This is a genomic window from Phyllobacterium phragmitis (genome assembly GCF_002980495.1).
Lineage (GTDB): Bacteria > Pseudomonadota > Alphaproteobacteria > Rhizobiales > Rhizobiaceae > Paramesorhizobium > Paramesorhizobium phragmitis.
Genome location: NZ_PVBR01000001.1, coordinates 230,054 through 456,156 on the forward strand (window position 1 = coordinate 230,054; position 226,103 = coordinate 456,156).

213 protein-coding genes, 3 tRNA genes and 2 pseudogenes (1 of these 218 cut by a window edge) are annotated in these 226,103 nt (G+C 60.0%); 120 read left to right on the forward strand and 98 right to left on the reverse strand.

Features of this window, described 5'->3' with window-relative positions:
• On the forward strand, positions 1-677 hold the final stretch of the coding sequence (locus C5748_RS01070) for a helicase HerA-like C-terminal domain-containing protein (protein WP_105740075.1). 838 nt of this gene lie to the left of the window's left edge; only the last 677 of its 1,515 coding nucleotides appear in the window; its start codon lies beyond the left edge, outside the window; the stop codon is at positions 675-677.
• Between the two features lie 169 nt (positions 678-846).
• Here C5748_RS01070 and C5748_RS01075 read toward each other — a convergent pair whose 3' ends face one another.
• Complete coding sequence (locus C5748_RS01075) at positions 847-1,557, reverse strand: L,D-transpeptidase (RefSeq protein ID WP_105740076.1); 711 nt, start codon at positions 1,555-1,557, stop codon at positions 847-849.
• 224 nt (positions 1,558-1,781) lie between these two features.
• Positions 1,782-2,435: a haloacid dehalogenase type II gene (locus C5748_RS01080; protein WP_105740287.1), complete on the reverse strand. Its 654-nt coding sequence runs from the start codon at positions 2,433-2,435 to the stop codon at positions 1,782-1,784.
• A 229-nt stretch (positions 2,436-2,664) separates the two neighbouring features.
• On the opposite strand from C5748_RS01080, the gene C5748_RS01085 reads away from it, so the two are divergent.
• On the forward strand, positions 2,665-3,261 hold the full coding sequence (locus C5748_RS01085) for a superoxide dismutase (protein ID WP_105740077.1): 597 nt from the start codon (positions 2,665-2,667) through the stop codon (positions 3,259-3,261).
• Positions 3,262-3,486: 225 nt separating this feature from the next.
• Here C5748_RS01085 and C5748_RS01090 read toward each other — a convergent pair whose 3' ends face one another.
• The 3 genes from C5748_RS01090 to msrB all read right to left on the reverse strand — a co-directional run bounded on the left by C5748_RS01090 (position 3,487) and on the right by msrB (position 6,737).
• On the reverse strand, positions 3,487-3,813 hold the full coding sequence (locus C5748_RS01090) for a metallophosphoesterase (protein ID WP_105740078.1): 327 nt from the start codon (positions 3,811-3,813) through the stop codon (positions 3,487-3,489).
• Between the two features lie 305 nt (positions 3,814-4,118).
• Entirely contained in the window at positions 4,119-6,236 is a 2,118-nt protein-coding gene (locus C5748_RS01095; RefSeq protein ID WP_105740079.1) for a S9 family peptidase, read from the reverse strand.
• A 75-nt stretch (positions 6,237-6,311) separates the two neighbouring features.
• Positions 6,312-6,737 (reverse strand): peptide-methionine (R)-S-oxide reductase MsrB, encoded by a 426-nt coding sequence (gene msrB / locus C5748_RS01100; RefSeq protein WP_105740080.1) that lies wholly within the window; start codon positions 6,735-6,737, stop codon positions 6,312-6,314.
• 541 nt (positions 6,738-7,278) lie between these two features.
• Between msrB and C5748_RS01105 the strand changes: the two genes are divergently transcribed.
• A complete protein-coding gene (locus tag C5748_RS01105; protein ID WP_105740081.1) occupies positions 7,279-7,707 on the forward strand; it encodes a Ros/MucR family transcriptional regulator in 429 nt (142 codons plus the stop codon).
• A 151-nt stretch (positions 7,708-7,858) separates the two neighbouring features.
• Here the strand turns inward: C5748_RS01105 and C5748_RS01110 are convergent, their stop codons facing one another.
• Positions 7,859-8,161 carry a cytoplasmic protein gene (locus tag C5748_RS01110; RefSeq protein WP_199194670.1) on the reverse strand — a complete coding sequence of 101 codons (303 nt, stop codon included), beginning with the start codon at positions 8,159-8,161 and terminating at the stop codon, positions 7,859-7,861.
• A 216-nt stretch (positions 8,162-8,377) separates the two neighbouring features.
• Between C5748_RS01110 and C5748_RS01115 the strand changes: the two genes are divergently transcribed.
• On the forward strand, positions 8,378-8,842 hold the full coding sequence (locus C5748_RS01115; RefSeq protein ID WP_105740082.1) for a helix-turn-helix domain-containing protein: 465 nt from the start codon (positions 8,378-8,380) through the stop codon (positions 8,840-8,842).
• Positions 8,839-9,657 (forward strand): DUF6456 domain-containing protein, encoded by an 819-nt coding sequence (locus C5748_RS01120; RefSeq protein ID WP_245428712.1) that lies wholly within the window; start codon positions 8,839-8,841, stop codon positions 9,655-9,657. Before C5748_RS01115 ends, C5748_RS01120 begins: the two co-directional genes overlap by 4 nt.
• Before the next feature lie 207 nt (positions 9,658-9,864).
• On the opposite strand, the gene C5748_RS01125 is transcribed toward C5748_RS01120, so the two are convergent.
• Together C5748_RS01125 and C5748_RS01130 are read right to left on the reverse strand one after the other, a co-directional pair.
• Entirely contained in the window at positions 9,865-10,308 is a 444-nt protein-coding gene (locus tag C5748_RS01125; RefSeq protein WP_105740083.1) for a SufE family protein, read from the reverse strand.
• Between the two features lie 185 nt (positions 10,309-10,493).
• Complete coding sequence (locus C5748_RS01130) at positions 10,494-11,018, reverse strand: DUF5330 domain-containing protein (protein WP_105740084.1); 525 nt, start codon at positions 11,016-11,018, stop codon at positions 10,494-10,496.
• 420 nt (positions 11,019-11,438) lie between these two features.
• On the opposite strand from C5748_RS01130, the gene C5748_RS01135 reads away from it, so the two are divergent.
• From C5748_RS01135 to C5748_RS01145, 3 genes are read left to right on the forward strand one after another with little or no spacing between them, the layout of a single operon-like run.
• The gene (locus C5748_RS01135; protein ID WP_105740085.1) at positions 11,439-13,346 is read left to right on the forward strand and encodes an ATP-binding protein; all 1,908 of its coding nucleotides are present in this window, start codon (positions 11,439-11,441) and stop codon (positions 13,344-13,346) included.
• The gene (locus C5748_RS01140) at positions 13,321-14,256 is read left to right on the forward strand and encodes a peptidoglycan-binding domain-containing protein (protein WP_105740086.1); all 936 of its coding nucleotides are present in this window, start codon (positions 13,321-13,323) and stop codon (positions 14,254-14,256) included. The genes C5748_RS01135 and C5748_RS01140 overlap by 26 nt, the downstream gene beginning before the upstream one ends.
• A 13-nt stretch (positions 14,257-14,269) precedes the next feature.
• Positions 14,270-14,614, forward strand: coding sequence for a DUF1491 family protein (locus C5748_RS01145; protein WP_105740087.1), 345 nt, complete (start codon positions 14,270-14,272; stop codon positions 14,612-14,614).
• Between the two features lie 83 nt (positions 14,615-14,697).
• On the opposite strand, the gene C5748_RS01150 is transcribed toward C5748_RS01145, so the two are convergent.
• From C5748_RS01150 to C5748_RS01165, 4 genes are all read right to left on the reverse strand, one after another.
• Positions 14,698-15,753 (reverse strand): DUF2336 domain-containing protein, encoded by a 1,056-nt coding sequence (locus C5748_RS01150; RefSeq protein ID WP_105740088.1) that lies wholly within the window; start codon positions 15,751-15,753, stop codon positions 14,698-14,700.
• Positions 15,754-15,876: 123 nt separating this feature from the next.
• Complete coding sequence (locus C5748_RS01155) at positions 15,877-16,419, reverse strand: DUF1254 domain-containing protein (RefSeq protein WP_105740089.1); 543 nt, start codon at positions 16,417-16,419, stop codon at positions 15,877-15,879.
• 7 nt (positions 16,420-16,426) lie between these two features.
• Positions 16,427-17,023: a DUF1214 domain-containing protein gene (locus tag C5748_RS01160; RefSeq protein ID WP_105740090.1), complete on the reverse strand. Its 597-nt coding sequence runs from the start codon at positions 17,021-17,023 to the stop codon at positions 16,427-16,429.
• 134 nt (positions 17,024-17,157) lie between these two features.
• Positions 17,158-19,332, reverse strand: a complete 2,175-nt coding sequence (locus C5748_RS01165; protein ID WP_425350181.1) for a transglycosylase domain-containing protein — start codon at positions 19,330-19,332, stop codon at positions 17,158-17,160.
• Positions 19,333-19,685: 353 nt separating this feature from the next.
• Between C5748_RS01165 and C5748_RS01170 the strand changes: the two genes are divergently transcribed.
• The 32 genes and pseudogenes from C5748_RS01170 (at position 19,686) to C5748_RS28485 (ending at position 49,860) form a co-directional block, all read left to right on the forward strand.
• The gene (locus C5748_RS01170) at positions 19,686-20,225 is read left to right on the forward strand and encodes a hypothetical protein (protein ID WP_105740091.1); all 540 of its coding nucleotides are present in this window, start codon (positions 19,686-19,688) and stop codon (positions 20,223-20,225) included.
• A complete protein-coding gene (locus tag C5748_RS01175; protein WP_483428560.1) occupies positions 20,158-21,426 on the forward strand; it encodes a DNA-packaging protein in 1,269 nt (422 codons plus the stop codon). The genes C5748_RS01170 and C5748_RS01175 overlap by 68 nt, the downstream gene beginning before the upstream one ends.
• Positions 21,427-21,677: 251 nt before the next feature.
• Positions 21,678-22,835, forward strand: a complete 1,158-nt coding sequence (locus tag C5748_RS01185; protein WP_105740093.1) for a phage portal protein — start codon at positions 21,678-21,680, stop codon at positions 22,833-22,835.
• Between the two features lie 243 nt (positions 22,836-23,078).
• The gene (locus C5748_RS01190) at positions 23,079-23,459 is read left to right on the forward strand and encodes a DUF6107 family protein (RefSeq protein WP_105740094.1); all 381 of its coding nucleotides are present in this window, start codon (positions 23,079-23,081) and stop codon (positions 23,457-23,459) included.
• Positions 23,449-24,141, forward strand: coding sequence for an HK97 family phage prohead protease (locus tag C5748_RS01195; RefSeq protein ID WP_105740095.1), 693 nt, complete (start codon positions 23,449-23,451; stop codon positions 24,139-24,141). Before C5748_RS01190 ends, C5748_RS01195 begins: the two co-directional genes overlap by 11 nt.
• Before the next feature lie 12 nt (positions 24,142-24,153).
• A complete protein-coding gene (locus C5748_RS01200) occupies positions 24,154-25,428 on the forward strand; it encodes a phage major capsid protein (RefSeq protein WP_105740096.1) in 1,275 nt (424 codons plus the stop codon).
• A gap of 199 nt (positions 25,429-25,627) precedes the next feature.
• The gene (locus C5748_RS01205) at positions 25,628-26,194 is read left to right on the forward strand and encodes a head-tail connector protein (protein WP_105740097.1); all 567 of its coding nucleotides are present in this window, start codon (positions 25,628-25,630) and stop codon (positions 26,192-26,194) included.
• Positions 26,191-26,526 carry a phage head closure protein gene (locus C5748_RS01210; RefSeq protein WP_105740098.1) on the forward strand — a complete coding sequence of 112 codons (336 nt, stop codon included), beginning with the start codon at positions 26,191-26,193 and terminating at the stop codon, positions 26,524-26,526. The genes C5748_RS01205 and C5748_RS01210 overlap by 4 nt, the downstream gene beginning before the upstream one ends.
• Positions 26,523-26,699 carry a hypothetical protein gene (locus tag C5748_RS28115; RefSeq protein ID WP_158259794.1) on the forward strand — a complete coding sequence of 59 codons (177 nt, stop codon included), beginning with the start codon at positions 26,523-26,525 and terminating at the stop codon, positions 26,697-26,699. Before C5748_RS01210 ends, C5748_RS28115 begins: the two co-directional genes overlap by 4 nt.
• Positions 26,644-27,051, forward strand: coding sequence for a DUF3168 domain-containing protein (locus C5748_RS01215; RefSeq protein WP_105740099.1), 408 nt, complete (start codon positions 26,644-26,646; stop codon positions 27,049-27,051). The genes C5748_RS28115 and C5748_RS01215 overlap by 56 nt, the downstream gene beginning before the upstream one ends.
• A 225-nt stretch (positions 27,052-27,276) precedes the next feature.
• Positions 27,277-27,690 carry a phage major tail protein, TP901-1 family gene (locus C5748_RS01220; protein ID WP_105740100.1) on the forward strand — a complete coding sequence of 138 codons (414 nt, stop codon included), beginning with the start codon at positions 27,277-27,279 and terminating at the stop codon, positions 27,688-27,690.
• On the forward strand, positions 27,687-28,046 hold the full coding sequence (locus C5748_RS01225; protein ID WP_245428714.1) for a gene transfer agent family protein: 360 nt from the start codon (positions 27,687-27,689) through the stop codon (positions 28,044-28,046). The genes C5748_RS01220 and C5748_RS01225 overlap by 4 nt, the downstream gene beginning before the upstream one ends.
• Entirely contained in the window at positions 28,043-28,246 is a 204-nt protein-coding gene (locus C5748_RS01230; protein ID WP_105740101.1) for a rcc01693 family protein, read from the forward strand. The genes C5748_RS01225 and C5748_RS01230 overlap by 4 nt, the downstream gene beginning before the upstream one ends.
• 3 nt (positions 28,247-28,249) lie before the next feature.
• The gene (locus C5748_RS01235; RefSeq protein WP_105740102.1) at positions 28,250-28,798 is read left to right on the forward strand and encodes a phage tail tape measure protein; all 549 of its coding nucleotides are present in this window, start codon (positions 28,250-28,252) and stop codon (positions 28,796-28,798) included.
• A 5-nt stretch (positions 28,799-28,803) separates the two neighbouring features.
• Complete coding sequence (locus C5748_RS01240) at positions 28,804-29,448, forward strand: DUF2460 domain-containing protein (RefSeq protein ID WP_105740292.1); 645 nt, start codon at positions 28,804-28,806, stop codon at positions 29,446-29,448.
• A 166-nt stretch (positions 29,449-29,614) separates the two neighbouring features.
• Positions 29,615-30,493, forward strand: a complete 879-nt coding sequence (locus tag C5748_RS01245) for a DUF2163 domain-containing protein (protein ID WP_105740103.1) — start codon at positions 29,615-29,617, stop codon at positions 30,491-30,493.
• 5 nt (positions 30,494-30,498) lie between these two features.
• A pseudogene (locus C5748_RS01250) lies at positions 30,499-30,924 on the forward strand (NlpC/P60 family protein); the annotation flags it as partial.
• A 235-nt stretch (positions 30,925-31,159) separates the two neighbouring features.
• Positions 31,160-34,987 carry a baseplate multidomain protein megatron gene (locus C5748_RS01255; RefSeq protein WP_105740104.1) on the forward strand — a complete coding sequence of 1,276 codons (3,828 nt, stop codon included), beginning with the start codon at positions 31,160-31,162 and terminating at the stop codon, positions 34,985-34,987.
• A gap of 22 nt (positions 34,988-35,009) precedes the next feature.
• Positions 35,010-35,216 carry a hypothetical protein gene (locus C5748_RS01260; RefSeq protein ID WP_105740105.1) on the forward strand — a complete coding sequence of 69 codons (207 nt, stop codon included), beginning with the start codon at positions 35,010-35,012 and terminating at the stop codon, positions 35,214-35,216.
• 102 nt (positions 35,217-35,318) lie between these two features.
• A complete protein-coding gene (locus C5748_RS01265; RefSeq protein WP_105740294.1) occupies positions 35,319-35,615 on the forward strand; it encodes a hypothetical protein in 297 nt (98 codons plus the stop codon).
• A 44-nt stretch (positions 35,616-35,659) separates the two neighbouring features.
• Complete coding sequence (locus C5748_RS01270; protein WP_105740106.1) at positions 35,660-36,340, forward strand: response regulator transcription factor; 681 nt, start codon at positions 35,660-35,662, stop codon at positions 36,338-36,340.
• Positions 36,341-36,414: 74 nt separating this feature from the next.
• Positions 36,415-37,746: an ATP-binding protein gene (locus C5748_RS01275; RefSeq protein ID WP_105740295.1), complete on the forward strand. Its 1,332-nt coding sequence runs from the start codon at positions 36,415-36,417 to the stop codon at positions 37,744-37,746.
• Between the two features lie 127 nt (positions 37,747-37,873).
• Entirely contained in the window at positions 37,874-38,323 is a 450-nt protein-coding gene (locus tag C5748_RS01280; protein WP_105740296.1) for a hypothetical protein, read from the forward strand.
• 123 nt (positions 38,324-38,446) lie between these two features.
• Positions 38,447-39,589: a c-type cytochrome biogenesis protein CcmI gene (gene ccmI, locus C5748_RS01285; protein ID WP_105740297.1), complete on the forward strand. Its 1,143-nt coding sequence runs from the start codon at positions 38,447-38,449 to the stop codon at positions 39,587-39,589.
• A complete protein-coding gene (ccmE, locus tag C5748_RS01290) occupies positions 39,579-40,013 on the forward strand; it encodes a cytochrome c maturation protein CcmE (RefSeq protein ID WP_105740107.1) in 435 nt (144 codons plus the stop codon). Before ccmI ends, ccmE begins: the two co-directional genes overlap by 11 nt.
• Before the next feature lie 31 nt (positions 40,014-40,044).
• A complete protein-coding gene (locus tag C5748_RS01295) occupies positions 40,045-42,036 on the forward strand; it encodes a heme lyase CcmF/NrfE family subunit (protein ID WP_105740108.1) in 1,992 nt (663 codons plus the stop codon).
• Positions 42,036-42,515, forward strand: coding sequence for a cytochrome c-type biogenesis protein (locus C5748_RS01300; RefSeq protein WP_105740109.1), 480 nt, complete (start codon positions 42,036-42,038; stop codon positions 42,513-42,515). Before C5748_RS01295 ends, C5748_RS01300 begins: the two co-directional genes overlap by 1 nt.
• Positions 42,516-42,622: 107 nt before the next feature.
• Positions 42,623-44,167: a Do family serine endopeptidase gene (locus C5748_RS01305; RefSeq protein ID WP_105740110.1), complete on the forward strand. Its 1,545-nt coding sequence runs from the start codon at positions 42,623-42,625 to the stop codon at positions 44,165-44,167.
• Positions 44,168-44,357: 190 nt separating this feature from the next.
• Positions 44,358-45,071 carry a response regulator transcription factor gene (locus tag C5748_RS01310; protein WP_105740111.1) on the forward strand — a complete coding sequence of 238 codons (714 nt, stop codon included), beginning with the start codon at positions 44,358-44,360 and terminating at the stop codon, positions 45,069-45,071.
• Complete coding sequence (locus C5748_RS01315) at positions 45,068-46,474, forward strand: sensor histidine kinase (RefSeq protein WP_199194682.1); 1,407 nt, start codon at positions 45,068-45,070, stop codon at positions 46,472-46,474. Before C5748_RS01310 ends, C5748_RS01315 begins: the two co-directional genes overlap by 4 nt.
• 196 nt (positions 46,475-46,670) lie before the next feature.
• Complete coding sequence (locus C5748_RS01320; RefSeq protein WP_105740298.1) at positions 46,671-49,610, forward strand: bifunctional [glutamine synthetase] adenylyltransferase/[glutamine synthetase]-adenylyl-L-tyrosine phosphorylase; 2,940 nt, start codon at positions 46,671-46,673, stop codon at positions 49,608-49,610.
• Positions 49,611-49,698: 88 nt separating this feature from the next.
• Complete coding sequence (locus C5748_RS28485) at positions 49,699-49,860, forward strand: hypothetical protein (protein WP_199194672.1); 162 nt, start codon at positions 49,699-49,701, stop codon at positions 49,858-49,860.
• 237 nt (positions 49,861-50,097) lie between these two features.
• Here C5748_RS28485 and C5748_RS01330 read toward each other — a convergent pair whose 3' ends face one another.
• Complete coding sequence (locus tag C5748_RS01330; RefSeq protein WP_105740113.1) at positions 50,098-52,440, reverse strand: PAS domain-containing sensor histidine kinase; 2,343 nt, start codon at positions 52,438-52,440, stop codon at positions 50,098-50,100.
• A 436-nt stretch (positions 52,441-52,876) separates the two neighbouring features.
• Entirely contained in the window at positions 52,877-55,522 is a 2,646-nt protein-coding gene (gene pepN / locus C5748_RS01340) for an aminopeptidase N (RefSeq protein WP_105740114.1), read from the reverse strand.
• 265 nt (positions 55,523-55,787) lie between these two features.
• Here pepN and C5748_RS01345 point away from each other — a divergent pair, with 265 nt between their 5' ends.
• Positions 55,788-56,750 (forward strand): DMT family transporter, encoded by a 963-nt coding sequence (locus C5748_RS01345; RefSeq protein ID WP_425350185.1) that lies wholly within the window; start codon positions 55,788-55,790, stop codon positions 56,748-56,750.
• A gap of 117 nt (positions 56,751-56,867) precedes the next feature.
• Here C5748_RS01345 and C5748_RS01350 read toward each other — a convergent pair whose 3' ends face one another.
• Positions 56,868-58,121 (reverse strand): MFS transporter, encoded by a 1,254-nt coding sequence (locus tag C5748_RS01350; protein ID WP_105740115.1) that lies wholly within the window; start codon positions 58,119-58,121, stop codon positions 56,868-56,870.
• Between the two features lie 134 nt (positions 58,122-58,255).
• Positions 58,256-59,146: a uracil-DNA glycosylase gene (locus tag C5748_RS01355; protein ID WP_105740300.1), complete on the reverse strand. Its 891-nt coding sequence runs from the start codon at positions 59,144-59,146 to the stop codon at positions 58,256-58,258.
• Positions 59,147-59,454: 308 nt separating this feature from the next.
• On the opposite strand from C5748_RS01355, the gene C5748_RS01360 reads away from it, so the two are divergent.
• Positions 59,455-61,152, forward strand: coding sequence for an electron transfer flavoprotein-ubiquinone oxidoreductase (locus C5748_RS01360; protein WP_105740116.1), 1,698 nt, complete (start codon positions 59,455-59,457; stop codon positions 61,150-61,152).
• A 271-nt stretch (positions 61,153-61,423) separates the two neighbouring features.
• Here the strand turns inward: C5748_RS01360 and C5748_RS01365 are convergent, their stop codons facing one another.
• From C5748_RS01365 to C5748_RS01375, 4 genes are read right to left on the reverse strand one after another with little or no spacing between them, the layout of a single operon-like run.
• Positions 61,424-62,431, reverse strand: a complete 1,008-nt coding sequence (locus C5748_RS01365; RefSeq protein WP_105740117.1) for an endonuclease/exonuclease/phosphatase family protein — start codon at positions 62,429-62,431, stop codon at positions 61,424-61,426.
• A gap of 42 nt (positions 62,432-62,473) precedes the next feature.
• Entirely contained in the window at positions 62,474-63,976 is a 1,503-nt protein-coding gene (locus C5748_RS01370; protein WP_105740118.1) for an AMP nucleosidase, read from the reverse strand.
• Between the two features lie 34 nt (positions 63,977-64,010).
• The gene (locus tag C5748_RS28120) at positions 64,011-64,178 is read right to left on the reverse strand and encodes a hypothetical protein (protein WP_158259795.1); all 168 of its coding nucleotides are present in this window, start codon (positions 64,176-64,178) and stop codon (positions 64,011-64,013) included.
• Positions 64,175-64,354 carry a hypothetical protein gene (locus tag C5748_RS01375; protein WP_146119457.1) on the reverse strand — a complete coding sequence of 60 codons (180 nt, stop codon included), beginning with the start codon at positions 64,352-64,354 and terminating at the stop codon, positions 64,175-64,177. The genes C5748_RS28120 and C5748_RS01375 overlap by 4 nt, the downstream gene beginning before the upstream one ends.
• 189 nt (positions 64,355-64,543) lie before the next feature.
• On the opposite strand from C5748_RS01375, the gene C5748_RS01380 reads away from it, so the two are divergent.
• Positions 64,544-65,251, forward strand: a complete 708-nt coding sequence (locus tag C5748_RS01380; protein WP_105740120.1) for a glutathione S-transferase family protein — start codon at positions 64,544-64,546, stop codon at positions 65,249-65,251.
• 105 nt (positions 65,252-65,356) lie between these two features.
• Here the strand turns inward: C5748_RS01380 and C5748_RS01385 are convergent, their stop codons facing one another.
• A complete protein-coding gene (locus C5748_RS01385) occupies positions 65,357-65,704 on the reverse strand; it encodes a DUF2147 domain-containing protein (RefSeq protein ID WP_105740301.1) in 348 nt (115 codons plus the stop codon).
• 431 nt (positions 65,705-66,135) lie between these two features.
• On the opposite strand from C5748_RS01385, the gene C5748_RS01390 reads away from it, so the two are divergent.
• The gene (locus tag C5748_RS01390) at positions 66,136-66,402 is read left to right on the forward strand and encodes a sel1 repeat family protein (protein WP_105740121.1); all 267 of its coding nucleotides are present in this window, start codon (positions 66,136-66,138) and stop codon (positions 66,400-66,402) included.
• Positions 66,403-66,542: 140 nt separating this feature from the next.
• On the opposite strand, the gene C5748_RS01395 is transcribed toward C5748_RS01390, so the two are convergent.
• From C5748_RS01395 to C5748_RS01405, 3 genes are all read right to left on the reverse strand, one after another.
• The gene (locus tag C5748_RS01395; RefSeq protein ID WP_105740122.1) at positions 66,543-68,540 is read right to left on the reverse strand and encodes an acetyl-CoA carboxylase biotin carboxylase subunit; all 1,998 of its coding nucleotides are present in this window, start codon (positions 68,538-68,540) and stop codon (positions 66,543-66,545) included.
• Positions 68,541-68,552: 12 nt separating this feature from the next.
• Complete coding sequence (locus C5748_RS01400) at positions 68,553-69,092, reverse strand: P-loop NTPase family protein (RefSeq protein ID WP_105740123.1); 540 nt, start codon at positions 69,090-69,092, stop codon at positions 68,553-68,555.
• A 98-nt stretch (positions 69,093-69,190) separates the two neighbouring features.
• Positions 69,191-69,955 carry a VOC family protein gene (locus C5748_RS01405; protein ID WP_105740124.1) on the reverse strand — a complete coding sequence of 255 codons (765 nt, stop codon included), beginning with the start codon at positions 69,953-69,955 and terminating at the stop codon, positions 69,191-69,193.
• A 140-nt stretch (positions 69,956-70,095) separates the two neighbouring features.
• Between C5748_RS01405 and C5748_RS01410 the strand changes: the two genes are divergently transcribed.
• The 3 genes from C5748_RS01410 to C5748_RS01420 all read left to right on the forward strand — a co-directional run bounded on the left by C5748_RS01410 (position 70,096) and on the right by C5748_RS01420 (position 73,438).
• Positions 70,096-71,106, forward strand: a complete 1,011-nt coding sequence (locus C5748_RS01410; RefSeq protein ID WP_105740125.1) for a CPBP family intramembrane glutamic endopeptidase — start codon at positions 70,096-70,098, stop codon at positions 71,104-71,106.
• 20 nt (positions 71,107-71,126) lie between these two features.
• Positions 71,127-71,717, forward strand: coding sequence for a DUF922 domain-containing Zn-dependent protease (locus C5748_RS01415; protein ID WP_105740302.1), 591 nt, complete (start codon positions 71,127-71,129; stop codon positions 71,715-71,717).
• Between the two features lie 83 nt (positions 71,718-71,800).
• Entirely contained in the window at positions 71,801-73,438 is a 1,638-nt protein-coding gene (locus C5748_RS01420; RefSeq protein ID WP_245428718.1) for an ORC-CDC6 family AAA ATPase, read from the forward strand.
• A gap of 388 nt (positions 73,439-73,826) precedes the next feature.
• On the opposite strand, the gene C5748_RS01430 is transcribed toward C5748_RS01420, so the two are convergent.
• Together C5748_RS01430 and C5748_RS01435 are read right to left on the reverse strand one after the other, a co-directional pair.
• Positions 73,827-75,434 carry a carboxyl transferase domain-containing protein gene (locus C5748_RS01430; protein ID WP_105740128.1) on the reverse strand — a complete coding sequence of 536 codons (1,608 nt, stop codon included), beginning with the start codon at positions 75,432-75,434 and terminating at the stop codon, positions 73,827-73,829.
• Positions 75,435-75,437: 3 nt separating this feature from the next.
• Positions 75,438-76,601, reverse strand: a complete 1,164-nt coding sequence (locus C5748_RS01435) for an isovaleryl-CoA dehydrogenase (protein ID WP_105740129.1) — start codon at positions 76,599-76,601, stop codon at positions 75,438-75,440.
• Positions 76,602-76,971: 370 nt separating this feature from the next.
• Between C5748_RS01435 and C5748_RS01440 the strand changes: the two genes are divergently transcribed.
• Entirely contained in the window at positions 76,972-77,604 is a 633-nt protein-coding gene (locus C5748_RS01440; RefSeq protein ID WP_105740130.1) for an antifreeze protein, read from the forward strand.
• Positions 77,605-77,770: 166 nt separating this feature from the next.
• On the opposite strand, the gene C5748_RS01445 is transcribed toward C5748_RS01440, so the two are convergent.
• The 4 genes from C5748_RS01445 to C5748_RS01460 all read right to left on the reverse strand — a co-directional run bounded on the left by C5748_RS01445 (position 77,771) and on the right by C5748_RS01460 (position 81,973).
• Complete coding sequence (locus tag C5748_RS01445; RefSeq protein WP_105740131.1) at positions 77,771-78,136, reverse strand: DUF423 domain-containing protein; 366 nt, start codon at positions 78,134-78,136, stop codon at positions 77,771-77,773.
• A gap of 16 nt (positions 78,137-78,152) precedes the next feature.
• A complete protein-coding gene (locus tag C5748_RS01450) occupies positions 78,153-79,265 on the reverse strand; it encodes a pyridoxal phosphate-dependent aminotransferase (protein WP_105740303.1) in 1,113 nt (370 codons plus the stop codon).
• 362 nt (positions 79,266-79,627) lie between these two features.
• The gene (locus tag C5748_RS01455) at positions 79,628-80,554 is read right to left on the reverse strand and encodes a tyrosine-type recombinase/integrase (protein WP_105740132.1); all 927 of its coding nucleotides are present in this window, start codon (positions 80,552-80,554) and stop codon (positions 79,628-79,630) included.
• Positions 80,555-80,839: 285 nt separating this feature from the next.
• The gene (locus C5748_RS01460; RefSeq protein ID WP_105740133.1) at positions 80,840-81,973 is read right to left on the reverse strand and encodes a porin; all 1,134 of its coding nucleotides are present in this window, start codon (positions 81,971-81,973) and stop codon (positions 80,840-80,842) included.
• 588 nt (positions 81,974-82,561) lie between these two features.
• Between C5748_RS01460 and C5748_RS01470 the strand changes: the two genes are divergently transcribed.
• From C5748_RS01470 to C5748_RS01480, 3 genes are all read left to right on the forward strand, one after another.
• Positions 82,562-82,652 (forward strand) — tRNA-Ser (locus tag C5748_RS01470).
• 258 nt (positions 82,653-82,910) lie between these two features.
• On the forward strand, positions 82,911-84,020 hold the full coding sequence (locus C5748_RS01475) for a porin (protein WP_105740135.1): 1,110 nt from the start codon (positions 82,911-82,913) through the stop codon (positions 84,018-84,020).
• Between the two features lie 279 nt (positions 84,021-84,299).
• Positions 84,300-85,028 (forward strand): BON domain-containing protein, encoded by a 729-nt coding sequence (locus C5748_RS01480; protein WP_105740136.1) that lies wholly within the window; start codon positions 84,300-84,302, stop codon positions 85,026-85,028.
• A gap of 300 nt (positions 85,029-85,328) precedes the next feature.
• On the opposite strand, the gene C5748_RS28125 is transcribed toward C5748_RS01480, so the two are convergent.
• Complete coding sequence (locus tag C5748_RS28125) at positions 85,329-85,778, reverse strand: hypothetical protein (protein ID WP_158259796.1); 450 nt, start codon at positions 85,776-85,778, stop codon at positions 85,329-85,331.
• A gap of 46 nt (positions 85,779-85,824) precedes the next feature.
• Between C5748_RS28125 and C5748_RS28130 the strand changes: the two genes are divergently transcribed.
• On the forward strand, positions 85,825-86,430 hold the full coding sequence (locus C5748_RS28130) for a hypothetical protein (RefSeq protein ID WP_158259797.1): 606 nt from the start codon (positions 85,825-85,827) through the stop codon (positions 86,428-86,430).
• A gap of 389 nt (positions 86,431-86,819) precedes the next feature.
• Here C5748_RS28130 and C5748_RS01490 read toward each other — a convergent pair whose 3' ends face one another.
• Positions 86,820-88,880, reverse strand: a complete 2,061-nt coding sequence (locus C5748_RS01490; RefSeq protein WP_245428730.1) for a lytic transglycosylase domain-containing protein — start codon at positions 88,878-88,880, stop codon at positions 86,820-86,822.
• 346 nt (positions 88,881-89,226) lie between these two features.
• On the opposite strand from C5748_RS01490, the gene dapA reads away from it, so the two are divergent.
• Both dapA and smpB read left to right on the forward strand, forming a co-directional pair.
• Entirely contained in the window at positions 89,227-90,108 is an 882-nt protein-coding gene (dapA, locus tag C5748_RS01495) for a 4-hydroxy-tetrahydrodipicolinate synthase (protein ID WP_105740137.1), read from the forward strand.
• Positions 90,109-90,241: 133 nt separating this feature from the next.
• Positions 90,242-90,718, forward strand: coding sequence for an SsrA-binding protein SmpB (gene smpB / locus C5748_RS01500; protein WP_105740138.1), 477 nt, complete (start codon positions 90,242-90,244; stop codon positions 90,716-90,718).
• An 83-nt stretch (positions 90,719-90,801) separates the two neighbouring features.
• Here smpB and C5748_RS01505 read toward each other — a convergent pair whose 3' ends face one another.
• Both C5748_RS01505 and C5748_RS01510 read right to left on the reverse strand, forming a co-directional pair.
• Positions 90,802-91,458 carry a uracil-DNA glycosylase gene (locus C5748_RS01505; protein ID WP_105740139.1) on the reverse strand — a complete coding sequence of 219 codons (657 nt, stop codon included), beginning with the start codon at positions 91,456-91,458 and terminating at the stop codon, positions 90,802-90,804.
• 46 nt (positions 91,459-91,504) lie between these two features.
• Positions 91,505-92,083, reverse strand: coding sequence for a LabA-like NYN domain-containing protein (locus C5748_RS01510; protein ID WP_105740140.1), 579 nt, complete (start codon positions 92,081-92,083; stop codon positions 91,505-91,507).
• 387 nt (positions 92,084-92,470) lie between these two features.
• Between C5748_RS01510 and rpoZ the strand changes: the two genes are divergently transcribed.
• The 3 genes from rpoZ to pyrE all read left to right on the forward strand — a co-directional run bounded on the left by rpoZ (position 92,471) and on the right by pyrE (position 96,139).
• On the forward strand, positions 92,471-92,875 hold the full coding sequence (gene rpoZ / locus C5748_RS01515) for a DNA-directed RNA polymerase subunit omega (RefSeq protein ID WP_105740141.1): 405 nt from the start codon (positions 92,471-92,473) through the stop codon (positions 92,873-92,875).
• Between the two features lie 232 nt (positions 92,876-93,107).
• The gene (locus C5748_RS01520) at positions 93,108-95,369 is read left to right on the forward strand and encodes a RelA/SpoT family protein (protein WP_105740142.1); all 2,262 of its coding nucleotides are present in this window, start codon (positions 93,108-93,110) and stop codon (positions 95,367-95,369) included.
• A 191-nt stretch (positions 95,370-95,560) separates the two neighbouring features.
• Positions 95,561-96,139 carry an orotate phosphoribosyltransferase gene (gene pyrE / locus C5748_RS01525; RefSeq protein ID WP_105740143.1) on the forward strand — a complete coding sequence of 193 codons (579 nt, stop codon included), beginning with the start codon at positions 95,561-95,563 and terminating at the stop codon, positions 96,137-96,139.
• A gap of 111 nt (positions 96,140-96,250) precedes the next feature.
• On the opposite strand, the gene C5748_RS01530 is transcribed toward pyrE, so the two are convergent.
• A complete protein-coding gene (locus C5748_RS01530; RefSeq protein WP_245428720.1) occupies positions 96,251-97,459 on the reverse strand; it encodes an MFS transporter in 1,209 nt (402 codons plus the stop codon).
• A 133-nt stretch (positions 97,460-97,592) separates the two neighbouring features.
• Here C5748_RS01530 and C5748_RS01535 point away from each other — a divergent pair, with 133 nt between their 5' ends.
• The 7 genes from C5748_RS01535 (at position 97,593) to recO (ending at position 103,067) form a co-directional block, all read left to right on the forward strand.
• Positions 97,593-98,450 carry an AraC family transcriptional regulator gene (locus C5748_RS01535; RefSeq protein WP_425350186.1) on the forward strand — a complete coding sequence of 286 codons (858 nt, stop codon included), beginning with the start codon at positions 97,593-97,595 and terminating at the stop codon, positions 98,448-98,450.
• A gap of 63 nt (positions 98,451-98,513) precedes the next feature.
• Positions 98,514-99,107 carry a type IV secretion system effector BspA gene (bspA, locus tag C5748_RS01540; RefSeq protein ID WP_105740146.1) on the forward strand — a complete coding sequence of 198 codons (594 nt, stop codon included), beginning with the start codon at positions 98,514-98,516 and terminating at the stop codon, positions 99,105-99,107.
• Positions 99,104-99,502 carry a holo-ACP synthase gene (gene acpS / locus C5748_RS01545; protein ID WP_105740147.1) on the forward strand — a complete coding sequence of 133 codons (399 nt, stop codon included), beginning with the start codon at positions 99,104-99,106 and terminating at the stop codon, positions 99,500-99,502. The genes bspA and acpS overlap by 4 nt, the downstream gene beginning before the upstream one ends.
• Before the next feature lie 127 nt (positions 99,503-99,629).
• On the forward strand, positions 99,630-100,409 hold the full coding sequence (lepB, locus tag C5748_RS01550; protein ID WP_105740148.1) for a signal peptidase I: 780 nt from the start codon (positions 99,630-99,632) through the stop codon (positions 100,407-100,409).
• Between the two features lie 46 nt (positions 100,410-100,455).
• Positions 100,456-101,169, forward strand: coding sequence for a ribonuclease III (gene rnc / locus C5748_RS01555; RefSeq protein ID WP_105740305.1), 714 nt, complete (start codon positions 100,456-100,458; stop codon positions 101,167-101,169).
• Positions 101,166-102,104 carry a GTPase Era gene (era, locus tag C5748_RS01560; RefSeq protein ID WP_105740149.1) on the forward strand — a complete coding sequence of 313 codons (939 nt, stop codon included), beginning with the start codon at positions 101,166-101,168 and terminating at the stop codon, positions 102,102-102,104. The genes rnc and era overlap by 4 nt, the downstream gene beginning before the upstream one ends.
• A 225-nt stretch (positions 102,105-102,329) precedes the next feature.
• Positions 102,330-103,067, forward strand: a complete 738-nt coding sequence (recO, locus tag C5748_RS01570) for a DNA repair protein RecO (protein ID WP_105740151.1) — start codon at positions 102,330-102,332, stop codon at positions 103,065-103,067.
• Between the two features lie 7 nt (positions 103,068-103,074).
• Here recO and C5748_RS01575 read toward each other — a convergent pair whose 3' ends face one another.
• Positions 103,075-104,307, reverse strand: coding sequence for an MFS transporter (locus tag C5748_RS01575; RefSeq protein WP_105740152.1), 1,233 nt, complete (start codon positions 104,305-104,307; stop codon positions 103,075-103,077).
• A 394-nt stretch (positions 104,308-104,701) separates the two neighbouring features.
• Between C5748_RS01575 and nadA the strand changes: the two genes are divergently transcribed.
• From nadA to panB, 5 genes are all read left to right on the forward strand, one after another.
• The gene (nadA, locus tag C5748_RS01580; RefSeq protein ID WP_105740153.1) at positions 104,702-105,778 is read left to right on the forward strand and encodes a quinolinate synthase NadA; all 1,077 of its coding nucleotides are present in this window, start codon (positions 104,702-104,704) and stop codon (positions 105,776-105,778) included.
• A 211-nt stretch (positions 105,779-105,989) separates the two neighbouring features.
• A complete protein-coding gene (locus C5748_RS01590) occupies positions 105,990-107,549 on the forward strand; it encodes an L-aspartate oxidase (RefSeq protein ID WP_105740154.1) in 1,560 nt (519 codons plus the stop codon).
• On the forward strand, positions 107,549-108,418 hold the full coding sequence (nadC, locus tag C5748_RS01595; RefSeq protein ID WP_105740155.1) for a carboxylating nicotinate-nucleotide diphosphorylase: 870 nt from the start codon (positions 107,549-107,551) through the stop codon (positions 108,416-108,418). Before C5748_RS01590 ends, nadC begins: the two co-directional genes overlap by 1 nt.
• Entirely contained in the window at positions 108,418-109,266 is an 849-nt protein-coding gene (panC, locus tag C5748_RS01600) for a pantoate--beta-alanine ligase (RefSeq protein WP_105740156.1), read from the forward strand. The genes nadC and panC overlap by 1 nt, the downstream gene beginning before the upstream one ends.
• Before the next feature lie 169 nt (positions 109,267-109,435).
• On the forward strand, positions 109,436-110,254 hold the full coding sequence (gene panB / locus C5748_RS01605; protein WP_105740157.1) for a 3-methyl-2-oxobutanoate hydroxymethyltransferase: 819 nt from the start codon (positions 109,436-109,438) through the stop codon (positions 110,252-110,254).
• An 8-nt stretch (positions 110,255-110,262) separates the two neighbouring features.
• Here panB and C5748_RS01610 read toward each other — a convergent pair whose 3' ends face one another.
• From C5748_RS01610 to C5748_RS01625, 4 genes are all read right to left on the reverse strand, one after another.
• The gene (locus tag C5748_RS01610) at positions 110,263-110,721 is read right to left on the reverse strand and encodes a GNAT family N-acetyltransferase (protein ID WP_105740158.1); all 459 of its coding nucleotides are present in this window, start codon (positions 110,719-110,721) and stop codon (positions 110,263-110,265) included.
• A 122-nt stretch (positions 110,722-110,843) separates the two neighbouring features.
• Positions 110,844-114,053, reverse strand: coding sequence for an efflux RND transporter permease subunit (locus C5748_RS01615; RefSeq protein ID WP_105740159.1), 3,210 nt, complete (start codon positions 114,051-114,053; stop codon positions 110,844-110,846).
• A 138-nt stretch (positions 114,054-114,191) separates the two neighbouring features.
• Complete coding sequence (locus C5748_RS01620; RefSeq protein WP_105740160.1) at positions 114,192-115,403, reverse strand: efflux RND transporter periplasmic adaptor subunit; 1,212 nt, start codon at positions 115,401-115,403, stop codon at positions 114,192-114,194.
• Between the two features lie 35 nt (positions 115,404-115,438).
• Positions 115,439-116,263: an alpha/beta hydrolase fold domain-containing protein gene (locus tag C5748_RS01625; RefSeq protein WP_105740161.1), complete on the reverse strand. Its 825-nt coding sequence runs from the start codon at positions 116,261-116,263 to the stop codon at positions 115,439-115,441.
• Positions 116,264-116,512: 249 nt separating this feature from the next.
• Between C5748_RS01625 and C5748_RS01630 the strand changes: the two genes are divergently transcribed.
• The 4 genes and pseudogenes from C5748_RS01630 to C5748_RS01640 all read left to right on the forward strand — a co-directional run bounded on the left by C5748_RS01630 (position 116,513) and on the right by C5748_RS01640 (position 119,785).
• Positions 116,513-117,424 (forward strand): LysR family transcriptional regulator, encoded by a 912-nt coding sequence (locus tag C5748_RS01630; protein ID WP_105740162.1) that lies wholly within the window; start codon positions 116,513-116,515, stop codon positions 117,422-117,424.
• Between the two features lie 83 nt (positions 117,425-117,507).
• Positions 117,508-118,155: a LysE family translocator gene (locus C5748_RS01635; RefSeq protein ID WP_105740163.1), complete on the forward strand. Its 648-nt coding sequence runs from the start codon at positions 117,508-117,510 to the stop codon at positions 118,153-118,155.
• Between the two features lie 83 nt (positions 118,156-118,238).
• Positions 118,239-118,325: pseudogene (locus tag C5748_RS29280) on the forward strand (DUF4126 domain-containing protein); the annotation flags it as partial.
• Positions 118,326-118,399: 74 nt separating this feature from the next.
• The gene (locus C5748_RS01640; RefSeq protein ID WP_425350190.1) at positions 118,400-119,785 is read left to right on the forward strand and encodes an FAD-containing oxidoreductase; all 1,386 of its coding nucleotides are present in this window, start codon (positions 118,400-118,402) and stop codon (positions 119,783-119,785) included.
• Positions 119,786-119,895: 110 nt separating this feature from the next.
• Here C5748_RS01640 and C5748_RS01645 read toward each other — a convergent pair whose 3' ends face one another.
• The 4 genes from C5748_RS01645 to ygfZ form a co-directional block, all read right to left on the reverse strand.
• Complete coding sequence (locus tag C5748_RS01645) at positions 119,896-120,888, reverse strand: NUDIX hydrolase (protein WP_105740165.1); 993 nt, start codon at positions 120,886-120,888, stop codon at positions 119,896-119,898.
• 230 nt (positions 120,889-121,118) lie between these two features.
• Complete coding sequence (locus C5748_RS01655; RefSeq protein ID WP_105740306.1) at positions 121,119-121,634, reverse strand: tyrosine phosphatase family protein; 516 nt, start codon at positions 121,632-121,634, stop codon at positions 121,119-121,121.
• Positions 121,634-122,266: a hydrolase gene (locus tag C5748_RS01660; RefSeq protein ID WP_425350187.1), complete on the reverse strand. Its 633-nt coding sequence runs from the start codon at positions 122,264-122,266 to the stop codon at positions 121,634-121,636. Before C5748_RS01660 ends, C5748_RS01655 begins: the two co-directional genes overlap by 1 nt.
• A complete protein-coding gene (gene ygfZ, locus C5748_RS01665) occupies positions 122,266-123,141 on the reverse strand; it encodes a CAF17-like 4Fe-4S cluster assembly/insertion protein YgfZ (protein WP_105740167.1) in 876 nt (291 codons plus the stop codon). The genes C5748_RS01660 and ygfZ overlap by 1 nt, the downstream gene beginning before the upstream one ends.
• Positions 123,142-123,214: 73 nt before the next feature.
• On the opposite strand from ygfZ, the gene C5748_RS01670 reads away from it, so the two are divergent.
• The 3 genes from C5748_RS01670 to C5748_RS01680 all read left to right on the forward strand — a co-directional run bounded on the left by C5748_RS01670 (position 123,215) and on the right by C5748_RS01680 (position 125,767).
• Positions 123,215-124,549 (forward strand): dihydroorotase, encoded by a 1,335-nt coding sequence (locus C5748_RS01670; RefSeq protein WP_105740168.1) that lies wholly within the window; start codon positions 123,215-123,217, stop codon positions 124,547-124,549.
• 20 nt (positions 124,550-124,569) lie between these two features.
• On the forward strand, positions 124,570-124,857 hold the full coding sequence (locus C5748_RS01675; protein ID WP_105740169.1) for a YciI family protein: 288 nt from the start codon (positions 124,570-124,572) through the stop codon (positions 124,855-124,857).
• Positions 124,858-125,059: 202 nt separating this feature from the next.
• Positions 125,060-125,767: an HAD family hydrolase gene (locus tag C5748_RS01680; RefSeq protein WP_105740170.1), complete on the forward strand. Its 708-nt coding sequence runs from the start codon at positions 125,060-125,062 to the stop codon at positions 125,765-125,767.
• 87 nt (positions 125,768-125,854) lie between these two features.
• Here C5748_RS01680 and C5748_RS01685 read toward each other — a convergent pair whose 3' ends face one another.
• The 5 genes from C5748_RS01685 to C5748_RS01705 all read right to left on the reverse strand — a co-directional run bounded on the left by C5748_RS01685 (position 125,855) and on the right by C5748_RS01705 (position 129,205).
• Positions 125,855-126,628, reverse strand: coding sequence for a hypothetical protein (locus C5748_RS01685; protein ID WP_105740307.1), 774 nt, complete (start codon positions 126,626-126,628; stop codon positions 125,855-125,857).
• A gap of 320 nt (positions 126,629-126,948) precedes the next feature.
• Positions 126,949-127,206 (reverse strand): hypothetical protein, encoded by a 258-nt coding sequence (locus tag C5748_RS01690; protein WP_105740171.1) that lies wholly within the window; start codon positions 127,204-127,206, stop codon positions 126,949-126,951.
• Between the two features lie 183 nt (positions 127,207-127,389).
• Positions 127,390-127,746: a TIGR02301 family protein gene (locus C5748_RS01695; RefSeq protein WP_280953467.1), complete on the reverse strand. Its 357-nt coding sequence runs from the start codon at positions 127,744-127,746 to the stop codon at positions 127,390-127,392.
• A 137-nt stretch (positions 127,747-127,883) separates the two neighbouring features.
• The gene (locus C5748_RS01700) at positions 127,884-128,705 is read right to left on the reverse strand and encodes a class I SAM-dependent methyltransferase (protein WP_158259798.1); all 822 of its coding nucleotides are present in this window, start codon (positions 128,703-128,705) and stop codon (positions 127,884-127,886) included.
• 68 nt (positions 128,706-128,773) lie between these two features.
• Entirely contained in the window at positions 128,774-129,205 is a 432-nt protein-coding gene (locus C5748_RS01705) for an NUDIX hydrolase (RefSeq protein ID WP_105740173.1), read from the reverse strand.
• A 117-nt stretch (positions 129,206-129,322) separates the two neighbouring features.
• Between C5748_RS01705 and C5748_RS01710 the strand changes: the two genes are divergently transcribed.
• Complete coding sequence (locus C5748_RS01710; protein WP_105740174.1) at positions 129,323-130,102, forward strand: SOS response-associated peptidase; 780 nt, start codon at positions 129,323-129,325, stop codon at positions 130,100-130,102.
• Between the two features lie 34 nt (positions 130,103-130,136).
• Positions 130,137-130,751 carry a LysE/ArgO family amino acid transporter gene (locus C5748_RS01715; protein WP_105740175.1) on the forward strand — a complete coding sequence of 205 codons (615 nt, stop codon included), beginning with the start codon at positions 130,137-130,139 and terminating at the stop codon, positions 130,749-130,751.
• Here the strand turns inward: C5748_RS01715 and C5748_RS01720 are convergent.
• The gene (locus C5748_RS01720; protein ID WP_105740176.1) at positions 130,728-130,895 is read right to left on the reverse strand and encodes a hydrolase; all 168 of its coding nucleotides are present in this window, start codon (positions 130,893-130,895) and stop codon (positions 130,728-130,730) included. The genes C5748_RS01715 and C5748_RS01720 overlap by 24 nt on opposite strands.
• Positions 130,896-131,387: 492 nt before the next feature.
• On the opposite strand from C5748_RS01720, the gene cysS reads away from it, so the two are divergent.
• The 5 genes from cysS to rarD all read left to right on the forward strand — a co-directional run bounded on the left by cysS (position 131,388) and on the right by rarD (position 136,956).
• On the forward strand, positions 131,388-132,905 hold the full coding sequence (gene cysS / locus C5748_RS01725) for a cysteine--tRNA ligase (RefSeq protein WP_105740177.1): 1,518 nt from the start codon (positions 131,388-131,390) through the stop codon (positions 132,903-132,905).
• A 230-nt stretch (positions 132,906-133,135) separates the two neighbouring features.
• A complete protein-coding gene (locus C5748_RS01730; RefSeq protein ID WP_105740309.1) occupies positions 133,136-133,519 on the forward strand; it encodes an endonuclease domain-containing protein in 384 nt (127 codons plus the stop codon).
• Positions 133,516-133,998 (forward strand): GFA family protein, encoded by a 483-nt coding sequence (locus C5748_RS01735; protein ID WP_105740178.1) that lies wholly within the window; start codon positions 133,516-133,518, stop codon positions 133,996-133,998. Before C5748_RS01730 ends, C5748_RS01735 begins: the two co-directional genes overlap by 4 nt.
• A 58-nt stretch (positions 133,999-134,056) precedes the next feature.
• Positions 134,057-135,670, forward strand: a complete 1,614-nt coding sequence (gene cimA, locus C5748_RS01740; RefSeq protein ID WP_105740179.1) for a citramalate synthase — start codon at positions 134,057-134,059, stop codon at positions 135,668-135,670.
• Between the two features lie 368 nt (positions 135,671-136,038).
• Positions 136,039-136,956 (forward strand): EamA family transporter RarD, encoded by a 918-nt coding sequence (rarD, locus tag C5748_RS01745; RefSeq protein ID WP_105740180.1) that lies wholly within the window; start codon positions 136,039-136,041, stop codon positions 136,954-136,956.
• 11 nt (positions 136,957-136,967) lie between these two features.
• Here rarD and C5748_RS01750 read toward each other — a convergent pair whose 3' ends face one another.
• Positions 136,968-137,960: a CorA family divalent cation transporter gene (locus tag C5748_RS01750; RefSeq protein ID WP_158259799.1), complete on the reverse strand. Its 993-nt coding sequence runs from the start codon at positions 137,958-137,960 to the stop codon at positions 136,968-136,970.
• Positions 137,961-138,003: 43 nt separating this feature from the next.
• Positions 138,004-138,609 (reverse strand): LOG family protein, encoded by a 606-nt coding sequence (locus C5748_RS01755; protein ID WP_105740182.1) that lies wholly within the window; start codon positions 138,607-138,609, stop codon positions 138,004-138,006.
• A 227-nt stretch (positions 138,610-138,836) separates the two neighbouring features.
• On the opposite strand from C5748_RS01755, the gene C5748_RS01760 reads away from it, so the two are divergent.
• From C5748_RS01760 to pssA, 5 genes are all read left to right on the forward strand, one after another.
• On the forward strand, positions 138,837-140,156 hold the full coding sequence (locus C5748_RS01760; RefSeq protein ID WP_105740183.1) for an Ig-like domain-containing protein: 1,320 nt from the start codon (positions 138,837-138,839) through the stop codon (positions 140,154-140,156).
• Between the two features lie 68 nt (positions 140,157-140,224).
• Positions 140,225-140,575, forward strand: coding sequence for an ArsR/SmtB family transcription factor (locus C5748_RS01765; protein WP_105740184.1), 351 nt, complete (start codon positions 140,225-140,227; stop codon positions 140,573-140,575).
• A 12-nt stretch (positions 140,576-140,587) separates the two neighbouring features.
• A complete protein-coding gene (locus tag C5748_RS01770; protein WP_105740185.1) occupies positions 140,588-142,483 on the forward strand; it encodes an ABCB family ABC transporter ATP-binding protein/permease in 1,896 nt (631 codons plus the stop codon).
• Between the two features lie 302 nt (positions 142,484-142,785).
• On the forward strand, positions 142,786-143,484 hold the full coding sequence (locus tag C5748_RS01775; protein WP_105740186.1) for a phosphatidylserine decarboxylase: 699 nt from the start codon (positions 142,786-142,788) through the stop codon (positions 143,482-143,484).
• A 4-nt stretch (positions 143,485-143,488) separates the two neighbouring features.
• Positions 143,489-144,340, forward strand: a complete 852-nt coding sequence (pssA, locus tag C5748_RS01780) for a CDP-diacylglycerol--serine O-phosphatidyltransferase (RefSeq protein ID WP_105740187.1) — start codon at positions 143,489-143,491, stop codon at positions 144,338-144,340.
• 240 nt (positions 144,341-144,580) lie between these two features.
• On the opposite strand, the gene C5748_RS01785 is transcribed toward pssA, so the two are convergent.
• From C5748_RS01785 to rpsF, 11 genes are all read right to left on the reverse strand, one after another.
• Complete coding sequence (locus C5748_RS01785; protein ID WP_105740188.1) at positions 144,581-145,321, reverse strand: SDR family NAD(P)-dependent oxidoreductase; 741 nt, start codon at positions 145,319-145,321, stop codon at positions 144,581-144,583.
• A 46-nt stretch (positions 145,322-145,367) separates the two neighbouring features.
• A complete protein-coding gene (gene purF, locus C5748_RS01790) occupies positions 145,368-146,858 on the reverse strand; it encodes an amidophosphoribosyltransferase (protein ID WP_105740189.1) in 1,491 nt (496 codons plus the stop codon).
• A 211-nt stretch (positions 146,859-147,069) separates the two neighbouring features.
• Positions 147,070-147,663, reverse strand: coding sequence for a CvpA family protein (locus C5748_RS01795; protein WP_105740310.1), 594 nt, complete (start codon positions 147,661-147,663; stop codon positions 147,070-147,072).
• A 229-nt stretch (positions 147,664-147,892) separates the two neighbouring features.
• Positions 147,893-149,287 (reverse strand): DNA repair protein RadA, encoded by a 1,395-nt coding sequence (gene radA, locus C5748_RS01800; protein WP_105740190.1) that lies wholly within the window; start codon positions 149,285-149,287, stop codon positions 147,893-147,895.
• Positions 149,287-150,468, reverse strand: coding sequence for an alanine racemase (gene alr, locus C5748_RS01805; RefSeq protein ID WP_105740191.1), 1,182 nt, complete (start codon positions 150,466-150,468; stop codon positions 149,287-149,289). The genes radA and alr overlap by 1 nt, the downstream gene beginning before the upstream one ends.
• On the reverse strand, positions 150,465-151,991 hold the full coding sequence (locus tag C5748_RS01810) for a replicative DNA helicase (protein WP_105740192.1): 1,527 nt from the start codon (positions 151,989-151,991) through the stop codon (positions 150,465-150,467). The genes alr and C5748_RS01810 overlap by 4 nt, the downstream gene beginning before the upstream one ends.
• Positions 151,992-152,380: 389 nt before the next feature.
• Positions 152,381-153,664 (reverse strand): cyclopropane fatty acid synthase, encoded by a 1,284-nt coding sequence (locus tag C5748_RS01815; protein ID WP_105740193.1) that lies wholly within the window; start codon positions 153,662-153,664, stop codon positions 152,381-152,383.
• Positions 153,665-153,910: 246 nt separating this feature from the next.
• Positions 153,911-154,483, reverse strand: a complete 573-nt coding sequence (gene rplI / locus C5748_RS01820) for a 50S ribosomal protein L9 (protein WP_105740194.1) — start codon at positions 154,481-154,483, stop codon at positions 153,911-153,913.
• A 25-nt stretch (positions 154,484-154,508) separates the two neighbouring features.
• Positions 154,509-155,471, reverse strand: coding sequence for a DUF2232 domain-containing protein (locus tag C5748_RS01825; protein ID WP_105740195.1), 963 nt, complete (start codon positions 155,469-155,471; stop codon positions 154,509-154,511).
• Positions 155,472-155,706: 235 nt separating this feature from the next.
• Positions 155,707-155,955, reverse strand: coding sequence for a 30S ribosomal protein S18 (gene rpsR / locus C5748_RS01830; protein WP_105740196.1), 249 nt, complete (start codon positions 155,953-155,955; stop codon positions 155,707-155,709).
• The gene (rpsF, locus tag C5748_RS01835) at positions 155,955-156,401 is read right to left on the reverse strand and encodes a 30S ribosomal protein S6 (protein WP_105740197.1); all 447 of its coding nucleotides are present in this window, start codon (positions 156,399-156,401) and stop codon (positions 155,955-155,957) included. Before rpsF ends, rpsR begins: the two co-directional genes overlap by 1 nt.
• Positions 156,402-156,851: 450 nt before the next feature.
• Between rpsF and fabD the strand changes: the two genes are divergently transcribed.
• The 7 genes from fabD to gmk all read left to right on the forward strand — a co-directional run bounded on the left by fabD (position 156,852) and on the right by gmk (position 163,614).
• Complete coding sequence (fabD, locus tag C5748_RS01840; protein WP_105740198.1) at positions 156,852-157,790, forward strand: ACP S-malonyltransferase; 939 nt, start codon at positions 156,852-156,854, stop codon at positions 157,788-157,790.
• Positions 157,791-157,891: 101 nt separating this feature from the next.
• A complete protein-coding gene (gene fabG, locus C5748_RS01845) occupies positions 157,892-158,629 on the forward strand; it encodes a 3-oxoacyl-[acyl-carrier-protein] reductase (RefSeq protein ID WP_105740199.1) in 738 nt (245 codons plus the stop codon).
• A 270-nt stretch (positions 158,630-158,899) separates the two neighbouring features.
• Positions 158,900-159,136, forward strand: a complete 237-nt coding sequence (locus tag C5748_RS01850; RefSeq protein ID WP_068881166.1) for an acyl carrier protein — start codon at positions 158,900-158,902, stop codon at positions 159,134-159,136.
• 160 nt (positions 159,137-159,296) lie between these two features.
• A complete protein-coding gene (gene fabF, locus C5748_RS01855) occupies positions 159,297-160,559 on the forward strand; it encodes a beta-ketoacyl-ACP synthase II (RefSeq protein WP_105740200.1) in 1,263 nt (420 codons plus the stop codon).
• Positions 160,560-160,653: 94 nt separating this feature from the next.
• Positions 160,654-161,901: an endolytic transglycosylase MltG gene (mltG, locus tag C5748_RS01860; protein WP_199194674.1), complete on the forward strand. Its 1,248-nt coding sequence runs from the start codon at positions 160,654-160,656 to the stop codon at positions 161,899-161,901.
• Between the two features lie 133 nt (positions 161,902-162,034).
• A complete protein-coding gene (locus C5748_RS01865; RefSeq protein ID WP_105740201.1) occupies positions 162,035-162,946 on the forward strand; it encodes a YicC/YloC family endoribonuclease in 912 nt (303 codons plus the stop codon).
• Between the two features lie 5 nt (positions 162,947-162,951).
• Positions 162,952-163,614 carry a guanylate kinase gene (gene gmk, locus C5748_RS01870; protein ID WP_105740202.1) on the forward strand — a complete coding sequence of 221 codons (663 nt, stop codon included), beginning with the start codon at positions 162,952-162,954 and terminating at the stop codon, positions 163,612-163,614.
• Positions 163,615-163,620: 6 nt separating this feature from the next.
• On the opposite strand, the gene rsmA is transcribed toward gmk, so the two are convergent.
• The 6 genes from rsmA to lptF all read right to left on the reverse strand — a co-directional run bounded on the left by rsmA (position 163,621) and on the right by lptF (position 171,197).
• Entirely contained in the window at positions 163,621-164,445 is an 825-nt protein-coding gene (gene rsmA, locus C5748_RS01875; RefSeq protein ID WP_105740203.1) for a 16S rRNA (adenine(1518)-N(6)/adenine(1519)-N(6))-dimethyltransferase RsmA, read from the reverse strand.
• Entirely contained in the window at positions 164,435-165,457 is a 1,023-nt protein-coding gene (pdxA, locus tag C5748_RS01880) for a 4-hydroxythreonine-4-phosphate dehydrogenase PdxA (protein ID WP_105740204.1), read from the reverse strand. The genes rsmA and pdxA overlap by 11 nt, the downstream gene beginning before the upstream one ends.
• A complete protein-coding gene (locus C5748_RS01885) occupies positions 165,458-166,408 on the reverse strand; it encodes a peptidylprolyl isomerase family protein (protein ID WP_105740205.1) in 951 nt (316 codons plus the stop codon). It lies immediately after the preceding gene.
• 150 nt (positions 166,409-166,558) lie between these two features.
• Positions 166,559-168,904, reverse strand: coding sequence for an LPS-assembly protein LptD (locus C5748_RS01890; RefSeq protein WP_199194675.1), 2,346 nt, complete (start codon positions 168,902-168,904; stop codon positions 166,559-166,561).
• Positions 168,904-169,992: an LPS export ABC transporter permease LptG gene (gene lptG, locus C5748_RS01895; protein WP_105740207.1), complete on the reverse strand. Its 1,089-nt coding sequence runs from the start codon at positions 169,990-169,992 to the stop codon at positions 168,904-168,906. The genes C5748_RS01890 and lptG overlap by 1 nt, the downstream gene beginning before the upstream one ends.
• Positions 169,989-171,197, reverse strand: coding sequence for an LPS export ABC transporter permease LptF (lptF, locus tag C5748_RS01900; RefSeq protein ID WP_105740208.1), 1,209 nt, complete (start codon positions 171,195-171,197; stop codon positions 169,989-169,991). Before lptF ends, lptG begins: the two co-directional genes overlap by 4 nt.
• A 255-nt stretch (positions 171,198-171,452) precedes the next feature.
• Here lptF and C5748_RS01905 point away from each other — a divergent pair, with 255 nt between their 5' ends.
• Together C5748_RS01905 and C5748_RS01910 are read left to right on the forward strand one after the other, a co-directional pair.
• Positions 171,453-172,946: a leucyl aminopeptidase gene (locus C5748_RS01905; RefSeq protein ID WP_105740209.1), complete on the forward strand. Its 1,494-nt coding sequence runs from the start codon at positions 171,453-171,455 to the stop codon at positions 172,944-172,946.
• Between the two features lie 10 nt (positions 172,947-172,956).
• Positions 172,957-173,406: a DNA polymerase III subunit chi gene (locus C5748_RS01910; RefSeq protein ID WP_105740210.1), complete on the forward strand. Its 450-nt coding sequence runs from the start codon at positions 172,957-172,959 to the stop codon at positions 173,404-173,406.
• A gap of 190 nt (positions 173,407-173,596) precedes the next feature.
• On the opposite strand, the gene C5748_RS01915 is transcribed toward C5748_RS01910, so the two are convergent.
• Together C5748_RS01915 and C5748_RS01920 are read right to left on the reverse strand one after the other, a co-directional pair.
• Entirely contained in the window at positions 173,597-175,486 is a 1,890-nt protein-coding gene (locus tag C5748_RS01915; RefSeq protein WP_105740211.1) for an ABC-F family ATP-binding cassette domain-containing protein, read from the reverse strand.
• Positions 175,487-175,599: 113 nt separating this feature from the next.
• Complete coding sequence (locus tag C5748_RS01920; protein ID WP_105740212.1) at positions 175,600-176,112, reverse strand: DinB family protein; 513 nt, start codon at positions 176,110-176,112, stop codon at positions 175,600-175,602.
• 197 nt (positions 176,113-176,309) lie between these two features.
• On the opposite strand from C5748_RS01920, the gene ndk reads away from it, so the two are divergent.
• On the forward strand, positions 176,310-176,732 hold the full coding sequence (gene ndk, locus C5748_RS01925; RefSeq protein WP_105740213.1) for a nucleoside-diphosphate kinase: 423 nt from the start codon (positions 176,310-176,312) through the stop codon (positions 176,730-176,732).
• Positions 176,733-177,030: 298 nt separating this feature from the next.
• Positions 177,031-177,297 (forward strand): hypothetical protein, encoded by a 267-nt coding sequence (locus tag C5748_RS27730; protein ID WP_146119458.1) that lies wholly within the window; start codon positions 177,031-177,033, stop codon positions 177,295-177,297.
• 111 nt (positions 177,298-177,408) lie between these two features.
• On the opposite strand, the gene C5748_RS01930 is transcribed toward C5748_RS27730, so the two are convergent.
• The 6 genes from C5748_RS01930 to C5748_RS01955 all read right to left on the reverse strand — a co-directional run bounded on the left by C5748_RS01930 (position 177,409) and on the right by C5748_RS01955 (position 182,966).
• Positions 177,409-178,212 carry an META domain-containing protein gene (locus C5748_RS01930; protein ID WP_105740214.1) on the reverse strand — a complete coding sequence of 268 codons (804 nt, stop codon included), beginning with the start codon at positions 178,210-178,212 and terminating at the stop codon, positions 177,409-177,411.
• 154 nt (positions 178,213-178,366) lie between these two features.
• Positions 178,367-178,837 (reverse strand): molybdenum cofactor biosynthesis protein MoaE, encoded by a 471-nt coding sequence (locus C5748_RS01935; protein WP_105740215.1) that lies wholly within the window; start codon positions 178,835-178,837, stop codon positions 178,367-178,369.
• Between the two features lies 1 nt (position 178,838).
• Positions 178,839-179,096 carry a molybdopterin converting factor subunit 1 gene (moaD, locus tag C5748_RS01940; RefSeq protein WP_105740216.1) on the reverse strand — a complete coding sequence of 86 codons (258 nt, stop codon included), beginning with the start codon at positions 179,094-179,096 and terminating at the stop codon, positions 178,839-178,841.
• A gap of 4 nt (positions 179,097-179,100) precedes the next feature.
• Positions 179,101-179,682, reverse strand: a complete 582-nt coding sequence (gene pgsA / locus C5748_RS01945; protein WP_105740217.1) for a CDP-diacylglycerol--glycerol-3-phosphate 3-phosphatidyltransferase — start codon at positions 179,680-179,682, stop codon at positions 179,101-179,103.
• A 303-nt stretch (positions 179,683-179,985) separates the two neighbouring features.
• Positions 179,986-181,836, reverse strand: a complete 1,851-nt coding sequence (uvrC, locus tag C5748_RS01950) for an excinuclease ABC subunit UvrC (RefSeq protein ID WP_425350191.1) — start codon at positions 181,834-181,836, stop codon at positions 179,986-179,988.
• 299 nt (positions 181,837-182,135) lie between these two features.
• Positions 182,136-182,966 carry an SDR family oxidoreductase gene (locus C5748_RS01955; protein WP_105740219.1) on the reverse strand — a complete coding sequence of 277 codons (831 nt, stop codon included), beginning with the start codon at positions 182,964-182,966 and terminating at the stop codon, positions 182,136-182,138.
• 338 nt (positions 182,967-183,304) lie between these two features.
• Here C5748_RS01955 and C5748_RS01965 point away from each other — a divergent pair, with 338 nt between their 5' ends.
• Positions 183,305-183,949, forward strand: a complete 645-nt coding sequence (locus tag C5748_RS01965; protein ID WP_105740221.1) for an outer membrane protein — start codon at positions 183,305-183,307, stop codon at positions 183,947-183,949.
• Positions 183,950-184,031: 82 nt separating this feature from the next.
• On the opposite strand, the gene C5748_RS01970 is transcribed toward C5748_RS01965, so the two are convergent.
• The 4 genes from C5748_RS01970 to C5748_RS01985 form a co-directional block, all read right to left on the reverse strand.
• Positions 184,032-184,628 carry a glutathione S-transferase family protein gene (locus C5748_RS01970; RefSeq protein WP_105740222.1) on the reverse strand — a complete coding sequence of 199 codons (597 nt, stop codon included), beginning with the start codon at positions 184,626-184,628 and terminating at the stop codon, positions 184,032-184,034.
• An 81-nt stretch (positions 184,629-184,709) separates the two neighbouring features.
• A complete protein-coding gene (locus C5748_RS01975) occupies positions 184,710-185,456 on the reverse strand; it encodes a ribonuclease T2 family protein (protein ID WP_105740223.1) in 747 nt (248 codons plus the stop codon).
• A 155-nt stretch (positions 185,457-185,611) separates the two neighbouring features.
• On the reverse strand, positions 185,612-186,085 hold the full coding sequence (locus C5748_RS01980; RefSeq protein WP_105740224.1) for a hypothetical protein: 474 nt from the start codon (positions 186,083-186,085) through the stop codon (positions 185,612-185,614).
• Positions 186,086-186,159: 74 nt separating this feature from the next.
• Positions 186,160-187,026, reverse strand: coding sequence for a 23S rRNA (adenine(2030)-N(6))-methyltransferase RlmJ (locus tag C5748_RS01985; RefSeq protein WP_105740225.1), 867 nt, complete (start codon positions 187,024-187,026; stop codon positions 186,160-186,162).
• Between the two features lie 117 nt (positions 187,027-187,143).
• On the opposite strand from C5748_RS01985, the gene C5748_RS01990 reads away from it, so the two are divergent.
• From C5748_RS01990 to C5748_RS02005, 4 genes are all read left to right on the forward strand, one after another.
• Positions 187,144-187,989, forward strand: a complete 846-nt coding sequence (locus C5748_RS01990) for an EamA family transporter (RefSeq protein WP_105740226.1) — start codon at positions 187,144-187,146, stop codon at positions 187,987-187,989.
• 105 nt (positions 187,990-188,094) lie between these two features.
• On the forward strand, positions 188,095-190,200 hold the full coding sequence (locus tag C5748_RS01995; RefSeq protein ID WP_105740227.1) for a molybdopterin oxidoreductase family protein: 2,106 nt from the start codon (positions 188,095-188,097) through the stop codon (positions 190,198-190,200).
• Positions 190,201-190,269: 69 nt separating this feature from the next.
• Positions 190,270-190,464, forward strand: coding sequence for a hypothetical protein (locus C5748_RS02000; protein ID WP_105740228.1), 195 nt, complete (start codon positions 190,270-190,272; stop codon positions 190,462-190,464).
• A 40-nt stretch (positions 190,465-190,504) separates the two neighbouring features.
• Positions 190,505-190,930: a type II toxin-antitoxin system HicB family antitoxin gene (locus C5748_RS02005; protein ID WP_105740229.1), complete on the forward strand. Its 426-nt coding sequence runs from the start codon at positions 190,505-190,507 to the stop codon at positions 190,928-190,930.
• Between the two features lie 56 nt (positions 190,931-190,986).
• Here the strand turns inward: C5748_RS02005 and C5748_RS27735 are convergent, their stop codons facing one another.
• Genes C5748_RS27735 through purM form a run of 3 tightly spaced genes read right to left on the reverse strand, consistent with a single transcriptional unit; the run spans position 190,987 to position 192,884 of the window.
• Positions 190,987-191,100 carry a helix-turn-helix domain-containing protein gene (locus tag C5748_RS27735; protein ID WP_245428722.1) on the reverse strand — a complete coding sequence of 38 codons (114 nt, stop codon included), beginning with the start codon at positions 191,098-191,100 and terminating at the stop codon, positions 190,987-190,989.
• Between the two features lie 59 nt (positions 191,101-191,159).
• Positions 191,160-191,807 carry a phosphoribosylglycinamide formyltransferase gene (gene purN, locus C5748_RS02010; RefSeq protein WP_105740230.1) on the reverse strand — a complete coding sequence of 216 codons (648 nt, stop codon included), beginning with the start codon at positions 191,805-191,807 and terminating at the stop codon, positions 191,160-191,162.
• Positions 191,808-192,884 carry a phosphoribosylformylglycinamidine cyclo-ligase gene (gene purM, locus C5748_RS02015; protein ID WP_105740231.1) on the reverse strand — a complete coding sequence of 359 codons (1,077 nt, stop codon included), beginning with the start codon at positions 192,882-192,884 and terminating at the stop codon, positions 191,808-191,810.
• A gap of 302 nt (positions 192,885-193,186) precedes the next feature.
• Between purM and C5748_RS02020 the strand changes: the two genes are divergently transcribed.
• Both C5748_RS02020 and hdaA read left to right on the forward strand, forming a co-directional pair.
• A complete protein-coding gene (locus C5748_RS02020) occupies positions 193,187-194,383 on the forward strand; it encodes an AI-2E family transporter (protein WP_105740232.1) in 1,197 nt (398 codons plus the stop codon).
• Between the two features lie 43 nt (positions 194,384-194,426).
• Positions 194,427-195,125, forward strand: a complete 699-nt coding sequence (gene hdaA / locus C5748_RS02025; RefSeq protein ID WP_105740233.1) for a DnaA regulatory inactivator HdaA — start codon at positions 194,427-194,429, stop codon at positions 195,123-195,125.
• Positions 195,126-195,152: 27 nt separating this feature from the next.
• Here the strand turns inward: hdaA and C5748_RS02030 are convergent, their stop codons facing one another.
• The 6 genes from C5748_RS02030 to C5748_RS02055 form a co-directional block, all read right to left on the reverse strand.
• Positions 195,153-195,836: a hypothetical protein gene (locus C5748_RS02030; protein WP_105740234.1), complete on the reverse strand. Its 684-nt coding sequence runs from the start codon at positions 195,834-195,836 to the stop codon at positions 195,153-195,155.
• Between the two features lie 237 nt (positions 195,837-196,073).
• Complete coding sequence (locus tag C5748_RS02035) at positions 196,074-196,793, reverse strand: hypothetical protein (RefSeq protein WP_105740235.1); 720 nt, start codon at positions 196,791-196,793, stop codon at positions 196,074-196,076.
• 135 nt (positions 196,794-196,928) lie between these two features.
• Positions 196,929-197,005: transfer RNA gene (locus C5748_RS02040), tRNA-Arg, on the reverse strand.
• Positions 197,006-197,051: 46 nt separating this feature from the next.
• Positions 197,052-197,357: an ETC complex I subunit gene (locus tag C5748_RS02045; RefSeq protein WP_105740236.1), complete on the reverse strand. Its 306-nt coding sequence runs from the start codon at positions 197,355-197,357 to the stop codon at positions 197,052-197,054.
• A gap of 31 nt (positions 197,358-197,388) precedes the next feature.
• A tRNA-Pro gene (locus C5748_RS02050) sits at positions 197,389-197,465 on the reverse strand.
• Between the two features lie 204 nt (positions 197,466-197,669).
• Positions 197,670-198,851 (reverse strand): cystathionine beta-lyase, encoded by a 1,182-nt coding sequence (locus C5748_RS02055; protein ID WP_105740237.1) that lies wholly within the window; start codon positions 198,849-198,851, stop codon positions 197,670-197,672.
• A gap of 251 nt (positions 198,852-199,102) precedes the next feature.
• Here C5748_RS02055 and C5748_RS02060 point away from each other — a divergent pair, with 251 nt between their 5' ends.
• The 5 genes from C5748_RS02060 (at position 199,103) to C5748_RS02080 (ending at position 204,438) form a co-directional block, all read left to right on the forward strand.
• Positions 199,103-199,759, forward strand: coding sequence for a phosphatase PAP2 family protein (locus tag C5748_RS02060; protein ID WP_158259800.1), 657 nt, complete (start codon positions 199,103-199,105; stop codon positions 199,757-199,759).
• A gap of 269 nt (positions 199,760-200,028) precedes the next feature.
• Positions 200,029-201,060 carry an amino acid ABC transporter substrate-binding protein gene (locus tag C5748_RS02065; protein ID WP_105740239.1) on the forward strand — a complete coding sequence of 344 codons (1,032 nt, stop codon included), beginning with the start codon at positions 200,029-200,031 and terminating at the stop codon, positions 201,058-201,060.
• Between the two features lie 194 nt (positions 201,061-201,254).
• Positions 201,255-202,448, forward strand: coding sequence for an amino acid ABC transporter permease (locus tag C5748_RS02070; protein WP_105740240.1), 1,194 nt, complete (start codon positions 201,255-201,257; stop codon positions 202,446-202,448).
• A 1-nt stretch (position 202,449) separates the two neighbouring features.
• Positions 202,450-203,619 (forward strand): amino acid ABC transporter permease, encoded by a 1,170-nt coding sequence (locus tag C5748_RS02075; protein ID WP_105740241.1) that lies wholly within the window; start codon positions 202,450-202,452, stop codon positions 203,617-203,619.
• A 69-nt stretch (positions 203,620-203,688) separates the two neighbouring features.
• Positions 203,689-204,438, forward strand: a complete 750-nt coding sequence (locus C5748_RS02080) for an amino acid ABC transporter ATP-binding protein (protein ID WP_210204469.1) — start codon at positions 203,689-203,691, stop codon at positions 204,436-204,438.
• Between the two features lie 78 nt (positions 204,439-204,516).
• Here C5748_RS02080 and C5748_RS02085 read toward each other — a convergent pair whose 3' ends face one another.
• Together C5748_RS02085 and C5748_RS02090 are read right to left on the reverse strand one after the other, a co-directional pair.
• On the reverse strand, positions 204,517-205,746 hold the full coding sequence (locus C5748_RS02085) for an FAD-dependent monooxygenase (protein ID WP_199194676.1): 1,230 nt from the start codon (positions 205,744-205,746) through the stop codon (positions 204,517-204,519).
• Positions 205,747-205,827: 81 nt separating this feature from the next.
• Positions 205,828-206,082, reverse strand: a complete 255-nt coding sequence (locus C5748_RS02090) for a zinc-finger domain-containing protein (RefSeq protein ID WP_105740243.1) — start codon at positions 206,080-206,082, stop codon at positions 205,828-205,830.
• A 329-nt stretch (positions 206,083-206,411) separates the two neighbouring features.
• On the opposite strand from C5748_RS02090, the gene C5748_RS02095 reads away from it, so the two are divergent.
• From C5748_RS02095 to C5748_RS02105, 3 genes are all read left to right on the forward strand, one after another.
• Positions 206,412-208,595 (forward strand): RNA degradosome polyphosphate kinase, encoded by a 2,184-nt coding sequence (locus C5748_RS02095; RefSeq protein ID WP_425350193.1) that lies wholly within the window; start codon positions 206,412-206,414, stop codon positions 208,593-208,595.
• A complete protein-coding gene (gene ppx, locus C5748_RS02100) occupies positions 208,592-210,109 on the forward strand; it encodes an exopolyphosphatase (RefSeq protein WP_105740245.1) in 1,518 nt (505 codons plus the stop codon). The genes C5748_RS02095 and ppx overlap by 4 nt, the downstream gene beginning before the upstream one ends.
• 253 nt (positions 210,110-210,362) lie before the next feature.
• Positions 210,363-211,064, forward strand: a complete 702-nt coding sequence (locus C5748_RS02105) for a CPBP family intramembrane glutamic endopeptidase (RefSeq protein WP_158259801.1) — start codon at positions 210,363-210,365, stop codon at positions 211,062-211,064.
• An 18-nt stretch (positions 211,065-211,082) separates the two neighbouring features.
• Here the strand turns inward: C5748_RS02105 and rnd are convergent, their stop codons facing one another.
• Positions 211,083-212,237: a ribonuclease D gene (rnd, locus tag C5748_RS02110; RefSeq protein WP_105740247.1), complete on the reverse strand. Its 1,155-nt coding sequence runs from the start codon at positions 212,235-212,237 to the stop codon at positions 211,083-211,085.
• Positions 212,238-212,411: 174 nt separating this feature from the next.
• Between rnd and aspS the strand changes: the two genes are divergently transcribed.
• Positions 212,412-214,367: an aspartate--tRNA ligase gene (aspS, locus tag C5748_RS02115; RefSeq protein ID WP_146119459.1), complete on the forward strand. Its 1,956-nt coding sequence runs from the start codon at positions 212,412-212,414 to the stop codon at positions 214,365-214,367.
• Positions 214,368-214,629: 262 nt separating this feature from the next.
• Here aspS and C5748_RS02125 read toward each other — a convergent pair whose 3' ends face one another.
• Positions 214,630-215,832, reverse strand: coding sequence for a hypothetical protein (locus C5748_RS02125; RefSeq protein ID WP_105740249.1), 1,203 nt, complete (start codon positions 215,830-215,832; stop codon positions 214,630-214,632).
• Between the two features lie 288 nt (positions 215,833-216,120).
• On the opposite strand from C5748_RS02125, the gene parC reads away from it, so the two are divergent.
• The gene (gene parC, locus C5748_RS02130) at positions 216,121-218,373 is read left to right on the forward strand and encodes a DNA topoisomerase IV subunit A (protein WP_105740250.1); all 2,253 of its coding nucleotides are present in this window, start codon (positions 216,121-216,123) and stop codon (positions 218,371-218,373) included.
• Between the two features lie 65 nt (positions 218,374-218,438).
• On the opposite strand, the gene C5748_RS02135 is transcribed toward parC, so the two are convergent.
• The 4 genes from C5748_RS02135 to hemB form a co-directional block, all read right to left on the reverse strand.
• Positions 218,439-219,338, reverse strand: coding sequence for a DMT family transporter (locus C5748_RS02135; protein WP_105740251.1), 900 nt, complete (start codon positions 219,336-219,338; stop codon positions 218,439-218,441).
• Between the two features lie 110 nt (positions 219,339-219,448).
• Complete coding sequence (locus tag C5748_RS02140; RefSeq protein ID WP_105740252.1) at positions 219,449-220,195, reverse strand: arginyltransferase; 747 nt, start codon at positions 220,193-220,195, stop codon at positions 219,449-219,451.
• A 126-nt stretch (positions 220,196-220,321) separates the two neighbouring features.
• Complete coding sequence (locus tag C5748_RS02145) at positions 220,322-220,792, reverse strand: RDD family protein (protein ID WP_105740253.1); 471 nt, start codon at positions 220,790-220,792, stop codon at positions 220,322-220,324.
• Positions 220,793-220,909: 117 nt separating this feature from the next.
• Positions 220,910-221,953, reverse strand: a complete 1,044-nt coding sequence (gene hemB / locus C5748_RS02150; protein WP_105740254.1) for a porphobilinogen synthase — start codon at positions 221,951-221,953, stop codon at positions 220,910-220,912.
• 144 nt (positions 221,954-222,097) lie between these two features.
• Here hemB and C5748_RS02155 point away from each other — a divergent pair, with 144 nt between their 5' ends.
• From C5748_RS02155 to C5748_RS02170, 4 genes are all read left to right on the forward strand, one after another.
• Positions 222,098-223,174: an enoyl-CoA hydratase/isomerase family protein gene (locus C5748_RS02155; protein ID WP_105740255.1), complete on the forward strand. Its 1,077-nt coding sequence runs from the start codon at positions 222,098-222,100 to the stop codon at positions 223,172-223,174.
• Positions 223,171-223,593 (forward strand): DUF6163 family protein, encoded by a 423-nt coding sequence (locus C5748_RS02160; RefSeq protein ID WP_425350188.1) that lies wholly within the window; start codon positions 223,171-223,173, stop codon positions 223,591-223,593. Before C5748_RS02155 ends, C5748_RS02160 begins: the two co-directional genes overlap by 4 nt.
• A 199-nt stretch (positions 223,594-223,792) precedes the next feature.
• Positions 223,793-224,308, forward strand: coding sequence for a transcriptional regulator LdtR (ldtR, locus tag C5748_RS02165; RefSeq protein ID WP_105740257.1), 516 nt, complete (start codon positions 223,793-223,795; stop codon positions 224,306-224,308).
• Between the two features lie 388 nt (positions 224,309-224,696).
• Positions 224,697-225,980, forward strand: a complete 1,284-nt coding sequence (locus C5748_RS02170; protein ID WP_105740258.1) for a L,D-transpeptidase family protein — start codon at positions 224,697-224,699, stop codon at positions 225,978-225,980.
• The last annotated feature ends 123 nt before the right edge of the window (positions 225,981-226,103 follow it).

Consider the following 226,103-nt stretch of genomic DNA (forward strand, 5'->3'; position numbering starts at 1 on the left):
TCAACGAAGCGCCGAAAGCGCTGCTCGATCGCGTCGAGCAGGTGGTGCGCCTGATCCGCTCAAAAGGCGTCGGCGTCTATTTCGTCACGCAGAACCCGCTTGACGTGCCGGAGACAGTTCTGGCCCAGCTCGGCAACCGCGTGCAGCACGCTCTGCGCGCCTACACCCCGCGCGAGACCAATGCGGTTAAGACGGCGGCCGATACATTCCGTCCCAATCCCGATTTCAACACCTTCAAGGCGATCACCAATCTCGGCACCGGCGAGGCGCTGGTCTCGACCTTGCAGGACAAGGGAGTGCCCTCCATCGTCCAGCGCACCCTCATGCGGCCGCCGGCCTCGCGCATCGGCCCGCTGACGCCGGACGAGCGGGCGAAGATCATCGCCGCGAGCCCGGTTGCCGGATTATACGACCAGATGGTCGATCCGGAGTCTGCGTATGAGATACTTCAGCGCAAGACGCAGGAGATTGCCGCCGCACAGGACAAGATCAAGGCCGATAGCCAGAGTGGCGGCGGTGGCGGCTGGGGTGGCGTTCTGGAAAGCGCTCTCGGCGGAGGCTCCAGGTCCGGGCGTCAGACGGTGGCGGAAGCCGCGATGAAGTCCGTCGTGCGATCCGTCGCCTCTTCGCTCGGCAGAGCCCTGGTGCGCGGCGTTCTGGGCAGCCTGAAGCGTTAGCGTTTCACCCCCTCTGCCCTGCCGGGCAGAGGCAGGGCAATTGCATATGGCGGATTTGCTCTCCTCTTCCTTCTCCCACAAGGGGAGAAGGAAGAGATGCGTCGTCGCATCAACTCCGTATGCAATAGACCTGCGGGCAGAGGGGGTGTTACAGCGCTGATGCCCTTAACTACATCACCAGAATCGGCGTCTTGTTCGGCACCCTGTCATAGAGATCGATGACGTCCTGGTTGATCAGGCGCACGCAGCCCGAAGAAACCGCCTTGCCGATGGACCACCATTCCGGCGAGCCGTGCAGGCGGTAGAGCGTATCCTTGCCGTCCTTGAAGATGTAGAGCGCGCGCGCGCCGAGCGGGTTCTGCAGGCCGGGCTGCATGCCGCCATTGGCGGCGCTGTACTGCGCCAGTTCCGGCTGCCGCGCGATCATATCGGACGGCGGCGTCCAAGTTGGCCATTTGCGCTTCCACTGGATGATGGCGCGGCCGGACCAGGAAAAGCCCTCACGTCCGATGCCGACGCCGTAACGGATCGCTTCGCCGCCCTCGCGGACCAGATAGAGAAAGCGGTTACCCGTATCGACAACCACCGTGCCCGGCCGTTCTCCCGTCGGGTCACGGACAATCTGGCGCAGATATTGTTTCTGCATCTTTGCGATGGGGATTGCCGGCAGCTGATAGCCTCCATCCTCCATCGGGCCGTACATAGCCACATAGGGACCAAAGGCCGAATCGACGCTTGCCCGCGGGGAGGTCGGCATGCCCGCCGCATTGACATCGATGACCGGAATGTCGCGGCGCAGTTGCGTGCAGCCGGAAAGGCCGGCTGCTGCGGTGGCGGTCAATGCCGTCAGGAACGAGCGGCGAGAAAGTGCATTTTCCATTGTAGAACCAGACTTGTGGAGGGAGGGCTTTATAAGCTTCTTTTGGTTAACGAATAGCAATCAGATCGTGAAAGTGTCGTTATCGCACGAGGAATATGGCCGCGAGCCGGTCGGAATCGGGCGCAAAGATGGCCCCGGCGATGCTGTTGCCTTCATGCAACAGATATGTCCGGAATGGCTATCTCATTGCTTCGGACTCATGTTCACATCTCGGTGATCGCGCGTTATGCCAGTTGCTTCAGATCCGGCAGTATCAGCGATGGTGCATAATCGAAATATTCGTCCGGCTGGTTGTTGCGGTTTATCCAGACGGTGCGGAAGCCGAATTTGGTCGCCCCCGCGACATCCCAGCGATTGGAGGACTGGAAGGAAATCGCGTCGGGATAAAGCCGCCATTCGGTCGTCACGAGATCATAGACCTCAGGAGCGGTCTTGAAGCGCCTGACGGCTTCGACCGAGAAGACGTCATCGAGGACGATATCGAGCGCGGCAGATTTCACCGCCGCATCCAGCATGGCTTGCGAGCCGTTGGAGAGGATGGCGAGCCGCGCGCCTCGTGCCTTCAGCGCCTTGAGAACGGCCGGCACTTCCGGATAGCAGTCGAGATGCCAATAGGATTCGAGCAGGGCGTCGCGCAGCTTGCGCTCGGCGCTAGGCACCTTGCTCAACGCGAAATCGAGGGCATGTTCCGTCAGCGTCCAGAAATCCACATAATCGCCCATCAGCGTTCGGACCCACGAATATTCCAGCTGTTTGGCGCGCCACAGTTCCGAAAGCAATTGCCCGTCCGGCCCGATCTTGTCGGCATGACGCCGCACTGCCGCATGCACGTCGAAAAGCGTGCCATAGGCATCGAATACATAATTGGAATAGTTCATGGCCGTCATTCCTCTCATCGTCGATTCGATCGGGACAACTGAAGGTAGCAGCTTGCGTCCCGTTGCCGCCAGAAGCCGAAATTATCGTCCGGTGGTTTCGATAATATTAGTTTCTCATTCCGGTCTTAAGCATTGCCCGGTGGAATGAGCCGGCCTATGTAGCTCTTGCACGATATTTCAGGCAGGTCATCGCCATGCCTGTTTGCAGTCAGATAAGAGGAGAGTTCCCATGGCTTTTGAATTGCCCGCACTGCCGTATGACTATGATGCGCTTGATCCGTTCATGTCGCGCGAGACGCTGGAATATCACCATGACAAGCACCATCAGGCCTATGTGACCAATCTCAACAAGCTCCTGGAAGGCTCGGATCTCCAAGGCAAGAGCCTCGAAGAGATCGTCAAGGAGAGCTACGGCAAGAACCAGGGCGTCTTCAACAATGCCGGCCAGCATTACAACCATATCCATTTCTGGAAGTGGATGAAGAAGGATGGCGGCGGCAAGAAGCTGCCGGGCAAGCTGCAATCGGCCATTGATTCCGATCTCGGCGGTTACGACAAGTTCCGCGAAGACTTCATCGCCGCCGGCACGACGCAGTTCGGCTCCGGCTGGGCATGGCTGTCGGTCAAGAACGGCAAGCTGGAGATTTCCAAGACGCCGAACGGCGAAAACCCGCTCGTCCACGGTGCGACGCCGCTTCTCGGTGTCGATGTGTGGGAACATTCCTACTATATCGATTACCGCAATGCCCGCCCGAAATATCTCGAAGCCTTCGTCGATAGCCTCGTCAACTGGGACTACGTTCTCGAGCTCTACGAAAAGGCGTAATCGGTTTCTCCGGTTTTATGTGAAGCTTTCCGAAAAGCCCCGGCTCTTGAACTGACCCCGTAAAGTTGGACAGTTTAAGCGCTGGCGGAATTTAAGGGCTGGGTCCTGTATTGCACAGGGCTCAGCCCTTTTAGTTATCCTGATGCGGTTCCTGTTTTGATGGAATCGCGAAGCGCCCCCGCTGTCCCGCCAGCGTTTCCACTTCAATGTGAAATGCTCTAAAGGTCAGTGCCTTCTGCAGGAGGTGGTCGGTATCCCGGCGTCATATTTGCTCTGCATCGTATAGAGCCAGCCCCGGCATTCCTCCATCGAGGTAAAGCAGCGGAAGCGGTCGACGGGCATGCGGGCATCATTGTCGCTGATGAAGGGCGATTCCTTCACGCCGTGGAATATGCCGACGAACACGCCACTGCCACGCGGCGGCGTATTGCAGCGTTGGCCGGCATATTCGCTTACATTCTTGAGGACCGCCGCTTCGGCGGTCGCGATGGGGGTGAACGATTGCAGGATCGCGGCAAAACCTATGAGAAAAGCAAAGCCTGTATATTTCATGGCTTTAAAACCTTCAAATGGACGAGGTCGCACATGATAACCGCAATTGTGTCGAAATGTTCCTGCGCCTTCGGACATAACGGAATATGGCTAATACTGCCCTACAGTTTGTCAGAAACTAGCTTGAAACAGCTTCCCCTCTAGTCGTCATTCTCGGGCTTGTCCCGAGAATCTACGACGGCATGATCTGTCAGAACGGTAATTGCTTTTCTTTTTCATGTAGCAGATTCTCGGGACAAGCCCGAGAATGACGACAGGACAAGGGGCATTGTCCAACCAGTGTTTCAATTAAACCATGACAACATTTAAGTGGCTGTTTTCTCTGTGACTTTCCCCGTGACCTTCAAAGCGAAGGCATAATTGTAGGCGACTTCCTCGAGCCTTGAGAAGCGCCCCGAGGCGCCGGCATGACCGGCATCCATGTTGATGCGGAAGATAACCGGGTTCTTGTCGGTTTTCAGTTCCCTGAGCTTAGCAACCCACTTCGCCGGCTCCCAATAGGTGACGCGCGGATCGGACAATCCGGTTTCGGCCAGGATCGGTGGATAGGCCTGCGCGCTGACATTGGAGTAGGGGCAGTAGGAGGCGATGGTGCGATAATCGGCTTCCGAAGTGACCGGATTTCCCCACTCCGGCCATTCGACCGGCGTCAACGGCAGGCTTTCGTCGAGTATCGTATTCAGCACGTCGACGAATGGTACCTCGGCAATGATCCCGCCGAAAGCCTTCGGCGCCAGATTGGCTATGGCGCCCATCAGCATGCCGCCGGCCGAGCCGCCATGTGCGATGATCCGGTCATGGCTGGTGAATTTCTCCGCGACCAGATGCTCCGCCGCCGCAATGAAATCGGTGAACGTGTTGATCTTCTTGTCGCGCTTGCCGTTCTCGTACCAGGCAAAACCCTTGTCCTTGCCGCCGCGGATATGTGCGATGGCATAGATGAAGCCGCGATCGACGAGCGACAGGCAGCTGATGTTGAAACTGGCCGGAATGGTCATGCCGTAGGAGCCATAGCCATAAAGCAGGCATGGGGCCGAACCGTCGAGCGGCGTATCGCGGGCGTAGAGAATCGAGACGGGAACGAGTTCGCCATCTCCCGCCGTCGCCAGCAGCCGTCTCGTCACGTAATCCTCGGGATTGTGCCCGGAGGGAACGTCCTGCGTCTTGAGCAGCGTACGCTCGCGCGTGCGCATATTATAGTCGAATTCCTGGGTCGGCGTCGTCATCGAGGAATAGGAGAACCGGATGATTTCGGTATCATATTCCGCGCTTCCCTGAAGTCCCAGCGAATAGGCCTCCTCGTCGAAGGCGATGGCATGTTCCTCACCGGTTTTGCGATTGCGGACGATGATGCGGGGCAAACCCTGGCTACGCTCGATCCAAACGAGGAAATCGCGGTAGGCGGTGTGGCCGAGGATAATGGTTCCGGGCTTTTCCGGTACCACTTCCGTCCAGTTTTCCCGTTCTGGAGCATTAACGGGCGCGCTCATGATCTTGAAATCCTTCGCGCCGTCTATGTTGGTCAGGATGAAAAAGACGTCGCCGCCCTCACTAAGATTGTATTCCACACCGGTCTCGCGCTTGCGCACAAGCCTTGGTTCGGCCGTGGGATCATTCGCCGGAATGATCCACTCCTCCGACGTCTCGTGATCGCCGATGGCGATAAAGACGAAATCATCGAGGCTGCTGCCGCTCACATTCATGAAGAAGCCGGGATCCTCTTCCTCATGGATCAGCCGGTCGTCCTTCTGCGTCGTACCTATTCTGTGATAATAGAGTTTCGACGGGCGGTGATTTTCGTCGAGGCGGGTATAGAAGAAACCCTCGCTCGCCGCATCCCAGACACCGCCGCCATTGGTATCGACGATGGAATCGTCAAGATCGGCCAGGGTGTCCAGATCGCGAACCCCGAGAGAATAAAATTCCGAGCCCTTGTCGTCAAAGCCCCAGACGAGACGCTTGTGGTCGGGCGAATGATCGGTGGAGGACAGGCGGAAATAAGCCTTGCCCTGGGCTTCCAGATCGCCATCGAGCAGCATGGTCTCCGTGCCGCCGTCGCGCGGCGTGCGGAAGAAACGCGGCTGCTCGCCGCCGGTCTTGAAGGACGTGCCATAGGCATATGGCCCATCCTTATATGGAACCGATGACTCGTCTTCTTTTATCCGCCCCTTCATCTCCGCAAAAAGCGTCTCCTGCAGGGCCTTGGTATCCTCCATCAAGGCGGCCTGATAGGCGTTCTCGGCCTCCAGATGCTTGCGGATATCAGGATCGAGAACGGAAGGATCCTTGAAGACCTCCTGCCAGTTCGGCGCGCGCAGCCACGCGTAATTATCGGTCCGGGTGATGCCGTGACGGGTATCGGTATCAGGCTTTTTAGCCGCAACCGGATAGGGCAGATCGGGAAAAACGGAAGATTTTGTCATCATAATTCCATGAAAATGAAACAGATCAACGCCTCGCTCGGATCATTCTCCAGGCGAGGCCAAATGGCTTGGATATCAATCCTCGTCGAATACCAACGCATGCCCGTTCATGCAATAGCGCAGGCCCGTGGGCGGCGGTCCATCGGGGAAGAGGTGCCCCAGATGCGCGTCGCAGTCGGCGCAACGGATTTCCGTGCGAACCATGCCATGGGAAACATCCTCGAATGCGTTGACGGCCTCGGGCTCGATCGGCTCGAAGAAACTCGGCCATCCCGTGCCCGAATCATATTTGGCTTCGGAGCGGTAAAGCGGCCGACCGCAGCAGACGCATTTATATGTGCCTTTCAGCTTGCTGTCGAAATTCGGGCTGGAGAACGCGCGTTCGGTGCCGTGTTGACGCGTGATCTGATATTGAATCGGCGTCAGCTGCTCGCGCCATTCCGCGTCGGTTTTGACCACCTTTAACGGCTTTGCCCGTGTCTGGGCCTTGGTCGTGCTCATGGTGATTCCTTTCGTGAAGCAGGTGCCGTCAGTATCTAGGTCCGACGGGCCGTTTCGACAACTGCTGCTTCGTCCACTGCGCCGCTGAATTATCTCGGAATAATTATTATGACGAAAAATGGGTTGGATTATTTCTGGCTGCCAGAAATTTGACGTAATGCTCCGCTTTTTGGTGAAAGCTACATCGAATGTTCGGGGGCTGTGTTCCACCAATGGCGTCGATTGACTTGAGATTATCTAAAATAGAGGCTGGCTCAAATATTGGGACAACTTATAGGGTGTATTTTACTGCTATCGCGCGCATGTAGAATTTGTTGTACAATCCAGAGTGTGTATTTTACTTTATTAAATATTGGAAAGAAACACCAAATTAGAGTACAAAGTAATTGACAGATCAGTTTTCCTTGGCGATATGGTCGCCTGCGCGGGATGGGCTAGGCACAGCCGAGTTGAACGATCTGTTGCCTTGCATAGGAAGAGTGGATGCGCCCGCGGAAATATCTCCGATATTTGCCGCGGGTGTATTAGAGGAAAAAAATTGATGGAACATCTTGAAATTAGCGATACTGGCGAGGACGTGCTTCTCGGTCTGACCGCAGAAGTTGTCGCCGCTTATGTGAGCAATAATCCCATTCGCGCAGGAGAACTTCCTGCGTTGATCTCTGAAGTCCATGCCGCTTTCGGGCGCGTCGGGGTTCGGGAAGAAGCGGTAGCGGTCGTTGAAAAGCCGAAACCTGCCGTTAATCCGAAGAAATCTGTTTCGGATGATTATATTATCTGCCTCGAAGACGGTAAGAAGTTCAAATCGCTCAAGCGCCATCTGATGACGCATTACAGCATGACGCCTGAACAGTACCGTGAGAAGTGGGATCTGGATCCGAGTTATCCCATGGTGGCGCCGAATTACGCGGCGGCTCGCTCGCAGCTGGCCAAGAAGATGGGCCTTGGCCGCAAGCGCAAGCGCACCTGAAGTTGGTTTGGCCGCGGCTGGACCGGTTGTCCCGGTCCTTCCGCGCGCATATAGAATTGCACAAAAGCGGCGCCCTAAGCGCCGTTTTTTCTTTTCCATGGAGCGCTCTCATCCGAGTGAAGACAGAGAGATTTCCGGCGCCGGTGCGACGCTAAGCTATCGCGCGTGCAGGCGTGATCGTGCGCTTTAATTTATCAAGTGCCTGTTTGAGAGCGATGTGACGATTGAGGTCATAGCTCCAGTGGCCGCATATCCCCTTTAACCGTTCGCGTTCGATCAGGCGTGTCAGGCGACAGCTCGCGGCGGCTTTCTCCTGCTGCGAAGCGGCAAACAACGCGTCGAAGTCGATGCCGCATAAGATCTGCAGCGCGGCGCGCTGCATGGCTTCTCCGCGCCGCTCTTCCTTCGATGCCAGAAAAGCCCGGCTTTCCATTGCGATATGATCACTGGTCATGATTTCTGTCCGTTGTTGATGGACGACCAGTCTCATTCCGTTGCGGAAGGTGTGGATAAAATTCCTACATTTTCTTCATCTTGGCCCCGGAGCCTGAAAAACCCCCTATGAAACACTGCATTAGGTGCAGATAGCGGAGGCAATCAAAAAACTTATCCTCGCAATTGCCAAGCCGGATATAAGAAGATATTCCTAATTTCAGCGAGAGGAAGAAGAATGTCTTCGGTGTTATCAGGTGTGATCCACACGCAATCCGAGGCTGTCGACGCCCTGATCGCAATGGCCGTGAAACATGGACGCTGCGTGGCGATCGACAAGCTTTCCTCGATCGAAGAGGGGCGCCGCGGCAGGTTGCCTCGCAGCCAGACGATCGAAATCTGCGATGCCTTCATCGATATTCTGGCTGCTTATTTCGGGGTTCCCGGCCATGAGTTGCGCTCCGGCGGCCGTTGCCGGCGCGAGGTGGCCAGGGTCCGGCAGATCGGCATGTATGTCGCGCATACGCTGTTCGGCCTGACGATGGCGGACGTGGCGCAAGGCTTCGCCCGCGATCGCTCCACGGTCATGCACGCCTGCCATCTGATCGAGGATATGCGTGAAGACAAGGAGTTCGATGCAATCCTTGCCGCCTTCGAACGTCTGTCCGCCGCCGCCTTTCTAGGCAAAGGGAGGAACAAATGACGAAGGATAAAGCGTCGCGCCGCATTCTCCGTTTCCTCGCCAAGACGAAGGCACGGTTGAGAATGGCGGCATTGCCGGATCATATATTGTTGGAAAGCGCCGAATGCGGCAGCATTTCGGCTCGCCATTCGCTTTTGCGAACGATGCAGCAAGCCGGTTTGATTGCCTTGCAGGGCGACATCGTGGCGTTGACGCCTCTTGGCCGAGAACGCATGCGCGCGACAGCGCGGCAACGTGCAACGGCTCCGTCATCCGGCGGGACCTTGGCCGGCCGGGACCTGGAAAACGTTGTGGTCGAGACCGATGGTGAAACGAGGCTCGTCGCTTTCAATCATGCCGAATCACCGCTCGGTCAGCTTTATCGGCGCAAGGGCACGGACGGAAAGCCATTCCTGTCGGTGGAGGAATTTGCGGCGGGCGAACGCCTCAGGTCCGATTTCACCCGCGGAAATCTGATGCCGAGGCTCGGCGCCAATTGGGAAACAAGCGCCGCAGGGCGCAATCGTACCTCCGGAAATGGCACGGTCGAACTGACCGATGCCGCGATGGCTGCGCGTTTGCGTGTCGAAAAGGCACTTAATGCCGTCGGGCCTGAGCTTTCCGGCGTGCTGATCGATATATGCTGTTTCCTCAAGGGCCTTGAAACGGTCGAGCGCGAACGCCGCTGGCCGGCGCGTTCGGCAAAATTGCTGCTGAAAGCGGCACTTGGCGCGCTCGACCGGCATTATCGCCCGCAAGGCAGCCAGTCGAAACCGGGGCGTGGAGGAATCGTCCAATGGGGAGCGGCTGATTACCGGCCTTCGGTAAGAGTCTGACGATCTGGGTAGCCGGTACTCAGATTATGCAGCACTCAAAGGTTAGAGCGTCCTTTGCGCGCCCAATTGGATGCGCAGCACTCTACGGTCTGTCATGGTTTAATTGAACCGCTGACAAGACAGAGGACCCTTTCCTATCGTCATTCTCGGGACAAGCCCGAGAATGACGGCCCGGCGAAAGCTGTTTGAAGCTAGCTCTGACAAACTCTAATGCCTTGCAGCGCTCGCCTCCGCGACGAGTGCGGCCTGCGCCTCGGCGCGGATGCGGCGGATCATGGCGCGCAGGCCGTTCGACCGCTGCGGTGTCAGATGCTCGTCCAGCCCGAGTGTTTTCAGAACGCTGTCGGGATCGATGGCGAGGATTTCCGATGCCTTCCGGCCTGAATAAAGCGCCAGCACGATAGCGACGAGGCCGCGCACGATATGCGCGTCGGAATCACCCAGGAAGGTGATTTCCGGGTCTTCGCCTTCGCCGATCTCGGTCTTGAGCCACACCTGGCTGACGCAGCCCTGCACCTTGTGCGCCGCATCGCGGGCATCATCCGGGTAGGGCTTGAGATCACGGCCGAGATCGATCACGTAGCGATAGCGGTCTTCCCACTCGTCGAGAACGTCAAAATCGGTAACGATATCGTCAATGGTCTGGGTCATGCGCTCACATATAGCGATTGGCGGCGGCAACGTCACGGGTAGAGGGATAATTTCCCCCGGGCAAGCCTCGGAAACAAGCCTTGGAAAAATGGCCGGCTCCAAAAAAAGAAAAGCCGCACGCGAGCAAGAATGCGTGTGGCTTTACCGGAAGTCCGGCAGTCTGGAGGCTAAAGTAATATCGGAAATCAGTTCTGGTGCTTCACGGTCCCGGTGTGCACCGCGTCCGTTTTATCAGCGGACTGGCGCGGCGCGGGAATTGGAATGGAGATGCCGTCAGCACTTTTCGGCATTGCGGGCATTTTCGCCTGTAAATCCTCGATCGTGGAGGAAACCGCTGCGGCAGTCGGCTCCTTGCCGAACCTGGCGCCCAGATATTCATAGGCGATGCGCGCGCCATCCTCCGCCTGTACGCCTAAGCTGGAGAATACAGCCTTCCCGGTCTCGCAGACGCTGGCATTGCGGGTGCAGAAAGAACTGAAGTCCGCCAGTGTTTTTTGCGCGGCGAAGAAGGTTTCGAGCGGTCCGGCTTTCTCCGGATCTTCGCTTTGCGCGCTATCGTGGGCCATGGCCGGATTGCTGGCGAGCGGGCTGCCGGCCTCCTGGTCATTCTTGCCGCCGTTCAGGTCACCGCTCAGATTTCCCAAAGGGGTGTGCGGGAGAACCAGAAAAGCCAATGTCAGCCAAAAGGCGGTCTTTATAAGAAAGCGCATATGCCTCCCCAATCTTCTATCTGCTTCGGCCGCATCCGATGTGCAGCCCTTATGGAGCAACCATGACAGACAGACAAAAAAATCCGATTGAAGGCACGAAGCAAATTTGATTCGAATTTGAACGATTTTCTCAAGGTTCCGTCAACTTATGCGTTTGCCATGAGGCGAACCGGTCCCGCTGCCGTCATGCTGCCGCATTTGGCAGACGATCGACAACCCTCTGTTTACCATACGCGGAAAAGCAGATGCCGGGCCCTCCGAATATGTGTTGTGCATGAGATCGAGAGAGAGCCTTTATCCATTCCTTAAAGCCTCGGCGGCAATCTGGCGGCTATATAAAGCCAAGGCCTTCCCCGGGGGCGTCTCAAGGTGTCACGGTGGGAGCCGGAAGCACGAAACGCATGTAGTGAGTACGGCATAGTGCACGCCATTCTTCTGAAAACGTTTGAATCCGCAGGTGTCCGTGTGCGTGGCTGCGCCTCGATGTTCGATGGCTATTGCCGCCGCTTGGTTCCTGCCGGACAGGCTGCCGACAAGGCGCAGGACAGGGCTGCGGACAAGCGGATGATCGCCGCTTTCTGCGCCATGCCGGTCGCGCTCGTTGCGGCTTTTGCGGCGAGCGGCACGATTTCCAGGGGCCTTGAAGCTGGCCTGGCGACAGCGATCTTCGTGGGCGTTGCGATGATCCTGTGCGCGCTATCCTCGCTCAGCATACGTCCCAGGCTTGTCGGTATCGCAGGTATCGCTGCTTATGGAGCCGGGATCAGCCTTGCCGGTTTCGGTGCGGCTCCCGCCAATCCCGCCTTGTGGGCGATGGCGGCCGCCATTCCCTTCGAAGCCTGGCTCGTCGGCCGCACCGGCCGTAGCGCGGCAATCGGCATGGGCGTGGGCATACTGGTTTTCGCCGCGTTGATCATGGAGGCTTCGCCCTTTGCGCCACAGGCTTCCCTGGCAGTGACGACGCTGGTGACGATATGCTATGTCGGGTCGCTGCTGGCGCGGGCTATGGGTGTCGTTCGCTTGAACGAGAACGATGTGCACCCGGCGAATGCCGATGATATCGAGAATGCCATCGACGGGGTGGTGATCCGCTTGTCGCCGGATGGCGTCATAAATTCGCTTTCGGTAAGGGCGCCCGAACATTTCGGTGTTTCCAGGCAGGTGCTGACGGGGACCCAGTTCATCGACCGCGTGCATGTTTCGGACCGGGTCCATTATCTCGGTCTCCTGGCGGACCTTCGAGCGCCTGAAAACGGCCAAAAGCACACCGCGAGCATCGAACTGCGCCTGCGCCGCGTCGGCCGCGATCTTGGCATTCATTCCGTCGTTTTCCGGCCTTTCCGGTTGGAAGCGGTCGCGATCAGGGAAAATGGCGTGCTGCGGGGCTTCACCATGCTCGCGCGTGACATCTCGGGCGAGCAGGCCTCGCGTGAGGCATTGCAGCGTGCAGAAGAGGCGGCGGAAAGCCTCCAGATATCGAAGAGCCGCTTCCTTGCCTCCGTCAGCCATGAACTGCGCACGCCGCTCAACTCGATCATCGGCTTCTCCGACGTGCTGCTGCATGAATTGATGTGCCGTTTCGAAAACGAGAAACAGCGCGAATATGTCGATCTCATCCATCAGTCCGGGACGCATCTTCTCCAGGTGGTCAACGGGATCCTGGAAGTCTCGAAGATCGAGTCCGGCACCTATCAGATTTCCCCCGAAGCATTCGCTTTCAGCGAGGCTGTCGGCATGTGCAACGGCGTGATGAGCCATCAGGCGGCAAAAAAGGGCGTGGTCCTGTGCGACCGCCTTAATGCCAGCGTCGGCGAGGTGATCGCCGACCGGCGCGCGGTTCGGCAGATCCTGATCAATCTGGTTTCCAACGCGGTGAAATTCACCGAAAAAGGCGGCTGTGTTACCATCGATGCCGGTGTGGAGAAGGTGAAGGATGCCCGCATGCTGGTCTTTTCGGTGGCGGATACCGGCATAGGCATGGCGGCGGGCGATCTGACCCGCCTGTGCCAGCCTTTCACGCAGCTCGACAACGCCTATACCCGTGCCCATGAGGGAACCGGTCTCGGTCTTTCCCTGGTCAAGGGGCTCGTGGAACTGCACGAAGGAACGATGGAAATCACCAGCCGGCCGGGCGAGGGGACCATCGTCACCGTCTGCTTGCCCGTCGACGGGCCGCGGACCGCTTCGAAATTGGCAAGCACTCAGGAACAGAAGGAAAAACCAGGAACGGTGGTCGATATCCATCGCATTCAGGCAGAAAGGCGTCATGAAAAGCACAAAGACGAGCAGGAAGGGGACGACTATGCGCAGAACCGTAAAACGGCGTAGCGTTGGCCGCCGCATCGCCGACGCGCTGTTGGCTACCGTATCCAGCGTGGCACTCGCCGCAGGCGATGCCATTGCGCGCAATCCGGTGGCGACCGGCGGCGCGACCGCCTTCCTCGTCACCCTCGGTTTCGTTTCCGCCAATGCGCTGTGGTATCAGCCTCAGGCGCATGGGGGCGTGTTTTTCAAGACGAGACCCGATCTCGTATTCAAGGCGGCGCCACGCACTGAAGACGTCCTCAACCAGGCACTGACACCGGCAACGCCCGCTCCAGCTACGCCACCCCTGCCGGAAAAGCGGGTAGACGTCAAACCGGCATACCAGGATCTGGCATCGCAGTCCGAACCCCCCGCTATCGCACCCGATGAAATACCGGTGCCCGCGCCGCAGCTTGCTCAGGATGGCGATCCGGAAATCGCCCAGCTGCAGCACAAGCTTGCCGCGCTCGGCTTTTATGAAGGGCCGATCGATGGTCTGCCAGGCCCGCAGACGCGCAAGGCGCTGGATAGCTGGCGCGCGGTTCAGGCAAAGGCCGGCATCCAAACGGCGTCCTTATCGAATAGCGCCTCGGATGATGAGGGTGAAATTGCCGAAGTGAGCGCTGTCGCCGTCCCGGTAACCCGGCCCAAGCGGCCGGACAACGGGATCGACCGGACGATGACCACAGCGGTCGTCGCACCACGCCCTACAGCCGCGGTAAAGTCTCAGATTTCGGTTTCGTCTCAGGAAATCGTGCGCGTGCAGGCGGGGCTCAAAGCCTTCGGCAATGATCTGATCACCGTCGATGGCGTGCCGGGCAAGACCACGCAGGATGCCATCCGCGAGTTCCAGAAGCTTTTCCGTCTGAAGGTGACGGGGCAGGTCGATGCGGAACTGCTCGCCAAGATGCGCGAAATCGGCCTGATAAGCTGATGAGTTCCCACTCTTGCGCCTGACATCGGATTTCTGGGTTTCGGCCCTTATGCGCCGGGTGAGCGGTGATGGCGGCTTCGCCACTCTCGCACGGCGCGGTTCCTCCGATGCGGGAGCGATCTTCATCAAGATGCGACAAGCCGACGGCAGGTACGATCTCTACGGTCCGGCACCGCAAACGGCTTATGATTCCGGCAAGCCGGACGAGCGTGTCTTTACCCGTGTCGGGCAGGATTTGGCCGAATGGGACGCCGATGAAAAACTGCGCAAGGAAGCGCGCTTCGATCCGGATCTCTGGCTGGTCGAAATCGAGGGATATGCCGGCGACGAGCCGCTATTTCCGATCTCGGAAGTTTAATGCCGGCACGGATGATACCCCCTCTGGCCTGCCGGCCAGAGGGGGTACTCCAGCATAGCGTTTCCACTGGAACGTAAAACGACCTAACGCACAACCTTCCGCAACACCATACCGTCGCTGTTTGCGGCATCGGGTATCGGCTCTTCATCCGCCGCGGAGGCCATCTCACGCAATTTCTGCCGCAGTATGGCGGTCATGTCCCCGGCTTTCCAGCGCTGGACGATGGCGAACGCCGTTTCCCGTTTGATGGAGCGGTAGATATGCACGAAATCGCGTAGCGCATTCTTGTCGCCCCGAATGGTGCCGAGCACGGCGGTCAGGATGAGGTAGCTGTCCTGCGCCGAAAGCCCCAGCGCCCTCAGCGCGATGGGCAGTTGCGAATCCGGCCATTCGCCGATGATCGACTGCGCATGCTCGAAGGAGACGCCGAGCATGTCGGCGAGCATGTTGCGGAAGAATACCGGATCGATGAGAAGCGCGGTGTCGATCATGTGATCGTCCGACGGCTTCCGTGTACCCTCGGTCAACTGGAGCTCCGAGACGAGATGCGTGGATGTCGCCTCACGCATGATCGAGCGCAGCGAATCATGCACATCACGCATCGCGTCGGAAACGGGCTTAAGGCGCGGAGACGGCTCCCGCATGGTTGTTTCCGCTTGCGCATCGGCGCGCGCCAGATGCCGCCTGACTGCCATCGACCGGTCGATCGCCGGATCGGCCAGGCTTTCCAGGAGGCTCTGGAGGATCGGATCGACCTGCTGGCGCCGGGCGATGGCGCGGGCATGCCCCAGTCCTCGCCTGCCGATGATGTCGACCAGATCGGCTGTTGTCAGGATGGGCGAGCGCAAAAGCAGCGGCGCCGCAATTTCGACAGCCTCGTCGCAGAGCGCCAGAACGAGGTTGCGTGGCGCATATTCCAGTTGCGACAACACCGCGGTCGCATGGCGTTTGCCGCGCGCCGTCGCATTTTCGAGAAGCGGCAGTGCCAGATCTTCGAGCTGCTGAATGTCGTTTCTGGCCGGGCGCGTCATCGCGGTAAATGCGGTGACGGCCGCCGAAAGCAGATCGTCGGCCTTGCCGCCGCTTGCCTTTCCGCTGCCGGACAGGACTTCCAGGGCGCGGAACTGTTCGTTTGTCACGCGAGGGTACTCCGGATAAATCGCAAGCAACACAACAATGGAAAGAGCAGGATTTACCGGCTCTGTTGCCCAATCTAGCGGAGAAGCCTTAGCAAGCTATTAACCATCGACGAGCCCCATCGCTTACATCGGCAGTGAAAGGCAGTCCGCGTCGCTCAGAAAATTGCGCACCGACGATTGCCAGCTTTGATCCGGTGTAAAACCGCGTATCACCACGAAACCCTCGCCGATATCTTCCTCGACCAGGATCGATTGCGCGGCGGCTTCCGGAAGGTCCTTCTTCAGATCGATCATCTGTATCGGATTGGCGATAACCAGGTCGAGCTTGCCGTCGGTGGAGGTGCGGTCGTTGAAGCTGTAGAGATTCTCTCCGCTGCGATTGTAGATCGAGACCGACCAGAAGGGCACGTTGCCCGCTGCGGTGACGCGCACCGGGCCGTCGAGGAGATCGAAACGGCATGCTGCTTCCTGGAAGAGCGGATCGTGAAGGCCGCCGCGCCCGTCCGTCTCCGTTTCGAGCACGTGGAAGCGGTAGGAGCCGCCATAAGCCGAAATCCGCGACCATGCATTGCGGTCCGAATAGACGGGAACGAGCAATAGCACTGCGATATGAACGATTCCCGCGCCGATCAGGCCGAGCAACAGGGCTTGGATCAGCCTGCCCATTCCCCGCTTACCCATGGCAGCCGGCCTCTTCCGCCACGAGACTTGCCCTAGGCATGACCAGATCGGAAAGTCCGGAGGAACTGGCGACGGGCGTGTCGTAAAAGGTCATGATGAGAACGAACGGACCGGAGCCCGGCACCGGCAGCCAATTGCCGGGCTGCGCCTTTGGCGAAACGGTAATGGTGAAGCTCCCATCTTCATCGCGCAGAATCTGGCGCGAATGGAGCGCGGGCAGCATGCCGGGTTCCGGGGGCAGGGGATGCAGGGACCGATCGGCGGCATAAAGCGTCCAGAAACGGGCAGGCGGCGTCGCTCCGCTGATGTGGTAGGTGCAGCGGCGGTCGAGCGCCCGGCCTTGGCGGTCGCGGTTGGCCTGGAAGATCAGACCTTCGGCTGCTCCCAGCGCCAGCGCTCCGTTTCTGGCGCCGTGCGCCTTGGCGTAGGGATCGGAATCCGGCGTGCCCGCAGCCGGATAGGCGTTCCACTGCCCGACTTCTAGAGCGCCGAAGCCACCGAAACGGTCGAGCGCATATTGCACGCTGGCCGCACCGCCGCCAATGGCGATGGCAAGGATCAGGCCTGTGAGAAGAATGGTTCGAAGCATCGGGCTAGAGCATTTCAATTTTAACTGGAAACGCCGGCGAGACAGCGGGGGGCGCCTAGCGATTCCATCAAAATAGGAAACGCTCTAATTTCAGATGCTACAGAAAAATATTTGCGCTGTGAAAGCATCATGACTCAAAGAGCCGAGAGCCTGGTGCGGCCGGTGGGCGCGGTCAGGGGAGGTGCACTCTTGAACAATTGGTTCAGTTCCCACAGCGCCTTCGTCGTCCCGCTGGAGAGAATGCGCGGCCGCTCGATGGGGCTTTCGTCTTCCGCCTGCGTTTTGCCCTTTGCGCCCTTGCCGGAGGCGATCTTCGCCGGATCGGGGAAGGACGTATCGATGCCGGGTATCGGTTTGAGATCGATATTCTGGTGGGCGTAGTTCATCATCCTCTGCCAGGTCATCGCAGGCAATACGCCGCCGGTCAGGTTTTTCATTGGTGCGTAACTGTCATTGCCGTACCAGACGGCAGCGGTGTAATTGCCGGTGAAGCCGACGAACCATGCATCGCGATAGCTCTGCGTCGTGCCTGTCTTGCCGGCCACGCGCGTCATCGGCAGCGCGGCGCGCCGTCCGGTGCCCCATTCGGGGACCTGCACCAGCATGGAGTTCATTTCGCTGACCGCCTTTTCCGACAATGCGCGATGCGGCTCGTCCCTGTCCTGTGACCAATCCCAAAGTACGTCGCCGCGCTGGTTCATGATCTGCGTGAAGGCGTGGCGCGTTCCGGCAAAGCCGCCATTGGCAAAAACGTTGAAGCCGGTTGCCTGATCCATCACCGTCATGCCGGAGGTGCCGAGCACCATGGTCTTGTGCGAGGAGATCGGGGATTCGATGCCCATGGCCTTGGTCAGCGCGACGATGGGCGCGGTCGTCAGATAATCCTTGGCAAGCCGCACTGGAACCGTATTGAGCGATTTGACCAGCGCCGTCGTCAGATCGACCCTGCCGGCATAGCTGCGCCCGTAATTGCGTGGCGACCAGTTGCCCCAGCTGATCGGCCTGTCAGAGACGACGCTTTTGGGCGTGAGGCCTTTTTCCATGGCCGCTGCATAGACATAGGGCTTGAACGACGAACCTGCCTGGCGTTGCGCCCTGGTGGCGCGGTTGAACTGGCTTTCGCCATAATCGCGTCCGCCGACGAGGGCGCGAACCGCCCCATCATTCTCCAGAACGACCGCCGCTGCCTGGCCGACCTGATATTCCTTGCCGTACTGGCGCAGATGGAATTCGATCGCCTCCTCGGCGGCTTTCTGGAGATTGCGGTCGAGCGTGGTCCGCACGATCAGCGAGTGCTGCGGCAGTTTGGCCGCCGTCTTCTTCACCTCTTCGAACGCCCAGTCGAGGAAATAATCCGGGCTTTCGGCCTTGCCGCGATCGACGACATTGGCCGGATTGCGCCTTGCTGCGACGACCTGTCCCTCGGTCATCAATCCACCCTGGACCATATTGGAGAGAACGACATTGGCGCGTGCACGCGCGGCGGGCAGGTTGATATGCGGCGCATATTTGGCCGGCGCCTTGAACAATCCGGCCAGCATTGCGGCTTCGGCGAGAGAGACGTCCTCGATGCTCTTGCCGAAATAGAATTCCGACGCCGCCGCGATGCCGAAAGTGCCGCCGCCCATATAGGCGCGGTCGAGATAGAGCTGGAGGATTTCCTTCTTGCTCATATTGACTTCCAGCCACAGCGCCAGGAAGGCCTCCTTGACCTTGCGCTCGATGGTGCGCTCGTTGGACAGGAACAGGTTCTTGGCCAATTGCTGCGTGATCGTCGAGCCACCCTGGACAACGTTGTTGGCGCGCACATTCTCCGTCATGGCGCGGGTGAGGCCGAGAAAGTCGATGCCGATATGATCGAAGAAGCGGCGGTCTTCCGTTCCAAGCACTGCCTTGATGACATGGTCGGGCAGTTCATCGATGGGCACCGCGTCGCGATGGAGGATACCGCGCTGACCGATCTCGTTGCCGTAGCGATCGAGGAAGGTGACGGCGAAATCATCCTGGGCGCGCCAGTCCTTGCGCGTTTCCTGGAAGGCGGGCAGCGCCAGCGCCAGGAGCAGCACCGACCCGCCGACACCGAGGGTAAGACCTTCATCGAGCAGTTCCACAACGAACCGGCGGAAACCTCTGACGCGGAACCGGCGGAAGAAAATCGTCGTGTTCTCCCAGAATTCGGCAAGCGCGAAACGCAGATTATAGAGCGCGCTGTCGACCCAGGCGTCGATGCCGATCAGCCGCGGGCTGCGGAACGGCTTGCGCGATCCGGGCGATTTTTGCAGCTTTTTTCTTGAATTACGCATGAACATCGGCTTCAGCGAGTATCGATCGCTTGGATCGTCTCATGCCCCTCTTCGCTCCATCCCATGTGGGGCGACATCGCGTTAAACGCGCCGATGAGCCACACCGCTACATTGAATTGTGTAGCATTTACACCAAAACGGCAAGCGCGGAGAGGGAATATGGTAACCATTCACATGAATGTTCCTTATCACCGCGTTCATGCAAGAAAATTTCCGATATAGGAAAATAATCCTTGACGCCGTGACGATGCTTTGGTAGGTTTCAGTTATCGTCACAAAATTGTATCCGGCGCCGGTAGCGAGGCGCGAACAGCCGCGCAGTCTTTACTGTTGCTGCCCGGCACTTTCACGGGATCATCATGACAACCAGGTCCGATACTGCGGGAAGCGCTTCCGAGCGCGCCTGTGCTGGCTATCGCCTGCACGGCAAATACGGCGTGCCTCATGCCGAGATCGCTTTTGTTCTGGGGGTGGAGGAACGCATTTACCTGAACCGGTTGCGCCGCGGGGGGATTGATCCCGATATGACCAAGCGCGCCGATGACCTGCCGCTCGATGTGGAGGAGATACTGGCGAATATCCGCAACGAGCTCGTGCGCCTGACGGAAGGCGGCAAGGTGCCTGACAAGGCGGCGGTCGATGCGCTCGGGTCTCTGGCACGGGCACTGAAGGCATTCATCGAACTGGCGCGCGAGAACACGGTGCAACCCGCGCCGGCCGCCGATCCGGTGGCAGTCAAGCCGGAAGAACTGCGCGACGCGCTGGCGCGCATCGACAGGAGGATCAACGAACTTGCAGATGTCCGGGCAGCCGAAATTATTCAACGTCGGCATGAAGGACAATTTGAAGGGCAATCTGGCGATGGCGGTGGACAGGGAGTGGTTCTGCCAGGGGCGTGATGCCCAGCAGCCGCCGATGGCGCCCTGGCGCACCTGGCTCATCATGGGCGGGCGCGGTTCGGGCAAGACCCGCGCAGGCGCCGAATGGACCGCCGGAATAGCGATGGGGCTTCCGACCATTGCCTCGGCGAAATCCGGCCATATCGCCCTGGTCGGCGAGACGCTTGCCGATGTGCGCGAAGTCATGGTGGAGGGGCCGTCGGGCATCCTGTCCGTCTCGCGCTGTGAGCGCCCCCGGCTCGAAGCGACGCGGCGGCGGCTGGTCTGGGAGAGTACGGGCGCGGTGGCGTCGTTCTTTTCCTCCGAGGACCCGGACAGTCTGCGCGGACCGCAATTCGATGCGGCGTGGTGCGACGAGCTGGCCAAGTGGAAACATCCGCAGGAGACATGGGACATGCTGCAGTTCGGCCTCAGGATCGGACGGTTTCCGCGTCAGATCGTGACGACGACACCACGCCCGGTCGGCCTGCTGCGTACGCTGCTTGCCGACAAATCCATACCTCTGACGCGGATGAGGACGGCTGAGAATGCCGGCCATCTCGCATCGGGCTTTTTGGAGGCGGTCGAGAGCCGCTATGCCGGTTCGCGGCTCGGGCGGCAGGAACTGGACGGCGAGCTGATCGAGGACCGCGCCGATGCGCTCTGGTCGCGTTCGTCGATCGAAGGGCTCGTCCGCAAGGTGGTTCCACCGCTCAGGCGCGTTGTCGTCGCTATCGATCCGCCTGCGACCGCGGGACGGAATTCCGATGCCTGCGGCATCGTTGCGGCGGGCATCGATCATGACGGTTTCGGCTGGGTTCTGGCCGATGAAAGCCTTGTCCACGCCAAGCCTTATCAATGGGCGCGCCAGGCCGTTGCGCTTTATCACCGCCTCGAGGCGGATATCGTCATCGCCGAAGTCAATCAGGGCGGCGACATGGTGGCGGCGGTGATTGCCGCCGAAGACCATAGCGTTCCCGTCCGCTCGGTTCGGGCGATGCGCGGCAAATGGCTTCGCGCCGAACCGGTCGCAGCGCTTTATGAGCAGGGCCGCATCCGTCACACCAGGCGTTTTCCGGGGCTCGAGGACGAGATGTGCGATTTCGCACCGGGCGGCCTTTCCTCCGGCCGCTCGCCCGATCGTCTCGATGCGCTCGTCTGGGCCCTCAACGAATTGATGCTGGGCAAGGACAAGATGCCGAGGATCCGAAGGATGGAGTAGTTTAGAGCCGTTCCTGTTTTGACGGAATCATTTGTGTTCTCACCCCCCTCTGCCCTGCCGGGCATCTCCCCCTCAAAGGGGGGAGATCAGGCCTTCATAAACGTGTGGCACCAATCGCAGACGTTTCAGAATGAAAGCGGAAAGCATTGTCAGCCAATCTCCCCCCTTGAGGGGGAGATGCCCGGCAGGGCAGAGGGGGGTATTTTGACCACAAAACCTCGAAATTTCCCTTTAAAAACAAGGAAAACCCCATGCCATTATCATGGCCGTGGCGCAGGCGTGCCGCGATTGCTCCCGCACGCACCGAAGCAAAGTCCGCCACGGGTTTCGTGGCGCTGCATGTGGAACAGAGCGCATCCTGGATCGCGCGCGATTATCCGACGCTGGCGCGCGAAGGCTTCATGCGCAACCCGGTCGTCCATCGCGCCGTGCGTATGATCGCCGAGGCGGCGAGCGCCGTGCCCTGGCTGCTTTATGAAGGCTCGACCGAACATGAGGCGCATCCGCTGCTCGATCTCCTGGCCAGGCCGCGCCGGGGATCGAACGGCGCCGCATTTTTCGAGATGCTCTACGGCCACCTGCTTCTCTCGGGTAACGCCTATGTCGAGCGTATCGAAACGGCTGGCGGCGCGCGCGAACTGCATCTTCTGCGCCCGGAGCGCATCACCGTCGAGACGGATGGTGAGGGGTGGCCGCAAGCGCTGGCCTATCGTTGCGGCGCGGCCAAGCGCATCGTGCCTCTCGATGGCCCGGCGGGCGGGCAGGCGCTGCATCTAAGCCTCTTCCACCCGCTTGACGATCACTATGGCTTTGCCCCGCTCGAAGCAGCCTTGATGGCCCTCGATATCCACAATGCGGCGGGCGCCTGGAACAAGGCGTTGCTCGACAATTCCGCACGCCCCTCCGGCGCACTGGTCTACGCGCCGAAGGATGGCGGCAATCTGACGGAGGAACAGTTCGCAAGGCTCAAAACCGAGCTGGAGGATGGCTATACCGGCGCGGCGGGGGCGGGTCGTCCGCTGCTCCTCGAAGGCGGCCTCGACTGGAAAGCGATGGGGCTTTCGCCGCGCGACATGGATTTCATTGAGGCGAAGAACGCCGCAAGCCGTGATATCGCTCTCGCCTTCGGCGTGCCGCCGATGCTGCTCGGCATTCCCGGCGACAATACCTACGCCAACTATGCCGAGGCCAACCGTGCCTTCTATCGCCTGACGGTATTGCCGCTGATCGCGCGCACCGCCAAGGCGTTCGGCAATTGGCTGGCGCCGCTCTATGGCGACGATCTGCGTCTGGAGCACGATTATGACCGCATCGAAGGACTTTCTGCCGAGCGCGATGCGCTCTGGCAGCGCATTTCCAACGCGTCCTTCCTGACCGACGAGGAGAAGCGGCAGGCGGTAGGGTATTGAACAGCGCTTGTCGCTAGGACACGATTTGTCCTTCACCTCACCCCTCATCCGACCGCTTCGCGGCCACCTTCTCCCACAAGGGGAGAAGGAAAGGCTCGCACGAACGCTTCTGCTAATCGCCAACGTTTGGTTTGGCCGGAGTCCAATGCAGTGCTCCTCCCTTCTCCCCTTGTGGGAGAAGGTGGCCGCGAAGCGGTCGGATGAGGGGTGTCTGGCACGGTAATCCCAAAATGGAGAACCCCCATGAGCGCGCTCAATGAACCGGGCTTGGTGGGCGATATGGCATGGATATGGCTGGCGAAGGCCGCAGGCGCTGTTGCCGGTTCCGCCGTGTCGCTCGCCTATATGCTGCCCAAGGGAAAGCAGGAGGCGGCGATCCGTTTCGCCGTCGGCATCATCTGCGGTCTGGTTTTCGGCGGAGCGGCGGGCGTCAAGATCGCCGAACAGCTCGCCATCGACGGGGATCTCGGCAAGGCGGAGCTCATGCTGATGGGATCGGCTGCCGCAAGCCTTGCGGCATGGTCGGCGCTCGGCATCTTCAACCGTTTTACCGAACGCATGAAGACCACAGCGCTTCCCGATTTCATTTCAGAAAAACAGAAGGAAATCCGCGATGAAGGCTGAGCAGGCGAAGCTGCGGCCAAAGCTGCAACTTGAGACGAAACTGGCCGGATTGGCGCTTGAGCAGGTGGATATCGACGGCAGCTTTTCCGGTTATGCCAGCCTCTTCGGCGAAGTGGATCTCGGTCAGGACATCATCGAGCCGGGAGCGTTCGCCAGATCGCTGAAGACCCGCGGCACGTCAGGCATCCGCATGCTGTGGCAGCATGATGCCAATGAGCCCATCGGCGTCTGGACCGTGATCAGGGAAGATGCACGCGGCCTCTATGTGGAAGGGCGCCTGGCCAAGGGCGTTCCGCGGGCCCGGGACGCGCTCGAACTGATGCGCAGCGGCGCGCTCGACGGGCTTTCCGTCGGCTTTCGCACGGCACGCGCCCGCAAGGAGGCAAGGACCGGGATCCGCCGTATCATCGAGGCCGATCTCTGGGAGATTTCCGTGGTCACGTTCCCGATGCTGCCTTCCGCGCGCATCAGCAGCGTCAAGGCCACGATGCTGCCGACAACAAGGGAATTCGAACGCTGGCTCACGCGGGACGCGGGGTTCAGCCGTAGCGAAGCGCGCATCGTGATCGCCAAGGGTTACGCGGCGGTCGCGGGCACGAATGCAGACGGGCGGGATGCCGTTTCTGCCTCACCCGAAACGCTGGCCGGGCGCATCCGCGCCGCCGCCAGACAAATTTCATGAGAAGGAACAACGATGCAGGAAGAAACAATTACGGCATCCGAGAAGAAGAGCGTCGAGATCAAGGCGATCGGCAGCGGACAGGACGTCGCCGAAGCGTTCGACGAGTTCATGTCGGCCTTCGATGCCTTCAAGCAGGCCAATGACGAACGGCTTGATAAGATCGAAAAGCGGGTCGGTCCCGATGTGCTGACGGTGGAGAAGGTCGATCGCATCAACCGCAGCCTCGAAGAGCAGAAGCAGGTGCTCGACCAGATGCAGCTGAAACAGGCCCGCCCGTCGCTTGGAAGCTCGCTTGGACGCGGCAACCCGGTCGCCTCGCTCGAACACAAAAATGCCTTCGAAACCTATGTCCGCCGGGGCGACGAACAGGCCCTGCGCGGCATCGAGCAGAAGGCGCATTCCTACGGTTCCGGTCCCGATGGCGGCTATCTGGTGCCGGCGGAAATCGAGACCGAAATCGGCAAACGGCTTGCCCGGCTTTCGCCGATCCGCTCTGTCGCTAGCGTACGGCAGGTCTCCGGCGCCGTGCTGAAGAAGCCGTTCTCCGTGAGTGGCCCGGCGGTCGGCTGGGTGGGCGAGACGGATGCGCGTCCGGAAACGGCGTCGGGCGTGCTCGCCGAACTGCAGTTTCCGACGATGGAGCTCTACGCCATGCCGGCCGCGACCGCTTCGCTTCTCGACGATGCGGCGATCGATGTCGAGCAGTGGATTTCGGCGGAAGTGGAGGCGGCCTTCGCCGAGCAGGAAAGCGCCGCTTTCATCAGTGGCGACGGCGTCAACAAGCCGCGTGGCTTTCTCGATTATGAAAGCGTTGCGGAAGCCGATTGGGAGTGGGGCAAGCTCGGTCATCTCGCAACCGGCGTTGCCGGTGGATTGCCGGCTGAAGATGCTTCCGATGTGCTGATCGAGCTCGTTTACTCGCTGAAGGCCGGCTACCGCCAGAACGCGAACTGGGTGATGAACCGCAAGAGCCAGGCAGCGCTTCGCAAGCTCAAGGACAATGACGGCAATTATCTCTGGCAGCCGCCTGCCGTCGTGGGAGAGAAGGCATCGCTGATGGGCTTCGGGCTGGTCGAAGCCGAGGACATGCCGGATATCGCGGCCGATACGAGCGCCATCGCGTTTGGCGATTTCAGCCGCGGCTATCTGGTCGTCGACCGCACCGGCGTCCGTATCCTGCGCGATCCTTATTCCGCCAAGCCCTATGTGCTGTTCTATACGACCAAGCGTGTAGGCGGCGGCATCCAGGATTTCGACGCGATCAAGATATTGAAGTTCTCCGCGTGAGTTAGGTGTTGCTACACCCCCCTCTGCCCTGCCGGGCATCTCCCCCTCAAGGGGGGCGATTGGCTGATACGGCTCCCTGCGTTCGTTCTACAACATCCGCGATTGATTGATGCCGAACGTTCATGACGGCGTAATCTCCCCCTTGGGGGGGAGATGGCCGGCAGGCCAGAGGGGGGTGATCCTCCAACAAGGATTCCCCATGACCATGCATTTAGTCACGCCGCCGGCGGTCGAGCCGGTGACGCTCGCGCAAACGCGCGCTTTTCTCAAAATCTCTACCGAAAGCGAAGACACACTCCTGGAACAGCTTCTGCGCACGGCGCGCGAGGTGGTGGAAAGCCAGACCGGGCTGGCGCTGATCAGCCAGACCTGGCGGCTCCATCTCGACCGCTGGCCGCGCTCTGGCCGCATCGCGCTTTTTCGCTATCCCGTGCAGGAGATCGTGGAGGCGAGGGCCTATGCTCCGGACGGAGCGCCGGTGGTGATCGGCCTGGGCGAGCGGCATCTCCACGAGGGATCGCGCCCGCAACGGCTTTATCTTAACCGGCGCTTAGGCTCGGCCGCGCTTGGCGGGCTGGAAATCGATTTCGTGGCGGGTTTTGGCGAAACCGGCGCGGACGTGCCGGACGCACTGAAACACGCCATCTTGACGCTTGTCGCGCATTTCTACGAATTCCGTGGTGCCTTCGATGGCGAGGCGCAGCCGGTCTCCTTCCCGCCGGCCTTCGACCGTCTGGTGGAAATCTGGCGCAGGGTATCGCTATGAACACCGTCTTTATCGATGCCGGACGGCTTTCGAGCGAACTGGCGCTCGAACGGATCCGTCCCGCCCCCGACGGTATCGGCGGCTACACGGAAAAAAGGGAAGAGGTTGCGACCCTATGGGGCCGTGTCGAGCCCGTCTCCGACACGGCGCGATATTTCGGGGCACAGCCGCTCGAAGAGATCACCCATCGCATTATCCTGCGTTTCCGCAACGACGTCGAGAGCGGCATGCGCCTGCGCAAGGGAGAGCGGCATTTCACGATCATTACCGTTCATGATCCTGATGAAAGCCGCCGCTATTGTCTGTGTCGCGTCAGGGAGGAGGGGCGATGAAATTGTCGATGGCCCTGACCATGGACGGTCTGATCCGCAGCTTGCGCTGGCATGGTGTCGAATTGCGGGAAAACGTGCCGGAACCGATGACGGATCGACGGAAGGAAGACGAACACGATGACGAGCGCCAATATGGAATTGCACAAGGCGATCTATCTCGCCCTTTCCGGTGATGCCGCACTGATAGCGAAATTGGGCGGCCCGAATGTCTACGATCACGTCCCCGCTGCCGCTGCCTTCCCTTACGTCACTTTCGGTCAGACGGCTGTCTACGATTGGAGCACCGACAGCGAAATCGGCGACGAGCATCTCTTCACCATCCATGTATGGTCGCGTGCGGGCGGCAAGAAACAGGTCCTGGAAATCATGGATTTGATTGCCACCCGGATGTCTGCCACCGCTCTGACGCTCGACCGGCACCGGCTCGTCAATCTAGCGCTACAATATTCGCAGGCGCGCAATGACGACGAACGCGACGGCTACCATGGCCTGCTGCGTTATCGGGCGGTGACCGAGGGGGTTTAGCGCTGGATACCCCTCATCCGACCGCTTTGCGGCCACCTTCTCCCACAAGGGGAGAAGGGAAGAAAGCTGCATGAGGCTAATCCCAATCGCAGACGCTGGTATTTTGCAGCATGGCCTATGCAATGCACCTCCCTTCTCCCCTTGTGGGAGAAGGTGGCCTCGCGAAGCGAGGTCGGATGAGGGGTATCTCTCTCCCTTAAGTCATTCCCACAACAGGAGAATTCCATGGCCGCCCAGAGAGGCAAGGACATATTGCTGAAGATCGCCCGCCCGGATGGCGAGTATGAGACCTGTGCCGGGCTGCGCGCCAAGCGCATCGCCTTCAATGCCGAGACGGTCGACGTGACCGATGCCGATGCCGCCGGCAGGTGGCGGCAGCTTCTCGGCGGCAGCGGCGTGCAGCGGGCCTCCATCACCGGTTCCGGCATTTTCAAGGACGCCGCATCCGACGCCCTTGTCCGCACCGCCTTCTTCAACGGCGATATCCTCGCCTGGCAGATCATCCTTCCCGATTTCGGCGCGTTGAACGGTTCCTTCCAGATCACCGCGCTCGAATATGGCGGCAATCATGATGCGGAGGTCACCTTCGAAATCGCGCTGGAATCGGCCGGATTAGTCACCTTCGGAGAGCTGGCATGATGGTGAACCGGCACCGTGGTGAAGTGGGTGCGGTTCTCGATGGCCGCGAATGGGCGCTCTGCCTGACGCTCGGGGCGCTTGCCGAACTGGAGGCAGCCTTCGAAGCCGAAGATTTGACCGCGCTCATTGCCCGGTTCTCCTCCGCCCGCCTTTCGGCACGGGATATGGTGCGCATCATCACAGCCGGTTTGCGCGGTGGCGGACACAGCGTCACCGAAGACGATGTGGCGCAGATGCAGGCCGATGGCGGCGCGGCGGGTTTCGCCCGCATCGTCAGCGAATTGCTGACGGTCGCATTCGGCGCTGCGCAGGCGGCTACGGCGAAGCCGGAAAGCGATTCCCTTTCAAACCCTTGAGTGCCGCAGTTGAACCAGAGCCTTTCCCATGGGCGACCATGATGCAGGCGGGGCTGGGGCATCTGCGGCTTTCTCCCGAAGCCTTCTGGTCCATGACGCCGCGCGAACTGGCGGCGGCCATGGGTCTTTCCGCGCGCGCCGCGAACGCGCCGTCGCGCCAGACATTCGACGCCCTCATGCGGGCATTTCCCGACAGGTGAAATATGGCTGAAAACGAGAATGTAACCGTCGCGATCGAGGCGGATACCAGCGCCTTCGACAAGGCGCTCGACGATTTGCAGAAGAAATCCGGCCAGTTCGGCACCAGCTTGACGGCGGCGTTGAAGGGAGCCGCGATCAGCGGGCGCGGCCTCGATGATGTGCTGCGCGGGCTCGCCACCAATCTCGCCGGCCTCGCGCTCGAAACCGGTTTGAAGCCGCTGCAGGGGCTGATGTCGTCGCTGTTCTCCGGCCTCCTTGGCGGCGTCGGCGGTGTTACACCTTTCGCCAAGGGCGGTGTGGTGTCGAGCCCGACCTATTTCGGCATGGCTGGCGGTTCGCTGGGTTTAAGCGGCGAGGCGGGCGCCGAGGCCATCCTGCCGCTCGCCCGCGGTGCGGACGGCCGCCTCGGCGTGGCAACCGGCACTTCGGGAAAATCCATGCAGGTCGTTTTCAACGTCTCGACGCCTGATGCCGCGTCATTCCGCAAATCGGAGGCGCAACTGTCCGGCATGCTGGCACGGACCGCACGGCGCGGCGCAAGGAGCTTGTGAATATCATGGCCGAGATATCTTCCTTTCATGATGTGCGCTTTCCCCTCGGTGTCTCCTTCGGCGCAACGGGAGGCCCGGAATGGCGCAATGAAATCGTAACGCTCATTTCGGGCCACGAGAAACGCAATGCGCGCTGGGCGCAGTCCCGCCGGCATTTCGATGCGGGAACGGGTCTGCGCTCGCTGCACGATTTGAGGGAAGTTCTGGCCTTCTTCGAAGCGCGGCACGGTTCGCTCCACGCTTTCCGGTTCCGCGATCCATTCGATCATCTCTCGAACGAGAATGGCGGCGAGGTACTGCCCGGCGATCAATCGATCGGCACGGGCGACGGCAGGACGACGGCTTTCCAATTGACCAAGAGCTATGGCGGGGGCGCTTATGTCCGCCCGATCACCAAGCCGGTCGCGGGCTCGGTCCGGATCGCCGTCGGCGGAGTCGAGATGATCGAGGGCGAGGCGCTCACCGTCGATAGCCTGACCGGCATCGTCACATTCACGCCCGAGTCGATCCCGCCTGTGGGCGCTTCGGTCACCGCCGGCTTCGTCTTCGATGTCGCGGTGCGTTTCGACACGGACCGCCTTACAGCCAGCATCGCCTCGTTCAAGGCGGGAGAAATTCCTTCAGTTCCCATTATCGAGGTGAAAGCGTGATTTGTCGGAATCACCAAGCGCCCTCGTCCTTCGAGGCTCCGCTCCGCTTCGCACCTCAGGATGAGGGCTACTGAAACGTCGGCGCCCTTCACCCTCATGGTGAGGTGCGAGCGAAGCGAGCCTCGAAGGACGAGGGTGAAGGGTCAAATATGGAAGGCTTTAAATCATGATGCCCATTCCTCAAGCCCTTGAATCACATTTGCAAGGGGTGGTGACAACCCATTGTTTCGTCTGGATCATTCGCCGCCAGGACGGCTCAGTCCTGGGCTTCACCGATCACGACAGGCGGCTTCTCGTCTCGGGCGTGACCTGCGAACCTCAGACAGGAATGACCGGCAGCGAGGCCAGTACCGCCCTTGGTCTTTCCGTCGACAGCGCTGAGATCGAAGGCGCGCTGTCTTCGCTCGCCATCGATCAGGCCGATATCGAGCGCGGCCTTTATGATGACGCCACGGTCGAAACCTATCTCGTCAACTGGTCGTCGCCGCAGGATCATGTGCTGCTGCGCCGCTCGATCATCGGAAAGATTACCTATGCCGATGGCAAATTTACCGCCGAGCTGAAGAGCAGCGCCGCCAATCTCGACAAGATCCATGGCCGCCGCGTCATGCGCAATTGCGACGCGGAACTGGGTGACCGGCGCTGTGGCGTCAACACCGGCGATCCGCGTTATTTCGCTGAAGCGGTGGTGGTCGCGACCGGCGACGCCGCCTTTCTGGCCTCCGGCCTTGAGGGCTTTCAATCCCATTGGTTCGACAATGGCCGCCTGACCTGGACTGGCGGGGCGAATGCGGGGAAGGTGGCAATTGTCGTCAGTCATGCACCCGCAGGCCACATTGTGCTGCGCGATATCCCGGCCGACCCCGTAGCGGTTGGCGATACGTTCTGTGTCGTCGCCGGATGCGACAAGAGCTTTGCGCAATGCCGGGCAAAATTCGCCAACACCGTAAACTTTCGCGGCTTCCCGCATCTGCCCGGAAACGATGCCGCTTACGCTTACGTCAACAGCGATGCGGAATTCGATGGGGAGCCTCTGGTGCCATGAAGGAGATGACAATTGCATCATCGGTCCTGCGCGAGGCGGACGGCTGGATAGGCACGCCCTATCGCCATGGCGGATCGTCGAAGGGCGTCGGCTGTGACTGTCTGGGCCTTGTCCGCGGCATCTGGCGCGCGCTCTATGGCGAAGAACCGGAGCAACCCGGCGCCTATGCACCGGATTGGGCGGAAGCCGGTGGCGGCGATCGGCTGATCGATGCGGCGCGCCGCCATATGGCTGAAAAATCGGTCGGAACAATGCAGCCAGGCGATCTCCTGGTGTTTCGCTGGCGTCCATCCGTCGCCGCCAAGCATCTGGGCATCTTCGCCCCGGAAAACCGCTTCATCCACGCCTATGAGGGCCATCGCGTCATGGCGTCGGTGCTCGTTCCGCAATGGCGCCGGCGTATTGCTGGGGTATTCGCGTTTCCGGCTCCAGCGCGCTGCGATGCCCCCCCCTCTGCCCTCCTGAGCATTTATCGAAGGGCGGGCATCTCCCCCTCAAAGGGGGAGATTGGCTGATATCGTTCTCCGCGTTCCTCCTGCGATGTCTACGATTGATGCTTCCCGTTCATGAAGGCGTAATCTCCCCCCTTGAGGGGGAGATGGCTGGCAGGCCAGAGGGGGGTGCATCGCAGCACGCTGCCATCTAACTGTGAAAGATATAATCCCCATGGCGACACTCGTTCTTCAGGCTGCCGGCGCTTACCTCGGCGGTTTTCTCGGCACGCTTGGCGGCACGATCGGTGCTGCGGCGGGTGCGCTGGGCGGCTATCTCCTCGATACGGCGCTGATCAATTCGACGCGCCGCACGGAAGGGCCGCGTCTGGCCGGAACGAAGCCGACGACGGCGGAAGAGGGCGCCGCACTTCCCTTCGTCTACGGCACCGCGCGCCTTTCCGGCACGCTGATCTGGGCGACCCGTTTCGAGGAAAAGGCGACGACGACCCGCCAGGGCGGCAAAGGCGGCGCGAAAAGCACCAATTACAGCTATTTCGCCAATGCCGCCTACGCCGTCGCGGCGGGCGAGATATCAGGCATCCGCCGCATCTGGGCCGACGGCAGGGAACTGGACCAGACCACCGTCGAAATGCGCATCTATCGCGGCACGGTCGACCAGATGCCCGATCCACTGATCGAGGCGAAGCAGGGCGATGGCAATGCTCCCGCTTATCGCGGAACCGCCTATGTCGTCTTCGAGCGCATGCCGATCGACGATTACGGCAACCGGCTTCCGCAAATCCATTTCGAGGTGATACGGCCCGTCGGCGCTCTGGCAAAGGGCATTACGGCGGTCGCGCTTATCCCCGGCTCGACCGAGTTCGGCCTTTCGCCTGATGTGGTGACGGACGAGCCGAAGCCTGGGGAAACGCGCTCGCTCAACCGCAACGCGTTGCGTGGGCTAAGCGACTGGAACGCCTCGATGGACGAATTGCAGGCGCTTTGCCCTGGCCTTGAGCATGTGGCGCTGGTCGTGCCGTGGTTCGGTGACGATCTGCGCGCCGGGGAATGTCGTATCCGGCCGGGCATTGTGGAGCCGAATGCCAGGCGGCCCAGCCAGGTCTGGCGCGTTGCCGGGTTGAAGCGAGGCGAAGCGCATCTTGTTTCCCGCAATGCGGTGGGCGCTGCCTATGGCGGCACCCCCTCCGACGAGAGCGTCATCGCCGCTATCCGCGATGCGAAAGACCGTGGTCTAAAAGTCACTATTTATCCCTTCATCATGATGGATATCCCCGCGGATAATAACCTGCCGTCACCTTATGGCGGGGAAACTCAGCCGGTTTATCCCTGGCGCGGACGCATCAGCTGTTTTCCCGGACCGGACCAGGAGAGAACCGCCGATCGCACGGTGATGGCGGCCAGCCAGATAACCGCCTTTCTCGATGGCGAATGGGGCTATCGGCGGTTCCTCAGGCACTGCGCCGGTCTGACAACCGCAGCCGGTGGCGTCGATGCATTCATCATCGGTTCGGAACTGCGCGGTCTGACGACGCTCCGCGACGAGGCGAACGGCTTCCCCTTCGTTTCCGGCCTCTGTGAACTCGCCGCCGAAATGCGCTCCCGCCTCGGCCCGTCCTGCCAGCTGACCTATGCGGCGGATTGGTCGGAATATTTCGGGCACCACCCGCAGGACGGCAGCGGCAACGTCTATTTCCATCTCGATCCGCTATGGGCGCATCCGACGATCGATGCGGTCGGCATCGACAACTACATGCCGCTGGGCGACTGGCGCGACGAGGACGACAGGCGTTTCGGGCCGGACAATCTCAGCGGCGCTTACGATATCGAGGGTCTTGTCGGCAACATTGCGGGCGGCGAAGGGTTCGACTGGTACTATGCCAGCGCAGCCGATCGCCAGAACCGTGTCCGCTCGCCCATATCGGATGGTCTCTCGGGCAAGCCCTGGGTCTTCCGCTACAAGGATCTGAAGAGCTGGTGGGAAAATCCGCATTATAACAGGATCGATGGCGTGGAAAGCGGGACGCCGACCGCATGGCAGCCAATGTCGAAGCCGTTCTGGTTCACCGAACTCGGCTGCCCTGCCGTGGACAAGGCTCCCAACCAGCCGAACGTCTTTCCCGATCCGAAATCCTCCGAAAATGCCATTCCGTATTTCTCCGACGGTTCGCGTTCCGATCTGGCGCAAAGCCGCTTTCTTGGCGCACATCTCGATTACTGGAACCGGACGGAAAATGGCGGCAATCCCGTTTCTCCCATTTATGGAGGAACGATGCTGGATACTCGCCGCATCTATCTTTGGGCCTGGGATACCCGTCCTTTCCCTGAATTTCCGCTCAATGGCAGTCTCTGGGGAGATGCCGATAATTGGCGCCTTGGCCATTGGTTGAACGGACGGATAAGCGGCGTTGCGCTCGATGATCTGATAGCGGCCATATTCCAGGATTTCGGCCTGGAGGCAGCAGATACATCGGCCGCCGACGGCTATCTCTCCGGTTTCGTCATCGCAGAACCATCGACCGCGCGCTCGGTTCTGGAGCCGTTGCTGGACCTGTTCGGCATCCATGCCTTCGAGACGAAAGACCAATTCGTCTTCCGCAGCGCCGCCAGGCTGTCCCCGTCGCTTCTGGTCGAGCATATCGTCCTGCCCGATAACGAGGGAGCTTCGATGACATCGATGCTGGAAGATCGCAATGATCTTCCAGGCACGGTGGAAGTGTTCTTCAGCGACCCCATGCGCAATTATCAGACGGGGAGCGCGGTTGCGGTGAGGAGCGAGGGTAAAGGGCAGGGAAGAGAGACGCTGACGCTGGCGGGTTCGATGGAAGCCGGACAGGCAAGGGCGTTGGCGGAAAACTGGCTGAGAAGATGCTGGGCGGGACGGCGAACGACAAGCCTTTCGGTGCCATGGGACCATGTCGGCCTGTCGGTCGGCGACACGATCAGCCCCTCCGGCGATGCCGAGGCTACGGAGTTCGTCGTGACCGCTCTGGAGGATGGCGCGGAGCGCAATGTCCAGGCTGTAGCCATCGCGCCGCATGTGCGCTTTCCCGATGTCGGAACATTGCCTTCGGTCCCGCCGGGGAATCCCTTCACCAATGACGGGAAGCCGTTTTTCCACCTGATCGATCTGCCTGCCTGGCCGGGAGCCGAGGACGCTGCAAGCCAGTTCCGTCTCGCCTGCTATGCCAGGCCGTGGCGCGGCGTTAGCGCATATGCATCACCACAATCGGATGGCTATTCCACGCGGACCCTCGTGGGCAGCAGGGCAATTGTCGGGGAACTGACGGCGCCGCTGCCGCCGGGCAACAGCGGCAGGTTCATGAATACGCAGGCCGTGGATGTGTTGCTTTATGCCGGAGAGTTACGTTCCCAGCCCAAGGCGCAGCTTTTCAACGGCGCAAATGCGGCTTTGCTTCAGGCGCCCGATGGAAGCTGGGAAGTGTTCCAGTTTCTCGAAGCTGTGGAAACAGCCGATAGCCAGTGGCGGCTGACCTGCCTGTTGCGTGGACAGCTTGGCACGGAAGAAGAGGCCGCCATGCCGAAGCCGGCGGGCACACCATTCGTGCTGCTGGATGATGCAATCGTGCCGGCGGGCTTGCAGGCGTCGGAGATCGGCCTGGCGCTCAACTGGCGGATCGGCACGGCCGGACGTGATTTTTCGGAGCTCTATTTCGATACGGTCGAAGCTGTCGGCGGCCTTAGGGCACTTCAACCGTTGAGCCCGGTGCATCTTGCCGCCAGGCAATTGCCGAACGGCGATATCGCCGCAAGCTGGATCCGGCGCGGCCGCATCGATGCGGACAATTGGTTCGGTACTGACATTCCCTTGGGCGAAGAGCAGGAAATCTATCAGGTCGAGATATGGCGGGGCGGTTCAGTGATACGGCAGGCGCAGGTGAGGGAACCGCTATGGAATTATGCCGCGGCGGACCGAACCGCCGATCTTGGTGGCCGCTTTGAACCATTCGAATTGGCGGTGGCAATGATCAGCGCCAGAACCGGGGCAGGCAGGTTCGCCCGTCTCACCGTTGATTTTTAATAACACAGAAAGGTGAACTTGAATGAACTCCGTCAAACCTTGGTTTCTGTCCAAAACCATATGGGCGTCCGCAGTGACGTTTGCGATCTCGATCGCAGGATTGCTCGGCCTTTCCACTGACACGATCGACCAGCAATCGCTCGTCGATATTCTCATGCAGTTTGCCACAGCCCTGGCGGGACTGGTTGCCATCGTCGGGCGTTTCAACGCGGATTCCAGGATTTCGTAAGCAACTGTTTAATGATATGCGGTAAAAGGCCTCGGCAATGGCCGTCGGGGCCTTTACCGTTCATTCATTGTTCAGCTAAAAAGCGCTATAGAAGGCGCCATGATGAAATATTTTTCTGTTCCCAAGATTATCGCCGCTCTGGCAGTGCTTGCCGTCGCATCCACTGCGCATGCGGGCAGCTTGCCGCAGATCGCTCCCCAAAAGGCAACGCTTCTGACGCGCGTGGCTGGTGATTGCGTCGCGATCGGGCAGCAGGTGGCCTCTTCACAGGGCGGGACCCTGACCAAGGCGACGCCGGCTGTGCAGAACGGCCAGGATGTTTGTGTCGTCGTCGTGCTGGTTCCCGGCCGCGATGGAGAACGTCCACGCCGTGTCGAGGTTGCGGTCCCCGCCAACTGACCGGCTCCGAAATTCTGTATCTGTAGTGGAGAGGGAACGGCGACATGCGCATCCTCATCGTTGAGGACGACAAGGATCTCAACAGGCAGATCTTCGAGGCCCTGGTTGAAGCGGGTTATGTGGTGGACCGCGCCTTTGATGGTGAGGAGGGCCACCATCTCGGCGACACCGAGCCCTATGATGCCATCATTCTCGATATCGGTTTGCCGCAAATGGACGGTATCAGCATTCTGGAGCGTTGGCGGCGCGATGGGCGCACCATGCCTGTCCTGATGCTCACCGCGCGCGACCGCTGGAGCGACAAGGTCGCAGGCATCGATGCAGGCGCCGACGATTACGTGGCCAAGCCTTTCCATATCGAGGAGGTGCTGGCAAGGCTGCGGGCGCTGATCCGCCGCGCGGCGGGGCACGCCTCCTCGGAACTGACCTGTGGGCCGCTGCGCCTCGACACGAAATCCTCCAAGGCCAGTGTCGATGGCGTCACCTTGAAGCTCACATCGCACGAATTCCGCCTGCTTTCCTATCTCATGCATCATATGGACCAGGTCGTATCGCGCAGCGAACTGGTCGAGCATCTCTATGATCAGGATTTCGATCGCGATTCGAATACGATCGAGGTCTTCGTCGGGCGCCTTCGCAAGAAGATGGGCCTGGATTTGATAGAAACCGTGCGCGGCATGGGTTATCGCATCAAGGCGGACCAAGCGAAGGAAGCTGAAAGCTGACGGCACTTCGCTTTATCCCGACCCTGCGTTCACTGGCGCTTCGTGTCGTCACCTTGTCGACGATCTGGGTCATCATAGCGCTTGTGGTCGTCGCCACCGTTATTTCCACCCTTTATCGCGAGGCAAGCGAACGCAGCTTCCAGCGGCTTCTTTCAGCACACCTCTTCAGCCTTGTCGGAGCCGTTAGCGTTTCTCCCGACGGCGAGTTGCAGGGACGGCCGGAACTTGGCGAAATTCGCTATTCCAGCCCGCTTTCCGGCTGGTATTGGTCGGTGGAGCCGGTTTCCGATAATTTGAAGGGGAGGCTCGAATCGCCCTCTCTGGCGGATCACGTCATACCGCAGATGCCGCTTGCCAAAGTCCCGTTCGACCAATCCTTCACAAGAACCTATACGGAGAAGGGCCTCAAGAACGAAGAACTTTCCGTCGTCGAAACGGAAGTGGTTCTCGACGCGGCGAACCGCGTGGCGCGCTTCCGGGTCATGGGCAATCTCAGCGAGGTGAAGAAGGAAATCCGCGATTTCCGCAATACGCTCTACACCTATCTCGGAATTTTCGGCCTGGGCAGCATTCTCATCAATGCAGCCATCATCCTGTTCGGACTACGTCCCCTCGACAAGGTGCGCGGTTCGCTGGCGGACATCCGCGAAGGCCGTTCGACGCGCGTTGACGGTACATTGCCGTTGGAAATCGCACCGCTGGCGCAGGAAATGAACGCGCTCATCGAAAACAATCGCCGCATCGTCGAACGCTCGCGCACCCAGGTCGGCAATCTTGCCCATTCCCTGAAGACACCGCTTTCCGTTCTGGTCAATGAAGGCCGCAGCATCGGCGGCAAAAAGGGCAGGGTGGTGGTCGAGCAGAGCCAGGCGATGCAGGTTCAGGTTCAGCATTATCTGCAGCGCGCGCGCATTGCCGCCCAGCGCGACAGCGTCGTCTTTCGCACGCCCGTCGTGCCGGTTCTGGAGCGGATGATCCGCGTGACCGCCAAACTCAATCCCGCCCACAAGATTACCTTCGACAACAATCTTCCCAACGCCATCTTTGCCGGCGAACGCGAAGATTTCGAGGAGATCATCGGCAATCTGATGGAGAATGCCGGGAAATGGGGGCGTTCAATGATAAAAGTGAGCCTTTCGCCGGCAGTTTTCGAGGCAAAGGCCGATATGCTGCCACATGCAGGCTTTGAGGTTCTCATCGAGGATAACGGCCCCGGCCTCGCGCAGGAAAAGATCAAGGATGCCCTCATGCGCGGCCATCGTCTCGACGAGACCAAGCCGGGAACAGGTCTTGGTCTTTCCATCGTGCAGGATACGGTGCGTGAATATGGGGGTACCTTGAAGCTGGAAAAATCTTCGTTGGGTGGCCTTGGGGCGCGGATCGTTCTACCCCTTGTTGAAAATTGATCCTCCGGTTGAAATTGATCCCCGGTTGAAATTGATCATTGTCTCAGGAGCGCATATCATTAGAACGCTTGACATAAGCTCCGACAAGCATTCGATTATTCATACCAAAAATGAAATTGAGATATCCATGAAGCTTGTTATTGCACCGATCGCGCTATCCATTGCCCTGTTCAGCCTGTCCGCATGCAGCACGATTACCGGCCAAAGGCCTGTCGTGAGCCCGAACACGGGCGCTCCGATCGCGGCGCCGTCGAGCGGCAATGTCGGCACGGGCATATTGGGTTCGTTGGGTAACGGTCTCCTCGGCCCGGCCGCCAGCCGTCTTGATCCGGCGGATCGCAAAAAGGCGCTCGAAGCTGAATATAGAGCGCTGGAATATGCGCCGGTCGGCCAGGTGACGAACTGGAAAGGCGCTTCAGGCCGGGAATCGGGGGAAGTTGTTGCGGCTCAGCCTTATCAGGTGGGTTCGCAGAACTGCCGCCAATATACGCACAGCTTTACCATTGATGGCGCGCCACAGACGACACGCGGAACCGCTTGCCGCAACCCTGATGGAAGCTGGACACCACTGACCTGAACGCAAGACGGCCCAGTTCGTCGGAATCTGTCAGTCTCCGGCTTTGCGGCGAATTGCCCTATCTGCCCCAATGGATGAAGGTTCCGGTTGGATTCAGGATGCCGGGCGATTATGTCTTCGCGCATGGAATTCTGGCTGATCGCTGTCCTTCTGACGTTCGCTGCGACACTTGCGGTTCTCCTGCCATTGACGCGGCGGAGGGCGGCTGACGCTGCGGACGGCCGCTATGACATTGAAGTTTATCGTGATCAGATGCGCGAGGTCGAAGCCGATGCCGGCCGTGGGTTGATCGACCCGCAAAGCGCCGAACAGGCGCGCGCGGAAATTGCCCGCCGTATGCTGAAGGCGGAGCGCGATGCGGAACTAAGCGGCCTGAAACTCCGCAGTGTAAAAGGCGCGCGCTGGATCGTTCTTTTGGCGGTTCTCTCGGTTCCGCTGATTTCGTGGAGCCTTTATGCGATGACCGGTTCTCCCGATATGCCGGCGCAACCCCTGGCCGAGCGCATGACCAGGAACCCGGCGGACGGATCGGTTGGCGAACTGATTGCCAGGGCGGAAGCACATCTGGCGCAAAATCCGGACGACGGGCAGGGTTGGGATGTGCTCGCGCCGGTCTATCTGCGCCTGGGGCGGCCGGAAGATGCGGTCAATGCCTACAGGAACGCGATACGCCTGCAAGGTGAAACGGCCGAACGCGCACTCGGCCTTGGAGAGGCGTTGGCAACCGTCGCCGGCGGAACGATTACCCGGGATGCGCAGGCCATGTTCGAGCGCGCCGCGGCCTTGGATCCCAGGGATATTCGGCCTCGTTTCATGATTGCCCGAGCGTTGATGCAGGAAGGTAAGAATGATGAGGCGGCGGGCCTGCTGCAAAGCTTCCTCGACGGCGCGCCCGCCGAAGCACCCTGGCGCAACCGGCTTGAGACCGCAATCGCTGAGATCAGGAACCGCAACGCTGCCGTCGCGTCGAACGGGCCTGATCAAGGAGATGTCGATGCCGTCGCGAAGATGAGCGCGGAAGATCGCGATGCGATGATCAATTCGATGGTTGCAAGTCTCGATGAACGGCTGAAGCAGAACCCGGATGATATCGAGGGTTGGAAGCGGCTCGTCAGGTCATATCTGATATTGAACCGGCGCGACGATGCGCTTGCGGCTCTCAAGCGCGGCAACGATGCGGTGGCGGAGGAAAAACGCGGCGATCTCGTGGCTTTCGCCAAGGGGCTTGGGTTGGAACTTACGGAGGCAAAGCCCCTTGAGCCGTAAACAGAAACGCCTTGCTGTGATCATCGGCGCGCTCGGCACACTGGCGCTCGCAATGGCGCTGGTGCTGATCGCGTTCGGTCAGGATATACGCTATTTTCGCACTCCCGCAGACCTGACCGCCGAGGACATGACGTCCGGCGCGCGGTTCCGTTTGGGTGGTCTGGTGCAACAGGGAACGGTTGTGCGCGGTGCTGGTACTGAGGTGCAATTCTCCGTTACCGACACGATCAAGAGCGTAAAAGTGGTCTATACTGGTATTTTGCCCGACCTGTTCCGTGAAGAGCAGGGCGTCGTCACCGAGGGGCGTTTCGGCCCGGACGGAACGTTTGTTGCAGACAGTGTTCTTGCCAAACACGACGAAACATACATGCCGAAGGACGTTGCCGACAGCCTGAAGGCAAAGGGCGTATGGCAAGGGAATTGATAGGGCGCTTGACAGGGATGTGGGATCGCAGATGACGGTAGAGATCGGGCAGTTCGCACTGGTGCTGGCGCTGGCGCTTTCCCTTGTCCAGTCAATCCTCCCCGTCGCCGGTGCCCGGTGGCGTAATGCCCCGATGATGGATGTCGCGGTGCCAACCGCCTTTGCGGTCTTTGCGCTGATCGCATTATCCTTCGCGCTACTGGTCCATGCCTATGTGGTCTCCGATTTTTCGGTTCTCAACGTGGTCGAGAATTCGCATTCGCAAAAACCGCTCCTCTATAAGGTCACCGGTGTGTGGGGCAACCACGAGGGCTCCATGCTGCTGTGGGTGCTGATCCTCAGCTTCTTCGGCGCTCTCGTTGCCTTTTTCGGCGACAATCTCCCCCCCGTTTTGAAAGCCAACGTCCTGGCCGTCCATGGCTGGATCGCCACCGCCTTTCTCCTGTTCATCGTCGCCACCTCCAATCCGTTCGCACGCGTTTCGCCTGCACCGATGGAGGGACAGGATCTCAATCCCATCCTTCAGGATATCGGTCTCGCCATTCATCCGCCGCTGCTTTATCTCGGATATGTCGGCTTTTCCGTGTGCTTTTCCTTTGCCGTCGCCGCCCTTATCGAAGGCCGGATCGATGCGGCATGGGCGCGCTGGGTGCGGCCCTGGACGTTGACCGCCTGGATGTTCCTCACCGGCGGTATCGCCATGGGCTCCTATTGGGCCTATTACGAGCTCGGCTGGGGCGGCTGGTGGTTCTGGGATCCGGTGGAAAACGCCTCCTTCATGCCATGGCTCGCCGGAACGGCGCTTCTGCACTCTGCCCTCGTCATGGAAAAGCGGTCGGCGCTCAAGATCTGGACGGTGCTGCTGGCGCTTCTCACCTTCTCGCTGTCGCTGCTCGGCACCTTCCTCGTGCGCTCGGGCGTGCTCACATCGGTCCACACCTTCGCTACCGATCCGGGGCGGGGCCTGTTCATTTTAGGCATCCTCACCCTCTTCATCGGCGGCTCTCTCGCTCTCTTCGCTTTTCGGGCGCAAAGCCTTTCCAGCGGTGGGCTGTTCCAGCCGATTTCGCGCGAAGGCGCGCTGGTCTTCAACAATCTGTTCCTGACCACGGCGACTGCGACCGTGCTGGTCGGCACGCTCTACCCGCTGCTCCTCGAAGCGTTGACGGGCGACAAGATTTCCGTCGGCGCGCCCTTCTTCAACATGACGTTCGGCCCGCTGATGATCCCGCTCCTGGCGGCCGTGCCGTTCGGTCCGCTTCTGGCCTGGAAGCGGGGCGATCTCCTTGGCGTGGCGCAAAGGCTGATGACGGCCTTTGCGCTGGCGCTGCTTGCTGTCGCGTTCATCCTTTATCGCACCTCTGCCGGCGAGGTGCTCGCCGCCTTCGGCATCGGTCTTGCGGTCTGGGTCATGGCGGGAAGCCTGACCGATCTGGCGCTCAAGGCCGGTATCGGCAAGGTTTCCGCCGCAACCGCGCTTGCACGCCTCATGGGCTTGCCGCGTTCGGTTTTCGGCACCGCGCTCGCCCATTTCGGGCTTGGCGTCACCTTGCTCGGCATCGTCAGCGTCAGCACATTCGGTACGGAACAGGTGCTCGGCATGAAGCCGGGCGATGTGGTTCCCGTTGCCGGCTACCAGTTGCGCTATGACGGACTCACACCGGCGACCGGGCCGAATTACACCGACAATGAAGGCCGGTTCGTGCTTCTGGACAGCGCCGCCAGGCCAGTCGATACGATCATCGCGGCCAAGCGCTTTTACCCCGCGCGCCGCATGCCGACCACCGAGGCGGGTATTGTCACGCACGGCGTCAATCAATTCTATGTATCCCTCGGCGATGACCTGGCCGATGGCGGCATCGTCGTGCGCATCTGGTGGAAGCCGTTCGTCACGCTGATCTGGCTCGGCGCGCTTGCGATGATGGCTGGCGGATTCATTTCGCTGCTCGATCGCCGCCTGCGCATCGGCGCCCCCGCCAAGGTAAAAACGCCGCGTGCCCGCCAGGCGGAGGCGTCGGCCTGATGCGATTGGCTGTGAAATCGCTGTTCATGGCCGCGGCGCTGATTGTGGCGGCAGGAACCGCGCACGCGGTGACGCCTGATGAAATCCTCTCCGATCCCGTGCTGGAACAGCGCGCCCGCACGCTTTCGGCGGAACTGCGCTGCATGGTGTGCCAGAACCAGTCCATCGACGATTCCAATGCCGAGCTTGCCAAGGATTTGCGGGTTCTCGTGCGCGAGAGGCTGCAGGCTGGCGATAGCGACCGCCAGGTGCTCGATTTCGTCGTGGCGCGCTATGGTGAATTCGTTCTCCTGAAACCGCGAATCGAAGCCAAGACCATTCTTCTATGGAGCTTTCCGATCGTGGTTCTGCTGATCGGCGGCGGGTTTCTTCTTTTCTCGGCGCGCCGCAAGCCAGCGGCGCAAATCCCTCCGCTTTCCCATGAAGAACGCCGGAAACTGGCAGAGATCATGGATGATAAAGGCAAGCAACAAGACTGAAACCTTACGAAACTTTCATGTTGCGGAAATTAACCGGTAAGGTTGATGGCAGTATGTCTAGTGCTCAACGGTCGTTTCTGTCTGATAATGCCCCTAAGGAGATTCCGATGCCGAAAGAAAAGTTCCCATCCGTATACCGCAAGACCCTTGTCGCAGTAGCGATGTCCTCCGCACTCGCCGGCGCGGTTCTGGCGACGGGGCCGCTCAGCGCTGTCGTATCCGCGCAGGCAGACCCCGTTAGGGTCGATGCTCCCGCGCAGCCGGGCTTTGCCGATGTGGTGGCAAAGGTCAGCCCCGCCGTCGTCAGCGTTCGCGTCAAGAGCGATGTACAGACGGCGTCCGATCAGGGGCAGAACCTCTTTTCGGGTCCAGGCTTCGACCAGCTTCCCGACGGCCACCCGCTGAAGCGTTTCTTCCGTGAATTCGGTGGCGGCGGCGATGGCCCATGGGGTCGTCCGGGCGGCAAGAAGAAGCGCAGCGAAAACCGTCCGGGCCGCATCCGTCCGGTATCGCAGGGCTCCGGCTTCTTCATCTCCGATGATGGCTATCTCGTCACCAACAATCATGTGGTGGCCGATGGCGATGCCTATTCGGTCGTTCTCGATGACGGAACGGAACTCGATGCCAAGCTGATCGGAACCGATCCGCGCACCGATCTCGCCGTCCTCAAGGTCGATGATGCCAAGCGCAAGTTCACCTATGTTGCCTTTGCCGATGACAACAAGGCTCGCGTCGGCGACTGGGTGGTTGCTGTGGGCAATCCGTTCGGCCTTGGCGGAACGGTGACGGCGGGCATTGTTTCCGCTCGCGGCCGCGACATCGGTGCAGGCCCCTATGATGATTTCATCCAGATCGATGCGGCAGTCAATCGCGGCAATTCCGGCGGCCCCGATTTCAATCTCAATGGTGAAGTGATCGGCATCAACACCGCCATCTTCTCGCCTTCCGGCGGCAATGTCGGTATCGCCTTTGCCATTCCAGCTTCGACGGCGAAAGAGGTCGTTGACCAGATCATCAAGACCGGCTCCGTTCAGCGTGGCTGGATCGGTGTGCAGATTCAGCCGGTGACCAAGGAAATCGCCGAATCGCTCGGCCTTTCCGAAAGCAAGGGCGCGATCGTCGCTGCACCGCAGGATGGCGGACCGGCTGCGAAGGCCGGCGTCCAGGCGGGCGACGTCATCACCGCAGTCAATGGCGAAACGGTTGAAGACCCGCGCGATCTCGCCCGCAAGATTGCGGCTATCGCGCCCGGAGAGAAGGCGGATGTGACGGTCTGGCGCAAGAACGCGGCCAAGAACATCGATATCTCGATCGATGCCATGCCTAAGGAACAGCAGCAGCAGGCGAGCACGGAAAAGCCGTCCCAGCCCGGCACGCCTGAAACGCTGGGTTCCTACGGCCTCACCGTCGTGCCCTCGGAAGACGGCAAGGGTGTCGTGATCACAGATGTCAATTCGGACAGCGATGCGGCAGACAAGGGCATTCGCTCCGGCGATATCATTGTCTCCGTCAACAATAAGCCGGTGAAGAGCGTCAGCGACATCAACGCTGCGATTTCGGATGCCGATAAAGCCGGTCGTCGGGCCGTGCTTCTGCAACTGCAGAGCAACGACCAGAGCCGCTTCGTCGCACTTCCGATCGCCAGGGGCTGATACGGCACACGGATGCCGGAGACCTGTATCCAGTCTTCCGTTTCCGGCATCCGGGGTTGAACATCAACTTGTGCCGTTTTGGGCAGCGTATCGGAAGCGCAGGGCAGCGGATCGCAATCGGTCCGCTGCCTGTTTTTTTTAACCTTGCTTCATCTCACTCTGAACGCAACTTTCCATCTATGGTCGTGCCATGAAGATTCTTGTCATAGAAGATGACCGCGAGGCTGCCAGATATCTGGAGAAGGCCTTTGCCGAAGCCGGCCATGCGGCCGATATCGCCGGCGACGGCGAAACCGGCTATGCCTTGGCCGAGAGCGGCAATTACGATGTGCTGATCATCGACCGCATGCTGCCGCGGCGCGACGGCCTCGCCGTCATCGCCGGTTTGCGCGCCAAGGGCATCGAGACGCCGGCGTTGATCCTCTCGGCGTTGGGGCAGGTCGACGACCGCGTGACGGGCCTTCGCGCCGGTGGCGACGACTATTTGACGAAACCTTACGCATTTTCGGAACTTCTGGCACGTGTCGAGGTCCTCAGGCGACGCTCAAGCCCGCGCGAAGCCGATACGATCTACCGAGTCGGCGATCTGGAGCTTGATCGTCTGGCGCATACGGCGCGGCGTGGCGGCACGGATATCGTTTTGCAGCCGCGCGAATTCCGCCTGCTCGAATATCTCATGCGCCATGCAGGGCAGGTGGTGACGCGCACCATGCTTCTTGAAAATGTCTGGGATTATCATTTCGATCCCCAGACCAATGTCATCGATGTTCATATTTCTCGGCTGCGCGGCAAGATCGAGAAGGGCTTCAAGACGCCGCTCCTGCACACGGTGCGCGGTGCCGGCTATGTGTTGAAGGTAGCAAGGCCCGGTCCCTCGGAAGGCCAGTCCGCCGGAGGCCTCTGATGAGCCGTTTCGCTGCCTTGATGCGCACGACGGCGGCGCGGCTGTCCGCGCTCTATCTCCTGCTTTTCATGCTTGGCGCCGTTGCGCTCGTCTTCTACATGACGAACCTGTCGGTTTCGCTCCTGACCAGCCAGACCCAGCAATCCCTGAACGAGGAAGTCGCCAGCATAGGCGCGAGCTATAGCCGTGGCGGCATTCCGCTGCTGGTGCGCATCATCGACAGACGCTCCCGCCAGCCGGGCGCCTATCTCTATCTGGTCGCCGATCCCGCAGGACGCATCCTGGCTGGTAACGTCGAAAGCCTGCAGCCTGGCGTTCTCGATAGCGATGGCATGGTCGAACGCTCGTTCACCTATCAGCGCTATGGAGAGCAGAACACCAGCGAAATTCACAAGGCCATTGCCGTCGTCATAGCGCTTCCCAACGGCATGCGTGTCCTCGTCGGCCGCGACCTTGGCGAGCCCGAGCGCTTCCGCGATATCGTCCGCCGCGCGCTCGTTCTGGCGCTCGGCATCATGGGTATCGGTGCGTTCCTCATCTGGTATTTCGTCGGCCGCCGTGCGCTGCTCCGCATCGATCAGCTCTCCTCCGCTTCCCAACGCATCATGGGTGGCGATCTCACAGGGCGCCTGCCGATCAGCGGATCGGGTGATGAATTCGACCGCCTTTCCGGCAGTCTCAACGCCATGCTGGGCCGCATCCACGAGCTCAATGACGGCCTTAAGCAGGTTTCCGACAATATCGCGCATGATCTGAAGACGCCGCTGACGCGGCTGCGCAACCGGGCCGAAGCGGCGCTGACGGGTGGCAGGCTGACGAAGGACTATCGCAACGCGCTTGAAGGCATCATCGCCGAATCCGACCAGCTTATCCGCACTTTCAATGCGATATTGATGATCTCGCGGCTCGAGGCGGGCTATTCCAGCGAAAACATGCAGATCATGCCCGTCGCCCCGATCTTGCACGATGTCGCCGACCTGTACGAGCCGGTCGCCGAAGATGCCGGCGTTTCGCTGTCGCTGGGCGATCTTGATGAGACACCCTTGCGCATCAACCGTGAACTGGTCGGTCAGACCGTTTCCAATCTTGTCGACAATGCCATCAAATATGCCGGTGGAGGCGAGGGGAGCAGCGCGACGGTCATCCTCTCGATGGAGCGACAAGACAGGAACATCCTGATCGTTGTCGCCGACAATGGTCCCGGCATTCCCGAGGAGCAGCATGGCCAGGTGACGGAGCGCTTCGTCCGGCTTGAGGAAAGCCGCACCCAGCCAGGTCTGGGCCTCGGCCTCAGCCTTGCCAAAGCGGTGATGAAATTGCACGGTGGCAGTCTCAGGCTCGAGGACAACAAGCCAGGCCTTCGCGCGGTTCTGGCGTTCCCCGTGCCGGAGAATGGTGGGTAGATGGAAACGTTGTGCCTTATGATCCCACCTCCTCTGCCTTGCCAGGCATCTCCCCCACAAGGGGGGAGATGGCTGATATGTTTGTGTTGCTTATCCTTCAACGTCTGTGATTGATGCCAACATCAATGAAGGCATAATCTCCCCCCTTGTGGGGGAGATGTCCGGTAGGACAGAGGGGGGTGTCTTGGGGCTGCATATGAAACTTTTTTTCACTCAAAAACTGAAACCGCTTATCCCTATCAATACTGCCATGGCGGCTGAACTTCTCGCCGATCTGCGCGACAGCGTTGTGCAAGCCGATTGCCCGAAGCTCGCGAAGCAACTCGATAATCAGCCGTCGGCAGCCTTCCTCTGTGCCGTGCTCGAACTGTCGCCCTTCCTCCGCGAGGTGCTGTTGCGCCGTCCGGGAATCATCGAGACTCTGTGTGAAACGCCTCTTGAAGCGCGGCTGGAACAGGTTTTCTCTGAAATTTCCGCTTCTTCGATAAGCGACGGCGTCACCGAAACCACACTCATGGCCGCGTTGCGCCGGATGAAGCAGGAAGCCCATGTGCTCATCGCGCTCGCCGATCTGGCCGGGCTGTTCGAAACCGCGCAAACCACCGGCTGGCTGACGCGGATGGCCGAAGCCTGCATCAGGGCGGCGGTGTGCTTCCTGCTGCGCGATGCGGATGAGAGCGGCAAGATCAAGCTTCCCGACCGCGCCAAGCCCGAAACCGGCTGCGGCTGGATCGTGCTGGGGATGGGCAAGCTCGGTGCGCATGAACTCAATTATTCCTCCGATATCGATCTGATCGTCTTCATCGATGAGACGAGCAAGGCCATCGGCGATCCGCTGGATTGCGTCGAAACCTTCTCGCGCCTCACGCGGCGTCTGGTCCGCATCCTTCAGGACCGCACGGCGGACGGTTACGTCTTCCGTGTCGATCTGCGGCTGCGGCCGGATCCCGGATCGACCCCGCTCGCCATTCCCGTCGAGGCGGCGCTGAATTATTATGAGGGGCGCGGCCAGAACTGGGAGCGCGCCGCGATGATCAAGGCGCGTCCGGTGGCGGGCGACATCGAGGCCGGCCGAAAGGTTCTGGCCGAACTCGCCCCCTATGTCTGGCGCAAATATCTCGATTATGCGGCGATTGCCGACGTACATTCTATCAAGCGCCAGATCCATGCCCATAGGGGACTTGGCGACATCGCCGTGCGCGGCCACAACGTCAAGCTCGGCCGTGGCGGCATCCGCGAGATCGAGTTTTTCGTCCAGACGCAGCAACTGATCGCGGGCGGCCGCTTTCCCGAATTGCGCGGCTCGCAGACGGTCGCCATGCTGGGCAGGCTTGCCGAGCGTGCCTGGATAACACCCGATGCCCGCGATGCGCTTGGCCAGCGATATGCCTTCCTGCGCGATATCGAGCATCGCATCCAGATGATCGCCGACGAGCAGACGCATGTCCTGCCCGAGGATGACGAAGGTTTTCTTCGCGTCGCCCGCATGATGGGATATGCGAAGGCGGAAGATTTCTCGAAGGATTTCCTCGCCGCCCTCGCCACCGTCGAAAACCATTATGCCGCGCTGTTCGAGCAGGCGCCGGAGCTTGGCTCCGAGACCGGCAATCTGGTGTTCACCGGCGATGTCGATGACCCCGGCACGCTTGAAACCCTGTCGAAGCTGGGCTTCCAGCGCCCCAGCGATATCTGCCGTGTCATCCGGACCTGGCATTTCGGCCGCTATCGCGCGACCCGGTCGGCGGAAGCCCGCGGACGCCTGACCGAACTGACGCCGGCATTGCTGAAGGCGTTCGGCGAGACAAAGCGGGCGGACGAGGCGCTTCTGCGTTTCGACGAGTTGCTGAAGGGGTTGCCGGCCGGCATTCAGCTCTTCAGCCTGCTTCAGTCCAATCCGCCCTTGCTCGGCCTTCTGGTGCTCATCATGAGCGCAGCGCCGCGTCTGGCCGATATCATCACCCGTAAGCCGCATGTCTTCGACGGTCTGCTCGATCCGGCGATCTTTGCCGAAATGCCGACCAGGGCCTATCTCGAAGAAAGGCTGGAAAGTTTTCTCGGCAATGGCAGGCTTTATGAGGACATACTCGACCGCCTGCGCATTTTCGCAGCCGAACATCGTTTTCTCATCGGCATTCGCCTGCTGTCAGGCGCCATAGACGGACAGCGCGCCGGCAGGGCGTTTTCCGATCTCGCCGATCTGATGATCGGCAAGGCGCTCGCCGCCGTTCTGGAGGAGTTCGGCCGCCGCCATGGCACCGTCGCCGGCGGCAGGGTCTGCATTCTCGGCATGGGCAAGCTCGGCAGCCGGGAGCTGACGGCGGGCTCCGATATCGATCTGATCCTTCTCTATGACCATGACGAGGATGCGGAGGAATCCGACGGCGAAAAGCAGCTCGCCCCATCGCAATATTATATCCGCATGACGCAGAGGTTGATCGCAGCCCTTTCGGCCCCGACCGCGGAAGGTGTCCTCTATGAGGTCGATCTTCGCCTGCGGCCGTCAGGCAACAAGGGACCGGTGGCAACCCATATCGCCGCTTTCGGCAAATATCAGCGCAAAGATGCCTGGACCTGGGAACACATGGCGCTGACGCGCGCCCGGCCCGTCGCGGGCGATGAGACGCTTCTGGCGCATATCGCATCCGAGGTCGATGCCATCCTGGCCCTGCCGCGCGATGCCGCGAAGACGGCCAAGGACGTCGTCGAGATGCGCGCGCTGATCGAAAAGGAAAAGCCGCCGCGCAATCTTTGGGATATGAAACTCAAACCGGGCGGCATCATCGACCTGGAATTCCTGGCGCAGTTCGCTGCGTTGACAGGCAATGTGGAGACCAAGCGCCGCTCGACGGCGACCGAGGATATTCTGGCTCATCTCTCGCATTCCTTCGCCGAACCTTCGGTCAGCGACGAACTGGTCGATGCGCACCGGCTCTACACCCGCCTCAGCCAGACGATCCGGCTCTGTCTGACCGGCGAGGTGGAAAGCGACGATCTTCCACCGGGATTCGCCGACCTGCTGTGCCGCGCCGCCGATCTGCCTGATCTCCAGCGTGTGGAAATCCACCTGGAACAGGTTGCCAAGACCGTGCGCAAACACTTCGATGCACTGCTGCGCCAGGCAATGCGGAAGGCTTAGGTGGAGGCCCCTCTGCCATAAGGTTTGACAGGAGCGCGCATGGCATTCATATGTGCCCATATGGTCATCTTCAGTTCGAGGGTCGCCGATGAAAACCTTCACTGTGACTAAAGCCAAATCGCACTTCTCGGATCATTCGAGCGTCGCAGCCGACGCCTTCCGGGACTTCTGGGCCGATAAGGACGATATCGATCTGCAGGCCCCGGAAGATGTACCGGCCGAGGGCGTGGCCAAGAGCAATTCGGATTGAACTGGAAGCGCTGGTGGGACAACACCCCCCCTCTGGCTTGCCAGCCATCTCCCCCTCAAGGGGGGAGATTACGACTTCATTGAGCGTGGCACCAATCGCAAACGTTACAGAATGAAGGCGGAAAGGACTGTCAGCCCATCTCCCCCCCTTAAGGGGGAGATGCCTGGCAAGGCAGAGGGGGGTGTTGTCTCGCGATTCCATCAAAAACAGGAACCGCTCACATCTAGGTGTTTGACTTTACGCGGCCGCACTCTCGCTTCTAACCGGATTGACCGGGATCCGGACCGAGACGATCGTCCCAACGCCCTCGGCTGAGCGGATTTTCAGCGCCCCACCGTGCAGTGACACCAGCGAGCGAGAGATCGCCAGTCCCAGGCCGGAGCCGGCATGGGATTTGGTGAACTGGTTCTCGACCTGCTCGAAGGGATGGCCGAGCTTTTTCAGCGCCGCTTTCGGAATGCCGCAGCCCGTGTCTTCGATCGTCAGGATCAGCGCGCCGGAGGTCTTGCGGGCCCGCACCGAAATACGGCCGCCTTCCGAGGTGAACTTCACCGCATTGGACAGAAGATTGATCAGCACCTGCTTGATCGCCCGGCGGTCGGCATTCAGCGTCATCGTCTCGGCGATCTTGGTCTGAACCTCGATCTTCTTCTCCTGCGCCTGCAGCGATATCACCCGGACGGTTTCGCGGATCAGCGGACAGAGATCGATTTGCTCCGAATCGAGCGAGAAATGTCCCGCCTCGATCTTTGACATGTCGAGAATGTCGTTGATGACGTTGAGGAGATAGGCTCCGCTGGTGTGGATATCGCGCACATATTCTTCATAGCGGTCCGAACCGAGCGGCCCGAACGTCGCTTGCTGCATCATTTCCGAGAATCCGATGATGGCGTTGAGCGGCGTGCGCAGCTCATGCGACATGTTGGCGAGGAACTCGGATTTCGCCCGGTTGGCGCCCTCGGCGCGTTCCTTCTCCACCGCATATTTGCTGGCGAGCTCGGAGAGTTCGCGCACCCGGTCCTTTTCGCCTTTGCGGGCAAGGCTCAGATCGTGGATCGTCGCCATCAGGCGGCGTTCGCTGTCGACCAGCCGCTCCTGATGCAGCTTGAGCTGGGTGATGTCGGTGCCGACGGAGACGAGGCCGCCATCCTGCGTGCGCCGTTCGTTGACCTGTAGCCAACGCCCGTCCGCAAGCTGGCGCTCGAAGGTCTGCGCGCCGCTGCGGTCGTTTTCATTGGCCATCCGCCTTTCGAGCGAGACAGACCGGATCAGCGGCTGGATCTCGCTGCGAGTCACGCCCGGCACGAGGGCGGCGGCGGGAAGCCCTGCATATTCGTTGAATTTGCTGTTGGACATCACCAGGCGGTTATTGGCGTCCCAAAGCACGAAGGCTTCGGAAATATTCTCGATGGCTTCGCGGATGCGCATGTCGGCTTCCGCTGTCTGTTGCGCGAACCGGTGCTGTTCGCTGACGTCGAAGGCGATGCCCACGAGATGCAGATCGCCTTCTTCGGCGATTTCGGCACGCACCCGCATCCATACCCAATAGCCATCGGCGTGGCGCATCCGGAAAACCTTGTCGAGCTGCCTTATATCGCCCGCCACGGCTTGCGTGGCGATCGCATAGAGATCGCCGTCCTCGGGGTTGATGATCGCCGCCACGTCGCCGAAGGATAGAATGGCGTCATGCGCTTCATAGCCCAGCATCTCATACATCGAGCGCGACCAGTACATGCGGCCGCGCGCCATGTCCCAGTCCCACAGGCCGCATCGCCCCCTGGCGAGCGCCAGGTTGATGCGCCGCTGGATCTGGTCGGATATCTGGTCGGCATCCCGCGCACGCGCCGCCTGGCTGAAATAGGCATAGAGGATCGCCATCATCACGCCTGCCGTGCCGGCGAAAAGCGTGATGTTGAGCGATACGATCCTGCGCCATTCGGCATAGACCGTCTCTGTCGGCTCCACCGCGAAAACGGCGAGATTGCCGTTGCTGGTGCGGTTGAGCGAGGCCAGCGCATCCTCGCCATTCAGTTTTATCTGCATGACGCCGGCCCGTTCGCCGAAAAGGAACAGCGGCTGGCCGTCCATGACGGCGCTTTCGATATTCTTGCCGCGCAATTCCTCCATGCCGGATGCGGTGATCACGACGGAATTGCTGTCGGCCACGGCGATCCGCACTGCCGGGGAAATGAGGCCCCTGGAACGAAAATCGACGATCAGGTTCTGTAGTTCCATCGACGAGAGGCCGTCGGCGTTCTGTCCATCGTCACGCGCATTGGCCATGCGGTCGATCATCGCCGATATATGGCTCGTGGAAAGGGCGAGCGCGGAACGGGTATTGCGCTCGATATCGTCGCGCCACGCCATGAGCGACAGCACGCGGGCGATGGCGAGAATGATCAGGAAAATGATGATCAGCGTCGGGATGGAGCGGCGCAGCCAGGGTTCGAGCGTCAGCAGCTTTTGATAAGCGGGACCGGCGAGCAGGCCGGCATGACCGGAAACCCCGACCTTCGACCTCCTCTTCTTTGAGGCGTAATATCGCCCCTTCGGCGCGTCATACGCGTCCGCATTTGCCATCCTGTGGCCCCTCTGCATTAACTCTTCCGATGAAACTGATTCGGGACGCCGCACATCCGAACCATGGCCAATGAATCAAAAGTGATTCGGCCTGTCCAGTCTTTTCGTTAAAATTTAATCAAAATAGAAAAGTGATTCGCAGCGTTTCGGCTTTTCGGGCCGAATCGCGAAGGTTTGTGCAAACTTCACGTTCGAATGGAACGCTGGCGCGGTGATACCCCCCTCTGGCCTGCCGGCCATCTCCCCCTCAAGGGGGAGATTAGGCTATGAGTTCCGCTTTCGCCAATCGCCAACGCCACAGAATAAAGTTCCGTCCTTGATGTCAGCCAATCTCCACCCTTGAGGGGGAGATGCCCGGCAGGGCAGAGGGGGGTGTGAAGAAGCGCCAGCTTCGCCGTCTGGCCGGATTACCCACAGCACCGAAATTGCAGAATTTCTACCCCAGCGTCCGCTCGACGATATCCTTGACGTCGGCGGAAAGTTTCTCCGTGCCCGCGATTTGGGCAAGGGCGGCGCGCGCATGGTCGCGCCGCACCGGCTCGAGCGAACGCCAGGACCGGAGCGCGGTCAAAAGCCGTGCCGCGAGCTGCGGATTTTCCACATCGATCTTCAGGATCGTATCGGCAAAGAAGCGGTAGGCCGCGCCGTCCGCCCGGTTGAAGCCGGTCTGGTTGGCGGTGGCGAAGGCGCCGATGAGTGCGCGGGCGCGATTGGGATTGTCGAGCGAGAAAAGCCTGTGGTGCATGAGCGCCTGCACCGTATCGAGTGTGGCAGCGCCGGGCCGGGTTGCCTGAACGATGAACCATTTGTCCATCACCAGCGGATCGCCGCCGAACCTCTCCTCGAACGCTGCAAGCGCCTGACCGGCACTTTCGCTATCGCCGAAGCGGTGGACAAGCACGCTGAGCGCCGCTGCCCGGTCCGTCATATTGTCCGCGGCGCGGTATTGCGCCTCAGCGCGTGAGGGACTTCCCTCCGCCACGCTCAGATAGTCGAGAAGACTGTTGCGCAACGCCCGGCGTCCAGCGCTTGCCGCATCGGGCGAAAAGGTCCCGTTATTTGCAAGCGCATCGTAAAGCGCTGCGAACGGCCTCGCATGAGCCCCGGCGATTGCCTTGATCAGCGCATCGCGGCTCGCCAGCACGGCATCCGGATCGATATTGTTGCCGATATCGCGGGCGATATCGCTTTCGCCGGGAAGTGTCAGGCAGAGTGCACGGAAGGCCGCATCGAGCCTTTCGTCGGCCGTGATCTCACCGACGAGGCCGACAATATCGGTATCGATGACCGGCGCCTTGCCGCCGCGCACCCGTTTGACGCCTGCGATGAGCTTGGCCGTGAGAAGCTTGGTCAGCGCCTGCCAGCGCCCGATCGGATCGCTGTCGTTGAGCGCCAGGAACATCAGATCGTCGCGCGGCAGTTCGCTTGCCAGCGTCACCGGTGCGGAGAAACCGCGCAGGAGCGAGGGAACCGGACGCTCCGTGACGCCGGTGAAGCGCACCGTCTCCTTGCGCTGGCGCAGATGGATGACGTCGGCGGCCACTTCCGCACCCGTCGCCGATGCCGGCGCGATCTCCTTGCCATCAGAACCGATGAGCCCGAATTTGATCGGGATGTGCATCGGCTTCTTGCGGCTCTGGCCGGGCGTCGCCTTCAATGATTGCTCGAGCTCGATGGCGAAGGTCTTTTCCGCGGCATCGTAATCATAGCTGACCGAGAGGTTCGGCGTGCCGGCCTGCTCGTACCACAGCGCGAACTGGCTCAGATTCTGTCCTGATGCATCCTCGAAAACCCTGACGAAATCCTCGATGGTCGCCGCTTCGCCGTCATGGCGCTCGAAATAGAGGTCCATCCCTTTGCGAAACAGCTCAGGCCCGAGAATGGTGCGGATCATGCGCACGACCTCCGAACCCTTCTCATAGACCGTCGCCGTATAGAAATTGTTGATCTCGCGATATCGGCGCGGGCGCACCGGATGGGCGAGCGGCCCGGCATCCTCGGGGAACTGGTGCGCCCTGAGCGTCTTCACCTCGGCGATGCGCTTGACCGCGCGCGAACGCTGATCCGCAGAGAATTCATGATCGCGGAAGACGGTCAGCCCTTCCTTCAGGCAGAGCTGGAACCAGTCGCGGCAAGTGATTCTGTTTCCTGTCCAATTGTGGAAATATTCATGCGCGATGACCGCCTCGATGCCCGCATAATCCGCATCCGTCGCCGTCTCGGCATCAGCCAGCACATATTTGTCGTTGAAGACGTTGAGCCCCTTGTTCTCCATCGCGCCCATGTTGAAATCCGAGACGGCGACGACATTGAACATTTCGAGATCATATTCGCGCCCGAAGACCTCTTCGTCCCATTTCATCGAGCGCTTGAGCGCGTCCATGGCATAGAGCGCGCGCGGTTCCTTGCCATGTTCGACATAGATGGCGAGATCGACCTTGCGGCCTGACCGGGTGGTGAAGCTGTCGCTGATATGCCCGAGCGAGCCGGCGACGAGCGCGAAGAGATAGGAAGGCTTGGGATGCGGATCGTGCCAGACGGCAAAATGCCTGCCGTCAGCGAGATCGCCCGTTTCTTGCCGGTTGCCGTTGGAAAGCAGGACCGGCGCTTCGGCTTCCGAGGCCTCGATGCGCACCGTATAAATCGAAAGAATATCCGGACGGTCGAGGAAATAGGTAATGCGGCGAAACCCTTCCGCCTCGCATTGCGTGCAATAGACGCCGCTGGAACGGTAGAGCCCCATGAGCTGCCGGTTGGTCGTCGGATTGATCTCGGTGACGATCTCGACGGTGAAACGATCCTGCTCGGGCAGTTGCGTGATTTCCAGCCGTTCCGGCGTCGCCTGATAGCCATTGTCGCCGAGGGCTGCGCCGTTGACGGTGAGCGCGACCAGATTCAGGTCGTCGCCATCGAGAACCAGCGGCGCAGAGGCTTCCACGCCCTCCCGGCGCTCGATCGACAGGATCGCGCGCACGATCGTTCTTTCAGGATGGAGATCGAAGACCAGCGAGATCTGCGGGATCAAATAGTCCGTCGGACGATAATCCTCGAGGCGGAAAAGCTGGCCAGTATCCGTGCGCATGTGTCGATTGGTTCCTGAGTGAGCGGCATTCCTCCATTTTCCTATCGCTCTTTGCCGGACCGCACAACAACGCCCAGCGACTTTCCCAGTCGATGCGCTGGATGAAAATCGCATTCATGCTCTGGCATTCCAGTCAAATGAGGCATATGGAAAGGTAGTCGCGCCCGAGGGGAAGGCGCGGCGCGTCGTAAAGCAAGCCTTGGGAAAACTGCGAAGCGGTTTTCCCAAGGCTTGCGAATAAAGTTAAATCCTGGGGACAATTGCCTTGAACGCTCCCTCGCGTCCGGAGCCTTCCGAAATCCGTGCCGAACCCAAAGTCATGATGGGTATCGGTTTCAAGGTTGCATCCGTCTGCGTCTTCGTGGCCATGTCCAGCCTGCTTAAGGCTTCTGAAGGCATCCCTCTCGGCCAGCTCATCTTCTTCCGCTCGTTCTTCGCGATTTTCCCCGTCATCATTTATCTCACCTTCACGCATCAGCTCTCGGGCGTGTTCCACACCAAGGAGCGATTGAGTCATGTCTGGCGCGGGCTGATCGGCGTCTCCGCCATGAGCTTCAGCTTTTTTGCGCTGACCAGGCTTCCGCTGCCCGAGGCAATCGCCATCAACTATGCCTCGCCGCTCTTCGTCGTGGTGTTCAGCGCCATCCTGCTGCACGAAACGGTGCGCATCTACAGGTGGAGCGCGGTGGTGATCGGACTGGTCGGCGTGATGGTCATCCTGTGGCCGCGGCTGAGCGTTTTTTCCAGCGGCCAGCTTGGCATGGATGAGACGCTGGGAGCCCTGTCGGCGCTGACCGGCGCTGTTCTGAGCGCTATTGCCATGCTTCTCGTCCGCCGTCTCGTCCAGACGGAGCGCACCCCCACCATTGTCATCTATTTCTCGCTCACGTCGACCATCATAGGGCTTTTGACCCTGCCTTTCGGCTGGGTGATGCCGACGCCGGCGCAGGCCCTGATGCTGATCGGGGCGGGGTTCGCCGGCGGCATAGCGCAGATATTCCTGACGCAGTGCTACCGCTATGCGGAGATGTCGACCATCGCGCCTTTCGAATATACCTCGATGCTGCTCGGCCTCGCCATTGGTTATCTCGTCTTCGGCGATGTTCCGACAATGCAGATGATCATCGGCGGCACCGTCGTCATCGGCGCCGGCATTTTCATCATCTACCGCGAACATCGGCTTGTCGTCGCCGAGCGCAACCGCCGAGCCCTGGCGCTGAGGGATTAGTCTTGGGAGCGGTTTAGAAAAGCTGGCGCGGTGATACCCCCCTCTGCCCGCCCTTCGACAAGCTCAGGAGGGCAGAGGGGGGGTATGATGAAGCGCCCCGCCCATCCGGTTGAATAATCAATCCTGAGCCGGCGTTGTGTCGCTGCGCGGATCGAACTGCAGCGTTTCCGGCGTGTGCTGCTTTTCCGGGCTGTGGAACTGGAATTCCGTCTTCTGGTCAACCACGATCGAGATGCTGCGCCGCTGGATGCGCCACAAGGCGTGTGCACCATAGGCGATATAGCAGACCGCCATGGTGATGAAGAGGCCCGAAGGGCCGACGGCGTCCATCAACCGTCCGGCGACCTGCGGTCCCGTCATGCTGCCGATGCCGTAAACGATCAGGAGACCACTCGATACTTCCACGAATTCGCTCGCATCGGCCGAATCATTGGCATGGGCGACGTTCAGGCTGTAGATCGGGTAGAGGACCGATCCGAACAGGAACATGAGGAGGTAGATCGTCCATCCCGGCCCCGGATATATCACGACCATCGCCAGCGACAGCACAAGGCCGATGATGCCCGCCACCACCATCACATAGCGCCGGTCGACGAGATCCGAGGCACGGCCGAGCGGATACTGGAATATCGCGCCGCCGATCATGGCGGCGGCGAGCATCGTCGCGATGCCGAGCGTGGAAAGCCCGATCTGTTCGCCATAGATGGCGGCGAGGAAATTCCACGAACCCGCGATGATCCCGGCGATCAGCGAACCGACCACGGCGGCCGGCGAACGGCGGTAAAGCCCCTTGAGGTCGAGCGAAACCTGAGTCAGCGGCTTGGGCGACTGCGCGTTGGAAAGTGCGGTCGGGATGAGCGCGCTCGCATAGATGAGCGCGCATATGATGAACAGGGTCTGCGTGGCCGGATTGCCGAAGGGCAGGATATATTGCCCGATGAGCAGCCCGACCATCGAGACGATCATATAGATCGAAAACACCATGCCGCGCGTGTCGTTGGTGACGCGCTCGTTCAGCCAGCTTTCGACGATCATGTAGCCGCCGGCGAGCGAAAAGCCGGCGATCGCACGGAACATCATCCAGGCGACCGGCTGCGTCACCAGTGAATGCAGCAGCAGCGACATGCTGAGCAATGTCAGGAGCACCGAGAAGACCCTGACATGGCCGACGCGCCGGACCAGCCGGGGAATGATGAGGCAGCCTGCGGTGAAGGCCAGCGCATAGGTGGTGCCGATCCAGCCGATGGTCGTCGGCGTCCAGCCTTCGAGGCCGGCGCGCAGCGGTATGAGAATGCCGGCAAGCCCGCCGGCCACCAGCATGAGAAACGTGCTGAACAGCAGCGCGGCGATCGACAGGAGATAGCCAGCCATGGGAGTCCTCTAAATATTGAGGAGGGACGATAGAGGACGAAATCACCGGCCGAGCGAGAGATTGCGACGCGGCCAGAGATGTTTGCGGCACCATTTTCGGCGGTTTTACGGCAACTCGTGCCGAATACCCCGATTTATTGCCCGAATTCCCTGAGTTTCATCTTTACCGCAAGAAAATCCCGCCAGGCGAAACGCTTTTGCGCCGGGCTCCGGAGCAGGTAGGCCGGATGCAGCGTCGGCATCACCGGGATCACCTTGCCCGATGGCGTCGTATGCGTCTTCCAATTGCCGCGCAGCCGCAAAATGCCGGCCTCGGCGCCGGTCAGCGCCTTGGCGGCCGGGCCGCCGAGCGTCACCAGAACTTTCGGATCGGCAAGCTCGATCTGGCGTTCGATGAACGGACGGCAGAGCTCCGTTTCGAGCGGCGTCGGCGTCCGGTTGCCGGGCGGACGCCAGGGGATGGTATTGGCGATGTAGACGTTCGGCCGCTCCAGCCCGATTGCGGTAAGCATCCGGTTCAAAAGCTGGCCGGAACGCCCGACGAAGGGGAGGCCCTCCATATCCTCGTCTCGCCCCGGCGCTTCGCCGATGAACATGATGTCGGACGAGGGATCGCCATCGGAAAAGCACATGTTCTTGGCCGTGAATTTCAGATTGCAGCCGTCGAAAGCCGAAAGGCGTTCCCGCAGCTCTTCGAGGGAGGCGGCCGTGCTGGCGGCTTCGCGGGCAATCGCCACCTGCGCCTCGTCGGGCACAACCGATCGCGGCGTGGCGGGGGCAGGGGCTGTAGGTCGGGAAGCCTGGGCAGGCGCGGGCGAAGGCGACACGGAGGAATTGTCTGATGCGGCTGGCTGGTGCGCCGCCTGCTGCTGTCCGCTATCCGGGCCTGCCTGGGAAGCCGCTTTCGGCCTTGCAGCTTCGACAAAACGGTCGATCGTATCATCGGATACAGGGCTATCCACGCCCGCCTCCGCATAAAAGCGGATCAGCCCTTCCACATCCATCGGTTTCTGCTGCTTTCCCATGGCGAACGACATCTCCATTAGAGCATGATCCCGAAAAGTTGCAGACTTCCAGGTAAGATCATGGGGCTAATGAGAGTGAGGTGGCAAATTGCGCCGTACAATGCAAGGGGCGGGGCGAGAGCCGGGCAGTGCAGGACCGAAAATCCGCCTCAATGTTGACGTTTACGTCAAGGTAAAATATCAAATGGACCGATGTCGTATTGACCCGGACAATTGGCCGCATATGACCCGATGCCCAACTCTGTAACAGGATAGGCTAACGCTGTCACGAAAGACGGTTGCGGGAACAGGCCGTCACGGAGGAATAAATGAGCGAGGCGAACGAGCTTCCGGAACGCGAGAGCCCAGAGAGCGAAAGCCCAGAGCGCGAGAGCATGGAATTCGACGTGGTCATCGTCGGAGCCGGACCTGCGGGGCTGTCGGCGGCGATCCGTCTCAAGCAGATCAATCCGGATCTTTCGGTCGTGGTCCTGGAGAAGGGCGGCGAAGTCGGCGCGCACATCCTTTCCGGCGCCGTTATCGATCCGATCGGGATAGACAGGCTCATTCCCGATTGGCGCGAGGACAGCGACCATCCGTTCAAGACGCCCGTCAAGGACGATCATTTCCTGGTGCTGGGCCCCGCCGGATCGGTGCGCCTGCCGAATTTCCTCATGCCGCCCTTGATGAACAATCACGGCAATTACATCGTCTCGCTCGGCAATGTCTGCCGCTGGCTTGCAACGAAAGCCGAAGCGCTCGGCGTCGAAATCTATCCGGGCTTTGCCGCAACCGAAGTGCTCTATGACGACAAGGGCGCGGTGGTCGGCGTCGCCACCGGCGACATGGGCGTGGAGAAGAACGGCGAACCCGGCCCCGCCTACACGCGCGGCATGGCGCTGCTGGGCAAATATGTGCTGATCGGCGAAGGCGTGCGCGGTTCGCTCGCCAAGCAGTTGATCGCCAAATTCAAGCTCGACGAGGGCAAGGAGCCGGCGAAATTCGGCATCGGGCTGAAGGAGCTCTGGCAGGTCGATCCCGCGAAGCACAAGGCCGGGCTGGTGCAGCACTCCTTCGGCTGGCCGCTCGACATGAAGACGGGCGGCGGTTCGTTCCTCTATCATCTCGAGGACAATCTCGTGGCCGTCGGCTTCGTCGTCCATCTGAACTACAAGAACCCTTATCTCTCGCCCTTCGAGGAATTCCAGCGCTTCAAGACGCATCCGGCGATCCGCGGCACGTTCGAGGGCGGCAAGCGGCTTTCCTACGGCGCGCGCGCCATTACCGAAGGCGGCTGGCAATCAGTGCCGAAACTCTCCTTTCCGGGCGGCGCGCTGCTTGGCTGCTCGGCGGGCTTCGTCAACGTGCCCCGCATCAAGGGTAGCCACAATGCGATGCTGTCGGGAATGCTGGCGGCCGAGCATGTCGCCGAGGCGATCGCCGCCGGCCGCGCCCATGACGAGGTTTCGGCCTATGAGGACGCATGGCGCGGCAGCGAGATCGGCACCGATTTGAAGAGGGTGCGCAACGTCAAGCCGCTCTGGTCGAAGCTCGGCACCATTCTCGGTGTCTCGCTCGGCGGCCTCGACATGTGGATCAACACACTGACCGGCGGATGGTCGCCCTTCGGCACGCTGAAGCACGGCAAGCCCGATTACAAGACATTGGAACCGGCGGCCGAGGCGCAAAAGATCGATTATCCCAAGCCCGATGGCGTCCTGACCTTCGATCGTCTGTCCTCGGTCTTCCTCTCCAACACCAACCATGAAGAGGACCAGCCGGTCCATCTTCAGGTCCGCGATATGGAACTTCAAAGGACGTCGGAGCTCGATGTCTATGCCGGCCCGTCGCAGCGCTATTGCCCGGCCGGCGTCTATGAGTGGGTGAAGCAGGATGGCAAGGATGTCTTTGTCATCAACGGGCAGAACTGCGTCCACTGCAAGACCTGCGATATCAAGGACCCCAACCAGAACATCAACTGGGTCCCGCCACAAGGCGGCGAGGGGCCGGTTTACGTCGATATGTAGGCTGCAAGGGCTAACGCTTATGGTGTTATAGCCTCCCTTGCTGGTTCGCTTTACCGAGATGCGGCACCACCACCTCTCTCCCTTCTCCCCTTGTGGGAGAAGGTGGCCGAGCGTAAGCGAGGTCGGATGAGGGGTCGATGCCGCGCATATCCACTCGCCGCGCCGCCATCGAGGCGGCTTGCTCGCCACCCCTCATCCGCCTTCACTTCGTTCAGGCACCTTCTCCCACAAGGGGAGAAGGAAGGAATGGCAAACGCTCTCGCCCCACCCCTCAATTCATGACGGTCTGCGTCCCGTCAACCTTTTCCCGCGCCGGCTGCGGCACGAAAAAGTCCAGCCTGACCGGCAGATGGTCGGAGCCGACGGGACCAAGCGTGGTAACCCCGGCGATATCGATGCCGCTGCTTGCAAGCACCTGGTCGAGAGGCAGGCCGATATGGCGCGTGAGACCTGTGGGTAATGCCCAATGAAGCCAGGTCGGTCCGATCCCCGAGACATGGTGCGTTCCGGAGGCCGCCTCGATCTGGCGCACGGCGTTGCTCCATGGCGCGGCGTTGAAATCGCCCGCGATCAGCATCGGCTCGCCCAGCCGCGCCAGATGTGGCAGCAAGAGACTTATCTGCTTCGGCTGTTTGAACGGCCAGGGCCATGACAGGTGCAGTGCGACAACGGAAACCGGCGCGCCGCCGAGATCGAAGCGCGCGAATGCCATGATTCCGTCGCCGACGCATCCCGACTGGCTGCCTTCGGCAAACGGGCGGCGCGAGAAGATGTCCACGCCCCATGCGAAGGGACCCTTCCTGCAATGCTGGCGATAGGGATAGCTCGCCTCCAGCAGTTTCAGCCTGGGCTCCCATTCCACCGAGACTTCCTGCAAGGTGATGATGTCGGGCTTTTCGCGCGCTATCAGCCGCAGGACCTCCGCCGAATCAGGATTGTCGTAACGCAAATTGAGTTGCAGGAGGCTGTAGCGCGGCTCGTCGCTTGCCGCCCGGGCACTCGTAGCACCCGACAGGAACCCCTGCGTCACGCCGAGCGTCGTCGCAAAGGCTGTCACGGCGAGAAGCAGGATCATTGCCGCTTCGCGCCACATGGCGGTGAAAAGCAGCGGCAGGGCCGCTATGCCCATCAGCACCGCAATATGGGCGCGGAAATGCGCGAAGGAATCGAAGGCCGGATGCAGGCCGCCGAGAAAGCCCAATACCAGCGGCACGGAAAGCAGGAGCGCTGCCGCGAGAAGCAGCCATGTGAAAGGGGAGGGTTTCTTCTTATCGGTCATATCGCGCAATAAGAGTGTGATTGCGGCCCGATCATGACAGGCCTACTGGAACGCCGTCTCGAAGAAGCTTCTGAGCTTGCGCGAATGCAGCCGCTCCGGCGGCATGGCTCTCAGCTTCTCCAGCGCGCGGACGCCGATGCGCAAATGCTGCGCCACCTGGCGTTTGTAGAACTCCGTCGCCATCCCCGGCAATTTCAGCTCCCCGTGCAGCGGTTTGTCGGAAACGCAGAGCAGCGTGCCATAGGGAACGCGGAAGCGGAACCCGTTGGCGGCGATGGTGGCCGATTCCATGTCGAGCGCCACGGCGCGCGATTGCGACAGGCGCTGCACCGGGCCGCGCTGGTCGCGCAATTCCCAATTGCGGTTGTCGATGGTGGCGACCGTGCCGGTGCGCATGATCCGCTTCAGATCATAGCCTTCGAGGCCGGTGATTTCCTCCACCGCCTCTTCCAGCGCCACCTGCACTTCGGCAAGTGCCGGCACCGGTACCCAGATCGGCAGATCGTCATCGAGCACATGATCCTCGCGCACATAGGCGTGCGCCAGCACATAATCGCCCAGCGCCTGGCTGTTGCGCAGGCCGGCGCAATGGCCGAGCATCAGCCAGGCATGCGGCCGCAAAACCGCGATATGGTCGGTGATCGTCTTGGCATTGGAAGGGCCGACGCCGATATTGACCATGGTGATGCCCGATTGGTCGTGGCGCACCAGATGATAGGCGGGCATCTGCGGCAAGCGTTGCAGCGCAACGCCGACGGATGGCGCATCGTCCCCGGCAAGGGTGACGAGATTGCCCGGCTCGATGAATTTCTCGTATCCGCCGCCGCCCTGCGCCATCAATTCGCGCGCATAGGCGCAGAACTCGTCGATATAGAACTGGTAATTGGTGAAAAGAACGAAATTCTGGAAATGCGCCGGGCTTGTCGCCGTGTAATGCGAAAGCCGGTGCAGCGAATAGTCGACGCGCTGGCCGGTAAACGGCGAAAGCGGCATGACTTCGCCCGGCGCCAGTTCGTAATCGCCATTGACGATGCGGTCGTCGGTCGCCGTCAGATCAGGCACATCGAAGAGATCGCGCATGGGCCTGGAAAAGGCCTCCGCCACCGAGGCTTCGATATAGGTTCCCTCGAGGAAGGCGAAATGGATGGGGATGGGAACCAGCGATTCCCGCACCGTGACCGGGACGCCATGATTGCGGATCAGGAGCTTGATCTGCTCATGCAGATAATTGTCGAACAGATCGGGGCGGGTGATCGTCGTCGAATAGTCGCCCGGGGCCGAGACATGGCCGAAGGCAAGGCGGGAATCGACATGGGCGAAGCTCGATGTCGAGAGGCGCAGTTCGGGATAATAAGCACGGAAGCGTTCCGCCTCGATCTCCTGCCGAGCCACCTTGTCGAACGCATCGCGCAGGAAGGCGGTATTGCGGTCGTAGAGCGCGCGCAGGGCATTGACCGCCGCGCGGGCATCGGTGAATTGCTCGGGCTCCTGATGGGGCGGCGTGTGTATGCCTGAATGATGCAGATTGCCGATTCGATTTTCCATGGCCCATTATAAGGAAGAGTTCGTGTCAGAAAAGCTATCCGACACGTTGCAGGCTGACAAAGAGCACCAGGCCGGCGCCGTTGACGCCGGGCGCCTTGACCGCCTGGACGGCGGTGAAAACGCCGATCGGGCCGATGATGACGGCTGTGAACAAAGCCATGCGAAACAGGATGGCAGCGGCGGTGAGCATGTTGGCGATCATTGGCCTGGCCTTGCTTGACTGCCGGCTGTCGTGCTCGGCTGCACCGGCATGACGGATGAAACCTCGATGATCGGCTTCAGCGCGTTGGCCTTGCGAACTTCATGGATGATGCCGGCCGTGAGGATGGCTAGCCCCATGAGAAAAAGGCTGAAAATGGTGAAGCGGCGCAAAAGCATCGGACAATCCTCGTTTGGATGATCCAACAGATACCCGGTGCCGGCTGAATACATGCTGAGAGCGGCGTTCATCCGCCGTTCAAACACATTGACGTGAGGTAAACGGGGGCATTCTGCTCTTGCTATCCAGGGCGCTGCTTATATTTGTTAGGTCCATTGTATCCGCCGCCTCATCTTCAGGAGATTCTCATGACGACGCAGACAAAGCCGATCGAGCTCTATTATTGGCCGACGCCCAATGGCTGGAAAATCAGCATCATGCTGGAGGAACTGGGCGTTCCCTACGAGATCAAATACGTCAATATCGGCAAGGGCGAGCAGTTCGAGCCATCATTCCTGAAGATCGCGCCGAACAATCGCATGCCTGCCATCATCGATCCGGAAGGACCGGGCGGCGAGCCGATCTCGGTCTTCGAGTCCGGCGCCATCCTGCAATATCTCGGCCGCAAATTCGGCAAGTTCTATCCCGCCGACGAGCGCAAGCGTGTCGCGGTCGAGGAATGGTTGATGTGGCAGATGGGCGGGCTTGGCCCGATGTCCGGGCAGGCAGGCCATTTCCGCCTCTATGCGCCGGAGAAGGTGCCCTATGGCATCGAGCGTTACACCAACGAGGTCAACCGCCTCTATGGCGTGATGGACCGGCGCCTGGAAGGCCGCGATTATCTGGCCGATGATTATTCCATCGCCGATATCGCCTGCGTCGGCTGGGTCAGCGCCTATAAGAACTACGACCAGAAGCTTGAGGATTTCCCGAACCTGAAGCGCTGGTTCGAGACGATGACCGCGCGTCCCGCCGTCAAGCGCGGCATGGAGCTTGGCAAGGAAGAGCGCGAAAAATCCAACCTGGCCAACGACAAGGAAGCCCAGAAGGTGCTATTTGGGCAGAAGGCGCGGTAGAGCCTTTCATATTTAAATGAAAGCACCCTATGAATACCCCCCTCTGGCCGGCAGGCCAGAGGGGGGTACGATGGCGCACAACCCGCCTGAATGTCTCTCGCCTTACTACTGCCGCGCCAGGCTCTCGCTCTTGCAGATCAGGCCGCCCATGACGCATCCTGCAAGCGACAGCGTATTTCCCTTGACGTTGGCCTTGCCCGAATAGGTCTTGCCTTCATCGAGCTTGTTGACCTTGCCCTTATATGCGCCGCCGGTGCCGGCCATCGAGCCGATGGACTTGCCCTTGTATTCGCCCGTCATCACCGTCCCGCAATAGGTAGCGGAGCCACAGGCTTCATATTTGATGATGGTGCCGTTGGAGCGCTTCCAGGAGCCGACGATCGGCTCCTCGGCAAATGCGGGTCCTGCGGCGAGCGTCAATGCGGCGGCTGCAAACAGTATTTTGCGGATCATCTGGTTCCTCCCGATCATGGGGCCGGCCCGGCAGCTTCTCCTTCTGCTCGCAGCCTCCCTTACGCAAACGTAAAAGTAAATGAAATACCGTGCGAAAGGAAGTCATACGCGGCCGGTTGCGAAGATTTTCCCAGGAGCAATCAACATCAGGCTGCGATGCCAACCGAATCCTTGGTTAGCATTGGGTTGATTTCGACAGAGACAATTTTATGCGAATTTTCCATAAAACCCCGCAGAACCGGGATCCCCATGTTTAACGGAATCCGAAGTTTACCTCCCGTTCGGATTTCGTTTGGTCCGCATTAATCATGCAGCTTAACGGCCGTTTCAAGCCTCTCTGGCAATCTCGAAAGCATCGGAAGAACACCCGGCGGCGACAAAAAAGCCAACGAAAACGGGATGTTCTCGGGACAGGGACAAGGACTTGAGCAATGGCACGATTTGAATTGCATAGCGCAGAACTCGGCACCATGGGCGCATCCGCACAGGCCGATATCCTCTTCGAAATGGGCATGATGTACGCCGCCGGACGCGACTGCGACGTCGATGTCGTCGCTGCCCATAAATGGTTCAACATCGCTGCGATCAAGGGCAGCGAACGCGCCGCAACACTGCGCGGAGAGCTTGCCGCCGGCATGAGCAAGACGGAATTGGCCAGTGCATTGCGCGCCGCCCGCGATTGGATGACGACGCACTGAAACAAAAGAACGTGGTTATTCCGAAAAACGGACGAAAACCGCGGATAAAGACAGAATTGGCGGAAAATAACAGGGTTTTCGCAAAGGCCGCGACCGGTGACATAACATCGGCGCGGCCTTTTCTGCTTTATCGATAGCTCTCAACCAGTCGCGTCTTCGGCGAAACGCACCAGCGTCATGCCCTCGCGCACCTGTTCGCCCTCCGCGACGATCTCCTCGATCGTCCCGTCATGCGGCGCGGCGATGGCGTGCTCCATCTTCATGGCTTCCAGAATGAGGAGCGGTTGCCCCTTCTTCACCATGTCCCTGGCCGACACCCGCACCTGCTTGACTGAACCGGGCATCGGCGCGGTCAGTCTTTCGCCCGGCAGCGCCTCGGTTTCGGCCTTTTCGAGCGGATCCGGCAACGCAAAATGATGCGATGCGCCATCGGCAAAGATGGTCACGCCGTCCACTGTTCGTGCCGCCGTGGCGCGCAGGAAAAGGCCGGGACCCGTCAGGAGAAAGCCGCGCCCTTCGCGCCGCAGCCGCACCGCCACCGATTGGCCGTTCGCCGACAAAGTGAACCGCTCAGGCCCGTTGATGGCGATGGCAAAGCGCTCCACATCCTCTACGCCGCCAATATTGACCGGATAGGCGAGGGCGTTGAAATGGCTGTAGCCGACAATAGCGCTCCACGGATCGTCCGAAGGGGAGCGGTCGATGAGCCCGCTCGCGATGAGCGCCGCTAGTTTGTTTGCTCCCAGCGATATTTCAACAGGCGCGGTGAGCGCATCGATATCCCTTTCGATCAGGCCGGTATCGACATCGCCCGCCGCGAAGCCTTCATGCTCCGTCAACCGGGCAAGGAACGCAGCATTGGTCACCGACCCCGCGATCTCCGTCTCGCGCAAGGCACTTCCGAGGGCGGAAAGCGCGGCACTCCGATCCTTGCCGTGGACGATGATCTTGGCGATCATCGGATCATAGAACGGCACGATCGCGTCGCCCTGGCGCACGCCGGCATCGATGCGCAGCGTCGCATCGCCTCCCGCCGTTTCGGCAAAGCGCAAATGCGTCAGCGTGCCGATGGCGGGCAGGAACCCCCGCGTCGGATCCTCCGCATAAAGCCGCGCCTCGAAGGCATGGCCGGAAAGCGCGATGTCCGCCTGTTTCAGCGGCAACGGCTCTCCCGCCGCCACGCGCAATTGCCATTCAACCAGATCGAGGCCCGTGACCATCTCCGTCACCGGATGCTCGACCTGCAGCCGCGTGTTCATTTCCATGAACCAGAAGGCATCGGGCTTCAGCCCGTTCGAGACATCGGCGATGAACTCCACCGTGCCCGCGCCACGATAGGAAATCGCCTTCGCCGCCTTCACCGCGGCTTGCGTCATCGCCGCGCGCATGGCGTTGCTCATATCGGGGGCAGGGGCTTCCTCGATCACCTTCTGGTGCCGGCGCTGCAGCGAGCAATCGCGCTCGAACAGATGCACCGCATTGCCATGCGCGTCGCCGAAGACCTGCACCTCGATATGTCGGGGGCGGGCGATATATTTCTCCACCAGCACATGGTCGTCGCCGAAGGCGCTCTTAGCCTCGCGCCGCGCGCCGGCCAGCGCCTCGGCGAAATCATCGGGGTGATCGACGCGGCGCATGCCCTTGCCGCCGCCGCCGGCCCGCGCCTTGATCAGCACGGGATAGCCGATCTCGCGCGCCTTGGTGGCGAGCACCACCAGATCCTGCGCCTCGCCATGATAGCCGGGGACGACCGGCACGCCGGCCTTTTCCATCAGCCGCTTGGCGGCGTCCTTCAGCCCCATGGCGCGGATCGAGGCCGCCGACGGGCCGATGAAGACCAGGCCCGCACGTTCCACCGCCTCGACGAAATCCGGGTTCTCCGAGAGAAAGCCATAGCCGGGATGGATCGCCTCGGCGCCCGCCGTCTTCGCCGCCTTGATGATGCGCGAGGCTTTCAGATAGCTCTCGGCGGCAGGCGGCGGGCCGATATGCACGGCCTCGTCGGCGAGCTCCACATGAAGCGCGCCGGCATCCGCATCCGAATAGACGGCGACGGTGCCGATCCCCAGCCGCCGCGCCGTGCGGATGATGCGGACGGCGATCTCGCCGCGATTGGCGATGAGGATTCTGGAGAACATGTAGGCTGCTCCTTAAGTCTCTTCCGGCTGTCCGACAGGACGGCCAGTTGGAATATTTGCAAGGAAAGTCCGCACCTCAGCTGGATCGTGCAGATGCAACATCCGGACATGCGGTGGGGCCGACCGGATAAGCCGGAGCGCCTTGACCCTGCCGCCCCGCCTGTATCCGGCAACCCATTTGATGAAATCCCAATCGAAGCGTTCCGGGCATCCCTCGGCCATATCGGGGCGCGTGCGCCCGTAATGGCACAATGTTCTAAGGGCAATCCGCCAGAGGCGGCGCACCGTGCCGATATCGAGGAAGATCAGCGTATCGGCGCGGGCAAGCCGCGCATCCATCGTCGCGCTATGGTTCCCCTCGAAGACCCATTCCTCGCTTTCCGTGGCCTTGAGCGCGAGCGCGGTCGTTTCCTCGGGTCGCCGCTGCACCCAGCCGGCTTTCCAGAACATCGGATCGATATGGATGACCGGCAGCCCGGTCTTGTCTCCGATCTGCCGCGCCAGCGTGGATTTGCCAGAGCCCGCGCCGCCGATGATCATCACGCGTTTCATGCAACCTCGTTTTGCTCGGAAGGGAGTCGGGGAATAAGTGAGTAGGGGAGTAGATTTGATAGCAAAACATATTCCCCTACTCCTCTATTCCCACGTTCTCACCGCGTCATCGAGACGAGCGAGAACAGCGCGCCCTGCGGGTCCATGCAGCCGGCAACCCAGGAGCCGCCGGGCACTTCGATCGGCTCCATGACCACCTTGCCCTTGTGCTCCTTCACCCGCGCCAACGCTGCATCGAGCCCGTCCACGTTGAAATAGAACTGCCACAGGGGCGCGGGCACGTTCTCCGGCTTGGTCATCACCGCGCCGCACATCTTTCCGTCGATCGCGAAAAGCTGATAGACGCCCATCGGGCCCATATCCATGGCCTGATCCTTGGTCCAGCCGAACTGGCTGGAATAGAAATCGAACGCGCTTGGCCCGTCTCCGGCACAGAGTTCGTTCCAGCCGACCGTTCCGGGCGTGCCCTCGGGCAGCGGCGGCTGGCCTTCCATGCTGGGCGTCATCAGCATGAACATCGCGCCCTGCGGATCGGCGACGACGGAGAAGCGGCCGACTTCGGGAATATCAGCCGGCTCGCGGTAAACCCGTCCGCCCGCCTTGCGCAGGCTTTCCGTTGCGGCATCGACATCTTCCGCATGGATATAGGCAAGCCACATCGGCGGCTGGCCCATGGCCTTCGCCTCGTCGGGGAGCGTCATCAGCCCGGCGACGCCGGTCTCGCCCGATTTGACGATCACATAGGGCATCTCCCCCGGCCAGCGTTCGGTATTCCAGCCGATCACCTCCTTGTAGAAGGCCTCGGCCCCCGCGAGGTCCGATGTCATCAGCTCATACCAGATGAATTTCGATTGCTTGGGCATTTCACGCTCTCCCTAAGTCCTTGGATTGATCGACGTTGTGCACCCACATTCCTTACACGGCAATATTACACTGAGAATGTCTACGCATCATCTCTCCTGACAGAAACAGGCAGAACCCTCCCTGACAAGATGGCAAGAAAATGCCAATTGACAATGCGATCCAGGGAATGTCGGTGCGATTGAATAAAGAGCTGGATCGTGCTTATTTTCCGCTGAAAACTTTTGCCTTTTTAAGGTTTATGATGTCCGCTCTTTGGTCAAATCCTCTGTCGGCTATTGCATATTTGCTTCTCGCCATAGCCATTGTCGCGATGCTTTTCCGGGCGAAAAACATCCCGCTTGCGGCCGCTATCGTATCATTGATAGCCGCTCTCCTTGCCGGCATCCTTTCATGGACGGGTGCCGCCGCATTGGCTGTGTTTTCGGCTTTGTGTATCTGGCATTTCAGCTTGTGGAAGAATTTCACATCTTCGACTTTCCCCTATGCCCTGGTGTTTTCGGGCGTACTGGTCCTTCTGGCGACCGTGGCCTTTGCGGGACATATCGTTCCGGGTTTTGCGAACGTGAAAATTCTGGACCACATCAGAGTTTCCCCGGTCTCCGCGCCCTTCACCATGTATCTTAATTACGACAAGGTGTTCTCGGCCTTTGTTCTGGCCTCTTGCGGAAGGCTCTTCTGGGCCGGCAGTCCTATATCGATAAAGCCGCCGGTGGGCAGGGCGCGGGCTACCGGAATTGGCGCGCTGGTTCTCGGCGCGTGCCTCCTTGTCATCATTCCGATCTCGATGGTTGCCGGATATATCGCGTTTGAACCGAAGGTCATGCCTGTCCTATGGCTATGGGCCCTCAACAACTTTCTGTTCGTCACGTTTGCGGAGGAAGTTCTGTTTCGCGGGATGGTGCAAGGCAGTTTCTCCAGGGCTTTTGCGCGATTTGGGTGGTCGCCCTATATCGCGCTGGCGATAAGTGCCGGGCTGTTCGGGCTATATCATTTGGAAGGCGGCTGGAGCTATGTGGCACTGGCAACCCTTGCAGGCCTGTTCTATGGTACGGCCTATATGAAAACCGGACGAATCGAAGTGGCGATGAGCGTGCATTTTCTGCTGAACCTTGTGCATGTGCTGTTGTTCACCTATCCGCGGCTGGCCTGAAACCCCTCATCATGCATCTCATGAAGCGCGTTTCATATGTTTTGGGAATGGGATTGTGCCTTGGCTTTACACCAACGGCGCAGGCACAATGGAAGCCCGTCGAGCGGATCGATACCTATGCCGTCAACGGCAGGACCGGCATCGATCTCTATCGATCGATCGGTGAGCACGGCCCCAAGGTCAGCCTCGGCCGCACCATCGCCTACACCACCTTCGACCTGAAATGGTCGCGCAAATACGTGCCCGAGGGCGGCGGATGCCGGCTTGCCTCCGCGCGCCCGCACCTCATCATCATCTACAAGCTGCCGAAACCCTCAGGCCCGCTGCCGCCCGAAACGCAAAGGCTCTGGGATAAATTCATCAAAGGCATCACCGCGCATGAGCGGGTGCATGGCGAAATGATCCTCGACATGGTGAAGAAGATCGAGGCCACCTCCATCGGCCTGACGGTGGCGGATGATCCCGGCTGCAAAAAGATCAGGCAGGAACTCACCACCCGCCTCGCCGCGCTCTCCAACGAACAGCGCCGCAAAAGCCGCGAGTTTGACAAGGTCGAGATGAGCGACGGCGGGAATGTGCATCGGCTGATTTTGGGGCTGGTGAATGGGTGAGGGGTGCAACGTTAGTTGCCCGAAGCGAACTTGCGGGTTCCTTGTCGATAAGGCCCGTCGTATGTAAATGTCCGGTGATTGAAATGCTGCGTTCAGGTGACGCCCACCGCGCAGGCTATTCAAAGGGGCATTCGGTTATGGTCGAGGCTGAGGCATTAAAAATTGTTCAGAAAGCTTTCATTGGGTTCTCCAAGAGGGCTGAAAAAGTATCGTCTGATATATTGTATAGTACATATGTAGATACAGAGCCTCTTTCAGAAATATTGATGACGAGTAATAATCAAATTATATATGGACGTAGAGGGACTGGAAAGACGCATGCTCTGATTTACCTCTCAGAGGAGGTAAAAAAGAAGGGAGATTTTCCGATTTATATTGATCTTCGGTCGATCGGATCGGACGGTGCTATATACAATGATTTATCCAGGACTGAGTCAGAACGAAGTGTAAGGCTCATCCTAGATGTCTTAAGGGCAATTGGTTCGGAGCTTTGGGCCATCGCTATAAATTTTTTGGATAAAGGAGGAAATTCTGAGCAAATATCGAGCCGGTTGGATGATTTGGACGCAGCCTTCTCGGAAGTTAAAATTCTTGGGGAGATTACTACGAAACAGGCGGCAGTAGAAAACTCGCACAGCTCGGCAGGAGCATCAATAGATGCTTCGCTCTCCCAAAACGGGCCAAAATTTGGCGCGAATGTATCGGGCAAAAGGAAGTCTAGTTCTAGCGCAGAGGTAGAAAAAACCGCTGTTGGACGTGAAGTTTACTCTGTGCATTTCGGTCGAATTCAAAATAGTCTGCGAGGATTAATTGATGTTTTGGGTAAACCAAGGATATGGATTCTGATTGATGAGTGGAGTGAAATACCAATATCGCTGCAACCTTATTTGGCTGATCTTTTAAGACGAACGATTTTGCCTATAAATCATTTTATAATTAAAATTGGGGCTATTGAGCATAGATCCAATTTTCATATATCTCGCCCCAATGGAGAGTATATTGGACTAGAATTGGGGGCAGACATTTCAGCCGATCTAAATTTGGATGATTTTTTAGTTTTTGACAACGATCAGGCGCGATCCGTATCTTTTTATAAGAACTTACTGTTCCGTCACTTGGAGGCGTCAGAAGGTGGGCATGGTTTGCGTGATGCGGACCAGCTTATCCAGTTTGTTTTTACCCAGGTGACGGCGTTTGAAGAATTGGTTCGCGCCTCTGAAGGAGTGCCTCGGGACGCTCTTAATCTCGCTTCGAAAATAGCAGCAAAAGCTTTTGGCCGGACTGCAAGCGTTGCAGACATTAGAGTTGCTGCGCGTGACTGGTATCAGAACGATAAAGCATCGGCTGTGAAAGCAAACGTTGAGCTGGCTTATGTTTTAGATCATATCATAAATAGGGTTATCGGTGAAAGACGTGCTAGGGCATTCTTGGTTCCGGCAAATATCAGAAATGAGTTTGTTGATAGATTATTTGACTCTAGGATAATACACCTACTGAAGAAAAATATATCATCTCACGATACTCCGGGAATAAGATACGATGTATTTAAGATTGACTATGGATGTTATGTCGAATTGATAAATACGCAAAAAGCAACATTGGGGCTTTTTGAGGCTGACGACGGAACGTTTGTTGAGGTTCCTGCAGATGACTATCGTTCCATTAGGCGCGCGATACTAGATCTCGATGATCTAGCAAAATTTGAGCTGGTAGAGGGTTAGGTGCAGCTTTTTGACGGCGCTCCTAACGGGCATATTGATTTGCAATGCGGGCCGCTATCGTTGTTTACTCCCTCTCATACCCCTGCGTCGTCGCCTTATCGAATCCAAAAAAGATGCCGTCTCCGGCATCGCATTCCGGTTCAGAGACGATGGCCTCGGCTTCGATTTTCGTGATGCCGCAGCAAAGGCGCTCAGTCGTCTTCACCCCCTTCTGGCCTGCCGGCCATCTCCCCCTCAGGGGGGAGATTAGCTATGCGGAATGACGGTTCTTCATCCTGCAACGTTGGTGATTGGCTGCCTGCAGTGATCACATCCAATCTCCCCCTTGAGGGGGAGATGGCCGGCAGGCCAGAGGGGGTGTGCTTCGCTTCCGACGAAACGAGACGCCTCACATCCTAAACACCCCAAACTTCGTCTCCTCCACCGGCGCATTCAGCGCCGCGCTCAGGCTCAACCCCAGCACATCTCGCGTTTTCGCCGGGTCGATGATGCCGTCGTCCCAGAGTCTGGCCGACGAATAAAGCGGGTGGCCCTCGCGTTCGTATTTTTCGAGGATGGGGCTGCGGAATTCGACTTCCTCGGCGGCGGACCATTGGTCGCCGCGCCGCTCGATCCCTTCGCGCTTGACCATGGAGAGCACGGTCGCGGCCTGTTCGCCGCCCATGACCGAGATGCGCGCGTTCGGCCACATCCAGAGGAAGCGCGGCGAGAAGGCGCGGCCGCACATGCCGTAATTGCCGGCGCCGAACGAGCCACCGACGATCATCGTCACTTTCGGCACCCGGGCGGTCGCCACCGCCGTCACCAGCTTGGCGCCGTCCTTGGCGATGCCGCCCGCCTCATAGGCGCGACCCACCATGAAGCCGGTGATATTCTGCAGGAAGACCAGCGGAATGCCGCGCTGGCAGCACAGTTCGATGAAATGCGTGCCTTTCAGCGCGCTTTCGGAGAAGAGCACGCCATTATTGGCGATGATGCCGACGGGCATGCCGTGCAGATGGGCAAAGCCGGTCACCAGTGTCGTGCCGTAATTCTTCTTGAACTCGTCGAACTCGGAACCGTCCACCACGCGCGCCAGAAGCTCGCGCACGTCATAGGGCTGGCGCAGATCCGTCGGCACGATGCCGTAAAGCTCTTCCGGTGCATAAAGCGGCGGCGCGGGCTTGCGAAGCTCGAGCCCTATCTGCTTCTTGCGATTGAGGTTCCTGACGATGCGCCGGGCGAGCATCAGCGCATGCTCGTCGTCCAGCGCATAATGATCCGCCACGCCTGATAGGCGCGTATGCAGTTCCGCGCCGCCCAGCTCCTCCGCCGTCACGTCTTCGCCCGTCGCCGCCTTGACCAGCGGCGGACCACCGAGGAAGATCGTCGCCTGGCCACGTACCATGATCGTCTCGTCGGACATCGCCGGCACATAGGCGCCGCCCGCCGTGCACGAGCCCATCACTACGGCGATCTGCGCAATGCCGGCGGCGCTCATATTGGCTTGATTGTAGAAGATGCGGCCGAAATGTTCGCGGTCGGGGAACACCTCGTCCTGGTTGGGCAGGTTCGCGCCGCCGCTATCGACCAGATAGATGCAGGGCAGATGGTTCTGCACCGCGATCTCCTGCGCGCGCAGATGCTTCTTCACCGTCAGGGGATAATAGGTGCCGCCCTTCACCGTCGCATCGTTGACGATGATCATCACCTCGCGCCCCTCGACGCAACCGATCCCGGCGATCAGTCCGGCGGAGGCGATATTATCGCCATACATGCCGAAGGCGGCGAACTGGCCGATTTCGAGAAAGGGCGAGCCGGGGTCGAGAAGCCGCACCAGCCGTTCGCGGGGCAGGAGCTTGCCGCGCGAGACGTGCCGCGCGCGTGCTTCGTCCGGGCCGCCTTGTTCGACCTCCGCCGCCTTGGTGCGTATGTCCTCGACCAGCGCGCGCATGGCTGCCGCATTGGCGGTGAATATCTCGGAGGAGGGGGAGATCTGCGATGTCAGTCTTGTCATTTCCTATGCGCTCTCCGCAAAGATTTCGCGTCCGATCAGCATGCGCCGGATCTCGCTGGTGCCGGCGCCGATCTCATAGAGCTTGGCATCGCGCAGCAGGCGCCCTGTCGGATAATCATTGATATAGCCATTGCCGCCCAGCGCCTGGATCGCTTCGAGCGCACACCAGGTCGCCTTTTCCGCCGCATAGAGAATGCAGCCGGCAGCGTCCTTGCGCGTCGTCTCGCTCCGGTCGCAGGCCGCCGCCACGGCGTAGACATAGGCGCGGCAGGCGTTGAACGTCGTATAGATGTCGGCAAGCTTGGCCTGCATCAGCTGGAATTCGCCGATCGCCTGGCCGAACTGCTTGCGCTCATGGATATAGGGCACCACGGCGTCGAGGCAGGCGGCCATGATGCCGAGCGGCCCGCCTGCCAGCACCACGCGTTCGTAATCGAGGCCGGACATCAGGATCCTGACGCCTTCGCCTTCACCGCCCAGCACATTTTCCACAGGCACCGCGCAATCCTGAAAAACCAGTTCGCAGGTATTGGAGCCGCGCATGCCGAGCTTGTCGAGCTTCTGCGCGGTGGTGAAGCCCTTCATGCCCTTTTCAATGAGGAAAGCCGTAATGCCGCGCGTCTTGGCAGCGGGATCGGTTTTGGCATAGACGACCAGCGTCTCGGCATCCGGCCCGTTGGTGATCCACATCTTGTTGCCGGTGAGGAGGTAGTGATTGCCTCGCCGCTCGGCGCGCAGCTTCATCGACACCACGTCGGAGCCGGCGCCTGGTTCCGACATGGCGAGCGCGCCGACATGCGCGCCGGAGCACAGATCAGGCAGATATTTCGCCTTCTGCGCTTCGTTGCCCCAGCGATTGATCTGGTTGACGCAGAGATTGGAATGCGCACCGTAGGAAAGGCCGATGGAAGCCGATGCGCGCGAAATCTCCTCCATCGCAACCACATGGGCAAGATAGGTGAAGCCGGAGCCGCCATAATCAGGGTCGGCGGTCATGCCGAGCAGCCCCAGTTCACCGAACTCCCGCCAAAGCTGCATCGGGAACGCATTGGTCCGGTCCGTCTCGGCGGCAAGCGGCGCAATCCGCTCGCGGGCAAAACGCTGCACCTGATCGCGCAACGCTTCGATTTCCTCAGGCAGACCGAATCTCAGGCCCGACGCATACATGTTTTCCTCCCTGTGATCGGCTGAAGGCGAAAGAGCGAGTGGTTTCCTCGCTGTTCGCTTTACCACGGAACCAGCCTGATTTCGATCAGCCTGAAATCGGGCTTCCATGTCTCCTGTGGGCGCTCCTTATACCTCGAATGCTCCTCTTGCATCGTCTCCGAACAATGGAACGAAGCCGCTCTTCGTTCAGCCCGTCCAAGCCTCGCATGTCGCCCGCTTGACTGTGCTCCGCCAAGTCAAGGCGCAAGTCAATCTGCGATATATCCGCGATTTTGAAGTGTGAAGTGAAATTTTACCTTGAATGCACGCAGTAATTGACAGGAAAAAGGGCCCGGTGCACTGTCGCAGCACCTCGAGAAGGAGAAACGGGATGCTTATTCGATCCATCGCAAGTCTAGCCGGTGCAGTCGTCATTATTGGAGCGGCCGCCCTGACCATTTCATCACCGGCCAACGCGCTGTCGATGAAGGAATGCAGTGTCAAATATCAGGCCGCCAAGGAATCAGGGTCGCTGGGCGGCAAGAAGTGGAATGATTTTCGCAAGAGCGAGTGCGGATCGGACGACGCCGCCGCTGCGCCAGCGACCGCTCCGGCGGCTAAAACTGCCGCAGCCCCGGCTGCTGCCGCTTCCGGTAAGGCATTGGGCATGATGGAGTGCGGCGCGAAATATGAGGCCGCGAAAGCAGCCGGCGCGCTGAATGGCCTGAATTGGAATGGCTTCCGCAAGGCCGAGTGCGGCCCGGGCGCCGATCCGGTGGCTTTGAGCACCGATGGCAGCAAGGAACCACCTGCATCGACCATGAAGGCCCCGCAAGGCGTAGCCTTCCCAACGGTCGTTTCCCCGCAATTCTCGAACGAGTCGGCGGGCAGGGCACGTATGCATACCTGCCTCCAGCAATATCATGCAAACAAGGCCAACAACGCGCTTGGCGGTCTGAAATGGATCCAGAAGGGCGGCGGCTATTACAGCCTTTGCAATGCGCGGCTGAAGGGCACGTCGTAAGTTCGATAGGCAAAATCCAGTAAAGCGACGTGCCGCATCAGGGCGTCGGCTATGGAAGAGAAAACGGGGCGCTCGTGACCCGTTTTTCTTTTGAGGCGGTTCACTTCCAGATCTTAACTGGTGTAAGGCCAGACGATTCCATCAAATTGGGGATCGTTCCAAGCGTCTACGAAGAGGCCTTCGGCCTCAGAACACCAATCAAGGCAATAACGAGCCATCCCGTGATGAGCAGCGTTCCGCCGAGCGGCGCGGCATAGGGGAAGAGCCTCGTGCCGGCGATGTCTCGCATCACCAGATCGCCCGCGAAAAGGATGAGGCCGGCGAGCGTGGTCCACCCGCCGATCCACGCCGCCATCCTGCCGGGCGCAAGCACTGCCAGCACCAGCAGGGCCGGTGCATGGGCAAGCAGGATCGGCGCGACCGTGCCGAGATTGGCGCTGCCGCCATGGGCGGAAGCCGCATAGGCGGCAAGCGCCGCCGCACCGCTCAAGCCCCCGGCGAGGGCGAAAGGACGATAGGGTTCCAGGCGCATATTTCTTGATCCTCGTTCAGGATGTTTTATCGGCTGCCGCAAGGGCAAGCGGCAGTCTTTCCTCGAAGAGATCGAGCTCGGAGCGAGGGCCGACGCTGATGCGGATACAGCGGTCGAGGACCGGCGCTGCCGGCTTGCGCACGAAGATGTCGCGCTCGATCAGCTCATCGAGAATCCGTCGCGCAAAAGCGCCGTCGCGCCCGCAATCGATAGCGACGAAATTGGTGGCGGAAGGGATGGCCTGAAGCCCGTTCGCCGCCGCGATTTCTTCGATGCGCTGACGTGCGGCGCCGATCTCGCCGACAACTTGGCGGAGATAGGCCTGATCGGCCAGCGCGGCGAGTGCTGCCGCCTGCGTCATGCGGCTGACCCCGAAATGGTCGCGTATCTTGTCGAACGCGGCAATCTGTTCAGGCGCGCCGATGGCATAGCCGCAGCGCATGCCGGCAAGGCCGTAAGCTTTTGAAAAGGTTCGCATCCTCAACACGTTCGGGCGCCCCGTATCGAGCGGCGGAATGGCGCTATCCGGCGCGGTTTCGCCATAGGCCTCGTCGAGGATGAACATCGTGGTTTCGGGCAGGGCGTCGATGAAGGACTGGATCTCGCCAGCGTCCAGCCATGTCCCCATCGGATTGTCAGGGTTGGCGAGATAGACCAGCGGTGCTTTTTCGCGCCTGACCGCATCGAGCAGGGGGCCGAGATCACCCCTGTCATCGCGATAGGGGACGGTGACGAGCCGTCCGCCGAAACCGGCGACATGATAATTGAAGGTCGGATAGCCGCCGAGGGAATTGACCACCGCATCTCCGGGATTGATATATTGCCGGACGATGAGCCCCAGCAGGCAATCGACACCGGCGCCGACGGCCACATTACGCGGCGAAACGCCGAGATGGGCGGCGAGCGCCTGCTTGAGATCGTGATTCTCCGGGTCGCCATATTTCCAGACATCGCCCGCCGCATCCCGCATCGCGGCGATGACCGAGGGGGCGGGGCCGAAACCGCTCTCATTGGCCCCAAGCCGTGCGACGAATGGCCGGCCGCGATTGCGTTCCAGCGTTTCGGGGCCGACGAAAGGGACAGTGGAGGGGAGGCTGTCGACGAGAGGCGTAAAATGCGGAGCGGTCATGGAATGGATGATCCGGAATTCGGCAAAGGTGACGCGCATCTCGCTATCACAGATCGGGCTGGAATGACCATAGTTGAGGTTGAGATGCATTTGTGGTGGAAACTGCGCTTCGTCACACCCCCCTCTGGCCTGCCGGCCATCTCCCCCACAAGGAGGGAGATTAGCTTTCATCGATGACGGAGCTTATTCTGCAGTGCTGCCGATTGGTTGCCAACGAGGATGACAGCCAATCTCCACCCTTGTGGGGGAGATGGCCGGCAGGCCAGAGGGGGGTGCGACGAAGCGCACCTCGTCCGGCCGGCCAAGTGATTCCACCAAACTGCGAACCACCCTCGCGTTAATGCCCTCAACCTCAACAGAACCTACCGGATCTCCAGAACCTTCACACATGAATCGAGATCGTTCGTCGCCAGATGCGCGTAGCGCATAGTCATCTGCAATGTCTGGTGGCCGAGCCACATCTGGACGCGCCTGATGTCGATCCCGCCGCGCACCAGGCGCGAGGCGCAGGTATGGCGCAGAATATGCGGCACCACCTGATCATCGGCACTGAGTCCCACATCGATCTTCGAATCGTTCCAGATCGCGCGATAGCGGACCTGGTTGAGCATGGAGAACGGACCCTTTAGCCCGATATGCGGCATGTCGACGGCCTTGCGCGCGCGCTTCGTCAGCGGCACGGTACGGCTGCGGTTGGATTTGGTCAGCCAGAAGGTGACGCGGTGGTCCTGGATATCGTTCCAGGTGAGGCCGATCGCTTCGCCGAGCCGGCATCCGGTATCGACGAGAAACACCGAAAGACGATAGCTTTCCTCGCAGCGGCTCTTGATCGCCGCGAAAAGACGCTTTTCCTCGTCATGTTCGAGGAAGCGGATTCGCCCCGCCCGCTCTTTTTGCCGGATGAATTCCGGCAGGCTGAAGATATCCCCCATCTTGTACGCCTTCCGCAGCAGTTTGCTCAGCGCCGCCATCTTTCTATTGATGGTTGCATTGCTGTTGCCGCGTTCACGAAGCGTACCGATGATCCGATCGAGCATTTCCTGGCTGAAGCCGCTGAAACGCTCCCCCTTCAGTATCTCGTCAATTTCGCCGAGAAACGACCGCACATTGTATTTGTGTGAGCCGTCATCCCAGAGAATGCTGATATACCGCCCGGTCAATTCGGCGAGCGAATGCTGGTTGACAAGCCTGTGGGTCGTGCATTGAGACGATGTATACTGCAGATTGTAACCGATGATCGGCGTATACATCTCGCCGCTTTCAGCGGCTCTGTCTTCCAAGATACTCATTATCCCCCCAGCCGTTCTGCCCGGCGGAAAGCATTAGTGAAACAATTGAAGAAATACAAGATAAGGTCGCTAATCTTTTGCATCGACATACCCATTGGCTGTTGCAAATGGACTTGCCCCTCACAAGCTGATGATTTCCCCAACTCTCCTGAGTATCGATCCCTTTCGTCTGGTCCCCACCAGTTCTGTCAGTCATTCGCCCACGCATGCGTGAACACAGTTCCAAAACGAAAAACGCCAGCGGTGTTACCCGCTGGCGTTCTATGGTCTTAAAGCGTCATCCGATTAGAACGAGCGCTGGAAGCGGATCATGCCGCCCCAGACATCGTCGTCAGTGCCGGACAGATCTTCCGAAGCCTTGTAGTACAGGACTTCCGGGGTGATCGTGAAGCCGGGAACGAGCTGGTAAGCAACGTTGGCTGCAACGGCGAGCTGTTCAGCATCGTCGAAGGAAACCTGCGCGTTGAAGGTTGCCTTGTCGGTCAGCTTGTAGCTTGCGCCAACCCAGCCGGCCCAGTCACCACCCCACGAAGCGTAGAAGTTGTCGCGGAAGTGAGCGTAATCGCCATCCGACTGCCAAGCACCCATCACGAAGATGGAGAAGGCATCGGTGATGTTAACGTCAGCGCGAACCTTGGCGGCCCACTCTTCATAGTTGGAGTCGTAACCGGCGACGGCGCCGATCGAACCCCAGCCCTGAGCCCACTTCAGACCGCCGACGATATGCGGCGTGTAGCTGTCGATGGTGTACTCTCCTGCACCCTGTTCGAGCGAGACAATGGCAGAGATGCCGTTGCCGCCGGTGAAGGTGTAGCTGATGAGCGTGGTGTCGTAGCCGTTCGGCTCGATCACGTCATCGTTGATGACGTTGCCGGCGTAGCCGAGGAAGGTACGGAACGCGGTTTCGTCCTTACCGATGCGCAGGCCGCCCAGTTCGATATAGGCGAAGTTCAGCGTGACGTCGTCGTTCGAAGCGAATGCGCCGTAACCGAAACCATTTCCGTCAGCGTCTTCGAAACGAGCGTTGTCATTGTTCGTGTCCCACTGGAAGCGGGTCTCGGTGTAGGTGCGCAGCGTGCCGAGTTCGGTTTCCGAAGCGGTGTGCGTGCGCAGCGTGAAGCGCAGGCGCTTGCGCCAGGTGTCATTGTAATTGATGTCACCGTTGTCCCGGAAATCCTTGCGGTCGAGACCCTGTGCACCGAGCGCGTCGCCGGCGCCCATGTCGTAGCGCAGATATCCGGAGATACGCAGGCAGGTTTCGGTACCGGGGATGTAGAAATAGCCGGCGCCATAAGCATCGCAGACGCGGACATATTCAACGGGTTCCGGCTCGGCATAGACGACAGCGTCGGCAGCACGAGCGCCGGAGACTGCGACGAGAGCCGCAGCGGAGCCGAGAAGCAGGCTCTTGATGTTCATTTCTGACCTCCAGTCAAAGTTAAAAATGGGTCTGGGCATTCTGATTTGGCTGAAGGACAACCTGCTCCCCATCCCCTACGCGAAAAAGTCGCCCCGAAGCGCTCCTTCTTCCTGAGTGACCATACTCACCGGGGTTGGCGTTTCAACACCCAATAACATCCGGCGGGGGGCCGGCTGGCGCTATGCCAATCCGCTGTTGCAGAAAAGTCACGAAATTGCCCCAGACATGGCAGCTTCTTCACTGCTCTTTAATATTGGTTACGCCGGATTCATCTTCCTTAACGCCCAGAAGGGCCCGCAATTTGCGTTGTCCGGCGGGAATCAGTGCGGCTATCGGTGTGCTGATCATGTTTATCCACAGCATCGGCCCGGTTGCGTCCAACGTCTCGCATTCCCCAGCTATGCCGGATTCAGTGTGAGAATCTGCTCTCCGGTACGATGAACGCCCAATTTGGGCCGCGGAGTGGCCACATTGCCGGGGCTCCCAGCCATTTCCCGCAATCAATCAAGGCCTATCCGGTGAAAATCAGGAATACTGCCCGCAAATCGCTTGAACTGCCGTACTTTAACGGCTATCTCGCCCGTACCGGAGAGGTGGCCGAGTGGTCGAAGGCGCTCCCCTGCTAAGGGAGTAGACCTCAAAAGGGTCTCATGGGTTCGAATCCCATCCTCTCCGCCATCTTCCCCTTATATCCTTCAAATCTGCCTCCATCTCTGCACGCTCGTAAGGGCTATCGCCAGGGATGGAATCGCAGCGATTCCATCCAAGATTCTCCCGATGATTCCCGTGCGATCGGCCGGCTTTCGCTCTTTCGAGCACGTGATGAGGCCTGGCGGCTCCCGAGCCGATTCCCGCGCTAATTTTACCTCTGAATCCTATCACATTGATTTCATTGATATTTACGCGCCTCCCGCGGTTATTGACTGGAGGTCAGAAATGAACATCAAGAGCCTGCTTCTCGGCTCCGCTGCGGCTCTCGTCGCAGTCTCCGGCGCTCGTGCTGCCGACGCTGTCGTCTATGCCGAGCCGGAACCCGTTGAATATGTCCGCGTCTGCGATGCTTACGGCGCCGGCTATTTCTACATCCCCGGTACCGAAACCTGCCTGCGCATCTCCGGATATCTGCGCTACGACATGGGTGCCGGCGATTCTCTCGGTGCGGTTGGCCGTGATCGTTTCCGCCGCGATGGCAGCGTCATCGAAGGTGACGACACCTGGCGCAAGCGCCTGCGCTTCGCGCTGCGCACGCACACCGCCTCGGAAACCGAGCTCGGCACGCTGCGCACCTACACCGAGACCCGCTTCCAGTGGGACACGAACGATAATGACGGCGCTTATGCTGAGAACGACGACGTCGAGCTGAAGTTCGCCTATATCGAACTGGGCGGCCTGCGCATCGGTAAAGATGAATCCGCGTTCCGTACCTTCCTCGGCTACGCCGGCAATGTCATCAACGATGACGTGATCGAGCCTCTGAACTACGACACCACGCTCATCAGCTACACCTTCACCGGCGGCAACGGCATCTCTGCCATGGTGTCGTTCGAGCAGGGTGAAGGCGACTACACGATCAACGATTATGTGCCTCACATGGTCGGCGGTGCGAAGTGGGCCCAGGGTTGGGGTTCGATCGGCGCCGTCGTCGGTTACGACAGCATTATCGAAGAGTGGGCCGTCAAGGTTCGTGCAGACCTCAACATCACCGACGCTGCCTCCATCTTCGTGATGGGCGCCTGGCAGTCCGAGGGCGATGCCATTGCATTCCGCGAAAACTTCTACGCTTCGTGGGGCGGTGACTGGGCCGGCTGGGTTGGCGCAAGCTACAAGCTGACCGACAAGGCGACCTTCAACGCACAGGTCTCCTATGACGACTTCGATCAGCTGGCCGTTGCAGCCAACGTGGCTTATGAACTCGTCCCCGGCTTCACGATCACCCCGGAAGTCCTTTACTACAAGGACCTGGTTACGAATGTCGATGGCGCCGGCGTCATCACCCAGAGCGACGATGCATGGGGCGGCATGATCCGTTTCCAGCGCTCGTTCTAATCAAATCCGGCCGATCCGGTCCGGACTGGTTAAGTGGAATCCGGCAGCTTCGGCTGCCGGGTTTTTCGTTCTGGCGTCATTACTACGGTTGCCGGTTAAATTGGCGGGCTGTCTCCCGTATCCATGTCATCTGCCATGCCCGATCCTCTAAACTTGATCTCCAGGCGTTTTTCAGCGACAGTTCCGCTTCCCTGCTTCGGTGCGTATTACCGTCATATCGCAGGAGGCGTTCTCGTACGATGCGTATAACAGCATGTTACGGAACAGGAGAGGGCGGCTTTGAAAAATTGGTTCTGGCCCGGCGTCACCACCACGGCCTTGCTCACGGTGCTTGCCGTGTGGTTCGGTTCGGGGCGTGTCGAGAATGATCTCGCATCCCGGACGTCAGCAGCTCTCGCCGGCGATTATTCCTGGGCGTCGGTCGATCTCGACGGACGCGATCTGACATTGAAGGGCGTGGCGCCCGACGAGCGGGCACAAGCTGCCGCCGCCAAGATCGCCGCCGCGGTACCAGGCGTGCGCAGCGTCGAAAACCGGGCCGTTCTCCCGCCGCTCGCCGAACCCTTTTCATTTCGTGCCGTCAAGACCGACGATGGCGTCATCCTTTCCGGCAATGTCCCGCCAGGTCCGGCTCGCGCCGATATCCTCACCATCGCCGAACGCGCCATGCCCGGCATCCGCATCACGGACGAAATGGCGATTGCGCGGGGTGCCGCGCCAGGCTTTCCGGCGCTCGCCGGCTTTGCCGTTTCTCAACTGGCCGATCTCTCCTTGGGAGAAGTGTCGATCAGCACTCTCGACTATTCGATCAAGGGCAGGGCGGCTGGCTCTGATGCCTATGAAGTGCTGGTCACGGCGGTCGCCGGTGTGCTGCCGGGCGAAGGAAAACTCGTTTCCGCGCGTATAGTGCCGCCTGCGCCCGAGACCCCGGGGGCAAATAACCAACCGGATGACGAGTCGGGCGAGCAGGCACCAGATAATCCTATTGTTCCTCCTTCGCCTGATTGACTTGGGCGGAGAAAAGCGTTCGAATTCATTTCTATATCTTTTGGCCAATAGAGAATCGCGAGGACCTCCGATGATGTATCTTATCAGTACATTCTGGTTCGTTTTGCTTATCGCCTTCGCGGTAGGACTTTACGTGGGATTGACCACATTCGGAAGAAAACGCGCCTGACGGGATTTTCGGATGTAAAGGGCGGACGAAGACTTTAGTATCCGTCCAATGACTTGCCCATGAGTTAATCGTCGTCGTTGTGCTGAAGGCCTGGCGCCTTAAGGAGATGCCCGTATGCTGCTGCTCATTATTCAATTGGCCATATTGATTGCCGTCGCGTTCGTTCTGGGTTGCCTTCTCGGATCCTTGATCAAGCGTTTTTCCGCATCGGGGGATGCGCGCACGGCTGCCGCGTCGTCCGCCCTGGCCTTACCATATTCTCCCGAAGTGCCGGCTTCCGACGCGAAGGCTGGAGCGGCGGCGTCCGCGAAAGCGGCCACGCCGTCTGTTGCCTCGGGCGCAAAGCCTAAAGCAAAGGCAACGACAACTGGGCCAAAGACAACCGGCAAGACGGCCAGTAAGCCGGCGGCTAAATCGCCCGGAGCGAAGGTCGCAGCGAAGGCCACGGCAGCGTCTGCCGCAGCGAGCACGTCGGTGAGCGCCGCCGCAAAACCGGTTGCAAAACCCGCCGCTAAAGCCAAATCGGCTGCCAAATCAGCCCCATCTGCAACCGTCACCGAAGCGCCGCCGAAAGCGCTCAAGGCCGCGCGGCGCGGCAAGCCCGATAACCTCACATTGATAAAAGGGGTGGGCGACGAGCTGGAGAAAGAGCTGAACGCCGCCGGTATCTTCCACTTCGACCAGATTGCCGCATGGACCCCTGCGGAAGTCGCCTGGATCAACAAGAAAATCGGCTTTCCCGGGCGTGCCGAACGGGAAGATTGGGTGAGCGAGGCGGCTGTGTTGGCGCGCGGCGGCAAGACAGACTTCACCAAGCGCGTGGAAGCCGGAAAAGTCGCGACCAGCCATGCGACAAAAGGCGGGGCAACAAAAGGCGGGGCCCAAAAAGGCGAGGCAAAGACAGCCGCGGTCAAAGCCGAAGCAGCCGCCACGCCGGCCAAACGGTCGCCTGCCGCCAAGCCCGCTGCTTCCGCCGGAAAGCCTACTGCAAAGACGAGTGCCGCCAAAGCCGCAACGGCAAAAACGGTTTCATCGAAGACGACCGGCGGCGCTGGCGCAAAGCCAGCCGCGAAGGCCGCTTCCGCGGTAAAGACGGCGGTCGCGAAGGTTGAAGCGGTTGCGGAATCTGCTGCCGCTGCCGCTACGAAATCTGTAACCCCGAAACCGGCAGCCAAGAAGCCTGCAGCCACCAAACCGACAGCCAAGAAAACGACGCCGAAACCCAAGACGTGAATCTAAGCTCGTAAGAGCGCTGTAAATTCTTGAATTCTATGCATCGGCCCGAAAACCGGAAACGGTTTTCGGGCCGATGCATTGAGGCATTTCACTTAAAGCGGAAAAGCTGGGGCTTGTAATACCCCCCCCCTCTGCCCTGCCGGGCATCTCCCCCTCAGGTGGGGAGATTGGCTATGAGATCCGCTTTCGCCAATCGCCAATGCGGCAGGATAAAGCTCCGCCATTGATGTCAGCCAATCTCCCTCCTTGAGGGGGAGATGCCCGGCAGGGCAGAGGGGGTATTACAAGCTCAACGTCACCGGATGGCGTTTGAAGTCGCTGTTGTTTTGCCTTGAATGATGAGACACGGGCACGAGCGTAAGCTCCCCCGAACCAACTCCGCCTCCTCAACTCCGCCCCTGGATAAGATCCTTTTCGATGTCCATCTTGCCGTAGAGGCGGGCTTTGTAGACTTCGTAATTCTCCATCACGCGCTGCACGTAGTTGCGCGTTTCCGTGTAGGGGATGCGCTCGATCCAGTCGACGATCTCGTCGATCGGCTTGCCGCGCGGATCGCCATATCTCTCCATCCACTCGCTAGCCCGGCGCGGCCCGGCATTATAGCCGGCGAAAGTCAGGATATAGGAGCCGTCGAAACGGTCGATCTGCTCGCCGAGGAAATGCGAACCGAGCGTCGCGTTATAGGCGGCATCGGTGGTCAGGCGTGGCTTGGAATAGCTCATCCCTGCGCGCTGCGCCACTTCCTTGGCGGTTGTCGGAAGAAGCTGCAGGAGCCCGCGCGCCCCGGCACTCGAAACTGCGGAGACGTTGAACTCGCTTTCCTGCCGCGCGATGGCATAGGCCAGCGCCTTGCCTGATCCCTTGATATCGGCGCTGTCGGGAATGGCGCCGGTCGGATGCGACAGTGCGCCGACATCGAGCCCGCGCAGCGCCGCTGTCTTGCCGACCCTGAGCGCCAGATAATGATTGCCGTTGCGCTCCGCCATGACCGCCAGCAGCGCCAGTTCGCCCGTATTGTCGAGTTCCTGCGCCAGATCGCGGTAAAGCATTTCGGCGCGTTTGCCATAGCCGATCGCCTCCAGCCGCCGGATCGCCTGCACGGCTGCGCGCCGCTCGAACTGTGTGCGGTCGCTATCGCTTGGCTTGGGATAGGGCAGTTCCAGCTGCGTCTCGCCGAGCTTTGCGGCGGCGAGCTGGCCGTAAAAGGTCGTGCCGTAATGCGCGGCGCGGCGGTAGTAATTGCGGGAATCTCCGCCGCCACCGGCTTCCGCCGCGCGGCCCAGCCAATAATAGGCGCGTGAAGCCGAAATCGGACGCGAGGAAATCTCCGCGATCCGTGCGAAATGACGATGCGCGGTCTTCGGATTCTTGAGCTCCCGCAGCGCATACCAGCCGGCATGGAACTCCGCTTCCGCTACCATGGCCGGTGTCTCGGCTGCATGGGCGGCAGCGAGACGATAGGCGATCTCGGGCTTGCCGATGTCGAGAAGTTCACGCGAGAGCACGCGCCGCTCGGTCCACCACGCATCGGGATCGACCAGGACGGCTGCATCGCGCGGTGCCTTCAGCATCAGTTCGGCGGCGTCACTATAATGTTCCCTACGGCGCAGATACTGGATTCTCGCGAAAATATAGGCCGGGTTCGAATGCCAGGAACTGTCGACGGCGGCGAGTTTCTTCGCTGCATTGGACGATTTCTGCGCGACGGCGGCAAAACCCTCATAGAGCGATTGCGCATTTGCCAGCTTGGCGACGCGGCCCGCCGATTGGATGCGATTTGCATAGAGCATCTGCAGCATGCGGTGCAGATGATCCTCGCGCGATAGCACCTGTCCGAATTCCTTCACGATGCGTTGCTCATCCCCGGAATCGAGTTTCTCTTTGCGCCACGTGGGAGCGAGAACCTGTCGCGCTTTGGCGGCGTTGCCTTCCGCCAGGTGGGCGCGAGCGAGAACGATCATGCCTTCCGTGGTCTGCGGCTTGGTATTTCCGAATGCCGCTATCACCACCCTCGCCGGAGAATTTTCCCGGTAAAGCGCGTATTCCGTATTGCGGCGCAGTGCCGCCATGCCCGGCCAGCCTTGCAATTCCTCGGCGGCCTGCGCGATGTCCGCGCTCGATACGTCGTCGGCTCCCGAAAGTCCGATCGCCCAGGTCAGGATCTGGCGGTCGAGCGATTTGGGCGGCATACCATTGCGGATCGCCATGGCTCTTCCGGCATCCTTGCCGTAGAGCGCATCGAGCCCGGTTTTCAGGGTGCCGCCGATGGCGCCCGGCTGCTGTGGCTGAACGATGCCTGAGGTGATGACGGAATCGGGCAAGACCAGCGCCGATGGTATCTGTCGCGTCGCTGTCGGCGCGAAGGGACGGACAAACGGTATCGGCACGTTCTCCGGCTGCACGGGAAAGGCCTGTGCGAAGGCGCTCTCCGGCGGGCCGCCGGCCATCACGCAGCCGGCGAGGAGGGCGTTACGCCAGATCGTCCTTCCAGAAACAGCTGAACGCATGAACCAGACCAGATCAGAATTCGGATATTGACTCAAGGATTGGTTTTCGCTCGTTGCCTGTTTGTTTGTGGAGGCCAGCGATACAGGCCCCCGATGATATCGGCGATCAATGAAAGCAATGTTAATGAAAGGTTATCGGAACCGCCATTCCACGCCTCTTCGGCACTATGTCAAACTTCTGTCAAATGCACTTGCTCCAGACCTGTGGCAAGACTATGGTGCAGCGCCTTGCGGCTGGCTTTATCTGCCGCACTCGTTTTTGCGCATATGATCTGGGAGTTCACCGATGCTGAAGGGGTCCATTACGGCACTTGTCACGCCATTCGATCGTAATGGCGCATTTGACGAGAAAGCCTTCCGCGCCTTGGTGAACTGGCAGATCGACGAAGGCTCGAATGGGCTGGTTCCGGTCGGCACCACGGGCGAATCTCCGACGCTTTCCCACGCGGAACACAAGCGTGTCGTCGAGGTCTGCATCGAGGAGACGAAGGGCCGCGTTCCGGTCATCGCCGGTGCAGGTTCCAACAATACGCGTGAATCCATCGAGCTTGCCCAGCATGCCGAAAAGGCCGGTGCGGATGCAATCCTCGTTGTGACGCCGTATTACAACAGGCCGAGCCAGCGCGGCCTCTATACCCATTATTCGCAAGTCGCCAAGGCGGTATCGCTGCCGGTCATCATCTATAATATTCCCGGCCGCTCGATCATCGACATGACGCCCGAGACGATGGGATCGCTTGCCCGCGACCACAAGAACATCGCGGGCGTCAAGGATGCGACCGGCAAGGTCGAGCGCGTTTCCGAACAGCGCATCACCTGTGGCAATGATTTCATCCAGCTTTCCGGCGAGGATGCGTCGGCGCTCGGTTTCAACGCCCATGGCGGAATAGGCTGCATTTCGGTGACGGCCAATGTCGCCCCGCGCTTGTGTTCGGAATTCCAGCAGGCCTGCCTCGCCGGCGACTTTGCCACGGCGCTTGGTATCCAGGACCGGCTGATGCCGCTGCACAAGGCGCTCTTCATCGAGCCCAATCCGGGCGGGGCGAAATATGCCCTGGCGCATCTCGGCAAGATCGAAGATACGCTGCGCTCGCCGATGGTGCCGATCGAGCCCGAGACGGCCGAGCGCATCGATCTCGCCATGAAGCACGCGGGGCTGATCAATTAGAGCAAGTCCAGGAAAAGTGTGTAGCGGTTTTCCGTCCGGACTCGCGTGAAAACAAATTGTTGAGCGGTTTTCCAATTCCATCAATAGGAAACCGCTCTAATGTTCGGCGGTAGCCGGCCCTATATAAAGCATCATGAACAAGCCAAAAAATGCTCCAGCGCGCAAGTTGATCGCGGATAACCGCAAGGCGCGCTACAATTTCGAAATCCTCGATACGCTCGAGGCTGGTCTCGTGCTGCAAGGCACCGAGGTCAAGTCGCTGCGCTCCAACCAGGCCAATATCGCCGAGAGCTATGCGAGCTTCGAGAATGGCGAGTTCTGGCTGATCAATTCCTATATCCCGGAATACACCCAGGGCAATCGCTTCAATCACGATCCTCGCCGTCTGCGCAAGCTCCTGGTGAACCGCCGCGAAATGGCGCGACTTTCCAATTCGATCGATCGCGAGGGCATGACGGTCGTGCCGCTGAAGCTCTATTTCAACGATCGCGGCCGCGCCAAGCTGGAACTGGCAGTGGCGCGCGGCAAGAAGCTGCACGACAAGCGTGAAACCGAGAAGAAGCGCGACTGGAATCGCGAGAAATTCCGCCTCCTGCGCGACAAAGGATAGTTCATTGAAGGGAGTAGGGGAGTAAGGGAATAGGGGATGTCTCTTGCCGAAGAATAAGAGATAAGGCTTACTCCCTTACTCCCTTACTCCCTTACTCCCTCATCCAGAAAATCTCGCGCCGATTTGAATACGTCGCGAAACATGCTCTCCGTCAGGACACCGGTATTGGTGTTGTAGCGCGAGCAATGATAGCTCGAGAAAATCCGGATATCATCGACCACGCCCATCCGGCCATGGCCGAACGGGTATTTCGATACCGGCTTGCCGAGCGCGCGGACGGTCGACTGGTGCGCGATCGTGCCGAGCGTGACGATGGCGCGCAGATGGGAAAACCGTCGGATGACGGGCGTGAGAAACTGCCGGCAATGGTTGATCTCGGCACCGACCGGCTTGTTTCCAGGCGGCACGCAGCGCACCGCATTGACGATTCCTGCGCCGACCAGTTCCAGGCTGTCGTCCGGCCGCGCCTCGAATTTTCCGCGTGCAAAACCGAAATCGCCCAATGTGCGGTAGAGCAGATCGCCGGCATAGTCGCCTGTAAAGGGGCGTCCCGTGCGGTTTGCCCCGCGTAGCCCCGGCGCCAGCCCGACAATCAACAGTTCGACGGTTTCATCGCCTCCGACAGGGAGAAAAGGCGGGACCGGCGCATTGTGCCAGTCAGGCTCCTTTTCGCGCCATTCGGCAAGGAAGGCATGCAGACGGGGACAGATTGCGCAGTCGGGCGAGGGTTCGGAAATCATTCCTCTTAATGACGTGGCCAAGCCCGGTATTCAATAGTCACGGTGATCAATAGTCGCCGTCGCCGTCTTCGGCTTCCTGGCGTCGCACCGGACGTTCGGAAGGATCACGGCCGATCTCGCTTTTCAGCGAAGCCAGATCGATGAAATGATCGGCCTGACGGCGCAGATCATCGGAAATCATCGGCGGTTGTGTGGTCAGCGTCGAAACGATGCTGACCTTACGGCCCCTGCGCTGCAGCGCTTCGACCAGCGAGCGGAAATCGCCATCGCCGGAGAATATGACGAAATGATCGACGGTATCGGTCAATTGCATGGCATCGACAGTCAGTTCGATATCCATATTGCCCTTGACCTTGCGGCGGCCGGTCGAGTCGGTGAACTCCTTGGCCGCCTTGGTGACGACCCGGTAGCCATTGTAGTCGAGCCAGTCGATCAGCGGACGGATCGAGGAATATTCCTGATCCTCGACCAGCGCCGTATAGTAATAGGCGCGAAGCAGATAGCCACGCTTCTGGAAGGCCTTGAGCAATTTACGGTAGTCGATATCAAATCCGAGCGTTTTGGACGCGGCGTAGAGATTGGCGCCGTCCATAAAGAGCGCGATCTTCTCGCGGGAATCGAACATGCTTCAAATATCCATTCTTGCGGTTCCGCACGCGCTGAGGGGGCGACCGACTGAAATATAGGTGAGTGAAGGCAAATGGCGAGTAACCATGCCATATTCTTGTTGTACGATGCGGATAAATAGAATCCAAGCAATTGCAGGTTGTCTGGAAATCGACTGCACTCATTTATACGTGTAAAATCTGTGTGGCCGCTGTACAACCCTGTATAGGGATCGCAGTTCCCGGCATTCATTATGTGCCGGATAGCGTCGGAGGTGTGGTCAAAGAAGCGACCCGAGATGCGATAAGGCGTCACGCTCATGCCGCTTTTGCTTGTTTTTTGCAGGCGTAAGCGCTATGTGCAGGAAAATCCCGTCAATCGACTTGAAATATGAAAGGGGCATCCAATGGCCCGCGTCACCGTTGAGGATTGCGTCGACAAGGTTGAAAACCGGTTTGAGCTGGTACTGTTGGCAAGCCACCGTGCGCGCCAGATTTCGCAGGGCGCTCACATCACCATCGATCGCGACAATGACAAGAATCCGGTCGTGGCTCTTCGCGAGATTGCGGACGAGATGCTGTCGCCCGGCGATCTGAAGGAAGATCTGATCCACTCGCTGCAGAAACATGTGGAAGTGGATGAGCCGGAGGCCGTCGCTCAGCCGCAGTTGACCGGCAGCACCGAGGAAGTCGCCGTCGAGGTCGCCGACACGGCGGAAGAGGAGATCGTTTCGTTCGACCGCATGTCGGAGGAAGAACTTCTGGCCGGTATCGAAGGTCTCGTCGCTCCCGAAAAAAGCGACGACTACTGATAGAGGAAAGATACGCTTTTTTCGCTGCGGTGCTTGATCGTTAGAGCGTATTTACCCTTTCAATGTCAGTTTCGACATGCGTCGCGGCCCGAAGCTGCGGCGCATGTTTGCGTGATAGGCTCGTGTTGCGTGTCTCCGGCCGGAGGCACAAAAATCTTTCTATCACTTTGGAATATCGCATGGTGATGCAGGTATATTGCGATGCCGTGGCCTTAATGAGGAGAGCCAATAGATGATGCGCCAGTACGAGCTTGTGGAACGCGTCCAGCGCTACAAGCCAGACGTCAACGAGGCGCTCCTCAACAAGGCCTATGTCTATGCCATGCAGAAGCATGGCAGCCAGAAGCGGGCCACCGGCGATCCGTATTTTTCCCATCCGCTCGAAGTCGCAGCCATTCTCACCGACATGCATCTCGACGAGGCGACGATCGCGATCGCGCTCCTGCACGATACGATCGAGGATACGACCGCGACGCGGCAGGAGATCGACCAACTGTTCGGCCCCGATATCGGCAAGCTGGTCGAGGGGCTGACCAAGCTGAAGAAACTCGATCTCGTCTCCAAGAAGGCGGTGCAGGCGGAAAACCTGCGCAAGCTGCTGCTGGCGATTTCCGAGGATGTTCGGGTGCTGCTGGTCAAGCTTGCCGACCGGCTCCACAACATGCGCACGCTCGGCGTCATGCGCGAGGACAAGCGTCTGCGCATCGCCGAGGAGACGATGGATATCTATGCGCCGCTTGCCGGCCGCATGGGCATGCAGGATATGCGCGAGGAACTGGAGGAACTGGCGTTCCGCTATATCAATCCGGAGGCGTGGAAGGCCGTTACCGACCGTCTTGCCGAGCTTCTGGAAAAGAACCGCGGCGTCCTGCAGAAAATCGAGCACGATCTCTCCGACCTTTTCGAGAAGAACGGGATCAAGGCCAGCGTCAAGAGCCGTCAGAAACAGCCCTGGTCGGTCTTCCGCAAAATGGAGACCAAGGCGCTTTCCTTCGAGCAATTGTCGGATATTTTCGGCTTCCGCGTCGTCGTCGATACGGTGGAGGACTGTTATCAGGCGCTGGGGATCATCCACACCACATGGTCGATGGTGCCGGGGCGGTTCAAGGACTATATCTCGACGCCGAAGCAGAACGACTATCGCTCCATCCACACCACCATCGTGGGGCCGTCGCGCCAGCGTGTCGAGCTTCAGATACGCACGCGCGAGATGGATGAGATCGCCGAATACGGCGTCGCGGCCCATTCCATCTACAAGGATCGCGGCAGCGCGGAAAATCCGCATGTCATCTCGACCGAAACCAACGCCTATACCTGGCTGCGCCAGACCATCGAGGCCTTGGCCGAAGGCGATAATCCGGAAGAGTTTCTCGAACATACAAAGCTCGAACTCTTCCAGGATCAGGTCTTCTGCTTCACGCCCAAGGGGCGGTTGATCGCCCTGCCGCGTGGCGCCACGCCGATCGACTTCGCCTATGCCGTGCATACCGATGTCGGCGACTCTTGCGTCGGCGCGAAGGTCAATGGACGCATCATGCCGCTGATGACGGAACTGCAGAACGGCGACGAGGTGGAGATCATCCGCTCCAAGGCGCAGGTGCCGCCCGCCGCCTGGGAGGCGGTCGTCGTCACCGGCAAGGCCCGCGCCGCCATCCGTCGCGCCACCCGCTCCGCCGTACGCAAGCAATATTCCGGGCTGGGAATGCGTATTCTCGAGCGCGCTTTCGAGCGTGCCGGCAAGACGTTCTCCAAGGACAGCCTGAAGCAGGGCCTGCCGCGCCTCGCACGCAAGGACATCGAAGATGTGCTGGCCGCCGTCGGGCGGGGCGAATTGCCGTCGACCGATGTGGTCAAGGCCGTCCATCCCGATTATCAGGATACCCGGGTAACCCTGCAAAGCCCGGCCAATAGGGGCGAGAAGGGTTGGTTCAATATCCAGAACGCAGCCGGCATGATCTTCAAGGTGCCCGAAGGCGGCGAAGCGGGAGGCGGGACCGAAATCAAGGCGACAGTAGCTGGCGCCAAGCGGGAAGGTGGCGGAAAGCGCGCTTTGCCGATCAGGGGGACGAGCGGCGATCTGCCCGTGCGCTTCTCGCCGGAAGGTGCTGTGCCGGGCGACCGCATCGTCGGCATCCTGCAGCCGGGCGCAGGCATCACGATCTATCCGATCCAGTCGCCGGCGCTCACCGCTTATGACGATCAGCCGGAGCGCTGGATCGACGTGCGCTGGGATATCGACGAGCAGATGAAGGAGCGTTTTCCGGCGCGCATCAGCGTCTCGGCGATCAATTCGCCCGGATCGCTTGCCGAGATCGCGCAGGTTTCTGCCGCCAACGACGCCAACATTCACAATCTGTCGATGGTGCGCACCGCGCCGGATTTCACCGAGATGATCATGGATATCGAGGTATGGGATCTGAAGCACCTCAACCGCATCATCTCGCAATTGAAGGAAAGCGCCTGCGTCAGCGACGTGCGACGGGTGAATGGATAGATGTCCCATCGCCTGCCCGTCATTCTCGGGCTTGTCCCGAGAATCTGCGACAAGGAAACGAAAAGGAATTACCGTCCTGAAGATCATGCCGTCGTGGATTCTCGGGACAAGCCCGAGAATGACGGCGAAAGTCGAAGCAGTTTCATACTGGTTCTGACAAATCCTAAAATGAAAAACTATAGGAAACACCCATGAACACCGAGGACGTGCTGGCCGTCTTCCGCGAGGCGGGAGCCATTCTGGAAGGCCATTTCATCTTGACTTCCGGTCTGCGCAGCCCGGTCTTTCTCCAGAAGGCACGCGTTTTCATGCATGCCGACAAGACCGAAAAGCTCTGCAAGGCGCTCGCCGAGAAGATCGGGGCGGCAGGACTGGGGCAGATCGATTACGTCGTCGGCCCGGCCGTCGGTGGGCTTATTCCCGCCTATGAGACGTCGCGGCACCTGGGCGTACCGGCGATCTGGGTCGAACGCGAAAACGGCGTCTTCCGGCTCCGCCGCTTCGCCATCCCCGAAGGCGCCCGGGTTGTGATCGTGGAAGATATCGTCACCACCGGCCTTTCTATCCGCGAAACCATCGATTGCCTGAACGAGTTGAAGGCCGATGTGCTGGCAGCCGCCTGCATCGTCGACCGTTCAGCAGGGAAGGCCGATGTCGGAACAAGGCTGATCGCGCTGGCCGAATATGAGGTGCCGGCCTATGCGCCGGACAATCTGCCTCCCGAACTGGCGGCGATACCGGCCGTCAAGCCGGGAAGCAGGAATATTTGAAGGGAGTAGGGGAATAAGGGAATAAGGGAGTAGGCAATAGCAAGTATGCTAAATAGCCTTGCCCGCTCATCATCAACACATACTTCCCTATTCCCCTATTCCCCTATTCCCCTATGACTTCCGCATATCAGGCAGGAACACCGTCAACAGCCCGAGCAGCGGCAGATACGAGCAGATCGTGTAGACGAACGATATGCCCTTGGCGTCGGCAACGATGCCGAGAACGGCCGCGGCGATACCCGCCATGCCGAAGGCGAAGCCGAAGAACAGCCCTGCGATCATGCCGACGCGGCCCGGCACCAGTTCCTGCGCGAAGACGACGATGGCCGGAAAGGCCGAGGCAAGGATCAGGCCGATGATCACGGTCAGGACGGCAGTCGTGGGAAGATCCGCATAGGGCATGGCGAGCGTGAAGGGCAAAACGCCGAGAATCGAGAACCAGATGACGGCGCGCGAGCCTATTCTGTCGCCGATCGGGCCGCCGAGGATCGTGCCGAGGGCGACGGAGCCGAGAAACAGGAACAGGAGAAGTTGCGAAGTCTGCACCGAAACGCCGAACTTGTTGATCGTGTAGAAGGTGTAATAGCTCGACAGGCTCGCCATGTAGATGTTCTTGGTGAAGACCAGCAGCGCCAGCACCGCAAGCGAGATCGCGACCTTGCCGCGCGGCAGCGGCAATGTCCGGTCCGGCGCCGGACGGTTGGCGTTGGCTGTGCGGTAGCGCGTGTACCAATTGCTCACCTTCCAGAGAACACCCATCCCGAGCAATGCGGCGAGAGAGAACCAGGCGACGCTCGCCTGGCCGCGCGGCAGGACGATGAATGCCGCGAGCAGGGGACCGATCGCCGTGCCGAAATTACCGCCGACCTGGAACAGCGATTGTGCGAGGCCATGGCGTCCGCCCGAGGCAAGACGCGCCACGCGCGACGATTCGGGATGGAAAATCGAGGAGCCGAGACCGACGCATGCGGCACCCGCCAGAAGCATCGAATAGTGCTGCGCCGAGGCGAGCAGGATCAATCCGATGAGGGTGCACCCCATGCCGGCGGGCAGGGAATAGGGCATCGGCCGCTTGTCCGTATACATGCCGACCATAGGCTGCAGGATCGAGGCCGTTACCTGAAAGGTGAAGGTCAAAAGCCCGATCTGCCAGAAATCGAGATGATAATCGGCTTTCAGCATGGGATAGATCGCGGAGAGCAGCGACTGCATCATGTCGTTGAGCAGGTGGCAGAAGCTGACCGCGAGGATGACGGTGAATGCCGTCGCATCGGCGGCAGGGGTGACGGGTGTATGGGCCGCGGCAGTGGTATCGGTCACGCTATGCTCCAAGGAATTGCTGCACCATGGCGGGGCCAGATGCGAGCGTCGTTTTGCGAAGGTCGTTTTTATAGAAGTTGCAGAGAACCCGCTTTCGTGGTTTGGTCCATTTCTTTCGCGAGTGGGCCATCCCATGTCATCGATAACACCACCCCGTTTCATGCCCGCGTCCATTACGGGTGACGAACTCGAACGTCTGCATGAACAGCGCGTGCTCTGGCTGGAGGAGATCGAAGGCCCGGTAGTGGCGCTGCCGACCGAATATCCCGATGGCCATCTTGTTCCGCGCCACAGCCACAGCCGCTCGCAACTTCTCTATGCCCTGGCAGGCGTGGTGCTGGTGACGACCGATGCAGGGCGCTGGATGGTACCGCCCGAACATGCGATCTGGCTTCCGGCGGGCGTTCATCACGCGGTCGAAATACTCGGTGCGGTCAGCATGCGCTCCATCTATATCGCGCCGGATGCGACCATTGGCCTGCCGACGCATCTTCACGTGGTGGCGCTCACCGATCTGATGCGATGCCTCATCGTGGAAGCGGTTATATCAGACGACAATCCGCCGCCGGGCAGCCGCGGTGCGCTCGTGACCGGGTTGCTCCTTGACGAGCTGCACAATCTGCCGGAACGACCGCTGGGCTTGCCTTTTCCTGCGGAGCCGCGTCTTTCGGCGCTCTGCCGCCGGTTTGTCGAGAAGCCGTCGCCACACGCCACCATCGATGAATGGGCAGCAGTGCTCGCCATGAGCCGCCGTTCCTTCACGCGCAGCTTTCAACGCGAGACGGGCTTGAGCTTTTCGGTCTGGCGGCAGCAGGCCTGCCTCTTCGCCGCCTTGCCGCGCCTTGCCGATGGCGAACCGGTAACGAGTGTGGCGCTTGATCTCGGCTATGAAAGCGTGCCGGCCTTCACCACCATGTTCAAGCGCATGCTGGGCGTTTCGCCGCGATTCTACCTGAGTGGAACGCTTGCGCAGCGCCAGCAGCCTTCCTGATGAGTTTTCGAATGAAAAATAATTCCAATTGTTTCCGCCACGCCGGACGGGTATGAGACCGGAATGCTTTTTCGACGCCGCAAACCGGTTAGCCCATGGGAAAGACTGCGCACCTATCTTTGGCCGCGGCGGTCTTTCTCGCGCTCGCTGCGCTACATGGGTAAGCGCATCATGCGCATCACTGCCTCGCCGCATGCGATTGCGGCTGGATTGGCCGTGGGTGTTTTCTCGGCTTTCACGCCATTTTTCGGCTTCCATATCATCATTGCGATCGTTCTCGCCTATATCTTCGCCGGAAACGTTGCCGCCGCGGCCTTGGGGACGACGGTCGCCAATCCGCTGACCGTCCCGGTCATCTGGGGCGCGACCTTCGAATTCGGACGCTTCATGCTGACAGGCGATTTTTCCTCCGCGCATCCCCCGGTGCATCTCGGGCGGATGCTGGAACATTTCAATTTCCACGATATATGGGGCCCGGTGTTGAAGCCGATGCTGTTCGGCTCGACGGTACTCGGTCTTTTCTTCGCCCTGATCGTCTATGTCGTGACAAGATGGGCGATTGGCGCCTTCCACCGCAAGCGACGCGAACGGTTGGCCGCGCGCGCCAATGACAACAGCGATATCGGTGCCCTGAAATCGGAAGCGTTCGGCGCATGATTATCGGCATCGGCAGCGACCTCATCGATATCAGGCGTGTCGAAAAGACCCTCGAACGGCACGGCCAGCGCTTCACCGACCGTGTGTTCACACCGATCGAACGGGCAAAGTCTGATCGGCGTGCCCAGCGTGCCGCCTCCTACGCCAAGCGTTTCGCCGCCAAGGAGGCCTGCGCCAAGGCGCTCGGCACCGGCATGTCGCGCGGCGTGTTCTGGCGGGACATGGGCGTCGTCAATCTGCCCTCCGGCAAGCCGACCATGCAATTGACCAACGGCGCGGCGGCGCAGCTTGAACGGATCATCCCAGCCGGCCATATTGCCGCCATACATCTGACAATTACCGATGATTTTCCTCTCGCACAGGCGTTTGTCATCATTGAAGCCCTGCCTGCCTAGTTTCTCGTCGTCACCGGCCGGCAAACGACCTCGGCGAGGTCGCTAATCTTCAGGCATCAGCCGATCGCCGGATTGCTTCACGCAATCGTAACGGCTAATAGAACGCGTTATTGCAATCGGAGAACTAATGAGCGTGTCCGACAAGAGCGAAGTGAAAAAATCCGGCGGTCTGGGTGAAACCCTGAGCGTCGTCGTGCAGGCTCTGGTCCTCGCATTGATCATCCGAACGCTTCTGTTCCAGCCTTTCAGCATTCCGTCGGGCTCAATGCGCCCGACGCTGCTCGAAGGCGATTATCTGTTTGTTTCGAAGTTTTCCTACGGTTATTCGCATTTCTCGCTGCCCTTTTCGCCTGATCTGTTCTCTGGGCGTATATGGGCGAGCCAGCCCAAGCGCGGCGACATCGTGGTCTTCAAGCTGCCGAGCGACACTTCGATCGACTATATCAAGCGCGTGGTCGGCCTGCCGGGTGACCGCATCCAGATGCGCCAGGGCGTCCTTTACATCAATGACGTCCCGGTCAAGCGCGAGAAAGTGGGCGAGATCAACAACCCCGACATCACCGAGCAGAACCGTCCGGTCGCTGTCTACCGCGAGACGCTGCCCGATGGCGTCAGCTACGACACACTCGATCTTGCGCCCAATTCGATCGGCGACGACACCCGCGTCTTCGAGGTTCCTGCCGGCCATTATTTCATGATGGGCGACAATCGCGACAATTCGCTCGATAGCCGGTTCACCGTGGGCTACGTGCCCTTCGAGAATCTCGTCGGTCGCGCCAACCTCATCTTTTTCTCCATTGCCGATGGCGCAAGCCCGCTGGAACTGTGGCGCTGGCCGGCGGATATCCGCCTCGGCCGTCTGCTCACCTCGGTCAATGCGGAGCCGCATCTCGTAAACGGAAACTGATCGGTGGCGATTGGCATCAGTGAATATCCGCTTTCTGGAGCTGCGCATGGCTGGTAAAGTCGACATCGCACAGTTTCTCGAGGAAAAGACCGGGCACAAATTCAACGATCCTGCCCGGCTCGAACGGGCGCTGACCCATTCGAGCGCCCGCCAGAAAGCAGGCACCAATTACGAGCGGCTCGAGTTTCTGGGCGATCGCGTGCTGGGGCTGCTGGTGGCGGAAATGCTGTTTGCAGCTTTTCCGAATGCCGATGAAGGCGAATTGTCGGTCCGCCTCAATTCGCTCGTCAATGCCGAAACCTGCGCGTCGGTAGCCGATGAGATCGGCCTTCACGTCCTGATCCGCACCGGCGCGGACATCAAGGCGCTGATGACCGACAAGCGTCTCTTGAATGTCCGGGCCGACGTGATTGAAGCGCTGATCGCCACCATCTATCTCGAGGGCGGGCTTGAGGCGGTACGGCCGTTCATCCAGCGCTATTGGGAGCCGCGCTCGCGCGTCACCGAAGCGGGCCGCCGCGATGCCAAGACCGAATTGCAGGAATGGGCGCACCAGCAGGGCGGGGTGCAGCCTGTTTATCTCATCAAGAGCCGCACCGGACCGGATCATGATCCGCAATTCACGGTGAAAGTGACGGTGCCAGGCTTCGATGCCGCTGTCGGAGTGGGACGATCCAAGCGGATCGCCGAGCAGAATGCGGCTGTGGAAATATTATATCGTGAAGGCGTGTGGATGCGTCCGGAAGAAGGAACACTATGACCGACAAATCCATTCCGACGAGCGAGGGGGAAACCAGTGAACCGACGCGCTCCGGCTTCGTCGCGCTGATCGGGGCTCCGAATGCGGGCAAGTCCACCCTCGTCAACCAGCTCGTCGGCACCAAGGTTTCGATCGTCACGCACAAGGTGCAGACAACCCGCGCGCTGGTACGCGGCATCCTGATCCATGACCGAACGCAGATCGTCCTGATCGATACACCAGGCATATTCCGCCCGAAGCGGCGCCTCGACCGCGCCATGGTGACGAAGGCCTGGGGCGGCGCGCGCGATGCCGATCTGGTGCTGGTCATCATCGATGCGCAGGGCAGCAGGCTGAACGAGGAGGCCGAGGCGATCCTCGAAAGCCTCAAGGAGGTGCGCCAGCCGAAGATCCTCGTCTTGAACAAGGTGGATCGTGTCGATCCGCCGTCACTTCTCAAGCTGACGGCAGCCGCCAATGAAAAGGTCGCCTTTGATCGTACCTTCATGATCTCGGCGCTCACCGGCTCCGGCTGCAACGATCTGCGCGACTACCTCGCCAATGCGCTGCCGGAAGGGCCGTGGTATTATCCCGAGGACCAGATTTCCGACATGCCGATGCGCCAGCTCGCGGCGGAAGTGACGCGCGAGAAGCTCTACCTGCGCCTGCATGAGGAACTGCCCTATGCCTCCACCGTGGAGACGGAGCGCTGGGAGGAAAAGAAGGACGGTTCGGTGCGCATCGAACAGGTCATCTATGTCGAGCGCGAGAGCCAGAAGAAAATCGTGCTTGGCCACAAGGGCGAGACGATCAGGTCCATCGGCCAGGCAGCACGCAAGGACATCGCCGAAATGCTGGAACAGCCGGTGCATCTCTTCCTTTTCGTCAAGGTCCGCGACAATTGGGGCAACGATCCCGAACGCTACCGGGAAATGGGACTTGATTTCCCGCATTAGGGCCTTTCACATAGTAATAGAAACGCTGGTTCTAGGCGCCCCCTCTGGCCTGCCGGCCATCTCCCCCACAAGGAGGGAGATTACGCCTTCATTGATGGCGAACTCTATTCTGCTACGTTGGCGATTGATGAAAGCGGAACTCACATCCAATCTCCCCCCTTGTGGGGGAGATGCCCGGCAGGGCAGAGGGGGGAAAGAGCGTCAATCGAACGGGAACCCTCTCTCATGGAATGGCGCGACGAAGGTATAATCCTCGGCACGAGACGGCATGGCGAGACGAGCGCTATCGTCGAGTTGATGACCAGCGCCCATGGTCGGCATCTGGGCATCGTGCGGGGCGGACGCTCGCGCAAGATGCAGCCGCTGCTTCAGCCGGGAAACCGGGTCGATGCCTTATGGCGCGCCCGGCTGGACGAACATCTCGGCACCTTCCAGGTCGAGCCCCTGAGCTTTGCCGCCGCGCGTCTGATCGAGATGCCGGTAGCGCTCTACGGCATCCAGCTTGCCGCAGCGCATCTGCGCCAGTTGCCCGAGCGCGACCCGCATCCGGGCCTGTTCGAGACGCTGGCGCTGATCATCGAGCATTTCGACGATCCGCTGGCGGCGGGCGAATTGCTGCTGCGCTTCGAGATCATGATGCTGGAGGAACTGGGTTTCGGCCTCGACCTGCAATCCTGCGCGGCCACGGGAAGCCGCGAACATCTCACCTATGTTTCACCGAAATCGGGCAGGGCGGTATCGCGCGACGCGGGAAAGCCCTGGGCCGACAAGCTCCTGCCGATGCCGGATTTCGTTTCGAGCAACCGGGTCCGCGCCGTCTCGGTCGCCGAGATCGATGATGCCTTTCGCATGACCGGCTATTTCCTGACGCGCCACGTCTGGGAGCCGCGCGCCCAGACAGCACCGGAGGCGCGCGCCGGCTTTCTGGCTGCGTTGGCGAAAATATCGGCGCCGCACCCCTGAAGCAGGTTTATTCCGCCGGCTGGAGGGCAGGCCGCTCCACCGCATGTTCGCGGATCGGCCAATGCACGGCCGCGGCGAAGAGGCCGAGCGCGACGCCGAACCACCAGACCGGATCATAGGAGCCGAAACGGTCATAGAGATAGCCGCCGAGCCAGACGCCGAGGAACGAGCCGATCTGGTGCGAGAAGAAGACGATGCCGCCGAGCATGCCGAGATAACGCGTACCGAACATGATGGCGACCAGCGCATTCGTCGGCGGCACGGTGGAAAGCCAGAGCAGGCCCATCAGGCCGGAGAAGATCAGCACCGACATCCCCGATTGCGGCAAGAGCAGGAAGGCGGCGACGAGAACCGAGCGCGCGAGATAGAGCATCGTCAGGAAGATTGGCTTGGACGTGCGCTGGCTGATCACGCCGGAGGCGAGCGAGCCGATGATGTTGAAGAAGCCGATCAGCGCCAGACCCCAGACGGCATATTGCGGCTCGATACCGATATCGGCGATATAGGCCGGAAAATGCGCGGTGATGAAGGCTACCTGAAAGCCGCAGACGAAAAATCCTGACGTGAGCAGCAGATAGCTCTTATGGCCGAGTGCCTCGCGCAGCGCCGCGCCGATCGACTGCTTGTAGGCGCTCTGGCTGATGCGTCCGCTTGTCGAATTGCCGCGCAGCGGAATTGCCAGAAGTGGGATCACAAGCATGGCGATGCCCATATAGACCAGCGCATCCGACCAGCCGTAGCGCTCGATCAGGCCGAGGCTGATCGGCGCGAAGACGAACATGCCCGCCGAACCCGCCGCCGTGCCGAGACCGAAGACGAAGGTGCGGTTTTCAGCCGAAACATTGCGCGCGAAGGCCGACAGCACGATGCCGAACGAACCGGCCGCAACGCCGAGCCCGACGAGAATGCCGCCGCCGACATGCAGCATGGTCGGCGAATCCGCATGCGCCATCAGCATGAGCCCGCTCGCATAGAGGATCGCCGAGAGAAGCAGCACGCGCCATGTGCCGTACTTGTCGGCGATTGCGCCGAAGAATGGCTGGCCCGCGCCCCAGAACAAATTCTGCAAGGCCATCGCGAGACCGAATGTCGTGCGGTCCCAGCCCTTTTCCGTCAGCATCGGCAATTGGAATATGCCCATGGCTGAACGGGGCCCGAAGGTCAGAAGCGCTATCAAACAGCCAGAGGCGATGATCAGCCAGGGCAGGGCGGTTTGCTTCGTGGCGGGCGAATGGACCATGTCGATATCCTGGAGCAACAAAGGATGTGGAGCGGTTCACCACTCCAGTGTGGAGATAACATTAGCCGATCGGACACTTCAGACAAACGAATTGGTTTGAACATCCGTTCACTGGATTTGATCGTTTGGATCGTCAGATGTTTTCAGCGTAGCGGCGGTGGCATCGGTGAGGCATGGATTCCTGTGCTTGTCATAGGAATCCATACCTTGACATCGCCGTTGCAACCACGGTGCAAGATGAAGTCATCAGACAGCGCAAAACTTTTATGACAGGGCGGCTTGCAGCAGGCCGAAGATCGCCTTATGTGTTTTCCGAACGGCCTCAACGACATTGCCGTTTTTCTTTTAGTTACATATATGCTCAATATGAGTATAAATGCCGGGAGGGCAGGACATGACGACGAATGCAGCAGCAATCCGCGCGGTGTCGCATGCGGGGAAGTCCGCCGCCGAGCGATTCGGCGTCGTGGATATGCCCTCACTCGATTTCACGCCCGAGGTGGCGCGCGAGACCGAGCATCTCTATGAGCGCGTGTCACATCATATCCCGCGCATCGAATGGCCCGTCTACGCGCCCTATGTCGCCGCGATCAACCGGCTGAAAAAGCAGCGCAATGCGGTCATTCTGGCGCATAATTACCAGACGCCCGATATCTTTCATTGCGTCGCCGATATCGTCGGCGACTCGCTGCAACTCGCCCGCGAGGCGACCAAGGTTGACGCCGAGATCATCGTCCAGTGCGGCGTGCATTTCATGGCCGAGACGTCGAAGCTGCTCAATCCGCATAAGACGGTGCTGATCCCCGACATGAAGGCCGGCTGCTCGCTGGCCGAGTCCATTACCGGCGCTGATGTGCGCCTGCTGCGCGAGACCTATCCGGGCGTCCCTATCGTCACCTATGTCAACACGTCGGCCGATGTGAAGGCGGAAAGCGATATCTGCTGCACGTCTGCCAACGCCGTCGAAGTGGTCGAAAGCTTCGGCACCGATCGCGTGCTGTGCATTCCCGACGAGTTTCTGGCGCAGAATGTTGCCGCGCAAACCCATGTGAAGATCCTGACCTGGAAAGGGCATTGCGAAGTGCATGAGCGCTTCACGGCGAAGGAACTCGTCGCCTATAGGGAGGCCGATCCGTCGATCCAGATCATCGCCCATCCCGAATGCCCTCCGGAAGTCGTCGCCATCGCCGATTTCGCCGGCTCGACCAGTGGCATGATCGATTACGTCAAGAAGAACCGCCCGCCGAAAGTGCTGCTCGTCACCGAATGCTCGATGGCGTCGAACATCGAGGCTGATGTGCCGGACGTGGAATTCCTCAAGCCCTGCAACCTCTGCCCGCACATGAAGCGCATTACGCTGCCGAAGATATTGGAGAGCCTGGTGTTCATGCGCGAGGAAATCCATGTCGATCCGGCATTGGCTGCGCGCGCGCGTATGGCGGTGGAGCGGATGGTGAATTTGAAGAATTGATGGGGTGAAATGTTGGCTGTCGCTCACCCCCCTCTGTCCTGCCGGACATCTCCCCCACAAGGGGGGAGATCACGCCTTCATCAAGGTCGGCGCCAATCGCAAACGTCGATGATTGAACGACCACCCACCTGTCAGCCAATCTCCCCCCTTGTGGGGGAGATGCCCGGCAGGGCAGAGGGGGGTGTTCGTATAGAGCCGAGGGTATCCATCCATGCCCCCAGATAACATCATCATCGTCGGCGGCGGTCTCGCCGGCCTGTTCTGCGCGCTGAAGCTCGCCCCCCGTCCGGTCACCATCCTCGCCGCAGCCCCCATCGGCCGTGGCGCGTCGTCTGCCTGGGCGCAGGCGGGCATCGCCGCCGCTGTTTCGCAGGGCGATACGATCGAGCAGCATCTGGCCGACACGCTGGCGGCGGGCGACGGCATCGTTGACGAGAAGATCGCAGGGCTGATGGTGAGCGAGGCCGCTGACCGCGTGCATGATCTACTCCGGTACGGCGTGCCTTTCGACCGCGATCTCGACGGCCGGCTGCAGGTTTCGCGCGAGGCGGCGCATTCGCAAAGCCGCATCGTGCGGGTGCGCGGCGACATGGCGGGCCGCGCCATCATGCAGGCGCTGGTCGATACGGTGCGTCGCACGCCGTCGATCCGCGTGCTGGAGGGTTTCGTCGCCGAGGAGATCGCCATGGAAGGCGGTCGCGTCTCGGGCATTGTCGCGCGTGGTGACGCCGGAAAGCGCGCCAAGCGCCTCCATCTGCCGGCCCATGCCGTGGTGCTCGCCTCCGGCGGCATCGGCCATCTCTACGAGGTGACGACCAACCCGTCGGAAGCGCGCGGCGGCGGTATCGGCATGGCCGCGCGTGCCGGGGCAACGCTGGCCGATATGGAGTTCGTGCAGTTCCACCCGACCGCGCTCAATGTCGGCAAGGATCCCGCACCGCTGGCGACCGAGGCGCTGCGCGGCCATGGCGCCACGCTGGTCAATGATCGCGGCGAACGCTTCATGCTCGCCATCGACCCGGCGGGCGAGATGGGCCCACGCGACGTGGTGGCGCGCGGCATCTTCGCCGAGGTGATGGCGGGCCGGGGTGCTTGGCTCGATTGCACGACCGCCGTGGGCAAGAGCTTCCCCGAAGAGTTTCCAACCGTCTACGGCTATTGCCGCGAAGCCGGCATCGACCCGGTCACGCAACCGATCCCGGTCATCCCGGCCGCGCATTATTTCATGGGCGGCGTCCTGACCGATGCCGACGGCCGCACCTCGCTCGAAGGTCTCTGGGCCTGTGGCGAGGCCGCTTCCACGGGTGCGCATGGCGCCAATCGTCTCGCCTCCAACTCGCTGCTCGAAGCGGTGGTCTTCTCCGCCCGCATCGCCGCCGATATTGACGGGTTTCTGCCGAAAGCCGGCAGCGGCGACTGGGCCGATGGCTCGGTCAGCGACGATGACGCGCAAACCACGGCGGATACCAAGGCGATGACCCTGCTGCGCAAGACCATGAGCGCGCGTTTCGGCGTCATCCGCGACCGCGCCGGCATGCAGGAGGGGCTGCGCATCATCGTCGGGCTCGAACAGGCAAACCGCAACGCCGCCTTCGCCAATACGCTGACCGCGGCACAGCTCGTCGCCGTCAGCGCGCTTCGCCGAGAAGAAAGCCGGGGCGGGCATTTCCGTGACGATTTTCCCGAGGCAATGCCCGAATGGCAGCGCCGTTCCTACCTGACCCGAGCCGAAGCCGACCGGCTCACCCACGACTATCTGGAATTCGCCTGATGACAGCAGCCAAAGCCAACCCGCCCGTCCTGCCGCGTTTGATGGTGGAGGAGGCGGTGCGCGCCGCGCTCGCCGAGGATCTGGGCCGCGCCGGTGATATCACCACCTATGCCACGATTGCCGAAGATGCGCGGGCAAAGGCGGTTCTCGCCAGCCGCGAGACCGGTGTCGTGGCGGGGTTGGCCTTCGCCGAAACCGCCTTCGCGCTGCTCGACCCGGCGGTGAAATTCACGGCCCTCGTCAGGGATGGCGAGCGAGTGGAGCCCGGCCAGATGATCGCCCGCGCCGAGGGCAGCGCCCGCGCCCTCCTATCCGCCGAGCGGGTGGCGCTGAATTTCCTGATGTATCTGAGCGGCATCGCCACCTACACCGCGAAGTTCGCCGATCTCATCGCCCATACCGGCGCGAAGGTCTGCGACACGCGCAAGACCGTGCCCGGCATGCGCGCCCCAGCCAAATATGCGGTGCGCTGCGGCGGCGGCGCCAATCACCGCTTCGGGCTCGACGATGCGGTCCTGATCAAGGACAATCACATCGCGGTATCAGGCGGCGTGGCAAGGGCCATCGAGGCGGCGCGCGCCTATGCGGGTCATCTGGTCAAGATCGAGGTCGAGGTCGATACGATCATCCAGATGGAGGAAGCGCTGTCGGTCGGCGCGGATGTGATTCTTCTTGACAATATGTCGCCGGAACTTCTTGAAAAAGCCGTGAAAATCAACGCCGGCCGGGCTAGGCTCGAAGCCTCAGGGAATATCTCCTTCGACACGATCCGGGCTGTTGCGGAAACCGGCGTCGACTATATCTCGACCTCCAAGATCACCATGGCCGCGCCGACGCTCGATGTCGGGTTAGACATAGAGATCAGCTGATGAAAGTTATTTCGACCATTGCGGAGATGCGTGCGGCGCTGAAGGACGAACGGCTGGCAGGTCGCACCATCGGTCTCGTGCCGACGATGGGCTATCTCCATATCGGCCATCTGGCGTTGGTTCGCCATGCGCGCCAATCCTGCGACGTGACCGTGGCGTCGATCTTCGTCAACCCGACGCAGTTCGGCCCGAATGAGGACCTGTCCACCTATCCCCGCAATCTCGAACGCGATCTCAAGCTGCTCGAAGCCGAAGGCGTCGATTATGTCTTTACGCCCGATGCGGCGGAGATCTACCGCCCCGGCGCGGAGACCATCGTCGAGACGACGCATCTGTCGCGCATCCTGATCGGCCGCATCCGCCCCGGCCATTTTCGCGGGGTAACGACTGTCGTCTCCAAGCTCTTCAACATCGTCCAGCCCGAACGGGCCTTCTTCGGCGAGAAGGATTATCAGCAACTCGCCATCATCCGCCGCATGGTGACTGATCTCGATATCCCGGTCGAAGTTGTCGGCGTGCCGACGGTGCGCGAGGAGGACGGGCTTGCCTGCTCCTCACGCAATGCGCTTTTGACGCCGGAGGACCGCAAGGCGGCTGTGGTCCTGTCGAAGGCGGTTGCGGCTGCCGAGGCGCTAGCTGCTGGTGGGGAACGCTCGGTGGCGGCTATCCGCAAGACGATGCTGAAGGTGCTGGAAGCCGAGCCTCGCGGGGCGGTCGAGGCGGTGGATATCCGCGACGCGGAGGATTTGTCGAAGGTTGCGGGAAAGTTTGATAAACCGGTCGTCGTGCTCCTCACCGTGCGTTTCGGCAAGGTGCGATTGATTGATCAAAGGGTGATAGGTTTATAGCACTGGCTGGAGTGCCCCTCATCCGCCTGCCGGCACCTTCTCCCCGTAAGGACGGGGAGAAGGACGAAGCGGCAACGTCTATGCCTCCCTCTCCCCGCTTGCGGGGAGAGGGTAAGGGTGAGGGGCATTCCAGATGGCCCAGAGTGTATGGATAATATTGGAGAAACCCATGAGCCAGGAAATCGTCACCCGCCGGATCACCGCGCCGGATATCCGCGCGCGCAAGGGCGGCGAGCCCATCGTTTCACTCACTGCCTATCACGCCCACACGGCGGCGATCGTCGACCGCTATGCCGATTTCATGCTGGTCGGCGATAGCCTCGGCATGGTCATGCATGGCATGGATTCGACCGTTGGCGTCACGCTCGACATGATGATGGCGCATGGCCGCGCCGTCGTTCGCGGCTCGAAACGCGCGCTGGTCGTGGTCGATATGCCGTTCGGCACCTATGAGGAAAGCCCGTCGGAAGCCTTCCGTAACGCCGCCCGCATCATGAAGGAAACGGCCTGTGGCGCGGTGAAGCTGGAAGGCGGCGCGCGCATGGCCGAAACGATCCGGTTTCTCACCGAGCGCGGCATTCCTGTCATGGCCCATATCGGGCTCACCCCGCAGGCGGTCAACACCATTGGCGGCTTCAAGACGCAAGGCCGCGATCCTGCCCATTGGTCGGTGATCAAGGCCGATGCACAAGCGGTGGCGGACGCCGGCGCGTTCGCCGTGGTGCTGGAAGGCATCGTCGAGCCGCTTGCCGCCGAGATCACCCGCGAGGTATCCATTCCGACCATCGGCATCGGCGCGTCGAAGGAATGCGACGGCCAGATACTGGTGCTCGAGGACATGCTCGGCCTCAACCCGAAACCGCCGAAATTCGTCAAGCAATATGGCGCTGTTGGTGCGGCAATCGAGGATGCGGTGAAGGCCTATGCCGACGACGTCCGCACCCGCACCTTCCCGACCGACGAGCAGATCTACAAGCTGAAGAAATAACCTGCTGCTCAGAGCGCTTTCCGGTAGACGATGAACGAGGAGCGCGGCGTGATCGTATCGTAGAGCGAGCGGGCAGGGGCGTTATACTCCTGCGTGTGCCAATAGAAGCGGAAGGCGTTTCTGGCCCGCGCCGCCGCCTCGACGCCTTCGATCAGCTTCCTGCCCGCCCCGCCACCGCGCGCCGCCGGATCGACGAACAAATCTTCCAGATAGCAGTTCGGCCGATCGCTCCATGTCGAGGCGTGGAAGAGGTAATTGGCAAAGCCTGTGATTTCGCCATCGCGTTCGGCGACAACAGCCTTCACATCGGATTGAGGATCGAGAATGCGCTTCCATGTCGTGGCGACCGCCGTTTCCGGCACGCTTGCCCGGTAGAACGCATTATAGGCGGCAAACAGGGCACGCCATCTGGTTTCGTCATCCGCACCAACTGGCCGGATGATGGTCTCGATGGTATTTTCGTTCATGAATGAAGGCTCCCACGGTATGGATGGATAACCCGATCTATATCCCGATTTAAGGCCAACGAGAAAGGGCCCAGCAGAGTGATCCGCTGGGCCCTTTGACCGGTGGTTGGTGCGCTTTTCGTTCAGTGCGCCTGCGTCGCCGGCTCATGCGCCGTCTTTTCCGGCGGCACGGGGATTGTCCCCTCACCGATATGCTTCAGCGGCTTGTTGCCCGATAGCTTCCGCAGCAGCACATAGAACACCGGCGTCAGGAAGATGCCGAAGGCCGTCACGCCGATCATCCCCGCAAACACCGCGATGCCCATGGCCTGGCGCATTTCCGCACCCGCGCCCGTGGACAACACGAGCGGCACCACGCCCATGATGAAGGCCAGCGAGGTCATCAGGATCGGGCGCAGACGCAGCCGGCTCGCCTCGATCGCCGCTTCCTTCGGCGACATACCGCCGAATTCAAGTTCGCGCGCGAACTCGACGATCAGGATGGCGTTCTTCGCCGATAGGCCCACCAGCACGATCAACCCGATCTGGGTGAAGATGTTGTTGTCGCCCTTGCTGAGCCACACGCCGACAAGCGCCGCCAGAAGACCCATCGGCACGATCATGATGATGGCCAGCGGCAATGCGAGGCTCTCATATTGCGCCGCCAGCACCAGGAACACCAGCAGCAACGCCAGCGGGAAGATGATGATGCCTGAATTGCCGGCGATGATCTGCTGGTAGGTCAGGTCCGTCCACTCGAAGCTGATACCCTTGGGCAGGGTTTCGGCGGCGATCTTTTCGATCACCTCCTGCGCTTGGCCGGAGGAATAGCCCGGCGCCGCGCCGCCATTGATGTCGGCGGAGAGGAAGCCGTTATAGCGCACCGCGCGATCCGGCCCGGCGCTGGGATTGACGTCGAGCAGCACCGAAAGCGGGATCATCTCGCCCGAGCTTGAGCGGACCTTCAGCTTGCCGATGTCTTCAGGATGCGCGCGATAGGCCGCATCCGCCTGCATCCGGACCGAATAGGTGCGTCCGAACTGGTTGAAGTCGTTGACATAGAGCGAGCCAAGATAGACCTGCAACGTCTCGAACACATCCGTCACCGCCACGCCCAGCTGTTGCGCCTTGGCGCGGTCGATATCGGCATAAAGCTGCGGCACGTTGATCTGATAGCTCGAGAACAGCCCCGCCAGTTCCGGCGCGGCATAGGCCTTGGCGAGGAACGCCTTGGTCGCCTGGTCTAGTGCTTCATAGCCCAGACCGTTGCGATCCTCGATCTGCAGCTTGAAGCCGCCGATCGTGCCCATTCCCTGTACCGGCGGGGGCGGGAACATGGCGATGAACGCTTCCTGGATACCGGCGAACTTCTGGTTCAGCTGCATCGCGATGGCGCCGCCCGAAAGCTCCGGCGTCGTGCGCTCCTCGAACGGCTTGAGCGCCAGGAAGACGATGCCCGCGTTCGACGAGTTGGTGAAGCCGTTGATCGACAGGCCGGGGAAGGCGATTGCGTTGGCGACGCCCGGCTGCTCCATCGCGATGGCGCTCATCTTGCGGATCACCTCATCCGTGCGGTCGAGCGTTGCCCCATCGGGCAATTGCGCGAAGCCGACCAGATATTGCTTGTCCTGCGCCGGAACGAAGCCGCCCGGAACCGCCTTGAACATGACGAAGGTCATGCCGACGAGCACGAGATAGAGCCCCATGATCAGCGTCTTGCGCGAAAGAATCCGCCGTACGCCGCCGCTATACGCGTTGGAGCTTGCGCCGAACACCCGGTTGAAGCCCCGGAAGAACCAGCCGAAGACGCGGTCCATGCCGCGCGTCAGCCAATCCTTGGGCGCATCGTGGCGGCGCAGCAGGATTGCCGCCAGCGCCGGAGAGAGCGTCAGCGAGTTGAAGGCCGAGATCACCGTGGAGATCGCGATGGTGAGCGCGAACTGGCGGTAGAACTGGCCGGTCAGACCCGAGATGAAGGCAAGCGGCACGAAGACGGCGACGAGCACCAGCGCAATCGCCACGATAGGTCCGGAAACCTCACGCATGGCGCGATAAGTCGCCTCGCGTGGGCTCAGGCCCTCTTCGATGTTGCGCTCCACATTCTCCACCACCACGATGGCGTCATCCACGACGATGCCGATGGCGAGCACAAGGCCGAAGAGACTGAGCGCGTTGATCGAGAAGCCGAAGACATACATCACCGCGAATGTGCCGATGATGGACACGGGAACGGCGACGAGCGGGATGATTGAGGCGCGCCATGTCTGCAGGAACAGGATGACGACCACCACCACCAGCGCGATGGCCTCGAGCAGCGTATGCACGACCGCGTCGATGGAGGCGCGGACGAACTGGGTCGTGTCATAGGCAATCTCGTATTTCACGCCTTCCGGCATGGTTTGCTGCACTTCGTCCATCACCTTCCTGATTTCGTCTGAAATCTGGATGGCGTTGGAGTTCGGCGCCTGGAAGATGCCCATGCCCACCGCCGGCTTGTTGTCGAGCAGCGAGCGGAGCGAATATTCGGAAGAGCCCAGTTCGATGCGGGCGATATCGCTCAGGCGCGTGATCTCGCCATTCGCGCCTGATTTGACGATGATGTTGCCGAAATCCTCGACGGTTCTCAGCCGTCCTTGCGCGTTGACGGAAAGCTGGAAGTCGAGGCCGGGAACGCTCGGCGCAGCACCTATGGCGCCCGCCGCCGCCTGAATGTTCTGTCCGCGCACGGCCTGTGCCACGTCGCTTGCCGAAAGACCGCGCCCGGCCACCTTCTGCGGATCGAGCCAGATGCGCATGGAATAATCGCCGCCGCCGAAGATCTGCACCTGGCCGACGCCGTCGATGCGCGCTAGCCGGTCCTTGACGTTCAGCACCGCGTAATTGCGCAAGTAGGTGAGGTCGTAGCGATTGTTCGGTGAAGTGATATGCACGACCATGGAGAGGTCGGGCGAACTCTTGACCGTGGTCACGCCGAGACGCCGCACTTCCTCCGGGAGGCGCGGCTCGGCCTGGCTGACGCGGTTCTGCACGAGCTGCTGCGCCTTGTCGGGATCGGTGCCGATCTTGAAGGTCACGGTCAGCGTCATCAGGCCGTCCGTGGTGCCTTGGCTCGACATGTAAAGCATGTCTTCGACGCCGTTGATCGCCTCCTCGATCGGTGTTGCCACCGTTTCGGCGATGACGCGCGGACTGGCGCCTGGATATTGCGCCCGCACCACGATCGACGGCGGCACGACCTCAGGATATTCCGAAATCGGCAGGGCGCGGAGGCCGAGAAGACCGGCCACCAGGATCAGGACCGACAGCACGCCTGCGAAGACGGGACGGTCAACGAAAAATCTGGAAATATTCATGTCACGTCCCTCTGGGAATGTGATTTTGCGTAAAGAACGGGCTTGCGACGGAAGCACTCTCCCGTCGCAGCGACGTCATCCAAAATTTAAACTTGCCTTGAACGAAACGGCGGCTTCCCACCGTTTCGCTCAGGGATATCAGCGTTGGGCGGTAGCCAGCGCCTGTTTGTCCGGGGCCATGGCGACCGCCTGCGGCTCAACCACCGCACCGGCGCGAACCCGCTGTAATCCATTGATGACGATGCGCTCACCCGAATTGATGCCGCTTTCGACGATACGCAGGCCTTCGGCCGAGGCTCCCAGCGTCACCTGGCGATAGGCGAGCTTGTTGTCGGCGTCGACGACCAGGACGAATTTCTTGTCCTGGTCCGTTCCGATCGCCCGCTCGCTGATCATCAGCTGCCGCTCGGCCTTCGGCTCACCCATCCGCACGCGGACGAACTGGCCGGGGATCAGCCGGCCGTCCGGATTTTCGAAGACGGCGCGGACGCTGACGGTGCCACTTGCCGTATCGACCTCATTGTTGATGAGCTGCAGATGACCGCTGATCGGCGTGCCGGCATCGCTTGCCGTGCCGATCTGCACGGGGATCTGCTCGACGGCCGGTGCGCCGTTTTTCCCCGCGGGGAGCTGCGCCAGCGCGCGTGCCACGAACTCCTCGTCGACATCGAAGCTCGCATAGATCGGGTCGACCGAGACCAATGTCGTCAGAACAGGCGAACCGGAACCTGCCGCCACCAGATTGCCGGTCGTGATTTCGAAACTGCCGGCACGGCCCGCAATGGGAGCCCGCACCTCGGTATAGCCGAGATCGAGATGCGCCGACTGCAGGGCGGCTTCAGCCGAGCGCAGGCTTGCTTCCGCCTCATGCGATGCGCTGAGGCGCTGATCGAGGTCGCTCTGCGAGACGGTGCGGGAAGCGACGAGTTTGCGCCCGCGTTCCAGTTCGAGCCTCGTCAAATCCACGCGCGCCCGGGCGGACTCGACCTGGGCCTCGGCGCGCGCCGCCGCCGCCTCGAAAGGCGCCGGGTCGATGGTGACGAGCAGATCGCCCTTCTTGACCAGCGCGCCTTCGCGGAAGTGAACCGATTGAATGGCTCCGGCGACGCGCGAGCGGACTTCGACACGGTCGACCGCTTCGAGACGGCCGGAAAACTCCTGCCATAGGATGACATCGCGCGGTTCGACAGTGGCGACCGATACCGGTATTGCCGGGGCAGGCGCGGCGGCCGCACTCGATTCAGCCTGTGCGCGGCCGGGCAGATCAGTGTACAAAGCTGTACCGGCAACCGATGCAGCAAGAGCAAGACCGACACCCCAAAGGAGCCGGCGGGGGGTAAATATCGTCATGGTATTCTCCGTAACGGCGCTTGACGCCGGTGTAGTTAGACAATTTGGTTTAGTGGACTTGGGGTTCCTGTCTCCTGGAAGAACTCGGTGAAAAAGCCTCGGACAGTCTCTCCCCATTCCGGCTGAGTGCCGGTATAATTGCTGTAGGCAGCCGGCCACCCGGTCTGGCCGGCCAGGATATGTTCATGGACGACGACGTCTGCTTCTCTCAGACGCCGTGCATAGTTCACGCTCTCGTCGCGCATCGGATCATCCTCTGCGCTGACCACCAGCGCGGGAGCAACGCCGGCAAGGCGCATGCAATAGCTGGGCGCCGCATAGGGATGGCAGGCCTTGCTGGCAAAGCCGAGATAGCGGTTCCAGCCATCCACCCACCGGCAGTTCGTCACCGGCATGTCCGCCTTGCGGAACGATCCCGTTGCCATGCACGGATCGAGCATCGGCGAGAGCAGGATCTGCCCCTGCAGCCCGCCCATGTGGAGGTCGCGGGCCTTCAGCGCCAGTCCGGCGGCGAGATTGCCGCCAGCCTCCTCGCCGGCGACGTAGAGCGGAGACTTCTTGTCCGCGAGCCTGGCGCGTCCTTTGCACAGGCACCCCAGAAGCCCGAACGAGAACTGGAGCGCTGCGGGAAACGGCTGTCCGGCAGCATGCGTATAGTCCGCCGCCACCACGACCGCGCCGGCCTCGGCGAGCAGCGTCGCAACCTGTTGCCCGGTTTCCAGCGAGCCGCCGAGAAACGCGCCGCCATGCAGGTGCAGCACCAGGGGCGGCGCCTTCGCAAGGGCGCAGCCGCGATAGATGCGCACCGGCACGGGGCCGGCATTGCTATCCAGCATCTCCTCTGTCCAGACCGTTCCCATAATATTCGATCTCCGTCTTTGCGGCTTTCATCCCGGGTGGCTGCCCTGGTGGCCGCAAAGACAAATTGTTGACGTTCCTCTTCGCACAGGCCTCCTGACACCATTTTGTCAGGAGCAATGCTGCAGAGCACAATGTCGCCCTAAGATGGTATTGTTTTGTGCGGGAAAAAGTCCCAACTTTGTCACAACACTGTTTCTGTGGATGAATAATGAACCACAAAAATTCGCATTATCGGCCAGGAGAGTAGTGTGGATCAGCTAGCCGCCATGCGCGCCTTTGTCCGGGTCGTGGAGGCGGGCAATTTTTCGCGCGCCTCGGAATCACTCGCCATGCCCAAGGCAACCGTTACCAAACTGATCCAGGGGCTGGAGGCGCATCTGCGTACCAAACTCTTGAACCGGACGACGCGTCGGGTGCTGGTGACCCATGACGGCGCGCTCTATTACGATCGTGCGCTCCGGCTTTTGGCCGACCTCGAAGAACTGGACGGCAGTCTGGCAACATCGCAGGCGCTGCCACAGGGGCGGGTGCGGGTGGAAGTATCGGGCGCGCTGGCAAATCTCATCATCATTCCTGCATTAGGGGATTTCTACGCCCGCTATCCCGATATCCGCATCGATCTCGGCGTATCCGATCGCCCGATCGATATTCTGGCGGAGAATGTCGATTGCGCAATCAGGGCAGGCGACCTCACCGATCAGTCGTTGATTGCCAGGCGCATCGCACAGATGAGTTTCGTCACCTGCGCGGCTCCGTCCTATCTCGCGAAATTCGGAGAGCCGAGGCATCCGCATGATCTGGAGCGGGATCACTATGTCGTCGGTTATTTCCGTGCCCAGACGGGTCAGCAGCTCCCCCTAAGCTTCGAACGGGATGGGGAACGGCTGGAGGTGCACGGGCGCTACATCATTGCCGCCAATGAGGCGGTCAGCTACGTCACCGCCGCGGAGGCGGGAATGGGGATCATCCAGGCGCCTCACTTGATGACCAGAAGGCCGTTTCTCGATGGCACGCTGCAGCCGGTTCTCACCGACTGGAAGAGGGAGCCCATGCCGATCTTCGTCGTCTTTCCGCCGAATCGGCATTTGAGCAGCAAGGTCCGGGCATTCGTCGACTGGGTCGCCGATCTCTTCGCGAAATCCGGGATCGACGGGCGATAGCCGCCGGGCAACTTTTTTCGATACGCGGCGAAAGCATCGTCTATATTCGCATCCAGCTTATCGGAAACAGCAGAGCGAAACGAATGCCGTCACATGAGTTGTTTATCGCCTTTCTCGTCACCACGGCGATCTTCGCCTTTGTTCCCGGTCCGGCTATGCTTTATGCTGCGGCGCAGACCATGGCGCGCGGCCGATGGTCCGGCCTGATGGCGGCTTTCGGCATTCATCTCGGCGGCTATGTCCATGTGATCGCGGCGGCTGCCGGGCTGTCGGTGCTTTTTCATGCCGTGCCCATGCTCTACCTCGTGGTCAAATTCGCCGGCGGGGCCTATCTGGTCTGGCTGGGGATTTCGCTGTTCCGCGCCAAGGCACATGGGGAGGAGACGGCCATGCCGGGCACTTTGCCCCAACCTGGACCCAAATCCGGCCGCCGGGCTTTTCTGGAGAGCGTCACGGTGGAGGTTCTCAACCCCAAGACGGCGATCTTCTTCATGGCCTTCCTGCCGCAATTCATCGATCCCTCGGCCGGATGGCCCGTCTGGATTCAGTTCCTTCTTCTCGGAACCATCGTCAATCTGATATTCTCCTTCACCGATGTCGCTTCCGTGGTGCTGGCGGGCGCGGTGATCAACCGGTTGCGGCGCTCGGGTAGAGTACAGCGCCTCATGCAACGGGCGGGCGGTGCACTGATTGTCGGTCTCGGCATCCATCTCGCCTTCCATAAAGGCTGATTACGCCAGGGTGCCGGTGTGCATACCATCTGATTTTGAGCTATGGTGACCAACAATCCGGCTGCTCATCTCGGGAACAGGCAATGGCGATTTATCTTCTCGCGCTCTTGATCGGTATCGTCGCGGGGCTTCGGGCAATGACCGCTCCGGCAGCAGTAAGTTGGGCCGCCGGCAAAGACCGGCCTGCGGCACTGATAGAAGATGCCGTCGCCATGGTCGCAGCGATCCTGATCGTGAGGGCGGTCTGATGACGAAGCAGTTCGATGCGATTATCATCGGAGCGGGGCAGGCGGGTCCGTCATTGGCCGGCCGTCTCACCGCCGCCGGCATGAACGTAGCGCTGATCGAGCGCAAGCTGATCGGCGGCACCTGCGTCAATACCGGCTGCACGCCGACCAAGACGCTGGTCGCCAGTGCCTATGCCGCCCATCTGGCACGCCGGGCCGCGAGTTACGGCGTGACCGTTTCAAGCGATGTTAAAGTCGACATGAAGGCGGTCAAGGCGCGCAAGGACGCTGTTTCGGGCAAATCGCGCAACAATCTGGAAGGCTGGCTGGGTGGCATGGAGCGCTGCACCGTCATCCGCGGCCATGCGCGTTTCGAATCCGCGCACGAGGTCAGGGTCGGCGAGGAACTGTTGTCGGCGGACCGCATTTTCATCAATGTCGGCGGCCGGGCGCTGGTGCCCGATATGCCCGGCGTCGGCGAGATCGACTATCTCACCAACACCTCCATCCTCGATCTCGACACCCTGCCGCGCCATCTCGTCATCGTCGGCGGCAGCTATGTCGCGCTGGAATTCGCGCAGATGTACCGCCGTTTCGGCAGCGCCGTGACGGTGCTGGAGAGAAAGCCGCATCTGATCGCCCGCGAGGACGAGGACGTCTCCACAGCGGTCAAGGATATTCTCGAAGCGGAAGGCATCCATATCCGGCTCAATTCCGAATGCATCAGCTTTTCGCCGCGGGGAAGCGATATCGCAGTCGGCGTCGATTGCCAGTCCGGCGATAAGGACGTGCTGGCCTCGCATGTCCTGCTGGCGGTTGGGCGACAGCCGAATACCGACGATCTTGGTCTCGACAAAGCCGGCGTCGAAACGGACAAACGCGGCTATATCACGGTGGACGACCAGTTGCGCACCAATGTCGCCGGCATATGGGCGCTCGGCGACTGCAACGGCAAGGGCGCCTTCACCCACACATCCTACAATGATTTCGAGATCGTCGCCGCCAATCTGCTCGATGACGATCCCCGCCGCGTCAGCGACAGGCTGCCCGCCTACGCGCTCTATATCGATCCGCCGCTCGGCCGGGTCGGCCTCAGCGAAGCCGAGGCGCGCAAATCAGGAAAGCGGCTGCTGATCGGCACGCGCCCGATGACCAGGGTGGCCCGCGCCGTCGAGCGCGGCGAAACGCAGGGCTTCATGAAGATCATCGTCGATGCCGATACGCATCAGATTCTCGGCGCATCCATTCTCGGCGTAAGCGGCGACGAGGCCATCCACTGCATTCTCGACATCATGTATGCCAAAGCGCCCTATACGACGCTGCAACGCGCCGTGCATATCCATCCGACGGTTTCGGAGCTCATTCCGACGGTGTTGGGCGAGTTGAAGCCGGTGGATGGATGACGACCAACTGCCCTTCACCCCCTCTGCCCTACCGGGCATCTCCCCCTCAGGTGGGGAGATGCCCGGTAGGGCAGAGGGGGGTGAATGAAGCCCACGACCCGTAAAACTACCTACCGAACCCCCACCCGCAGCCCCGGCGCCGGGCGTTCCTCCAGCACCTCATGCCGAAACCGATAGAGCGCGGCGGGGCGGCCGCGGGGCTGCGTCAGCGTTGCGCCGGTCGGTTCGACCAGTTCCGCGCTTTCGACCAGGCGGCGGAAATTCTGCTTGTGCAGATGGCGGCCCGAGATAGCCTCGACCGTTTCCTGAAGCGCGGTCAGCGTGAAGCTCGGCGGCATCAGTTCGAAGATCACCGGGCGATATTTGAGCTTGCCGCGCAGCCGTGCGATGGCCGTCGCCAGAATGCGCCGGTGATCGAAGGCCATGGCCCGCCCAAGTGGTGCGGAAAGCGGAGGATAGGACGCATTGCCGTCATTGAAGGCTTCCTCGACCAGTCCTGCCTCGTAAAGAAGCTCGTAGCGTTCGAGCACGCGCTCCTCGTCCCAGGGAACGCCATCGAGGCCGAACGCCAGCCGCAGACGCATCAGGCGCGGCAGGAGACGCTGCATCGGCGGCTCCGCCTGTGCCGGTTTTTCCCTGTCTTTGGCCCAGCGCGACAGGGCGGGCAGGATGATCTCGTCGATCAGCGTCGGCTTGCCGCCGCGCCAGTCCTCCCACGGCAGGAAGCCATACCATGCGCGCCAGCGCCCGGATTGCATCGAGGTAGGACTCTCATTATGGGCGATTGCAGCGCGGGTTAGCGCGAGATAGCCGACCGAGACGACATGCGCCCCGTCCTCCGCTGAAGTCTTGTAGCGGCCGCGGTCGCCGAAGGTGTAGAGCTGTTCGACATAGCCGAGTTTCAACCGCGTCTGTTCGCTCACCCAGGCCCGCAGGCCGGTTTCGAGCGTGCGGTGGGCGAGGGGATCGAAGGGACCGAAAGGCAGGCCATCGAGTGCCGAGGCGCTGGTCTCGGGCGCACAAAGGATCAGCGGATCGTTCTCCACCACCGCGACGATCGCCGCGCTGAGGCCAATTTCGACGGCTGTGGCGGTCGGTGGCATCACACCCTGATACCTCTATATGGAGGTGCCGCGGCGGCGATACCCCCCTCTGGCCTGCCGGCCATCTCCCCCTCAAGGGGAGAGATTACGCTTGTGTCAATGTTCAGCGCCAATCGCAAGCGTTGCAGAATGCGAGCCGAAAGCCGTGTCGGCCGATCTCCCCCCTTGAGGGGGAGATGGCCGGCAGGCCAGAGGGGGGTGTGAAGGCGATTCCATTTGAACATATCGCTCTACACCTCCAGAGGCAGGACGAAGGGGACGCCCTCGAACGCCTCCGCGCCCCGGCCGATCGCATTGACTGCGTCGACCATGCGCCCGCCGCGTCCGAGCAGATCGTCGGCAAGCGAAACCAGGCGGATGTTCGGCGTCGCCGATGGTGCGCGGGTGCGCAGAAGACTGGCAAGCTCGACAGTGTTCATGTCGGGATTGAGTGCGTTCGCTACGATATAGGCGGCGGCCGTCGAGCGTGAGATGCCGGCAAAACAATGAATGAGCAGCGGCGCCTGCCGATCCCAGCGCCGGGCGAAGTCGATGAGCTTTTCCACATGCTGGGTAGCCGGCAGCGTCATCCCCGGCATGTCCTGCACGATATCGTTGAAGCCGAGAAACAGATGGCGGTCCGCTTCGATGCAGTCCGGCCGCTTGATCAGCGTGCCGATATTGATCAATGAAACCATAGCGCGCGGACGAAAGGTCTGCGCGGCTTCGCCAAGGCGAGAGAGCGGTGAGACGACGATATGCGGCATCAGCACTCCTGTTTTCCGCCTCGCGCCGTGTCGAGCGCGAAGAAACGGTCGAGAAAATCCTTTTGCACGTTTTGCGTCGCGCGCGGAAAAAGGTCCAGCCCCTGCGGGTCGATTCCGCGCGGCCGGCCGAAAAACCGCACCGCTTCGCCCTCCGAAAAACCCGCAAGCCGCGTCGCCTCGAAGAATGCGGCGATCTGGTCAACCCGCTTGATCTGTGCCTTCAACGGCGCCGGCATCGCGGCAGGCAGCGAAAAGCGCAGATGGACCGCTACCTGAAGCCGCGTTTCGATCGCCTTGTAGCCGCCGCCGACCACCGCCTTGAAGGGCGATATCATGTCGCCGATGACATATTCAGGCGCGTCGTGCAGTAGCGCCATCATCCGCCGCTCAGGCAAAGCGTCCGGCTCGATCCGCGAAAAAATCTGCTCCACGAGAAGCGAGTGCTGCGCGACGGAAAAGGCATGGTCGCCGGCGGTCTGGCCGTTCCAACGCGCCACGCGCGACAGCCCGTGGGCGATATCGGATATCTCCACATCGAGCGGCGAGGGATCGAGCAGGTCGAGCCTGCGCCCCGACAGCATGCGTTGCCACGCCCGCGACTTGCCGCTTGCGGCCAATTTGTCCGCGGCCATCAGGCGTTCTCGGATGCCTGTTCGGGAAAGCCGAACCGCGCGGCAGGTGGAATGGCGAGCACCACCGCCACATCGCCGACGAGGATCGGCGTGCCTGAAACCATCGCATCCTTCACCCGGTCGATGCGAACCAGAGCCAGCGCCTTGTTGCCGGACACACTGCCGAGCGTGCCGATCTCGCGCCCGCCTGAAGTGAGCGGCGTGCCCGTGGCGGGCAGGTCCGCACCGCCCGTTGCGATCAACACGCGCCGCCGCGCGGTACCGCGATGCTGCATCCGCGACACCACTTCCTGCCCGATGAAGCAGCCCTTGCGGAACGAGACACCGCCCGTCTGGTCGAGATTGACATCATGCGGAAAGACATTGCCAAGGGTGAAATCGCAGCCGCCTTCCGCCACGCCATGGGCGATCCTGAGCGCCGCCCACTCGGCTTCATCGGTTGCATCGGCGATTTCGCCATAATGGCGCAGAACCTTCATTTCAGCGGGAAAACGACCATCGAGTACGGTTGAATCATCGTGTGAGGAAACGGAATCATTTCCCCAGGAAACGCTGACAAATGATTCATTCTGCAATGAAATTTCCGCTTTCGACCGCAGCCGGTAAAGCGTCAGCCGCTTGGCGAAATCCGCCGCATGGCTGGCGGCAAGGTCGAAGAGCAGCCCGCCTTCCACGCGCGAGACGAGAAAATCGAACATGATCTTGCCCTGCGGCGTAAGCAGCGCGCCGGGTTTCATCTCGCCTTTCCCGAGATCATCGAGATCGGTGGTGATGATCGCCTGCAGGAATTTCTCGGCATCCTCGCCGGTGGCGCGGACGAGCGCCCGCCCGCTCAGATTGACGGGCCGTGTTGTCGATTGGACCGGTGCTGCCATGCGTTCACCCTTGCCTTTCCTTCCCTTGTTACGTAAGCCGCATATCGAGAGGCCGCAAGACGGAGAAAACCAGATGGCAGAGACTTTCGACACGATCCTGAAGGGTGGCACGTTGGTCAATCAGGATGGAAAGGGCCTCCGCGACATCGGCATCCGCGACGGACGCATCGCCGCGATCGGCGGTCTCGACGGAAAGTCGGCTGATGTAACGATCGATTGCACCGGCCTGCATATCCTCCCCGGCGTCGTCGATAGCCAGGTCCATTTCCGTGAGCCGGGCCTCGAACACAAGGAAGATCTCGAAACCGGATCGCGTGCCGCCGTTCTGGGCGGGGTCACCACGGTCTTCGAAATGCCCAACACCAAGCCGCTGACCACCTCCGCCGAAACGCTTGCCGACAAGGTGCGGCGCGGCCGCCACCGGATGCATTGCGATTTCGCCTTCTGGGTCGGCGGCACGCGCGACAATGCCGGCGATGTGGCCGAGCTGGAGCGCCTGCCGGGTGCAGCCGGCATCAAGGTGTTCATGGGCTCATCCACTGGCGATCTCCTGGTCGAGGATGACGAGGGCGTTCGCTCGATCCTGAAGAACACGCGCCGCCGCGCCGCCTTCCATTCGGAGGATGAATTCCGCCTGCGCGAGCGCGAAAACCTCCGTATACCGGGCGATCCTTCGAGCCACCCCGTCTGGCGCGATGAGATCGCGGCACTTTCCTGCACCGAGCGTCTGGTACGTATCGCTCATGAAACGGGCGCGCGCATCCACGTGCTGCATATCTCGACCGCCGAGGAAATCGAATTCCTTGGAGGGCATAAGGACGTCGCGACCTGCGAGGCGACGCCGCATCATCTGACGCTGGATGCCGAGGATTACAAGACGCTCGGCAACCTCATCCAGATGAACCCGCCGGTGCGCGCGGCGCGCCATCGCGACGGCATCTGGCATGGCATCGGGCAGGGCGTGGTGGATGTGCTCGGGTCCGACCACGCACCGCACACGCTTGAGGAAAAGCAGAAGCCCTATCCGGCTTCGCCCTCGGGCATGACCGGGGTGCAGACGCTGGTGCCGATCATGCTCGATCACGTCCATGCCGGGCGGCTTTCGATCGAGCGTTTCGTCGATCTGACCTCGCACGGCCCGAACCGGATTTTCGGCATGGCGCGCAAGGGCCGCGTCGCCGTCGGCTATGACGCCGATCTGACCATCGTGGATCTCAAACGGCGCGAGACCATTACCCATGCACAGGCCGGGTCGCGCGCCGGTTGGACGCCTTATGACGGCAAAACCGTCACCGGCTGGCCGGTCGGCACCTTCGTCCGTGGGCTGAAAATCATGTGGGAAGGCGAGATCGTCACGCCGTCGCAGGGCGAGCCGGTGGAGTTCCTCGAAGCGCTGCCGAGGGCCTGACCCAAAGCGGGAGAGAGTGCATGTACATCGTCAATCTGATTTACGTGAAGCCTCTGACGGAGATCGAGGAGCACATCCGGCTCCACCGCGAATTTCTCGATGTCTATTATGCCAAGGACATTTTTCTGGCATCGGGTCCCAAGAACCCGCGCGATGGCGGCATCATCCTGGCGAGCGGCAAGGTGAGCCGCACCGAACTGGACAATATTCTTGCCGAGGATCCGTTCCAGCAGCACGGACTTGCGCGCTATGATATTACCGAGTTCGAACCCAACAAGCATCACGGCGCCTTGAGCGGCATTCTCTAGAGATTGTCATGGGTTAATTGAAATTCTGGCAGACAACGCCCCTGTCCAGTCGTCATTCTCGGGCTTGTCCCGAGAATCTACAGCGGCATGATCCGTCAGAACGGTAATTGCTTTTCTTTTTCATGTTGTAGATTCTCGGGACAAGCCCGAGAATGACGGCCAGAGGGGAAGCTAAGCTCCAGTTCCGAGAAAATTGACAGCCATGCACGACAGGAAATTGCTTTCGGCCATCGGTTTCGATGCCGATGACACGCTTTGGCAGAACGAACAATTCTTTCGGCTGACAGAGGAGCGCTTTGCGTCCTTTCTGGCCGATTACGCCGAAAAGGAGCATCTGACCCAGCGGCTTCTGGAAGCGGAAAGACGCAATCTCCAGCTTTACGGCTTCGGCATCAAGGGCTTCACCTTGTCGATGATCGAGACCGCCATCGAAGTGACCGAGGGCCGCGCGCCGGCGCATGTGATACAGAAGATACTGGATGCAGGGCGCGAAATGCTGAGCCATCCTGTGGAAACCATGCCGCAAGTACGCGAGACGCTGGAACGTCTCGCCGGCACCTACCGCATGATCATGATCACCAAGGGTGACCTGTTCGATCAGGAGCGCAAGCTGGCGCAATCCGGCCTGGGCGAGTTCTTCGACGCGGTGGAGATCGTCAGCTTGAAGGACGCGGCGACTTATGAGCGTGTCTTCGCCCGCTATGGCGACGGCGCGGCGCACGCCATGATGGTCGGCAATTCATTGAAGTCCGATGTCGTTCCCGCAATCGCCGCGGGCAGCTGGGGCGTCTATATTCCACACGATCTGACATGGGCGCTCGAACATGCCGAAGAACCGGTCGAAGCACCGCGCTTCAGGCGTCTCGGCCGGATTTCCGAACTGGTCGATCTGGTGGAAGCGTTGAAGTAGGCGCTATAGCGATTCATTTTTAAATAGAAACGCTGGCGCCGTAACACCCCCCTCTGCCCTGCCGGGCAGAGGGGGGTGTTACGGCGGTCAATCCCCAGCCACAAAAAACTGCCATTTCCCGTCCGGGCTGATGCCGATACGGTAGAAGATATAGGCGCCGAAGGTCTTCATGTCGTCATAATCGCCGGCGGTGATGATCTGATAAAGCTCCACCATCTGCGGCGGCGTCAGCTTGTCAATCGGGTAGGCGAAGAAATACGGCCAGACATAGAGCTCGTTCGATCCGCCTGCATCGAGATGGACATAGCCGGTCTCGAGCAGATCGACGAGGATAGCCAACACTTCCTGACCGTCATTGTCGCCGGAAATCCCCTTGAGATAATCGATCGGGTCGCCTTCAAAGCCGCTGAGCGAGAGCGCGGTCATGTCGTCTCCGGTGCCGATCAGCGGACGCAATGCTTCGACATTGCCTGATTTGGCGGCTTCGAGAATGCGCTCGCGCATCTGCTTCACCGCTGCCGGCAATTCTTCGACATCATATTGGACCACCGGCGGCGTACCGTTTTCCTTGACCTGCGGCCGCGCGGGATCGACCATCTCCTCAGTGTTTTCCGATGGTTGCGACGGCACTTGCTTGAGCGGACCGGGCAGGGGGATCTGTGTTGCCGGATCGGTATCGTCCGTGGCGCTTTTCCTTGGAGCTTGTGCCGGTTCCGGCTGGATTTCGCTCAACGCAAGCCGCTGCAAATCCTCTTGAGGTCGCCCATCCGCCAGCGCCGTCGCGCCAGTCAGGAAAACGAAAAGACCAAGCGTCACAAGACGCGAAAAAAACTGCGAAACTGGCGGGAGAAGACGGATCATCATCATATGTTGTCACAGAAAATCAGCAGGCGGAAGATGCCTGCATGGTTTATCCCAATCTGGGTAAAGCCCGTTCGAAAACCCTGCCGAGAACCGGGCAAAATCGCTACAGCATCGGCCCGAAAATCGGAATCGATTTTCGGAAAGCACGATGCGTAGATTCAAAGGCTTGAGACGCGTCCTTTGTGCGTCCAATTGGACGCACGGCGCTCTAGCCGCGCGTCCGGTCTGCGATAAGTCCTGGGGATTTCGGGCGGGGTCATACAAAATTCCGGGGCGTTGCGGCGCATCATTGCGAGCCCGCCTGCAATTCCCGCGTGCTATTGCAGGATGCGGTCGGTGAGAAAATCACCTGAGATGATCTGCTCGCGCATCTTTTCGATCAAGGCCAGCGCGCTTTCGTCGCCCGCGTCACGAATGAGTTCGGTCAGTGCCGTCGCAAAGGCCGCTTCGGCCAGAATCTCAGGTTCGATGCCTTCCGAAATGCCATCGGCCCAGACTTCGTTCTGATATTCGATCGCGGCAAGCTTCTTCTCGCGTGCGATGAGTTCGTCGAGATCGGTTGGAGCTTGTCCCATCCATTCCACCTTGGCGTATGCCGGTTTTTTCTCAAGGGCCCTGAATCCATCGATGAAGTCGTCATCGCTTTGCAGGGCTGAAGTCTCGTCTTAGCCTGAGGCCTTAACTTAATGTCCCGTTAACAGATTACCACCAATTTTAATCGACTGGCGGCATCAATGATTTCAACAGTTAACGCCGTCTTAATTTCCATAACGCGCGGCGATCTCGTTCGACAAGCCTTCTCCTTCCTTCATATAGCGGTCAATCGCCGCAACCGACGAATCGGTACAGCTCGAATATACCTCGCTGAAGGCCCGATACCCACGGTTGAAACTGGAAATGATCCGCGCTCGCCTGGGCTTTTCGGGTTTTTCCGCAGCAATTATGGCATTCATGCGGTCCCGCCACTCGTTTCCCGGCTCGCCGCACAGGTTGCGCAGATAATGGAGCGAGCCCAGGATCTCGGCCAACCGGATCAGTTTCGCTTCATAAGGCGGTTCGTTCACCGTTGCCGCTGCTGCCGGCAACGCTATCAAACCAGCCATCACGATCGCTATCTGCCATGCACGCTTCAAAAAATATCCTCGATCCTCTCCGCTGGTTCCTTATTGGCGCGAAACAAAAGCCGCTTCAAGGTGTTAATCTGGAAGAAGCTTAACGCAAAGGCATGGTGATAGAGGTTAGCGCTGAGCATCTACGGCTTGTGTGCGGTGTAGATCGCGGTAACAAAATTCCGGCGAACGCTTCCATTGAATTCCCGCTCCGCTATGCGGGCTATGTCATCCAGGAAGCATACCCGCTCTATTTCAGGCAAGCGGGCGACCGGCGAAAAAGTCGCGGTCAATTCCAGCACTTGCCGGGTGCTCAACACAGGACTCCACCGGACTTTTTCATAAACGGTTTCTGTAAAAGACGCCTTTTCGAGTTCGGCGAGACGCTTGTCTCTTTCGAGCGCAAAGGGCGTCCAGCCTGCGACCGGTGTGAAAGACTGCGCTCCAATTTTTTTAAACAGAGATTGTGTTTGGCGCTGAAAATCATCCATGTCGTCCGGATCGCCAAAAACGGTCCACCACATCGCCCATTTTCCCCCAGAGCGTAGAAGCCGGAACGCCTTTGCAAGGGCAATCTCCGGGGAAAGCCAGTGCAGCGACATTGCCGCTATACCGAGTTCGAATGAACCGGCGGGCAGTTCTATATCCTCGAATGGATGCCGATCGATTGTCAGCCGAGCGGCATGCTTCTTCAACCGGACATCAAGAAATGCGGCAAGACGTTCATCCGGCTCGATTGCCGTCACCCGGCAGCCATAGTCCAGAAGCGGCTCGGTGGCTTGGCCTGTACCCGGTCCAATCTCAAAAACGTCAACGTCAGCACCGCAGGTAGTTTGCAGAATCTCAAAGACGCGCGCTGGATAGCCCGGCCGCGCTTGGTGATATGCTTGCGCGTTCGTCCCAAAGATGCTCCTGCCCAGTTCGGGATTGATTTTGAGTGGAATATTTTCTTTGCCCGGGTTCATCGCATCCATCATAGAACTGGAATTTAAAGAGCTGCTCTAAACAGTGCCCGACGATAGCTCCGAAAAGCTCAGGCCAATGCCCCGCCATCTTCGATCCTGACAATCTCGCGGGCGGCGGCGAGCGTGCTTTCGGTAATGCGGACTTTCGCCATTTCGTCGACGTCGAGCCACAAGACGGCCGCCGCATCGTCGGCGGCGACAGCCTCGCCGGTGACGCCATAAGCGCGAAAGACGGCGAGATGATAGCTCGCCTCATAAGAGCTGCCGCTATCCCGGCTGAGATCGACGGTGACGAAATGCGTGAGCTTTTCCGCCATGAGCCCGGTTTCCTCCATGAGCTCGCGCCGGGCCGCTTCCTCTGGCGTTTCATCGGCCTCGCGACGTCCGCCGGGAAAGGCGAGCCAGCCCTTCCAGGGTTCGCGTCCGCGTTCCACCAGCAGAAATCGCCCGTCGCGGCGGCAGATCAGTGAAACGCCATGGATGGGTTGGGAAATAGCCATGGGGCATGGCGTATGCCGCTCAGGCGTCGTTGGCAAGCCGGAATTGAGGCCGGATTTCACGAGGCTCAGACGACGCGCCGCTTGACCCGGGCGGCAAAAAGCTGAACATCGCCCGTCATGTGCGGACGATTTTCACTAACGGCAACCAGGCAGGAGGTCGAGGCGCTCCTGGCCGCGATCATCGGCGAAGACTTTCCGCCGCGTTACAATATCGCGCCGACGCAGCCGATCCTGACGGTGATAGCGGGCGAAACGCCGCCGCCGGGCTCGAACCGCCCGGACCGGGTAGGCCAGCTCGTGCGCTGGGGCTTCATTCCGGGATGGGCCAAGAACCCGAACGATTTTCCGCTGATGTTCAACATCCGCAGCGAAACCGCGGCGGAGAAGAATTCCTTCCGCGCGGCACTGCATCATCGCCGCGCTCTGGTGCCGGCCTCCGGGTTCTACGAATGGCGGCGCGAGGGGCGCAACAAGGCGCAGGCCTATTGGGTGCGGCCCCGCCATGGCGGGCTGATCGCCTTTGCCGCGCTCATGGAAACCTGGAGCAGCGCCGATGGTTCGCAGATCGACACGGGTGGCATTTTGACGACGAGCGCCAATGCGACGCTGCGCCCCATCCATGAGCGTATGCCGGTGGTCATCCAGCCCGAGGATTTCGGCCTCTGGCTTGACTGCAAGCACAACCTGCCGCGCGACGTGGCTGGATTGATGCGCCCCGCCGAGGCGGATTTTTTCGAGGCCGTTCCCGTATCCGACAAGGTCAACAAGGTGAGCAACGTCACGCCTGACATTCAGGAGCGCGTCGAAGAGGACTTGACGGCGAAGGCCGAACAGCCAAAGAACAAGAAGAAGCCGGAGCCGGAAGATGGTTCAGGCGGTCAACTCTCGATGTTCTGATCTCGTTCTCGCCCGATTTTCAGGAAATTCCGTAATGGTCTCAGCTGCTCTCTCAGGCTTCCTCTTGGGCGCCTCGCTCATCATCGCCATCGGAGCGCAGAACGCCTATATCCTGCGCCAGGGTCTGCTGCGCCAGCACGTCTTCGTTCTCTGCCTCATCTGCGCCCTGTCCGATGCGCTTTTGATTACCGCCGGCGTGGCCGGCCTGGGCACGTTGCTTGCGCAATCGCCGGGATTGATCGCGGCGGTAACGCTCGGCGGCGCGGCTTTCCTGTTCTACTATGCATTCGTGGCGTTTCGCCGCTCGTTCAACCCTGAGGCAATGGATACCAAGGGCAAAGGCGAGGCGAGCCTGAAGGCGGCAGTCGCCACTTGTCTGGCGCTCACCTTCCTCAATCCGCATGTCTATCTCGATACGGTGCTGCTCCTGGGCAGCCTCTCGGCCCGCTTCGAAGGGGCAAACCGCATTGCCTATGGCGCTGGCGCGGCCGTCTCGTCCTTCGTCTGGTTCTTCGGGCTCGGCTATGGTGCGCGTCTGCTCCAGCCGGTCTTCGCCAGGCCCGCGGCGTGGCGCATTCTCGATTGCCTGATCGGCCTCGTCATGGCCGGGATCGGTATCAGCCTGTCAACCCGATTTTTTGTCGGTTAGGATCGATGTCCGGCGGTTGTCGTTGCGCGCGTCCGAATGGCTGCGTGGTGCAGCGAGCAGAGCTGCGACGAGCGCCGCAGGGCCGATCTCGCGATAATGGTCCGTCAGCCTGTCAGGCCGCAGTGTTAAGACTTTCTTGCTCATTTTAAGTTCCTTCCTCGTATGACAATCCCTATTCTTCGGTGGAATCAGACTGAAAAAAGGCTGTTTCTCGCCGCTTTTGAGGAATTCGGGTTAATCCTGCTTAACCATGCGCCCTGTTGCAAAAATGCAGCATTGTCGGGCTTGTCCTGAGTCAACGAGCCAATCCATTAAAAGTTCGAAACGATTTCCAGCCCGGACAGCCAGCCCGGACAAGATGAGAGTCGCTGTCACACATGCTGCATCTTTGAATTGCTCTTGACGGCGAAGGCGGAGGCGGGGATAAGTGCATCCCATGAAAACGCCATCCGCAACGACGATTTGTATTTGTGTGATCATTATCGGCTAGCAGCTGCTGGCCCGGCCGTTTTCGTCTCCTTAATCAGCTTGAAAAGATGACAAACGCACCGGCCAGTCGGCCAGAGCAATGTTTGCCTCGGCTTGCCTCGTTTAAAGAGGATTGGGCTCAAGAGGAATTGGCTTAGGGGATTTTGCATGAGCGAAGCAGCGCCGAAACTGCGCCTTTACAACACTTTGACGCATGAAAAAGAGGTTTTCGCCCCGATCGACGCGGATAATGTGCGCATGTATGTCTGCGGGCCGACGGTCTATGACTACGCCCATATCGGCAATGCGCGTCCCGTCATCGTCTTCGATGTGCTGTTCCGCCTGCTGCGCCATCTCTATGGCGAGGAGCATGTCACCTACGCGCGCAACATCACCGACGTCGACGACAAGATCAACGCCCGCGCCGCGCGCGACTATCCCGACCTACCGCTGAACGAGGCGATCCGCAAGGTGACCGAGGCGACGAACAATCAGTTCCAGGCGGATGTCGCCGAGCTCGGTTGCCTGGAGCCGACCCATCAGCCGCGCGCCACCGAACATCTGGATGGAATGCGCGCCATGATCGATCGGCTGGTAAAGCGCGGTTTTGCCTATGTCGCCGAAGATCACGTACTTTTCTCCGTCGCCTCGATGAACGGTGCCAACGGGCTGCCGCGCTATGGCTCGCTTGCCCGCCGCTCGCTCGACGAGATGATCGCCGGCGCCCGCGTCGACGTCGCCTCCTACAAGCGCGACGAGATGGATTTCGTCCTGTGGAAGCCGTCGAAGGACGGCGAACCCGGCTGGCCTTCGCCCGCGGGAATAGCGGTTCCCGGACGTCCCGGCTGGCATATTGAGTGCTCGGCCATGTCGATGGCCAAACTGCTGGAGCCCTTCGGCGGCGGCCTCGAATGTGACGATCCCGAAAAGAACGTCTTCGACATCCATGCCGGCGGCATAGACCTCGTCTTCCCGCACCACGAAAACGAACTCGCCCAATCCTGCTGCGCCTTCGGCACCGGGCGCATGGCCAATATCTGGATGCACAACGGCTTTCTTCAGGTCGAAGGCCAGAAGATGTCGAAGAGCCTCGGGAATTTCGTGACGATCAATGAGTTGCTCGCGACTGATAAGTTCGGCGGCCGCAAATGGCCGGGCGAGGTGCTGCGGCTCGCCATGCTGATGACGCATTACCGCGAGCCGATTGATTTTTCGGTCAGGAAACTGGAGGAGGCGGAAAGGATCCTCCTTAGATTCTTCAGGAAAATTAAGGCTTTCGACCTAGCTATGATGTCGAGAGATCAGGATGAGGGTGCACTCGCTTCCCCGGATGCCAAGCGTCCACCTTCTACCGTTGCTGACGCGCTTCTCGACGATTTGAACACAGTTTCGGCGGTGAAAGCTATCCACGATCTGCGCGCCGATGCGGATGTAGATGGAGCACTGCAGCTTTTAGGAATAAATTGGCGTTCATATCTGCAAACGGTAACCGAATGGTCCAAACATTCACCTGAACTGCCGGAGATTGAAGCCAGCATAGAAGCTCGTCTTTCCTTCATCAGTGAAAAGAATTTCGCCGAAGCCGACCGCATCCGTGATGAGCTTCTGAAACAGGGCATTCAGCTCAAGGATGGCAAGGACCCGGCCACCGGCGAGCGCGTGACCACATGGGAGGTCAAGCGGTGAGCACGTCATCTCACCCCCCTCTGGCCTGCCGGCCATCTCCCCCACAAGGGGGGAGATTGACCATCATCGTCGTTGGCAGCCAATCAGCAGCGTTGCAGAATAAAGCTCCGTCATCAATGAAGGCTAATCTCCCCCCTTGTGGGGGAGATGGCCGGCAGGCCAGAGGGGGGTGCTCTTCCGCCTTGTTCACGGCAGACTGTGTCCGCAATAGGCACACCAGGTAGGCCATGATGGTATCACACGCTCGCATTTCCAGCCGTGCGCGCAAGAATGCGAAATCGATGCGCAGCAAAATGACCGACGCGGAACTGAAACTCTGGAATGAGATTCGGGCACATCGGCTCATGGGGCTGGCCTTTCGGCGGCAAATGCCGATTGCCGGCTATATTGTCGATTTTGCCTGTCCATCATCTCGTATCATTGTGGAGCTTGACGGCTCACAGCATGGTCAGGACCAGGAAGTGGCCGCCGACGCGGAACGGACAAGAAGGCTGGAACAGGACGGCTGGACCATCCTGCGTTTCTGGAACGATGATATCCTGCGCGATATCGATGGCGTCTGCCGGCATATCGTGACGGTTGCCGATCCCAAAACGGAGGAGATATCGCAATGACCCTCGACAACAAACCCTTCCACACCGGTGGATGCCAGTGCGGCGCGGTTCGTTTCCGCGTCGAAGGCAGGCTGGGCGATGGCTCGATCTGCCATTGCCGCATGTGCCAGAAGGCGTTCGGCGGCTTCTATGCGCCGCTCGTCTCGGTCCGCGAGACGAGCCTGACATGGACGCGCGGCGAGCCGAAGCGTTTCCAATCCTCCAATCACGTCAAGCGCGGCTTTTGTGCCGAGTGCGGCACGCCGCTCACCTATGAGGCGCCGGATGGCGTCGCGCTTGCCATCGGCGCTTTCGATGCGCCGGAAGAGATCGAGCCTGCCGTACAATGGGGAATGGAGGGGAAATTGCCCTATGTTGACGGCCTCTCGCGGCTTCCCGGATATACCACGATGGAAGACACACAATCCGCCGATTTCCTGAACACGCTCGTCTCGTATCAGCACCCCGACCACGACACGGACCGTTGGCCGCCCTCGTGACAACTTCCCTGAATTGGGCCAAAGCAGACAGAGACCGGGCTCTTGAGGAGCGGAAATAGTGAAAAAAGAACGTATCTACCTCTACGACACCACGCTGCGGGACGGCCAGCAGACGCCCGGCATCGACTTCTCCGTCGAGGACAAGAAGGCGATCGCCGCCATGCTCGACGAATTCGGCGTCGATTATGTCGAGGGCGGCTATCCCGGGGCGAACCCCACCGATACGGCTTTCTTCAAGCGCAAGCAGACGGCGCGCGCCAAATTCGTCGCCTTCGGCATGACCAAGCGGGCAGGCGTTTCCGCCTCGAACGATCCGGGCCTTTCCGTCCTGCTGCAGGCGGCTTCCGACGCCATCTGCTTCGTCGCCAAGAGCTGGGATTACCATGTGAAGGTGGCACTCGGCTGCACCAATGAAGAAAACCTCGAGGCGATCACCGCGTCCGTCACCGCCGCCCGCATGGCCGGCAAGGAGGCAATGGTCGATTGCGAGCATTTCTTCGACGGCTACAAGGCCAATCCCGAATACGCCCTTGCCTGTGCCGCCTCGGCCTATGAGGCGGGCGCGCGCTGGGTCGTGCTATGCGACACCAATGGCGGCACGCAGCCGGGCGAGGTGGCCGAGATCGTCAACGCGGTCAAGAGAGTGGTGCCCGGCGAGAGCCTCGGCATCCACGCTCATAACGACACGGAGCAGGCGGTCGCCGTCTCGCTCGCCGCCATCGACGCCGGCGTGCGCCAGGTGCAGGGCACGCTGAACGGCATCGGCGAGCGCTGCGGCAATGCCAATCTGGTGACGCTCATCCCGACGCTGATGCTGAAGCCCTATTGGGCCGACCGTTTCGAAACCGGGATCAGCGCCGAGGCGCTTGGCAAGATCACCCGTCTGTCGCACACTTTCGACGATATCCTCAACCGTGCGCCGCTCGAGCAGGCTGCCTATGCCGGTATTTCGGCCTTCGCGACCAAGGCCGGCATCCATGCCTCAGCGCTCATCAAGGAGCCGGCGACTTACGAACACGTGCCGCCGGAAACGGTGGGTAACCGCCGCCGCCTCATGGTTTCGGACCAGGGCGGCAAGTCCAATTTCATCGCCGAGCTCGAACGCCGCGGCATCAAGGTCGCCAAGGATGACCGGCGCCTCGACACGCTCATCGCGCTCGTCAAGGAGCGCGAGGCGGCGGGCTATGCCTATGAAAGTGCCGACGCGAGCTTCGAGCTTCTGGCGCGCGGCGTGCTCGGCACTATTCCGTTGTTCTTTAGGGTCGATTCCTTCCGCTGCATGGTCGAGCGTCGCTTCGACGCCGCAGGCCAGGTCAAGACGGTCTCCGAGGCGATCGTCAAGATCGAGATAGACGGCGAGTTGCGCATGTCGGTCGCCGAAGGGCACGGGCCGGTGAACGCGCTCGATATCGCGCTGCGCAAGGATCTCGGCCGCTACCAGAGCGAGATAGAGGATCTGGAGCTGGTGGATTTCAAGGTGCGTATCCTCAATGGCGGCACCGAGGCCATCACCCGCGTCCTGATCGAATCGCACGATGCAACCGGCGCCCGCTGGCGCACGGTCGGCGTCTCCGACAACATCATCGATGCATCCTTCCACGCGCTGATGGAATCCGTCGTCTATAAGCTGATGAAGAACCGCGAAATGGCCGGGCAGCTCGCAGCGGAATAGGATCGATCAACGGAATTGATGCTTCAATCAGCATAATTGAATGGATTTCACATCGACTTGGGCGCAAGAGCCGGATAGTCGCCTTGAAGTGGAGACGCTAGTTCTAGAGGTCGTCATGTTTTATTGAAACACTGGTTGGACAATGCCCCTTGCCCTGTCGTCATTCTCGGGCTTGTCCCGAGAATCTGCGACAAGGACAAAGAAAAGCATTTACCGTTCTGACAGATCATGCCGTCGTAGATTCTCGGGACAAGCCCGAGAATGACGGCCAGAGGGAAGCTGTTTCAAGTTAGTTCCGACATGCTCTAGGGCAAGAAACGGGTGATTCCATCAAAATTAGGAACCGCTCTATGACGAGGCAATCCTGAATGACAGACAACACCCTTGCCCATGCCCCGATGTCGGATGGCGCTCGCGGCTTCATCTTCGCGCTTGCCGCCTATCTGATGTGGGGCTTCCTGCCGCTTTACATGAAGCTGGTGACGCATATTCCCGCTTCCGAGGTGGTTGCCCATCGCATCGTCTGGTCGGTTCCCGTTGCCGCCATTCTGCTTTTCCTCATCGGGCGCACGGCTGACATCACCGCCGCGCTCCGCAGTCCGCGCACGCTGATGATGGCCTGCCTCACTGCCGGCCTGATCACGCTCAACTGGGGCATCTATGTCTGGGCGATCTCGGTGGACCGGGCGCTCGAGACGGCGCTTGGTTATTATATCAACCCGATCCTCAATGTCGTTCTCGGTGCGCTGTTTCTCAAAGAGCGGCTCAATCGGGCGCAGATGGTGGCGGTCGGTCTCGCGGTCGCCGCCGTCGTCCTGCTCACCGTCAAGGCCGGTGGTCTGCCATGGGTTTCGCTGGCGCTGGCGCTGAGCTTCGGCTTTTACGGCTTTCTGCGCAAGACGCTGCCGATCGGCCCGTCGCAGGGCTTCATGCTGGAAGTGCTGATCCTGTCGGTCCCGGCGCTGGGCTATATCATGTGGCTGATCGGCACAGGCCAGGACCATTTCGCCGCCGGCAACGGTTGGAACGTGTTCCTGCTGCTGATGGCCGGGCCGGCGACGGCCGTGCCGCTCATCTGCTATGCCTTCGGCGCGAAGCTCCTGCGCTACACCACCATCGGCATCATGCAGTATATCGGTCCGACGATCATCTTCCTGATCGCCGTGTTCTGGTTCAAGGAGCCGTTCTCGACGGTCCAGTTCGTAGCCTTCGGCCTCATCTGGGCCGGGCTTGCGATCTATACATGGTCGAGTTTGGCGGAAGCGAGGACGAAGGGGGCGGTTTGAGGGCGCCGTGTCTACCGCCCCGGACCGCCGATCCGTCGGACGATGAGCAGAACGATGGCCGAAATCGTGAGAGCGAAAATGGCCACGATCCAGAAACCGTGCCGCTCATCGGCAAAGGGGAGCCCTGCGGTATTCATGCCGAAGAAGCCTGATATCACCGTGGAGGGAAGAAGGACGGCGGTCATCACCGAGAGCACATAGAGAAGCTGGTTCGACCGATGGGCAAGCTTGGCCATCAGCTCTTCCTGCAAAAGCCTGGCGCGCGCCTGCAACTGCTCGCCTTCCTGGTGCAGTGCGCCGGCGCGCTGCGAGAGGTCTTCCACGATATCGCCAAGTTCCTCCGGGAATTCCTTGCGGTGTGTCTGTTCCAGATGCCTGAGCAGATTTGCCGTAATCGAGAGATAACGGTGCGAGGCGACGATCTGCCGCCGGACGGGCGCGAGCCGCTCGCTTTCGCCCTGCCATGCATCGCCGACGATGTGGTCCTCGATGGAATCGAGCCTTTCGGAGAGTTCCGAAAGCTGAAGCTTCAGCCGTTCGAGGAAGCGGCGCATGATGCGTTCGAACAATCTCGCCGGAGAGGCCGGTTTGAAAAGGTCCTGGTCGAGCGCCTGGCGGATGTCATCTACCGATTGAAGCGGATGCTTGCGGCCGCTGACGAAACGATCGTCGCTGAATGAAAACCGGAAATAGCCCGGTGCACGCCCGTCGCCATAATGTTCGTGCTGCATATCCGGCATTTCGCCGAACAGCCATCCATTCTCGTATTCGATGTAATATCGGTCGGAACTCGCCAGCAAGCTCTCTTTGATGAAGGGCGGCAGCGCGCTTTCCGCCCCGATGGCTTTTCGTCCACGCGTATCGGTCAAGGAATAGTTGGTCCATGACCAATGCGCATCATCCGTCGTGGTCCGGTTGCCGGACGCGTCGAATGCGTAGAAGGCGACGATGCCCGCATCGCGGAAAAAAGCTGTCGGCCCCCGAGTTTCCGAATGGATCGCCACTATTCCCTCTCCATTCGCCCCAGGGGAGTTGCATTCAAGGAGATTACATCCGCCCGATGACCGCCTCGTCGCCATCCGATGGTTTAGCGGTCGCGGTGCCGAGAATGGCCGGCACGATATCCTCGGCGCGCTCGACGATCAGCGGCTTCACCAGATGCGACGTATGGACGAAGCCTTCGGTTCTCATGTGATCGAGAAGCGATATCATCGGATCCCAGAACCGGTTGATATTGGCGAGGACCATCGGCTTGTTATGATGGCCGAGTTGCGCCCAGGTCATCATCTCGACGATTTCCTCAACCGTGCCGATGCCGCCGGGAAGCGTAACGAACGCATCGGAGCGCTGGAACATCAGATGCTTGCGCTGGTGCATGTCGTCGGTGACGATCAGCTCGTTCAGCTGGCTGAGCGCATGTTCGGTGGCTTCCTTGCTCATCAGGAATTTCGGGATGATACCCGTCACCTTGCCGCCGGCCGACATGACGCCGTCGGCAACAGCGCCCATGATGCCCTTGGTGCCGCCGCCATAGACGAGCTCCAAGCCATGTTCGGCGATCGAGCGCCCCAGCGCCCTGCCGGACTGCTTGTAGAGAGGATTGAGGCCCGGAGACGAGCCGCAGTAAACGCAAATGGATCGAATCTTGTTCATGTCTGGAAGTAGGGCAGTTTGCCTCGAAACCGTCAACCCGAAACCACTAGGCGGCCACTTGGCCGCAACTAGCGCGAGGACCCTTTTGCGCCGGCCCCAAGATGGTTCTATAGTAGGTGTGGTTCCATATTAAGGCGGATACGGAATATTAACGAACTGCAAGGCCTCCCACATTCTTGTAGGTCCGATCAAAAAGCTGTAGATCGAAATGAAAAGGGACCGGGGAAATGCAGAAAAACTATTATGCCCTGTTTGGTTTTGCCGCGGTCATCGCCGCGGCCGGGATAGCCGCTTATCTCGGCGTCCTTCCGGGAACCGCACCGAAAGCACCGCCTCAGCCGCCCGTAGCCACATCCGTCGCGCCGCAGGCTGATGCGCCGCAAAGCACATCGCCAGCACCCGATGCGGCGCCCACAGCCGACCAGCAGGCGGGCGTCACGGTTCCGTCCTTCGATATATTGCGGGTCGAGCCTGATGGTTCGGTGGTCATCGCCGGCAAGGCCGAGGCTTCCTCCAATGTCGATGTCATTGCGGGATCGTCCGTCCTCGGATCCGCCAAGGCCGCCGAAAATGGCGATTTCGCGGTGGCGCTCGATCAGGCGCTGAAGCCCGGCGATCATCAATTGGTGCTGCGTGCGACCGGTACCGACGATAAGGCTGCGACATCGGCGCAAACGGCGGTCGTCTCCATACCGGATAAAAGCGACGGACAGGTGTTGGCGCTGGTCGAGCAGCCGGGCCAGGCAAGCCGGATGATCACTACGCCGCAGGCGCAGAGCCCCGCCGCCGCTCCGCCTGCCGATGCGCAGCAGGACGATGCAGCTACTGCCCCGCCGCCATCATCCCCCTCTCGACCGTCCAACCAGCAGCTGGACACGGTGCAACAGCCATCGGATCGGGCGCGCACCGAGCCTGCGCCAAATCCCGGGTCGGCAACAACTGAAACTGAACCGCAACAGGAGCTTTCCGTTACGGTGGAGGCCGTCGAGATCGAGGGTGATACAATCTTCGTCGCGGGCAGGGCCGTGCCGGGAAAACGCGTCGTCGTCTATGCCAATGATACGCTTCTCGGCAGTGCTCCCGTCTCGCCGACGGCTCGTTTCCTGGTGCAGAGCCAAATTCCGCTTGCCGTGGGCGATTACATCATCCGGGCGGATCTCACGGAAAAGGATGGTACCGTGATCGCCAGCGCGCGCGTTCCGTTTCGGCGTGAGGCGGGAGAGAATATTGCAGCCGTTGCTCCAAAGGCCGGCAGGATTGCCGCTGGAGCGCAAACGGATGAAGCCGCTAAAAGCGATGCGAAAGCCAAGCCGCTCGCCCAATCGCTGGAAAACGTCGACGGATCGGTCATCATCCGCAAGGGCGACAATCTCTGGACGATTTCGAAGCGCACCTATGGCAGGGGCACGCGCTATACGACAATCTATCTCGCCAATGCAGATCAGATAGAGAACCCCGATTTGATATTGCCCGGCCAGGTTTTTTCAATGCCGAGGAAGCCGCTGTCGGATGAAGAAGCGCAACGCCGATTGAACGCACAGAAGTAGATTTAATCGCTCCAGCGCGCGCGTAAAAGCTTGCGGTCACGCCCTATATCGTATATCGCCGATTTACGATGAAAGATTGCTTCAGTCCAGATTTTGATCCGCTTGCCGCCAATGCAGAGGATGCTCGCGCTGCGCGCATCTATGCTGCGCTGGCGCATGAGGCGCGTCTGCGCATCCTGCGCCATCTCATCCTTCAGGATGCCTGCTGCTGCAAGGAGATCGTTTCGACCGTCGATCTTGCGCAATCCACCGTCTCGCAACATCTGAAGGTTTTGGTGCAGGCAGGACTGGTCGATTATCGGCCCGAGCGCCAGTCATCCCGCTACAGCGTCAATAGCCAAGCGCTCAATGCGATCCAAACTCATTTGAACGGCCTGGTGAACGACCTTGCCGATTTCTGCTCAGGGCAGCGGAAATAAAGCTTCGAGATCATGTCAAACAGAAAAAAATCAAAAACCGTCTCCGCCGAATCCGGCCAAACCCTGCAGACGATCCGCAATCTCTGGCCCTACATTTGGCCGGCCGGCCGGCCCGATCTCAAGATGCGCGTCGTCTGGGCGACATTCTATCTGTTCATCTCCAAGATCGTGCTGATCCTCGTTCCCTATTTCTTCAAATGGGCGACGAATGCGCTGAACGGCAAATTTCAGGCGCCCGATTATATCCCGGCGCTGTTCCTCGGCGCGGTCATGCTGGTCGTCGCCTATAATTTTGCACGGATCGTCCAGGCCGGGTTCAATCAGCTGCGCGATGCGCTTTTTGCCAGCGTCGGCCAATATGCCGTGCGCCAGCTCGCTTTCAGGACCTTCGTGCATATGCATGAGCTGTCGCTGCGTTTCCATCTGGAACGGCGCACCGGCGGCCTCTCGCGGGTCATCGAGCGCGGCACCAAGGGCATTGAGACCATCGTCCGCTTCACGATCCTCAACACGCTGCCGACCATCCTGGAATTCGCGCTGACGGCTGTCATCTTCGCCTTCGCCTATGGATTCTCCTATCTGGTGGTCGTCGCCGTGACGGTCTGGCTCTATACTTGGTTCACCATCAAGGCGAGCGATTGGCGCATCAATATCCGCCGCGATATGAACGAATCCGATACCGACGCCAACACCAAGGCGATCGATTCGCTGCTCAATTTCGAGACCGTCAAATATTTCGGCAATGAGGCCATGGAGGCTAGGCGCTTCGACGGAGCGATGGCGCGCTATGAGGTAGCCGCAACCAAGACCTGGACCTCGCTCGGCTGGCTGAACTTCGGCCAGGCGGTGATTTTCGGCGCCGGCATGGCGATCATCATGGTGATGTCGGCACGCGCCGTGATTGCCGGCACCCAGTCGCTGGGCGATTTCGTCTTCATCAACGCGCTGTTGATGCAATTGTCGGTACCCCTCAATTTCATCGGCTTCATCTATCGCGAGGTGCGCCAGGGGCTCACCGATATCGAGCAGATGTTCGATCTTCTCGATGTCGACCAAGAGGTGAAGGACAAACCGGACGCCAAACCGCTCATTGCCACCGACGGCGCGATCCGCTTCGACAATGTGCTTTTCTCCTATGATCCGGCGCGGCCCATCCTCAAGGACATCAGCTTCGAGGTTCCCGCGGGCAAGACCGTTGCCATCGTCGGCCCTTCGGGCGCGGGCAAATCCACGATTTCGCGGCTGCTCTTCCGCTTCTACGATATTCAGGGCGGCGCCATCACCATTGATGGGCAGGATGTCCGCGACGTGACGCAGGAATCCTTACGCAAGGTCATCGGTATGGTGCCGCAGGATACGGTGCTGTTCAACGACACCATTGCCTACAATATTCGTTATGGCCGCATGTCGGCGACAGAGGAGGAGGTCGAGCGCGCAGCCGATCTGGCGCAGATCTCGCACTTTATCAAGCTCCTGCCGGATGGCTATCAGTCCATGGTCGGCGAGCGCGGGCTGAAACTCTCCGGCGGCGAAAAGCAGCGCGTCGCCATCGCCCGCACGATCCTGAAAGCGCCGCCGATCCTCATCCTCGACGAGGCGACCTCCGCCCTCGACACGGCGACCGAGCAGGAGATCCAGTCGGCACTCGATATCGTCAGTGAGGGCCGGACCACGCTCGTCATCGCGCACCGCCTGTCGACGGTCATCACGGCCGACGAGATCATCGTGCTCAAGGACGGCGTGATCGCCGAACGTGGCACGCACCGCTCGCTTTTGCACAAAAAAGGCCTTTACGCCTCGATGTGGGATCGCCAGCGCGAAGCCACCGAAGCCGAGGAGCGCTTGCGGCAAGTGCGCGAGAAGGACGAAATGGGCCTGTTGAACCGCGGCGTACCCGCTGCGGAGTGAGTGAGGCTGGAATTACCAAGTCGCACTGCAATACCCCCCTCTGGCTTGCCAGCCATCACCCCCACAAGGGGGGAGATTACGCCTTCATAGACATTGGGCACCAATCGCAAATGTAGCAGAATGGACGTGGAACCTGATGTCAGCCAATCTCCCCCCTTGTGGGGGAGATGCCTGGCAAGGCAGAGGGGGGTGAGAGGAAGCGCGCTAACCTTCTCACCTAACAACAAACACAACTCACCGAATCATATTTGCCCAAAGCCGTATTCTCCACTAAGGAGTGGGGGAAAATCGAGGAATGACAGATGAGCCTGTTCGATACCGTCCGCAACACATTCGTGCCGATCCACCGCGAAGGATATCCTTTCATCGCGGCCTTCTTCGTGGCGTCGCTCATTCTCGGCTGGTTTTGGGATCCGCTGTTCTGGATCGGCATGGTTCTCACCATCTGGTGCATCTATTTCTACCGCGATCCCGAGCGGGTGACGCCGACGGACGATCGGCTGGTCATCAGTTCGGCGGACGGCAAGGTTTCCTCCGTCGGCCCGGCGATCCCGCCGCGCGAGCTCGATCTCGGCGACGAGCCGATGACGCGCATCTCCGTCTTCATGAACGTATTTTCCTGCCATGTGAATCGCGCTCCGGTCAGCGGTCGGATCACCAAAATCGCCTATCGTCCGGGCCTGTTCCTCAACGCGGATCTGGACAAGGCGAGCGCGGAAAACGAGCGCAACGGTCTTTTGATCGACAGCCCCAACGGAACGGTGGCAGTGGTGCAGATCGCGGGTCTCGTGGCGCGGCGTATCGTCTGCTGGACCAAGGAGGACAATCTGCTGGCGACGGGCGAGCGCTTCGGTCTGATTCGTTTCGGCTCCCGCGTCGATGTCTACCTACCGAAGGGCGCCGAGGTACGCGTTGCCGTCGGTCAGACGGCGGTTGCCGGCGAAACCGTCCTGGCCGAGTTCGGCAGCAACAGGCCCGCACCTGCCGTTCGGATCGCCTGAGCCCATGGAAACGCCGTTTCCACCATTCGAGCCGAACGGCCCCGCCGAGGGCAGGGGACCACGCCTTTCGCAGATACCGATGCGGATGGTCGTTCCCAATGTGATCACGGTACTGGCCATCTGCGCCGGGCTCACCGGCGTGCGGCTCGCCTTCGAGAACCGTTTTGAACTGGCCGTGTCGATGGTGCTCATCGCCGCCTTTCTCGACGGCATAGACGGGCGCGTCGCACGGATGATGAAGGGCACGTCCAAATTCGGCGCTCAGATGGATTCGCTCGCCGATATCGTCAATTTCGGCGTTGCGCCGGCTCTGGTGCTTTATTCCTTCATGCTCGATCAGGCGCGTGCCTTCGGCTGGATCGCCGCGCTGCTCTATTGCATCGCCTGCTGCCTGCGCCTGGCCCGTTTCAACGTCATGCTCGACGACCCGCGCACACCGCCTTGGCAGAGCAATTATTTCATCGGCGTGCCGGCGCCTGCGGGCGCCATGCTGGTGCTGCTGCCGGTCTATCTAGGCTTTCTCGGGCTTGCCCCGACGCGGGTGCTGGCCTTCAGCGCCTCGATCTATACGGTCGCCATCGCCTTCCTGCTGGTCAGCCGCTTGCCGGTCTATAATGGCAAGACGGCAGGGAGCCTCGTGCGGCGCGACATCGTCATGCCGCTCATCCTGTGCGTGGTCATCTATGTCGCCTTCCTGATGAGCTATACCTGGGAAATGCTGACACTGACCGCACTTGCCTATCTGGTTTTCCTGCCCTTCAGCGTCGCTGCCTGGCACAAGCGCATGGCAGCGGAAATGCAGGAGACGCCGGAAGCGACGCCTGAAAGCCCGGCGGGCGACAAGGGTACAATTTGAGACGACACTACGCAGTGTCAACGATCAGAGACAGCATCGCGCGCTTCCTCTCACCCCCTCTGGCCTGCCGGCCATCTCCCCCTCAAGGAGGGAGGTTAGCCTACATCAATGACGGCACTTATTTTGCAACGTCTACGACTGGCAGCAGCGTAAATGACAGCGTAATCTCCCTCCTTGAGGGGGAGATGGCCGGCAGGCCAGAGGGGGGTATTCCAGCGCCAGCGTTAGCCAGACTGATACTCACCCCGGCAACCGATAACTAAGAAACCGGTCCTCGCGCACGTCGAAAAGCTGCCCGGTGACATCCATCGCCGGGTCCGCCAACGCCACGATCTTCTCCGCCACGTCCCTCGGATGGGGCAGGGTGTCCGGGTCCTCGCCCGGCATGGCCTGCGCCCGCATGGCGGTGCGCGTCGCGCCGGGATTGACCGAATTGATGCGCAGTTTCATCTGCCTTGTTTCTTCCGCCCAGCTTCGCGCCATCACCTCGACAGCCGCCTTGGATGCCGCATAGGGGGCCCAGAAGGCGCGCGCGGAATGGGCGACGCCTGACGAAAGCAGGATAGCGCGGCCCGCATCCGACTGCCGTAGCAGCGGATCGACGGAGCGGATCAGCCGCCATGTGCCTGTCACATTGACCGTCATGACCCTTTCGAAGGTCTTGGCCTCGACATGGCCGATCGGCGTTATGGTTCCAAGGATGCCGGCATTGGCGACCAGAATGTCCAGTTTCCCCCAGCGCTCGTGGATCGAGCCGCCGAGCCTGTCGATCCCCGCCATGTCGGTCAGGTCGAGCGGCACCAGCGTGGCGCTGCCGCCGAGCGCCCTGATCTCGTCGTCGAGCTCTTCCAGGCCGCCGACCGTGCGGGCGACGGCGATCACATGGGCGCCGCGCTTTGCGAGTTCGAGGCTGAGGAAATAGCCGATGCCGCGCGAGGCGCCAGTCACCAGCGCCAGCCGGCCATTCAGATCGATGCTCATGCTTGTCCTGCTATTGAAGGGGGATACTGTTCGCTCGGGTGTTGATTTACCCGTTGCTCGCTATCAGCGAAAGACTGTGAACGTTGCTCAGGCTTTCCTGGTCGAGGAGGCGGGTCGGATAATCGCCGGTGAAATAATGATCGGTGAATTGCGGGGCGCGTGGATCGCGCGGCTTGCCGCCTACGGCGCGGTAAAGCCCGTCGATCGACAGGAACGCCAGCGAATCGGCGCCGATATAGCGGCACATCGAGGCCAGGTCCGCGTGCTGGTTGGCCAGCAGCTTGTCGGCCTGAGGCGTGTCGATGCCGTAGAAATCTGGATGATAGATCATCGGGCTCGCAACGCGCAGATGGACCTCGCTCGCGCCGGCATCGCGGATCATCTGCACGATCTTGAGCGAAGTGGTGCCGCGCACGATGGAATCATCCACCAGCACCACGCGCTTGCCCTCGATCACCGCGCGATTGGCGGAATGCTTGAGCTTGACGCCGAAGGCGCGGATCGATTGCGTCGGCTCGATGAAGGTGCGCCCGACATAATGATTGCGGATGATGCCCAACTCGAAGGGAATGCCGCTCTCCTGTGCAAAACCGATGGCCGCAGGCGTGCCGCCGTCGGGAACAGGGACCACCACATCGGCCTCGACCGGAGCTTCCTTGGCCAGATTGATGCCCATGTTCTTGCGCACTGAATAGACATTGCGGCCGCCCACCACCGAATCGGGGCGGGCGAAATAGACATACTCGAATAGGCACAGCCGCTCGGGCTGCCGGTTCTGCGGCTTGATCACCTCCGTGGTGATCGACCCATCCGGCTGGATTTCGCAGATCACCACTTCGCCGTTCTCGACGTCGCGAATGAATTTCGCGCCGATGATGTCGAGCGCGCAGGTTTCGGACGCGAAGATCGGCTTGCCGTCGAGCTCGCCCATCACCAGCGGCCGGATACCGATCGGATCGCGCGCCGCGATCAGCTTGGTGCGGGTCATGGCGAGCATCGAATAGCCGCCCTCCATCTGCCTGATCGCATCGATGAAGCGGTCGCTCGAGGATGCGGAGCGCGAGCGCGCGATCAGATGCAGCACCACCTCCGAGTCGGAGGTGGACTGGCAGATGGCGCCTGCGGCAATCAACTGGCGGCGCAAAGTCAGCCCATTGGTGAAATTGCCGTTATGCGCGATGGCGATGCCGCCGACCTCGAGTTCCGCGAAAAGCGGCTGCACATTGCGCAGTTCCACCCCGCCGGTCGTCGAATAGCGGGTATGGCCCATCGCCATGTAGCCGGGCAGCTTCGCAAGCGTCGCCGGGTCGGTGTAATGATCGCCGACGAGGCCCATGCGCTTTTCAGTGTAAAACTGCTGGCCGTCGAAGGTGACGATACCTGCCGCTTCCTGCCCGCGATGCTGCAGCGCGTGCAGCCCCAGCGCCGTCAGGGGCGCTGCATCCGGATGGCCGAGAATCCCGAAAACCCCGCATTCTTCATGCAGACTGTCGTCGTCCAGTGAGAAGGGCGTCTCATTACCAAAAGAATCGATCATTGCCGCAAGGCCTTTCGATTGCGGTTAGAGGATCACGATGATTTCTGATTGCATCAATCAAAATTCAAGACGTGATAGATTCCAATAAAGGAGAGCGGGAGATTGCTCGTCCCGCTCTTGGCAGATGCTATCTAGCACAAATGAGGCAATTTTTGAAAGCGATCCCTTTGTCGCGCCCAATCAAAAACGCCCAAACTCATAAGAACCAGAACTACTCAGTGGTGGCGCCGTCAGCCGGAGCCTCTTCCTTGTTTTCCGGAGCTTCCGGTTCGGCGGTGCCTGAAGGCGCACCCGTCTTCGGCTTGATCCGGTTCAAAATGGTCGATTCCGGGTCTTCCGGCAGCAGATTGACCAGTTTCTGCCCCAGCGAATCGAGAAGCGGCTTGGATTTCGCGTTGGCGATCCAGCCGGGCTGGTCCGCCGCGACGAGCCAGTTGAAGAACAGCATTGCCACCACCACCAGGAGCACGCCGCGCGCCGCACCGAAAACAAAACCGAGCGTGCGGTCGAGTGCCCCGACACGGCTGTCGATGATGAAGTCGGCTATCTTCATCGTGATGACCGAAACGATGATCAGCGTGACGATGAAGACAGCCCCCGCCGCTGCGATCGTGGCGATCGTATCATTGCTTATATAAGGTCGAACCAGCGGAACAACAGGGGTGTAGAAAAGATAGGCGGCGATTGCCGCCGCGGCCCATGAGGCGACCGAGAGCACCTCGCGGGAGAAACCGCGCACCATGGCGAGCACGGCGGAAACCAGCGTGATCCCCAGAAGAACTCCGTCAAGCAGCGTAATTGGCATCTTGGCCCACCTCAATTCTGCATCGCCCGGCCCTGCGTTCGCATGTTCGAACACGGAGCCCCTTCAATTGCCGCGGGTCCAAACGGACGCGCAAAAACGCTTTGTACTCTTCGGCAGGTCCCGGCTGAATATGGTGCGAAACTGCCGCCATTTTCCGAACCTGCCCTAACACTTTGAAACCAGACATGATCTTTTCTGGAAAATCTGTCAACTTTCCGCTGATCATATGCTAGTCGCGCGGTCTCTTTCCCGGGCCGGACGCTACTATGCGGGCCACAAGGTCCGGCAGCGACGCGGTTTCGGTCAGAGGAAAGCTCCGATCTTTCGGCAGTTCCCCGCTTCCCCCTGGAAGCACTGCCTGCCGGAAACCAAGTTTTTCCGCTTCCTTGAGCCGCTGCACGGCATGCGCCACCGGACGGACGGCTCCAGAAAGACTGACTTCGCCGAAATAAACACAATCGGCGGGAAGGGCAATACCGGCGATCGAGGAAACAAGCGCCGCCGCAACGGCGAGATCGGCAGCCGGCTCGCTGATGCGATAGCCGCCGGCAACGTTGAGATAGACGTCGTGCTGGCCGAAACGGACCCCGCAATGGGCCTCCAGCACCGCGAGAATCATCGAAAGACGGTTGCCGTCCCAACCGACGACGGCGCGTCGCGGCGTTCCGAGCGTCGAAGGAGCCACGAGCGCCTGGATTTCCACGAGGACGGGGCGGGTGCCTTCCATTCCGGCGAAAACCGCAGCTCCAGGCGACTTTGCGTTGCGCTCTCCGAGAAACAGTTCGGATGGATTCGATACTTCCCGCAGGCCTATATCGGACATTTCGAATACGCCGATCTCGTCCGTCGGGCCGAAGCGGTTCTTCACCGTGCGCAGGATGCGGTAGTGGTGGCCGCCTTCGCCTTCGAAATAGAGAACCGCGTCGACCATATGCTCGACGACGCGCGGTCCGGCGATCTGGCCTTCCTTGGTGACATGACCGACGAGCACGACCGCTGCTCCCGTCTGTTTGGCGAAACGGATCATCGCCTGTACGCTTGCGCGCACCTGCGTGACGGTACCGGGCGCCGAATCAGCCATATCGGTCCACAATGTCTGGATCGAATCGATGATGACCAGATCGGGACGCCGGGATTCGGAAATCGTCGCCAGAATATCTTCGACATTGGTTTCCGCGGCAAGTTCCACCGACGTGTCGGCGGCATGCAGCCGTTGCGCGCGCAATCTGATCTGCGCCACCGCCTCCTCGCCCGAGACATAGACGATGCGATGGCCACGTCGCGCCAGCGCGGCGGCAGCCTGTGTCAGGAGTGTCGACTTGCCGATGCCGGGATCGCCGCCGACGAGCAGCGCCGAACCGCGGACGAAGCCGCCGCCGGTCACCCGGTCGAGTTCGGCGATCCCCGACTGAATGCGCGGCGCATCCTCGATGTCGCCCGAAAGCGTGGTCAGCGCCACGGCACGGCCCTTGCGCGGCGTCTTGCCCGGTCCGCCGCCGATACCGCCCGACGTTCCTTCCTCGACAAGCGTGTTCCACTCGCCGCAGGCGTCGCATTTGCCCGCCCAGCGCGTGTGCACCGTGCCGCAGTTCTGGCAGATGAATTGAATGCGCGCCTTGGCCATCAGCGGAGCGCTTCCCCGCCGATATAGCGGCGGTGATAGCGTTTTCCCAAGCCGGTCAGAAGCTCGTAACCTATGGTGCCGGCAGCGCGCGCCACATCATCGAGCGCAATGTTGGGCCCGAAGAGTTCGATATGATCGCCAATGCTAATTTCGTCTTCCGGTACTTCGGTCACGTCGAAGGAGGTCAGATCCATGGTGACGCGTCCGAGCACCGGAACACGCCGTCCGGCGATGAAGCCATGGGCGCCTTCCGCAAGGGCGGTCCGCAGCGGTACGCCCGATCCCGAGGCGGAACGCGGATAGCCGTCGGCATAGCCCGTGGAACAGACGGCGATGCGCGTATCGCCGTCAAGTGTCATGGTCGCGCCATAGCCCGCCGTCTCGCCCTTGGCGGTGCGGCGGATCTGCACGATCCTGGTTTCGGCGGTGACCACCGGCTTCATCGGATTGGCCGTTCCGCCGACCGCTTCGCCGCCATAAAGCGCGATGCCGGGCCGCGTCAGGTCAAAGATGTAATCAAGCCCGAGAAAAATGCCCGCCGAATTCGCAAAACTTGATTCGATATCTCCAAAAGCAGCGCGAACCTTCTGAAAAGATTCGAGTTGTTGCCGGTTCTTGTCACTGGACGGCGTGTCGGCGCAGGCGAGATGGCTCATCAGAAACACCGGGCGCACGGATTTCGCGGTTCCGGCAAAGCCGATGGCTTCGTCAGGCATAAGGCCAAGCCGGTTCATGCCGGTATCGACATGGATGGCGCAAGGCTTGCGCCTGCCATGCTTGGCCCAGATCGCAATCTCATGATCGGAACCGAGCACCGGAATGAGATCGGCATCGGTGAAGGCCGGAGCCGCATCGTCGAACAGGCCGTTCAGCACGAAAATGCGTGCTCTTGGTGCGGCATGGCGCACCCGCAGGCCTTCTTCGGGAAGCGCCACGAAAAAATTCTCGCATCCCGCCGCGGTGAGGGCAGGGACGATTTGTGCGATGCCGCAGCCATAGGCATCCGCCTTGACCACGGCGGCGGCGCGTCCCGGCCGCGAGCGTGCGTCAAGCGACTTCCAGTTGTCGACAAGCGCGTCGAGATCGATGGTCAGCCGCCCGCCGGCCAGAAGCCGGTCGGCGCCTGTTGTCAGTACCGGCCGTTCCAATGATGTCGATGTCAATTTGGGCTTAACGCTCATTCAAACCGTTCGGGCAGATGCGATTCCTCGGCGAGATCCGTAAAGCGCGTGAATTCCGCCTGGAAGGCGAGCTTGACGGTGCCGGTCGGCCCGTGACGCTGCTTGGCGATGATGACTTCGGCCTTGCCGCGCGCTTCCTCCATATCCGCCTGCCACTTGAAATATTCTTCCGTTCCGGGCTTCGGTTCCCGGTTCTTGATGTAATATTCGTCACGGAACACGAATAGCACCACGTCGGCATCCTGCTCGATCGAGCCGGATTCGCGCAGATCCGAGAGCTGTGGCCGCTTGTCCTCGCGGCTTTCGACCTGGCGCGAAAGCTGCGAAAGCGCAATGATCGGAACGTTCAATTCCTTGCCGAGAGCCTTGAGCCCGGTGGTGATCTCTGTGATTTCCTGCACGCGGTTTTGTGACGAGGCCTTGGACGAGCCGGTCATCAGCTGCACATAGTCGACGACCAGGACGTCAAGGCCGCGCTGGCGCTTCAGGCGGCGTGCGCGTGCGGCGAGCTGCGCGATGGAGATGCCGCCGGTCTGGTCGATATAGAGCGGGATCTTCTGCATCATGTGCGAGCAGGCGACGAGCTTTTCGAAATCGGTCTCGGTGATCTCGCCGCGCCTGATCTTCGAGGATGAGATCTCCGTCTGCTCGGAAATGATACGGGTCGCAAGCTGCTCGGACGACATTTCAAGCGAAAAGAACCCGACCACGCCGCCATTGACCGCCTTGATCGAACCATCAGCCTGCTGTTCGCCCTGATAGGCGGCGGCGATGTTGAAGGCGATATTGGTGGCAAGCGAGGTCTTGCCCATGCCGGGGCGTCCGGCAAGAATGATAAGATCGGAGGGCTGCAGACCGCCCATGCGGGCATCGAGCGAATGGATGCCCGCCGACATGCCCGACAGATGCCCGTCGCGCATGAAGGCGGCATTGGCCATGTCGACGGCGGTCTTGACCGCGTCGTTGAAGGACTGGAAACCGCCATCGTAGCGGCCCGTTTCGGCCAACTCGAACAAGCGCCGCTCGGCATCCTCGATCTGGCTGCGCGGCGCCATGTCCACCGGCGCGTCATAGGCGATATTGACCATGTCTTCGCCGATGGTGATGAGCGCGCGGCGCGTGGCGAGATCGTAGATGGCGCGGCCGTAATCCTCGGCATTGATGATGGTCACGGCCTCGGCGGCGAGGCGTGCCACATATTGGAAGACCGTCATGTCGCCGACCTTCTCTTCCGCCGGAAGGAAGGTCTTGATGGTAACCGGATTGGCCATCTTGCCGATGCGGATGAGATCGGATGCGACTTCGAAGATCTTGCGGTGCAGCGGTTCGTTGAAATGATTAGCCTTCAGGAAGTCGGATACCCGATAGAAGGCGTCGTTGTTGATCAGAATCGCGCCGAGCAGCGCCTGCTCCGCTTCAATATTGTTCGGCGCCTCGCGATAAAGCGTGCTGCTCCCGTCACGGGATCCATCTCGTGCCCCATCCCGCGCTTCGTCGAGTTTGCGTATTGTCGCTTCTGCCATGATTCTCGCTTCGCCCCTTATCCGCGTCGAGGTAGCGCCGGAACGCTGGAGAATGCAATGCGCAACCCGATCGATTCGGTGGAGAGCAAAAAGCTATACCATGATTCACAGCGATTCACAGTTTCCCGCGCAAACTGGAATATCGAGGGTTGACATGGGAACTGTTAAATGGAGCGTTGGCGCTTCGTCACGCACCCCCCTCTGGCCTGCCGGCCATCTCCCCCATAAGGAGGGAGATTAGCCTTCATCGAGGTTCGGCACCAATCGCAGACGTTGAAGATTGAATGCCCCCGCTTATGTCAGCCAATCTCCCTCCTTGAGGGGGAGATGGCCGGCAGGCCAGAGGGGGGTATTCACCGCGCCAATGCCTGCATTTAGAATCACCGCTTCTATTTCCCCGCCGCCCCCCGCGATGGCGCCGGTATCTCCGTATTCGCTCCCCTCGGTGCGCTGTCGAGGCGTTTGAGGCGTTTTTCCTCCGCCTCGATATAATTGCGGGTAAGCGGCACGGCGTCCTGGCGGTGAGCGATCTGGATCTGGAACACCATCATGTTCTGCCAGCGGAACGCGCTTTCCGATGCGGCGAGGTAGAATTCCCACATGCGGCAGAAACGCTCGTCATAGATCGATTTGGCGATCTCGCGATTGGCCATGAAGGCCTCGCGCCAGGCTTTCAGCGTTTCGGCATAATGCAGCCGCAGGATTTCAATATCGGTCACGACGAGGCCGGCCCGCTCGATATGCGGCAGCACTTCCGAGAGCGCCGGTATATAGCCGCCGGGGAAGATATATTTGCGGATGAACGGATTGGTCGCGCCCGGTCCGTCGCTGCGCCCGATGGCGTGGAGCAGGAACACGCCGTCGCGCTTGAGGAGCCTTGCGGTGTGCTCGAAATATTCGGCGAAATGATTGACGCCGACATGCTCGAACATCCCCACTGAAACAATGCGGTCATAGGGCTCCTGCAGCAGGCGGTAATCCTGCAGCTTGAACCGTGCCGTGCCCGAAAACCCTTCTTTCGCCGCGCGCTCGTTGGCGACGGCATGCTGCTCCTGGCTGAGCGTGACGCCGGTGACGTCGGCTTGCAGATATTTAGCCATATAAAGGCCGAGGCCGCCCCAGCCGCAGCCGATATCCAGCAGCGTGTGTCCCTCCTTGATCAGGAGCTTGGCTGCGATATGCCGCTTCTTGACGAGTTGCGCTTCGGCGAGCGTGGCTTTCGGCGTCTCGAAATAGGCGCAGGAATATTGCATGTCGGGATCGAGGAACAACCGGTAGAGATCGCCTGAGAGATCGTAATGATGGCGCACATGCCACGAGGCGCGGGTGATCGTGTTGATCTGCTGCAGCCGCCGTCCGGCCCGCCTTGCGCCGTCGAGCGCCCGCATCCATGGTTCCTTGGCGGCGATCGGCCCGGCATTCTCGAAGACGAGCCGCAGGAGCGCATACATGTCGCCTTCGAGAAAGTCGAGATCGCCGGCCATATAGGCTTCCGCCAGCTTGAGCTCTGGGTTGAGCGCAATGGCGCGTTCGGCCCTGCGTGACTTGATGCTGATATGCACGGGGCTGCCGGTTTTGTCGCCGAACCGATGTTTGACGCCTTCAGCGTCTGTAACCGTTAGATCTCCCGCCTCGATCAGATGATTCAATACAGTACGTAAAAGAGCATTCATCGACCAATCTCCACAAAACAAGATCGGCCCCGGCTTCAGGTTTTCCGGACGATGCGGAGACGGGTACCCGCCGCGCAGACCGCACCATCCGCGTACCCTTTGTCGGGCCACGAAAATGATAAGATAGGCGCTTTTTTGTGTCTGAAAAGCAAAAACGCCCGGCATTGAGGCCGGGCGTTATCATTTATAGTTTACTGAGCCGGCTCAAACACCGGAAGAAGAATAAAGAAGAATACGCTTGTTCAATCAGGCGTTGTCTTCGTTCTCCAGATCTTCATCGTCCAGGATTTCCTCGGCAAGAGGCTCTTCCTCGATACCGTAGATCGCTTCTGCGGAGGTCAGGTCTTCGCCCTTGGTCTGACGTTCGGCTTCTTCCGTGGAACGGGCGATATTGATGGTAACGGTGACTTCCACTTCCGGATGCAGGGCGATGGCGACCGTGTGCAGTCCGATGGTCTTGATCGGCGTGTTGAGCTCGACCTGATTGCGGCCGACGGAGAAGCCTTCGGCGGTCACGATGTCGGCGATGTCGCGGGTCGAGACAGAACCGTAGAGCTGACCGGTTTCACCGGCTGAACGCACGACGATGAAGTTCTTGCCGTCGAGCTTTTCGGCAACCGCCTGGGCTTCGCTCTTGCGCTCGAGGTTGCGGGCCTCGAGTTGGGCGCGCTGTGCTTCGAAGCGCTTCTTGTTGCCTTCATTGGCGCGCAACGCCTTGCCCTGCGGCAAAAGGAAATTGCGGGCGTAGCCGTCCTTGACTTTTACGGTGTCGCCCATTTGGCCGAGGCGGGAAATGCGTTCAAGCAGAATGACGTCCATTGGTAAGTCCTTTCAGTGTCGTCTGTCAGTCAATCGGGGTTTTGGGTGAGGTTTTCGACACCGGAGCGTTGCGCGACGTGTCGAACAATCCGGCGATGAGGAAGAGAAAAAGCACGAAGGCGAAGATCACGACGGCAAGATAGGCGAGCCATAATGCGAAAGGCCGCCATGGCGCGCCGCGCGTGCGATAATGCATCATGGCGAAGCCCGCCAAAAGGAAACCGGCACTCAGTGCTCCGCCGACCGCCGCCGCCGCATGGCCGAGCCCGCCGTCGATGAAGGCGAGGACGAGGCAGATGGCGAAGACGGCAAGTGCGATACGCGGCATTCTCAGCGTCGCGGGCCAATCGTCACGCGGACGACGCAGCCGGCCGGAAAGCGCAGTAAGCCGCAATGCCAGATAGAGATTGGCCACAAGCACCAGGACGCCGGTTGCCGGCTGAATGGCGGGAAGAGCCGCGACCATGAATGCAGCGAGGTTTTCGCGCATCTCGTTGCTGGCGGTGAAATTCGGATCAGCCTGGGAAACGCTTGCCACGATCGCATTGGCGACTTCGCGCGCCAGTTCCTCGCCAAAGCCGATGATGATCCCGATGATGATGAAGCTTGCCGCCACCATCAGCGCCAGGCGGAAGATGATGTCGGAGAGGGGATACCAGACCAGCGTGTCGGATGGACCGCCCATTTCATCTGCCGGCCGGGCGAGCCCCGCGAGATAGGCGCCCGTTGCCGCGGGAACGATGCTGGTCAGCGCCACGAGGAGCGCCGCCATCGGCGCTGCGACGAGTGCAACGGCAATGCTTGCGACAATGGCCGAAATGAGGCTCGCGGCGGTGCCCCAGCCGAGAGCAGCGATGAAGATCGGCAATGGCGTGAGGAAATAAAGCAACATCGCCACGCCCGATTGGGCGATGACGCCAGCCGACATCAGCGCGGCTGCAAGCCCCGCCAATATTCCAACGCCGATCGATGTGCCGTCGAATTTCATTTGCTCGCTGTCCTGCTGGTTCTCATGGTCCGGGCGAACCGGAGGTCCATGGACCTTGAAAGCAGTTAGAGGTGATGGCCCTGCCATAGCACCCCAACTCGGGATTTTATTTCTCCAACCGCGCCCATCGCGGAAAGAGGAAAGAATTGGGAATAGGGGAGTATGTGAGTAGGGGAGTATGTCTATTGTAAAAACATATTCTCTTACTGCCTTATTCCCCTACTCCCTTATCTTCTTACTTGACGATGTAAGGCAGCAGGCCGAGGAAACGAGCGCGCTTGATCGCCTTGGCGAGTTCGCGCTGCTTCTTCTGGCTGACGGCCGTGATGCGGGATGGAACGATCTTGCCGCGCTCGGAAATATAGCGCTGCAGGAGCTTCACATCCTTGTAGTCGATCTTCGGTGCATTGGCGCCGGAGAACGGGCAGGTCTTGCGCCGGCGATGAAAAGGACGCCGGGTCGGGATCTGGTTGATGTCGACCATTATACGGCTCCTTCACCAGCTTCGTTGTCGCGCGGACGGCGCGGACGGTCGCGATCACCATCACGCGGACGGCGCGGGCGGTCGTCATCGCGGCCGAAACGGTCGTCGCGTTCGCGGCGGTCGTCACGGCGGGCGAGCATGGCCGACTGGCCTTCCTCATGTTCGTCGACGCGGACCGTGAGAAAGCGCAGCACGTCTTCGTTGATGCGAAGCTGGCGTTCCATCTCGCTGACCGCCGCCGCCGGAGCGTCGATGTTCAACAGCGAATAATACGCCTTGCGGTTCTTCTTGATCCGATAGGTAAGGGGACGCAGTCCCCAGTTTTCGATACGCCCGACCTTGCCGCCATTGGCCTCGATGACACCCTTGTACTGTTCTACAAGAGCATCGACCTGCTGCTGCGTTATATCCTGTCGGGCAAGGAGCACATGTTCGTAAAGAGCCATTGTCTCTGCCTTTCTTCATATTAGCATTGCAAGACACCAGCGGCTAAGCCTCTGCGACTTCTCTCATGCCGGATAACCGGAGAAGAAAGGGCGCGGGGTTGAGACGATCGAGAGCGGAGACACGGGAGGCTGAAGCACTTTAGACTTCGACGGATCATGCGCAATTAATTGCACAATCCGGCCCTCCGTTCAGCCCCCAACTGACGCCGAGCAATGAACGGGCGGCTTATATGGGTTTTTGTCCCAAGATGCAATGCCACATATTTCTGCACCCGAAATGGCAAATCGGAAACAGGAAAACGCCGGCGGTATGCCATCGTATTCTGCATGGATTCGATCGATTTCGCGCCCATGCAGGGGTTTTAGCCCCGTCATACTTGACTTCTGCGTCGCCGATGGTCACACCGCGCGCCAATATTGAATATTGCGTAAAGACGCTGGAGACCAATAATGGCCATAGCATTTACATTTCCGGGGCAGGGCAGCCAGACGGTCGGCATGGGCAAGGCGCTTTCTGAAACCTTCGCCGAGGCGCGTGCGGTGTTCGATGAGGTGGATGATGCGCTGGGCGAGAAGCTTTCCGCCACCATGTTCGAAGGACCCGAGGAAACGCTGACATTGACCGCCAACGCTCAGCCCGCCCTGATGGCCGTATCGCTTGCCGTCATGCGTGTGCTCGAGGCGAAAGGATTTTCACTGAAGGACAAGGTGGCTTATGTCGCGGGCCATTCGCTCGGCGAATATTCGGCGCTTTGCGCGGCCGGAACCTTTTCGCTGGCCGACACGGCGCGGCTCCTGCGCATTCGCGGCAATGCCATGCAGCGCGCCGTTGCCGTAGGCGAGGGAGCGATGGCGGCGATTATAGGCCTGGAGCACGGCGATGTGCAGACGGTCTGTAGCGAGGCTTCCGCCAGCGGTGTCTGCCAGGTCGCCAATGACAATGGCGGCGGCCAGATTGTCATCTCAGGATCGAAGCCGGCGGTCGAAATGGCCGCGAAACTTGCCACCGATATGGGCGCCAAGCGGGCGATCATGCTGCCGGTCTCCGCACCTTTCCATTCGGCGCTGATGGCGCCCGCCGCCGACGCGATGCGCGCGGCGCTGTCGGAGGTGAAGATGAGTGATCCGGTCGTGCCGCTCGTCGCCAATGTCCGAGCCGCTCCGGTGACCGATGCACATGAAATCGCCTCGTTTCTGGTCGAGCAGGTGACCGGTCAGGTCCGCTGGCGCGAAACCGTCGAGTGGTTCGCGGCAAACGGCGTCACCACGCTTTATGAAATCGGTTCCGGCAAAGTGCTGACCGGTCTCGCGCGCCGTATATCGAAAGACATAACCGGAACCGCCGTTGGAACGGCGGAAGAAATCGAAGCCGCGCTTGCCGCGCTTTAAAGCATGATCCCGAACCGAAGGTCAGCGTCAGCAAAAAATTGCGGACTTCCAGGTAAGATCATGCGGTTAAGACAAAAGAGAATTGACCGGAAGGAAACGCGATGTTTGATCTTAACGGCCGCAAGGCTCTTATTACAGGCGCTACCGGCGGTATCGGCGAAGCGATCGCCCGTACCCTCCATGCTCAAGGAGCCATTGTCGGTCTGCACGGAACCCGTGTCGAGAAACTGGAAGCCCTGGCCGCTGAACTCGGCGAGCGGGTGAAGATATTCCCGGCCGATCTTTCGGATCGCACGGAAGTCCAGGCGCTCGGCGAAAAGGCGGAGAAGGAACTCGAAGGCGTCGGGATCCTCGTCAACAATGCCGGCATTACCAGGGACGGCCTGTTCGTTCGTATGAGCGATGCCGATTGGGACGCCGTGCTGAACGTCAATCTCACATCGGTGTTCAACCTCACTAGGGAATTGACCCACCCTATGATGCGTCGCCGCTATGGCCGCATCATCAACATCACCTCGATTGTCGGTATCACCGGCAATTCCGGTCAGGCGAACTATTGCGCATCGAAAGCCGGACTGATCGGCTTCTCCAAATCGCTGGCGCAGGAAATCGCCAGCCGCAACGTAACGGTCAACTGCGTGGCGCCTGGTTTCATCGAATCGGCCATGACCGACAAGCTCAATGAAAAGCAGAAGGACGCCATCATGGGGGCAATCCCCATGAAGCGCATGGGCACCGGCGCGGAGATCGCCGCGGCCGTGGCCTATCTCGCCAGCGAGGAAGCTGCCTACGTCACCGGGCAGACATTGCACGTCAATGGCGGTATGGCGATGATCTGATCGCCAAAAGCAAATTTGCCCGCAGAACAGTCTCAAACGGGCCTATATGCAGGCAAAATGCGCTTTGCGCGGGCAAGGAACCGTGTTAAGGCGCGCGCAGAACTGGCGTGCGGCGTATCTCTGCAGCTCCAGTCCTGTTCCGAGAGGAATATCCACAGGGGTATCCGTTGCACCGTGAAAGCGGCAGGTAACAGGTATCTTATAGCTTGATTACATCCACCCATGCCGCTAACCAAGGCAGGGAAACAACACACAGGTCGAGGTTCGGACATGAGCGACACCGCAGAACGCGTCAAGAAAATCGTTGTTGAACATCTGGGCGTAGATGCCGACAAGGTCACGGAAGGCGCAAGCTTCATTGATGACCTCGGCGCAGACAGCCTTGATACTGTCGAACTCGTCATGGCTTTCGAGGAAGAATTCGGCGTCGAAATCCCTGATGATGCCGCTGAAACGATCTTGACCGTCGGCGACGCCGTCAAGTTCATCGATAAGGCTAAGGCCTGATTTTAAGGCGGGTTGTTCGGGCTGGACGACTTTCCGTCTCCAGCCCGGATTCTCTTTGCTGAATGTGCTTTTACGCCTGATGCCCCGACCTATGGGTTTCGGCAAATTGCCTATATAAACAAAGCACGAAAATGGCATTGTCGGCATTGAAGGGTAGAATATGAGGCGTGTCGTAATCACTGGTCTGGGGCTGGTGTCGCCGCTGGCAAGCGGCGTCGAGGAAACCTGGTCGAGGCTTCTGGCAGGCAAGAGTGGCGCACGCCGCGTGACCGAATTCGAAGTCGACGATCTGCCATGCCAGATCGCCTGCCGCATTCCGGTCGGAGACGGCACGGACGGCACGTTCAATGCCGATCTGTTCATGGAGCCGAAGGAACAGCGCAAGGTCGATCCCTTCATCATCTATGCGATGGGCGCCGCCGATCAGGCGCTTGCCGACGCAGGCTGGGATCCCGAAAGCGATGAGGATCAGATCCGCACCGGTGTCATGATCGGTTCGGGCATCGGCGGCATCGAAGGCATCGTCGAGGCCGGCTATACGCTGCGCGACAAGGGCCCCCGCCGCATTTCTCCCTTTTTCATTCCCGGGCGTCTGATCAATCTCGCCTCGGGCTATGTTTCCATCAAGCACAAGCTGCGCGGGCCGAACCACGCGGTCGTCACGGCGTGCTCGACCGGGGCGCACGCCATCGGCGATGCGGCACGGCTGATCGCTTTCGGCGATGCCGATGTAATGGTGGCAGGTGGTACGGAATCGCCGGTGAGCCGCATTTCCCTTGCGGGATTTGCTGCCTGTAAGGCACTTTCAACCGATCGTAATAATGATCCGACCCGCGCATCGCGTCCCTGGGATACCGACCGCGACGGTTTTGTCATGGGCGAGGGCGCCGGCGTCGTCATCCTTGAAGAACTGGAGCACGCCTTGGCGCGCGGCGCCAAGATCTATGCCGAGGTGATCGGCTATGGTCTTTCCGGCGATGCATATCACATCACCGCGCCGACCGAGACTGGCGAAGGCGCGCAGCGCTGTATGGAAGCGGCCCTCAAAAGGGCGGGCGTCACACCCTCCGAGATCGACTATATCAATGCGCATGGCACCTCGACCATGGCCGACACGATCGAGCTTGGCGCCGTGGAACGCGTTGTTGGAGATGCCGCATCGAGCATTTCCATGTCGTCGACGAAATCATCGATCGGGCACCTGCTGGGGGCCGCCGGCGCGGCCGAGGCCATCTTCTGCACGCTGGCCATTCGCGATAATGTCGCGCCCGCGACACTCAATCTTGACAATCCGGCCGTTGACACCAAAATCGATCTCGTTCCGCACAAGCCACGCGAACGCCGGATTGATACTGTATTGTCGAATTCTTTCGGTTTTGGGGGCACAAACGCGTCGCTGGTCCTGCGCCGCTATCAGGCTTAGTCCACGGTCGCGTCGTCCGTGCTTTTGCCGCAATCGCCTTCGGCCTTGAGACAGTGATGCTGTGCCCAAAGAGGATGGGAACTGAGGTGATCGAGTGAATTCAGACGCGAAATCCGAGAACGAGAAAGAGCCCCCGGAGAAGCAAGCTTCGGAGCAGGTTTCGACCGAACGGACTGAAGCCGCGCCGGTGCAAAAGCCGATCGTGCCTAAATCCGCGAGTGAAGCGCTGCGGCCCGAACCTGGAACGCCGCCCCCGCTGCGTCGGCGTTCGCGGCATGCGCGCAGCCAGATCGTCGTTTTCGCCAATTTCATGCTGTCGCTCTTGGTGCTGGCCGTTATCGGCGCATCCGTGCTCTTCTATTTTGGCAAGCTGCAGTTCGATGCGGCAGGGCCGGCTCCGGCCGCGAGCACCTTTCTCGTCAAGCGCGGCAGCGGTATCGTGGAGATCGCTGATAGCCTGGAGCGGCGCGGCCTCATCTCGGATGCGCGTATATTCCGATATGGTGTGCGCGCCTATGGCCATGAGAAGGATATGAAGGCGGGCGAATACGAGATCGCCGCGCATGCCTCTATGCGCGATATCATGGAGACCCTGCGCAGCGGCAAGTCGATCCTGGTTTCGCTGACGATCCCGGAAGGGCTGACGGTCCAGCAGATATTCGAGAGGATCGCCGCCAATGATGCTCTGGCTGGCGATATGCCGGAGACTTTGCCCCCGGAGGGCAGCATGTTCGCGGACACGCTTCGCTTTACCCGTGGCACAATGCGTCAGGAGATCATCAGCAAGCTTCAGGCCGAGCAAAAGAGCTTGATCGATGAGATCTGGGCCAAGCGCAGCCCCGATCTGCCGTTGAAGGACGTCAATGAGTTCGTGACGCTTGCCTCCATCGTCGAGAAGGAAACCGGAGTTGCCTCTGAACGCCCGCATGTGGCTTCCGTTTTCGTCAACCGGCTTCGCAAGGGCATGCGTCTCCAATCCGACCCGACCATTATTTACGGTCTGTTCGGCGGCAAGGGAAAACCCGCCGACCGTCCGATCTTCAGGTCGGATATCGACAAGCCGACGCCATATAATACCTACATCATCAATGGCTTGCCGCCGACACCCGTTGCCAATCCGGGGCGCGCCGCACTCGAGGCGGTTGCCAATCCGCTGGAGACCAATGATCTCTATTTCGTCGCGGACGGTACCGGCGGCCATGTCTTTTCCGCCACGCTGAAAGAGCACAATGACAATGTCCGCCGCTGGAGATCGGTCGAGCAGCAGAAAAAGGACGAAGCCGCCAAAGCCGCGAAAGACGCCGCTGATGGCGACGTCAAGCCGGAGCAGCCGGGCCAGTAGGTAGGTAGAGCGCATCGGCCCGAAGCCGGAATCGGTTTCGGAAAGCACGATGCGCAGTTCAATAATTTCCAGCGTCCTTGTGTGGCGTCCCAAAGGGCGCACGGCGCTGTAGCGGCTCGGAGAGCGGGGACAAATGATTCTGCAGAGCATGACCGGTTTTGCCCGCCATGCCGTCGCGTATAGCGGCGGCAAGAAGGATGGGGAAGGTGATGCGCGCATCGTCTGGGAGGTCCGTTCGGTCAACGGCAAGGGGCTCGATGTGCGGTTCCGGCTGCCGCCGGGCTTCGAGGGTATCGAACCGCAGGTCCGTGCCACGCTTTCGCGCCACTTTTCACGCGGCAATTTCCAGGCGGTACTGACGGTCGAGCGGTCGGCGGCCCAATCGGATGTCGCTATCAACGAAGCCTATTTGGCCAATGTGATGGCGGCCGGCGAGCGCCTGCGTTCTCAATATGGGCTGGCACCGGCAAGCGTTGACGGCATTCTGGCATTGCGAGGCGTTCTCGATCAGCCGCAGGAGGCCGAGGACGAACAGATGCGGGGCCAATTGGAGGCCGCGATCGTGAAAGCGCTCGATCGCGCGCTTGCAGCGCTCGGTGATGCCAGGCGCACGGAAGGCGGCGCCATCGGCGCCATCCTCGCCGGCCAGGTCGATACGATCGCAGCATTGGCTGCGCGCGCCCGCAGCGATCCTTCCCGCGGTGTGGAGGCGATCCGTGCGCGCCTTGCCGCACAAATTGCGCTTCTTCTCGATGCCGCAAGCGGGCTCGACGAAACGCGGCTCTATATGGAAGCGGCCTTTCTGGCCACCAAGGCCGATATCCAGGAAGAGCTCGACCGGCTCGACACCCATGTCGCCTCTGCCCGCAAGCTGATCAGCGAAGGCGGTCCCATCGGGCGCAAGCTCGATTTTCTCAGCCAAGAATTCAATCGCGAAGCCAACACGCTGTGCTCGAAATCAAATGCTGCCTCGATCACCTCGATCGGGCTTGAGCTGAAGGCGGTCGTCGATCAGTTTCGCGAACAGGTACAGAATCTGGAGTAATCGTCATGGCCACTTCCTCCGTCGAAAGCACGGTGCAGCGCCGCGGCCTCATGATGGTGATTTCCTCGCCGTCGGGCGCCGGCAAATCGACCATCGCCCGGCTTCTCCTTGAAGATAAGGAGATGGACTTGGCGCTCTCGATCAGCGTCACGACCCGTCCGCGCCGCGCCAGCGAAATCGCGGGCATGCATTATCATTTCATCTCGGTGCGTGAGTTCGAGCGGCTGCGCGACAGCGATGCGCTGATCGAGTGGGCGGAGGTCCACGGCAATTTCTACGGCACCTTGCGTGAGGCCGCTGAGAACGCCTTGGCCGAAGGCCGCGACATGCTGTTCGATATCGATTGGCAGGGTGCGGATCAGTTGCAGGAAAAGATGCCCGCCGATGTGGTATCGATCTTCATCCTGCCGCCGACGATGCGCGAACTTCAGCAGCGTCTCAATCGCCGTGCGGAGGATGCAGCAGACGTGATAGAGACGCGGCTGCACAATGCGCGGCTCGAGATCCAGAAATGGAGTAAATACGACTATATCGTCATCAATGAGGACCTCAACCGCTCCTACGCGGCGGTAAAGGCGATCGTCTGTGCCGAGCGTCTGCGCCGCGATCGTCGTCCCGGCTTATTCGATTTCGTCAACACGCTGCTTGAGGAAAACCCGGCGCTTTGAAGCGCGTCAAAGCGCATTTGTCAGCGCGACAAACTCTTCGACACTCAACGTCTCTGCCCGGCGCGTCGGGTCAATACCCACTCTTCCCAGAAGGGCCTCGCCGCCAAGCGATTTGATGCTCTGGCGCAGCATCTTGCGCCTCTGGCCGAAGGCGGCCTGCGTCACCCGGCCGAGTTTGGCTGCATCGCAGGGCAAAGGTGCGCTGCGCGGCACGAGATGCACGACCGACGAGGTGATCTTCGGCGGCGGGGTGAAGGCCTGCGGCGGCACGTCGAAGGCGATCTTCGCCTCGCTCCGCCATCCGGTCAGAACGCCGAGCCGGCCATAGGCATCGCTTCCGGGACGCGCGACGATGCGCTCGGCCACTTCACGCTGGAACATCAGCGTCATCGATGCATAAAAAGGCGGCCAGGGTTCGCTCAAAAGCCAGTTCACCAGCAATTGCGTTCCGACATTATAGGGCAGGTTGGCGACGATGCGCGGCTTCTTCCCATCGGTGGCGAGCTTGGCGAAATCCTGCTCCAGCGCGTCGCCGCATATGATTTTCAACCGCCCCGGATAATGCGATGCGATCTCGTCCAGTGCCGCCAGACAGCGTTCGTCGCGCTCTATTGCCGTCACCAGCGCCCCTTGTGCCAGGAGGGCGCGCGTCAGCCCGCCTGGGCCTGGGCCGACCTCGATCACCGGCTGGTCCTTCAGATCGCCGGCCTGCCGGGCGATCTTCGCGGTGAGATTGAGGTCGAGCAGGAAATTCTGGCCGAGCGACTTCTTCGCCATCAGGCCATGGCGCTCGATCACGTCGCGTAGTGGAGGCAGGCTGTCAATGCTCATGCATTGCCGTGTTTTGTGCATTATCGGCCAGACGGCGCGCCAGCAGCAAGGCTGCGACAAGGCTGTCGGGCCGTGCGATGCCCTTGCCGGCGATATCGAAGGCCGTACCATGGTCGGGCGAGGTCCGGATGAAGGGTAGCCCCAATGTGACATTGACCGTTTCGTCGAAGGCAAGCGCTTTGGCGGGGATCAATGCCTGATCATGATACATGCAGATCGCCGCGTCGTATGAGGCGCGTGCGGGCTTGTGGAACATCGTATCGGCCGGCAACGGACCACGCACCGCGATGCCTTCCGCAGTCAGCGCCTCGACGGCAGGGCGGATGATGGCATCGTCTTCCCAGCCAAGCGCCCCGCCTTCGCCGGCATGAGGATTGAGGCCCGATATCGCGAGCCGCGGCTTGGCGACGCCGAATTTTTCCTTCAACTCGCGGGCGGTGATGCGCGATACGGCAATGATCTCTTCGGTTGTCAGAGCGCCTGGCACCTCGGCAAGCGGAATGTGGATCGTCACCGGCACGGCGCGCAGATCCGGTCCGGCCAGCATCATCACCGGCTTGCAGGCCGTCTTGGTGTGTTCTTCGGCAAGTGCTGCCAGGAATTCCGTATGGCCGGGATGGGAAAATCCGGCTTCATAGAGCGGCTTTTTGGCGATCGGACAGGTGACGACCGCTGCAGCCCTCCCATCAAAAGCGAAACCGACCGCCCGTTCGATAGCTTCGATGGTACCCGCTGCATTTTCCGCAAGCGGTATGCCTGGACGGTTGATCTGCGCATTCTTCAGCGGAACGACTGGCAGAAAATTGGGAAAAAGCGCCACAGCTTCCTCGGGCCTGCAGGTTTTCAAGGCGACAGCCTCGCCAAGACTTTCCGCCCGCGCCGCAATCAGATCCGGATCGCAAATGAGGAAAAACACCGGCATGTCCGCCGCCTTGCGCAATTTCCATGCAGCAATGGCTATTTCCGGCCCGATGCCGGACGGATCACCGCCGCTGACGGCAAGCGGCAGCATTCAGCGATTGACGATGCGGGTTTTCTCCCGCAGCTCCTTGAGATAGTCGTCGCTGACTTTTTCCGCTTTCTGCTCGCCGCCCTGCTTTTTTTCCGCGTCTTCCATCGAGAAGACCAGTTGGGCGACGCGGTCGTCCGATACCTGTCGCGTCGAGCAGACAGCCAGGAATTCGACACCCTTTTCAGTGTCATGCACCGGTGTCGTCTGGCCGACCGATGTCTTCTTGACGTCATCGGCCCAATCGCCCGGCAACCGTGGCTCGATGACCCGGGGGAGATCGCGCACCGTCACGTCGATAATGCCCTTGGCAAGCTGGCGCGTGGTCTTGCAATTCTGGAAGCGCGAGCGGAAAGCATTGGCTTCCTGCCGGCGCTTGCCGATGATTGCGCTGCGCTTGTCGGCGGGAATAACGAATATCACCTGTTGCAGGAGATATTCGGTCGCACTCGGCTTGGTGCCGCCCTGTTGACGCATGCGCTCGACAGCCTCTTGTTCGCTGATCATGCCCGTCTCGCGCATCCGCGTGCTCAGGACCCGGTTCCAGCCCATCTGCACCATGATGAAGGTCTTGAAATGCTCGGGCGTGACACCTGCCTTGTTGAGGACCTCGGAAAGCTGCGCCGGCGTCAGCTTGTTGCGCGACGCAAATCCGGCAAAGGCTTTATCGATTTCCGCGTCGGAGATGGAGATGTTGCGTCGCTTCATCTCCATGCGCTTCAGCATATCATCGGTCAGCTCCCTCTGGGCGATTTGCGTGAGATTGCCCTTCTTGCGCTGCAATTTGAGGAATGCCGCCCGACGTTGGATGTCGTAACTGGTGATCGGATTGCTGCCGACCAGGACCTTGATTTCGTTTGCGGCGGCGGGATGCAGTGAAGCTTCACCGCCGAGAATCGCAACGCTCATGGTGGTTGCCAGCACCGCAGCGAAAAGTCGCTTGCTAAATTTCATCTTGTCTCTTCCCCGATTTTTGAAAGCCCATTCTGGCAAAATAGCCAGTGAACTTCAAATCGTTCGCATAATTCACGCAGGTTTCTGCATCTATAGATGGCGCAGTGCGGCGAAACGATGACGTTGGCTGTTTGACAATTCCGTTATGGACTATCGCGTGAATGTCGACGAACTGGTGCCGAGATCGCCCAGCGTGCGGAACGAAATGTTGAAGCCGACCCCGTGCGATGCTTCCTGTTCGCCAGGATTGCGGGTCTGCATATAGGTCATCGAGTAGGTGAAGCATTCGTCATCATAGGCGAGGCCGGATGATGCGCGGACGAGTGTATCCGAAACGAAATCATAGGTGCCGGAGCCGAATACGCGCCAATTATCGGTCACCTTGGTCGAGCCTGACACCGTGATTTCCTGCCGGTCTTCCGGATAGCCATAGGCCGGTTGCGCATCGATGAAGGCGTATTGCATGGTAATGCTGGCACGCTTCCAGCTCTTCCGCGCTTCCAGCTCGCCGCGGCGCACCTCGAAGCTTTCTTCGTCGAAGCGTCCGCGCGCCGCAAAGGACAGACCCGTCGAGTTCGACAGGCCGATCATGCCGACATAATCCGAACGTGCCGTTTCCAGGCCGGATTCGATGCCGACATTGACGAAATCACTCTCGGCGAAGGAATTCACGCCGCCCAGATGAAAGGATTGGCCTGCCAGGCCATAGACTGCCCAGTCATTGCCGAAATTGCCGGAATAGCGGACGCCGAGATTGGCGCGGTGACCACCTTCGACGCGGTCGTACCCGGAGAATTTGTCACGCTGGAACAGCGACGTCGCATCGAAGACGAAGCTCTGTGCATCTTCGTTGGGAAGCTGGCCGGCATAGCGCTCATTGTTGCGCAGGAAGACTTGGGCCATGGGCTCGATGATATGGGTCGTGCTCGTCGTCGAGAACAGGATGGGCCAGCGCATTTCCAAGCCGGCCGTCGCCATGGCGCGGAAAGCTTCGGAACGAACAACGTCGGCTGTGCCATTCGAATCGAAATCGGTATTGACGCCGATGCCGTCGCCGCGCAGCGCCAGAAGCGGTGTGATGATCAGGCCACCCGGCGCGATGAAGGTGCGCTTCCATTCCGCTTCGCCCGTCAGGCGGCCGCTGCTGCCGTCGAGCCCGGTGATGCGGTTATAGGGTGTCGTCGTAAAGTTGGCATTCTCGCGGTAAATACCCTGCACGTTCATATCGAAGTTCAGTTCGCCGCCATAGACGGGTTCCGGCGCGGTGTAGGAATAGTCGATGCTCGGCAGCACCCAGGGCTGCTTTGAATTAACTTCGGTACTGTTTGGGTTATCGCTTGAAAGGACGCTTTCCTGCACGTTGAATTTGTAGAAATGCAGGTCGAAATAGTTCCGTCCGCTCAAGCCGGTCAGATAAATCTCGGATTTCAGCGTTGACGTACTATAGTCTTGCAGACTGTATGTGCGGCTGAAATTCTTGTCCGATTGGGCAATCACATCCCAGCCGAAAGTCCAGCGCGGGTTGATCTCGAACTTGCCCTTCGAAGCGATCATGCCGCGATCGGTATTCTCCCGGTCGATGGTACGGGCATCGAAATCGCCAGGCTTCATCTGGTGAATGCCGGCTGCACGCAGATTATAGCTGCCGTTCTCCAGCCGGTGACGCCATTCCACTTCGTTCAGGAAGCCCTGCTGGGTATAGGCGGTGTTGGAGAAGGTCACATCGTAATTGGGCGCCAGATTCCAGAAATAGGAATTGCGGATGCCGAAGCCCAACTCGTCCTTGTATCGGAAGCCGGGGAACAGAAAGCCGCTCTTGCGCTTGACCGTCGGATCCGCCATCTCGAAGCTTGGCAGATAGGCAAGCGGCAGACCGAACATCTCGAATCGCCCGCGCTCGAATCGCACGGTTTTCTTGGCGCCGTTCCAGATGATCTTGCGCGCCTTGATCTGCCACAGTACCGGCTTTTCCGGGTTTTCGCGGCAGGGCTCGCAGGCGGTGTAGACACCATTGTTGAAGGTGGTGATTTCACCATTGCTGCGTTCGGCGCTTTCAGCGGCGAACCGGGTGTTGTCCACCGTCTCGACGCGTAGGCCGTTGACGAAGCCGTCGCGGAAATCGTCCGTGATATCCAGATGGTCGGAATAGATGCGGTTGCCGTCGCGTTCGACAATCTCGACATTGCCTTCCGCAGTCATCCTGTTGGTGCGTTGATTATAGACGACCTTGCGGGCGACGAGGTGATTCCCGTCATATTCGATCTGTACGTTACCCTGCGCGGTGACGGTCTGCGCGTCATTGTCATAGACGAGTTCATTCGCCTGCAGCACCATCCTGGCGTTGGGGTCGGTCTGGAACGAACTCGAGAGATCGCTCTGCGTCTGCGCATGCGAGACGGATAAGGTAGGGGCCACAAGGACGCACGCCAACGCTGTCCCGCGCAAGAACCACGCGAGCCGCGCCGGTAACACCGTGCGGGCTTTACTCAATCCCACTAACCATCCTCCTTGTGCAGTAAAAAGGAGACCCCGAAAAACATGGCGATCAAGACGGGGACCCATGCTGCCACAAAGGGTGGCACAAAACCGGCGGTTCCAAACGCCTTGACCAGAACTGTGACGACATAAAGCACGAACCCGGCGATCACGCCACCCAGAATCATCGTTCCGGATTGACCAAATCGCACAAATTTAAGCGACACTGTTGCAGCGATGAGCGTCATCGCCATCAACAGTGCCGGCAATGCCAGCAGGGATTGGAATTGCATGTCGAAAGCATTGGCGGAATAGCCGAAGGATTTGGCGACTTCGATCTTGCGGCGCAACTCGAAAAACGGAATGGTTTGCGGCGCAGCAAGCTTTTCTTCAACGAATTCAGGACGTAGCTGAGTCGCGATGCGCATTGAAGCAATTTTCTGCGGCTCTTCGGCCAGTGCGAATCGCCTCACATCGTTGAGTTGCCAATAACCGTCTTTCAGTTGCGCGGTTTTCGCGTCGAAGCGCTCCTTGATCGTCTTGTCGCTACCGAACACGATGAACGTCGCGTCCACCAGCGTGGCGCCACGGTCGAGAATGCTTTTGGCCCCGATAATCGTCTCGCCCTCATCCGTTTTCTGACGCAGCCAGGGCACGCGCTGCGCCGAAACATCGGTGACCTTGCCGCTCGTCCACGATGCCTGGATTTCCTCCGCCTTGGAGAAACCGTAGGCGGCAAGCGGATTGAGCAGCAGTATCGTGGCAAGACCGAACAGGAATGCGCCAAAACAGGCGGGCAGGAGAAATTGCCAGGCGGAAACACCGACCGAACGCGCCACCACCAACTCGTATTTGCGGTTCAGCGAGATCAGCGTCGACATAGCCGAAAACAGCGCAACGAAGGGAATCATCTCCTGCATGATGAAGGGGATGCGCATCGCCGAAATGCCGAGAGCGCCCAATACCGAATAATCCGGCAACGCCGAGAGTTTGCCGGCGTTCTCGGTGAAATCGAGCAGCAGCGCCAGCGCGAAGATACCCAGGAGAAAATACAGAGTGATCTTCACATAGCGCATGAAGAAATAGCGTCCGAGGGTCCAGCCGATCATCGATCGCCTCCCGTCCGGTTTTGACGCTGCCCCGACAGCCGAGCCGAAAAATCGGCGGCGAAATGGCGGAGCGCCTCGAAGCGGTCCTGCAGCATGTCGGACCATTTGGCAGGCAGGGACAATCGCCGGCCTGTCGCGATCAGGTAGATCGCAATCAGGCTGACCCCGAGTGGAATCGCATACATGAGATAGATGAAATCGGTGCTTTTATCGGCGCGTTCGCCAGCGAAATAACCCGCCCAATAGACGCCGAGCGATAGGGTGATGGCGGAAAAGGAAGCGGAAATGCGTGCTTCACGGTGGGATCGCGAATCACCCGCAACCGCCAGAGAGATCAGGGCGAAGACGAGCGGGTAGAGCCATTCGGTGAAACGCTTGTGCAGTTCCGCCGTGAAGCGCAACGGCTTTCGCTGGTACTGTGGATCGTTGGGATTTGGGTTCAACAGATAGCTGAGCGGCCGGTCCTTGGCATAGATCACCGTCTCGTCGGCCGCCGCGGCGAATTCGCTCAGGTCGAACGCATAGGTGTTGAACTTGATGATCGAGACGTTGCCGGTCTTCACGTCACGGCGCTGCACCTCGCCATTTTGCATCAAGAGCACATCGGTATTGCCTGTGTTGGCGACGAAGCCGTCCACGGCATAATAGATGAGGTCGACATTGGGGTCGCGCGAATCGGCGATGAACAGCCCACCGATTTTTCCGTCGTCTCTGCGCTCGGCGATCTGCACATAGAGATTATCGCCAAGCTGCCGGAACGTGCCCTCCTGAATGACGACGTTGATGAGGTCGGCGCTCGCATTGGCGATCATCGCGCGCATGTTCAGCCGGGCATAGGGATCAACGAAATTCGCGACCAGGAACGAGACAACGGAAACCGCAAGCGCCAGCAGCAGAATCGGGCGCAACACCGCCGAACGCGGGCTGCCCGACGCATTGATGACCACCAGCTCGGAATCCTGGTTCATCGTCGAAAGCGTCTGGGTTATCGCGATGACCAGCGCGAACGGCATGACCAGCGGTATGACCGAAGGCAGGAGCAGCGAACTGAACTGCAGGATCGTCTGGAAGGTCTGGCCGCTCGTGGTCAGGAAGTTGATCCGCTGCAGAACCTGCACCGTCCATGTGATGCCGACCGCCGCCGACAGAACGGCGAAGAACATGAGGGCGACGCGGCGCAGGATGTATAACTCGATCAACCGCATTTAGGAGTTACATCCTGATCCTGTTTTTCTGGTGGCATATCCTGTCCCCACGGAGGACCCAATAGACGGATATGTCCCATTTTGACTGCCTATGCTACCCGTCCTTGGCTAAAAATAGGCGAAGAAACACAGTAAACTGATTACTAAAGCGTGATCGATTGCGCCTAGGCCTTGCCGTTTCGTCAGGTTCGTTTCACATGAAGGAGACAAATTCGCGACTCTCCGTCCAATTCCATGTCTCATTCCGGAGTTATCATGTCCAAACGTCCTTCCATCGGCTTTTCCGAATTCTCCGCCCCTGAAAAGGGTACCGCTATCGTATTGGTCACGCAGGATGGCAAATTTGCCCGGGAAGCCGAAGCCATTGGCGGCGCCTCGCTGATCACCCGCCTGCTCGACATATCCGATTTCAAGGGCAAGCTCGGCAAAACAGTGGAAACGATGGCGCCCGAGGGTGCCGGGGTCGACCGCGTCGTTCTGGTTGGTGTCGGCGATCCGGCGAAGCTTGCCAATGACGACTGGATCAAGGTCGGAGGCGCCGCTTTCTCCAAGATCGGCCATGCGAGCACGGCTTCCGTCACGCTGGCCTTGCCGGACGTGCAGCTTTCGCCTGAAAATGCCGCCGATTTCGCTTTGGGCATGCTGCTGCGCTCATACCGGTTCGACAAATACAAGACCAAGAAGAACAACGATAATGGCGCGGAGCCGAAGGGCGGCGTGAAGATCTCGCTGCAAGTTGACAGTCCCTCTGCCGCCAAAAAGGCTTTCGCCGATGCGGAAGCCGTCGCCGGTGGGGTAAAGCTCGCGCGCGATCTGGTCAACGAACCGGCGAATGTCATGGGGCCGGTTGAGTTCGCCGAAGAGGCGGTCAGGCTCGAAAAGCTTGGCGTCAAGGTCGAGATCCTGACCGAAAAGGAATTGAAGAAGCTCGGCATGGGCGCGCTTCTCGGCGTGGCCCAGGGCTCGGTCCGGCCGCCGCGCGTCGCCATCATGGAGTGGAACGGCGCCAAGCAGAAGGAGAAGCCCGTCGCCTTCATCGGCAAGGGCGTCGTCTTCGATACCGGCGGCATCTCGATCAAGCCGGCAGCGGGCATGGAGGACATGAAGGGCGACATGGGTGGCGCCGCTGCGGTCACCGGCCTCATCCATGCGCTTGCCGCGCGCAAGGCCAAGGTCAACGCCATCGGCATCATCGGGCTTGCCGAGAACATGCCGGATGGCAACGCGCAGCGTCCCGGCGATATCGTCACCTCGATGTCGGGCCAGACGATCGAGGTGCTCAACACCGACGCGGAAGGCCGGCTCGTCCTGGCCGATGCGCTCTGGTACGCCAATGATCGTTTCAAGCCGCGGTTCATGGTCAATCTGGCGACGCTGACCGGTGCGGTCATGGTCGCGCTTGGCCAATATCATGCAGGCCTGTTCTCCAATGACGATGAACTGGCCGGCCAGCTCTTTGCTGCTGGTCAGGCGACGGGCGAAAAGCTCTGGCGGATGCCGCTCGGTACCGAATATGACAAGCTGATCGATTCCAAGACCGCCGACATGAAGAACATCGGCGGACGTAATGCCGGCGCGATTACCGCCGCGCAGTTCCTGAAGCGCTTCGTCGGTGATACGCCATGGGCGCATCTCGATGTCGCGGGAACGGCGATCGGGGCGCCTTCCAATGAATATAGCCAGTCCTGGGCTTCGGGCTTTGGCGTCAGGCTCCTCAACCGTCTCGTCCGCGATCATTTCGAGGGCTGAACGCACGCTTATGGCTGAAATCCTGTTCTACCACCTGACCGAGACGACGCTTGAGCAGGCGTTGCCCGGTCTCGTGGAGCGTTCGCTGTCGCGTGGGTGGCGGGTGGTGATCCAGACCCTCACCGACGAGCGCCGCGATGCGTTGGACAACCATCTGTGGACATGGTCCGACGCTTCGTTTCTGGCGCATGGAACGGACGGGGAGCCTCACCCAGCCGAGCAGCCGATCATTCTAACCACCACGGACGCCAACCCCAACGGTGCGACGGTGCGTTTCGTCGTTGAAGGCGCAGATATCAGCCGGGCAGGGGACTACGAGCGCCTCGTCGTCATGTTCGACGGTCACGACCAGGAGCAGCTTGAGCGCGCACGGGTGCAATGGAAAGCGCTGAAGGGTGATGGTCATCAACTGACCTACTGGCAGCAGACGCCGGACCGCCGGTGGGAGAAGAAGGCGTGATACGGTAGCAGGTATCATACCAGCGTCTGCCCACTGCGTGCCCCTCATCCCCCTGCCGGGACCTTCTCCCCGCGAGCGGGGAGAAGGGACGAAGCGGCAACGTCTATGTCCCCCTCGCCCCGTTTACGGGGAGAGGGTTAAGGGTGAGGGGCAGGCGCGCGGATTTGATCGAAATCGGAACCACTCTCAATCAGCCCGCCATCGCCGTCTCATACTCCGCCGAAAGCGCCATCCACTTCTCCTCGGCGTTGGCGAGTTCCGCCTTCGCCTTGGCGATATCGCGCGTGATTGCTGTGACCCTCGATGCGTCCTGTCCATAAAGTTCAGGATCATCGAGTTGCGCCTGCATCTCTTCAACTTTTTTCGTCAGCTTCTGCACCGTAGCATCGGCTTCATTGATCTTTTTCTGCAAGGGCTTCAGCGCTTCCCGCTTCTGCGCGGCAAGGCGGCGCTGGTCGGCCTTGGAGATTTTCGGCGCCTGATTGGCGGATTTTGCGCCACCTCCGCCGGAGCGGCTGTCGGAGAGCACCAGCGAGCGGTAGTCTTCGAGATCGCCATCATAGGGCTTGACCTCGCCGCCGCGCACCAGCCACAGCCGGTCCATCGTCGCCTCGATCAGATGCCTGTCATGGGCAATCAGGATGACGGCGCCGTTGAAACCGTTGAGCGCGTGGACGAGTTCCTCGCGGCTGTCGATATCGAGATGGTTGGTCGGCTCGTCGAGGATTAAAAGGTTCGGCCCGTGGAAGGTCGCCAGCCCCATCAGGAGCCGCGCCTTTTCGCCGCCGGACAGATCCTTGGCCGGCGTCGCCATCTTTTCGGTGGAAAGTCCCATCCGCGCCACGTGGCTGCGCACCTTCGCCTCCGGCTGGTCGGGCATCAGCTTGCGCACATGCTCGATGGCATTGTCCTCGGGGATGAGATCGTCGAGTTGGTGCTGGGCGAAGAAGGAGACCTTGAGATTTGGCGAGATTGTCAACCCGCCCGTCTCGGGCTTGAGCCTGCCGCCGAGAAGCTTGGCGAGCGTCGACTTGCCGTTGCCGTTCGAGCCGAGCAGCGCGATGCGGTCGTCATTGTCGATGCGTAGGGATAGATCACGCAGGACAGGCTTGCCGGGGGCATAACCGACATCGGCGTTTTCGAGTGCGATGATGGGTGAGGCGGCCTTCTTCTCGGCATCGGGAAAGGTGAAGGGCTGGACGTGCTCGTTGATATGGGCCGAGATGGGCTTCAGCTTCTGCAGGGCCTTCAACCTTGACTGTGCCTGGCGGGCCTTGGAGGCCTTGGCGCGGAAACGCTCGACGAAGGCTTCCATGTGCTCGCGCTGCTTTTCCTGCTTGACGCGCTGCTTCTGCTGCAGCTCGATCATCTCGGAGCGCTGGCGCTCGAACTGGTCGTATCCGCCGCGCCAGAAGGTGAGCTTCCTCTGGTCGAGATGCATGATCGAATTGACGGCGGAGTTGAGCAGGTCGCGATCATGGCTGATGAGGATGACGGTGTGGGGATAGCGACGCACGTAATCCTCGAGCCAGAGCGTGCCTTCCAGATCGAGATAGTTGGTCGGCTCGTCGAGCAGCAGCAGGTCCGGCTCGGAAAAGAGCACGGCGGCAAGCGCCACGCGCATCCGCCAGCCGCCCGAAAAGGACGAGGCGGGGCGGCGCTGCGCTTCGGCATCGAACCCGAGGCCGGAAAGGATCGCGCCGGCGCGCGCTTCCGCCGAATGCGCGTCGATATCGGCAAGGCGCATGTGGATATCGGCGATGCGGTGCGGATCGGTGGCGGTCTCGGCTTCGGCAAGCAGCGCGGTGCGCTCCTTGTCGGCGCTCAGCACGATCTCGATCAGCGCATCTTCCGTTCCGGGCGCTTCCTGCGCCACCTGGCCGATGCGCGTATTCTTGGGCATCGAGAAATCGCCGGTCTCCGGCGCAAGCTCGCCGGTGATGACACGGAAGAGGGTGGATTTGCCGGTGCCATTGCGCCCGACGAATCCGGTCTTCGACCCCGATGGCAGCGTCACGCTGGCGTGGTCGATCAAAAGGCGTCCGGCTATACGCACGGAAATGTCGTTCAATATAAGCATGACCGCGCTTTTGCACGGGAAGCGCCGGTTTCGCAAGATGCCGATAACAGCTTCTTGGAAAACCCGATCAAAAGATTGCGTTCTACTGGGGTAGCAAGGCCAAAACCAAAGCTTCAGGCGAAAATGCGCCCCGTCTCCGTCCTCTGAAACCGGCTGAGATCGAGGGAAGGTGCTTCATGCCCAAGCGCGGTCAGCATGGCATGCACCTGCCCACGGTGATGAGTCTGATGATTGAAGACATGCGAAAGCGCCGGCGCCAGCCTCTGGCTGACGGTACGCACATCGGTGACTGTAATGTAGGTGAAGCGTCCGGCGATGGCCTTGCCGTCCAATCCGTCCACGAAGGCGATGATGCGGCGGTCCTCTGCCTCGCGCGCGGCGCGTAACGCAGCCGGATGCTCGAAAAGAATGGTGTCGAGGGTTTTCGGATGGTCACCTTCGCCGGTGAAGCGCTTCATCCAGACCCGGTCGGCTACCATGATATGGTTCAGCGTCCCATGAATAGATCCAAAGAACGCAGCCATGTCGCGGCGATATTCTTCATCGGACAGTTTCGCCGCAGCATCGTAGACGAGGCCGTTCGCCCAGCTGTTATAGGCGGCAAACATCTGGAAATTCTGCTTCATGATAGTCGATCTCCCAAGACCTAGCGCCCTCCAGGAGGCAGGCTTGAGGAGACATACATCATAAACCTGTCTGTTTCGATATGGGATGGTCATTAAGTGCTGACCCGCGCCTGTCTTCGTGCCGCCTCTTGGCAAGGCGGCGGTGCGCGGCTATAGAGCCGTCACTTTCCCTCAATCAGCAAGACAAGGTTTCCGATATGGCGAGTGAACGCACTTTTTCAATGATCAAGCCGGATGCGACCAAGCGCAATCTGACGGGCGCGATTACCCAGAAGCTCGAAGAGGCAGGCCTGCGCGTCGTTGCTTCCAAGCGCGTCTGGATGAGTCGACGCGAGGCCGAAGGCTTCTATGCCGTCCACAAGGAACGCCCGTTCTTCGGCGAACTGGTCGAATCCATGACGTCGGGCCCGACGATCGTGCAGGTCCTGGAAGGCGAAAACGCCATCGCCAAGAACCGCGAAATCATGGGCGCGACCAACCCTGCCGATGCTGCCGAAGGCACGATCCGCAAGAGCTTCGCGCTTTCCATCGGTGAGAATTCCGTCCACGGCTCGGACGCACCGGAAACCGCGGCCCAGGAAATCGTCTATTGGTTCGCCGGCACTGAAATCGTCGGCTGATTTTCCCGATACCGCCGGAAACTTCCAGGCTCGTCGGTTCAGGCGGGCTTGGCGCAGTTCATAAAAAATATTTCTATACGGTTGCGGGCAACATGAGCGCGCAACCATGGAAGCGTATCGATTGCGGGCATGAGGAGAACTGTGAAGCGGTTTTCCGCCCGCCTTTGTCCGGGATACGCTTCGGATCGTATTTCAATGCTACAGCCGATGCCGTTTTGAGGCCATTTTTTCGCCCGCATCAAGAACTAGCTTGTGCAAGCTGATTTCCAATCAGAATCATAATCTGGGAGTTCTGAAAATGAAGATTGTTGCCGTCATGGTCTCATTGTTTTTGATAGGAATCGCCACAGAAACATCATTTGCTGGCTCTGGTGGAAACGGCGGTGCTGGCGGGCAGGGTGGATCTGGCGGTCGTGACGGGCAGTCCGGAATGCCAGGATGCGATGGAGGGACAAACCCATCTCCTGATGGCAAATTCTATATTCCGGGGACCAGACAGGAATGCAATCCCAGTAGCGAAGATAGAAAAAAACTAGATATTCAGTCGACACCCAAGACGAAGTAATTGGCCTGTCGCCGGTCTGTTGGGCAATAGCTTACTGGAGTAAGGCAAAAGGGTTGGAGCGGTTTGCCGATTTCATCGAAATCAGGAACCGCTCTATCGGGTTTTGTCTTTTCACGCATCCTGCGCGAGGCGCAGGATTTCCTTGCCGTTTGCGTCAAGCAGGATCAGCTTGTCCATTTCGATCTTGTATGCATGGGTCTTGCCCAATGCGTCGAAGAACTTGCTTTCCTGGTTCATCAGCGCCGGCGGGCACTGCATGTAGGTCGAACCAATTTCGGCGAAGGAAAGTGAACCAGCGGAAAAGGATGCTTTGGTGAAATAACGGTTGCAGCCGCTCGAACCGCTCACCTCGCCATCGTCACCGATGGTCAGTGTCGTCTGGGCATTGTCGACGACACCATTGCCGTAGATATCTTCCACAAGCCATGACGAACCTTCGATCGGGCTGTCCTGGGCCGTATCGGCATTCTTCCGCACCACGACGACATTGATGCTGACCGGCTGCTGTATTTTCTGTGGATCGATACGGTATTGCTGATCGTTGACGAACCAGAGCGTATCGCCGGCGGCGATACGGGCCTGCAGCACATAGGTGTGGCCGGGGATGATATTCTCGCTGTCGAAATCCAGAGAAAAGGGGATAGGCCCGTTGCCGATGGGCGAAACCCGCGTTTCGGCCAGGATTTTTGCTCCTGTGTCGGCGAGGGAAACATCGGCAAGCTGCACATGCAAATCGGCTTCGGGCGGCAACGCGACCTTCACACGGTAGACGACATCGCCATGGATGGTCTTTTCCGCCGCCACTCCGGCAGTGGGCAGCGACGCTGTGAAGAACAGGGCGGAGCCGGCGAGTACGGCAACGCCCGCTACCGCCGCTCCCATGATTGAAATCCATCCCGTCGGGATGCGCCGCATGATCTTTTCCCGATATTATTGTTGATCTTTGAATGACGTAGAATCAGCCGCCGTACGCCGCGATTCTCCACCCCCCATGGAATGGTGAATGTTCATGTGGAAATTGTGACATTGCAAGCTTTTGGTCATTACTTGCCGGTGTTTCCGATGATTTTTATCGCGTCCAGCGCGTTTTCGCCTCGTCATCGCTGATTTTCGCTTCGATCCACCCGCCTTTTCCGCCATCGCGACGATGTTCCTTCTTCCAGAACGGCGCGCTGGTCTTCAGAAAATCCATCAGAAAAGAGGCTGCCTCGAATGCGGCCTGGCGATGCGCCGAGGCGGTCGCAACGAGAACGATATTTTCACCGGGCAGGATTTTCCCGTGACGGTGAATGACACGCAGCCCGGAAAGCGGCCAGCGTTGCAATGCCTCCGCTGCGATCTGGCCGATCTCGGCTTCCGCCATACCCGGATAATGCTCGAGCTCCAGCGCGGCAAGCATCGTACCTTCGTCTCGGCAAAGTCCGCTGAAGGTCACCACCGCGCCGATATCGGTTCGCCCCGCCGTCAACGCCGCGATCTCGCGCGCGATGTCAAAATCCTCGCGCTGGACGCTGATATGTGGGACGACAGAAGCATTCATCTCAGCCTCCGGTCATCGGCGGGAAAAGCGCGATCTCGCGCGCGCCGGCGATAATCTCGCCATGGTCGACATGCTCTTGATCGATGGCGACGCGGATGACATCAGAATATTCGAGCGCCGCCTCATATTCCTCTCCGCGCGTTTTCAGATGGCGGAGAAGTTCACCCACCGTGCGGACATCGGCGGGAAGCTCGATTTCCTCTTCCGGCTTACCGATGCGCTCGCGCACCCATGCGAAATAGACGAGTTTGGTTGTCATAGCCTCAATCAATCACGTGTTTCAGCCCGGCGCGGAAATAATCCCATCCAGTATAGAGCGTGACGAGCGCCGATATCCAGAGAAGCGTGATGCCGATTTCGGTAGTATGGGGAAGAAACTTGTCGCCTGCATGGCCGGCAAGCAGAAAACCGACTGCAACCATCTGCATGGTGGTTTTCCATTTTGCCAGCGTGCTGACCGGCACGCTGACTTTCAACTCGGCCAGATATTCGCGCAGGCCCGACACCAGGATTTCACGGCACAGAATGATGATCGCGGCCCACAGCGTCCATCCGGCGATCGTGCGATCGGCGGCCAGCAGCAGGAGACACGCCGAGACAAGCAACTTGTCGGCGATGGGGTCCAGCATTCGGCCGATGGTGGAGGTCTGCTTCCAGATCCGGGCCAGATAGCCGTCGAAGAAATCCGTAATGCTGGCGATGACGAAAATGGTGAGCGCGGTCCACCGTGCGGTATCGCTGGATTTCAGGCTTCCCTCGACAAAAAAGCACAGAACCACCAGCGGAACCGCAAGAATGCGCCCATAGGTGAGGATATTCGGTAGGGATAGGGCGTTTTTCCGCATTTCGGCAGATCTCCCGCCACGGGATTCGAGCGAAATCGCGCGGCATTCGTGAATGTTGGGGACACATCAACAGTGATGTGAACAAAAAATCAACAGCTAGCTCCGACGCGAGAAGCCAAATGTAGGGCAATCCATGTTTTAATAGGATCGCTTGGCGCCCCCGTGGTTCGAGGCTTCGCTTCGCTCGCACCTCGCCATGAGGGCTCTTGGAACGCTGGTGGTCCCTTCACCCTCATCCTGAGGTGCGAGCGGAGCGAGCCTCGAAGGACGAGGGTGAAGGTGTGTGGAAACATTCGCTTCACCTCAGCTTTCCTCATGAAAATGGTCGCGTATGGCGCGGGCCATGGCTTCCGAAATCCCTTCCACCTGCATCAAATCCTTGACCGCGGCGCGGGAAATCGCCTTGGCGGTACCGAACTGATGCAAAAGCGCGCGCTTGCGCGCCGGCCCGATACCGGCGATCTCATCGAGCGGGTTCTTGATCATTTCCTTCTTGCGCCGTGCGCGGTGCGTGCCGATGGCGAAACGGTGTGCCTCATCGCGAAGCCTCTGGATGAAATAGAGGACGGGATCGCGCGGTGGCAGGGTGAAGGATGGCTTGCCCTCGACGAAGAAGCGTTCTCGCCCTGCATCGCGATCGATGCCCTTGGCGATGCCGATGGAGGTGACCAGCTTGTCAATGCCCAGTTCCGCCAGGATGCCGCGCACCGCACCCACCTGACCCTGGCCGCCATCGATCAAGATGAGATCTGGCCAGGCCGGAAAGCCTTCGCCCGATATATCCCCGTCTGTTACATCGATATCTTCGGCGCTGTCCGCATCGGCTGCCTTCTGTTCTGCAGGCATGCCGTGCTCCTTGACCAGCCGGGCGAAGCGCCGTTCGATCACTTCGCGCATCATGCCGAAATCGTCTCCCGGCGTGATGTCCTCAGAGCGGATATTGAATTTCCGGTACTGGTTTTTGACGAAGCCTTCCGGTCCGGCGACAATCATGCCGCCAACGGCATTGGTGCCCATGATGTGGGAATTGTCGTAGACCTCGATGCGGCGCGGCACCCGCGCCAGGCCGAAGGTTTCGGCAAGTCCCTTGAGCAGCCGTGTCTGCGACGAGGTTTCGGCGAGCCGGCGGCCAAGCGATTCCCGTGCATTTGTGAGCGCATGATCGACCAGGAACTTCTTCTCGCCGCGCTGCGGTACATTGACTTGGACCCGGTGGCCCGCCCGCGTCGAAAGCGCCTCGGCCAGAAGCTCCTGATCCTCCACCTTTTCCGAAAGCAGGACGAATTTGGGGCAGGGCTTGTCGTCATAGAATTGCGAAAGGAACGCGCCCAGCACTTCCGCGCCGGACAGCGATGCGTCGGCCTTGGGGAAATAGGCGCGGTTGCCCCAGTTCTGGCCGGTCCGGAAGAAGAACACCTGAATGCAGGTCAGGCCGCCTTCCAGATGGATGGCGAAGACGTCGGCTTCCTCCACCGTCTGGGGGTTGATACCCTGATGGGTCTGCACATGCGACAAAGCGGAGAGACGGTCGCGGTAGACGGCGGCGCGTTCGAAATCGAGATGTTCGGACGCTTCGCTCATCGCCGTTGAGAGATGCGCCTTCACCGCCTGGCTCTTGCCCGACAGGAAGGCCTTCGCCTCGCCGACCAGTTCGGCATAGTCTTCGTCGCCGATCTCCCGCGTGCATGGCCCGGAGCAACGCTTGATCTGGTAGAGAAGACAGGGGCGGGTGCGCACTTCGAACACCGAATCGGTGCAGGTGCGAAGGAGAAAGGCGCGCTGCAGCGCATTGATCGTGCGATCCACCGCGCCGGCGGAGGCGAACGGGCCGAAATAATCGCCCTTGCGCGAGCGTGCGCCGCGATGCTTGAAGATGCCCGGCGCGCGATGGTCGCCCGTCATCAGGATATAGGGAAACGATTTGTCGTCGCGCATCAGCACGTTGAAACGCGGCCGCAGGCGTTTGATGAGGTTTGCCTCGAGCAGCAGCGCTTCGGTTTCCGTACGGGTGACGACGAATTCCATCGTCGTCGTTTCGCGGATCATCCGCGCGATGCGGTTGGTATGCCCGCCAAGCCGCGCATAGTTCGAAACGCGCTTCTTCAGGCTGCGCGCCTTGCCGACATAGAGCACGTCGCCCGCCTGGTTGAACATGCGATAGACGCCCGGGCGGTTGGGCAGCCGCTTGACAAAGGCGTTGATGATATCCGCGCCGCTCAAGCCTGCGATCGCCGCATCCTGTTCTTCGAGCGCTGAATCCCAATTGATGGCATCGGTGAGGGCGGACCCGCGCGTCTTGACGATTTCCTCCACGTCGAGCGCCTCGCCCCCGGTTTCGGTTTCTGTCTCGTCAATGAGGAAACCGGCGATATCGTGCTCGCTGCCGCTGGCAGGCGAATGATCGCTGGGGAGACCGGGTTTCTCCCCGGAGGATTCGGGTTTCTTCGAGTCGTTCATTCGGAAATTCCCAGGATATCCGGTGTCTGCCACGCCAGATGCTGGCCGCCGTCAAGCGCGAGCATCTGGCCGGTTACGGATTTCATCTCCCAAAGATAGCGAATCGTAAGGCCGAATTCGGACAGGGCAGGCGCTTTCTTCAGGAGGGTCGCATCGATCTGCCGCTGGAAATCCCGGTGGTCCTGCCGTTCGCTCGGCAGCGTCGGGCCAGGGCCGATGGCGTTCACACGGATGCGGGGAGCGAGAGCCTGCGCCAAGGTGCGGGTCGCGCTCCATAGCGCGGATTTCGAAAGCGTATAGGAGAAGAAGAGCGGATTGGTCTTCCAGACGCGCTGGTCGATCAGATTGACGATCAATCCGTCTTCGCCTTCCGGCAGGGCGTCCGCCATGCTCTCGGCGAGGAACACCGGCGCTTTGAGATGAAGGGCGAAGTGCTTTTCCCATTTATCGTCGGCAAGGGTGCCGACGCGGTCGTCGAGAAAAACGGAGGCATTGTTGACCAGAAGCCGGACAGGGCCGAGCTTCGCCTGTACCTGGCCGATCAGGCCACGCACGGCATCCGTATCGCAGAGATCGGCCTGGACCACCGCCGCCCGGCCGCCATCCGCCTTGATCGCCGCGGCAAGCTTTTCGCCTTCGCTCACGGAGCCGTTGCAGTGGATCGCCACCGCAAAGCCGTGCGCCGCCAAATCCTCGACGATTGCCTTGCCGATGCGTTTGGCCCCGCCGGTGACCAGGGCCACGGCTGGCGCAACAAAAGCGGCAGGTATTTCGGAATTCACGGTAAACGATTCCTTTCTGAGCCTTGACGTCCCACGTGATGCCATCGCGCGAAGCAAAATGCAGCCGATTTTCGATTGAAAAGACGGCCAAAGCCCGGGATTACTGACAAAATGGCGTCCCCGTCTCCCGCCGGAGCGTTGATCCTAGGGATTAATCCGCCGCCAGTTCCTTCATATAGGTGCCTGTCTGGCATGTTGCCATATTGCAACATCGCAATTCCGCCATGTTGTCGACAGGTTCTTTCCACGGAAGCGGACATGTCGCGCCGCATTTGGGCACGATGTTCCGCCTCGTAAACAGCGCGTTTTCTGCGAGGCCACATCCTCTCTCCCAAGTCTGGAAAGCGCGCCCGATTGTGAAAAAGAATAAAAGGAGAATGCGCATGCGCACTCTAAAGACACTCTTCCTCGCTACGGCTGCGCTGCTGCCGCTTTCCGTTTCCGCAATGGCTGCTGACGCGATCGTCGAACAGCCGCCGCAACCAGCCGCTCCAATCATGGCCGCTCCCCAGAACACCTGGGCCGGCGGCTACACCGGTCTTTATCTCGGCTATGGTTGGGGCAAGTTCGGCACCGACGCCGTAGGCGAAATCAAGGACAACGCTCCCAAGCTTGGCGGCTATGCCGGCTGGAACTTCCAGCAGGACAACATCGTCTACGGTATCGAAGGCGACGCAGGCTACTCCTGGCTGAAGGAAAGTTCCGGTGGCATCGAAGCCAAGCAGGGTTTCGACGGTTCGCTGCGCGCTCGTGTCGGCTATGCCATGGATCCGGCCCTCCTCTACGTCACGGGTGGTGTTGCCGGCTCGCAGATCAAGCTTGACGATGGTCTCGATGATGAAAGCAAGTTCCGCGCTGGCTGGACTGCCGGTGTCGGTGCTGAAGCCTTCATCACGCAGAACATCATCGGCCGCGTCGAATATCGCTACGCCGATTTCGGCGACAAGGACTACGATCTAGGCGGCGGCACCGTTAGCTCGGATCTGAAGACCCACGACATCCGCGTTGGTGTTGGTTACAAGTTCTGATCCATCACGGATCGAACACGGAAAAGCCGGGCAGTTTGCCCGGCTTTTTTGTTGCTTGCGTGTCCCGAGGGGCGCGCTTGCTCTATTTCGGCAGCAGCGCCGCCAGTTCCGGATGCAGTTCGCCGAATCGCTTGAACCAGCGCTTCAGCTTCGGTCGGCCCTTTTCCCATTGTCCCTCGAAACGCAGATTGAGATATCCGAGTGTCGCCGCAAGCGCGATATGGCCGGCGTGCAGTTTGGCGCCGACGCGCGGCGGGGCGGCGTTGAGGAGATCAAGCGCCCGCACGGCCTTGCGCCATTGCATATCGAGCCAGGGCTGATGGATCTTCTCTGCCGGATGAAAACGGCGCTCATAGACATGCGCGAGCAGGGCGTCGCACAGGCCGTCGGCCAGTGCTTCCAGCCTTTCGGCATCGAGCCGCTTTTCGGCATTGCGCGGGAAAAGCTTGTTGCCGGAAATGCGGTTCAGATATTGCGTGATGACGCGGCTGTCGAAGACGGTCTTGCCGTCGTCGGTGATCAATGTCGGTATTTTCCCCAGCGGATTGGAGGAGATGAGGATTTCCGGTTCGTCATTGGTATTGACGACCACCGCCTCGGCGGGGACGCCGGCATAATGCGCCGCCATCAGGACCTTGGCGCTGTAGGGCGAGGCGGAAGCGTAAAGTATTTTTGTCATGGAACTGGAAACTCCTGGGATTTATCTCGATGTAGCGACGTTATTTTCCCGCACCGGCAGCGCAAGCCAGGCGGGCTTCTGTTAACGCACCGGCGGCATGGTGGCCGAGCGTCTGCGGCAGGCATCCGCATCCACTTCTCCGCAATTGCGGAATTGTAGGTCCTTCGTCATGCATATCCGCACGTCCTGCAAATATCCTCCCTCGCAGGTGACCGCGATGCCACCTGCCGGAAGGCCCGGATTGGCCGTGACAAAGGCTTTCTCGACCAGGACCGGATCGATATCGCGGCTGACCTGGACATTGCGGAAGCTCGCCGGAATCGAGACGGTTTCATAGGCGCGCCGCAGCGTTGAGAAATAATCCGATTGCGAAAGCCCGGTGCAGCTTCCATGCCTGCGCCATTCATGAATGATCAGTCCCGTCGAAGGCATGATGTCACGAACGCTCGAAATCATCTGGCGCGGCACATAGCGGTCATCGATTGCGCAATCCTGCGGGTAACCCTTCTCATATTGCGGCCATAGGCCATGAACGATGAAGGAATAGGGCCGGCCGGAAGAGCATTGCTGCCGATCGGCGCGCGAACCTTCCGAGGCGCAATAGCTGGGCGACCAGGAAAGCGAAAGCACGTAGAAATCAAAATCCCGTCCGTCCTTTGGCTTCGATTCATTATTTGCGAGGGAGGAGTTCGCCCCGCTGTCCTGAAGCGAAGAATTCCCACCATCGGCTCCGGGGAGGGAACGCGGCCCGTCATTGTTGAGGAGAGAATAAAGAAACCATGCAATGGCAGCCAGAACCGCCAGCGTCAAAAAGCTTCTTCCCTGCATCCGCCCCCCTGAATGCTGCCCTTAGAGCATGATCCCGAAAAGTTGCAGACTTCCAGGTAAGATCATGCGGCTAAAACAAACACTGAGAGCAGGATGCCGGATTCGATTTAATTGCATCCTGCTCTCAATGCCGCCCTGCATGCCATATATCCGGCTTAGCGCAGGACGCGGCAGCCGGCATCATAGACTTTCCAGCGGTCGAATCCGGCCACGCAGAACTCGACATTGTCGCCGATCGAGGCAAGCCCCTGGCCCTCCTCGATAAGATACCAGACCGGGCGCCGCTCTCCGTCGGACAGCATGGCGGTTGCGCCGCAATAATGACGGGTGATCTCTGAGGGCCGCTGCGCTGGCTCAAAGCGCTTCTGATAGACATCGCTGAAGGCGGAAATCTCGACCATCGGCAGGTTGGGAACGTGGGTTACCTGATAGCTGAAGCGCGAGACGATGGTTTTCAGCACCCGCTGGTCGCCGCATATGCCGCCCGTATCGCCGTATGCAGCGGCCTCGCTCGCGAAAAAATCGGCTGCCTGAACGGGCGTGGAAGAAAGTCCGCCCACAGAAAGAACGGTTGAAAGAGCAAGTGCCGCAGCAGAAAGCATATGGTTGAATTGTCCGAAGCGCTTCATTGTCCAATTCCTGTCCCAGTAAATTTCCTACCAAAGTCAATATAGCCGCAATGTCCGCTACAGATCGGCTCCGGTCAAGACGCAACCTGCTCGCCACGAACCCACTCTAGCGTGAACGATCCGGCTTTGGCTTCGCCGAGCAGGTTAGTGAGGCATGGAAGCAACAGTTTCATCTCGGCTTCCAGCGTATAGGGCGGGTTGACGACGATCATGCCGCAGCCATCGAGCCGCGGTTCGGGCGAGGGAGGACGAATCGCCAACTCCAGCCGGAGTATCTTTGCGATATGCGTCTCGTGCAGCTTCGAGATGAAGCGCTGTACCTCCTGGCGGTCCTTGACGGGATACCACAAAGCGTAGGTTCCGCCGGGAAAGCGCTTATGTGCCTTGACCAGCCCATCGACCAGCCGGTCGAACTCACCGGCAATCTCGAACGGCGGATCGACGAGGACGAGGCCGCGCTTTTCCTTCGGCGGCAGATGCGCGCCGAGCGCCAGCCAACCGTCGAGATGGATGACGCGCACCTGATGGTCCCCGACAAAGAGGGCCGAGAGTGCCCTGGCATCATCGGGATGCAGTTCGATGGCCGACAGGCGATCCTGCTTGCGCATCATGCTGCGCGCCAGAAGCGGTGAGCCGGGATAGGTTTTCACACTATCACCGGCATTTTCCGCGCGGATAATATCGAGATAGGGCGCGAGAAGCTCGGCCGCATCCGCTGGAATGGCACTGGCATCGTCGAGCAGACGGGCGATGCCCTGCTGCCATTCGGCGGTCTTGCCGGCCTCGGTTCCCCTAAGATCGTAGCGGCCGATGCCGGCATGGGTGTCGATCACCCGGAACGCCTGCTCCTTGCGCTTCAGATATTCGATGATGCGGGTGAGGACGACATGTTTGACGACATCGGCGAAATTCCCGGCATGATAAGCGTGGCGATAGTTCATGACAGTGCTTTTTCCATGCCGGTCAGGGCACTGCAAGCGCTTCTATCCGACCCCCGCCGGATATGCCATAGATCGCCCTCCGCTTTCGCGGTCTTCTCCTGATTCTGGTGATGCGCCATGTCTGGCACGGTTGTCCTCATCGTCCTTCTGGCCGCATTTCTTAATGCGAGCTGGAACGCGGTCGTCAAATCGAATGGCGACAAGTTTCTCAATGCGGTCATTGTGGTCGGCGCGGCTGGCCTCATCGCCCTGCTTTTTCTGCCATTCCTGCCTGCGCCTGACCGGTCGAGCTGGCCCTTCCTGGCGACATCGATGGTGCTCCAGATAATCTATCTCTGCCTCGTGGCCGCGGCCTATGAAAGCGGCGATATGAGCCAGGCCTATCCGATCATGCGCGGCACGCCGCCGCTTCTGGTGGCGCTCGCCAGTGGACCCTTGATCGGCGAGGTGCTGCCGCTGCCGCGCTGGATCGGCATCGCCTTCATCTGCTGCGGTGTGCTGGCTCTCGCTTTCGAGGCACGGCGGCGCGCCGGCATCGGCAACGGGCGGACCACCATGCTTGCCCTCGTCAACGCCGTCTTTATCGCGTCCTATACGCTGGTGGACGGCATCGGCGTGCGCAAGTCGGGCGCCCCCGCCGCCTATACGATGTGGGTTTTCCTGCTCAATGCCTTGCCGTTGGTCCTCTGGACGTTCGCCATGCACGGGCAGCGAATCTGGCCGCATCTGCGCAGCCGTCTGCATCTGGCGTTCATCGGCGGCGTGGGAACGCTCGGCTCCTATGGCCTGACGCTGTGGGCGATGACCATGGCGCCCATTGCCGTGGTTGCCGCCCTGCGCGAGACCTCGATCCTGTTCGCGATCGTCATTTCGGCGATTGTCCTGAAAGAACGCATCGGCCTCCAGCGTGTTGTCGCAGCGGCACTGATCGTCATCGGCACGATGATCATCAGGCTAAGCTGAGCATGATCCCGAAAAGTTGCAGACCTTTGGGAAAAGATCATGCGGCTAGAAATCCTGCTTTAGAATCATTTTGAGGTGAGCCCGAGCTTGCGATATGGATAGATCATGAACAAACACGTCCAGCATATCGGGCATTCCGCCTGCCCGCACGATTGCCCCTCCACCTGCGCGCTCGATGTGGAGGTGCTGGATTCAGGCGTCATCGGCCGGGTGCGCGGCGCGAAGGACAACAGCTATACCGCTGGTGTCATCTGCGCCAAGGTTGCCCGCTATGCCGAGCGAATCAACCATCCCGACCGCCTGTTGAAACCGCTCATCCGTGCCGGCGGCAAGGGTGACGGCGTGTGGAAGGAAGCCTCCTGGGAGGCGGCGCTCGATCTCGTCGCCGAGCGCTTCCTCAAGGCTGAGGCGGAGTTTGGGTCGCAGAGCATCTGGCCCAATTATTACGCCGGAACCATGGGGCTGGTGCAGCGTGATTCGATCCACCGGCTGCGCCACGCCAAGAAATATTCCAACCAGTTCGACTCATTCTGCACCAATATGGCCTGGACCGGCTTTTTCGCCGGCACAGGCAGCCTCACCGGCGTCGATCCGCGCGAGATGGCAAAGGCCGATTGCGTGGTGATCTGGGGCACCAATGCGGCGGCCACGCAGGTCAATGTGATGACCCACGCGGTGCGCGCTCGCAAGGAGCGCGGCGCCAAGATCGTCGCCATCGACGTCTATGAGAACGCCACTGTCCGTCAGGCCGATATGGGCATCGTGCTGAAGCCCGGCACGGATGGCGCGTTTGCCTGCGCAATCATGCATGTGCTTTTCCGCGACGGCGTTGCCGATTGGGACTATCTAAACGCCCATACCGACGATCCCAAGGGGCTGGAGCGCCACCTGCAAAGCCGCACCCCGCAATGGGCATCCGCCATCACTGGCGTTCCCGTCGAGGAAATCGAGGCTTTTGCCCGACTGATCGGCACCACCAAGCGAACCTTCTTCCGGCTGGGTTACGGTTTCACGCGCCAGCGCAACGGCGCGGTCAACATGCACGCGGCGTCCTGCATCCCTGCCGTGTCGGGCGCGTGGCTGCATGAGGGTGGCGGCGCGTTCCATTCCAACTCCGGCATTTTCCGGATGGACAAGTCCGAGATCGAGGGCAAATCCTTCAAAGACCCCGATATCCGCTATCTCGACCAGTCGAAGATTGGCCGCATTCTCACCGGCGACCTGGAAGCGCTCAATGGCGGGCCGCCGGTCGCCGCGATGCTGATCCAGAACACCAATCCGGCCAATGTCGCGCCGGAACAGCGCCTGATCCGCAAGGGCTTCATGCGCGATGATCTGTTCGTCGCCGTCCACGAGCAGTTCATGACCGATACGGCGAAGCTAGCCGATGTGGTGCTTCCCGCGACCATGTTTCTGGAGCATGACGACATCTATCGCGGCGGCGGCCAGCAACACATCGTGCTGGGACCGAAGCTGGTCGAAGCGCAGGGCGAGGCGCGGCCCAATCTCTTCGTTCTCAACGAATTGGCGAACCGTCTCGGCGTCGGCCATTACGAGGGCTTCGGCCTCGATGAAAAGACCCTGATCGACAACATGATGCGCGCGAGCGGATTGCCCGGTTTTGACGAGCTCAAGCAAAGCCGCTGGCTCGACATGCAGCCCGATTTCGATAGCGCGCATTATTTGAACGGCTTCAACTGGCCGGACCGCAAATTCCGCTTCAAGCCGGACTGGACCGGCAGCCCGTCGCCCAACAGGCCGCCACGCTCCATGGGGCCGCAGGGGCCTTACGCGGACCTGCCGGAATTCCCGGATCATTGGCAGGCCATCGAAGTGGCGGATGCCGAACACCCCTTCCGCCTCGCCACATCGCCCGCACATCATTTCCTGAATTCGACGTTTTCGGAAACGCCGACCTCTGGCGCCAAGGAAATCCGCCCGCAATTGCTGATCCATCCGGACGACGCGGCGCGTTTGGGCATAGCCGATGGCGACCGGGTGGAAATCGGCAATAAACGCGGCGAACTGGTGCTGCACGCCAAAGTGCAGGATACGCAACGCCGCGGCGTGGTGATCTCCGAAGGACTGTTCCCGAACGCCGCCTTCGAGCGCGGCGAGGGCATCAACATCCTCACCGGCGCGGATGCAGCAGCCCCTTATGGCGGCGCGGCGTTTCATGACATCAAGGTGTGGGTGCGGCGGGTGAATTAGCCGGGCAACACTCTTGTTTGTCGTACATTTTTGTGCGAAATTATCTGTGGAGGCGAAGGGGGCACACAGATGAAGCGGGAACAGTTGCTCCGGCAACTTCGCAAGCTTGCCCGAAAGGAAGGCAAGTTTTTTGAAATTATAGCGAACCGGGGCAAAGGCTCGCACATCCGCGTGACCCTCGGTGACAAGACGACAACGATCAAGGATGGCGAACTGACCCGGACATATGTGAGCATCGTGTTGAGGCAATTGGGAATTGAGTGATTTCCGCTGTTTCGGGCATCAATTTAGAGGAGATCGATGGATGGACTACATCTATGGAGCGCTATTGGAGTCCGATCCCGATGGCGGATTCGTCGTGACATTTCCAGACGTGCCTGCAGCAAACACGCATGGCGAGAATCGCGCGGAAGCGTTGACCAACGCAGCCGAAGCGCTCGGGTTGGCGCTGCGAGGCTATTTGCAACAGGGAAAGGAACTCCCGCAGGCTGTAACCAATACGACGGATGCGGTTGCCGTCCCGGCGGACGATGCAATGAAGCTCGCGCTCGTGCAGGCGTTCAACGCTGCCGGAATCTCAAAAACCGAATTGGCGCGCAGGCTCGGCAAAGACGAGGTTGAAGCAAGGCGAATTCTCAATCCGGACCATCCGACAAAATTCCCCGCCATGCAGGCAGCGCTGGCTGTGCTCGGCAAAACAATCGTGGTTTCGGTCCGCGACGCCGCTTGAATTCCTTCACAGGCTAAAAGGTGGCTTTCACCCCACCAGATCGTCGAGCGTGATATTCAGCGCTTGCGCGATCTTCCGCATGGTTTCGACCGCCCCATCCCGCCGGTCTCGATCTGCGAGAGATAAGCGGGCGCGATATCGGTTGCTTCGGCAAGCATCTTGGCGGACATGCTCCGATGCTCCCGCCAGAGCAATATAGCAGGCAGAATTGCTTCGCCAATGCGTTGCGTCAGAACACGCCGAAAGAGAGCCTGTCCGCTTCGCCCAGCCCGGAATAAACAATCCCGCCATCCACCATGCGCGCCTTGCCCTCCGCCACCAGTTTCAGCGCCAGCGGATAGAGCCTGTGCTCCATGCTCAGCACCCGTGCGGTAAGCGTCTCTTCGGTGTCGTCCGGCTTCACCGGCGCCACGCCTTGCGCGATGATCGGGCCGCCGTCCATTTCGGCGGTGACGAAATGCACCGTGCAGCCATGGATGCGCATACCGGATTCGAGCACGCGGGCATGGCTGTCGAGGCCCTTGAAGAGAGGGAGAAGGGAAGGGTGGATGTTGATCATCCGGCCTTCCCATTGGCCGACGAAATCCGCCGACATCAGCCGCATATAACCGGCAAGGCAGATCACATCCGGTGCGATGCGGGTAAGCTCAGCGTTGAGGGCCGCTTCATGCGCGGTACGCGAGGCATAATCCTTCTGCGGCACGGGCGTCGCCTCGATGCCATGGCTCCGCGCCACTTCGAGCCCCGCCGCATCGGGCTTGTTCGAAAGCACGGCGACGATTTCCGCAGGATAGGCGGGGTCTTTGCAGGCCTCAATCAGCGCGGTCATGTTCGAGCCGCGCCCGGAGATCAACACTGCGACGCGCTTCTTCATCATCTAAAGCGCCAGCGTGCCGTGATAGACGACGCCCGCATCGGCACGCGGGATCATCTGGCCCAGCGTCACCACCTTCTCGCCCTCGGCGGCCAAAACCGCCGCGACCTTCGCCGCGTGTTCCGGCGAGACGACAACGATCATGCCGATGCCGCAATTGAAGGTGCGCAGCATTTCATCGCGCTCCACGCCGCCAATCCTGGCGAGCCAGGAGAACACAGGCGGCACGTCGATGGCCGAGAGGTCGATTTCCGCCGCAAGCTCGGCGGGCAGCACACGCGGAATATTGTCGGGAAAGCCGCCGCCGGTGATGTGCGCCAGCGCCTTGATGCCATCACCCGCACGGATCGCCGCAAGCAGCGGCTTCACATAGATGCGTGTCGGCGTCAGCAGGGCCGCCCCAAGCGTCGTGCCGGGCGCGAAAGGCGCGTCTGCGTCCCAGCCAAGACCCGAGAGATCAACGATCCGGCGCACCAGCGAGAAGCCGTTGGAATGCACGCCCGAGGACGAAAGCCCGAGGATGACGTCTCCATCGGCGATATCGCCCGCCGGAAGCAGCCGGTTGCGCTCAGCGGCGCCGACTGCGAAACCGGCGAGATCATAGTCGCCGTCGCGGTACATGCCCGGCATTTCCGCCGTCTCGCCGCCGATCAGCGCGCAACCTGCCTGCCTGCAGCCATCCGCGATGCCCGCGACAATCGCCGCGCCCTGGTCCGGATCGAGCTTGCCGGTGGCGAAATAATCGAGGAAGAACAGCGGCTCCGCGCCCTGCACCACCAGATCATTGACGCACATGGCGACGAGATCGATGCCGACCGTATCGTGACGCCCTGCGTCGATGGCGATCTTCAGCTTGGTGCCGACGCCGTCATTGGCCGCCACCAGCACCGGATCGGTGAAGCCTGCCGCCTTCAGGTCGAAAAGCCCGCCGAAGCCGCCGATCTCGCCATCCGCGCCGGGACGTCGCGTCGAGCGGACGAGCGGCTTGATCTTCTCCACCAGGAGATTTCCGGCGTCGATGTCGACTCCTGCCTCTGCATAGGTCAAACCATTCTTGCCGGTAAGGGGCTTGCCAGTCATCGCTTACTCCGATGCGCCATTCCGCGGTCGGCTCGCTGGTGGCCTGCTGGCGACCTTGGGGCGAGATATGCGGAAACGGATAAAATTCTTGCTGGTGCGCGCAATGGCACGAGTTTGCCCGTCCCGCAAGGCCGATATGGGCGCGCCTGCCAGAAAAGCCCGGAAAAACAATGTTGATTTACCGATGATCCGGCGGCGATTTCGTCGCGGCACCCCATATAGAGTAATGCGAGAACCCTTGACCGTGGCTCCGGCAACGGCCTATCTCATCAGATAGCTCGAACGGACGGTACTTTATCAGCATGGCAAAGACACCGGTGAAACCCAAGCCTGACTCCGATATTCATGTCGATGTACAGGTGAATACCCTTGCCGCCAACGTACGTCGCCAGGCTGTGTTCTGGCTCGGCGCGATGGTGGTGTTCGTGCTGTTTCTGGTGATGTTCAGCTCGATACTTCTGCCGTTCGTGGCGGGACTGGCGCTTGCCTATTTCCTTGATCCCGTCGCCGACCGCCTGCAAAGACTGGGGTTGTCGCGTCTTGCCGCGACCGTGGTGATCCTGGTCATCTTCCTGGTCGTGTTGGTTCTGGCGGTCATGATCATCGTGCCGGTACTCGCGACGCAGCTGACCGATTTCATCGCCAGATTGCCGAGCTATATTACTCAGCTCCAGTCGCTCATAGCCGATCGGAATTCGCCCTGGCTGAAGAAGATCATCGGAGTCGACAGCTCCGTTATCCAAGACAATTTGAGCGCCTTACTCCAGCAGGGAGCGGGTTTCCTCTCGACTTTGTTCCAGTCGCTGTGGAATTCCGGCAAGGCGTTGATCGACATCGCAGCCCTTTTCGTCGTTACGCCCGTCGTCGCCTTCTACATGCTGCTCGACTGGGACCGCATGGTCGAGCGCATCGATTCATGGATACCGCGCGACCATCTGCACGACGTGCGCGAGATCGCGCGCGAGATGGATGCCGCGATTGCCGGCTTCATTCGCGGGCAGGGCACCGTCTGCATCATCCTGGGGACGATCTATGCGGTCGGCCTCACCCTTGTGGGGCTGAATTTCGGCCTTTTGATCGGGCTCTTCGCCGGGCTCATCAGCTTCATTCCCTATATCGGCTCGCTGGTCGGTCTGGTGCTGGCCATCGGCGTAGCACTTGTCCAGTTCTGGCCGGACTGGATCATGGTCGGCGCAGTCGCCATCGTCTTCTTCATCGGTCAGTTCATCGAGGGCAATATCCTGCAGCCGAAGCTCGTCGGCTCGTCCGTCGGCCTGCATCCGGTCTGGCTGATGTTCGCGCTGTTCGCCTTCGGCTCGCTCCTCGGTTTCACCGGCATGCTGATTGCGGTTCCGGCCGCTGCTGCCATGGGCGTGCTGGTGCGTTTCGCGCTCGGCCGCTATCTGCAATCGCCGATGTACCGCAGCCGCCATAAGGACATCGAGCATATGAAGCGGGTGAGGGGACATGCCGGAGATGCGGCGGGAGACGCTGAATGAGCGCAACTCTGGCCGCTTTGAATGACGATATGGACAATATGGCATGACGACCGCTTTGCCCCGTCAATTGCCGTTGGCGCTCGGCCATGAGCCGGGCTATGGGCGCGACGATTTGATCGTCGCGGGATCGAACCGTGCCGCTGTCGACATCATCGACCGGTGGCCGAACTGGCTTTCGCCCGTCGTGGTGCTCGCCGGACCGACAGGATCGGGCAAGACCCATCTTGCGGCGATCTGGAATGCGGCCTCGGGTGCCGCTGTCCTCGACGCCACCGATATCGGACCGGAGGCTTTTGAAAAGGCGTCGAGCAGGCCGGTGCTGATCGATGATATCGGTGCGGTGTCTTTCGACGAAACAGGCCTTTTCCATCTGATCAACACGGTTCGCCAGGCCGGCACGTCGCTCCTGATGACGTCGCGCCGTTGGCCGGCGAACTGGCCGATCACGCTGCCGGACCTGACATCCCGCCTGAAGGCGGCGACGGTCGTGGAGATTTCGGAGCCGGACGACACACTTCTGTCCGCTGTCATCCATAAGCTGTTCGCCGACCGTCAGGTCGCCGTCGAGCCGCATCTTGTCAGCTACCTCGTCAGCCGTATCGAACGCTCGCTTTCGACCGCCAACATGATTGTCGAGCGCCTCGACCGGGTGGCCCTGGAGCAGAAATCCCGCATCACCCGCACACTCGCCGCCAATGTCCTTGCCGCGTTCGAGGACGGGCAGAGCGATGGCAGGGACTGACCTCACCGCTATATCAAAACGGCATTCCTACCATTTGTGCGCGTAGTTCGCCCCGAAGCTCTGCGTGCCATTGTCGGCTGTGATGTCGTTCATGGATGTCACGAGATTGACCTTGCCGAATATCTTCTGCTGCGCCCCGATGCTGGTGTGCCAGCGCGGATCCGTATCGGTTCGTCTCGTCCGTGCGGTGAAGGAGGTCCTGCTGCGGTCGAACGAAAGCTGGAATGCTTTCGTCGTCTGCCAATGGCTCTCCTTTGTGGTGGAACCGCTGTACCACATGGAATAATGGTCGTTCACCTGCGCTGTAAGGCTGTCGGCGAGGGTCCATTTGCGCCGTGTCGACATGCCGATGCTGCCGCTGCCATCCTCCGTGCCCAGCCGCAAATTGAGATCGGCGCCGTCCCAGCCGGCAAAACTGGACGACGGCAGCTTGACTGAGCTCCATAGGGCCGACGGCGGTGCTGCCGGCGCACCAAGCAGATGCGGGTCCTGAGCCGCGCCGGCAAAACCGATCTCGGTGCCAATGGACGTATCCCAGCCAAGCGGAAGCCGCGCACCAAGCCTCATGAGATAAGCGCCGTTCGCAGTCCGCTTCGGATTTGCGATCACCGGCGCGATATCGGAAGCCTGCACTTCCTGCGCGCTGAGCGACAGCAAGGTGAAAACGGCGGCTGCGGTGGCTGCAATTCCTGCATGGTGAAAAATCGTCATGCACAGTCCCTTCCGGTTGCTTCCGGCAAACAGATCATTCCCTGATGATGAGATGCAAAAACACACAGAAATACCATTCACACCCCCGCCCCGTTACAGTGCCGCGGGGCGTTCGTGGATAGTTCATTCACGTAATGTTTCGCTGCGTTATACTATGCGATGCGCTGGGCTTCAACCCCGGCCCGAAAAACAAAAAATGAAACAAACAATGGGGCCGGACAAGAAAACAAATCGGCGCTATTTGCCTTTCACAGGCATAGGCGGCGGGTTGGGCGCTGATATTTCGGGCTTGATCGGTGTCTTGAATATCGACCCCGTTATGAGCGACCGCGGCTGTGAGGTCGCGAGCATGTCTTCATGCACCCAGCCGATCATGGCGGTCGACGGCACGACGACGCGATGCCATTTGCCGGTTTTGCCGTAGGAGCGCATTTCGCGGCCCTTTTCGACCGTGCCGACGGACGCCGCCTTGTCCCAGGCCCGCTTTCGGATGGTGATCCGTTTCCTGGCATAGATGACGGAAGGTGTGGTGTCGGGCGAGGCGCGGCCGGCCGGGATATTTCTTGCCGCGCGCTTCGTCTCGCCCGATTTGGCGAGCGGAGCTTTGCTGAACGGAGCGGGTGGCTTTACCGCCGCCACTTGCGTGGTGGCGTTGCCGGACGAAGATGGGCGGGAGGAAGACGGATTCGAGCCGACTGGAGCAGAAGGACGGGGAATGTCGTTCTGGCTGGGCGCCGCTTTTGCCTGCGCCCTGTTCGTTATCGTCTCTTTCGGCCTGGAAACCTTCGCGCCGGCCTCCTTCTGCGTCGAAAACTGGCTGAAAAACCGGGAGAAATCCGTCCTCGAATGCTTGCCTTCATAAGTCGACCACCAGCCCGCAGCCCCCATGGCCAGAATGGCGAGAAGGGTGATGCCCGATGCGGGCGAGCGCTTGGACGAACGTCTTTTCCTGGCCATGAGGATTTTTCCCGCCGGTTAATACGACAAAGGCCGGGTGGGCCCATTCTTGAGGGAAGACTATCAGCCGTTTCTTCGCATTTGGTTACCGGGAGGTGGCAGGGCCGGGCAGCGCTGGAATGGACCTCGAGAGATTGGTGATCCCGGCTGGATTCGAACCAGCGACCATCGGCTTAGAAGGCCGGTGCTCTATCCAACTGAGCTACGGGACCTATCGGGAAGCAGTACACGCTCGTGGCAAGCTGTTCAATGCGCCGTTTAGTGCGTCCAGGGCTGCTGGCGGTCATATTTGAAATTGTCGGAATAGGAGAGCTTGCGCCGTTTCGTTTCTTTCGGCTCTTCGAGGCGATAGGCGATGCCGCTCTTCTCGGCATAGGCGACGGCTTCTTCCCTGGTATCGAAGAAAAGTTTGATCTGGCTCTTCATATCGCCGGAAGAGGTGTAGCCCATCAGCGGCTCCACCTTGCGCGGCATCTCCGGCTCGAATTCCAGAAGCCATGACGTCGTTTTTGCCTTGCCCGACTGCATCGCGGTCTTGGCGGGACGATATATGCGTGCAACCATATCCAGACACCTTCGAGGCTGCTTGAAGCATTGGTCGGAGCGGCAGGATTCGAACCTGCGACCCTCTGGTCCCAAACCAGATGCGCTACCAGGCTGCGCTACGCTCCGCCACTTCAGCGAATGTTGATTTCCCTAGAGATTTCGTCTCTCTAGCGCAAGAGGGAAAACGATGCATGCGAACAGAAAGTGAAAAGCGAGGCAAAATACCTCGATGAGGCCCGGCTTGCGGGTAGACCAGGTCTCTGTGCATGTGGAACATCCCGGGGCGGACTGTGCTCTTGAAGACGGAAGAGCTGCACAAACCGGAAAACTCTATTCGGCAGCTGCGGCCGCCGTGAGAGCATTTTGTAGATCCGCGATAAGATCCGCCGTATCTTCCAGCCCGATCTGCAGCCGCATAACCGGTCCTGGATAATCGGTCCTGCTGACGGTGCGGTCGGCAAGGCTGACTTGCAGGGCAAGGCTCTCATAGCCGCCCCAGGAATAGCCGAGGCCGAAGAGCTCCAGCGCATCGAGGAAGGCATGCGCCTTCTTCATGCCGCCGCCATTGAGCACGACGGAGAAGATACCGGACGCGCCGCCGAAATCGCGTTTCCAGATCGCATGGCCTGGATGGCTTTCGAGGGCCGGATGCAGCACCGAGGCGACGCCCGGCTGCATCTCGAGCCAGCGGGCGATCTCAAGCGCGCTCTTCTGATGCGCTTCGAGCCTGACGCCCATCGTGCGCAGGCCGCGCAGGATCTGGTAGGCATCATCAGGGCCGACGCAGATGCCGAGCGTGCCATTGCCTTCCTTCAGCGCCGGCCAGCAGCGTTCATTGGCCGATACGGTGCCGAGCAGCACGTCGGAATGGCCGGAGGGATATTTCGTCGCCGCATGGATGGAAATATCGACGCCGTGATCGAGCGGCCTGAAATAGACCGGCGTTGCCCAGGTATTGTCCATCATCACGATGGCATCAGTCTCATGCGCCTTTGCCACGATGGCCGGGATGTCCTGCATCTCGAAGGTGTTGGAACCAGGTGATTCAGTGAAAACCACCTTGGTATTGGGGCGGATGAGGGCGGCGATGTCGGCGCCGATGGCCGGATCGTAATATTCCACCGCGATGCCCAATCGTGTCAGCATGGTATCGGCGAAATGCCGGGTGGGATTGTAGATCGAATCGACGAACAGCACGTGATCGCCCGCCGACAGGAAGGCGAGGAGAGGGACGGCGACGGCGGCAAGACCCGAGGGCACGAGAATGGTTCCAGCCGAACCTTCCAGCGCGTCGATCGCCTGGCAGAGCGCATCGCTGGTCGGCGTGCCGCGCGTTCCATAGGTGTATTTCTGGTTCCGAGTCGCCAGCGTCTGCGCGTCGGGAAAGAGCACTGTCGAGGCATGGACAACAGGCGGATTGACGAAGCCGTGATAATCGCGCGGATCGTAGCCGCAATGGGTCAGGCGTGTGTTGATGCCGAGCGACGTCTTCTTACCCGAGGGCTTTTCCATCAATGTTTCTCCTACGCAGCCATATCCGGCCATAAACGAAAGCGTGGCCCGTCGATAATCCCGCCGCGCCCTTCTTGCAACACTTGACGCAGGGCAGGCGATGTCGCATTTACGCGCCGTGAAATGCAAATGCGACGATGCAGACAAAAACAATTGCTTACAGCGCCAATCTCCGCCTTGCGCTCCGCTCGCTCGCAAGAGGCTTGAGATCTCCGGTACCCTCCGATGCTCCGTCTCCATGGACCTGGTCCATGACGGTTGCCATTATCCTGCTGCTGCCGGTGCTTTATCTTCTGCATCCCTATGACGAAGCGATCCTGCGTGCCGCTTCGGCCAGCGATATGCCGGGACTCTCACTTCTAAGGGACCTGACGGATGTCGGCCGATCGCTGCTCTATCTCACCATCGCATTCTGCGTCATGCTGTGGACCAGCGGTAGAGACCGGCGGACGCTGGAGGCCCGGCTTTATACATTACAGAGCCAGGCAACATTTGCATTCGCCGCTATCGGACTGAGCGCGGTCATCGTCTACATCATCAAATTCGTCATCGGGCGGGCCCGGCCGGCGCTGATCGACACGCTCGGGCCTGATTTTATCGAACCTTTCCACGGTGGTCATCTCTATAGCAGCTTTCCCTCCGGCCATTCGGCAACGGTCGGTGCGATCACGGTCATTCTGGCGCTCTGGTTTCCACGTTGGCGGCTCCCCGTTCTCGTCGCCACCCTCGCACTGGCCTTCAGCCGCATCGCGGTAGCAGCGCACTATCCGACCGACGTGGTTGCCGGCTTTTCCATAGGCTTTCTGTTCACCCTGTTTCTGGCCCGATTTCTGGCAAACAGAAATCTTGGATTTTCGATGATCCTCGGGAAAATATTGCCGAAACGCCGTGTCTTTACCCGGAGATAGGCGGCATATCGGCCTATAGACGGCCCGGATATCATATTTCTCCCGATGAAGACGATTCTTGTCTTTCGATTCTCACCTCAAGACAGTGCTGCTTTGGTTGTATAATCGCTAAAAGCCTTGACCGGAGCGGAATAATCGCCTTCGATGTCCGGGTGAATGGGAGCACGGCAGACATCTTGATATCTAGGTATTCGCTTGGGATGGATACCGAATTTCTGCGTGGTGCCCTTTAAACGGGAACAAGGCAACACAAAAAGGGTAATAGCCAAATGTATAAGACTGTTCTTCAAGGTGTCCTCGGCGTAGCGGCGCTTGCAGTGACTGCCACGGCGGCCTCCGCGGGTACGCTGGACGACGTGAAAGCCAAGGGCTTCCTCCAGTGCGGCGTCAATACCGGTCTCCCCGGCTTTGCCTCTCCAGACGACAAGGGTGATTGGTCAGGCTTCGATGTCGATTATTGTCGCGCTGTCGCCGCCGCGATCTTTGGCGATCCCACCAAGGTCAAGTTCACGCCGCTGACGGCCAAGGAACGTTTCACCGCGCTGCAGTCGGGCGAAGTCGATGTCCTGATCCGCAATACGACCTGGACCATTAGCCGCGATACCTCGCTCGGCCTCGATTTCGCCGGTGTCAACTATTATGACGGCCAGGGCTTCATGATCAACGCCAAGAAGCTGTCGGGCATCAATTCCGCGCTGCAGCTTTCGGGTGCTTCGGTTTGCGTTCAGGCCGGCACGACGACCGAGCTTAACCTCGCCGACTATTTCAGCGCCAACAAGATGGAATACAATCCCGTCGTGTTCGAGAAGATCGAAGAGGTCAACGCCGCCTATGATGCGGGCCGCTGCGATGCTTACACCACTGATCAGTCTGGCCTCTATGCGATACGTCTGGGATTGGCCAACCCCGACGACCATGTCGTGTTGCCGGAGATCATCTCCAAGGAGCCGCTTGGACCTGCCATTCGCCAGGGCGATTCGCAGTGGGCCGATGTCATTCGCTGGACGCATTTTGCCCTGCTCAATGCCGAAGAGGCTGGCATCACGCAGGCCAATGTCGAGGAAATGAAGAATTCGGATAACCCCGACATCAAGCGCATGCTTGGTTCCGAGGCGGACACCAAGATCGGTACCGATCTCGGTTTGAGCAATGATTGGGTTGTCAATGTCATCAAGGGCGTCGGCAACTATGGTGAGATCTTCGAGCGCAATATCGGCACGGCAAGCCCGCTCAAGATCGCACGCGGTATCAATGCCTTGTGGACAAAGGGCGGCCTGCAGTACGGCATGCCGATCCGCTAAGCGCGGGTTCTTCGCATGAGCGAAACGGGGAGGTGGTATGGCCGCCTTCCCGATTGGCCATGCCGGCGCGGAATCGGTTTCGGAATGCATGATGTGCCGTTTCAAAAACGAACAGCGTCCTTGTTGTAGCGTCCTGAAGGGCGCACGGCGCTGTAATGAAATTGGGAACAACAAAAAAATAAAATGAGGGGTACATGGCGTCTCAGGATATTGCAGAATCCGGCCGTGAAAGCCCGGGCGTATCATTTCTATACGACCCGAAAATCCGTGGCATATTCTATCAAGCCGTTGTTTTTATTGCGATCATAACGCTGATCTATTGGATCGTCGGCAATACGGTTGCAAATTTGCAGCGTTCGAACATCGCGTCGGGCTTTGGCTTTCTCAAAGGCCGCGCCGGTTTCGATGTCAGTCAGTCGCTGGTTCAGTATACCAGCGATTCCACCTATGGCCGGGCGCTTTATGTCGGCTTCCTGAACACGCTTTACGTGGCTATCATCGGTATCGTGACCGCCTCCATTCTCGGGTTCCTGATCGGCATCGGGCGGCTTTCCCAGAATTGGCTGATCCGCAAGATCTGCCTGGTCTATGTGGAGGTCTTCCGCAACATTCCGCCGCTTCTGGTCATCTTCTTCTGGTATTTCGGCGTTTTGTCGGTGTTGCCGCAGGCGCGCGAAAGCCTTTCCCTGCCGTTCAGCAGTTATCTCAACAATCGCGGTTTCTCTTTCCCCGCCCCCGTATGGGGACATAATGCCGGGTTGATCGGCATCGCGCTCATCGTCGGGCTTGTGCTTTCGTTCCTTGTCGCCCGCTGGGCGCGAAAGCGGCAGATGGCGACGGGGCAGATATTCCCCGTTTATCGTACCGCTGCGGCGCTCATTCTGGGGCTGCCTTTGCTCGCCTTCGTCGTCACCGGGTTTCCGCTGTCGTTCGATTTGCCGAAGCTCGGCACGTTCAATCTGTCCGGTGGAGCGCAGGTGAAACCGGAATTCCTGGCGCTTTATCTGGCGCTTTCCTTCTATACGGCAGCCTTCATCGCCGAGACGGTGCGCGCCGGCATCCTGGGCGTCAACAAGGGGCAGACGGAAGCCTCCTATGCGCTCGGGCTTCGTCCGGGGCAGGCGACGCGCCTTGTGGTGATCCCGCAGGCATTGCGCATCATCATTCCGCCGCTCAGCAGCCAATATCTCAATCTGACCAAGAATTCGTCACTGGCCATCGCCATCGGCTATCCGGATCTCGTCGCCGTGGGCGGAACGATCCTCAATCAGACCGGCCAGTCCATCGAGGTCGTAGGTATCTGGATGGTGGTCTACCTGGGCATAAGCCTGATCACATCAGGCTTGATGAACTGGTTCAACGCCAAAATGGCCCTGGTGGAGAGATAAGATGGCAAATCCCGACCTAAGCCTCAATCTCAGTTTTGTGCGGACGGAAATGGCGGGCGCCACGCCTCCGCCACGCGGCGAACGTGGCCTGGCCAATTGGCTGCGGACCAATCTGTTTGCCACACCCGTCGATGCCGCCTTGTCGATCTTCGCCATCCTTCTTCTTGTCTGGTTTCTGCCGCCGATCATCAATTGGCTTTTCATCAACGCCGTGTGGACGGGCCCGGATCGGTCCGTCTGTTCCACGACGGTCCAGGGCGGCATCCAGCCGGAGGGCTGGTCCGGAGCGTGCTGGGCCTTCGTCAATGCGAAATTCCAGCAGTTCCTCTATGGGCGTTATCCCTTCGAGGAGCGTTGGCGCGTCGATCTGGTGGCGGCGCTCTTCGTGCTGCTTTTGATCCCGCTTCTCATTCCCAAGGTGCCACGTAAGGGATTGAATGCGATCGTCTTCTTCTTCATCTTCCCGATCGTTGCATTTTTCCTGCTGGTCGGCGGCTGGTTCGGTCTTCGCTATGTCGAAACACCGCTCTGGGGCGGGCTTCTGGTGACGCTGGTTCTTTCCTTCGTCGGCATTGCCGTTTCCCTGCCGCTCGGCATCGTTCTGGCATTGGGGCGGCGTTCGCAATTGCCCGTCATCAAGCTGCTTTCCGTCATCTTCATCGAGATGGTGCGTGGCGTGCCGCTGGTGACGGTCCTGTTCATGGCAAGCGTGATGCTGCCGCTTTTCCTGCCACCGGGCGTCACGTTCGACAAGCTCCTGCGTGCGCTGATCGGCGTTGCCCTGTTCGCCTCCGCCTATATGGCGGAAGTGGTCCGCGGCGGGCTGCAGGCGATCCCGAAGGGCCAATATGAAGGTGCCGACTCGCTTGGCCTCAATTATTGGCAGAAGACCTCGCTGATCGTTCTGCCGCAGGCACTCAAGCTGGTCATCCCCGGCATCGTCAATACCTTCATCGGCTTGTTCAAGGATACGAGCCTCGTCTATATCATAGGCATGTTCGATCTGCTGGGTATCGTCCGGCAGAACTTCGCCGATGCGAACTGGTCGTCGCCGCAGACACCGGCGACAGGGCTGATCTTTGCCGGTTTCGTCTTCTGGATTTTCTGTTTTTCGATGTCGCGCTATTCTATTTTCATGGAGCGGCGGCTCGATACCAGCCACAAGAAATAAGGGAACTTTTTAATGAAAACACAACACAGCGTGGTCGATCCGGAAGAGATCAAGGTCGATCCGTCCCGTATGCAGATTTCCTCTACCGACGTAGCGGTCGAGATCGTCAACATGCACAAATGGTATGGTGATTTTCACGTGCTGCGCGATATCAATCTGAAGGTGATGCGCGGTGAGCGCATCGTCATCGCGGGTCCATCAGGGTCGGGAAAGTCGACCATGATCCGCTGCATCAACCGGCTGGAGGAGCATCAGAAGGGGAAGATCATCGTCGATGGCATCGAACTGACCAACGACCTCAAGAAGATCGATGAAGTGCGCCGTGAAGTCGGCATGGTGTTCCAGCACTTCAACCTTTTCCCACATCTGACCATCTTGGAAAACTGCACGCTCGCGCCGATCTGGGTGCGCAAGATGCCGAAGAAGAAGGCGGATGAAATCGCCATGCACTATCTCGATCGCGTCAAGATCCCGGAACAGGCCAACAAATATCCGGGCCAGCTTTCCGGCGGTCAGCAGCAGCGCGTGGCGATCGCCCGCTCGCTCTGCATGAACCCGCGCATCATGCTGTTCGACGAGCCAACCTCGGCTCTCGACCCTGAAATGATCAAGGAAGTGCTGGACACCATGGTGTCACTCGCTGAGGAGGGCATGACCATGGTTTGCGTCACCCATGAAATGGGCTTTGCGCGCGAGGTGGCGAACCGGGTGATCTTCATGGATCAGGGTCAGATCGTCGAGCAGAACTCGCCGGCGGAATTCTTCGACAATCCGCAGCACGAGCGCACCAAGCTGTTTTTGAGCCAGATATTGCATTGAAGTCGTTCAGGTAGAGGTGTTGGCGTTATAATAGCCCCCTCTGCCCGGCAGGGCAGAGGGGGGTGTAACCGCGCCAATCTACTCGTTTGACCGAAACCCCGTTCCGTCATACCCATAAAGCCAGTCGAGATCGGCCAGAAAACGCTCCGGAGGGCGCGACCGCAAAAACATGTTGCGGCCAAGCGCCAATGGTCCGGCGGTATGATAGGCAAACCGGTTGAGAGACCCGCGCCTGGCGACGCTCGCGACCCGCGCCAGCCGCTCCTTGTTGAAACGGGCGAGCGCCGCCGGCCAACCCGCTTCGTCGCGGGATAAAGCTACTGCGAGCGCACAGGAATCTTCGATCGCCATTGCCGAGCCCTGGGCCGCGAAAGGCGTCATCGCATGCGCGGCATCGCCTAGGAGCACTATCCGGTCGCCTAAGATAAAGCGCGGACGGTTGATCTGGAAAAGTGGCCAGAATGTCCATTCATCCGCCGCTGCGCGGATGATGGCGTGGATGGCGCTGTGCCAACCGGAGAAGGCGGCGGCGAGCGCGATACTGTCGCCCTTCGAGGACCATTCCCGGCCGGGGTCGCGTCCCCTGGTGATGGCGACGAAATTGAAGAATTTTCCGGCCTTGACCGGATAGATGATGAAGTGGACGCCACGACCAAGCCAGGCCGAAACGCTGATACTGTCCGGCAGCGCTGTCTCGAACGCCTGAGGCAGGGCTTCGCGTGGCAGGCTGGCTCGCCAGGCGATGTGGCCGGTGAAGGTTGTGCTCCGGTCGTGTTCTACCGCGGCGCGCCGTGCCGACCATACGCCATCGCAGCCGAGAAGCAGCGCACCGCGATGTTCCTCGATGCGGTCTCCGGCGTCGATCTGCACTATTGCTCCGTCCCCGCCGGCGCGATGCGAGACGACGCTTGAGTCGAGCCTGAGCGCAATGGCGGGGCGCTCGCTGACGGTGGCAGCCAGTGCCGCCTGGAGATCGGCGCGGTGACAGACGAGATAAGGTGCGTTCCAGCGCGTCTCGGCAGCTTCGCGCAACGCCATGCGCAGGAGGGGCCTACCGTTCGTGCCGTCCTGCAGATAGAGCGCGTCAGGCAGCACCGCCTGTGCCATCAGGCGGTCGAGAACGCCGAGGCGGGCAAGCAGGCGGGTCGCATTGGGGGCAAGCTGAAGACCGGCGCCGACTTCCGAAAACCGCGGTGCTTTGTCGAAGATGGCGACCGAGAAGCCCTTTGCCTCCAGCGCCAGTGCCGCCGTCAGCCCGGCAATGCCAGCTCCCGATATGATGACGTGTTTTGCGGCGGGAACTGTCATGATGTTATATTGCCAGCCGATGCGCTGAGAACGGCCCTTTCGTTGGCTTCACGTCGAGCCGAAAAATCCTGCCTGCGGCATTCAGGCAGCCTTTTCGGCGTTTTCGACATAAAGGCAGCCCGCTGGAATGGTTTCTGTCGGGCCGAGGCTCGGATTGTAGCGGTAAAGCGTCGAGCAATAGGGGCAGACCATCTCCGTCTCCTCGCCCATGTCGAGATAGACATGCGGATGGTCGAAAGGCGGATTTGCGCCGACGCACATGAATTCCTTGACGCCGATTTCGACGACGAGGTGACCGGCATCATTGTGGAAATGAGGAATACCGTGATCGGACATGTTGCGCTCCAGCGTCTTGAGCGCCGCGCGTCATACGCGCAAAGGACGCTCCAACCATTTTTGAACTTGACGACGATCCCGTTTGAAAGTGACTTCGTTCCCCGGGATCATGCTATGATCAGCGCGTGTGTTACCGCGATTGATCTCTTTTCGGAAGCGATTTGTATCAATTCGGAAGACATTTCAAGCCAAGTGCTATCAAACTGTCATAAGATTTTCATAGGTTTTGTGGCCGATCCGGGCCGTTCTGGATATCGGCCGGACAGAACCGGAGTATGGGTGAGATGAACGAAGCGAACATGACAGAGATCGAGAAAGCCGCCACCAGGATCGAGCAGGAGGCGGCCGCCGCGCCGCGTGAGCCTTCCTTGCTGGAAAGCGCGGACCGTTTCGTCAATCGCGAATTCTCCTGGCTGCAGTTCAATCGCCGCGTGCTGGAGGAAGCCCGCAACGAAAAGCAGCCGCTGCTGGAGCGCTTGCGTTTCCTTTCCATTTCGGCGGCAAACCTCGACGAGTTCTTCATGGTTCGCATCGCCGGGCTTGCCGGGCAGGTGCGCGCCGGTATAGCCACGCGTAGCGCCGACGGGCGCACGCCACAGGAGCAACTCGATTTCGTGCTGGAGGAGGTCAGCAATCTCCAGGCGGCGCAACAGGACAATCTGCATGCACTGCTTGACGAGCTTTCGCGTGAAAATGTCGAGATCGTCAAATCGGATGCGCTGCGCAAGAACGAGAAGATCTGGCTGGAGAATCATTTTCTCGAAACGATCTTCCCGGTTCTGACCCCGCTGTCGATCGATCCGGCACATCCGTTCCCGTTTATTCCAAATCTCGGATTTTCCATCGCCTTGCAGCTTGCCCGCCGGGCCGACAACCAGCCGATGACGGCGCTGCTGCGCTTGCCCGTGGCGCTCAAGCGCTTCATCCAGCTTCCCGCTGAAAACGGACGTTGCCGGTTCATCTCACTGGAGAATGCGGTCAGCCTCTTCATCGGCAGGCTTTTCCCCGGTTATGAGGTGAAGGGCGCCGGCACGTTCCGTATCATTCGCGACAGCGATATCGAGGTCGAGGAGGAGGCGGAGGATCTCGTCCGCCTGTTCGAAAGCGCGCTCAAGCGCCGCCGCCGCGGCCAGGTCATCCGCATTGAGTTCGACAGCGAGATGCCGGAAAATTTGCGCATTTTCGTTGCCACCGAACTGGCCGTGCCGGAAAACCGCATCAGCGTCCTCAAGGGCCTGCTTGCGCTCAACATGATCTCGGAAATAGTCTCCGTCCCGCGCGGCGATCTGAAATTCGTCCCCTACAATCCGCGCTTCCCCGAGCGCATCCGCGAGCATGGCGGCGATTGCTTCGCTGCCATCCGCGAAAAGGATATCGTCGTTCACCATCCCTATGAGTCCTTCGACGTCGTCGTGCAGTTCTTGCGCCAGGCGGCCGCCGATCCCGATGTGTTGGCGATCAAGCAGACGCTCTACAGAACCTCGAACGACAGCCCGATCGTCCGCGCGCTTGTCGATGCGGCGGAAGCCGGAAAATCGGTGACGGCGCTGGTCGAGTTGAAGGCGCGCTTCGACGAGGAGGCCAATATCCGCTGGGCGCGCGATCTGGAGCGGGCCGGCGTCCAGGTCGTCTTCGGCTTCATCGAGTTGAAGACCCATGCAAAGATGTCGCTGGTGGTCCGGCGCGAGGATTCAAAGCTGAGGAGCTATGTGCATCTCGGCACCGGCAACTACCATCCGATCACCGCGCGCATCTATACCGACCTTTCCTTCTTCACGACGGATCCGGACATCGCGCGCGACGTGTCGCATATCTTCAACTTCATCACCGGTTATGCACAACCTGCGGAAGAAATGAGCATTGCCATTTCGCCGCTGACGCTGCGCGACCGAATCCTCAGACATATCGATGATGAAATCGCCCATGCGAAAGCCGGTCGGCCCGCCGTCATCTGGATGAAGATGAACTCGTTGGTCGATCCACAGATTATTGATGCGCTCTATCGGGCCAGCATGGGTGGTGTGGAAATCGAATTGGTGGTGCGGGGCATATGCTGCCTGAGGCCGAAGGTGCCAGGCCTTTCCGACAACATCCGGGCCAAATCCATCGTCGGCCGTTTTCTTGAGCACAGCCGCATTTTCTGCTTTGGCAACGGCCATGACCTGCCCTCGGAGAAGGCGATCGTCTATTTCGGCTCGGCCGACATGATGCCACGCAATCTCGACCGCCGGGTGGAGACTCTGGTGCCGATCACCAATGCGACGGTGCACCAGCAGGTGCTCTCGCAGATCATGCTTGCCAACATCATTGACAACCAGCAGAGCTACGAACTACTTGCCGATGGTACCTCCCGTCGGATAAAACCTGCCGAGGGAGAAGAAGCCTTCAACGCGCAGGAATACTTCATGACCAATCCAAGCTTGTCAGGGCGCGGCAAATCGCTGAAATCGTCGGCGCCCCGCCTGATTGCCCATCGCAAGCGTGCCAGAGCCGAGAGAAACAGGACCGCATGAGTCTCCCACTGGCTCAGGGACGTCTGAAGGGGCGTCAGCCTGTCGCTGTCATCGATATCGGTTCCAACTCGGTCCGTGTGGTCGTCTATGAAGGCATCGTCCGCTCCCCGACGGTGCTTTTCAACGAGAAGATCCTGTGCGGCCTCGGAAAGGGACTGGCCAAGACAGGTCGCCTCAATGACAAATCCGTCAATAGTGCACTGCGCGCGCTGCGGCGCTTCCGGGCGCTTGCCGAACAGGCCGGGGCCTCGTCGCTGCACGCGCTGGCGACAGCCGCCGCGCGCGAGGCGGAGAACGGCCCCGCATTCATCACCGAGGCCGAGGCCGTTCTGGGTGAGCACATCCAGGTGCTCTCCGGCAAGGAGGAGGCCTATTATTCCGCGCTCGGCATCATTTCCGGCTTTCACAATCCCGACGGAATCGCGGGCGATCTCGGCGGCGGAAGCCTGGAACTGGTCGATGTGCGCGGCCATGCGATAGGCGACGGGATCACGCTTCCTCTCGGCGGGCTCCGCCTTCAGGACCTTTCAAACGGAAAACCTGCGGAAGCCGCGAAGATCGCCCGCAGCCAGATGGCGAAGGCAAAGCTGCTGGAAAAAGGCGAGGGGCGCATCTTCTACGCCGTCGGCGGGACATGGCGAAATCTCGCCAAGCTGCATATGAGCGCGAGGCATTATCCGCTGCATATCATGCACGCCTATGAGATTGACCCCCAGGAGGCGCATAATTTCCTGCTTCGCGTCGCCAAAGGCGATCTCGATCACATGCGCGGCATCGAAGCGGTATCGAAAAGTCGCCGGCAGCTGCTTTCCTATGGAGCGGCGGTGCTCCTGGAAACCGTGCGCCGGATGAAGCCGAGCAAGATCGTCTTTTCGGCACTTGGCGTGCGCGAAGGCTATCTTTACTCGCTCCTCTCCAAGCAGGAACAGTGGGTCGATCCGCTGCTTGCATCGGCGGAGGAGATGGCCATTCTTCGCGCCCGTTCACCGCGTCATGCCCATGAACTTGCGGACTGGACGGAAAAGGCCTTTGCCATGCTGGGGTTCGACGAGACCGAGGACGAGGCGCGTTACCGCAAGGCTGCCTGCCTGCTCGCCGATATCAGCTGGCGGGCGCACCCCGATTATCGCGGATCGCAGGCGCTCAATCTCATCGCGCATGGCTCGTTCAGCGGCATCGATCATCCCGGCCGTTCTTACATGGCGCTTGCCAATTATTTCCGTCACGAAGGGGTGGTGGACGATGCCGTGGCGCCGGAGATCCTGAGCCTGACCACGCCGAGGCTTCGCGAGCGGGCAAAGTTGCTCGGTGCACTCCTGCGCGTCGTCTATCTCCTGTCGGCGTCGATGCCCGGCATCATCCCCCATCTGCAATGGCGCGAAACGGAAAATGGTGGCCTCGAACTGTTGGTTCCCAAGAGCCACGCCGAACTGGTGGCCGAGCGGCCGGAAGCTCGCCTGCAGCACCTGGCAAAGCTGGTGGGGCGGGAACTACATCTGAGGGTGGGGGATTAACTTGGAACGAAAAAAGTATTCTGGTTGATCGCCGCTCCAGCCTTCTTGTGTCCTGATCAATCTGCCCGCACTATGCCGTGAGTATCTGCAACAAAAGGGTTGTGAGATGGGCGGAAGAATCAAGGCTTTGCTATGTGTAGTCGCATTTTATCTGATCTATAATTACGGACAGTCCTATGTTCTGCCTCGTATACCTATAGAATCCCCAGCGTTTTTTCATTATCTGGATGGCCTGACAGGTTATCCGACCCTGATGTCCCGCATCAAATCTTTTCTATTCTGCCTTATCCTTTATATCGTCTTCACGGTTCTGCTGGAGCGTGAAAGCTGGAAAAGCGCTTTTCAACTGCCTGTTTCACTGAGCGTTCCTCTGAAAGGCGCGGGTTTTGCGCTCGCCCTCGGGGCAATCGCGCTATTTTTGCCCCAAGCGCTCGGCCTGCTCGACATTAAAAGTGCCACCCTGACTTATCCGGAAATGGCCGCTACCGTCCTTGCTTGGCTGATCGCGCAGGTTTTCAACGCGACGAAGGAGGAATTCATTTTCCGCGGCTATATCTTGCGCCGCCTGGCGGCCACGTTCAATGTGCACGCTGCGGTGATCGTTTCTTCGCTTGTTTTCGGCGCTGGCCACATCGCGCAATATCATTTCGCGGGATTTGTTTTTGCCGCAACTGCCGGCATAATCTTCGGCTATCTCTACATTTTCTACCGCAACATCTGGATTCCGATAGGTTTCCATGGTGTGTGGGATATCATGTCCCATACCGTGTTGGGCAGATTTTTCGATGTCCAGGCCGGCCCATTGGCGGTTTGGTTTGGCGGCACCGCCGGCTCAGCTCAGATCGCATTTCTTGTAGGGTTGAACGTCATATTCCTGATCTGCTTCTTCATCTGGAAACGGCTTTGGCTTCTGCCGCCACATTTTGATGGCAGTGCGCAGCGGCGAAGAACTTGAAGCTCTGCCGCCTCCGGCTCAATCCAGCGGAACCGCCGTGATGCGCCTGTTCTCGAACTTGATGCCGATCTCGCCGCCGATGAGTTTCAGCGCCTTTTCACCGAAGACCTCTCTGCGCCAGCCACGCAGCGCGGCGACGTCGGCATTTTCCCCCTCGGCAGCGATCCTGTCGATATCGTCGGAATTGGCGACGATCTTGGCAGCGACACCATATTCCTCGGTGACGAGCTTCAAGAGCACCTTGAGGAGATCGGCCGCAGCACCGGCACCTTCCGGCGAATGCGAATGCTTCGGCAGGCGCGGCATCTGATCCCTTGGTATCGCCAGCGCCTCGTTGACGACGGCGACCAGCCCGGTGGCCTGCGTCGAGCGCTCCCAGCCCTTGGGTATGGTCCTGAGCCTCCCGAGCGCCTCGGCGTCCACCGGTTGCTGCTGCGCGATTTCATAGATGGTGTCGTCCTTGATGACGCGGCCGCGCGGCACGTTGCGCTCGCGCGCCTCGCGTTCGCGCCAGGCTGCTACAGCCTGCATCACCGCGAGTTCCTGCGGCTTGCGTAGCCTTGATTTCAGGCGCTTCCACGCATCGTCGGGGTGAAGGTCATAGGTCTCCCGCGCGGTCAGGATGCCCATCTCCTCCTTGACCCAATCGGAGCGGCCTTCCTCTTCGAGCTTTGCTTTCAGGTGCAGATAGATATCGCGCAGATAGGTGACGTCAGCCAGCGCATATTCGAGCTGTTTTTGCGAAAGCGGCCTTCTGCGCCAGTCGGTGAAGCGGGAGGACTTGTCCAGATTGACGCCCGTCACCCGATTGACCAGCTGATCATAGGAAATTGCATCGCCGAAACCGCAGACCATGGCGGCAACCTGCGTATCGAACACCGAATCCGGAATGAGATTGCCCAGATGGAAGATGATCTCGATGTCCTGCCGCGCGGCATGGAACACCTTCATCACCTTCTCATTGGCCATCAGCGCGAAGAAAGACGACAGATCGAGCCCAGGCGCCAGCGCATCTATCAGCGCCGTGTGGTCGGGCGAGGCCATCTGGATGAGGCACAGCTCAGGCCAGAATGTCGTTTCCCTAATGAACTCGGTATCGATGGTAACGAAATCGGATTTCGAAAGGGCGGAAACGGCCTCTACGAGGCCTTCGGTGGTCGTAATCAGGTTCATGAATTTTTCTATAACCAATGCAAAAAGATTTGTCGCGCGCGAATGCGCATTTTGTCTTTATGAAGGCAGGGTTGGCCTGACGCCTTGACAAAACCAAGCCAAAATGCGCTTGTCCGCCGGAATTTTCAGCGCAGCGTCCTGCGCGTCATTTCCTTAATTTCAGAGGCAGACATCATGCACCGTTACCGCAGCCACACCTGCGCAGCCCTTCGCAAGTCGGACGTCGGCTCGACCGTCCGCCTGTCAGGCTGGGTTCATCGCGTTCGTGATCATGGCGGCATTCTTTTCATCGACCTGCGCGACCATTACGGCCTGACGCAGATTGTCGCCGATCCTGATTCTCCGGCGTTCAAGGTCGCCGAAACGCTTCGCAGCGAATGGGTGATCCGGGTCGACGGCGAGGTGAAGGCGCGCACGGACGAAACCATCAATTCCGGTCTGCCGACGGGCGAGGTCGAGATTTTTGCCCGCGAGATCGAAGTGTTGTCGACGGCGAAGGAATTGCCGCTGCCGGTGTTCGGCGAGCCGGATTATCCCGAGGATATCCGCCTCAAATACCGCTTCCTAGACCTGCGCCGCGAGACGCTGCACAAGAACATCATGAGCCGCACCAGCATCATCGCCGCCATGCGCCGGCGCATGGGCGAGGGGGGCTTCACCGAGTTCTCGACGCCGATCCTGACTGCATCCTCGCCGGAAGGCGCGCGAGACTTCCTCGTGCCGAGCCGCATCCATCCGGGCCAGTTCTATGCGCTGCCGCAAGCGCCGCAGCAATATAAGCAGCTCATCATGATGTCCGGCTTCGACCGCTATTTTCAGATTGCGCCCTGCTTTCGCGATGAGGACCCGCGCGCCGACCGCCTGCCGGGCGAGTTCTACCAGCTCGACGTCGAAATGAGCTTCGTCGAGCAGGAAGACATCCTGACGACCATGGAGCCGGTGCTCAAGGGCGTGTTCGAGGAGTTTGCCGGGGGCAAGCCGGTGACGCAGAAATTCCCGCGTATTGCCTATGATGAAGCCATGCGAAAATACGGCACCGACAAGCCGGATCTGCGCAACCCGATCGAGATGAGCAACGTCTCCAAGCACTTCCGTGGCTCTGGCTTCAAGGTCTTCGCCAATATCCTTACTGCCAGCGAGCAAAACCAGATCTGGGCGATCCCCGCGCTGACTGGTGGTTCTCGCGCATTCTGCGACCGGATGAATTCTTGGGCGCAGGGCGAGGGCCAGCCGGGTCTCGGCTATATATTCTGGCGACTCAGCCCGCTGCCTGCTGAAGCGCAGAACGACCCACATCATCCCTTGGCGCGCTTAGCGGCATCACAGAGAAAGTGGTTCACGCAAACCTTCGAAATGAACGAAGAGAGTGGTATTCAGTACTGGCGTCAGGATGGAAAAGAGGAAGGCGTATCGCAACAGCCGGCAGGCAAGCTGTATTGGGAAGCTGTTGGACCCGTTGCCAACAACATTGGCATTGAAAGAACAGAGGCTATTCGTCGTCAACTGAATCTAGGTGGTAACGACGCCTGCTTCTTCGTCGCCGGCGATCCGAAGAAATTCGTCGCCTTCGCCGGGGCCGCGCGCACCCGCGCGGGCGAGGAACTGAACCTCGTCGACCACGACCGGTTCGAACTGTGCTGGATCATCGATTTTCCGTTCTATGAGTGGAACGAGGATGAGAAGAGGGTGGATTTCGGCCACAACCCGTTTTCCATGCCGCAGGGCGGCATCGAGGCGCTGGAGGGCGCGGACCCGCTTTCCATCAAGGCGTTCCAGTACGACATGGTCTGCAACGGCTTCGAGATCGCCTCCGGCGGCATCCGCAACCATCTGCCCGAGACCATGGTCAAGGCATTCGAGATCGTCGGCTTCGATCGGGAAACGGTGGAGGAGCGCTTTGGCGGCCTTTATCGCGCATTCCAGTACGGCGCCCCGCCGCATGGCGGCATGGCGGCGGGCGTCGATCGTATCGTCATGCTGCTCGTCGGCGCGAAGAATCTGCGCGAGATCACCATGTTCCCGATGAACCAGCAGGCCTATGATCTATTGATGAACGCGCCGTCCGAAGCGTCGCCGGCGCAATTGCGCGACCTGCATATCCGGCTCAGCCCGGTGAAGAAAGACGCGTAGAAGCGCCCGCAACCGATTCAGATGATTACAAAAAAGCCCGGCAGAGATGCCGGGCTTTTTTATGGGGATCATATTGTAGGACGGATTGACGCTTCATCTCCCCCTCAAGGGGGGAGATTGGCTGACACAAACCTTGGCATTCATTATTCAACGTCTGTGATTGCTGGCCAACCTCTATGAAGGCGTAATCTCCACCCTTGAGGGGGAGATGGCCGGCAGGCCAGAGGGGGTAATCGTGCCAGCATCTCCAAAACCGCGCTGCTTATTTATTCGCCGTCACCGTCACCCCAAGCACATCCGGCAGCTTTTCCGGCTGTGCCGAGCCAGTGGCCATCAAAATGGCGACGGGAACAGGAGAGGGCGGGGTGGCGCGGATTTCGAGTGATTTCGGATTGTCGAGATAGGCGCTCACAGCCTCGGTCACCTGGCTTGCGAATTTGGCATTCTTCAATTGTCCGGCGAACAGCGGCAGAACCGCCTTCATCTGATTAACGAGAACCGAGCGCTCCGTCCCTTGCTGATTGGCGAAATAGTCGAGAACCTTGTTGGTGAGCGAGGCATCGTCGAAACGAACGGACGCGCCGCTGACCGTCAATTGCTGCAGCAGGCCGAGCATCGCAAGCCCTCCCGCGTCGCTGTCCGGATTGTCGGCGAGCGTTGCCTGCGCCTGTTGCAACCCCTTGATGAAGTCGAGCGTGTAGCCGCCGATATCGAATGTCATGCCGAGCTTGCCGCCTTCGTCCATGACGAGATCGAACTGATCGAGCTTGAAGCGTCCGTCGGTGATCGACCAGCTTCCCTTGGAATCGATACGGCCGTCGATCTTCTCGTAGCCCAGCGCCGTAAGCGTCTCCTTCGCCTTCGAAGGTTCGGCCTTGCTCAGATCGATGGCGATCTTGTCGACATCCCAGGTGTAGTTGATGGGAGAACCCGCCGTATAAGGCGAGATCGTCGCCACGATATCCTGCAGCGTGGCGATGTCGTTACCTGCCTGATTGACGGTGATCTGATCGATTTCGGCCTTCTGGTAATAAAGAATGCTGGCGAGCGGATCTGTCGAGCCCTCGGCCGCAAGATGCATATTCTCGAGTTCCATGCCCTTGATCGAGATGCTCGTTCCCTCGAAGGGAAGGGTCATATCCGGCACGTTGGCCTGACCGATATCGTAGCCGCCGTCGGCGGCATCGGAAACGTCGCTGAGCGTGATATCGCCGACATTGAAGGATTTATCCTGAGCCGCCACGCCCGGCGCCCTGATGGATGCGCCCTTCAAAACCACCGTCGAACCGCTGGTTTCCACGCTTTGGTAGCTGATCTGGCCGCCTTGCGCTGCATAAAGTTCCTTCACGCGTTCGGCCACGGCATTGCCGTCGAATGCGAGGGCTGATCCGGCCATTAGCAATGACAGCGCGGACGCTCCCGCAAGAGTGCGTGCCGTTGACTTCAGCGTTGATATGACGGGCATGTGGTCTTCCTTGTTGGTCGATAAGGCCGCTTTTCTACAGTATCTGTCCCGGAATCGGAATTGGTTTTCCGAAAGTACGGTGCGCATTCAATTGCTTGCAATGTTCGATAATGACATAAACTGCGTGGATTGACCTGCACTCTCGTTTTCCAAAAACCGTAACAGGTTTTCGGGCCGATACGCCAGCCAAACCCGATTCCGGTGAATTATGCGGAAAAACACGGCCCCAAGCCTGTGATTGCGCCATATTGACTTGCTGCAGAATCACCCGTTTGCTAACCCCGTTTCATGGGAAAAAGCCTGATTCCGCCGGGTGGCGGCGACGACAACAATATTGAGCCGGTCGACCTGAAGTCGGCGCTCGAAGAGCGCTATCTCGCCTATGCGCTTTCGACCATCATGCACCGTGCGCTTCCCGATGTGCGCGATGGTCTGAAGCCCGTGCATCGGCGCATCATGCATGCGATGCGGCTTCTGCGCCTCAACCCCGATGCGGCCTATGCGAAATGCGCCCGCATCGTCGGCGACGTGATGGGCAAATACCACCCGCATGGCGACCAGGCGATCTATGATGCGCTGGTGCGCCTGGCGCAGGATTTCGCGGTGCGTTATCCCCTGGTCGACGGGCAGGGCAATTTCGGCAATATCGACGGCGATAATGCCGCCGCCATGCGCTACACCGAAGCGCGCATGACTGAAGTGGCGACGCTGCTTCTCGACGGCATCACCGAAGACGCGATCGATTTCCGCCCGACCTACAATGAAGAGGACGAGGAGCCGATCGTTCTTCCCGGTGCCTTTCCCAATCTTCTGGCAAACGGTTCTTCGGGTATCGCCGTTGGCATGGCGACGTCCATTCCGCCGCACAATGTCGCCGAACTCTGCGATGCGGCACTTCATCTGATCAACAAGGCCGATGCGACCGTCGATGAACTGGTCGCCATGGTGCCGGGACCGGATTTCCCGACTGGCGGCATCCTGGTCGAGCCAGCGGAACAGATCCTCGAAGCCTACCGGACCGGGCGCGGGGCATTCCGTCTGCGGGCGCGCTGGCACAAGGAGGATGGCGGGCGTGGAACTTGGGTCCTCGTCGTCACTGAAATTCCCTATCAGGTGCAGAAATCGCGCCTGATCGAGAAGATCGCCGAACTGCTCATTGCCAAGAAATTGCCGCTGCTCGACGATGTGCGTGACGAATCGGCAGAAGACGTACGCATCGTCCTGGAGCCGAAGAACCGCTCGGTCGACCCTGAACTGCTGATGGAATCGCTGTTCAAGCTGACCGATCTGGAGAACCGCTTTCCGCTCAACATGAACGTGCTGTCGCATGGCAAAGTGCCGAACGTTCTGTCGCTGCGCGATGTGCTGAAGGAATGGCTCGAGCATCGCAAGGAGGTGCTGGTCCGCCGTTCGCGTTATAGGCTCCGTGAAATCGAGAAGCGGCTGGAGGTGCTTGGCGGTTATCTCGTAGCCTATCTCAATCTCGATGAGGTGATCCGCATCATCCGCGAGGAGGATCATCCCAAGCAGCAATTGATGGACACGTTCAGCCTGACCGACAATCAGGCCGAAGCAATCCTCAACATGCGCCTGCGTTCGCTGCGCAAGCTCGAGGAATTCGAAATCCGCAAGGAGTTCGATGGGTTGACGACTGAAAAGACGCAGATCGAGGAGCTGCTGGCCTCGGATGCCAAGCAATGGCAGACGATCGGCTGGGAAATCGCCAATGTCCGCAAGAAATACGGGCCCGATACGCTGCTCGGTAAACGCCGCACGACATTCGCCGAAGCGCCGAACCGCGATCTCGATGACATCCATCATGCGATGATCGAGAAGGAGCCGGTGACGATCGTCGTTTCGGAAAAGGGCTGGCTGCGCGCGATGAAGGGGCATCTGGCCGATTTTTCGACGCTGACCTTCAAGGAGGGCGACAAGCTCAAGCTCGCCTTCCATGCCGAGACGACGGACAAGATCCTGATCTTCACCACCGGCGGCAAGTTCTACACCATCGGCGCCAACACGCTGCCGGGTGGACGCGGCCATGGCGAGCCGATCCGTATCATGGTCGACATGGAAAACGATCAGGATATCGTGACGGCTTTTGTGCATGACCCAGCGAGCCGGCTGTTGCTTGCCTCGCATGAGGGCAACGGCTTCATCATAGCCGAGGCGGAAACGGTCGCCAATACCCGCAAGGGCAAGCAGATCATGAATGTGAAGACGCCCGACGAGGCCAAGATCTGCAGCCGGATCACGGGCGATCACGTCGCCATCGTCGGCGAAAATCGCAAGCTGCTGGTCTTCCCCCTCACGGAAATCCCGGAAATGGGCCGGGGCAAGGGCGTGCGCCTGCAGAAATACAAGGATGGCGGCGTTTCCGATCTCCGCACATTTGTGATGGATCAGGGTCTGACCTGGCAGGACGCCGCCGACCGCACCTTCACCCGTAGCAGGGACGAACTCGCCGAATGGATCGCCGCCCGCGCCACCGCCGGACGCATGGTGCCGAAGGGTTTTCCGAGGTCGGGGAAATTCTCCTGATTTTGACTTCCACCGCGTCGGCGACGTAGAATAGCTTGAAATCAAGCGATTTCATTCAGAAACCGCTACAGCGGATAGCGCGGGAGATTGGTCCGGGCGCGGTGCGCATCGCGCAATTGCCAAAGCGAGTGCACGACGAGGGTGACGATCAATATCAGCCCGCCGACCAGGCTCTGGCGGCTTGGCGTCTCGTAGAAGATGATCCACACCCAGATCGGCGCGAGAATAGTTTCCAGAAGATAGAACATGCCCACCTCGGGCCCGGAAATATATTTCGGTCCCGTGGCAAGGCAGAGGAAGGCGATCGGCATCATGATCGCGCCATCGAGGAGGATCCATTTCGGGTCGGCGATCGCATAGCCCGAATGGGTGAGAACCATTGACCCGGCCACCACGAACGGGATGCAGGTGGAAAGGATCGCCGTCAGCCCCATATCCTCGCCGGTCGAACGGCTGATCGTGATGGCGCAGGCCATCAAGAACGCAGCCACGACCGCGACCATGTCGCCGATCCAGTTCCCCGACGAAATGCCTTCGCTGACGATGATCGCCACTCCGACAAGCATGAAGAACATCGCGACAAGCGTGACGGGCTTCGGCCGTTCCCCAAGGAATATCCAGGATAGGAGGGCCGCGAACATCGGATTGAAGGCCAGAATAAAGACCAGATTGGCCGTGGAGGTCAGGAAGACGCCGGAGAGGAAGGCGATGGAGGAAAGGCCGTAGAGGAGGCCGACGAGATAGCCGGCCCTGGATGGAACGAGCGGCCTGGCTTTTCCGCTCACCAGCGACCAGATACCCCAGATGACGAGGGCTGCCGTGAAGGTGGTGATACTGCGCACCATCAGAATCGACCAGCTATTGCCGTCGGCAAGCTTGATGAGCGGGATGTCGAATGTGAGGAAAAGACCGCCTATGCCAGTGATGATCAGGCCCTTGCGGTGGTCGAGTTGTGGCGCTGGCACGAACGAACTCCTCCAGATTCGTGAAGAAAAGCGTGCAGATTCGCACCGCCGCCTGCGTGTCTATCAAATTCGCGAGATGTTGTGAGGATGTTTCTGGAAGCCGGTAGCCGTCAGTCGCGCCGTTCCCAGCCCTTGGGACCAAGCTGCTCCTGCGGCTTGAAGCGGATCTTGTACTGCATCTTGCGGGATCCCTCGACCCAATAGCCGAGATAGACATGCGGCAACCCATGAGCGACCGCGCGCTGGATGTGATCGAGGATCATGTAGGTGCCGAGCGAGCGATCGGTGAAATCCGGATCATAAAAGGAATAGACCATCGACAGGCCGTCCGACATCACGTCGGTCAGCGCGACCGCGAGCAATTCGCCTTCGCCTTTCTGGCTGATGAAAGAATCCGGCCCGCGGCGGCGGTACTCGATGATCTGCGTGCTGACATGCGTATCCTCCACCATCATCGCATAGTCCAGAACGGTCATGTCGGACATGCCGCCCTTGCGGTGGCGCGCATCGATATAATGGCGGAACAGCGAATATTGTTCGGTCGATGGCTCCGCCCTGTGGCTATAGCCGATCAGATCGGCATTGCGTTTCCATATCCGCTTCATCGAACGGTTCATCGCGAACTCAGCCGCCAGGATACGCACCGAGACGCAGGCGCGGCAGGTTTCGCATGCCGGCCGGTAGGCGATGTTCTGCGAGCGGCGGAAGCCGCCTTGTGTCAGGAGATCGTTGAGCTCATTCGCCTTTTCACCAACCAGATGCGTGAAGACTTTCCGCTCGAACTGACCTTCGAGATAGGGACAGGCCGAAGGAGCGGTCAGAAAGAACTGCGGTGATTGTTGCGGTTGGTGAGTCATTCAACATCCGGTACATGCAAAGCCCATCCCAGCATGAACCCGCCGTGGAAAACGTCAATAGAAATCAATCTCTCAGGGGTTTCGATTGCCGGAAATTTGAACGCGACCGCCGTCTGCAGGCATATATCAGCGATCAGTACGGACCACGACAGTGCCCAAAAGCAGGTCGTGCAGGGTTCTCTTGCGGTCGAGAAACAGCGATGCCAGTAGAATCAGCGGTGTCAGGATCACATTGCCGGCCCAGAACAGCACCGTATGGACGATCGCCAGCATGCTGTCGACAGGCTGGCCATCGAGCCTTTCGAGCTTGACGCCCATCATCTGCATGCCTTTGGTCGCCTGGCGCGACCCGCCCATGGTCAGTGCGACATAGCCAAGCGCCACGACGGGCACCATGATGCCGTAGAGCATCCAGCCAAGCCCGAGCGTCGCGACGCCGAGAATGGCGATGATGATGGCGACGGGAATGCAGAGCAGGCCGACCAGGATATAATCGATCAGGAAAGCGAATATACGGCGCGTCCGCACACCCCTGTAGAGGCGCCGGTCATCGAAGCGCGTCGGGAGGATTTCGCCATTCAGTACATTATCGGTCATCTCAGTTTCCCGTTAAAATCGGTCCGTCTCGCTGGTTCATACATGATCCAACGAGACGAAAATGGGAAATGCGGATGGCTTTTTCAAGAAACCGCCCCGGCAGGCAGCTTCTCGTGGTTAAATGTCGCGTGCAAGCCTTTCCGCAACCTCGACGGCAAAATATGTCAATATACCGTCGCAGCCGGCGCGCTTGAAGGCAAGCAGGGTTTCCATCATCACCCGCTCCTCGTCGATCCAGCCATTGGCGCCCGCGGCCTTGATCATCGAATATTCGCCCGATACCTGATAGGCGTAGGTCGGCATGGCGAACGTGTCCTTCAGGCGGCGGGCGATGTCGAGATAGGGCAGGCCCGGTTTGACCATGATCATGTCGGCGCCCTCAGTCAGATCCTGTTCCGCCTCGCGGATCGCCTCGTGGCTGTTCGCCGGATCGATGTAATAGGTCTTCTTGTCGCCCTGCAGCAGCCCCAACGTGCCGATCGCCTCGCGGTAAGGGCCATAGAAGGCGGATGCAAATTTCGTCGCATAGGACATGATGGCGACGTCCTGGAAACCGTTGTCGTCGAGCGCATCGCGGATCGCGCCGATCCGCCCATCCATCATATCCGAAGGGGCAATGATGTCGGCGCCGGCCTCGGCCTGCGCCAGGGCGCCGAGCACGACCATCTCCACGGATTCATCGTTGACGATCAGGCCGTCGCGCAGGATACCGTCATGGCCGTGGGTCGTGAAGGGGTCGAGCGCTGCATCGGTGATGATGCCGATTTCCGGCACTTCCTTCTTGATGGCGCGCACGGCGCGATTGATGAGATTATCAGGATTGGCGATATAGGACCCGTTCACATCGCGGATTTCCAAACTCTCGCGCGGGAAGGGTGCGATCGCCGGAATGCCAAGCTTTGCTGCCTTTTCCGCCTGCCGCACCGCCATATCCACCGAAAACCGCTCTACGCCGGGCATGGCGTCCACCGGTTCGCTGTGATTGTTTCCCTCGCACAGGAAGATCGGCCAGATCAGATCGTCGACGGTCAGGCGATATTCCTGCACCAGCCGGCGCGACCAGTCCGCCTTGCGCAACCGGCGCAGCCGGCGGCCCCGGGTGATCTCGTCGACGCTGCGGTTTCCGCCCGTTTGCCTGATTTGGGAAAAGGCTTTGTTCATATTCCGTCTCCCTCGCGAGACTGTATAAGTAGGTAGGACCATGGCGGTTTATCACGGGAAGAGCAGTCAAACCAAGTCGATTGGCCTGTGCGCCATTGACGCGGACGCTTTCCCTTTCTACCCCTTTCTAAACGGGAGTCGGATGTGGAAGTCGATTTTGGCGGACAGGGCGAGATAGTTTTCGAGCGAAGGGGACGCGCGGGACTGGTCCGCCTGACGCGCCCGGCAGCGCTCAATGCGCTGACGCACGGCATGGTGAAGGCTCTCAGGCGCGCGCTCATCGCATGGGAGGCCGATCCGCAGGTCGCCTGCGTCATTGTCGAAGGTGAGGGGCGGGCCTTCTGCTCGGGCGGCGATGTGGTCGCCGCCTATGATGCCGGCCGCAACGGCAGCCCGCCTTACGAGTTTTTCGCCGACGAATATCGTCTCAACGCCCATATCGGCCGCTATTCAAAGCCTTACGTCGCTTTTCTCAACGGTATCGTCATGGGCGGCGGCGTCGGCATCTCCGTGCACGGATCGCATCGTGTGGTGACGGAAAACACGCTTTTCGCCATGCCGGAGGTCGGCATCGGCTTTTTCCCCGATGTCGGCGGGAGCGCCTTCCTGCCGCATCTCGCCCATCATTTCGGCACCTATCTCGCATTGACCGGCAACAGGATACGCCAGGGCGATTGCCTGGGGACCGGGATCGCAACCCATGCAATCGCCGCCGAAAAGATCGAACGCATCAGGTCCCTGCTGATAGACACGGGCGATGTCGGGGTAGCTTTCAGCGATACGGCTAATACGCCCAAGCCCGAATTCGAAACCGATGCGCAGACCAGGCAGCTGATCGCACGATGCTTCGGCGAAGCGACGCTGGAAGACTGTATCGCGGCGTTGTCGAAAATGGCGCAAGACGGATCGGTAAAGGCCGGCAGCGAGGTTGCGCAGAACATCCTCTCCGTTCTGGAAAGCCGCTCACCGACAAGCCTGCATGTCACCTTCAGGCTGATCGCCGAGGGCAGGGCGCTCAAGATGGATGATTGCATGAGGATGGAATACCGCATTCTCAACCGCATGCTCCAGGGCCATGATTTTTATGAGGGCGTGCGCGTCGCGCTGATCGACAGGGGCAGCAAGCCGCATTGGAAGCCGGCCAGGCTGGAGGACGTCGCGCCGCAGGATGTCGACGCCTATTTCATGCCGCTCGCGGAAAGGGAACTAACGCTGCCATGATGGAGGAGCATTTGCGTCAGCGCATCGAGCCGTCCCTTGCCGAAACCGGCTTCGTCTGGTTCATGCGGCTTCTGGCGATCTATTGTCTGGCGCTGGGCGTCGCCTATTGGATAAGGCTGATCGGTTTGCATCAGGGCCTGCTCTGGCGTTTCGATCTGATGCCGTGGCAATGGCAGACGGCAGCGGTTTCGCTGGCGGTGCTGTTTCCGGTGGCGGCGACAGGCTTGTGGATGCGTGCGCCGTGGGGCCCGGTCATCTGGTTCGTCGCGGCTTTGATCGAGACGTCGATGTATACCGTCTTCGAACGCATCTTCGCCGCCAATCCGATGGTCGGCATCACCAATCTCCTGATCCTGCTTCTCTATATCGCTTTCCGGGTGGTTCTCTTCTTTCAGGCGCGTAAGCTTCGAAGGGGCTGACGGGCATCCTGGTCTCCCGTGTCTGTGGGCTCCACCTTGGCCGCATGGGCGCAGGTGTAAGCGATTGTTAAGCCTGAAATTGCTTCTTCTTTGGTAAGCTACTGTTAAGTCTGTGTTTTAATTCGAATTTTATGCGTGCCCGATATTGTCCCTCTCAACGGTGAGAAAAAAACACCGACACAACAGAGAGGCTAATACAATGATCAACACCCAGCGCAAGACGGGCGCAGAAGCGCGCCTGCCCAATGAAGAAACAGCTCTCCGCACGCTCTATCTGGAGGCGCTGCAACTCGTGGAACGCCTGCATCGCCGTCTGCTCGATGTGGTCAAGGACGAGTTCGACCGCAACGGCCGCAGCGATATCAATGCCGTTCAGGCACTTCTGCTTTTCAACATCGGCAATGCCGAGCTGACGGCGGGCGAGCTGCGCAGCCGCGGCTATTATCTCGGATCGAACGTGTCCTACAATCTGAAGAAGCTTGTCGATATGGGCTTCATCCATCACCAGCGCTCCCGCGTCGACCGCCGCTCGGTGCGTGTCAGCCTGACGGAGAAGGGCAACGAGGTCGCGGAACTGGTTGCCGGCCTCTATGAGCGCCACATTTCTTCGATCGAACAGGTCGGGGGCATTCGCGCCGAAGAATTCCAGAACATGAACAAGTCGCTGCAGCGTCTCGACCGCTTCTGGAACGATACCATCGCCTACCGCATGTAATCGTTTTCCGGGCTGGCTGGCGGCTCCATCCATGGCCTGCAGACGTTGCAGAAAAGTCACATAAGCAGAAGTCCGGCTTGTCAGTCGGGCTTTTTGCTTCTGACTTTCGGCTTTGGCGTCTGATGGGGGCGCGGCGACATGATTAAGCCATAAACGCGGGCTTATGCGAAGAAGACGAACGCGGAGAATTTCGCGCCATGTCCAAGGGCAGAAGTTCCTGCGCCATTGCGTTCCCGGCCAAAGTCTCCCGAGAGTGGCCCGAGTATGGGATGCCGGAAAAGCAGTTGCCGTTTGTTAACGTTGCCCTTGGTATTTTGCGAACCCTATCCCGTCCTGATCGACGGCTTGGAGAAATTTGCACACGATGAGCAATTCAGGGAAAATGCCGATGACGAATCTGCGGAAGAATCTCGAATCTTCCAAATTGGACCGCCGCCTGTTCCTGCGCGGCGCTGCAACCGCCGGATTATCGGTATTCGCCACGGGCGCGTTTGCCCAGCCCATCATCAATGATGTTCTTGCCGCTCCGCGGCGCGGCAATTGGGACGATCAGTTCGATGCCCGCGCCTCCGACGCCCAGAAGGTGGCCTCGAACCAGCCCATCATGAGCCCGGCGACTGTCTCCTATGTGCAAAACGCCATCGGATATTACAGCAACATCGTTGCCCAGGGCGGCTGGCCGAATGTGCCGGCCGGCGCGAAGCTGCAGCTCGGCGTTGTTGATCCGGTTGTGTCCGTCCTGCGCAAGCGGTTGATCATCGCCGGCGATCTTTCTGAAAGCGCGGGGCTCTCCAATTCGTTCGATACTTATGTCGATGCAGCGGTCAAGCGCTTCCAGAGCCGTCATGGCTTGCCGGCCGATGGCGTGATGGGGCAGTTCACCTACGCGGCGATGAATGTCAGCGCCGATGTCCGGCTGGGCCAGCTTCAGACGAATTTGCAGCGCCTCAGCGAACTCGCCAATGTTTCCGAGCCTCGCTTCGTCATGGTCAATATCCCTGCCGCACAGATCGAAGCGGTGGAAAACGGCCGGGTCATGCAGCGCCATACCGCCATTGTCGGCAAGATCGACCGGCAGACGCCCCTTCTCGTTTCCAAGATCCACGAGGTTATCCTCAACCCTTACTGGACTGCGCCGAAGTCGATCATCCAGAAGGACATCATTCCGCTGATGCGCAAGGATCCGACCTATCTTACGCGCAACAAGATCCGGCTCTACAACTCGCAGGGCCAGGAAGTTCAGCCGGAGACGGTCAACTGGACCACGGAAGAGGCTGTGAAGCTGATGTTCCGCCAGGATCCCGGCAAGATCAACGCCATGTCCTCGACCAAGATCAATTTCCATAATTCGCATGCGGTCTATATGCACGATACGCCGCAGAAGACCCTGTTCAACAATCTCATGCGTTTCGATTCGTCAGGCTGCGTTCGCGTCCAGAACGTGCGCGATCTCGATGTCTGGCTGTTGAAGAACACGCCAGGCTGGGATCGTCAGGCGATTGAGTCGACGATCAAGTCCGGCGCCAGCACCCCGATCCAGCTTGTCGATCCGGTACCGGTGCATTTCATCTACGTCTCAGCCTGGTCGACAGGCGACGGCGTCGTTCATTTCCGCGACGACATCTACGAGCGCGACGGCGCGTCCGAGCTGGCGCTCGGCACGAATACCTAGTCACATGGAACGAAAGTAGGCATCATTTTGTTGGGCTTCTGTCCTAAGGAGCAGGAGTTTGATTGATGGTCGGCAGGCAAGCGGATGTCGTCGTTCTGAGCGACGCGGATAGGAACTTCCTCG

Bases quoted from the DNA above. Each gene is read 5' to 3' on its own strand.
- C5748_RS01075 (WP_105740076.1), bottom strand. From the start codon at position 1,557: ATGGAAAATGCACTTTCTCGCCGCTCGTTCCTGACGGCATTGACCGCC.
- C5748_RS01080 (WP_105740287.1), bottom strand. From the start codon at position 2,435: ATGAACTATTCCAATTATGTATTCGATGCCTATGGCACGCTTTTCGAC.
- C5748_RS01085 (WP_105740077.1), top strand. From the start codon at position 2,665: ATGGCTTTTGAATTGCCCGCACTGCCGTATGACTATGATGCGCTTGAT.
- C5748_RS01090 (WP_105740078.1), bottom strand. From the start codon at position 3,813: ATGAAATATACAGGCTTTGCTTTTCTCATAGGTTTTGCCGCGATCCTG.
- C5748_RS01095 (WP_105740079.1), bottom strand. From the start codon at position 6,236: ATGACAAAATCTTCCGTTTTTCCCGATCTGCCCTATCCGGTTGCGGCT.
- msrB (WP_105740080.1), bottom strand. From the start codon at position 6,737: ATGAGCACGACCAAGGCCCAGACACGGGCAAAGCCGTTAAAGGTGGTC.
- C5748_RS01105 (WP_105740081.1), top strand. From the start codon at position 7,279: ATGGAACATCTTGAAATTAGCGATACTGGCGAGGACGTGCTTCTCGGT.
- C5748_RS01110 (WP_199194670.1), bottom strand. From the start codon at position 8,161: ATGACCAGTGATCATATCGCAATGGAAAGCCGGGCTTTTCTGGCATCG.
- C5748_RS01115 (WP_105740082.1), top strand. From the start codon at position 8,378: ATGTCTTCGGTGTTATCAGGTGTGATCCACACGCAATCCGAGGCTGTC.
- C5748_RS01120 (WP_245428712.1), top strand. From the start codon at position 8,839: ATGACGAAGGATAAAGCGTCGCGCCGCATTCTCCGTTTCCTCGCCAAG.
- C5748_RS01125 (WP_105740083.1), bottom strand. From the start codon at position 10,308: ATGACCCAGACCATTGACGATATCGTTACCGATTTTGACGTTCTCGAC.
- C5748_RS01130 (WP_105740084.1), bottom strand. From the start codon at position 11,018: ATGCGCTTTCTTATAAAGACCGCCTTTTGGCTGACATTGGCTTTTCTG.
- C5748_RS01140 (WP_105740086.1), top strand. From the start codon at position 13,321: ATGCGCAGAACCGTAAAACGGCGTAGCGTTGGCCGCCGCATCGCCGAC.
- C5748_RS01155 (WP_105740089.1), bottom strand. From the start codon at position 16,419: ATGGGCAGGCTGATCCAAGCCCTGTTGCTCGGCCTGATCGGCGCGGGA.
- C5748_RS01160 (WP_105740090.1), bottom strand. From the start codon at position 17,023: ATGCTTCGAACCATTCTTCTCACAGGCCTGATCCTTGCCATCGCCATT.
- C5748_RS01165 (WP_425350181.1), bottom strand. From the start codon at position 19,332: ATGTTCATGCGTAATTCAAGAAAAAAGCTGCAAAAATCGCCCGGATCG.
- C5748_RS01170 (WP_105740091.1), top strand. From the start codon at position 19,686: ATGACAACCAGGTCCGATACTGCGGGAAGCGCTTCCGAGCGCGCCTGT.
- C5748_RS01175 (WP_483428560.1), top strand. From the start codon at position 20,158: ATGAAGGACAATTTGAAGGGCAATCTGGCGATGGCGGTGGACAGGGAG.
- C5748_RS01185 (WP_105740093.1), top strand. From the start codon at position 21,678: ATGCCATTATCATGGCCGTGGCGCAGGCGTGCCGCGATTGCTCCCGCA.
- C5748_RS01190 (WP_105740094.1), top strand. From the start codon at position 23,079: ATGAGCGCGCTCAATGAACCGGGCTTGGTGGGCGATATGGCATGGATA.
- C5748_RS01195 (WP_105740095.1), top strand. From the start codon at position 23,449: ATGAAGGCTGAGCAGGCGAAGCTGCGGCCAAAGCTGCAACTTGAGACG.
- C5748_RS01200 (WP_105740096.1), top strand. From the start codon at position 24,154: ATGCAGGAAGAAACAATTACGGCATCCGAGAAGAAGAGCGTCGAGATC.
- C5748_RS01205 (WP_105740097.1), top strand. From the start codon at position 25,628: ATGACCATGCATTTAGTCACGCCGCCGGCGGTCGAGCCGGTGACGCTC.
- C5748_RS01210 (WP_105740098.1), top strand. From the start codon at position 26,191: ATGAACACCGTCTTTATCGATGCCGGACGGCTTTCGAGCGAACTGGCG.
- C5748_RS28115 (WP_158259794.1), top strand. From the start codon at position 26,523: ATGAAATTGTCGATGGCCCTGACCATGGACGGTCTGATCCGCAGCTTG.
- C5748_RS01215 (WP_105740099.1), top strand. From the start codon at position 26,644: ATGACGAGCGCCAATATGGAATTGCACAAGGCGATCTATCTCGCCCTT.
- C5748_RS01220 (WP_105740100.1), top strand. From the start codon at position 27,277: ATGGCCGCCCAGAGAGGCAAGGACATATTGCTGAAGATCGCCCGCCCG.
- C5748_RS01225 (WP_245428714.1), top strand. From the start codon at position 27,687: ATGATGGTGAACCGGCACCGTGGTGAAGTGGGTGCGGTTCTCGATGGC.
- C5748_RS01235 (WP_105740102.1), top strand. From the start codon at position 28,250: ATGGCTGAAAACGAGAATGTAACCGTCGCGATCGAGGCGGATACCAGC.
- C5748_RS01240 (WP_105740292.1), top strand. From the start codon at position 28,804: ATGGCCGAGATATCTTCCTTTCATGATGTGCGCTTTCCCCTCGGTGTC.
- C5748_RS01245 (WP_105740103.1), top strand. From the start codon at position 29,615: ATGATGCCCATTCCTCAAGCCCTTGAATCACATTTGCAAGGGGTGGTG.
- C5748_RS01255 (WP_105740104.1), top strand. From the start codon at position 31,160: ATGGCGACACTCGTTCTTCAGGCTGCCGGCGCTTACCTCGGCGGTTTT.
- C5748_RS01260 (WP_105740105.1), top strand. From the start codon at position 35,010: ATGAACTCCGTCAAACCTTGGTTTCTGTCCAAAACCATATGGGCGTCC.
- C5748_RS01265 (WP_105740294.1), top strand. From the start codon at position 35,319: ATGAAATATTTTTCTGTTCCCAAGATTATCGCCGCTCTGGCAGTGCTT.
- C5748_RS01270 (WP_105740106.1), top strand. From the start codon at position 35,660: ATGCGCATCCTCATCGTTGAGGACGACAAGGATCTCAACAGGCAGATC.
- C5748_RS01280 (WP_105740296.1), top strand. From the start codon at position 37,874: ATGAAGCTTGTTATTGCACCGATCGCGCTATCCATTGCCCTGTTCAGC.
- ccmI (WP_105740297.1), top strand. From the start codon at position 38,447: ATGGAATTCTGGCTGATCGCTGTCCTTCTGACGTTCGCTGCGACACTT.
- C5748_RS01295 (WP_105740108.1), top strand. From the start codon at position 40,045: ATGACGGTAGAGATCGGGCAGTTCGCACTGGTGCTGGCGCTGGCGCTT.
- C5748_RS01300 (WP_105740109.1), top strand. From the start codon at position 42,036: ATGCGATTGGCTGTGAAATCGCTGTTCATGGCCGCGGCGCTGATTGTG.
- C5748_RS01305 (WP_105740110.1), top strand. From the start codon at position 42,623: ATGCCGAAAGAAAAGTTCCCATCCGTATACCGCAAGACCCTTGTCGCA.
- C5748_RS01310 (WP_105740111.1), top strand. From the start codon at position 44,358: ATGAAGATTCTTGTCATAGAAGATGACCGCGAGGCTGCCAGATATCTG.
- C5748_RS01320 (WP_105740298.1), top strand. From the start codon at position 46,671: ATGAAACTTTTTTTCACTCAAAAACTGAAACCGCTTATCCCTATCAAT.
- C5748_RS28485 (WP_199194672.1), top strand. From the start codon at position 49,699: ATGAAAACCTTCACTGTGACTAAAGCCAAATCGCACTTCTCGGATCAT.
- C5748_RS01330 (WP_105740113.1), bottom strand. From the start codon at position 52,440: ATGGCAAATGCGGACGCGTATGACGCGCCGAAGGGGCGATATTACGCC.
- pepN (WP_105740114.1), bottom strand. From the start codon at position 55,522: ATGCGCACGGATACTGGCCAGCTTTTCCGCCTCGAGGATTATCGTCCG.
- C5748_RS01350 (WP_105740115.1), bottom strand. From the start codon at position 58,121: ATGGCTGGCTATCTCCTGTCGATCGCCGCGCTGCTGTTCAGCACGTTT.
- C5748_RS01355 (WP_105740300.1), bottom strand. From the start codon at position 59,146: ATGGGAAAGCAGCAGAAACCGATGGATGTGGAAGGGCTGATCCGCTTT.
- C5748_RS01360 (WP_105740116.1), top strand. From the start codon at position 59,455: ATGAGCGAGGCGAACGAGCTTCCGGAACGCGAGAGCCCAGAGAGCGAA.
- C5748_RS01365 (WP_105740117.1), bottom strand. From the start codon at position 62,431: ATGACCGATAAGAAGAAACCCTCCCCTTTCACATGGCTGCTTCTCGCG.
- C5748_RS01370 (WP_105740118.1), bottom strand. From the start codon at position 63,976: ATGGAAAATCGAATCGGCAATCTGCATCATTCAGGCATACACACGCCG.
- C5748_RS28120 (WP_158259795.1), bottom strand. From the start codon at position 64,178: ATGATCGCCAACATGCTCACCGCCGCTGCCATCCTGTTTCGCATGGCT.
- C5748_RS01375 (WP_146119457.1), bottom strand. From the start codon at position 64,354: ATGCTTTTGCGCCGCTTCACCATTTTCAGCCTTTTTCTCATGGGGCTA.
- C5748_RS01380 (WP_105740120.1), top strand. From the start codon at position 64,544: ATGACGACGCAGACAAAGCCGATCGAGCTCTATTATTGGCCGACGCCC.
- C5748_RS01385 (WP_105740301.1), bottom strand. From the start codon at position 65,704: ATGATCCGCAAAATACTGTTTGCAGCCGCCGCATTGACGCTCGCCGCA.
- C5748_RS01390 (WP_105740121.1), top strand. From the start codon at position 66,136: ATGGCACGATTTGAATTGCATAGCGCAGAACTCGGCACCATGGGCGCA.
- C5748_RS01395 (WP_105740122.1), bottom strand. From the start codon at position 68,540: ATGTTCTCCAGAATCCTCATCGCCAATCGCGGCGAGATCGCCGTCCGC.
- C5748_RS01400 (WP_105740123.1), bottom strand. From the start codon at position 69,092: ATGAAACGCGTGATGATCATCGGCGGCGCGGGCTCTGGCAAATCCACG.
- C5748_RS01405 (WP_105740124.1), bottom strand. From the start codon at position 69,955: ATGCCCAAGCAATCGAAATTCATCTGGTATGAGCTGATGACATCGGAC.
- C5748_RS01410 (WP_105740125.1), top strand. From the start codon at position 70,096: ATGCCAATTGACAATGCGATCCAGGGAATGTCGGTGCGATTGAATAAA.
- C5748_RS01415 (WP_105740302.1), top strand. From the start codon at position 71,127: ATGAAGCGCGTTTCATATGTTTTGGGAATGGGATTGTGCCTTGGCTTT.
- C5748_RS01420 (WP_245428718.1), top strand. From the start codon at position 71,801: ATGCTGCGTTCAGGTGACGCCCACCGCGCAGGCTATTCAAAGGGGCAT.
- C5748_RS01430 (WP_105740128.1), bottom strand. From the start codon at position 75,434: ATGACAAGACTGACATCGCAGATCTCCCCCTCCTCCGAGATATTCACC.
- C5748_RS01435 (WP_105740129.1), bottom strand. From the start codon at position 76,601: ATGTATGCGTCGGGCCTGAGATTCGGTCTGCCTGAGGAAATCGAAGCG.
- C5748_RS01440 (WP_105740130.1), top strand. From the start codon at position 76,972: ATGCTTATTCGATCCATCGCAAGTCTAGCCGGTGCAGTCGTCATTATT.
- C5748_RS01445 (WP_105740131.1), bottom strand. From the start codon at position 78,136: ATGCGCCTGGAACCCTATCGTCCTTTCGCCCTCGCCGGGGGCTTGAGC.
- C5748_RS01450 (WP_105740303.1), bottom strand. From the start codon at position 79,265: ATGACCGCTCCGCATTTTACGCCTCTCGTCGACAGCCTCCCCTCCACT.
- C5748_RS01455 (WP_105740132.1), bottom strand. From the start codon at position 80,554: ATGAGTATCTTGGAAGACAGAGCCGCTGAAAGCGGCGAGATGTATACG.
- C5748_RS01460 (WP_105740133.1), bottom strand. From the start codon at position 81,973: ATGAACATCAAGAGCCTGCTTCTCGGCTCCGCTGCGGCTCTCGTCGCA.
- C5748_RS01475 (WP_105740135.1), top strand. From the start codon at position 82,911: ATGAACATCAAGAGCCTGCTTCTCGGCTCCGCTGCGGCTCTCGTCGCA.
- C5748_RS01490 (WP_245428730.1), bottom strand. From the start codon at position 88,880: ATGGCCGGCGGCCCGCCGGAGAGCGCCTTCGCACAGGCCTTTCCCGTG.
- dapA (WP_105740137.1), top strand. From the start codon at position 89,227: ATGCTGAAGGGGTCCATTACGGCACTTGTCACGCCATTCGATCGTAAT.
- smpB (WP_105740138.1), top strand. From the start codon at position 90,242: ATGAACAAGCCAAAAAATGCTCCAGCGCGCAAGTTGATCGCGGATAAC.
- C5748_RS01505 (WP_105740139.1), bottom strand. From the start codon at position 91,458: ATGATTTCCGAACCCTCGCCCGACTGCGCAATCTGTCCCCGTCTGCAT.
- C5748_RS01510 (WP_105740140.1), bottom strand. From the start codon at position 92,083: ATGTTCGATTCCCGCGAGAAGATCGCGCTCTTTATGGACGGCGCCAAT.
- rpoZ (WP_105740141.1), top strand. From the start codon at position 92,471: ATGGCCCGCGTCACCGTTGAGGATTGCGTCGACAAGGTTGAAAACCGG.
- C5748_RS01520 (WP_105740142.1), top strand. From the start codon at position 93,108: ATGATGCGCCAGTACGAGCTTGTGGAACGCGTCCAGCGCTACAAGCCA.
- pyrE (WP_105740143.1), top strand. From the start codon at position 95,561: ATGAACACCGAGGACGTGCTGGCCGTCTTCCGCGAGGCGGGAGCCATT.
- C5748_RS01535 (WP_425350186.1), top strand. From the start codon at position 97,593: ATGTCATCGATAACACCACCCCGTTTCATGCCCGCGTCCATTACGGGT.
- bspA (WP_105740146.1), top strand. From the start codon at position 98,514: ATGCTTTTTCGACGCCGCAAACCGGTTAGCCCATGGGAAAGACTGCGC.
- acpS (WP_105740147.1), top strand. From the start codon at position 99,104: ATGATTATCGGCATCGGCAGCGACCTCATCGATATCAGGCGTGTCGAA.
- lepB (WP_105740148.1), top strand. From the start codon at position 99,630: ATGAGCGTGTCCGACAAGAGCGAAGTGAAAAAATCCGGCGGTCTGGGT.
- rnc (WP_105740305.1), top strand. From the start codon at position 100,456: ATGGCTGGTAAAGTCGACATCGCACAGTTTCTCGAGGAAAAGACCGGG.
- era (WP_105740149.1), top strand. From the start codon at position 101,166: ATGACCGACAAATCCATTCCGACGAGCGAGGGGGAAACCAGTGAACCG.
- recO (WP_105740151.1), top strand. From the start codon at position 102,330: ATGGAATGGCGCGACGAAGGTATAATCCTCGGCACGAGACGGCATGGC.
- C5748_RS01575 (WP_105740152.1), bottom strand. From the start codon at position 104,307: ATGGTCCATTCGCCCGCCACGAAGCAAACCGCCCTGCCCTGGCTGATC.
- nadA (WP_105740153.1), top strand. From the start codon at position 104,702: ATGACGACGAATGCAGCAGCAATCCGCGCGGTGTCGCATGCGGGGAAG.
- C5748_RS01590 (WP_105740154.1), top strand. From the start codon at position 105,990: ATGCCCCCAGATAACATCATCATCGTCGGCGGCGGTCTCGCCGGCCTG.
- nadC (WP_105740155.1), top strand. From the start codon at position 107,549: ATGACAGCAGCCAAAGCCAACCCGCCCGTCCTGCCGCGTTTGATGGTG.
- panC (WP_105740156.1), top strand. From the start codon at position 108,418: ATGAAAGTTATTTCGACCATTGCGGAGATGCGTGCGGCGCTGAAGGAC.
- panB (WP_105740157.1), top strand. From the start codon at position 109,436: ATGAGCCAGGAAATCGTCACCCGCCGGATCACCGCGCCGGATATCCGC.
- C5748_RS01610 (WP_105740158.1), bottom strand. From the start codon at position 110,721: ATGAACGAAAATACCATCGAGACCATCATCCGGCCAGTTGGTGCGGAT.
- C5748_RS01615 (WP_105740159.1), bottom strand. From the start codon at position 114,053: ATGAATATTTCCAGATTTTTCGTTGACCGTCCCGTCTTCGCAGGCGTG.
- C5748_RS01620 (WP_105740160.1), bottom strand. From the start codon at position 115,403: ATGACGATATTTACCCCCCGCCGGCTCCTTTGGGGTGTCGGTCTTGCT.
- C5748_RS01625 (WP_105740161.1), bottom strand. From the start codon at position 116,263: ATGGGAACGGTCTGGACAGAGGAGATGCTGGATAGCAATGCCGGCCCC.
- C5748_RS01635 (WP_105740163.1), top strand. From the start codon at position 117,508: ATGCCGTCACATGAGTTGTTTATCGCCTTTCTCGTCACCACGGCGATC.
- C5748_RS01645 (WP_105740165.1), bottom strand. From the start codon at position 120,888: ATGCCACCGACCGCCACAGCCGTCGAAATTGGCCTCAGCGCGGCGATC.
- C5748_RS01655 (WP_105740306.1), bottom strand. From the start codon at position 121,634: ATGCCGCATATCGTCGTCTCACCGCTCTCTCGCCTTGGCGAAGCCGCG.
- C5748_RS01660 (WP_425350187.1), bottom strand. From the start codon at position 122,266: ATGGCCGCGGACAAATTGGCCGCAAGCGGCAAGTCGCGGGCGTGGCAA.
- ygfZ (WP_105740167.1), bottom strand. From the start codon at position 123,141: ATGGCAGCACCGGTCCAATCGACAACACGGCCCGTCAATCTGAGCGGG.
- C5748_RS01670 (WP_105740168.1), top strand. From the start codon at position 123,215: ATGGCAGAGACTTTCGACACGATCCTGAAGGGTGGCACGTTGGTCAAT.
- C5748_RS01675 (WP_105740169.1), top strand. From the start codon at position 124,570: ATGTACATCGTCAATCTGATTTACGTGAAGCCTCTGACGGAGATCGAG.
- C5748_RS01680 (WP_105740170.1), top strand. From the start codon at position 125,060: ATGCACGACAGGAAATTGCTTTCGGCCATCGGTTTCGATGCCGATGAC.
- C5748_RS01685 (WP_105740307.1), bottom strand. From the start codon at position 126,628: ATGATCCGTCTTCTCCCGCCAGTTTCGCAGTTTTTTTCGCGTCTTGTG.
- C5748_RS01690 (WP_105740171.1), bottom strand. From the start codon at position 127,206: ATGGGACAAGCTCCAACCGATCTCGACGAACTCATCGCACGCGAGAAG.
- C5748_RS01700 (WP_158259798.1), bottom strand. From the start codon at position 128,705: ATGAACCCGGGCAAAGAAAATATTCCACTCAAAATCAATCCCGAACTG.
- C5748_RS01705 (WP_105740173.1), bottom strand. From the start codon at position 129,205: ATGGCTATTTCCCAACCCATCCATGGCGTTTCACTGATCTGCCGCCGC.
- C5748_RS01710 (WP_105740174.1), top strand. From the start codon at position 129,323: ATGTGCGGACGATTTTCACTAACGGCAACCAGGCAGGAGGTCGAGGCG.
- C5748_RS01715 (WP_105740175.1), top strand. From the start codon at position 130,137: ATGGTCTCAGCTGCTCTCTCAGGCTTCCTCTTGGGCGCCTCGCTCATC.
- C5748_RS01720 (WP_105740176.1), bottom strand. From the start codon at position 130,895: ATGAGCAAGAAAGTCTTAACACTGCGGCCTGACAGGCTGACGGACCAT.
- cysS (WP_105740177.1), top strand. From the start codon at position 131,388: ATGAGCGAAGCAGCGCCGAAACTGCGCCTTTACAACACTTTGACGCAT.
- C5748_RS01730 (WP_105740309.1), top strand. From the start codon at position 133,136: ATGGTATCACACGCTCGCATTTCCAGCCGTGCGCGCAAGAATGCGAAA.
- C5748_RS01735 (WP_105740178.1), top strand. From the start codon at position 133,516: ATGACCCTCGACAACAAACCCTTCCACACCGGTGGATGCCAGTGCGGC.
- rarD (WP_105740180.1), top strand. From the start codon at position 136,039: ATGACAGACAACACCCTTGCCCATGCCCCGATGTCGGATGGCGCTCGC.
- C5748_RS01755 (WP_105740182.1), bottom strand. From the start codon at position 138,609: ATGAACAAGATTCGATCCATTTGCGTTTACTGCGGCTCGTCTCCGGGC.
- C5748_RS01760 (WP_105740183.1), top strand. From the start codon at position 138,837: ATGCAGAAAAACTATTATGCCCTGTTTGGTTTTGCCGCGGTCATCGCC.
- C5748_RS01765 (WP_105740184.1), top strand. From the start codon at position 140,225: ATGAAAGATTGCTTCAGTCCAGATTTTGATCCGCTTGCCGCCAATGCA.
- C5748_RS01770 (WP_105740185.1), top strand. From the start codon at position 140,588: ATGTCAAACAGAAAAAAATCAAAAACCGTCTCCGCCGAATCCGGCCAA.
- C5748_RS01775 (WP_105740186.1), top strand. From the start codon at position 142,786: ATGAGCCTGTTCGATACCGTCCGCAACACATTCGTGCCGATCCACCGC.
- pssA (WP_105740187.1), top strand. From the start codon at position 143,489: ATGGAAACGCCGTTTCCACCATTCGAGCCGAACGGCCCCGCCGAGGGC.
- C5748_RS01785 (WP_105740188.1), bottom strand. From the start codon at position 145,321: ATGAGCATCGATCTGAATGGCCGGCTGGCGCTGGTGACTGGCGCCTCG.
- purF (WP_105740189.1), bottom strand. From the start codon at position 146,858: ATGATCGATTCTTTTGGTAATGAGACGCCCTTCTCACTGGACGACGAC.
- C5748_RS01795 (WP_105740310.1), bottom strand. From the start codon at position 147,663: ATGCCAATTACGCTGCTTGACGGAGTTCTTCTGGGGATCACGCTGGTT.
- radA (WP_105740190.1), bottom strand. From the start codon at position 149,287: ATGGCCAAGGCGCGCATTCAATTCATCTGCCAGAACTGCGGCACGGTG.
- alr (WP_105740191.1), bottom strand. From the start codon at position 150,468: ATGAGCGTTAAGCCCAAATTGACATCGACATCATTGGAACGGCCGGTA.
- C5748_RS01810 (WP_105740192.1), bottom strand. From the start codon at position 151,991: ATGGCAGAAGCGACAATACGCAAACTCGACGAAGCGCGGGATGGGGCA.
- C5748_RS01815 (WP_105740193.1), bottom strand. From the start codon at position 153,664: ATGAATGCTCTTTTACGTACTGTATTGAATCATCTGATCGAGGCGGGA.
- rplI (WP_105740194.1), bottom strand. From the start codon at position 154,483: ATGGACGTCATTCTGCTTGAACGCATTTCCCGCCTCGGCCAAATGGGC.
- C5748_RS01825 (WP_105740195.1), bottom strand. From the start codon at position 155,471: ATGAAATTCGACGGCACATCGATCGGCGTTGGAATATTGGCGGGGCTT.
- rpsR (WP_105740196.1), bottom strand. From the start codon at position 155,955: ATGGTCGACATCAACCAGATCCCGACCCGGCGTCCTTTTCATCGCCGG.
- rpsF (WP_105740197.1), bottom strand. From the start codon at position 156,401: ATGGCTCTTTACGAACATGTGCTCCTTGCCCGACAGGATATAACGCAG.
- fabD (WP_105740198.1), top strand. From the start codon at position 156,852: ATGGCCATAGCATTTACATTTCCGGGGCAGGGCAGCCAGACGGTCGGC.
- fabG (WP_105740199.1), top strand. From the start codon at position 157,892: ATGTTTGATCTTAACGGCCGCAAGGCTCTTATTACAGGCGCTACCGGC.
- C5748_RS01850 (WP_068881166.1), top strand. From the start codon at position 158,900: ATGAGCGACACCGCAGAACGCGTCAAGAAAATCGTTGTTGAACATCTG.
- fabF (WP_105740200.1), top strand. From the start codon at position 159,297: ATGAGGCGTGTCGTAATCACTGGTCTGGGGCTGGTGTCGCCGCTGGCA.
- C5748_RS01865 (WP_105740201.1), top strand. From the start codon at position 162,035: ATGATTCTGCAGAGCATGACCGGTTTTGCCCGCCATGCCGTCGCGTAT.
- gmk (WP_105740202.1), top strand. From the start codon at position 162,952: ATGGCCACTTCCTCCGTCGAAAGCACGGTGCAGCGCCGCGGCCTCATG.
- rsmA (WP_105740203.1), bottom strand. From the start codon at position 164,445: ATGAGCATTGACAGCCTGCCTCCACTACGCGACGTGATCGAGCGCCAT.
- pdxA (WP_105740204.1), bottom strand. From the start codon at position 165,457: ATGCTGCCGCTTGCCGTCAGCGGCGGTGATCCGTCCGGCATCGGGCCG.
- C5748_RS01885 (WP_105740205.1), bottom strand. From the start codon at position 166,408: ATGAAATTTAGCAAGCGACTTTTCGCTGCGGTGCTGGCAACCACCATG.
- lptG (WP_105740207.1), bottom strand. From the start codon at position 169,992: ATGATCGGCTGGACCCTCGGACGCTATTTCTTCATGCGCTATGTGAAG.
- lptF (WP_105740208.1), bottom strand. From the start codon at position 171,197: ATGCGGTTGATCGAGTTATACATCCTGCGCCGCGTCGCCCTCATGTTC.
- C5748_RS01905 (WP_105740209.1), top strand. From the start codon at position 171,453: ATGTCCAAACGTCCTTCCATCGGCTTTTCCGAATTCTCCGCCCCTGAA.
- C5748_RS01910 (WP_105740210.1), top strand. From the start codon at position 172,957: ATGGCTGAAATCCTGTTCTACCACCTGACCGAGACGACGCTTGAGCAG.
- C5748_RS01915 (WP_105740211.1), bottom strand. From the start codon at position 175,486: ATGCTTATATTGAACGACATTTCCGTGCGTATAGCCGGACGCCTTTTG.
- C5748_RS01920 (WP_105740212.1), bottom strand. From the start codon at position 176,112: ATGAAGCAGAATTTCCAGATGTTTGCCGCCTATAACAGCTGGGCGAAC.
- ndk (WP_105740213.1), top strand. From the start codon at position 176,310: ATGGCGAGTGAACGCACTTTTTCAATGATCAAGCCGGATGCGACCAAG.
- C5748_RS27730 (WP_146119458.1), top strand. From the start codon at position 177,031: ATGAAGATTGTTGCCGTCATGGTCTCATTGTTTTTGATAGGAATCGCC.
- C5748_RS01930 (WP_105740214.1), bottom strand. From the start codon at position 178,212: ATGCGGCGCATCCCGACGGGATGGATTTCAATCATGGGAGCGGCGGTA.
- C5748_RS01935 (WP_105740215.1), bottom strand. From the start codon at position 178,837: ATGAATGCTTCTGTCGTCCCACATATCAGCGTCCAGCGCGAGGATTTT.
- moaD (WP_105740216.1), bottom strand. From the start codon at position 179,096: ATGACAACCAAACTCGTCTATTTCGCATGGGTGCGCGAGCGCATCGGT.
- pgsA (WP_105740217.1), bottom strand. From the start codon at position 179,682: ATGCGGAAAAACGCCCTATCCCTACCGAATATCCTCACCTATGGGCGC.
- uvrC (WP_425350191.1), bottom strand. From the start codon at position 181,836: ATGTTCAACCAGGCGGGCGACGTGCTCTATGTCGGCAAGGCGCGCAGC.
- C5748_RS01955 (WP_105740219.1), bottom strand. From the start codon at position 182,966: ATGGCATCACGTGGGACGTCAAGGCTCAGAAAGGAATCGTTTACCGTG.
- C5748_RS01965 (WP_105740221.1), top strand. From the start codon at position 183,305: ATGCGCACTCTAAAGACACTCTTCCTCGCTACGGCTGCGCTGCTGCCG.
- C5748_RS01970 (WP_105740222.1), bottom strand. From the start codon at position 184,628: ATGACAAAAATACTTTACGCTTCCGCCTCGCCCTACAGCGCCAAGGTC.
- C5748_RS01975 (WP_105740223.1), bottom strand. From the start codon at position 185,456: ATGCAGGGAAGAAGCTTTTTGACGCTGGCGGTTCTGGCTGCCATTGCA.
- C5748_RS01980 (WP_105740224.1), bottom strand. From the start codon at position 186,085: ATGAAGCGCTTCGGACAATTCAACCATATGCTTTCTGCTGCGGCACTT.
- C5748_RS01985 (WP_105740225.1), bottom strand. From the start codon at position 187,026: ATGAACTATCGCCACGCTTATCATGCCGGGAATTTCGCCGATGTCGTC.
- C5748_RS01990 (WP_105740226.1), top strand. From the start codon at position 187,144: ATGTCTGGCACGGTTGTCCTCATCGTCCTTCTGGCCGCATTTCTTAAT.
- C5748_RS01995 (WP_105740227.1), top strand. From the start codon at position 188,095: ATGAACAAACACGTCCAGCATATCGGGCATTCCGCCTGCCCGCACGAT.
- C5748_RS02000 (WP_105740228.1), top strand. From the start codon at position 190,270: ATGAAGCGGGAACAGTTGCTCCGGCAACTTCGCAAGCTTGCCCGAAAG.
- C5748_RS02005 (WP_105740229.1), top strand. From the start codon at position 190,505: ATGGACTACATCTATGGAGCGCTATTGGAGTCCGATCCCGATGGCGGA.
- C5748_RS27735 (WP_245428722.1), bottom strand. From the start codon at position 191,100: ATGTCCGCCAAGATGCTTGCCGAAGCAACCGATATCGCGCCCGCTTAT.
- purN (WP_105740230.1), bottom strand. From the start codon at position 191,807: ATGATGAAGAAGCGCGTCGCAGTGTTGATCTCCGGGCGCGGCTCGAAC.
- purM (WP_105740231.1), bottom strand. From the start codon at position 192,884: ATGACTGGCAAGCCCCTTACCGGCAAGAATGGTTTGACCTATGCAGAG.
- C5748_RS02020 (WP_105740232.1), top strand. From the start codon at position 193,187: ATGGCAAAGACACCGGTGAAACCCAAGCCTGACTCCGATATTCATGTC.
- hdaA (WP_105740233.1), top strand. From the start codon at position 194,427: ATGACGACCGCTTTGCCCCGTCAATTGCCGTTGGCGCTCGGCCATGAG.
- C5748_RS02030 (WP_105740234.1), bottom strand. From the start codon at position 195,836: ATGACGATTTTTCACCATGCAGGAATTGCAGCCACCGCAGCCGCCGTT.
- C5748_RS02035 (WP_105740235.1), bottom strand. From the start codon at position 196,793: ATGGCCAGGAAAAGACGTTCGTCCAAGCGCTCGCCCGCATCGGGCATC.
- C5748_RS02045 (WP_105740236.1), bottom strand. From the start codon at position 197,357: ATGGTTGCACGCATATATCGTCCCGCCAAGACCGCGATGCAGTCGGGC.
- C5748_RS02055 (WP_105740237.1), bottom strand. From the start codon at position 198,851: ATGGAAAAGCCCTCGGGTAAGAAGACGTCGCTCGGCATCAACACACGC.
- C5748_RS02060 (WP_158259800.1), top strand. From the start codon at position 199,103: ATGACGGTTGCCATTATCCTGCTGCTGCCGGTGCTTTATCTTCTGCAT.
- C5748_RS02065 (WP_105740239.1), top strand. From the start codon at position 200,029: ATGTATAAGACTGTTCTTCAAGGTGTCCTCGGCGTAGCGGCGCTTGCA.
- C5748_RS02070 (WP_105740240.1), top strand. From the start codon at position 201,255: ATGGCGTCTCAGGATATTGCAGAATCCGGCCGTGAAAGCCCGGGCGTA.
- C5748_RS02075 (WP_105740241.1), top strand. From the start codon at position 202,450: ATGGCAAATCCCGACCTAAGCCTCAATCTCAGTTTTGTGCGGACGGAA.
- C5748_RS02080 (WP_210204469.1), top strand. From the start codon at position 203,689: ATGCAGATTTCCTCTACCGACGTAGCGGTCGAGATCGTCAACATGCAC.
- C5748_RS02085 (WP_199194676.1), bottom strand. From the start codon at position 205,746: ATGACAGTTCCCGCCGCAAAACACGTCATCATATCGGGAGCTGGCATT.
- C5748_RS02090 (WP_105740243.1), bottom strand. From the start codon at position 206,082: ATGTCCGATCACGGTATTCCTCATTTCCACAATGATGCCGGTCACCTC.
- ppx (WP_105740245.1), top strand. From the start codon at position 208,592: ATGAGTCTCCCACTGGCTCAGGGACGTCTGAAGGGGCGTCAGCCTGTC.
- C5748_RS02105 (WP_158259801.1), top strand. From the start codon at position 210,363: ATGTCCCGCATCAAATCTTTTCTATTCTGCCTTATCCTTTATATCGTC.
- rnd (WP_105740247.1), bottom strand. From the start codon at position 212,237: ATGAACCTGATTACGACCACCGAAGGCCTCGTAGAGGCCGTTTCCGCC.
- aspS (WP_146119459.1), top strand. From the start codon at position 212,412: ATGCACCGTTACCGCAGCCACACCTGCGCAGCCCTTCGCAAGTCGGAC.
- C5748_RS02125 (WP_105740249.1), bottom strand. From the start codon at position 215,832: ATGCCCGTCATATCAACGCTGAAGTCAACGGCACGCACTCTTGCGGGA.
- parC (WP_105740250.1), top strand. From the start codon at position 216,121: ATGGGAAAAAGCCTGATTCCGCCGGGTGGCGGCGACGACAACAATATT.
- C5748_RS02140 (WP_105740252.1), bottom strand. From the start codon at position 220,195: ATGACTCACCAACCGCAACAATCACCGCAGTTCTTTCTGACCGCTCCT.
- C5748_RS02145 (WP_105740253.1), bottom strand. From the start codon at position 220,792: ATGACCGATAATGTACTGAATGGCGAAATCCTCCCGACGCGCTTCGAT.
- hemB (WP_105740254.1), bottom strand. From the start codon at position 221,953: ATGAACAAAGCCTTTTCCCAAATCAGGCAAACGGGCGGAAACCGCAGC.
- C5748_RS02160 (WP_425350188.1), top strand. From the start codon at position 223,171: ATGATGGAGGAGCATTTGCGTCAGCGCATCGAGCCGTCCCTTGCCGAA.
- ldtR (WP_105740257.1), top strand. From the start codon at position 223,793: ATGATCAACACCCAGCGCAAGACGGGCGCAGAAGCGCGCCTGCCCAAT.
- C5748_RS02170 (WP_105740258.1), top strand. From the start codon at position 224,697: ATGACGAATCTGCGGAAGAATCTCGAATCTTCCAAATTGGACCGCCGC.